General features: G+C 61.4%; 211 protein-coding genes and 4 tRNA genes (2 of these 215 running past the window's edge). 104 read left to right on the top strand and 111 right to left on the bottom strand.

What is annotated here, in order from left to right:
* Positions 1-1,460: the 3' portion of a YgiQ family radical SAM protein gene (locus tag AC1D1J_RS02445; protein WP_477693794.1), read on the top strand. The gene continues 940 nt to the left of window position 1, outside the view; only the last 1,460 of its 2,400 coding nucleotides appear in the window; the start codon falls outside the window, past its left edge; its stop codon occupies positions 1,458-1,460.
* A gap of 97 nt (positions 1,461-1,557) precedes the next feature.
* On the opposite strand, the gene AC1D1J_RS02440 is transcribed toward AC1D1J_RS02445, so the two are convergent.
* Positions 1,558-1,737, bottom strand: a complete 180-nt coding sequence (locus AC1D1J_RS02440; RefSeq protein ID WP_477693793.1) for a hypothetical protein — start codon at positions 1,735-1,737, stop codon at positions 1,558-1,560.
* Here AC1D1J_RS02440 and AC1D1J_RS02435 point away from each other — a divergent pair.
* The 3 genes from AC1D1J_RS02435 to AC1D1J_RS02425 all read left to right on the top strand — a co-directional run bounded on the left by AC1D1J_RS02435 (position 1,736) and on the right by AC1D1J_RS02425 (position 3,491).
* Positions 1,736-1,951, top strand: a complete 216-nt coding sequence (locus AC1D1J_RS02435; protein WP_477693792.1) for a YgaP family membrane protein — start codon at positions 1,736-1,738, stop codon at positions 1,949-1,951. The two genes, AC1D1J_RS02440 and AC1D1J_RS02435, sit on opposite strands and share 2 nt — an antisense overlap.
* Entirely contained in the window at positions 1,951-2,496 is a 546-nt protein-coding gene (locus AC1D1J_RS02430; RefSeq protein WP_477685866.1) for an RNA polymerase sigma factor, read from the top strand. The genes AC1D1J_RS02435 and AC1D1J_RS02430 overlap by 1 nt, the downstream gene beginning before the upstream one ends.
* Before the next feature lie 152 nt (positions 2,497-2,648).
* Positions 2,649-3,491 carry a hypothetical protein gene (locus AC1D1J_RS02425; protein ID WP_477693791.1) on the top strand — a complete coding sequence of 281 codons (843 nt, stop codon included), beginning with the start codon at positions 2,649-2,651 and terminating at the stop codon, positions 3,489-3,491.
* Positions 3,492-3,567: 76 nt separating this feature from the next.
* Here AC1D1J_RS02425 and AC1D1J_RS02420 read toward each other — a convergent pair whose 3' ends face one another.
* On the bottom strand, positions 3,568-4,521 hold the full coding sequence (locus tag AC1D1J_RS02420) for a CoA transferase (protein WP_477693790.1): 954 nt from the start codon (positions 4,519-4,521) through the stop codon (positions 3,568-3,570).
* Positions 4,522-4,738: 217 nt separating this feature from the next.
* Here AC1D1J_RS02420 and AC1D1J_RS02415 point away from each other — a divergent pair, with 217 nt between their 5' ends.
* The 4 genes from AC1D1J_RS02415 to AC1D1J_RS02400 are packed head-to-tail and all read left to right on the top strand — an operon-like array spanning position 4,739 to position 6,142.
* Positions 4,739-5,308, top strand: a complete 570-nt coding sequence (locus tag AC1D1J_RS02415) for a DUF2975 domain-containing protein (protein ID WP_477665937.1) — start codon at positions 4,739-4,741, stop codon at positions 5,306-5,308.
* 19 nt (positions 5,309-5,327) lie between these two features.
* Positions 5,328-5,543, top strand: coding sequence for a helix-turn-helix domain-containing protein (locus AC1D1J_RS02410; protein WP_092127875.1), 216 nt, complete (start codon positions 5,328-5,330; stop codon positions 5,541-5,543).
* 22 nt (positions 5,544-5,565) lie between these two features.
* Complete coding sequence (locus AC1D1J_RS02405; protein WP_477665938.1) at positions 5,566-5,766, top strand: hypothetical protein; 201 nt, start codon at positions 5,566-5,568, stop codon at positions 5,764-5,766.
* Positions 5,767-5,815: 49 nt separating this feature from the next.
* Positions 5,816-6,142 (top strand): TfoX/Sxy family protein, encoded by a 327-nt coding sequence (locus AC1D1J_RS02400; protein ID WP_477693789.1) that lies wholly within the window; start codon positions 5,816-5,818, stop codon positions 6,140-6,142.
* A 27-nt stretch (positions 6,143-6,169) separates the two neighbouring features.
* Here AC1D1J_RS02400 and pobA read toward each other — a convergent pair whose 3' ends face one another.
* Positions 6,170-7,339, bottom strand: coding sequence for a 4-hydroxybenzoate 3-monooxygenase (gene pobA / locus AC1D1J_RS02395; RefSeq protein WP_457280731.1), 1,170 nt, complete (start codon positions 7,337-7,339; stop codon positions 6,170-6,172).
* Between the two features lie 126 nt (positions 7,340-7,465).
* Between pobA and AC1D1J_RS02390 the strand changes: the two genes are divergently transcribed.
* Entirely contained in the window at positions 7,466-8,311 is an 846-nt protein-coding gene (locus tag AC1D1J_RS02390; RefSeq protein WP_477685744.1) for an IclR family transcriptional regulator domain-containing protein, read from the top strand.
* Between the two features lie 116 nt (positions 8,312-8,427).
* Here AC1D1J_RS02390 and AC1D1J_RS02385 read toward each other — a convergent pair whose 3' ends face one another.
* The 8 genes from AC1D1J_RS02385 to AC1D1J_RS02350 all read right to left on the bottom strand — a co-directional run bounded on the left by AC1D1J_RS02385 (position 8,428) and on the right by AC1D1J_RS02350 (position 16,540).
* Entirely contained in the window at positions 8,428-9,183 is a 756-nt protein-coding gene (locus AC1D1J_RS02385) for an ABC transporter ATP-binding protein (RefSeq protein ID WP_477693788.1), read from the bottom strand.
* Positions 9,183-9,932, bottom strand: a complete 750-nt coding sequence (locus AC1D1J_RS02380; protein ID WP_477693787.1) for an ABC transporter ATP-binding protein — start codon at positions 9,930-9,932, stop codon at positions 9,183-9,185. The genes AC1D1J_RS02385 and AC1D1J_RS02380 overlap by 1 nt, the downstream gene beginning before the upstream one ends.
* Positions 9,925-10,947, bottom strand: a complete 1,023-nt coding sequence (locus AC1D1J_RS02375) for a branched-chain amino acid ABC transporter permease (RefSeq protein ID WP_477693786.1) — start codon at positions 10,945-10,947, stop codon at positions 9,925-9,927. The genes AC1D1J_RS02380 and AC1D1J_RS02375 overlap by 8 nt, the downstream gene beginning before the upstream one ends.
* 148 nt (positions 10,948-11,095) lie before the next feature.
* On the bottom strand, positions 11,096-11,959 hold the full coding sequence (locus AC1D1J_RS02370; protein WP_477693785.1) for a branched-chain amino acid ABC transporter permease: 864 nt from the start codon (positions 11,957-11,959) through the stop codon (positions 11,096-11,098).
* 222 nt (positions 11,960-12,181) lie between these two features.
* Positions 12,182-12,808: a LysE family translocator gene (locus tag AC1D1J_RS02365; RefSeq protein WP_477665942.1), complete on the bottom strand. Its 627-nt coding sequence runs from the start codon at positions 12,806-12,808 to the stop codon at positions 12,182-12,184.
* 182 nt (positions 12,809-12,990) lie between these two features.
* Positions 12,991-14,178, bottom strand: coding sequence for an ABC transporter substrate-binding protein (locus AC1D1J_RS02360; protein WP_457280738.1), 1,188 nt, complete (start codon positions 14,176-14,178; stop codon positions 12,991-12,993).
* A 196-nt stretch (positions 14,179-14,374) separates the two neighbouring features.
* Entirely contained in the window at positions 14,375-15,952 is a 1,578-nt protein-coding gene (locus tag AC1D1J_RS02355) for a benzoate-CoA ligase family protein (protein ID WP_477693784.1), read from the bottom strand.
* A gap of 96 nt (positions 15,953-16,048) precedes the next feature.
* Positions 16,049-16,540: a flavodoxin domain-containing protein gene (locus AC1D1J_RS02350; RefSeq protein ID WP_477685751.1), complete on the bottom strand. Its 492-nt coding sequence runs from the start codon at positions 16,538-16,540 to the stop codon at positions 16,049-16,051.
* A gap of 134 nt (positions 16,541-16,674) precedes the next feature.
* On the opposite strand from AC1D1J_RS02350, the gene AC1D1J_RS02345 reads away from it, so the two are divergent.
* The 3 genes from AC1D1J_RS02345 (at position 16,675) to boxB (ending at position 20,841) form a co-directional block, all read left to right on the top strand.
* Positions 16,675-17,571: a helix-turn-helix transcriptional regulator gene (locus tag AC1D1J_RS02345; protein ID WP_477693783.1), complete on the top strand. Its 897-nt coding sequence runs from the start codon at positions 16,675-16,677 to the stop codon at positions 17,569-17,571.
* A gap of 22 nt (positions 17,572-17,593) precedes the next feature.
* Positions 17,594-19,288 (top strand): 2,3-epoxybenzoyl-CoA dihydrolase, encoded by a 1,695-nt coding sequence (gene boxC, locus AC1D1J_RS02340; protein ID WP_477694459.1) that lies wholly within the window; start codon positions 17,594-17,596, stop codon positions 19,286-19,288.
* Between the two features lie 128 nt (positions 19,289-19,416).
* Positions 19,417-20,841, top strand: coding sequence for a benzoyl-CoA 2,3-epoxidase subunit BoxB (gene boxB, locus AC1D1J_RS02335; RefSeq protein ID WP_477685753.1), 1,425 nt, complete (start codon positions 19,417-19,419; stop codon positions 20,839-20,841).
* A 124-nt stretch (positions 20,842-20,965) separates the two neighbouring features.
* On the opposite strand, the gene AC1D1J_RS02330 is transcribed toward boxB, so the two are convergent.
* Complete coding sequence (locus AC1D1J_RS02330; protein WP_477693782.1) at positions 20,966-21,352, bottom strand: DUF488 domain-containing protein; 387 nt, start codon at positions 21,350-21,352, stop codon at positions 20,966-20,968.
* A 154-nt stretch (positions 21,353-21,506) separates the two neighbouring features.
* Between AC1D1J_RS02330 and AC1D1J_RS02325 the strand changes: the two genes are divergently transcribed.
* A tRNA-Pro gene (locus tag AC1D1J_RS02325) sits at positions 21,507-21,583 on the top strand.
* A gap of 115 nt (positions 21,584-21,698) precedes the next feature.
* On the opposite strand, the gene AC1D1J_RS02320 is transcribed toward AC1D1J_RS02325, so the two are convergent.
* A complete protein-coding gene (locus tag AC1D1J_RS02320; RefSeq protein WP_477685755.1) occupies positions 21,699-22,142 on the bottom strand; it encodes a response regulator in 444 nt (147 codons plus the stop codon).
* Between the two features lie 239 nt (positions 22,143-22,381).
* Between AC1D1J_RS02320 and AC1D1J_RS02315 the strand changes: the two genes are divergently transcribed.
* Positions 22,382-22,458 (top strand) — tRNA-Arg (locus tag AC1D1J_RS02315).
* A 301-nt stretch (positions 22,459-22,759) separates the two neighbouring features.
* On the opposite strand, the gene AC1D1J_RS02310 is transcribed toward AC1D1J_RS02315, so the two are convergent.
* Positions 22,760-23,464 (bottom strand): glutathione binding-like protein, encoded by a 705-nt coding sequence (locus AC1D1J_RS02310; RefSeq protein WP_477693781.1) that lies wholly within the window; start codon positions 23,462-23,464, stop codon positions 22,760-22,762.
* A 56-nt stretch (positions 23,465-23,520) separates the two neighbouring features.
* Between AC1D1J_RS02310 and AC1D1J_RS02305 the strand changes: the two genes are divergently transcribed.
* Positions 23,521-24,207, top strand: a complete 687-nt coding sequence (locus AC1D1J_RS02305; RefSeq protein WP_477693780.1) for a hypothetical protein — start codon at positions 23,521-23,523, stop codon at positions 24,205-24,207.
* A gap of 88 nt (positions 24,208-24,295) precedes the next feature.
* Here AC1D1J_RS02305 and AC1D1J_RS02300 read toward each other — a convergent pair whose 3' ends face one another.
* From AC1D1J_RS02300 to AC1D1J_RS02280, 5 genes are all read right to left on the bottom strand, one after another.
* A complete protein-coding gene (locus tag AC1D1J_RS02300; protein WP_477693779.1) occupies positions 24,296-25,555 on the bottom strand; it encodes an acyl-CoA dehydrogenase family protein in 1,260 nt (419 codons plus the stop codon).
* Positions 25,556-25,604: 49 nt separating this feature from the next.
* On the bottom strand, positions 25,605-26,696 hold the full coding sequence (locus AC1D1J_RS02295; protein ID WP_477693778.1) for a phosphotransferase: 1,092 nt from the start codon (positions 26,694-26,696) through the stop codon (positions 25,605-25,607).
* 21 nt (positions 26,697-26,717) lie between these two features.
* Entirely contained in the window at positions 26,718-27,443 is a 726-nt protein-coding gene (locus AC1D1J_RS02290; RefSeq protein ID WP_457280750.1) for a Crp/Fnr family transcriptional regulator, read from the bottom strand.
* A gap of 139 nt (positions 27,444-27,582) precedes the next feature.
* A complete protein-coding gene (locus AC1D1J_RS02285; RefSeq protein WP_477693777.1) occupies positions 27,583-28,362 on the bottom strand; it encodes an oxepin-CoA hydrolase, alternative type in 780 nt (259 codons plus the stop codon).
* 160 nt (positions 28,363-28,522) lie between these two features.
* Positions 28,523-30,043 (bottom strand): 3-hydroxyacyl-CoA dehydrogenase, encoded by a 1,521-nt coding sequence (locus AC1D1J_RS02280; RefSeq protein WP_477693776.1) that lies wholly within the window; start codon positions 30,041-30,043, stop codon positions 28,523-28,525.
* Between the two features lie 56 nt (positions 30,044-30,099).
* On the opposite strand from AC1D1J_RS02280, the gene AC1D1J_RS02275 reads away from it, so the two are divergent.
* Positions 30,100-32,235, top strand: a complete 2,136-nt coding sequence (locus AC1D1J_RS02275) for a type IV pilus assembly protein FimV (RefSeq protein ID WP_477693775.1) — start codon at positions 30,100-30,102, stop codon at positions 32,233-32,235.
* A 70-nt stretch (positions 32,236-32,305) separates the two neighbouring features.
* On the opposite strand, the gene AC1D1J_RS02270 is transcribed toward AC1D1J_RS02275, so the two are convergent.
* Positions 32,306-33,313, bottom strand: coding sequence for a D-2-hydroxyacid dehydrogenase family protein (locus AC1D1J_RS02270; RefSeq protein ID WP_477685763.1), 1,008 nt, complete (start codon positions 33,311-33,313; stop codon positions 32,306-32,308).
* Between the two features lie 675 nt (positions 33,314-33,988).
* Positions 33,989-34,693, bottom strand: coding sequence for a transcriptional repressor LexA (lexA, locus tag AC1D1J_RS02265; protein WP_477669422.1), 705 nt, complete (start codon positions 34,691-34,693; stop codon positions 33,989-33,991).
* A gap of 140 nt (positions 34,694-34,833) precedes the next feature.
* Here lexA and AC1D1J_RS02260 point away from each other — a divergent pair, with 140 nt between their 5' ends.
* The gene (locus AC1D1J_RS02260; RefSeq protein WP_477685764.1) at positions 34,834-35,790 is read left to right on the top strand and encodes an asparaginase; all 957 of its coding nucleotides are present in this window, start codon (positions 34,834-34,836) and stop codon (positions 35,788-35,790) included.
* A gap of 96 nt (positions 35,791-35,886) precedes the next feature.
* On the opposite strand, the gene adk is transcribed toward AC1D1J_RS02260, so the two are convergent.
* The 6 genes from adk to AC1D1J_RS02230 all read right to left on the bottom strand — a co-directional run bounded on the left by adk (position 35,887) and on the right by AC1D1J_RS02230 (position 39,845).
* Complete coding sequence (adk, locus tag AC1D1J_RS02255) at positions 35,887-36,543, bottom strand: adenylate kinase (RefSeq protein ID WP_477648743.1); 657 nt, start codon at positions 36,541-36,543, stop codon at positions 35,887-35,889.
* 186 nt (positions 36,544-36,729) lie between these two features.
* On the bottom strand, positions 36,730-37,488 hold the full coding sequence (gene kdsB, locus AC1D1J_RS02250; protein WP_477693774.1) for a 3-deoxy-manno-octulosonate cytidylyltransferase: 759 nt from the start codon (positions 37,486-37,488) through the stop codon (positions 36,730-36,732).
* A 37-nt stretch (positions 37,489-37,525) separates the two neighbouring features.
* A complete protein-coding gene (locus AC1D1J_RS02245) occupies positions 37,526-37,708 on the bottom strand; it encodes a Trm112 family protein (RefSeq protein WP_122956562.1) in 183 nt (60 codons plus the stop codon).
* On the bottom strand, positions 37,689-38,759 hold the full coding sequence (gene lpxK / locus AC1D1J_RS02240; RefSeq protein ID WP_477693773.1) for a tetraacyldisaccharide 4'-kinase: 1,071 nt from the start codon (positions 38,757-38,759) through the stop codon (positions 37,689-37,691). Before lpxK ends, AC1D1J_RS02245 begins: the two co-directional genes overlap by 20 nt.
* Before the next feature lie 22 nt (positions 38,760-38,781).
* Positions 38,782-39,210, bottom strand: coding sequence for an ExbD/TolR family protein (locus AC1D1J_RS02235; protein ID WP_457280760.1), 429 nt, complete (start codon positions 39,208-39,210; stop codon positions 38,782-38,784).
* Positions 39,207-39,845: a MotA/TolQ/ExbB proton channel family protein gene (locus AC1D1J_RS02230; RefSeq protein WP_477648746.1), complete on the bottom strand. Its 639-nt coding sequence runs from the start codon at positions 39,843-39,845 to the stop codon at positions 39,207-39,209. Before AC1D1J_RS02230 ends, AC1D1J_RS02235 begins: the two co-directional genes overlap by 4 nt.
* A 340-nt stretch (positions 39,846-40,185) precedes the next feature.
* Between AC1D1J_RS02230 and xseA the strand changes: the two genes are divergently transcribed.
* On the top strand, positions 40,186-41,505 hold the full coding sequence (gene xseA, locus AC1D1J_RS02225) for an exodeoxyribonuclease VII large subunit (protein ID WP_477693772.1): 1,320 nt from the start codon (positions 40,186-40,188) through the stop codon (positions 41,503-41,505).
* 54 nt (positions 41,506-41,559) lie between these two features.
* A complete protein-coding gene (locus tag AC1D1J_RS02220) occupies positions 41,560-42,141 on the top strand; it encodes a Fe-Mn family superoxide dismutase (RefSeq protein WP_431096247.1) in 582 nt (193 codons plus the stop codon).
* A gap of 66 nt (positions 42,142-42,207) precedes the next feature.
* On the opposite strand, the gene AC1D1J_RS02215 is transcribed toward AC1D1J_RS02220, so the two are convergent.
* Together AC1D1J_RS02215 and AC1D1J_RS02210 are read right to left on the bottom strand one after the other, a co-directional pair.
* Positions 42,208-42,645: a DUF192 domain-containing protein gene (locus AC1D1J_RS02215; RefSeq protein ID WP_477666040.1), complete on the bottom strand. Its 438-nt coding sequence runs from the start codon at positions 42,643-42,645 to the stop codon at positions 42,208-42,210.
* 151 nt (positions 42,646-42,796) lie between these two features.
* Positions 42,797-43,102, bottom strand: a complete 306-nt coding sequence (locus AC1D1J_RS02210) for a hypothetical protein (protein WP_457280763.1) — start codon at positions 43,100-43,102, stop codon at positions 42,797-42,799.
* A 199-nt stretch (positions 43,103-43,301) separates the two neighbouring features.
* Between AC1D1J_RS02210 and icd the strand changes: the two genes are divergently transcribed.
* From icd to sbcB, 5 genes are all read left to right on the top strand, one after another.
* Positions 43,302-44,561, top strand: a complete 1,260-nt coding sequence (gene icd / locus AC1D1J_RS02205; RefSeq protein ID WP_457280764.1) for an NADP-dependent isocitrate dehydrogenase — start codon at positions 43,302-43,304, stop codon at positions 44,559-44,561.
* Positions 44,562-44,723: 162 nt separating this feature from the next.
* The gene (gene clpS, locus AC1D1J_RS02200) at positions 44,724-45,101 is read left to right on the top strand and encodes an ATP-dependent Clp protease adapter ClpS (protein ID WP_457280765.1); all 378 of its coding nucleotides are present in this window, start codon (positions 44,724-44,726) and stop codon (positions 45,099-45,101) included.
* Positions 45,102-45,170: 69 nt separating this feature from the next.
* Entirely contained in the window at positions 45,171-47,507 is a 2,337-nt protein-coding gene (gene clpA / locus AC1D1J_RS02195) for an ATP-dependent Clp protease ATP-binding subunit ClpA (RefSeq protein WP_477685768.1), read from the top strand.
* 124 nt (positions 47,508-47,631) lie between these two features.
* Complete coding sequence (cls, locus tag AC1D1J_RS02190) at positions 47,632-49,089, top strand: cardiolipin synthase (RefSeq protein ID WP_477693771.1); 1,458 nt, start codon at positions 47,632-47,634, stop codon at positions 49,087-49,089.
* A 20-nt stretch (positions 49,090-49,109) separates the two neighbouring features.
* Positions 49,110-50,579 carry an exodeoxyribonuclease I gene (gene sbcB, locus AC1D1J_RS02185; protein ID WP_477693770.1) on the top strand — a complete coding sequence of 490 codons (1,470 nt, stop codon included), beginning with the start codon at positions 49,110-49,112 and terminating at the stop codon, positions 50,577-50,579.
* A 750-nt stretch (positions 50,580-51,329) separates the two neighbouring features.
* On the opposite strand, the gene AC1D1J_RS02180 is transcribed toward sbcB, so the two are convergent.
* Positions 51,330-52,427 carry a saccharopine dehydrogenase family protein gene (locus AC1D1J_RS02180; RefSeq protein ID WP_477693769.1) on the bottom strand — a complete coding sequence of 366 codons (1,098 nt, stop codon included), beginning with the start codon at positions 52,425-52,427 and terminating at the stop codon, positions 51,330-51,332.
* Positions 52,428-52,596: 169 nt separating this feature from the next.
* On the opposite strand from AC1D1J_RS02180, the gene AC1D1J_RS02175 reads away from it, so the two are divergent.
* On the top strand, positions 52,597-53,028 hold the full coding sequence (locus tag AC1D1J_RS02175; protein ID WP_477693768.1) for an Lrp/AsnC family transcriptional regulator: 432 nt from the start codon (positions 52,597-52,599) through the stop codon (positions 53,026-53,028).
* Between the two features lie 446 nt (positions 53,029-53,474).
* Positions 53,475-54,344, top strand: coding sequence for an FRG domain-containing protein (locus AC1D1J_RS02170; protein WP_477693767.1), 870 nt, complete (start codon positions 53,475-53,477; stop codon positions 54,342-54,344).
* Positions 54,345-54,371: 27 nt separating this feature from the next.
* Here the strand turns inward: AC1D1J_RS02170 and AC1D1J_RS02165 are convergent, their stop codons facing one another.
* Together AC1D1J_RS02165 and trhO are read right to left on the bottom strand one after the other, a co-directional pair.
* Positions 54,372-55,052 carry a glutathione S-transferase gene (locus tag AC1D1J_RS02165; RefSeq protein WP_477693766.1) on the bottom strand — a complete coding sequence of 227 codons (681 nt, stop codon included), beginning with the start codon at positions 55,050-55,052 and terminating at the stop codon, positions 54,372-54,374.
* A gap of 20 nt (positions 55,053-55,072) precedes the next feature.
* On the bottom strand, positions 55,073-56,020 hold the full coding sequence (gene trhO, locus AC1D1J_RS02160; RefSeq protein WP_477693765.1) for an oxygen-dependent tRNA uridine(34) hydroxylase TrhO: 948 nt from the start codon (positions 56,018-56,020) through the stop codon (positions 55,073-55,075).
* A gap of 369 nt (positions 56,021-56,389) precedes the next feature.
* Here trhO and AC1D1J_RS02155 point away from each other — a divergent pair, with 369 nt between their 5' ends.
* Entirely contained in the window at positions 56,390-57,637 is a 1,248-nt protein-coding gene (locus AC1D1J_RS02155; protein WP_477693764.1) for an extracellular catalytic domain type 1 short-chain-length polyhydroxyalkanoate depolymerase, read from the top strand.
* Positions 57,638-57,716: 79 nt separating this feature from the next.
* On the opposite strand, the gene AC1D1J_RS02150 is transcribed toward AC1D1J_RS02155, so the two are convergent.
* The 3 genes from AC1D1J_RS02150 to AC1D1J_RS02140 form a co-directional block, all read right to left on the bottom strand.
* Positions 57,717-58,628, bottom strand: coding sequence for an alpha/beta hydrolase (locus tag AC1D1J_RS02150; RefSeq protein ID WP_477693763.1), 912 nt, complete (start codon positions 58,626-58,628; stop codon positions 57,717-57,719).
* Positions 58,629-58,738: 110 nt separating this feature from the next.
* A complete protein-coding gene (locus AC1D1J_RS02145) occupies positions 58,739-59,044 on the bottom strand; it encodes an EF-hand domain-containing protein (protein WP_477693762.1) in 306 nt (101 codons plus the stop codon).
* Positions 59,045-59,117: 73 nt separating this feature from the next.
* Positions 59,118-59,660, bottom strand: a complete 543-nt coding sequence (locus AC1D1J_RS02140; RefSeq protein ID WP_457280777.1) for a hypothetical protein — start codon at positions 59,658-59,660, stop codon at positions 59,118-59,120.
* A gap of 279 nt (positions 59,661-59,939) precedes the next feature.
* Here AC1D1J_RS02140 and ompR point away from each other — a divergent pair, with 279 nt between their 5' ends.
* Positions 59,940-60,689 carry an osmolarity response regulator transcription factor OmpR gene (ompR, locus tag AC1D1J_RS02135; protein ID WP_477685783.1) on the top strand — a complete coding sequence of 250 codons (750 nt, stop codon included), beginning with the start codon at positions 59,940-59,942 and terminating at the stop codon, positions 60,687-60,689.
* Positions 60,690-60,699: 10 nt separating this feature from the next.
* The gene (locus AC1D1J_RS02130; RefSeq protein ID WP_477685784.1) at positions 60,700-62,025 is read left to right on the top strand and encodes an ATP-binding protein; all 1,326 of its coding nucleotides are present in this window, start codon (positions 60,700-60,702) and stop codon (positions 62,023-62,025) included.
* Between the two features lie 130 nt (positions 62,026-62,155).
* Here AC1D1J_RS02130 and AC1D1J_RS02125 read toward each other — a convergent pair whose 3' ends face one another.
* Positions 62,156-62,788, bottom strand: coding sequence for an NADPH-dependent F420 reductase (locus AC1D1J_RS02125; RefSeq protein ID WP_477685785.1), 633 nt, complete (start codon positions 62,786-62,788; stop codon positions 62,156-62,158).
* 108 nt (positions 62,789-62,896) lie between these two features.
* Here AC1D1J_RS02125 and AC1D1J_RS02120 point away from each other — a divergent pair, with 108 nt between their 5' ends.
* Together AC1D1J_RS02120 and AC1D1J_RS02115 are read left to right on the top strand one after the other, a co-directional pair.
* Positions 62,897-63,826 carry a LysR family transcriptional regulator gene (locus tag AC1D1J_RS02120; RefSeq protein WP_477685786.1) on the top strand — a complete coding sequence of 310 codons (930 nt, stop codon included), beginning with the start codon at positions 62,897-62,899 and terminating at the stop codon, positions 63,824-63,826.
* 114 nt (positions 63,827-63,940) lie between these two features.
* Positions 63,941-64,855, top strand: coding sequence for a ketopantoate reductase family protein (locus AC1D1J_RS02115; RefSeq protein ID WP_477685787.1), 915 nt, complete (start codon positions 63,941-63,943; stop codon positions 64,853-64,855).
* A 12-nt stretch (positions 64,856-64,867) separates the two neighbouring features.
* Here AC1D1J_RS02115 and AC1D1J_RS02110 read toward each other — a convergent pair whose 3' ends face one another.
* The gene (locus AC1D1J_RS02110; protein ID WP_477685788.1) at positions 64,868-65,848 is read right to left on the bottom strand and encodes a GlxA family transcriptional regulator; all 981 of its coding nucleotides are present in this window, start codon (positions 65,846-65,848) and stop codon (positions 64,868-64,870) included.
* A gap of 127 nt (positions 65,849-65,975) precedes the next feature.
* Here AC1D1J_RS02110 and AC1D1J_RS02105 point away from each other — a divergent pair, with 127 nt between their 5' ends.
* The 3 genes from AC1D1J_RS02105 (at position 65,976) to AC1D1J_RS02095 (ending at position 69,750) form a co-directional block, all read left to right on the top strand.
* Positions 65,976-66,794, top strand: a complete 819-nt coding sequence (locus AC1D1J_RS02105; protein WP_477693761.1) for a dienelactone hydrolase family protein — start codon at positions 65,976-65,978, stop codon at positions 66,792-66,794.
* A gap of 334 nt (positions 66,795-67,128) precedes the next feature.
* Entirely contained in the window at positions 67,129-67,941 is an 813-nt protein-coding gene (locus AC1D1J_RS02100; protein ID WP_477685790.1) for a formate/nitrite transporter family protein, read from the top strand.
* A gap of 63 nt (positions 67,942-68,004) precedes the next feature.
* Positions 68,005-69,750, top strand: coding sequence for a bifunctional protein-serine/threonine kinase/phosphatase (locus AC1D1J_RS02095; protein WP_477693760.1), 1,746 nt, complete (start codon positions 68,005-68,007; stop codon positions 69,748-69,750).
* Positions 69,751-69,872: 122 nt separating this feature from the next.
* On the opposite strand, the gene AC1D1J_RS02090 is transcribed toward AC1D1J_RS02095, so the two are convergent.
* The 4 genes from AC1D1J_RS02090 to AC1D1J_RS02075 form a co-directional block, all read right to left on the bottom strand.
* Positions 69,873-70,340, bottom strand: coding sequence for an EVE domain-containing protein (locus AC1D1J_RS02090; RefSeq protein WP_477693759.1), 468 nt, complete (start codon positions 70,338-70,340; stop codon positions 69,873-69,875).
* A 107-nt stretch (positions 70,341-70,447) separates the two neighbouring features.
* Positions 70,448-71,209: a reverse transcriptase domain-containing protein gene (locus AC1D1J_RS02085; RefSeq protein WP_477693758.1), complete on the bottom strand. Its 762-nt coding sequence runs from the start codon at positions 71,207-71,209 to the stop codon at positions 70,448-70,450.
* 290 nt (positions 71,210-71,499) lie between these two features.
* Entirely contained in the window at positions 71,500-72,096 is a 597-nt protein-coding gene (locus AC1D1J_RS02080; protein WP_477693757.1) for a 7-cyano-7-deazaguanine synthase, read from the bottom strand.
* Positions 72,093-73,304 (bottom strand): PfkB family carbohydrate kinase, encoded by a 1,212-nt coding sequence (locus AC1D1J_RS02075; RefSeq protein WP_477693756.1) that lies wholly within the window; start codon positions 73,302-73,304, stop codon positions 72,093-72,095. The genes AC1D1J_RS02080 and AC1D1J_RS02075 overlap by 4 nt, the downstream gene beginning before the upstream one ends.
* A gap of 637 nt (positions 73,305-73,941) precedes the next feature.
* Between AC1D1J_RS02075 and AC1D1J_RS02070 the strand changes: the two genes are divergently transcribed.
* A complete protein-coding gene (locus AC1D1J_RS02070; protein ID WP_477669455.1) occupies positions 73,942-74,265 on the top strand; it encodes a metalloregulator ArsR/SmtB family transcription factor in 324 nt (107 codons plus the stop codon).
* Between the two features lie 17 nt (positions 74,266-74,282).
* Entirely contained in the window at positions 74,283-75,704 is a 1,422-nt protein-coding gene (locus AC1D1J_RS02065) for a DUF2867 domain-containing protein (RefSeq protein ID WP_477693755.1), read from the top strand.
* 59 nt (positions 75,705-75,763) lie between these two features.
* Here the strand turns inward: AC1D1J_RS02065 and AC1D1J_RS02060 are convergent, their stop codons facing one another.
* From AC1D1J_RS02060 to AC1D1J_RS01960, 21 genes are all read right to left on the bottom strand, one after another.
* Positions 75,764-77,359 carry a hypothetical protein gene (locus AC1D1J_RS02060; RefSeq protein WP_477693754.1) on the bottom strand — a complete coding sequence of 532 codons (1,596 nt, stop codon included), beginning with the start codon at positions 77,357-77,359 and terminating at the stop codon, positions 75,764-75,766.
* 467 nt (positions 77,360-77,826) lie between these two features.
* A complete protein-coding gene (locus AC1D1J_RS02055; protein ID WP_477693753.1) occupies positions 77,827-78,549 on the bottom strand; it encodes a M23 family metallopeptidase in 723 nt (240 codons plus the stop codon).
* Positions 78,549-79,610 carry a L,D-transpeptidase family protein gene (locus AC1D1J_RS02050; RefSeq protein WP_477685796.1) on the bottom strand — a complete coding sequence of 354 codons (1,062 nt, stop codon included), beginning with the start codon at positions 79,608-79,610 and terminating at the stop codon, positions 78,549-78,551. The genes AC1D1J_RS02055 and AC1D1J_RS02050 overlap by 1 nt, the downstream gene beginning before the upstream one ends.
* Before the next feature lie 158 nt (positions 79,611-79,768).
* Positions 79,769-80,455 (bottom strand): alpha/beta hydrolase family protein, encoded by a 687-nt coding sequence (locus tag AC1D1J_RS02045; protein ID WP_477693752.1) that lies wholly within the window; start codon positions 80,453-80,455, stop codon positions 79,769-79,771.
* Positions 80,456-80,506: 51 nt separating this feature from the next.
* A complete protein-coding gene (locus AC1D1J_RS02040; RefSeq protein WP_477685798.1) occupies positions 80,507-80,779 on the bottom strand; it encodes a YkvA family protein in 273 nt (90 codons plus the stop codon).
* Between the two features lie 128 nt (positions 80,780-80,907).
* Positions 80,908-81,165 (bottom strand): hypothetical protein, encoded by a 258-nt coding sequence (locus AC1D1J_RS02035; RefSeq protein ID WP_477685799.1) that lies wholly within the window; start codon positions 81,163-81,165, stop codon positions 80,908-80,910.
* Positions 81,166-81,237: 72 nt separating this feature from the next.
* Positions 81,238-81,447, bottom strand: a complete 210-nt coding sequence (locus AC1D1J_RS02030; protein WP_477685800.1) for a hypothetical protein — start codon at positions 81,445-81,447, stop codon at positions 81,238-81,240.
* Positions 81,448-81,520: 73 nt separating this feature from the next.
* A complete protein-coding gene (locus AC1D1J_RS02025; RefSeq protein ID WP_477685801.1) occupies positions 81,521-82,489 on the bottom strand; it encodes a DKNYY domain-containing protein in 969 nt (322 codons plus the stop codon).
* 92 nt (positions 82,490-82,581) lie between these two features.
* Positions 82,582-83,859 (bottom strand): amidohydrolase family protein, encoded by a 1,278-nt coding sequence (locus AC1D1J_RS02020; RefSeq protein ID WP_477685802.1) that lies wholly within the window; start codon positions 83,857-83,859, stop codon positions 82,582-82,584.
* Positions 83,860-83,881: 22 nt separating this feature from the next.
* The gene (locus AC1D1J_RS02015) at positions 83,882-84,343 is read right to left on the bottom strand and encodes a hypothetical protein (protein ID WP_477685803.1); all 462 of its coding nucleotides are present in this window, start codon (positions 84,341-84,343) and stop codon (positions 83,882-83,884) included.
* A complete protein-coding gene (locus tag AC1D1J_RS02010) occupies positions 84,343-85,284 on the bottom strand; it encodes an ABC transporter permease (protein ID WP_477685804.1) in 942 nt (313 codons plus the stop codon). The genes AC1D1J_RS02015 and AC1D1J_RS02010 overlap by 1 nt, the downstream gene beginning before the upstream one ends.
* Before the next feature lie 165 nt (positions 85,285-85,449).
* On the bottom strand, positions 85,450-86,529 hold the full coding sequence (locus AC1D1J_RS02005; RefSeq protein ID WP_477693751.1) for an ABC transporter permease: 1,080 nt from the start codon (positions 86,527-86,529) through the stop codon (positions 85,450-85,452).
* Entirely contained in the window at positions 86,526-88,232 is a 1,707-nt protein-coding gene (locus AC1D1J_RS02000; RefSeq protein WP_477693750.1) for an ABC transporter ATP-binding protein, read from the bottom strand. Before AC1D1J_RS02000 ends, AC1D1J_RS02005 begins: the two co-directional genes overlap by 4 nt.
* A complete protein-coding gene (locus AC1D1J_RS01995; RefSeq protein ID WP_477693749.1) occupies positions 88,229-88,858 on the bottom strand; it encodes an alpha/beta fold hydrolase in 630 nt (209 codons plus the stop codon). Before AC1D1J_RS01995 ends, AC1D1J_RS02000 begins: the two co-directional genes overlap by 4 nt.
* A gap of 173 nt (positions 88,859-89,031) precedes the next feature.
* Complete coding sequence (locus AC1D1J_RS01990; RefSeq protein WP_477693748.1) at positions 89,032-89,475, bottom strand: VOC family protein; 444 nt, start codon at positions 89,473-89,475, stop codon at positions 89,032-89,034.
* A gap of 1 nt (position 89,476) precedes the next feature.
* Positions 89,477-90,484, bottom strand: a complete 1,008-nt coding sequence (locus AC1D1J_RS01985; RefSeq protein WP_477693747.1) for a 5'-methylthioadenosine/S-adenosylhomocysteine nucleosidase — start codon at positions 90,482-90,484, stop codon at positions 89,477-89,479.
* 34 nt (positions 90,485-90,518) lie between these two features.
* A complete protein-coding gene (locus AC1D1J_RS01980) occupies positions 90,519-91,520 on the bottom strand; it encodes a BMP family protein (RefSeq protein ID WP_477685810.1) in 1,002 nt (333 codons plus the stop codon).
* Between the two features lie 170 nt (positions 91,521-91,690).
* Positions 91,691-92,332 (bottom strand): uracil phosphoribosyltransferase, encoded by a 642-nt coding sequence (upp, locus tag AC1D1J_RS01975; RefSeq protein WP_457280809.1) that lies wholly within the window; start codon positions 92,330-92,332, stop codon positions 91,691-91,693.
* A 109-nt stretch (positions 92,333-92,441) separates the two neighbouring features.
* Entirely contained in the window at positions 92,442-93,761 is a 1,320-nt protein-coding gene (locus AC1D1J_RS01970) for a URC4/urg3 family protein (RefSeq protein ID WP_457280810.1), read from the bottom strand.
* The gene (locus tag AC1D1J_RS01965) at positions 93,754-95,094 is read right to left on the bottom strand and encodes a GTP cyclohydrolase II (protein WP_477693746.1); all 1,341 of its coding nucleotides are present in this window, start codon (positions 95,092-95,094) and stop codon (positions 93,754-93,756) included. The genes AC1D1J_RS01970 and AC1D1J_RS01965 overlap by 8 nt, the downstream gene beginning before the upstream one ends.
* Positions 95,095-95,212: 118 nt before the next feature.
* Entirely contained in the window at positions 95,213-96,727 is a 1,515-nt protein-coding gene (locus AC1D1J_RS01960; RefSeq protein ID WP_477665981.1) for a helicase HerA-like C-terminal domain-containing protein, read from the bottom strand.
* Between the two features lie 75 nt (positions 96,728-96,802).
* On the opposite strand from AC1D1J_RS01960, the gene AC1D1J_RS01955 reads away from it, so the two are divergent.
* From AC1D1J_RS01955 to AC1D1J_RS01910, 10 genes are all read left to right on the top strand, one after another.
* Positions 96,803-97,528: a YebC/PmpR family DNA-binding transcriptional regulator gene (locus tag AC1D1J_RS01955; protein WP_457280813.1), complete on the top strand. Its 726-nt coding sequence runs from the start codon at positions 96,803-96,805 to the stop codon at positions 97,526-97,528.
* Between the two features lie 81 nt (positions 97,529-97,609).
* A complete protein-coding gene (gene purD / locus AC1D1J_RS01950) occupies positions 97,610-98,911 on the top strand; it encodes a phosphoribosylamine--glycine ligase (RefSeq protein ID WP_477693745.1) in 1,302 nt (433 codons plus the stop codon).
* Positions 98,912-98,962: 51 nt separating this feature from the next.
* Positions 98,963-99,880 (top strand): oxygen-dependent coproporphyrinogen oxidase, encoded by a 918-nt coding sequence (gene hemF, locus AC1D1J_RS01945; RefSeq protein WP_477693744.1) that lies wholly within the window; start codon positions 98,963-98,965, stop codon positions 99,878-99,880.
* Positions 99,880-100,509 (top strand): nicotinate (nicotinamide) nucleotide adenylyltransferase, encoded by a 630-nt coding sequence (gene nadD, locus AC1D1J_RS01940; protein ID WP_477694458.1) that lies wholly within the window; start codon positions 99,880-99,882, stop codon positions 100,507-100,509. The genes hemF and nadD overlap by 1 nt, the downstream gene beginning before the upstream one ends.
* Before the next feature lie 29 nt (positions 100,510-100,538).
* Positions 100,539-101,339, top strand: a complete 801-nt coding sequence (gene rsfS / locus AC1D1J_RS01935) for a ribosome silencing factor (RefSeq protein WP_477693743.1) — start codon at positions 100,539-100,541, stop codon at positions 101,337-101,339.
* On the top strand, positions 101,336-101,803 hold the full coding sequence (gene rlmH, locus AC1D1J_RS01930) for a 23S rRNA (pseudouridine(1915)-N(3))-methyltransferase RlmH (RefSeq protein WP_436154540.1): 468 nt from the start codon (positions 101,336-101,338) through the stop codon (positions 101,801-101,803). Before rsfS ends, rlmH begins: the two co-directional genes overlap by 4 nt.
* Before the next feature lie 146 nt (positions 101,804-101,949).
* Complete coding sequence (locus AC1D1J_RS01925; RefSeq protein ID WP_477685819.1) at positions 101,950-102,552, top strand: Maf family protein; 603 nt, start codon at positions 101,950-101,952, stop codon at positions 102,550-102,552.
* A gap of 31 nt (positions 102,553-102,583) precedes the next feature.
* Positions 102,584-104,083 (top strand): ribonuclease G, encoded by a 1,500-nt coding sequence (rng, locus tag AC1D1J_RS01920; protein WP_477693742.1) that lies wholly within the window; start codon positions 102,584-102,586, stop codon positions 104,081-104,083.
* A gap of 17 nt (positions 104,084-104,100) precedes the next feature.
* On the top strand, positions 104,101-104,844 hold the full coding sequence (locus AC1D1J_RS01915; RefSeq protein ID WP_477693741.1) for a polysaccharide deacetylase family protein: 744 nt from the start codon (positions 104,101-104,103) through the stop codon (positions 104,842-104,844).
* Positions 104,841-106,022 carry a glycosyltransferase family 4 protein gene (locus AC1D1J_RS01910; protein WP_477693740.1) on the top strand — a complete coding sequence of 394 codons (1,182 nt, stop codon included), beginning with the start codon at positions 104,841-104,843 and terminating at the stop codon, positions 106,020-106,022. Before AC1D1J_RS01915 ends, AC1D1J_RS01910 begins: the two co-directional genes overlap by 4 nt.
* Before the next feature lie 15 nt (positions 106,023-106,037).
* On the opposite strand, the gene AC1D1J_RS01905 is transcribed toward AC1D1J_RS01910, so the two are convergent.
* The 3 genes from AC1D1J_RS01905 to AC1D1J_RS01895 all read right to left on the bottom strand — a co-directional run bounded on the left by AC1D1J_RS01905 (position 106,038) and on the right by AC1D1J_RS01895 (position 109,957).
* A complete protein-coding gene (locus tag AC1D1J_RS01905; RefSeq protein WP_477685823.1) occupies positions 106,038-106,910 on the bottom strand; it encodes a glycosyltransferase family protein in 873 nt (290 codons plus the stop codon).
* Positions 106,911-106,997: 87 nt separating this feature from the next.
* Positions 106,998-108,770, bottom strand: coding sequence for a lipid A export permease/ATP-binding protein MsbA (msbA, locus tag AC1D1J_RS01900; protein WP_477693739.1), 1,773 nt, complete (start codon positions 108,768-108,770; stop codon positions 106,998-107,000).
* Complete coding sequence (locus AC1D1J_RS01895) at positions 108,767-109,957, bottom strand: O-antigen ligase family protein (protein ID WP_477693738.1); 1,191 nt, start codon at positions 109,955-109,957, stop codon at positions 108,767-108,769. The genes msbA and AC1D1J_RS01895 overlap by 4 nt, the downstream gene beginning before the upstream one ends.
* 237 nt (positions 109,958-110,194) lie before the next feature.
* Between AC1D1J_RS01895 and AC1D1J_RS01890 the strand changes: the two genes are divergently transcribed.
* From AC1D1J_RS01890 to AC1D1J_RS01850, 9 genes are all read left to right on the top strand, one after another.
* Entirely contained in the window at positions 110,195-110,965 is a 771-nt protein-coding gene (locus tag AC1D1J_RS01890; RefSeq protein ID WP_477685826.1) for a glycosyltransferase family 2 protein, read from the top strand.
* The gene (locus tag AC1D1J_RS01885) at positions 110,962-111,804 is read left to right on the top strand and encodes a glycosyltransferase family 2 protein (protein WP_477685827.1); all 843 of its coding nucleotides are present in this window, start codon (positions 110,962-110,964) and stop codon (positions 111,802-111,804) included. Before AC1D1J_RS01890 ends, AC1D1J_RS01885 begins: the two co-directional genes overlap by 4 nt.
* 14 nt (positions 111,805-111,818) lie before the next feature.
* On the top strand, positions 111,819-113,108 hold the full coding sequence (gene tolB, locus AC1D1J_RS01880; protein WP_477685828.1) for a Tol-Pal system beta propeller repeat protein TolB: 1,290 nt from the start codon (positions 111,819-111,821) through the stop codon (positions 113,106-113,108).
* Positions 113,109-113,169: 61 nt separating this feature from the next.
* Positions 113,170-113,703: a peptidoglycan-associated lipoprotein Pal gene (gene pal, locus AC1D1J_RS01875; protein WP_477685829.1), complete on the top strand. Its 534-nt coding sequence runs from the start codon at positions 113,170-113,172 to the stop codon at positions 113,701-113,703.
* A 20-nt stretch (positions 113,704-113,723) separates the two neighbouring features.
* Positions 113,724-114,479: a tol-pal system protein YbgF gene (gene ybgF, locus AC1D1J_RS01870; RefSeq protein WP_477685870.1), complete on the top strand. Its 756-nt coding sequence runs from the start codon at positions 113,724-113,726 to the stop codon at positions 114,477-114,479.
* Positions 114,480-114,545: 66 nt separating this feature from the next.
* Positions 114,546-115,661 carry a YeeE/YedE family protein gene (locus AC1D1J_RS01865; protein WP_477693737.1) on the top strand — a complete coding sequence of 372 codons (1,116 nt, stop codon included), beginning with the start codon at positions 114,546-114,548 and terminating at the stop codon, positions 115,659-115,661.
* A gap of 29 nt (positions 115,662-115,690) precedes the next feature.
* Entirely contained in the window at positions 115,691-116,470 is a 780-nt protein-coding gene (locus tag AC1D1J_RS01860) for a tRNA threonylcarbamoyladenosine dehydratase (protein ID WP_477693736.1), read from the top strand.
* 93 nt (positions 116,471-116,563) lie between these two features.
* Positions 116,564-116,639, top strand: a tRNA-Lys gene (locus AC1D1J_RS01855).
* An 8-nt stretch (positions 116,640-116,647) separates the two neighbouring features.
* Positions 116,648-116,723, top strand: a tRNA-Lys gene (locus AC1D1J_RS01850).
* A gap of 81 nt (positions 116,724-116,804) precedes the next feature.
* Here AC1D1J_RS01850 and AC1D1J_RS01845 read toward each other — a convergent pair.
* From AC1D1J_RS01845 to dapC, 7 genes are all read right to left on the bottom strand, one after another.
* A complete protein-coding gene (locus AC1D1J_RS01845) occupies positions 116,805-117,308 on the bottom strand; it encodes a hypothetical protein (protein ID WP_477686283.1) in 504 nt (167 codons plus the stop codon).
* A 62-nt stretch (positions 117,309-117,370) separates the two neighbouring features.
* Positions 117,371-119,392: an ATP-binding cassette domain-containing protein gene (locus AC1D1J_RS01840; RefSeq protein WP_477693735.1), complete on the bottom strand. Its 2,022-nt coding sequence runs from the start codon at positions 119,390-119,392 to the stop codon at positions 117,371-117,373.
* A 109-nt stretch (positions 119,393-119,501) separates the two neighbouring features.
* A complete protein-coding gene (gene prmB, locus AC1D1J_RS01835) occupies positions 119,502-120,416 on the bottom strand; it encodes a 50S ribosomal protein L3 N(5)-glutamine methyltransferase (protein WP_477693734.1) in 915 nt (304 codons plus the stop codon).
* Positions 120,413-121,651, bottom strand: a complete 1,239-nt coding sequence (dapE, locus tag AC1D1J_RS01830; RefSeq protein WP_477693733.1) for a succinyl-diaminopimelate desuccinylase — start codon at positions 121,649-121,651, stop codon at positions 120,413-120,415. Before dapE ends, prmB begins: the two co-directional genes overlap by 4 nt.
* Positions 121,652-121,701: 50 nt before the next feature.
* Complete coding sequence (locus tag AC1D1J_RS01825) at positions 121,702-122,847, bottom strand: PilT/PilU family type 4a pilus ATPase (protein ID WP_477648390.1); 1,146 nt, start codon at positions 122,845-122,847, stop codon at positions 121,702-121,704.
* A gap of 157 nt (positions 122,848-123,004) precedes the next feature.
* On the bottom strand, positions 123,005-123,841 hold the full coding sequence (gene dapD / locus AC1D1J_RS01820) for a 2,3,4,5-tetrahydropyridine-2,6-dicarboxylate N-succinyltransferase (RefSeq protein WP_457280835.1): 837 nt from the start codon (positions 123,839-123,841) through the stop codon (positions 123,005-123,007).
* Positions 123,842-123,853: 12 nt separating this feature from the next.
* On the bottom strand, positions 123,854-125,059 hold the full coding sequence (gene dapC / locus AC1D1J_RS01815) for a succinyldiaminopimelate transaminase (RefSeq protein ID WP_477693732.1): 1,206 nt from the start codon (positions 125,057-125,059) through the stop codon (positions 123,854-123,856).
* 403 nt (positions 125,060-125,462) lie between these two features.
* Here dapC and smc point away from each other — a divergent pair, with 403 nt between their 5' ends.
* The 7 genes from smc (at position 125,463) to AC1D1J_RS01780 (ending at position 134,648) form a co-directional block, all read left to right on the top strand.
* Entirely contained in the window at positions 125,463-128,999 is a 3,537-nt protein-coding gene (gene smc, locus AC1D1J_RS01810) for a chromosome segregation protein SMC (protein WP_477693731.1), read from the top strand.
* 7 nt (positions 129,000-129,006) lie between these two features.
* On the top strand, positions 129,007-130,080 hold the full coding sequence (locus tag AC1D1J_RS01805) for a cell division protein ZipA C-terminal FtsZ-binding domain-containing protein (RefSeq protein ID WP_477693730.1): 1,074 nt from the start codon (positions 129,007-129,009) through the stop codon (positions 130,078-130,080).
* A gap of 36 nt (positions 130,081-130,116) precedes the next feature.
* The gene (gene ligA, locus AC1D1J_RS01800) at positions 130,117-132,222 is read left to right on the top strand and encodes an NAD-dependent DNA ligase LigA (RefSeq protein WP_477693729.1); all 2,106 of its coding nucleotides are present in this window, start codon (positions 130,117-130,119) and stop codon (positions 132,220-132,222) included.
* 28 nt (positions 132,223-132,250) lie between these two features.
* A complete protein-coding gene (locus AC1D1J_RS01795; protein WP_477686291.1) occupies positions 132,251-132,967 on the top strand; it encodes an MgtC/SapB family protein in 717 nt (238 codons plus the stop codon).
* 107 nt (positions 132,968-133,074) lie between these two features.
* Positions 133,075-133,272 carry a hypothetical protein gene (locus AC1D1J_RS01790; protein WP_477686292.1) on the top strand — a complete coding sequence of 66 codons (198 nt, stop codon included), beginning with the start codon at positions 133,075-133,077 and terminating at the stop codon, positions 133,270-133,272.
* 39 nt (positions 133,273-133,311) lie between these two features.
* Positions 133,312-133,851: a peptide deformylase gene (def, locus tag AC1D1J_RS01785; RefSeq protein ID WP_457280842.1), complete on the top strand. Its 540-nt coding sequence runs from the start codon at positions 133,312-133,314 to the stop codon at positions 133,849-133,851.
* 86 nt (positions 133,852-133,937) lie between these two features.
* Positions 133,938-134,648: a class I SAM-dependent methyltransferase gene (locus tag AC1D1J_RS01780; RefSeq protein WP_477686293.1), complete on the top strand. Its 711-nt coding sequence runs from the start codon at positions 133,938-133,940 to the stop codon at positions 134,646-134,648.
* 4 nt (positions 134,649-134,652) lie between these two features.
* On the opposite strand, the gene AC1D1J_RS01775 is transcribed toward AC1D1J_RS01780, so the two are convergent.
* Together AC1D1J_RS01775 and map are read right to left on the bottom strand one after the other, a co-directional pair.
* Positions 134,653-137,244, bottom strand: a complete 2,592-nt coding sequence (locus AC1D1J_RS01775; RefSeq protein WP_477693728.1) for a [protein-PII] uridylyltransferase — start codon at positions 137,242-137,244, stop codon at positions 134,653-134,655.
* Between the two features lie 51 nt (positions 137,245-137,295).
* Complete coding sequence (gene map, locus AC1D1J_RS01770; protein ID WP_457280845.1) at positions 137,296-138,138, bottom strand: type I methionyl aminopeptidase; 843 nt, start codon at positions 138,136-138,138, stop codon at positions 137,296-137,298.
* A 225-nt stretch (positions 138,139-138,363) separates the two neighbouring features.
* On the opposite strand from map, the gene purL reads away from it, so the two are divergent.
* Positions 138,364-142,413 carry a phosphoribosylformylglycinamidine synthase gene (gene purL, locus AC1D1J_RS01765; protein ID WP_477693727.1) on the top strand — a complete coding sequence of 1,350 codons (4,050 nt, stop codon included), beginning with the start codon at positions 138,364-138,366 and terminating at the stop codon, positions 142,411-142,413.
* 10 nt (positions 142,414-142,423) lie between these two features.
* On the opposite strand, the gene AC1D1J_RS01760 is transcribed toward purL, so the two are convergent.
* The 6 genes from AC1D1J_RS01760 to AC1D1J_RS01735 all read right to left on the bottom strand — a co-directional run bounded on the left by AC1D1J_RS01760 (position 142,424) and on the right by AC1D1J_RS01735 (position 147,735).
* The gene (locus tag AC1D1J_RS01760) at positions 142,424-143,167 is read right to left on the bottom strand and encodes an ABC transporter substrate-binding protein (protein WP_477694457.1); all 744 of its coding nucleotides are present in this window, start codon (positions 143,165-143,167) and stop codon (positions 142,424-142,426) included.
* A gap of 675 nt (positions 143,168-143,842) precedes the next feature.
* Positions 143,843-144,628: a peptidylprolyl isomerase gene (locus AC1D1J_RS01755; RefSeq protein WP_477693726.1), complete on the bottom strand. Its 786-nt coding sequence runs from the start codon at positions 144,626-144,628 to the stop codon at positions 143,843-143,845.
* A 100-nt stretch (positions 144,629-144,728) separates the two neighbouring features.
* Positions 144,729-145,022 carry a BolA family protein gene (locus AC1D1J_RS01750; protein ID WP_477693725.1) on the bottom strand — a complete coding sequence of 98 codons (294 nt, stop codon included), beginning with the start codon at positions 145,020-145,022 and terminating at the stop codon, positions 144,729-144,731.
* Complete coding sequence (locus AC1D1J_RS01745) at positions 145,019-145,645, bottom strand: septation protein A (RefSeq protein WP_477686298.1); 627 nt, start codon at positions 145,643-145,645, stop codon at positions 145,019-145,021. Before AC1D1J_RS01745 ends, AC1D1J_RS01750 begins: the two co-directional genes overlap by 4 nt.
* A gap of 155 nt (positions 145,646-145,800) precedes the next feature.
* Positions 145,801-146,211: a peptide-methionine (R)-S-oxide reductase MsrB gene (msrB, locus tag AC1D1J_RS01740; protein WP_477648405.1), complete on the bottom strand. Its 411-nt coding sequence runs from the start codon at positions 146,209-146,211 to the stop codon at positions 145,801-145,803.
* Between the two features lie 30 nt (positions 146,212-146,241).
* The gene (locus AC1D1J_RS01735; RefSeq protein ID WP_477693724.1) at positions 146,242-147,735 is read right to left on the bottom strand and encodes a protein adenylyltransferase SelO; all 1,494 of its coding nucleotides are present in this window, start codon (positions 147,733-147,735) and stop codon (positions 146,242-146,244) included.
* 123 nt (positions 147,736-147,858) lie between these two features.
* Between AC1D1J_RS01735 and AC1D1J_RS01730 the strand changes: the two genes are divergently transcribed.
* From AC1D1J_RS01730 to AC1D1J_RS01645, 18 genes are all read left to right on the top strand, one after another.
* Positions 147,859-149,481, top strand: coding sequence for a 3-(methylthio)propionyl-CoA ligase (locus AC1D1J_RS01730; RefSeq protein ID WP_477693723.1), 1,623 nt, complete (start codon positions 147,859-147,861; stop codon positions 149,479-149,481).
* Between the two features lie 324 nt (positions 149,482-149,805).
* Positions 149,806-151,053, top strand: a complete 1,248-nt coding sequence (locus AC1D1J_RS01725; protein ID WP_477666042.1) for a branched-chain amino acid ABC transporter substrate-binding protein — start codon at positions 149,806-149,808, stop codon at positions 151,051-151,053.
* Positions 151,054-151,165: 112 nt separating this feature from the next.
* A complete protein-coding gene (locus AC1D1J_RS01720) occupies positions 151,166-152,119 on the top strand; it encodes a branched-chain amino acid ABC transporter permease (protein ID WP_477648409.1) in 954 nt (317 codons plus the stop codon).
* 8 nt (positions 152,120-152,127) lie between these two features.
* On the top strand, positions 152,128-153,420 hold the full coding sequence (locus AC1D1J_RS01715) for a branched-chain amino acid ABC transporter permease (RefSeq protein ID WP_477693722.1): 1,293 nt from the start codon (positions 152,128-152,130) through the stop codon (positions 153,418-153,420).
* Positions 153,421-153,525: 105 nt separating this feature from the next.
* Positions 153,526-154,296, top strand: a complete 771-nt coding sequence (locus tag AC1D1J_RS01710) for an ABC transporter ATP-binding protein (protein ID WP_477686302.1) — start codon at positions 153,526-153,528, stop codon at positions 154,294-154,296.
* Entirely contained in the window at positions 154,296-154,991 is a 696-nt protein-coding gene (locus tag AC1D1J_RS01705; RefSeq protein ID WP_074574254.1) for an ABC transporter ATP-binding protein, read from the top strand. The genes AC1D1J_RS01710 and AC1D1J_RS01705 overlap by 1 nt, the downstream gene beginning before the upstream one ends.
* A 202-nt stretch (positions 154,992-155,193) precedes the next feature.
* Positions 155,194-157,302: a 3-hydroxyacyl-CoA dehydrogenase NAD-binding domain-containing protein gene (locus AC1D1J_RS01700; protein ID WP_477693721.1), complete on the top strand. Its 2,109-nt coding sequence runs from the start codon at positions 155,194-155,196 to the stop codon at positions 157,300-157,302.
* Positions 157,303-157,348: 46 nt separating this feature from the next.
* Positions 157,349-158,524: an acetyl-CoA C-acyltransferase gene (locus tag AC1D1J_RS01695; protein ID WP_477686304.1), complete on the top strand. Its 1,176-nt coding sequence runs from the start codon at positions 157,349-157,351 to the stop codon at positions 158,522-158,524.
* 91 nt (positions 158,525-158,615) lie between these two features.
* Entirely contained in the window at positions 158,616-160,478 is a 1,863-nt protein-coding gene (locus tag AC1D1J_RS01690; protein WP_477693720.1) for an acyl-CoA dehydrogenase, read from the top strand.
* Entirely contained in the window at positions 160,478-160,708 is a 231-nt protein-coding gene (locus AC1D1J_RS01685) for a hypothetical protein (protein WP_477648414.1), read from the top strand. Before AC1D1J_RS01690 ends, AC1D1J_RS01685 begins: the two co-directional genes overlap by 1 nt.
* A 187-nt stretch (positions 160,709-160,895) precedes the next feature.
* Positions 160,896-161,687, top strand: a complete 792-nt coding sequence (locus AC1D1J_RS01680; RefSeq protein WP_477672349.1) for an SDR family oxidoreductase — start codon at positions 160,896-160,898, stop codon at positions 161,685-161,687.
* A gap of 25 nt (positions 161,688-161,712) precedes the next feature.
* Positions 161,713-162,162 (top strand): PaaI family thioesterase, encoded by a 450-nt coding sequence (locus AC1D1J_RS01675; protein ID WP_477693719.1) that lies wholly within the window; start codon positions 161,713-161,715, stop codon positions 162,160-162,162.
* A 108-nt stretch (positions 162,163-162,270) separates the two neighbouring features.
* Entirely contained in the window at positions 162,271-163,287 is a 1,017-nt protein-coding gene (locus AC1D1J_RS01670; RefSeq protein ID WP_477648417.1) for an NADP-dependent oxidoreductase, read from the top strand.
* Positions 163,288-163,311: 24 nt separating this feature from the next.
* Positions 163,312-164,952 carry an isovaleryl-CoA dehydrogenase gene (locus AC1D1J_RS01665; RefSeq protein ID WP_477693718.1) on the top strand — a complete coding sequence of 547 codons (1,641 nt, stop codon included), beginning with the start codon at positions 163,312-163,314 and terminating at the stop codon, positions 164,950-164,952.
* Positions 164,953-164,984: 32 nt separating this feature from the next.
* Entirely contained in the window at positions 164,985-165,923 is a 939-nt protein-coding gene (locus tag AC1D1J_RS01660; RefSeq protein ID WP_477693717.1) for a glutathione S-transferase family protein, read from the top strand.
* Positions 165,920-166,390, top strand: a complete 471-nt coding sequence (locus AC1D1J_RS01655) for a GNAT family N-acetyltransferase (protein WP_477693716.1) — start codon at positions 165,920-165,922, stop codon at positions 166,388-166,390. The genes AC1D1J_RS01660 and AC1D1J_RS01655 overlap by 4 nt, the downstream gene beginning before the upstream one ends.
* Positions 166,391-166,482: 92 nt before the next feature.
* Complete coding sequence (locus AC1D1J_RS01650; protein WP_477693715.1) at positions 166,483-167,388, top strand: SDR family oxidoreductase; 906 nt, start codon at positions 166,483-166,485, stop codon at positions 167,386-167,388.
* Positions 167,389-167,459: 71 nt separating this feature from the next.
* Positions 167,460-168,227 (top strand): alpha/beta hydrolase family protein, encoded by a 768-nt coding sequence (locus tag AC1D1J_RS01645; RefSeq protein ID WP_477693714.1) that lies wholly within the window; start codon positions 167,460-167,462, stop codon positions 168,225-168,227.
* A gap of 27 nt (positions 168,228-168,254) precedes the next feature.
* Here the strand turns inward: AC1D1J_RS01645 and AC1D1J_RS01640 are convergent, their stop codons facing one another.
* Entirely contained in the window at positions 168,255-168,464 is a 210-nt protein-coding gene (locus AC1D1J_RS01640) for a hypothetical protein (protein ID WP_477686312.1), read from the bottom strand.
* On the opposite strand from AC1D1J_RS01640, the gene AC1D1J_RS01635 reads away from it, so the two are divergent.
* The gene (locus AC1D1J_RS01635; RefSeq protein ID WP_477686313.1) at positions 168,451-168,867 is read left to right on the top strand and encodes a thioredoxin fold domain-containing protein; all 417 of its coding nucleotides are present in this window, start codon (positions 168,451-168,453) and stop codon (positions 168,865-168,867) included. The two genes, AC1D1J_RS01640 and AC1D1J_RS01635, sit on opposite strands and share 14 nt — an antisense overlap.
* Before the next feature lie 153 nt (positions 168,868-169,020).
* Here the strand turns inward: AC1D1J_RS01635 and serA are convergent, their stop codons facing one another.
* The 8 genes from serA to AC1D1J_RS01595 form a co-directional block, all read right to left on the bottom strand.
* Positions 169,021-170,250: a phosphoglycerate dehydrogenase gene (serA, locus tag AC1D1J_RS01630; protein WP_477686314.1), complete on the bottom strand. Its 1,230-nt coding sequence runs from the start codon at positions 170,248-170,250 to the stop codon at positions 169,021-169,023.
* Between the two features lie 147 nt (positions 170,251-170,397).
* Positions 170,398-170,979 carry an MOSC domain-containing protein gene (locus AC1D1J_RS01625; protein WP_477686315.1) on the bottom strand — a complete coding sequence of 194 codons (582 nt, stop codon included), beginning with the start codon at positions 170,977-170,979 and terminating at the stop codon, positions 170,398-170,400.
* Entirely contained in the window at positions 170,976-171,461 is a 486-nt protein-coding gene (locus AC1D1J_RS01620; protein ID WP_477693713.1) for a rod shape-determining protein, read from the bottom strand. Before AC1D1J_RS01620 ends, AC1D1J_RS01625 begins: the two co-directional genes overlap by 4 nt.
* 37 nt (positions 171,462-171,498) lie before the next feature.
* On the bottom strand, positions 171,499-172,011 hold the full coding sequence (locus AC1D1J_RS01615) for a hypothetical protein (protein WP_477686317.1): 513 nt from the start codon (positions 172,009-172,011) through the stop codon (positions 171,499-171,501).
* A gap of 10 nt (positions 172,012-172,021) precedes the next feature.
* Complete coding sequence (locus AC1D1J_RS01610) at positions 172,022-172,372, bottom strand: GlpM family protein (RefSeq protein WP_477693712.1); 351 nt, start codon at positions 172,370-172,372, stop codon at positions 172,022-172,024.
* 66 nt (positions 172,373-172,438) lie between these two features.
* Complete coding sequence (locus tag AC1D1J_RS01605) at positions 172,439-172,969, bottom strand: GNAT family N-acetyltransferase (RefSeq protein WP_477693711.1); 531 nt, start codon at positions 172,967-172,969, stop codon at positions 172,439-172,441.
* Between the two features lie 55 nt (positions 172,970-173,024).
* Entirely contained in the window at positions 173,025-173,798 is a 774-nt protein-coding gene (locus AC1D1J_RS01600) for a DUF1223 domain-containing protein (protein WP_477693710.1), read from the bottom strand.
* A 114-nt stretch (positions 173,799-173,912) separates the two neighbouring features.
* On the bottom strand, positions 173,913-174,431 hold the full coding sequence (locus AC1D1J_RS01595; protein ID WP_477693709.1) for a hypothetical protein: 519 nt from the start codon (positions 174,429-174,431) through the stop codon (positions 173,913-173,915).
* Between the two features lie 227 nt (positions 174,432-174,658).
* Between AC1D1J_RS01595 and AC1D1J_RS01590 the strand changes: the two genes are divergently transcribed.
* Entirely contained in the window at positions 174,659-177,022 is a 2,364-nt protein-coding gene (locus AC1D1J_RS01590) for a Tex family protein (protein WP_477693708.1), read from the top strand.
* A 125-nt stretch (positions 177,023-177,147) separates the two neighbouring features.
* A complete protein-coding gene (locus tag AC1D1J_RS01585; RefSeq protein WP_477686322.1) occupies positions 177,148-178,245 on the top strand; it encodes a patatin-like phospholipase family protein in 1,098 nt (365 codons plus the stop codon).
* 137 nt (positions 178,246-178,382) lie between these two features.
* Here AC1D1J_RS01585 and AC1D1J_RS01580 read toward each other — a convergent pair whose 3' ends face one another.
* Positions 178,383-179,489, bottom strand: coding sequence for a porin (locus AC1D1J_RS01580; RefSeq protein ID WP_477693707.1), 1,107 nt, complete (start codon positions 179,487-179,489; stop codon positions 178,383-178,385).
* A 390-nt stretch (positions 179,490-179,879) separates the two neighbouring features.
* Positions 179,880-181,016, bottom strand: coding sequence for an iron-containing alcohol dehydrogenase (locus AC1D1J_RS01575; RefSeq protein WP_477693706.1), 1,137 nt, complete (start codon positions 181,014-181,016; stop codon positions 179,880-179,882).
* Between the two features lie 100 nt (positions 181,017-181,116).
* Here AC1D1J_RS01575 and AC1D1J_RS01570 point away from each other — a divergent pair, with 100 nt between their 5' ends.
* From AC1D1J_RS01570 to AC1D1J_RS01555, 4 genes are all read left to right on the top strand, one after another.
* Positions 181,117-181,983, top strand: coding sequence for a 2-keto-4-pentenoate hydratase (locus tag AC1D1J_RS01570; RefSeq protein WP_477686325.1), 867 nt, complete (start codon positions 181,117-181,119; stop codon positions 181,981-181,983).
* Entirely contained in the window at positions 181,984-182,952 is a 969-nt protein-coding gene (locus AC1D1J_RS01565; protein WP_477693705.1) for an alpha/beta hydrolase, read from the top strand. It abuts the gene before it with no gap.
* Positions 182,949-183,806, top strand: a complete 858-nt coding sequence (locus tag AC1D1J_RS01560; RefSeq protein ID WP_477693704.1) for a YbgC/FadM family acyl-CoA thioesterase — start codon at positions 182,949-182,951, stop codon at positions 183,804-183,806. Before AC1D1J_RS01565 ends, AC1D1J_RS01560 begins: the two co-directional genes overlap by 4 nt.
* Before the next feature lie 99 nt (positions 183,807-183,905).
* On the top strand, positions 183,906-186,215 hold the full coding sequence (locus tag AC1D1J_RS01555) for an O-antigen ligase family protein (RefSeq protein WP_477693703.1): 2,310 nt from the start codon (positions 183,906-183,908) through the stop codon (positions 186,213-186,215).
* On the opposite strand, the gene AC1D1J_RS01550 is transcribed toward AC1D1J_RS01555, so the two are convergent.
* On the bottom strand, positions 186,212-187,081 hold the full coding sequence (locus AC1D1J_RS01550; protein ID WP_477693702.1) for an NRDE family protein: 870 nt from the start codon (positions 187,079-187,081) through the stop codon (positions 186,212-186,214). The two genes, AC1D1J_RS01555 and AC1D1J_RS01550, sit on opposite strands and share 4 nt — an antisense overlap.
* 30 nt (positions 187,082-187,111) lie before the next feature.
* Complete coding sequence (gene ygfZ / locus AC1D1J_RS01545; protein ID WP_477693701.1) at positions 187,112-188,083, bottom strand: CAF17-like 4Fe-4S cluster assembly/insertion protein YgfZ; 972 nt, start codon at positions 188,081-188,083, stop codon at positions 187,112-187,114.
* Positions 188,084-188,168: 85 nt separating this feature from the next.
* On the opposite strand from ygfZ, the gene mltG reads away from it, so the two are divergent.
* The 7 genes from mltG to AC1D1J_RS01510 all read left to right on the top strand — a co-directional run bounded on the left by mltG (position 188,169) and on the right by AC1D1J_RS01510 (position 193,794).
* Entirely contained in the window at positions 188,169-189,176 is a 1,008-nt protein-coding gene (gene mltG / locus AC1D1J_RS01540) for an endolytic transglycosylase MltG (protein ID WP_477686331.1), read from the top strand.
* A gap of 232 nt (positions 189,177-189,408) precedes the next feature.
* Positions 189,409-190,101, top strand: a complete 693-nt coding sequence (gene tmk / locus AC1D1J_RS01535; RefSeq protein ID WP_477693700.1) for a dTMP kinase — start codon at positions 189,409-189,411, stop codon at positions 190,099-190,101.
* The gene (locus AC1D1J_RS01530) at positions 190,098-191,216 is read left to right on the top strand and encodes a DNA polymerase III subunit delta' (protein WP_477693699.1); all 1,119 of its coding nucleotides are present in this window, start codon (positions 190,098-190,100) and stop codon (positions 191,214-191,216) included. Before tmk ends, AC1D1J_RS01530 begins: the two co-directional genes overlap by 4 nt.
* A gap of 66 nt (positions 191,217-191,282) precedes the next feature.
* Positions 191,283-191,663, top strand: a complete 381-nt coding sequence (locus AC1D1J_RS01525) for a PilZ domain-containing protein (protein WP_477669556.1) — start codon at positions 191,283-191,285, stop codon at positions 191,661-191,663.
* 116 nt (positions 191,664-191,779) lie between these two features.
* Positions 191,780-192,577, top strand: a complete 798-nt coding sequence (locus tag AC1D1J_RS01520; protein ID WP_477693698.1) for a TatD family hydrolase — start codon at positions 191,780-191,782, stop codon at positions 192,575-192,577.
* Positions 192,574-193,245, top strand: a complete 672-nt coding sequence (locus tag AC1D1J_RS01515) for an ankyrin repeat domain-containing protein (protein ID WP_477693697.1) — start codon at positions 192,574-192,576, stop codon at positions 193,243-193,245. Before AC1D1J_RS01520 ends, AC1D1J_RS01515 begins: the two co-directional genes overlap by 4 nt.
* A 210-nt stretch (positions 193,246-193,455) precedes the next feature.
* Positions 193,456-193,794, top strand: coding sequence for a hypothetical protein (locus AC1D1J_RS01510; RefSeq protein ID WP_477693696.1), 339 nt, complete (start codon positions 193,456-193,458; stop codon positions 193,792-193,794).
* Between the two features lie 240 nt (positions 193,795-194,034).
* Here the strand turns inward: AC1D1J_RS01510 and AC1D1J_RS01505 are convergent, their stop codons facing one another.
* Together AC1D1J_RS01505 and AC1D1J_RS01500 are read right to left on the bottom strand one after the other, a co-directional pair.
* Positions 194,035-196,182 (bottom strand): response regulator, encoded by a 2,148-nt coding sequence (locus tag AC1D1J_RS01505; RefSeq protein WP_477693695.1) that lies wholly within the window; start codon positions 196,180-196,182, stop codon positions 194,035-194,037.
* 32 nt (positions 196,183-196,214) lie between these two features.
* Positions 196,215-202,247, bottom strand: coding sequence for a HAMP domain-containing protein (locus AC1D1J_RS01500; RefSeq protein WP_477694456.1), 6,033 nt, complete (start codon positions 202,245-202,247; stop codon positions 196,215-196,217).
* A gap of 219 nt (positions 202,248-202,466) precedes the next feature.
* Between AC1D1J_RS01500 and AC1D1J_RS01495 the strand changes: the two genes are divergently transcribed.
* Together AC1D1J_RS01495 and AC1D1J_RS01490 are read left to right on the top strand one after the other, a co-directional pair.
* Positions 202,467-203,267 (top strand): hypothetical protein, encoded by an 801-nt coding sequence (locus tag AC1D1J_RS01495; RefSeq protein ID WP_477693694.1) that lies wholly within the window; start codon positions 202,467-202,469, stop codon positions 203,265-203,267.
* 103 nt (positions 203,268-203,370) lie between these two features.
* A complete protein-coding gene (locus AC1D1J_RS01490; RefSeq protein WP_477693693.1) occupies positions 203,371-204,276 on the top strand; it encodes a hypothetical protein in 906 nt (301 codons plus the stop codon).
* 38 nt (positions 204,277-204,314) lie between these two features.
* Here the strand turns inward: AC1D1J_RS01490 and AC1D1J_RS01485 are convergent, their stop codons facing one another.
* Genes AC1D1J_RS01485 through AC1D1J_RS01475 form a run of 3 tightly spaced genes read right to left on the bottom strand, consistent with a single transcriptional unit; the run spans position 204,315 to position 205,313 of the window.
* Positions 204,315-204,500: a hypothetical protein gene (locus AC1D1J_RS01485; protein WP_457282791.1), complete on the bottom strand. Its 186-nt coding sequence runs from the start codon at positions 204,498-204,500 to the stop codon at positions 204,315-204,317.
* Between the two features lie 22 nt (positions 204,501-204,522).
* Entirely contained in the window at positions 204,523-204,876 is a 354-nt protein-coding gene (locus tag AC1D1J_RS01480; RefSeq protein WP_477693692.1) for a hypothetical protein, read from the bottom strand.
* Between the two features lie 11 nt (positions 204,877-204,887).
* Positions 204,888-205,313, bottom strand: a complete 426-nt coding sequence (locus tag AC1D1J_RS01475; protein WP_477686357.1) for a response regulator — start codon at positions 205,311-205,313, stop codon at positions 204,888-204,890.
* Positions 205,314-205,640: 327 nt separating this feature from the next.
* Here AC1D1J_RS01475 and AC1D1J_RS01470 point away from each other — a divergent pair, with 327 nt between their 5' ends.
* Both AC1D1J_RS01470 and katE read left to right on the top strand, forming a co-directional pair.
* Positions 205,641-205,910, top strand: coding sequence for a hypothetical protein (locus tag AC1D1J_RS01470; RefSeq protein ID WP_457282788.1), 270 nt, complete (start codon positions 205,641-205,643; stop codon positions 205,908-205,910).
* Positions 205,911-206,018: 108 nt separating this feature from the next.
* Positions 206,019-208,193 carry a catalase HPII gene (gene katE / locus AC1D1J_RS01465; RefSeq protein WP_477693691.1) on the top strand — a complete coding sequence of 725 codons (2,175 nt, stop codon included), beginning with the start codon at positions 206,019-206,021 and terminating at the stop codon, positions 208,191-208,193.
* Positions 208,194-208,208: 15 nt separating this feature from the next.
* On the opposite strand, the gene AC1D1J_RS01460 is transcribed toward katE, so the two are convergent.
* The 3 genes from AC1D1J_RS01460 to AC1D1J_RS01450 all read right to left on the bottom strand — a co-directional run bounded on the left by AC1D1J_RS01460 (position 208,209) and on the right by AC1D1J_RS01450 (position 213,393).
* Entirely contained in the window at positions 208,209-210,779 is a 2,571-nt protein-coding gene (locus AC1D1J_RS01460) for a penicillin acylase family protein (protein ID WP_477694455.1), read from the bottom strand.
* A 99-nt stretch (positions 210,780-210,878) separates the two neighbouring features.
* On the bottom strand, positions 210,879-211,811 hold the full coding sequence (locus AC1D1J_RS01455; protein WP_457282786.1) for an FHA domain-containing protein: 933 nt from the start codon (positions 211,809-211,811) through the stop codon (positions 210,879-210,881).
* A gap of 142 nt (positions 211,812-211,953) precedes the next feature.
* Positions 211,954-213,393, bottom strand: coding sequence for an aldehyde dehydrogenase family protein (locus tag AC1D1J_RS01450; protein WP_477693690.1), 1,440 nt, complete (start codon positions 213,391-213,393; stop codon positions 211,954-211,956).
* A gap of 282 nt (positions 213,394-213,675) precedes the next feature.
* On the opposite strand from AC1D1J_RS01450, the gene AC1D1J_RS01445 reads away from it, so the two are divergent.
* The gene (locus tag AC1D1J_RS01445; RefSeq protein ID WP_457282784.1) at positions 213,676-214,017 is read left to right on the top strand and encodes a hypothetical protein; all 342 of its coding nucleotides are present in this window, start codon (positions 213,676-213,678) and stop codon (positions 214,015-214,017) included.
* 158 nt (positions 214,018-214,175) lie between these two features.
* On the opposite strand, the gene AC1D1J_RS01440 is transcribed toward AC1D1J_RS01445, so the two are convergent.
* On the bottom strand, positions 214,176-215,120 hold the full coding sequence (locus AC1D1J_RS01440; protein WP_477686360.1) for an LD-carboxypeptidase: 945 nt from the start codon (positions 215,118-215,120) through the stop codon (positions 214,176-214,178).
* Positions 215,121-215,197: 77 nt separating this feature from the next.
* On the opposite strand from AC1D1J_RS01440, the gene AC1D1J_RS01435 reads away from it, so the two are divergent.
* Positions 215,198-215,806: a trimeric intracellular cation channel family protein gene (locus AC1D1J_RS01435; RefSeq protein ID WP_477686361.1), complete on the top strand. Its 609-nt coding sequence runs from the start codon at positions 215,198-215,200 to the stop codon at positions 215,804-215,806.
* On the opposite strand, the gene tadA is transcribed toward AC1D1J_RS01435, so the two are convergent.
* The 6 genes from tadA to guaB all read right to left on the bottom strand — a co-directional run bounded on the left by tadA (position 215,790) and on the right by guaB (position 221,954).
* Positions 215,790-217,181 carry a tRNA adenosine(34) deaminase TadA gene (gene tadA, locus AC1D1J_RS01430; protein ID WP_477693689.1) on the bottom strand — a complete coding sequence of 464 codons (1,392 nt, stop codon included), beginning with the start codon at positions 217,179-217,181 and terminating at the stop codon, positions 215,790-215,792. The genes AC1D1J_RS01435 and tadA overlap by 17 nt on opposite strands.
* 64 nt (positions 217,182-217,245) lie before the next feature.
* Entirely contained in the window at positions 217,246-217,473 is a 228-nt protein-coding gene (locus AC1D1J_RS01425) for a hypothetical protein (RefSeq protein ID WP_477693688.1), read from the bottom strand.
* A gap of 1 nt (position 217,474) precedes the next feature.
* On the bottom strand, positions 217,475-218,113 hold the full coding sequence (locus AC1D1J_RS01420; protein ID WP_477686364.1) for an FMN-binding negative transcriptional regulator: 639 nt from the start codon (positions 218,111-218,113) through the stop codon (positions 217,475-217,477).
* An 86-nt stretch (positions 218,114-218,199) separates the two neighbouring features.
* A complete protein-coding gene (locus tag AC1D1J_RS01415; RefSeq protein ID WP_477693687.1) occupies positions 218,200-218,784 on the bottom strand; it encodes a 2'-5' RNA ligase family protein in 585 nt (194 codons plus the stop codon).
* A gap of 13 nt (positions 218,785-218,797) precedes the next feature.
* Positions 218,798-220,417, bottom strand: a complete 1,620-nt coding sequence (guaA, locus tag AC1D1J_RS01410) for a glutamine-hydrolyzing GMP synthase (RefSeq protein WP_477693686.1) — start codon at positions 220,415-220,417, stop codon at positions 218,798-218,800.
* A gap of 67 nt (positions 220,418-220,484) precedes the next feature.
* Complete coding sequence (guaB, locus tag AC1D1J_RS01405) at positions 220,485-221,954, bottom strand: IMP dehydrogenase (protein ID WP_477649390.1); 1,470 nt, start codon at positions 221,952-221,954, stop codon at positions 220,485-220,487.
* A gap of 166 nt (positions 221,955-222,120) precedes the next feature.
* On the opposite strand from guaB, the gene AC1D1J_RS01400 reads away from it, so the two are divergent.
* Complete coding sequence (locus AC1D1J_RS01400) at positions 222,121-222,660, top strand: DUF4124 domain-containing protein (RefSeq protein ID WP_477693685.1); 540 nt, start codon at positions 222,121-222,123, stop codon at positions 222,658-222,660.
* Positions 222,661-222,722: 62 nt separating this feature from the next.
* Here the strand turns inward: AC1D1J_RS01400 and AC1D1J_RS01395 are convergent, their stop codons facing one another.
* Positions 222,723-223,082 (bottom strand): RnfH family protein, encoded by a 360-nt coding sequence (locus AC1D1J_RS01395; protein WP_477686368.1) that lies wholly within the window; start codon positions 223,080-223,082, stop codon positions 222,723-222,725.
* Complete coding sequence (locus AC1D1J_RS01390) at positions 223,069-223,515, bottom strand: type II toxin-antitoxin system RatA family toxin (protein WP_457282773.1); 447 nt, start codon at positions 223,513-223,515, stop codon at positions 223,069-223,071. Before AC1D1J_RS01390 ends, AC1D1J_RS01395 begins: the two co-directional genes overlap by 14 nt.
* A gap of 79 nt (positions 223,516-223,594) precedes the next feature.
* On the opposite strand from AC1D1J_RS01390, the gene smpB reads away from it, so the two are divergent.
* Complete coding sequence (smpB, locus tag AC1D1J_RS01385) at positions 223,595-224,128, top strand: SsrA-binding protein SmpB (RefSeq protein WP_477693684.1); 534 nt, start codon at positions 223,595-223,597, stop codon at positions 224,126-224,128.
* 131 nt (positions 224,129-224,259) lie between these two features.
* A complete protein-coding gene (locus tag AC1D1J_RS01380; RefSeq protein ID WP_477693683.1) occupies positions 224,260-224,634 on the top strand; it encodes a COG4315 family predicted lipoprotein in 375 nt (124 codons plus the stop codon).
* A gap of 9 nt (positions 224,635-224,643) precedes the next feature.
* On the opposite strand, the gene AC1D1J_RS01375 is transcribed toward AC1D1J_RS01380, so the two are convergent.
* A protein-coding gene (locus AC1D1J_RS01375) for an enoyl-CoA hydratase/isomerase family protein (protein WP_477693682.1) crosses the window boundary here: on the bottom strand, positions 224,644-225,700 show its 3' portion. It continues 59 nt past the right edge of the window; only the last 1,057 of its 1,116 coding nucleotides appear in the window; the start codon falls outside the window, past its right edge; its stop codon occupies positions 224,644-224,646.

The raw sequence follows: 225,700 nt of genomic DNA, 5'->3' as shown, positions 1-225,700 counted from the left end.
TGACTTTCGTGGCCAACCCGAACCTGCCGTCCACAGTGCACACCGCGCAGGGCAAGATCAAGGTCCCGCCGCGCGACCGCTCCGTTATTCGTTTGCCGTCGTACGAGCAGGTCAAGAGCGATGCGGTGCTGTATGCCCACGCCAACCGCGTGCTGCACCTCGAAACCAATCCCGGCAACGCCCGCGCCCTGGTGCAGGCCCACGGCGAGGGCGCCACGGCGCGCGATGTCTGGATCACGCCGCCACCCATCCCGCTGACCACGGCCGAGATGGACTACGTGTTCGACCTGCCTTACGCACGCTCACCGCACCCGCGCTATGCCGACGAAAACGGCAGCCACGACGGCGCCACCAAGATCCCGGCCTGGGAGATGATCCGCTTCAGTGTCAACATCATGCGCGGCTGCTTCGGCGGCTGCACCTTCTGCTCCATTACCGAGCACGAAGGCCGCATCATCCAGAGCCGCTCCGAAGACTCGGTCATCCGCGAGATCGAGGCGATCCGCGACACCGTCAAGGGCTTTACCGGCGCGATCTCCGATCTGGGTGGCCCCACCGCCAACATGTACCGCATCGGCTGCAAGTCGCCCGAAATTGAAGCCGCCTGCCGCAAGCCGAGCTGCGTGTATCCGGGCATTTGCTCCAACCTCAACACCGACCACAACCCACTCATCAAGATGTACCGCCGCGCGCGGGCCTTGAAGGGCGTGAAGAAGATTCTCATCAGCTCGGGCCTGCGCTACGACCTGGCCGTGCAAAGCCCTGAGTACGTGAAGGAGCTTGTCAGCCATCACGTGGGCGGCTACCTCAAGATCGCGCCCGAGCATACCGAGCAGGGCCCGCTCACCAAGATGATGAAGCCGGGCATCGGCAGCTATGACAAGTTCAAGCAGATGTTCGACAAGTACAGCCTCGAAGCCGGCAAGAAGCAGTTTTTGATTCCGTACTTCATCGCCGCCCACCCGGGCACCAGCGACGAAGACATGATGAACCTGGCGATCTGGCTCAAGAAAAACGGCTTCAGGGCCGACCAGGTGCAGACGTTTTACCCGAGCCCGATGGCCACGGCCACGACGATGTACCACACCAACAAGAACCCGCTGCGCAAGATCACGCGCGACAGCGAGACGGTGGACATCGTGCGCGGTGAGCGCCGCCGGCGCCTGCACAAGGCCTTTTTGCGCTACCACGACCCCAACAACTGGCCGGTGCTGCGCGAGGCGCTCAAAGCTATGGGCCGCGCTGATTTGATCGGCAACGGCAAGCACCATTTGATCCCGACCTTCCAGCCGATGACCGACGGCAGCTATACCAGCGCGCGGCGCAAGAACTCGACCGGCACGGCCACCACGGTGAAAGCTTCGCCGGTGGTCAAGGGGCGCCTGCTGACGCGCCACACGGGTTTGCCGCCGCTGGCACAGGGCGCCGGTGGCAAGCCCGGGGGCCGTAAAGGCCGCTAGGCGCTGCCAAAGCAGATATTTCGAGAAAAAAGGCTCCGATGGGGCCTTTTTTACGAGTGAAATTGGCTTTGCGCCCAATAAGAATGGGCGCAAGCAGCTATTGAATTGATAGCGACTGCGTGCGCGCACCAGCAGCTTTGGCGCGCCCGGCCAAGCCTGGCGGGTGCTTTATTCCAACAATATTCCAACAATATTTCCCCAACGTGAATCCTTTTGCCCGCATGACCCCTCCTTGCAGCGATGCCGCGTTTTTGACGGCAGCCAAAGGAGATTTCATGTTCTATCGAAAAAATGTGGGGCCCAAAGAGCGTTGGGCGCGTGGCGTGTCCGGTGCCTTGATGGCCGTCTGCGGCCTGCTGGTGCTGGGTGTGACGCCGCTTGGTTTGCTCGCGGCCTGCGCCGGCGTGGTCGCAGTGCTGACCGGGCTGTTTGGTTTTTGCCCGGCTTGCGCCGTGGTGGGTCGCAGGCTGGAAAAGCCGGGCCCTTGGTGATGGTCATTGAAACGGCCCTTTTTGCCGCAGCGCAGGCCGGTGACCCGGCCGCGCTGGCTTCGCTGCTTCGGCAGCTTCAGCCCGATGCCCGCCGCTACGCCCGCTATCAGTGCCACCGCGGCTCTGCTATCGAAGACGTGGTGCAGGAGGCGCTCATCATCATCTACCGCCGCGTCGGCACCGTGCGCGACGCTGGTGCGGTGGCCGGCTGGATGTTCAGAATCGTCGCGCGGCTGTGCATGCTGCCGGCGCTTGCGCTGATGCGCGGCACCCAGGCGCTTTCCGACCACGACGAGGGTCAGTACTTCGCGCAGATGCCGCAGGACGAACTGCGCATCGACCTGGTCCGTGCGCTGGAATCCCTCCCGCTGATGTACCGCGAGGTGGTGCTGTTGCGCGACATGGAGCAGCTCACCATCACCGAGATCGCGCAGCGCCTGCAGCTCACCCGCGAAGCCACCAAAAGCCGCATCCACCGGGCGCGTGCCATGGTGCGTGAATACCTGCGGCCTGATGGAGCTACGCGCGAGAAGACCGGCGCATGACGCGGTTTTACGTCATGGACTTCTTGTAGCCAGCAGAAGAGGGTAGTTACGCCCGCATGTGATGGGGTTCTCTGGCAAGATAAGTAGAGGCAAGCCGCCAGGCCTCAGACCTTCTACTGGCCCTGGCTTCATTCACACCTTCTGGAGACACCATGGACATTGCCCGCAAAGCACTTGCCGCTTTCACCATGGCCGCCGTGCTGGCCTGTGCCTGGCTGGCGCCGCTGGATGCGCCCGCCATGCGGCAGGTGGATGCCGGCCTGAAAAGGGCGCTGCTGAGTTTTGCCACGGCCAGGCTGCTCAACGGCGTGATTTCGGTGGCGCAGGGGACCGAAGCGTCGGTGCAGCCTTTCGGCGTGGGTGTCACGTTTGCACCCGGGCAAATCCTGGATCCCGTCAACGACCTGGTGGAGCAGTTTTCGCATTTGATGCTGGCGGCCAGTGTTGCCTTTGGCGTTCAAAAAGCCTTGATCAGCATCGGCAGCTACTGGCCGGTATCGCTGGCGCTGAGTGCCACAGTGCTGGGCTGGTGGTGGTGTTACCTGCGCAGGCCGCAGGTGCCTTTGTGGCTCTCAAGGTTGCTGGTGATTTTGCTGATGCTGCGCTTTGCGGTTCCGGTGGTCACCTTGGGTACCGACCTGCTGTGGCAAAAATTCCTGGCAACTGACTACGCCGCCAGCCAGCAATTGATCGACAGCGCCACCGGTACGGCCAGCCAACTCAATTCCCCGGCTGCTGCAGCACCTGACAACCGCGGCCTGGTGGACAGCCTGAAAGACTGGCTGGCAAAGAACGGCGACGTGACAAAACACTTCGAGAACCTCAAGCGGGCCGCAGAGCAGGCCACCGAGCACATCGTCCGGCTCATCGTGATTTTTGTGCTGCAGACGCTGGTGATCCCCTTGCTGCTTTTGTGGGCCCTGTACGGTTTTGTCAGGCAGGTGTTGCTGGGGCAGCGCTGGCAAAGGCGGCCGGCAGCCTCCACCCTGTATTGATGCGTGAAGGCGCCGGCGCATCCGGTTTATGCATCAAATCGGCCCTTCGCCCAATAAGGACGAGCGCGAGCAGCTCCTAATTTGATAGCGACTGCAGCGGGATGTCCTTGTCCTGCGCCAGCTTGTCCAGCTCCTTGCGCGTCTTGCCCAGAAGCCAGGCTTCAATCGCCGCATGTGTGGCGGGCGCAAACATGGCCTTCATGCTGGAGGCCGCCACGCCGGCTGCTGCGCACAGGCTCGCGGCAAAGTGCGGCTCCAGCGCGGCGAGCGCCACGCGTCCGTCCTTGCAGCGGTACACACGGTAGCCCGCATGCCCGCCGCCCACTGCCGCGCCGGGCTGGGTCAGTCCCCAGGCGCGGGGCAGGGCCAGGTAAGCCGCCGCGCCGGAAAGGGCCACTTCAAGAAAGACACCTTTGCCCTTCGCCCGCTGGTGCATCACGGCCTGCAGCACGGCTGCGCTGGCCATTAACGAGCCGCCCATGTCGGCGTACAGCGTGGCGGGCAGGTCCACACCGGTGATCAGGTCGTTCTGCGCGAGGTAGGTGAGGTCATGGCCCGGCTCGTCAGCCCGTTCCCCCGGGCTGCCGACGATGGCGACCTGGCTCAGGTGCGGGTGCTGTTGGTGCAGTGCTTTCCAGGTCAGCCCCAGCTTGGCCAGCGCGGCTGGCCTGAAAGAGGTGAGCAGCACATCGGTTTTGGCCAGTTCGCGGTGCAGCAGCGTCTGGCCGCGTCCGGTTTTCAGGTCGGCTGTGGCGATGCGCACACCCGCATGCAGGGTTGCATAGGCGGTGGGGTTGTAGAGCTTCATCGGGTCACCCGATGCGCCGGCCGGCGCGCCTTCGTGCGGCGGTGGTTCCAGCTTCACGCAGCGGGCGCCCATTTCGCGGCAGCGCATCAGGGCCGCCGGGCCCGGCAGGTTGAGCGCCAGGCTCAGCACCCGCACACCCTTGAGTGACTGCATCGGCTGGACTGCCGTGGCGGTGGAGGCTGTTTTGCGGGCGGGGGCGGGTTTGGAGGGTGAGGGCGGCATGGAGGAGGTCACTGTGAACGGGCAGGGGCCGCAAAGCGTCGGGCACCGGGCGGTTGTGGGGTCAATTTACCTCAAACCCTTGAGCGGCGGCTTCACAGGTGTCCTAGCCGGCTGGCTGGCGAAGAAGAAAATTTCTGTTTTATGACTATTAATTATTGTTTTACAGTAATTATTTTGAGACACTGGAGGCCTTTAAACAAGGCAAAGAGGTGCTCCCTTGAAAAATACGGCAACTCCCATGGCCCCCGCCGGGCCGGATGTCCAGGGTATTAGCAGCGTGCTGGCCTGGGCTTGTGCCTTGCTGGCGGTGGCATTGCCGCTGGCGGTGGCTTACCACCTGCTCAGTACGCCCGTTGAAAGCCTGCTGTTGCGCGCCGGGGTTGTGTTGTCGGCCTCGCAAGCCGCGGCGCTTGATGTCACGCTGGCCCAAAAAAGCTTTGCCGCCTTGCTGGGCGTGCTGCCGGTGTGCTGCGCGTCGTACGGGCTGGTGTGTGCCATGCGCTGCTTCTCCGGCTTTTCGCAGGCCGAATATTTCAGTGTGCGCACTGTCAAATATCTTCGCGGTTTTGCCGCCGGCATTTTTGCGTCGGTGGTGGCCAGCGTGGTGTCTTCAACGCTGATCACCCTGGTGCTGACATCGGGTGCACCGGCCGGCCAACGTGCGCTGTCCCTGGGCATGGGCAGCAATGAACTGCTGACGCTGCTGTTTGCCGGCATGGTCTGGCAAATCGCCGCCGTGATGGCGCGGGCAGTGGCACTGGCCGAAGAGAACGCGCAGTTCGTCTGACTCTTTCGCCGCTCACCGCATGCCCATCGTCGTCAAACTCGATGTGATGCTGTCTGAACGCAAGGCCAGGTCCAAAGACCTGGCCGCGTATGTCGGCATCACCGAAGCCAACCTGTCCTTGCTCAAACAGGGCAAGGTCAAGGGCGTGCGCTTTGACACGCTGATGCGCATTTGCGAGTTTCTCGACTGCCAGCCGGGGGACCTGCTGGTTTCCCGGCCGGACGACACCACCTGATCCACTGCTTCGGAGCTTTCTCATGAAACGTCTTGCCATCGCCGCGGCCCTGGTCGCCCTGCTCAGCGCCTGCGCCGATATCAACTGGGAACAAACCGCCAAGGAGTCCGTCAAATCGGCTTGCCGGGGCGCGGGCAATTGCAGTATTCCCTGTGACCGCGCCAATCCGGCCACCTTCAATGATCCGCAATGCCTGACGGGCGGCAGGCGTCCGTCGCCATAATGATCTTCATGAAATTCAAGAAAAAAATCTCCGCAGCTGGGCGGGCAACATGAGCGCCAGCGCCGAATTTGTCCGTTATGTGCAGGAGCTGCTGGTGCCATTGGGAGATATCCGCGATGGAAAGTTCTTTGGCGGCCATGCGATGAAGCACGGTGGAAAGCAGTTCGCCATGGTCATGGGCAATACCCTGTACTTCCGGGTGGATGACGCCTCGCGGCCGGCGTATGAGAAGAAGGGCTCCAGGCCCTTCAGCTACTCAACAAAGAACGGTGTGGTGCAGGTGCGCAAGTACTATGCCGCGCCCGCGGAGCTGCTCGATGACCCGGCGCAGTTGCTGGTGTGGGCCCGGCAGGCGATCAGTGCAGCGGGTGCCTGATTTACGCCACTCCGAAAAAGTTCAGGCTTAAAGCGGCAAGCCCACGTAGTTTTCGGCCAGTGCCGTTGACGCTGCCTGCGAATGGATCAAGTAATCCAGCTCGGCCTCCTGGAGCTTTTGCCCGAAGCCACCTGCATCGGGAAACTTGTGCATGAGCGAGGTGAACCACCAGGAGAAGCGCACAGCCTTCCAGACGCGGCGAAGGCAGGTGTCTGAATAGCTGTTGATGCCGGCTTCGCTGCCCGCATAAAACTCTGCCAATGCGCGAGCCAGGTACCGGACGTCGCTGGCCGCCAGATTCAAACCCTTGGCGCCCGTGGGCGGCACGATGTGGGCCGCGTCGCCCGCCAGGAAGAGGCGGCCGAAGCGCATGGGCTCGGCAACAAAACTGCGCAGCGGCGCAATGCTTTTTTCAATCGAGGGGCCTGTGACCAGGCTTTCCGCCAGCTCGGGCGCCAGGCGGCGGCGCAGCTCGTCCCAGAAGGCGTCGTCGCTCCAGTTCTCCACCTTGTCGTCCAGCGGGCATTGCACGTAATAGCGGCTGCGGGTGTGGCTGCGCATGCTGCACAAGGCAAAACCACGCGCATGGTTGCTGTAGACGAGTTCGTGGGAAACCGGCGGTGTCTCCGACAGCACGCCCAGCCAGCCGAAAGGATAGACGCGCTCAAAGGTCTGCAGCGCATTGGCCGGCACGCTGGCGCGGCTCACGCCGTGAAAGCCGTCACAGCCGGCGATGAAGTCGCATTCCACTTCGTGCGCCACGCCGTGCTGCACATAACGCACTTTGGGGTGTGGCCCGTCAAAGTCATGAAGGCTCACGTTTTCGGCTTCATAGGCGGTTGCCAGGCCTGCTGCAGCGCGCGCGTCCATCAGGTCGCGTGTGACTTCCGTCTGGCCGTAGACCATCACCTGCTTGCCGCCGGTCAGTTGCTGCATGTCAATGCGGTGATGGGCGCCGCCAAAGCCCAGGGCAAAGCCGCCGTGCACCAGGCCTTCCTTGTGCATGCGGCCGCCTACGCCGACCTCGTCCAGCAGGTCGGTCGTGCCTTGCTCCAGCACGCCTGCGCGTATGCGTCCCAGCACGTATTCCTTGCTGCGCTGCTCAATCACGATGGCATGGATGCCGGCCTTATAAAGCAGCTGGCCCAGCAAATGCCCGGCGGGGCCGCCGCCCACGATGGCTACCTGTACGCGCATGGTGTCTCCGTTTAATTTGTCGGGCAATGTGCCCCATGCGAGAAGGTTATGCGGCTGCGTGCGCCGTGCCCAGCGCGTGGCCGCGGCTTTGCACGATGTCCGGCTCACTTGTGCGATGATCGCGCAATGGTCACTTCAAAAACCGTTTCGAAACCCGGCGCTTTCCCGATCGCCAAGCCCGACATGATTGAAGGCATGGCCAAAGGCATGGCCGTGCTCGAGAGTTTTGACACGCAGCGCCAGCGCCTGAACGCCACGCTGGCGGCGGAACGCGCGGGCATCACGCGGGCGGCCGCGCGCCGCCACCTGCTCACGCTCACACACCTGGGTTACCTCGAAACCGACGGCAGTTATTTCTGGCTGGCTGCCAAGGTGCTGCGCTTTTCAGGCAGCTACCTGGCCACCGCACGTCTGCCGCGCGCTGTTCAGCCCGCGCTGAACCGGCTGGCCGCACAAACGCAGGAGTCGTTTTCCGTTGCAGTGCTGGACGGCGACGAGATTGTCATCATTGGCCGTAGCGGTTTTGAGTGGAAGTCACCGGCAGACAGCGGCAGGGCGGCGCCGGCGCGCGTGCTGGCCTACGGATTGCACCTCGGTGCGCGCCTGCCGGCGCATGCGACTTCCACCGGGCGCGTGCTGCTGGCGGCCAAAACAAAAACCGGGTTCAATGCCTGGCTGAAAGCCAGGACCGACACAGGCAACCTGGCCCGGCTGACCCTGCACACGACGACCGACCCGCGCAAACTTCGCGCCCTTATTGACCAGGTGCGGCTGGACGATTACTGCGTGGCCAGCGAAGAGCATGAGCTGGGCGTGCATGCGCTGGCCGTGCCGCTGCGCGACATGCAGGGGCACACGGTGGCCGCGCTCAATGTGGTGTCGTCGCCGCAGCGGCTGCGTGCAGACCTGCTGCAAAAAGAGCTGCTGCCGCTGTTGCTGGACGCGGCGCGCGAGTTGCGGTCACTGTTGTAGAGTGTCCACCCCGCATCTGGTTTCAATAAGAAATCAGGCTTGAAGGCAATAGGGACGGGCGCAACCAGCTATTAAAACGATAGCGATTGCCGGCATGGCGCAGGCGCGCCGGCAGCCTAAACGCCCAGGTACTGGGCCAGCAATTCCGGCCTGGCATGCAGCTCGGCCGAGCTGCCTTCAAACACGACCTGGCCTTTGACCAGGATGACATTGCGGTCGGTGATCTGGGTGACGTGTTTCCAGTTCTTGTCGACGATCACGCTGCTGATGCCGGTTTCGCGGATCAGGCCGCAGATGCGCCAGATGTCCCGGGCAATCAGCGGCGCCAGGCCTTCAGTAGCTTCGTCGAGGATCAGCACGTCAGGGTTGGTCATCAGCGCGCGGCCGATCGTCAGCATTTGCTGCTCGCCGCCCGAAAGCTGCTGCCCGCCGTGGTTCAGGCGTTCTTTCAGGCGCGGAAAGGTCTCCAGAACGCGCTCGTAGGTCCAGTCGTTTCTGCGGCCCACGCCGTCTGCGGCGCTTCCTGGCCTGCCGGCGCGCGCTGCCATCTTGAGGTTCTCGGTCACGCTGAGGTTGCCGAAGATGCCGCGGCCTTCGGGGACATAGGCGATGCCGAGACGGGCAATTTCGTAGGGTGGGGCGCCCGTCATGGGCCTGCCGTTGATGGCGACCGAGCCCGAGCGTGGTTTGACGAGGCCCATGATGCTTTTGAGCAGCGTGCTCTTGCCCATGCCGTTGCGGCCCATGAGGCCTATGGTCTCACCGCGCGCAACGTGAAAGTCAATGCCGCGCAATACATGGCTGGCACCGTAGTAGGTGTTGATGTCCTGAGCGCCGATCAGGATGTCGATTTGTTTTTCGGGGGCGTTCATCAATGCTCCTCGCCTAAATACGCTGCCTGCACGCCTGCGTCAGCGCGGATTTGCGCGGGCGTGCCGCTGGCAATCACCTGGCCGTTAACCATCACCGTGAGCTTGTCGGCCAGCGTGAACACCGCGTCCATGTCGTGCTCGACGAGCAAAATACCGTGGTTTTTCTTGATCGCCAGCAGCAGGGCGACCATGCGCTCGGCCTCGGCCACGCCCATGCCGGCCAGGGGTTCGTCCAGCAGCAGCACCTGCGGCTCGGTGGCCAGCGTCATCGCGATCTCGAGTTGACGCTGCTCACCGTGGCTGATGGTGCCGGCGATGCTGTGCTTGCGGTGTTGCAGGCCGGCCAGTTCCAGCGCTTCTTCGGCGCGGGTGTTGACTGCCGCGAAGTTCGTGGCACGCTTGAGCCAGTGCGCGGCATGCGGCGCACGCGACTGTGACGCCAGCCGGACGTTTTCCCAGACGCTGAAGGGCAGGAAGATATTGGTCTTCTGGTAGCTGCGCCCCAGTCCCTTGCCCGAGATTTTTTCGGGTGTCCACCCGGTGATGTCATGGTCGCCCAGCGTGACCGTACCCGAGGTCGGCGGCAAGTCGCCGGAGAGCAGGTTGGTCAGCGTGGATTTGCCGGCGCCGTTGGGGCCGATGACGGCGTGAATGTGGTTGCGCCAGAGATCAATAGAGACATCATTGACAGCCGCAAGACCACCAAAGCGTTTGGTGAGATTTTTTGCACTGAGGAGTAGCTCAGTCATGGCCAACCTCCGCCTTGTCTTTGCGCTGGGTGAATTTTTCGACCAGGCCCAGGATGCCGCGCGGCGCAAACGTGACCAGCAGCACGATGAAAAGGCCCATCCACAGCTGCCAGTGCTTGCCCAGGTTGACACTGCCGATTTGCGGCAAGTCCTTGAAGACGTGCAGCAAATATTCAAAGGCGAACGCGCCGACGATGGCGCCGGCAAAATTGCCCATGCCGCCCAAAATGACCATCATGATCGCATGTGCGCTCATGTGAAAGCCCATGAGCTCGGGGTTGATGTAGCCCGTTTGCGCACCCCACAGGTAACCGGCCAGGCCCGCCAGCGCGCCGGCCAGCGTGAAGGCCGAGAGTTTGTAGCCGAAGGTGCCAAAGCCCATGGCGCGCATGCGGTGCTCGTTGACGCGAATGCCGGCCAGCGTGCGGCCGAAGGGGCTCCAGAGCAGGCGGCGCAAGAAGGCGTAAACCAGCAGCATGGCCGCGAGAGTGAAGTAGTAGAGCGTGACTTTCTTGTCGAGGTCGAAGGGCACCCAGCCGAAGATGGCTGCGCTGGGCTTGAAGTTGATGTACAGCCCGTCGGAGCCGCCCAGCACCTTGTTGTCGAAGAAGAGGTAGAACACCATCTGCGCAAACGCCATGGTGACCATGATGAAGTAGATGCCGTGCGTGCGCACCACAAAGAAACCGATGATGAGCGCGGCAAGGCCCGAGGCCGCCACGGCCACAGGCAAAGTCCACCACAGGCTGACAGGCTCGCCCGCAGGAGTCAAAAAGGCCAGCGCATAGCCGGCCAGGCCGAAGTAGGCTGCGTGGCCCAGCGACACCAGACCGGTCACACCCTGCAGCAGATCCAGGCTCATGGCAAAAATCGCCATGATCATCATGCGCGTGACCATCTGGGTGTAGAAGTCGGTGCCGACGAAGGGGAAGGCGATCAGCGCGATCAGACCCAGCCCAAGCGCCACCTGCACACCGCGCGGCAGGATTTCGAGATTTGCTTTGGCTGAACTCATAGCGCTTTAGCCGATAACTGAACTGGATGTGTGGAGGCTTTTCCCCTCCAGGCCGGGGCCGCGGAACCGGCTTTGCCGGGCCGCAGGCGCAGCGCCCCCTCGGGGGGCAGCGCAGTACACGAAGTGACAAGCGTGGGGGCCATGGAATTCATTGTTTAAAGAGTCCTTCTGGTTTCCACAAAAGGACAGCAGCCATCAACATATAAACCAGCATGCCCGCCATCGAAGGCAGCAGCACCTTGCCAATGGTGTCGACCAGGCCGACCAGCAGGGCCGAGATCAGCGCACCGCGCACCGAGCCGATACCGCCAATGACCACCACCACAAAACACATGATGAGCACCTGCGAGCCCATATTTGGATACACGCTGGCCACGGGTGCGGCGATCATGCCGGCCACTGCGGCCAGGCCCACGCCCAGCGCGAACACCACGGCGTGAATCAGCTTGATGTTGATGCCCAGCGATTCGGCCATGTCGCGGTTAAAGGCGCCGGCGCGTATCTTCATGCCCAGGCGGGTTTTGGAGATCATGAAATAAAGGCCCAGTGCCAGCGCGATGCACACGCCTGACATGAAGAGGCGGTAGACCGGGTAGGAGAGGTTGTCGGTGAGCGGGATCGAGGCGCCCAGCAGGTCGGGAATCGTGACGCCATGGACATCGTCGCCCCAGAGGATGGAGCGCACTTCTTCAAAGATATAGATCAGGCCGAAGGTCAGCAACACCTGGTCGAGGTGGTCGCGCTGGTAGAAGTGCCTGAACAGCAGCCATTCCAGCGCCAGGCCGAAGATGACCGACAGCACTGCGCCCAGCAGGATGGCCAGCGTGAGGCTTCCCGTCAACGTGCTGAGCGACCAGGCCAGGTAGGCGCCCAGCATGTAGAAACTGCCGTGGGCCAGATTGACCACACCCATGATGCCGAAGATCAGCGTCAGGCCAGCGGCCAGCATGAACAGCAGCAGGCCGTACTGGACGCTGTTAAGCAACTGAATGAGGAAGTTGGCTAGATCCATGTGCGTTCTAAAAATTCGGAGACTGTGAATTGACGGCAATGCCAGCCAGCAGGGGCCGCGGAACCGGCTTCGCCGGGCCGCAGGCGCAGCGCCCCCGAGGGGCTGGAGCCCGCGGCTCCAAGCCTGCCTGCGCAGGCTTGGACGGACGACAGAGGCGAAGCGTCTCGCGAGCCGCGGCCTGCAAGGCCTCGAGAGCTACACGAAGTGAGCGAACGTGGGGGCTCATGTATGCCGGCGTGTGAATAACAAGAGGCTGCCCATCAGGGTGAATAAACCGCCGGAGACGCGGTTAAACCAGCGCACGGCCCGGCTGGATCTCAGCAGCGGTGCGATGCGCGCCACGCCCAAGGCGCAGCCGGTCAGCACGGTGAACTCAAACGCCATGAAGGTGAGGGCGAGGATGGCGAACTGCGGCACAAAGGGCGCGGCCGGATTCAAAAATTGCGGGAAGAACGCGGCAAAGAACAGGACCGCTTTGGGGTTGCTGGCGCCGACCAGGAAGCCGCGCAGGAAAAACGAACGGCGCTGGGCTGGTGCTTCACCTGCGGCAGGATCAAAGACAGCCGCTTCACTGCGGAAGGTCTTGATCCCCAACCAGATCAGATATGCAGCGCCAATCACCTTGGCTACGGTAAAGGCGGTTTCAGACGCCGCCAGCAACGCGCCTAGTCCCATGGCCGACAGCAGCATCACAGACAGCACCGCGCTGACGCTTCCAGCCACCGAAGTCATGGCCTTGCGCGGACCATGGTTGAGCGCATTCGTCATGCACATCAGCATGGTCGGGCCGGGTGTGAGGATCAGCAGGGCGACTGCTGCGACGTAGAGGAGGTAGGTAGTGAGCGTCATGGTGAGGATGCTACAAGACAGAAAGCACACCTCATACCAGTTTTACCTAAGAATGAGGCGGGGCGGCCCATGTGACTTCATACCAGCATGAGCCGCGGGACTGGCTTTGCCAGACCGCAGGCGGGCGGCCCCCTCGGGGGGCAGGGAGCTACACGAAGTGAGCGACCGTGGGGGCCACGTCTTCAGGCCATCTTGCAACCGGCGCCTGAGTCGGCCAGCGCCTTGGCTGCCACACCAATCACCTTGTTTTCCTTGTTCTCGACCACGCGCAGGTACATGTCCTGCACAGGGTTGTGCGACGGGCTCATGGTCCATTTGCCGCGCGGGCTGTCGATGACGGCGCCTTCCAGGGCCTTGTAGAGCGCCGGCTTGCTGCTCAGGTCACCCTTCACCGCGTTGGCGCCCTGAATCAGCAGCAGGCCGGTGTCGTAGCCCTGCACGGCGTAGACGTCGGGTTGCAGCCGGAAGGTCTTGGCATAGCTCAGGCGGAACTGGCCATTGCGCTGCGTTGGCAGCGAGTCGCTGTAGTGCATGGTCGTGATAATGCCGTTGGCCGCGGGGCCTGCGGCCTCAAGCACGCCTTCGGTCAGGAAGCCGGAGCCGTACAGTGGAATCTTTTCCTTCAGGCCCGAGGCGGCGTAGTCCTTGATGAATTTGGCTGCGCCGCCGCCGGCGAAGAAGCAGGCCACGGCGTCAGGCTTGAGCGCGGCGATCTCGGTCAGCAAGGCCTGGAATTCGACCTGCGGGAAGGGCAGGCCGAGCTCCTTGACGATGGTGCCGCCCGCGGCGGTATAGCTTTCCTTGAAGCCTTCAAAGGCCTCGTCGCCTGCGGCATATTTCCAGGTGATCCACACAGCCTTTTTGTGGCCGCGGTCGACCATGGCCTTGCCCAGCGCGCGCGTGGGTTGCGAGTTGGTGAAAGACGTGCGGAACACATTGGGCGCGCACAGGCTGCGCGTGGCGGCGTGCACGCCGGCGTTGGGGATCAGGCTCAGCACACCGGAGTCGCGGGCGACTTTCTGGATGCCCATCTGCACGCCCGAGTGCACCGTGCCGACGAGTACGTCGACCTTGTCGCGCTGCACCAGTTTGTTGGCGTTTTCAATGCCTTTGGAAGGTTCGGACTCGTCGTCGACCTTGAAGTATTCGATTTCGCGGCCGCCGAGTTTGCCGCCCTGTTCGTTGATGGCCATGCGAAAGCCGTTTTCAATGGCGACGCCGAGCTGGGCGAAGGTGCCGGTATAGGGCAGCATGAAACCCACACGCACCTTGGCGGACTGCGCACGCACGATTTCGGGCAGCAAGAGGCCGGTGGAAGCGGCACCGATAACGGCAGCACTGCGGGTCAATACAAGTCGGCGTGAAGTCATGGAATAGCTCCTGGTTGAGACTGAAGACAGTGAGACGAATAGTAAGCGTGCGTTGTGTATGCAGCCCTAGTGTAAAACCCGAGATTGAAGATTAAATTGTTTATGCCTAAAGCAATACCCGTGCCCGGTTCGCGCATTTTTCTGGCCCTCGGGTGCAGGGTATTTTCCGGATGCCTGTTTCCCGGGGTTTTCCATGTCAGTGCGGCTGGCGCAGCTTGAAGCGCTGGATCTTGCCGGTGGCTGTCTTGGGCAGCTCGTTCACAAATTCAATCCAGCGCGGGTATTTGTAAGGTGCAAGCTGCAGCTTCACATGGGCCTTCAGTTCGTCCACGGTGGCGGCCTGCCCGGCCTTGAGCACCACATAGGCCTTGGGCTTGACGAGTTCGTCGGCGTCGGCCACGCCTATCACCGCCACTTCCAGCACGGCGGCGTGCGTCATCAGGCAGGCTTCGACTTCAAACGGCGAGACGTAAATGCCGCCGACCTTGAGCATGTCGTCACTGCGTCCGCCGTAGGTGTAGTAGCCGTCAGTGTCGCGGGTGTATTTGTCGCCGCTCTTGGTCCATTCGCCGGCGAAGGTTGCTTTGGTCTTGGCGCGGTTGTTCCAGTACATGATGGCCGCGCTGGGCCCGCTGATTTGCAGCTCTCCGATTTCTCCGTCAGCGCATTCACGCCCGTCGTCGCCGATGATGCGCAGCCCGTAACCCGGCACGGCTTGGCCGGTTGTGCCGTAGCGCACCTGGCCGGGGCGATTGCTTAGAAAGATGTGCAACATTTCGGTGGAGCCGATGCCGTCCAGGATTTCGCAGCCGTATTGGGCCGTCCATTTTTTGCCGATTTCAGCGGGCAGGGCCTCGCCGGCGCTGGTGCACACGCGCAGGCGCAACTCGGACTTCGCCGGCTGGGCCGGATCGGCCAGCAGGGCCGCATACAAAGTGGGTACGCCATAAAAAATCGTGGGCTGGTATTTTTTGAGCAAGGCAAATACGTCAGCGGGCGTGGGCCGCGCGGGCAGCAACACCGTGGTGGCACCCACGCTCATGGGAAAAGTCAGCGCGTTGCCCAGGCCGTAGGCAAAAAAGAGCTTGGCGGCGGAATACACCACGTCGTCATCCCGGATGCCCAACACGCCGCGGCCATACAGCTCGGCCGTCTGGATCAGGTGGCTGTGCAGGTGAACGGTGCCTTTGGGTGCACCGGTCGAGCCGCTGGAGTAAAGCCAGAAGCAGACGCCATCGGCGCAGGTGTCTGCTATGGTTTTGGTAGCTGGTTGCGCAAGCAGGACGCCGGCCAGCGTTGGATATGACGGGGACTCTTCAATGCCGGCGACGATCACGGTTTTCAGCGTGTCGATTTTTTCCAGCAGTGGCTCAAAGGCCGGAAGCAGGGCGCTGGAGACGACAAGGCCTTGCGCCCGCGAGTCGCGCAGCATGAACTCGAAGTCGGGAGGGGTGAGCAGGGTGTTGGCCGCCACGGGCACCACACCCGCAAGAATGCAGCCGAGGAAAGCGACGGGCCACTGCGGCGTGTCCAGCATGGCCAGCAACACTCGGCTTTCAGGGGCAACTCCCTGGGCACGCAAGGCGTTGGCAAAACGGTGGGCCTGGTCGGTGAGTTCGCCGTAAGTCAGCGCCTCGCCGGTGGCGGCATCGATGAAGGCGGCCTTGCCTGCACGGCCGGCATTGCGCTGTAGCAGGTCGTCCGCGGCGTTGTAGCTGCGCGGGATGGTTACCCGTGGCGGGCTTGCCGAATGGTCTGCGCTGCTTGCTTGCATGCTTGTCTCCAGATTGCTATTGCTATTATTTTGGTAGCTGCTTGCGCACGCACATCAAGCGCTACGGGCCGATTTCTTATAAATTCATGATGCTGATCAAGCAGTGGCCGGGCTTGCTCCCAGCGTCTGCAGCGCGCCGGTGAGCCACTGGCGGCACCACTCGGTGCCTTCTGTTTCGGGCATGGTGCCGCTGCTGGCGTCGTGGCACCAGATATCGCCGATGCGCTGGGCGCCCAGGTCGGTCAGGCGTTCGTCAAACTTCTTGCCGCCGAAGCAGAAGGTCTGCATGTAGGTGCGGTCGCCGAGCGCGATGACGCCGTAGCGCACATGGCCAAGGAACTGCGGGTTGGCGCTCAATGATTCATAGAGGGCGCGGGCGTTGTCGGGCACATCGCCGGAGCCGTAGGTGGAACTGCAGATGAGATAAAGTGCATCTTCTGCCTTTGAGGCGTCGAAGACGCTGATGTCCAGGTTGTCCATCAGTTCGACTTCAATGTCGTTGACCAGGTCGGCACAATCCATTTGAATGGCCTGTGCCACATAGTCGGCGGTACTGGTCATGGTACCTACAAGGATTTTGAGTTTCATCAAGAAGTCTCCAAATAAAAGATGCAATAAACTGCTTGACATCAATTTAACCTGAAGTATACTGCAATTTAAACGAAATGCAACTGACAAAGCCCTGAAAGGGCGACTTTTTACACAGGTGCTTCTTGGAAATCATGTCCGAACAGGAATCGAAAGCCACGCTCAGTGAACTGGGCGCCCGTGTTCGTGCCTGGCGCGCGCGCCGGGGCATGACGCGCAAACAGCTGGCGTCGGACTCTGGCCTGAGCGAACGCTTTCTGGCCGATGTGGAAACCGGCAAGGGCAACGTTTCGATCAATTCCCTGGAAGCTGCGGCCCGGGCGCTGAACATTTCCATTCTTGAGCTGCTGCAAGACGCGCCGCGGCCGGCTTTGGCCCGTGTGCAAGGCCTGTTGACACGGCTGGACGACTCCCAGCTTGACCAGGCCTACAGCCAGCTTGGCAGCACCTTCGGCCTCAGCGACTCACTGGGCCGCGAGCAGCGGGTAGCGCTGATCGGCCTGCGTGGCGCCGGCAAGTCCACCTTGGGCAGCCAGCTGGCTGCCGAGCGTGGCGTGCCTTTTATCGAGCTGGACCGCGAGATTGAGCGCGAAGCCGGCACCAGCATGAACGAAATTTTGCTGCTGCATGGGCAGGCCGGCTACCGGCGCTACGAGCGCCGCGCGCTGTTCCGCATCGCCGAAGACCACCCGGATGGCGTTGTCATGACCACGGGCGGCAGCATCGTGAGCGAGCGCGAAACCTTCGATTTGCTGCAAAGCCGTTTTTACTGCGTCTGGCTCAAAGCCAGCCCCGAAGAACACATGGCCCGCGTGGTGGCCCAGGGCGACATGCGGCCTTTCGACACGACCCGCGGCGCGACCGACGAGGCGATGGAAGACATCCGCCGCATCCTTTCGAGCCGCGAAGCGCTCTATGCCCGCGCCGACGCCGTGGTTGATACCGCTGCGCGCACACTGAAACAAAGCCTGAAAGACCTGGAACGCGCCGTTCCCAAAACAACCGTCAGCGGCACCGCTGAACGGGCCTAAATCGGAGACACCCATGAACGCCATGACAGAACCGCTTTTATTCAAACAGGTCATCGAGGGCCAGGAGCGCGAGCTCGTGAGTTTCTCCACCCACCCCAGCAAATACCAGCACTGGACGCTGAGTGTGGAGGGCGATGTTGCACGCCTCAAGCTCGACATCAACGAAGATGGCGGCATCAAGCCCGGCTACAAGCTCAAGCTCAACAGCTACGACCTGGGCGTGGACATCGAACTGCACGATGCAATCAATCGCGTGCGCTTTGAGCACCCGGCCGTCAAGGTGGTGGTTTTCGAGTCGGGCAAGGAAAAGATCTGGTGCTCGGGCGCCAACATCTACATGCTGGGCCTGTCGACCCACGGCTGGAAAGTCAACTTCTGCAAGTTCACCAACGAAACCCGCAACGGCCTGGAAGACTCCTCGCGCCATGACGGCCTCAAGGCGATTGCCTCGGTGACCGGCGCCTGTGCCGGCGGCGGCTACGAGCTGGCCCTGGCCTGCGACCGCATCATCATGGTGGACGACCGTTCTTCCACCGTCAGCCTGCCCGAAGTGCCCTTGCTCGGCGTGTTGCCCGGCACCGGTGGCCTGACCCGCGTGACTGACAAGCGCAAGGTGCGCCGCGACCTGGCAGACATCTTCTGCACGACCAGCGAAGGCGTGCGCGCCGACCGCGCCAAGGACTGGAAGCTGATCGACGCCCACGCCAAGCCGCAGCAGTTTGGCGACCTGCTTGCTACAGAAATTGAAGCGCTTCGCGCACAGTCCACAAGGGCTGCAGCCTCAAAAGGCATTGAACTCACACCGCTGAAGGCCGTCATTGATGATGCCGGCTACCACTACAGCCTGGTTGATGCGCAGGTCGACCGTGAAAAGCGCATTGCCACCATTACCGTCAAGGCGCCCGCCGCGGCCATTGAATCCACGCCCGAAACCATCGAAGCCGCAGGCGCCAATTGGTACCCGCTGAAATTGCAGCGCGAACTGGACGACGCCATCCTCAACCTGCGCACCAACGAACTGGAAGTCGGCACCTGGGTCATCAAGACCACAGGCGATGCCGACCAGGTGATCCGCATGGACGAAACGCTGGCCAAACTGAAGGACCACTGGTTGGTCAAGGAAACCACAGGCGCGTTGCGCCGCACGCTGGCGCGCCTGGACGTCACCAGCCGTTCGCTGATTGCGCTGGTCGATGCGGGTTCGTGCTTTGCGGGCACTTTCTACGAGCTGGCCCTGGCCTGCGACCGCATCTACATGCTGGACTTGCCCGATTCACCAGACGCCGCGCCTGCGCTGCAACTGAGTCCGGCCAACTTCGGCTGGTTCCCCGCCGTCAATGGCCTGACGCGCCTGCAGACCCGATTCTGCGAAGACGATGCCACCATTGCACAGTTGCAAAAACTCGGCGACAGCCCGCTGCGCGCTGATCAGGCGCTGGCGCTGGGCCTCGTCACCTTGACCCCCGACGACATTGACTGGGAAGACGAGATCCGCATCATGCTGGAAGAGCGCGCTTCGCTCTCGCCAGACGCCATGACTGGCATGGAAGCCTCGCTGCGCTTTCCGGGAAAAGAGACGATGGAGACACGCATTTTCGGCCGTCTCTCGGCCTGGCAGAACTGGATATTCATTCGGCCCAATGCGGTGGGTGAAGACGGCGCCTTGAAACTTTTCGGCACCGGCAAGAAGGCCAAGTTCGATTGGAAGAGGGTGTAACCCCCCGAAGCGCCTGCGGCGCCTCCCCCCAGGGGGCGCCACCTGCGGCCCGGCAAAGCCGGTTCCGCGCTGGCACTGGTACTGACATTGCTGCTGCCGCCTCGCAACTTATTTGATGGAAGAACGCCATGAGCTCAATAGATCTGCAAGCCCTCATCCCCAACAACGTCCACCTCGGCGAAAACCGCCAGCTCCAGCGCGCGCTCGAGCACTGGCAACCCGCCTTCCTGAACTGGTGGGACGAGATGGGCCCCAGCGACTTCAAGGCCAAGGAAGTTTATTTGCGCACCGCCGTCGGCGTGGATGCATCAGGCTGGGCCAGCTACGGCTACACGCCCATGCCCGACTACCGCTGGGGCATCTTTTTGGCTGACAAGGAAGAGGGCCGCAAGATTGGCTTTGGCGACCACATGGGTGAAGAGGTCTGGCAGGACGTGCCTGGCGAATACCGCTCCACCTTCCGCCGCCTGATCGTGACGCAGGGCGACACCGAGCCAGCGTCCGTGGAGCAGCAGCGCCTGCTGGGCCACACCGCGCCTTCGCTGTATGACCTCCGCAACCTGTTTCAGGTCAACGTCGAGGAAGGCCGCCACCTTTGGGCCATGGTGTATTTGCTGCATGCGCACTTTGGCCGCGACGGCCGTGAAGAAGCAGAAGAGCTTTTGATGCGCCACAGCGGCGATGCCGACAAGCCGCGCATCCTGGGCACCTTCAATGAGCCCATGGACAACTGGTTGAGTTTTTTCATGTTCACCTACTTCACTGATCGTGACGGGAAGTTCCAGCTCAAGTCATTCGCCGAATCCGCCTTTGACCCGCTGGCCCGCACCACGCGTTTCATGCTGACGGAAGAAGCCCACCACATGTTCGTGGGTGAGACCGGCGTTGGCCGTGTCATCAAGCGCACGCTGGAGGTGATGAAAGAGCTGGACACCGACGATGTCGCCACGCTGCGAAAAGCCGGCGTAATTGACCTGCCCACGGTGCAGAAATTCATGAACTTCTGGTTCACGTCGTCGTTGGACCTGTTCGGCTCGGAAGCGTCGTCGAACGCCGCCAACTACTTCAGCAACGGCATCAAGGGCCGGCCGGACGAAGCCAAGTTCGCCGACCACGTTGAGCTGGAAACCGAGATGAGCATCGTGGTGCCGAACGGGCAGGGCGGTCTCAAAAACGAGACGATTTCGACCCGCAACGGCATGAACGAAATCACGCGCCTGGAATACGTCAAGGATTGCAATGTCGGCGTGACGCGCTGGAACATGGGCATCAAGCGCGCGGGTGTGGATTTTGAGTTGACCCTGCCGTCCACACGTTTTCGCCGCGCGGTCGGCGCCTGGGCCGGTAATTTCACCGACCCGCAGGGCAACCCGATCAGCGCCGCCGATTTCGAAGCGAAAAAAGACCAGTGGCTGCCCACGCCGGCCGACACGGCATTTGTCAAAAGCCTGATGAACCGCGTAACCGAGCCAGGGAAGATGGCCGCCTGGATTGCGCCGCCCGACCGCGGTATCAATGCGAATCCGCTCGAATACGAATACGTCAAGTTGTAAATATGGCCCCCACGGTCGCTCACTTCGTGTAGTTCCCTGCCCCCCGAGGGGGCCGCTGCGACTGCGGTCTGGCAAAGCCAGTCCCGCGGCCCCGGCTTGATTTGACGTGACCGCTGCGCCAGCCCTAGGCGATATTTGCGCCGCGTTCTTTTAGTAAGTCCCGCAGTAGCGAACGATGGCAGCGCGCCTCGTTCTCGCAGTAGCAACCCATCGCGAAATTCGTCTGGTGTGATAGCGCCGCCAGCAGGTCCAGGTTGCGGCTGGGATCGGGTTCATTCATTTCGGCCCGGTACTTTTTGCTGAAGGCGGCCCAGTCCTTGTCGGATTCAACTGATTGGCCCAATTTCATGGTCTCAACGCTGGGCGCCAGGCTGGGATACCAGATGTCATACCAGTTGCCGGATGCAAATTCCGTTTTTGGCACGCCGCGCGGTGGCCTGCGTACTGTGCCTATACGCAGTCCCTCGCCAGCGGTGCGCGTCGTACCCAGCCTCACGATCTTGATGGCCATGGCAGTCTCCTTTTGGGGTGCGATTTTGGCAGGCTTTTTTGAAGCGTTTGGGCTCATGCCCGGCGTCTGGGGGATGCGGTTCCCCTGGGGCGTAGAGAAAGTTGGAGGCCGACCATGAAAGTCAGCCAACTTCGGGCTATAATATTTGACTAGTCGGAGTGTGGCGCAGTCTGGTAGCGCACCTGGTTTGGGACCAGGGGGTCCAAGGTTCGAATCCTTGTACTCCGACCAAAAATTCCCAGAAAAAAGCCCACTTAAGTGGGCTTTTTCACGCCTGTTTGTTTGGGCGCCTCGCCAGTCCGGCTTTGGCAGCCTTCAGGCCTCAGGCCCGCCAACGGCGGCGTTTTCAGGGCTTGAGCAAGGACCCAAAGTTGGATGTGCGCCAGTATTCGCGCACTTGTTCCAGCTTTTCCTGAAAATCCCGAAAGTGCAGCGGCTTGCGCACGTAGCTGTTAAGCCCGCCCTGGAGTTCTTTCACCACCGGGGAGTATTTGGATTCGGACGTCAGGAGGATGACGGGTACAAAGAAGGTGCGGGGGTCGGCCCGCATGCGCTGCATGACTTCCAGCCCGCTGAGGCCGGGCAAATTCAGGTCCAGCATGACGAGTTCGGGCGGATGGTCGTTGAGCCGGTTGCTGTAAGCACCTTCGCAGAAAAGGTATTCAAGGGCTTCCGTGCCGTCGCGGGCAACGATGATTTCATGGTCCGCGCCGTTTTCCTGCAACGTCACCATGGTGAGCTCGACATGGGCAGGGTTGTCTTCCACCAGCAGCAGGATTGGTCGGGTCATGTGCGTGCCTTTGCGTTTCTTTCGTGTAGACAATATACCCCTGACAGGGAGCCAGCCATAGGTGAGTCATTGCGGTGTGTGAGAACCACAACAAACCACTGAGTCCGAATCACCGCGTGCCGGACATGTCCGACCCTGTTGCCCGGGGTGTCCGGCAGGCGTTTGAAGGTATGATTCGCGACGAACTGAATCCTGCAGTTCGCACGTTTGCGGCTTCGCCGCGCTGACACACATACAAACTGCCCGTAGCTCAGTTGGATAGAGCATCAGCCTTCTAAGCTGAGGGTCGGGGGTTCGATCCCCTCCGGGCAGGCCAATCGACCGCTTCAAGCTACTGCGGACCCGTGATCAAAGCCAATACGTTCCTCGCGATCCTCACGTACCCGGAGGTACGTTCCGGTCGCTGCGGTACTGTTTGGCTTTGCTGACGGGCTCTCGCTACGCTTGCTATCGGCCGCTTTTCTTGTCTGGGCTTCAGCCCGATGCGCTTTTATCCTCACGTACCTGAAGTACGTTCCGGTTCTTCCGGTGCGGCTCGGACTTGCTGACGCGTTCTCGCTACGCGATCTGATCCCAAATCGGGAAACAACGCTCCGGTTACTGGATCGCCCTTGGATTCAACGCTTTTCGTACTGCGTCTTGCCAAACAGGATTTCCTGCGCCTTGTCGTCGGTGATGGGTCTGCGCAGATCGGCCAGCACTTTGACGCCGCGTTGCACGGCGGGGCGGTCGCTGATCAGGTCAAACCATTTCTTGAGGTGAGGGTAATCGGCCCAGTCGATGCCATGGTTTTGCCAGTTGCGCAGCCAGGGGAAGATGGCAATGTCGGCGATGGTGTATTCATCGCAGGCGATGAACTTGTGGGTGGAAAGCTGCTTGTCCATCACGCCGTAAAGCCGCTTCGTTTCATTCGTGTAGCGGTTGATGGCGTAGTCGATTTTCTCCGGCGCGTACTGCCGGAAATGGTGGGTCTGTCCAATCATGGGGCCGACGCCGCCCATCTGGAACATCAGCCACTGCAGCACCTGGAATTTGAGGCGGTCGCTTTTTGGCAAAAACTGGCCGGTTTTTGCGGCCAGGTACAGCAGGATGGCGCCGGATTCAAACACGGAGAACGGCTTGCCGTCGGGGCCGACCGGGTCGACCAGCGCCGGAATCTTGTTATTCGGGCTGATGGCCAGGAATTCCGGCTTGAACTGGTCCCCGGTGCCGATGTTGACGGGAATGGCCTGCCAGTCGCGGCCCAGGCTCAGCCCGCATTCTTCCAGCATGATGTGGACCTTGTGGCCGTTCGGCGTGGGCCAGGAGTAAACATTGATCATTGGCGCTTCCTTGGACTAACATGAGGTTGCTGCACTTTAAGAGAAAAGCCAAAACCATGTTTGAGCGGTTGAAGAAAGTCTTTGTCGGGGGTAAGGGGGATGCGGGCGACGCCGGCGCCTCCGACGATGCCGTGTCCGAGTGGGCCGGTACCCGCGGCTTTTCTTATACCGGCCTGGGGGAAGGCAAGGGTTTCGCCCTGAAAGGTTCCGTGAGTGGCAAACCCTGGAAGATGGAGCGCGGCCGGGCCTCGCGCGACTACATCCGCGGCGAAGAACTCCGCGCCCGCGGTGAGATCAAGGTCAACGACGACGTCACGGTGCTGGTCATGAACCGGGCACTGAAGGATTCACTTGAAAAACGTGCTTACCAGGCCTATACCGACACCCTGCAGACCACCGCAGACCTGAGCATGCCGGAAGAGGTGCGCTGGCTGGCCATGTATTCGGAAGTAGGTTGGGAAAGCCTGCCCAAGCCGTTCTGGCAGCGCTACGCAGTCATGGCAGACCAGCGTGTGCATGCGCAGGCCTGGCTGGACACCCACCTGGTCGACTTGCTGATGAACTGGCCGGAGCCGTCACCAGATGCGCAAGTGCCTTTTATCCTGATGATTCTGCGCGGCAAGGCCTATCTGCGCATGCAATACACCCCCGCCGACATGCCGACGCTGGAACATGCGGCCCACATTTTCACGAGCGCTTGCGAATCGGCCATTGCAGGCCTGTCCAACGACATCACGCTCTGATGAGGCCATTTTTCAGGGTGAAATTGGCACTTTAGCCATATAGGGCGAGCGCGAGCAGCTATTGATTTAATAGCAAAATTTGGGCGCGTCAGCCGCCACGCGTGATGGGCATCTCGACTTCGCCGGGCATCAGCAGGTGCTTGGCCAGTTCCAGCTTGGCCAGCGATGCACGGTGCACCTCGTCCGGGCCGTCGGCCAGGCGCAGGGTGCGCTGGCTGGCGTAGGCATAGGCCAGCGGGAAGTCGTCCGACACGCCGCCGCCGCCGTGGGCCTGGATGGCCCAGTCGATGATCTGGCAGGCCATGTTGGGAGCCACCACCTTGATCATCGCAATCTCGGCCTTGGCAACCTTGTTCCCAACGGTGTCCATCATGTAGGCCGCCTTGAGCGTCAGCAGGCGGGCCTGCTCGATCATGCAGCGGGCCTCGGCAATGCGTTCGTGCCAGACCGACTGGCTTGCGATCGGTTTGCCAAAAGCAACGCGGGTATTGAGGCGCTTGCACATCAACTCCAGCGCACGCTCGGCGATGCCGATGCTGCGCATGCAGTGGTGAATGCGTCCGGGGCCGAGGCGCCCCTGGGCGATCTCAAAGCCGCGGCCTTCGCCCAGCATCAAATTGGCGGCGGGCACGCGCACGTTGGTCAGGCGCACTTCCATGTGGCCGTGCGGGGCGTCGTCGTAGCCGAAGACCGACAGCGGGCGGATGACTTTGATGCCGGGCGTGTTTGCGGGCACCAGGATCATGGATTGCTGCTCGTGGCGGCCGGCGTCGGGGTTGGTTTTGCCCATGACAATGTAGATGGCACAGCGCGGATCGCCCGCGCCGGATGACCACCACTTGAGGCCGTTGAGGACGTAGTCGTCGCCGTCGCGCTCGATGCGGCACTGGATGTTGGTGGCGTCGGACGAAGCGACTTCCGGCTCGGTCATCAGGAAGGCAGAACGGATCTCGCCCTTGAGCAGCGGATCCAGCCACTGGTCCTTGTTGGCTTCGGAGCCGTAGCGGGCGATGGTTTCCATGTTGCCGGTGTCGGGCGCCGAGCAATTGAACACCTCGGCCGCGAAAGGCACGCGTCCCATGATCTCGCACAGCGGCGCGTATTCGAGGTTGGACAAACCTTCAGGCGCGCGCGGCGAGTGCGGCAAAAACAGGTTCCACAGGCCGGCGGCTCGCGCCTTGGGTTTGAGCTCTTCTACGAGTTTGGTCGGGATCCAGGCATTGCCCTTGGCGCGGTTCTCGGCGATTTCTCGGAAAAAGCGGGCCTCATTGGGGTAAACATGCTCGTCCATGAACTTGAGCAGGCGCGCCCGCAGTTCCTGTACTTTTGGGGTGTAGTTGAAGTCCATGAAATCTCCAGAAAGATGTGAGGCGATGTTGTTGTGAGGCAGCGGTCGTTCAGCCCTGGCTTTTCAGGGCAAAGCCCCATGCCATCTTCGCCAGCAGCGGCGCGCCGGCGGCCGAGCTGACGGCCTGGGCGCTGGAGGCCGTGCCGGCCTCGACGCGCTTGGCAATGCCTTGCAGAATGGCCGCGATGCGAAACAGGTTGTAGGCCATATAGAAGTTCCAGTCGGCCTTGAGCGCCTCGGGCGTGGCCAGCCCGGTACGCGCGCAGTAAAGGCGGATGTAGTCGGATTCGGTGGGAATTCCCAGGCTGACCACGTCGAGCCCGCCGATACCGCGGAAGGCCCCCGGCGGGATGTGCCAGGCCATGCAGTGGTAGCTGAAGTCGGCCAGCGGGTGGCCCAAGGTGGAGAGCTCCCAGTCAAGCACGGCCAGCACACGCGGCTCGGTGGGGTGAAAGAGCAGGTTGTCTAGCCGGAAATCACCATGCACGACGGAGACCATGTTTTCGTCGCGCGCGCTGGCCGGGATGTTGGCCGGCAGCCACTGCATCAGGCTGTCCATCTCGGCGATGGGCTGGGTGATGGAGGCGGCGTACTGCTTGCTCCAGCGGCCGATCTGGCGTTCAAAGTAGTTGCCGGGCTTGCCGTAGTCGGCCAGGCCCCGCTCGGCAAACTTCACCTTGTGCAGTGCGGCGACCACGCGGTTCATCTCGTCGTAGATCTCACCGCGCTGGGCGTTGGTCATGCCCGGAAGTGACTGGTCCCACAGCACGCGGCCTTCGACGAACTCCATTACATAGAAAGCGCGGCCGATCACGGACTCGTCTTCGCAGAGGCAATACATCCTGGGTACCGGCACGTCGGTGCCGTGCAGCCCCTGCATGACCTTGAATTCGCGCTCCACCGCATGGGCCGACGGCAGCAATTTGGCCACCGGTCCCGGCTTGGCGCGCATCACATAAGAAGCGGTGGGCGTGATCAGCTTGTAGGTCGGGTTGGACTGGCCGCCCTTGAAAATTTCCGCGGTCAGCGGGCCCTGGAAGCCAGGCAGGTGCTTGTCGAGATAAGCGGCAAGGGCTTCGAGATCAAAAGCGTGCGCACCCGAAACAGCCCGTGTACCGACAAAGTGATCGAAATTGCTCATGCTCAAACGTGTTGTCTCTGTTTATTTGTCAATTTCAGCTTCAGAGATGCGCATCAGGGTTGCGCGGTTGCGCACCACCAGGCCTCCCGGCTCGATCCGGATGGCTTCTTCGCGCTCCATGGACTTGAGCTCCTGGTTGACGCGCTGGCGCGAGGCGCCCAGCAGTTGCGCCAATTCCTCTTGTGCCAGCTGCAGGCCGATTCGCACTTCGCCACTGTCCGCCAGGCTGGGCACACCGTAGCTGCGCACCAGGTGCAGCAACTGCTTGGCCAGCCGCGCCCGCAAGGGCAGGGTGTTGAGGTCTTCCACCAGGCCGAAGAGCTGCCGTATGCGCCGTGCATGCAGGCGCAGCAGGGCCTCGTAGAGTTCGACATGCTGGCTCAGTATCTTGCGCAGGTCGGCGCGCGAGACACACAGCAAGGTGGTTTCGCCATGGGCATAGGAGTCGTGGGTGCGCCGCTCGCCGTCGAAGATCGCCACATCGCCGACCCAGAGGCCCGGCTCCACATAGGTCAACGTGACCTGCTTGCCCGAAATCGAGGTCGAGCTGACACGGATGGCGCCCCGCGCGCAGGAGATCCATTCTTCCGGCACATCGCCGCGGGCGCTGATGAGTTCGCCGTCTTTGTAGCGTTTGACGTAGGCGCATCGAAGTATGTCGTGCCTCAGGGATGGGGACAGGGATGAAAACCAGCGGCCGTTGTTGATGGCCTCTCGTTCCTCTATCGTAAGAATGGGATCGTCCATGGTCTGTCTTTTGAGTGACTAACAAGACGACCATTGTCGCTTGAGGGACCCGCCCGGCGCCAGCGGGCTGTCGCATGGGTGTCGCCCGGCCCGAGGCCTGGATTGTCGGTTGGGCAGTCCGCGACTGGCTGCCTGCCGCCTAACGGTAGTGCGGCGTGCGCTTGTTCAGGAAGGCGTCTATGCCTTCACCTGCATTGGCGTCGTGCAGGTTGCGTACGAAGTGATCACGTTCGTGGGTGAGTTGCTCGGTCAGCGTGCTGCCGGCTGCGTCGTTGATGAGTTCCTTGATGCTGGCCAGCGCATTGGGCGCGCGCGCATTCAGGTTTTCGGCCAGTTCAAGCGCCTGGGCCAAGGCCTCGCCCGGGGCCGCAACGCGGTTCACCAGGCCAAGATCATGCAACCGGCGCGCGCCTATGCGTTCGCCGGCCATCAGCAATTCGCTGGCCAGCGCACGCGGCAAGGCACGCGCCAGGGCCCAGCTGCCGCCACCGTCGGGTGAGAGCGCCACAGTGCTGTAAGACATCACGAACACAGCGTTGTCCGCTGCAACGACGAAATCGCAGGCCAGCACCAGTGAAAAACCTGCACCGGCGGCAGCACCTTCCACGGCGGCGATCACCGGCTTGGGATAAGTCCGGATCGAGTCAATCCAGTTGTGCAGGCCTTCAATGCTCTGGGCTTGCACCTCCGGCGCCTTGCGGCGGTTGGCCTCCAGGCGCTGCAGGTTGCCCCCTGCGCAAAACATGGCACCTTCGCCGGTGATCACCACACTGCGGATGTCGGGGTTGTTTTCAGCGGCATTCAGCGCCTCAATGCCCGCGGCGTAAATGTCGGGGCCGAGCGCGTTCTTGAACTCGGGGTTGCTGATCGTCAGGATAAGGGTCTGACCCTCGCTCGTACCTTTGATTGCGCCTGCCATGCTAGTTTTTCCAATGCATCGAAATAAGAAATAGGCAGGGACCAAGTCCCCGTACAGATCCCCTTGCCAGTGGGGGCCGCGGAACTGGCTTCGCCAGGCCGCAGGCGCCGCCCCCTCGAGGGGGGAAGGTGCTACACGAAGTGAGCATCCGAAGGGGGTGCTATTCCTCCTGGTGTAACAGGCTAAGGCCAATGGCGCCGCGCCGCCGCAGCCAGGGGGAAGGGCGGTAGCGTTGGTCGCCGTACACGGTCTGCATGTTGAACAACACTTCCAGCACATTGGTGGGGCCATAGCGATCGCCCATGGCCAGCGGCCCCAACGGATAACCCAGGCCCAGCGTGACGGCGGTTTCCAGGTCCTTCGGGCTGCAAATGCCTTGCTGGCAGATGTCGCTGGCGATGTTGACGATGGTGGCCACGACGCGCTGGGTGACAAAACCGCCACTGTCGCGGATCACGCTGACGGCCTTGCCGTCGCGGGCGAAGAGGGCGTGCGCGGCGTCGCGCATGTCGGTGCGGGTGGCCGGGTTGGTCGCCAGCACGCGCCGCTTGGTGGCTGCGTCGTCGATCAGCATGTCGATACCCACAGTGCGGGCCGGGTCCAGCCGTTCGACAACGGCGACGGTGGTGATGTCAAAGCCCAAAGGGGCGACCAGCATCAGGGCCTGTGGTGATGCGGAGGCGCCGGTTTCGATTTTGGCGCCCAGGTTTTTGAGCAGCTGCAACAGCTCCGAGCGGCGTGAAGCACGCGGCGACACCCATACCGGCGGGAGTTCGGTCACATCAGGGACGGCCGGCTCCGGCGGCACCTGCATGGCGCCGTCGGTGTAACGATAAAAGCCTTCACCGGTCTTGCGGCCCAGCACTCCGCCGGCCAGGCGCTGCGCCGTGATCACATTGGGACGGTAGCGGGCTTCTTCGTAATACTGGTGGTAGATTGACTCCATCACGGGATGGGAGACGTCGAGCCCGGTCAGGTCCATCAGCTCGAAAGGGCCCAGCTTGAAGCCGGCCTGGTCGCGCAGGATGCGGTCTATGGTGGCGAAGTCGGCGACGCCTTCGCTGACGATGCGCAGCGCTTCGGTGCCGTAGCCTCGGCCGGCGTGGTTGACGATGAAGCCGGGCGTGTCTTGCGCCTGCACGGGTGTGTGGCCCATTTGCCGGGCGTATTGGCTGAGGCCCTCGCACACGGCGGGGCTGGTCTTCAGGCCCGCGATCACTTCCACGACTTTCATCAGCGGAACGGGGTTGAAGAAGTGGTAACCGGCCAGGCGTTCGGGGTGCTTCAGGTCTGCGGCGATGGCCGTTATGGACAGCGAGGAGGTATTGCTGGCCAGCACGGTGTGCACAGGTACCAGTGTCTCGAGTTCGGCGAACAGGGCTTTCTTGACCTCCAGCCGCTCCACGATGGCTTCGATGATGAGGTCGCAGGCCGCGAGGTCAGTGAGGGTGGCGGCCAGCACAAGCCGGTCTTTGTGCCCGGCTGCCACGGCCGCGTCGATGCGGCCTTTTTCAACCAGCTTGTCCCATTGGGCGCAAATGGCTTCGCGCGCTTTTTCCGCGGCGCCTGCCTGCGCGTCCATCAGCCTGACGATGCTGCCGGCCTGCACGGCGATCTGCGCAATGCCGCGCCCCATGGCGCCGGTGCCAACTATTCCCACATTCGTGTAATTTACTTCCATGCCTGAATTATGGCCGACCGTATTTGTCAGGGTCCCGTGTCAAAATTGCCCACCCCATGAAACTTGCCAAGAAGCCTGTCAAATATCTCCTTGGCGTTCTGCTGATGGGCGTTGCCGTCCACAGCGTGGCATTGTCGCTGGGGCGCATGCGCGGCGCCACCCTTGTCGGACGCCCCCTTGATGTCACTCTGTCGGCGCACCTGGACGGCACGGAAGGGCTGTCTGCAGTCTGCGTGGCGGCTGATATTTTTTTTGGCGACAGCCAGGTTCCCCAGAACAAAGTACGTGTTGTCACGTCGCAAGGCGCTTCCGGTGAGGCACTGATCCGCATCCGCACAAGCTCAGGCGTCGATGAGCCGGTGGTGACACTCTATGTGCGTGAAGGATGCCTGCAGAAAAACACGCGCAAGTATGTGCTGCTGGCGGAAGTGGCCGGAGAAAACACCAACCCGATTCCCGTTGTCGGCGGAGAAGTCGTGGCGACTGCGCCTCTGGTGACGCAGACGCCTGGTGTTGCTGGCGCTGGCGGCAACGCCACAAAGGCACAGGCAGGCTCCGCGCCCTCCAGCCCGGGAAAATCCCCAAGAGCGAGGTCCGGAAAAGTCCCGCCTGCCGGAGGCAGTGAATTGCGATCGACTGCTTCAGTTGGGTCGCTGCAGGCAACGCCTGCTGTCCGCGGGTCTGGGAAGTCCGCATCCGGGCCGGCGGGCAAGCCCCGTTCTCGCCTGAAACTTGATCCCATTGACCTGGCGGCCGAGCGCGACCCTGTGCTTAGGTCTTCGCCGGAGCTGCTGACGGAACCCTCAACAGATGCCCAGCAGCGCGCTGCCGCCGCCGCACTGTGGCAGGCGCTGAATGCACAGCCGCAAGACATGGTGCGCGAGAGCCAGCGCCTGAAATCCCTGGAAGCCGATGTTGCCGGCATGCTCGCGCGAAGCCAGAAAACCGAAAAAGCCGTGATGGAAATGCGCGGCCAGCTTGAGCAGGCGCGCGGTGAACGCTATGACAACTGGCTCGTATACGCCCTTTACGCCTTGCTGGCCGCCTCCCTTCTTGCGATCCTGGCGCTATGGATACGTAGCCGACAGCAAAACCGTGTCAGCCGGGGATCATGGTGGGGCAAGGGGTTTGCTGAAGACGGCGCGCCTTATGTGACTGAAGGTACGGGTAACACCGGGAAGGCCTTCTTGCGCAGGGCCTCAGAAGCTGAATCGGTGAGCGCCGGGCCTTTGCCCGATTCGCTGGTTGATTTCGATCCCAGCGAACCATTTTTCGAGGCGCCGAAAAATACGCCGGCTTCAGGCGCCGTGGCGCGCCCAAGGGTTGCCGAATCCAGATTTCCCTCGGAATTTCTGCCTAGCCTGAGCGGTATCAGCAGCATGCCGCGGATTGTGAATGCCGAAGAGCTGTTTGATGTGCAGCAACAGGCCGATTTCTTCCTGTCGCTCGGCCGGCCCGACAAGGCGGTAGATGTTCTGCGCCACCACATCATGGACAACGTGGAAACAAGCGCGCTCGTCTATCTCGACCTGTTTGACCTCTATCACAGCTTGGGACGCCGGGAGGATTACGACGCGTTGCGCACAGACTTCAACAAGATGTTCAATGCCAAGGTGCCGGCATTCGACGAATACGCGGCGAATACGCACGATCTTGAGTATTACACGGAGGCTCTCTCGCGGATTGAGGCCCTCTGGCCAACGCCCAAGGTACTCGACGTACTTGAAGAGTCCATATTCCGCAAACCGGATTCGCGGGGAGAGGTCTTCAGCCTGGCCGCCTACCGCGAGCTGTTGCTCCTCCACTCGATCGCAAAAAGGATTGTTAGCCGGCCGCCCGGCGACGCCGAAGCACCGGTCAAACCATCGGACGCACCGTCGATTCCGACCATGCCGGATACGCTCCCAAGCGTTGCAGGCTTTGGACCCACCAGCATCCAGCCACTGTCAGCCCGGTTCCAGATCGTGGCGCCCTTGCCATCTCCTGCCGTGGCAAGCGCAACCGACCCGACACAGCCTCCCGCGTCCCCCCGGCTTGGCCTTGATATTGATTTGAGTGCAGGTGAGGGGACGGACCTGGCCCCGTTTCCATCGATCGACGCTGGTGCGCGGCCGCCGCAAGCCGCTGCCAACAATCTCATCGAGTTTGACCTCGACTTTCCGGATTTTTCGGGGCCGACGCAGAAAACTTGAGCGAAAGTTTCAGCCTGGCTCGCCGGGAGTTTCCGATCTGCGCGCACTTGATCAGGCTGGGCGTGTCACATCAGCGCCGTACTTGCAAGGCCCCCGGGTTGACGATATTGGTGGGCGTGCCCTTGATGAAGTTGACGACATTGTCAAACGCCGCGCCAAAGTACAGCTCATAGCTGTCCTGTTCAACATAGCCAATATGCGGCGTGCAAATGCAGTTTTCCAGTCGGAGCAGCGCATGGCCTTGCAGGATGGGCTCCGACTCAAAAACATCGATGGCCGCCAGGCCGGGCCGCCCGCGATTGAGGGAGGCGATCAATGCTTCCGGTTCGATCAGCTCCGCCCTTGACGTATTCACCAGCAGGGACGTGGTTTTCATGCGCGACAGGTCTTCCAGCGTGACGATACCGCGTGTCTCCGTGTTGAGCCGCAGGTGAAGGCTCAGTACATCGCTTTGCTCAAAGAATTCGGCTTTGCTGGCCGCGACTTCAAAGCCATCGGCCTGTGCCCGCTCCAGTGATGCGTCACGGCCCCAAATGATGACACGCATACCGAAGGCCCTGCCGTAGCCAGCCACAATTTGCCCGATCTTCCCGTAGCTCCATACCCCCAATGTCTTGCCCTTGAGGACGGAGCCGATGCCGAAATTGGGTGGCATCGAAGCTGACTTGAGCCCTGCCTGTTGCCAGGCGCCATGCTTCAAGTGGGCTACATAGTGTGGAATGCGGCGCATGGCGGTCATCACCAGCGCCCAGGTCAGCTCCGCGGGTGCCGTAGGAGACCCAATGCCCTCGGCAACCGCGATGCCGCGTTCTGTGCAAGCCGCGACATCTACATGGCTTCCGACACGGCCTGTCTGGGCAATCAGCTTGAGTTTGGGCAGTTTTTCAATAACTTGCCGGTTGAGCTGGGTTCTCTCCCGGATCAGGACGATGACATCGGCATCCTTGAGGCGGACGGACAGCTGGCCGATGCCTTTAACGGTGTTGGTATAGACCTTGGCGGGGTAGGCTTCCAGCTTGGCCGCGCAGTTCAGTTTCCGCACCGCGTCCTGGTAATCGTCGAGGATCACAATATTCATGCCGATATTGTGCCTGCAAGATTTTTCTTCCTTGCCGCCGGGGTCACTTCCGACTGGGGATTTTGTATCTCAAGGAAACGCATCAGACGGCGCCGCAAAGCGCATAGGCCCGGGCTGAACTTCTGGTGGGAAGCTTGCTGTACCAGTTATCTCAAAGAGGTTTCTCGCTGGCTCATGCGCTCAAGTTCCGCGCAGACGTCGGCCATGCGGCCGGATATCACCATGCGGCCAGCGCACGCTGGGCCGACATTGGAGTCAAACTCACGGACAACTCGCAGCCGGCTGGGCCGGGACGCCTTGACAGAGGGTTGGACGGCAAGAGCACCAGTGGCGCGGGCAGATGGGCCGCGCATTGCCGCGAAATCGCCGGAAGCAAAGGGTAGCGCAAGCTGGTGAGATCTGGGCTGCGCGCCGGCTGGCGCGGAAAAACGGCTTGCCCCAGCCATACCCTGCGCCGGCAATAACAATGACACCAATGCCTGCACGGGGGCCAGCAGGACTGACGACATTGGTGAATGTGAAAAACTGACGATTCCCATGATGAACTCCTGTATGAGAGAGGTTTACACAGGCAGGATTGCAAACTGGCAAATTGCCAGGAAGGCCCCGGCACCAGGGTGTTGGCCATCACAACGGCCAAACGCCCGCCACCTGGTGCGTGGCCAGGTGAGCTGCCTACATCAGCATCGTGTTGCGAATGAGGCCGACGGCCAGACCTTCCAGTTCGAAAGGCTCGCCGGGCTCGACCACAATGGTTTTAAAGTCCGGGTTTTCGGGCAGAAGTTCGATCAGGTGCTTGTTGCGGCGAAAGCGCTTGACGGTCACTTCATCACCCAGCCGGGCCACGACAATTTGACCATTCTTGGCTTCCTTGGATTGCTTGACGGCCAGCAGGTCGCCATCCATGATGCCTGCGTCCCGCATGCTCATGCCGCGGACCTTGAGCAGGTAGTCGGGCTGGCGCTGAAACAGGCTGCTTTCAAAATAATAGGTTTGCTCGACATGTTCCTGCGCGAGAATTGGGCTGCCAGCAGCAACCCGCCCCACCAGAGGTAGGGCGAGTTGGGCCAGGCTTTGCAACGGCAGGGAAAACTGTTTGATTCTGGATTCGTTCAGGCTGCGAAGGGCGTCATTGCGCAAACGTATGCCGCGTGAGGTCCCGCTGACCAGTTCGATGACGCCTTTGCGGGCCAGTGCCTGCAAGTGCTCCTCGGCGGCATTGGCAGAGCGAAAGCCAAGCTCGGCGGCGATTTCAGCACGGGTAGGCGGGGCGCCTGTGCGCGCGATGGCGCTCTGGATCAATTCCAGAATTTGCTGCTGGCGCGCAGTGAGCTTGGGAGCCTCAGAGGGAAAATGCGAAAAGTTATCGAGTGTGCTCATCACTGTTGCTCCTTGAATCACAACTTCAGCCCGTTTGCGTATTGCCTGTTGGCCTTAGGTACGCAACGTTACTGCAGCTGTTTTAATATCCAGTAACTGTATTTTCATCCAGTTTTTAAAAGATTGCAAGTTTACGTCTTATGCATCCTCAAAATATTGTGATTCTGGGCACTGGCGGCACGATTGCCGGGCAGGCTGCGAGTGCGTCGGACAACATTGGCTATACCGCTGCCCAGGTGGGCGTTGAGCAGCTGGTCGCGGCGGTCCCGCCCTTGGCAAGGTTCGGCCCCCTGATGACCGAACAGGTCGCGCAGGTCGATAGCAAGGACATGAGCTTCGAGGTATGGATGCAGCTGGCCAGTCGGGTCAACTACTTTCTGGCCCAGCCGGACATGCAGGGCATTGTCATCACGCACGGAACGGACACGCTGGAAGAGACGGCATATTTCCTTCATGCGGTGTGCCGCCCCGATAAACCCGTGGTGCTGACCTGCGCCATGCGGCCCGCGACGGCGCTGGTGCCTGACGGCCCCCAGAACATGCTGGATGCCATGGCGGTGGCGCGTCATGCAGGGGCGAGGGGTGTTGTTGCGGTGTGCGCCGGAACCATCCACAGCGCGCTGGACGTGCAGAAAGTGCATACCTACAAGGTTGACGCCTTTGACTCCGGTGATGCGGGGCCGATTGGCTATGTGGAGGAAGGATTCCTCAGGTTAATGAGAAATTGGCCTGAAACCCACGTAGAACGGGCGCAAGCAGCTATTAAAATAATAGCGAACTCCGTGGTTCCGGTCCAGTGGCCGCGCGTTGAGATTGTCATGAACCATGCCGGCGCCAGTGGTGCGGTCGTGGACGCGTTGCTGGCGCAGGGTGTTCAGGGGCTTGTAGTTGCCGCCACGGGTAATGGCACCTTGCACCATGCGCTGGAGGCGGCCTTGCTTCGCGCGCGGTCTGCGGGGGTGCGGGTCGTCCGGTCGACAAGGTGCCTCAATGGTCGTGTCTTGCCCACACCGGGGGATCTGTTTTCTGATTCGCAGGGGCTGAGCCCCGTGAAGGCGAGGATAGCGATGATGCTCGAGTTGCTGGCGGAAAGCTGAACCCTGCCTTGCGATTCCAGTCTGCCGGGAACCAGAATGAAAAAAGCCGTCAGACTGACGGCTTTGGGGTGCAGATGGACTCGCTGGAGGCTCGATTCAGCCCGCCAGCGCTTTGAACGCGCGGGCGGTGATCTCGTCAACACCGCCCATGCCGCTGATGGCACGATATTTTGGGGCCAGTTCAGGCTCTGACTTTGCCCAGCTGGAGTAGTACTCAACCAGCGGACGGGTCTGGGCGCTGTAAACCTCCAGGCGCTTGCGGACGGTTTCTTCCTTGTCGTCATCGCGCTGGATCAGCGGCTCGCCGGTCACATCGTCTTTGCCTTCGACCTTGGGCGGATTGAACTTGACGTGATAGGTGCGGCCTGAGGCGGGGTGCGAACGGCGTCCGCTCATGCGCTCGATGATGGCGTCGAAGGGTACGTCGATTTCAAGAACGTAATCCAGCTTGACGCCGGCAGACTTCATGGCGTCGGCCTGCGGAATGGTGCGCGGAAAGCCGTCAAACAGAAAGCCCTTGGCGCAGTCGGGCTGGGCAATGCGCTCTTTGACTAAATTGATGATCAGGTCGTCGCTGACCAGTGCACCCGAGTCCATGATTTTTTTGGCTTCAATGCCCAGCTGCGTGCCGGCTTTGACGGCCGCACGAAGCATGTCGCCGGTGGAAATTTGGGGGATACCGTACTTCTGGCAAATGAAGGTCGCTTGCGTCCCTTTGCCCGCGCCAGGCGCGCCCAACAAAATCAGTCTCATGGATGTCCTCGGATTTTATGAATTCTTGAAGTCAGCCCGAACCGCCGGCCGGTTTCCGCAGGGGCTGCTTGACAGGTATGGAGGGCTGCCGGCACGTCCTGCAGGCCTCACACTTGTGTTTTTCCCAAGGATAGCATGCACCCCTGACAGCAACTTACGAGCCGGCGTCGTGCCGGGGAGGGCAGGTCAGGAAAACAACTTGCGGGCGAGGTCCAGGTCTTCCGGGGTGTCAACGCCCGGCCCGGGCGCGTCGCCGGTGATGTGCACGGCGATGCGATGGCCGTGCCACAGTGCCCGGAGTTGCTCAAGGCACTCCAGTTGCTCGAGTGGCGACTGGGGAAGGCGCGGGAACTCCCGCAGAAATCCCACCCGGTAGCCGTAAATGCCGACGTGCCGGAGTGGCCGGGGCAGGCTGCTGCCGGCCTCCCACCACGCCTTGCCGGTAAAGTCGCGCGCGGCCGGAATGGGTGAGCGGCTGAAGTAAAGGGCCGTATGGCGCGCGTCAAGCACCACCTTGACCACGTTGGGGTTGTTCAGGTCGGCCAGCTGCTGGATGGCATGCGCCGCCGTGCTCATGGCGCAGTCCGGTCGCTCGATGAGCAGGCGCGCGACCGCGTCGATCAAGGCCGGGTCAATCAGCGGCTCGTCACCTTGCACATTCACCACAATGTCGTCGTCCGCGAGTCCCAGCACGCTGCAGGCTTCCGCGAGCCGGTCGCTGCCGCTGGGGTGGTCTTCTCGTGTCAGCACGGCGGCGATGCCGAAAGACGCGCATTTTTCGATGATTTCGTTGCTGTCCGTTGCGACGACGGTGCGCAAGGCGGTGCTTTTCATAGCGCGCTGCGCCACACGCACGACCATGGGTGTACCGCCGATGTCGGCCAGCGGCTTGTTGGGCAGGCGTGTAGAGGCCAGTCTGGCCGGAATGAGGACGGTGAAGCTCATGCTTTCGGGGTCTGGCTTGTTTTTTTCAAGGACTCGTTCACAGGCCGAGCTCTTCGTCGGTCAAGGTCCGCGCTTCGCTTTCCAGCAGCACGGGAAGCCCGTCGCGCACCGGGTAGGCGAGGCGGGCGCTGCGGGAAACAAGTTCCTGTTTTTCCCGGTCGTAGTCGAGCGGGCCTTTGGTCACAGGGCAGACCAGCAGTTCAAGCAGTTTGGTGTCCATGGCCTGATGGTAAGGGAGAAATCAGCGGGGCCAGCCGGGCATCGAGTGCGGCAAAGAACGCTGGTTCGGGCGTAAACACCAAAGGCACGGCCAGAACCTCCTTTTGTGACGTGCCCTGCAGGGCAAAAAGCTTGACAGCGTCTTTTTCAGTGCACAGCACCACGCGCCCTTTGAGTGCCTCCGCTTCCAGGTCTTGATCGGTGAAGTCATGGTGGTCGGGGAGGGCCGTTGTGGCCTGCAGCGTCAGGCCGGTTTCCCTCAGCATTCCGAAAAATGCTTCAGGGTTGGCTATGCCCGCAAGTGCCGCCAGAGGCCTGCCCCGCAGGCTCGTTAGCGCGACCGGTTCGCCCCGGCCGGAATAAGCTTCGTTGCCCAGTTTGCGACTGGAAACAAACCCTCCAAATGCCGGTTTTTGCCCGGTGTGCAGCACAAAATTCAAGCCAACCCGTTCGCGTGCGGGCCAGGGCTCACGCAACGGGCCTGCCGGTAGCAGCCAACCGTTCCCCACACCTCGGTCGTCGAACACGGCAATCTCGATATCGCGTTGCAGGGCGTAGTGTTGCAGCCCGTCGTCACACACGACTACAGCCGTGCCCGGATATGCGGCAAGCAATGCACGCACGGCGTCTACACGCTTGCCGGCAACAAAAACAGGCGCACCCGTTGCACGCTTGATAAGGGCCGGCTCGTCGCCTGTGAGATGAGGGGGTGTACCGGGGATCACCTCCAGGCAGTCAGTGCCGTGCCTTCCATAACCTCGGGACACCACCCCTACCCGTATCTGTTGCGCCTGCAGATGTTTCACCAGGGCAATCACCAGCGGTGTTTTTCCGGCGCCGCCGGCGATGACGTTTCCGACCACGACCACCGGAACGCCAAAATGTTCGGACCGGAGAATGTGACGGCGATACAGCACCCACCGCAGCCGCACGACCAAGCCATAGGCCTGGGCAAGCGGCCAGAGCAGGCATGCCAGCCAACCCCGTCTGTGCCAGGCATTCTGCAAAATCTGTTTCACGTGATGACTGCCATTTCGCCGCGAAGGCTGCATGGAATGGGCAACCGGCCCCGGCCTATCTGGCCCCGGCCGTTGCGGCGCTTTGCGTTGCAAATGTGATTTGCGTCAGCCCCTGGCGGCGTGCGGCCTCCATGACGGTGATGACGGCTTGATGCGTGGCGTTGGCATCGGCGCTGATGATGATGACGCTCTCCTTGCCGGCCTTCGCTGCTTCGGCCAGTGCGGCTCCCAGCACTTCGATGCCACGGCCTTCCACCAGAGTCTTGTTGACCATGTAGCGGCCGTCGCTGCTCACGGCGACGATGACTTCCTTGGGGTAGTCTCGCTGCTGTTCGGCGTTGGCGATCGGCAGTTTGACCTGTAGTTCGGTGAACTTGCTATAGGTCGTGGACAGCATCAGGAAGATCAGCACCACGAGCAGCACATCGATGAAGGGGATCAGGTTGATCTCCGGCTCGTCATGAGGATGGGGGCGGAAGTTCATTTTCTGAGGGTATTGAGGTGGCGTACAAAACGCTCGGCCGCCAGCTCCATCGTCAGTAGATATCCGTCCACGCGCGCCCGGAAATAGCGCCAGAAAATCAGCGAGGGAATGGCCACCATCAGGCCGAAAGCCGTGTTGTAGAGCGCAATCGAAATGCCTTGCGCCAACTGGGCGGGGTTGCCGCCAGCGGCATTGCTCACACCTCCACCACCTGCCTGGGAGCCGAAAATCTCGATCATGCCGATGACCGTACCCAGCAGGCCGAGCAGGGGCGCAGCAGAGGCGATGGTTGCCAGGGCTGCCAGGTATCGCTCCAGCTTATGGGCCGCCTTGCGTCCCGCGCCTTCCAGCGTGGAGCGCAGGTCATCTTCGCTGATCCGGGGATTGGTGTTCAGCGCGCGAAAACCGCTGGCAAGCACTTCGCCGAGCAGCGAATTCTGTTCAAGCTGCGCCACGACATCGGGGGAGGGGACGGAGGCGCGGGAGACGGTGATGGCTTCGTCAAGCAGCTTGGCGGGGGCGACTTTTCGGGTTTTTAGGCTGGTAAAACGCTCAATAACCAGAGCAAGGGCCAAGACAGAGCAGGCAACCAGGGGCCAAATCGGCCAACCTGCGGCTTGTATGATCGAAAACAATGCACATCTCCAGGCAGTAAGTTGTGGTGGATTATGGCTTACAGAAACTGCCATCTCGTTGCAGCTGAGCCTGACCTGTTAAATGTTCGCAACTTCACCGCGTGTCGGACGTAGCCCACAGAAGCTGTGGATAACTTTGTTAGCAAGTAGTGGCGCAGAGGCCTGCAAGCCGCGCCAAATCGTGCATGTGACAGAACGATGAAATTTTGAGCAGAATTAAGTTATTTAAAATCAATGAGTTACACGAACTTATCTCGATATCCGCGTGAAACCAGGGGTTTGAGCCTTGAGGGGCGGCGCTCTGTGGAGTATTACACCCGGATTGCCAAGGGGTTTAGGCGTGTTTGATGCATCAGTCCCTTCGGAGAACCCTCAAGCGGCAGCACGCGAGGCGGGTATTCGTGTATGGCCTGTTGGGTCTTTGCTGAGGGCAATTTCGGACAGCCTGGAAGCCCGGTTTAACCCAGTAGCGGTGCGGGGTGAGCTCAGCGGGTTTTCGCGGGCGGCCAGCGGCCACTGCTATTTTTCACTCAAAGATGAACAGGGGCAGGTTCGCTGCGCCATGTTCCGCCGCGCTGCCACGATGCTGGACTTTTCCCCGCGCGACGGCCAATTGGTGGAGCTGCGGGGACGGCTGGGTGTATATGAGCCGCGCGGTGAACTACAACTGGTGGTCGAGTCCATGCGCCAGGCAGGCCAGGGCAACCTTTTTGAACAGTTCCTGCTGCTCAAGGCGAGGCTTGAAGCTGAGGGCCTTTTCGACCCAGGCCGTAAAAGGCCTTTGCCTTTGCTGCCTTGCGCCATTGGTGTGGTGACTTCGCTGGGTGCCGCCGCCTTGCACGATGTCATGAGTGCTTTGCAGCGCCGTGTACCGCACATTCCCGTGGTTATTTATCCTGCCAGCGTACAGGGCGCCCAGGCCGCCGGCGAATTGCGCGCCGCTTTGCTCAAAGCCTATCAACGGCGATCGCTGGACCATGTGGATGTCTTGCTGGTGGTACGCGGTGGCGGCGCCATGGAAGACCTGTGGGCTTTTAATGATGAACAGCTTGCCCGGACCCTGGTGGAGTCGCCCATGCCGGTGATCAGCGGGGTGGGGCATGAAACCGACTTCACGATCGCCGATTTTTGCGCTGACGTGCGTGCGCCCACGCCGACCGCCGCGGCAGAACTCTGCGCGCAGCCCCAAGCTGTCTGGCTGGGTGCGCTGGACTTGGCCCTATCGCGGCTGCAAAACGGCATAGACCGGCAGCTGGAGTTGCACAACCAGCGCCTGGACTGGGCGGCTTCCCGGATCAGCCGGCCGTCGCATCTGGTTACCAGGCAGCATGCCCGCCTGGCCGGGCTCGGCCAGAGCCTGAGCCATGCGGCGCGTTCGGCACTACAGCACGAACGGCAAAAGCTACAGGCCTTGGGCAGTGACTTCCCGCGCGAGGTGGAGGGCAGCCTGCGGCGCGGCCAGCAGCGCGTTGAGCGCGCGCAGTTGCGGCTTGAATTGCTGGACCCCAAACTGGTTCTGAAGCGCGGCTATGCCTGGCTTGCCGACCTTCAGGGGCAGCCCATTACAAGCCGCGAAAAGACCCATGTGGGACAACCCGTACGCGCTACCCTTGCCGACGGCGAGGTCGATTTGACGGTTTCTGCGCGCAGGCTGATTTAGTTTTTACAATGACATCGTTAAAAGCAGTTTATTCATCACCACGAGGAAAAAATCATGGAACACAAACTCCCCCCGCTACCGTACCCCATCGACGCCCTGGCGCCGCATTACAGCCAGGAAGCCTTTGAATACCACCATGGCAAGCACCACAATGCTTACGTGGTGAACCTCAACAACCTGCAAAAAGGCACTGAGTTTGAAGCCATGACGCTCGAAGAGATCGTCAAGAAATCCAGTGGTGGTGTGTACAACAATGCTGCCCAGATCTGGAACCACACCTTCTTCTGGAGCTGCATGAAGCCTGCTGGCGGCGGCGAGCCTGGCGGCGCGCTGGCTGCAGCCATCAACGCCAAGTTTGGCTCTTACGCTGCTTTCAAAGAGGCTTTCGTCAAGTCGGCCGTTGGCAATTTCGGTTCCGGCTGGACGTGGCTTGTCAAAAAAGCCGACGGCACGGTTGATATTGTCAACACCGGCCCGGCAGGTACCCCGCTCACCACCGCCGACAAGGCCCTGCTGACGGTGGATGTCTGGGAGCATGCCTACTACATCGACTACCGCAACCTGCGTCCGAAATTTGTCGAAACCTTCCTCTCCAATCTGGTGAACTGGAGTTTTGCCGAGGCCAACTTCGCCTGAGGCGAGAAGCCTTCGCCCACAAAAAAGCCGACATGAGTCGGCTTTTTTTGTTTTAAAAGCGAGAAATCAGCGCTTCGCCTCGAAAATCGGGCCGCCCAGTTTGCTGCCGGCCTTGATGCGTTTTCGCGCAAACCAGCCCTTGTTCATTTCCAGGACAAAGCGCACGGGTTGGGCAGAGCAGTGTGGGTCTGTGGTTTGAGGTTTCATGTCGGCGAGGTTCACGATGGTGCCGTCATCCGCCACAAAGGCGGCGGTCAGTGGCAGCAAGGTGTTTTTCATCCAGAAGCACTGCTGGGCTGGCTGCTCGAAGATAAAAATCATGCCTTCCTGTTGCGGCATTTCCTTGCGGAACATCAGGCCGATTTGCCGCTGTTCCGGCGTGAGGGCCACCTGTGCCTCAATCAGGTGCATGCCGGCCGACAGCTTGACGCGCTGTAAATTCATCTGGGGGCCGTCCTGCGCCGAAGCACCCAGGGGCACGAACAAGGCGGCAACAGCCAGCATCTGGGTGAGGCCCTTGAACGCCCCACGAAAAAAGACAGTACCGGGTTCGAAAAACATAGAGTCACCACGCATGAAGTTGATCGGCCAGCATAAACGACGCGCATAAAAAATGCCCGCACGCGGCGGGCATTTTGACCGAAGTCACCAGGAATTACTTCTTGGCTTCAGCTTTTGCTTTTTTGGCGGCAGCAGCTTCGGCTTTCTTGGCTGCAGCGGCTTCAGCTTTTGCTTTCTTGTCAGCAGCAGCTTTTTCTTTCTTTGCGGCCTTGGCAGCAGCTTTTTCTTCTTTGGTCATTTTGGCTGGCTTTGCTTCAGCTTTGGCTTCTGCTTTTGCAGCAGGAGCGGCTGGCGTTGCGGCAACAGCTGGCTTGGCTGGGGTAGCCGCAGGAGCGGAAGCTTGTGCGAAAGCACCAGCAGCGAAGAGGCCAGCGATCAAAGCAGCGAGGATTTTGTTCATTTGGAATTTCCTTTGATAACGTTATTGGAAAAAATACCCCGAACTTCTCGGAGGCCCTACCGTAACGAGGCCGGTTCCAAAGCCGTTGACACGATGCCCCCAAATTCTTTTGCCGTACGGTTTTACGGCTAGAATTTAGGGGTTTTTACCTAACTGTTGCGTGGCGTGCCCTTGGACGCCTTGCGCTTACCGGAGACTTTTGTTCATGTATCAGCACATCAAGGTGCCTTCCCAAGGCCAAAAAATCACTGTCAATGCCGACAACTCGTTGAACGTACCTGACGAACCCATCATTCCGTTCATTGAAGGCGACGGCACCGGCGCAGACATTACGCCGGTGATGCTGAAAGTGGTTGATGCTGCTGTTGCCAAAGCCTACGGCGGCAAGAAAAAGATCCACTGGATGGAAGTGTTTGCCGGTGAAAAGTCCACCAAGGTCTATGGCCCGGACGTATGGCTGCCAGAAGAAACCCTGCACGCTGTTCGTGACTACGTCGTGTCGATCAAGGGTCCGCTGACGACCCCGGTGGGCGGCGGCATCCGCAGCCTGAACGTGGCGCTGCGCCAGGAGCTGGATCTTTATGTCTGCCTGCGCCCCATCCAGTATTTCAAGGGCGTTCCTTCGCCCGTCAAAGAGCCTGAAAAGACCCACATGGTCATCTTCCGCGAAAACTCGGAAGACATCTACGCCGGTATCGAATTCGAATCCGGCAGCGACAAGGCCAAAAAACTCATCAAGTTCCTGCAGGACGAGATGGGCGTCAAGAAGATCCGCTTCCCGAACACCTCCGGCATCGGCATCAAGCCGGTTTCCAGCGAAGGCACCGAGCGCCTGGTGCGCAAGGCCATCCAGTACGCTATCGACAACGACAAGCCCAGCGTGACCATCGTGCACAAGGGCAACATCATGAAGTTCACCGAAGGTGGCTTCCGTGACTGGGCTTATGCCCTGGCCAAGAAGGAATTCGGCGCTGTGGAAATCGACGGCGGCCCATGGATGAAGTTCAAGAACCCCAAGACCGGCAAGGAAATCACCGTCAAGGACAGCATCGCCGATGCTTTCCTGCAGCAGATCCTGCTGCGTCCCGCTGAATACAGCGTGATCGCCACCCTGAACCTGAACGGCGACTACGTGTCCGACGCGCTGGCTGCCCAGGTCGGCGGCATCGGCATCGCCCCCGGCGCCAACCTGAGCGACACCGTCGCCATGTTTGAAGCCACCCACGGTACTGCGCCCAAGTATGCCGGCAAGGACTACGTGAACCCCGGTTCCGAAATCCTCTCGGCCGAAATGATGCTGCGCCACATGGGCTGGACCAAGGCTGCCGACCTGATCATCAGCTCGATGGAAAAATCCATCGACTCCAAGAAGGTCACTTATGACTTCGCCCGCCTCATGGAAGGCGCAACCCAGGTCAGCTGCTCCGGCTTTGGCCAGGTCATGATCGACCACATGTAAAGCTGGCTCAGCCGGTTTTTCCGAGAACCGCCCGGGAGCAATCCCGCGGCGGTTTTTTTCTTGGGCGCGGAAAAGGAAAAATATCACGCTTGAATGTCGCGTTCCCGCCACCAATTTCCCTATCAGGCGCACTGGACTACATCGGTGGCTAGAATGAATTCCATGGCAACCAAGTCTCCCAAATCCCCCAACTCTCCGGTGCAGCCCCCAGTCCCGGCTATCAAGCCCGATAACGGCAATGGGGGAGAGTCGGTCGTATTGGAGCGTCGGCCGCAAAAGACCAAGCCCCCGCAGATGTACCAGGTGGTCCTGCTGAACGACGACTACACCCCCATGGAGTTCGTGGTGGTGGTGATCCAGGAGTTTTTCAACAAGGACCACGACACCGCCACACAGATCATGCTGAAGATCCATCTGGACGGCAAAGGTGTCTGCGGCGTGTTTTCCAGGGACGTAGCGGCGACCAAAGTGGACCAGGTCACCGAAGCTGCACGGAAAAACGGCCATCCGCTGCAGTGTGTCAGTGAGCCCATTGAATAATCGTAAATCCGGCCAATATTCCCTTCATAAGTCAGTAGAGTTAACCCAAGCAAGCCGAAAGGAAGATCAATGATTGCCCAGGAACTAGAAGTCAGCTTGCACATGGCGTTTGTCGAGGCGCGTCAGCAGCGCCACGAGTTCATCACCGTTGAGCATCTCTTGCTTGCCTTGCTGGACAACCCCAGTGCAGCCGAGGTATTGCGCGCCTGCTCAGCCAATGTGGACGACTTGCGCAAGTCGTTGGCCAATTTCATCAAGGACAACACCCCGCAGGTCGCCGGCACCGACGATGTCGACACGCAGCCCACGCTGGGCTTCCAGCGCGTGATCCAGCGCGCCATCATGCACGTGCAGTCCACCGGCAACGGCAAGAAGGAAGTCACCGGCGCCAATGTGCTGGTCGCCATTTTTGGTGAAAAGGATTCACACGCCGTGTATTACCTCCACCAGCAGGGCGTGACGCGCCTGGACGTGGTGAATTTCATCGCGCACGGCATCAAGAAGAGCGACCCGCCGGAACCAGCCAAGGCAGGCGAGAGCGCTGCCGAAAGCGAAGAGGGTGGCGAGAAGAGCGAAAAAGCCTCACCGCTTGAACAATTCACCGTCAACCTGAACCAGCTCGCCAAGGACGGCAAGATCGATCCGCTGATCGGCCGCCAGTATGAAGTCGAGCGCGTCATCCAGATTCTCTGCCGCCGCCGCAAGAACAACCCGCTGCTGGTCGGTGAGGCCGGTGTGGGTAAAACCGCGATTGCCGAGGGCCTGGCCTGGCGCATCACGCAAAAAGACGTACCCGAGATCCTGGCCGAAGCCAATGTGTACTCGCTCGATATGGGCGCATTGCTGGCCGGTACCAAGTACCGCGGTGACTTCGAACAACGCCTGAAGGGCGTGCTCAAGGCATTGAAGGACAAGCCCAACGGCATCCTGTTCATCGACGAAATCCACACCCTGATCGGTGCCGGTGCGGCCTCGGGCGGTACGCTGGATGCGTCCAACCTGCTCAAGCCGGCGCTGTCCAGCGGCCAGCTCAAGTGCATCGGCGCGACCACCTTCACTGAATACCGCGGCATCTTCGAAAAAGATGCGGCCCTGTCGCGCCGCTTCCAGAAGGTCGATGTGGTCGAGCCGACCGTGCAGGAAACGGTCGACATCCTCAAGGGCCTGAAGTCGCGCTTTGAAGAGCACCACAGCGTCAAGTACGCCGTGGCTGCCCTGCAGGCTGCGGCCGAGCTCAGCGCCAAGTACATCAATGACCGCCATCTGCCCGACAAGGCCATTGACGTGATCGATGAAGCCGGCGCCGCCCAGCGTATCCTGCCTGCGTCCAAGCGCAAGAAGATCATCACCAAGGCCGAAGTCGAGGAGATCGTGGCCAAGATCGCCCGCATCCCGCCCGCCAACGTCTCCAACGACGACCGCGGCAAGCTGCAGACGCTCGAGCGCGATTTGAAGAGCGTGGTCTTCGGCCAGGACAAGGCCCTCGAAGTGCTGGCCTCCGCCGTCAAGATGGCCCGCTCCGGCCTGGGCAAGGACGACAAGCCGATCGGCTCCTTCCTGTTCTCCGGCCCCACCGGCGTCGGCAAGACGGAAGCTGCCAAACAGCTGGCCTACATCATGGGCATTGAGCTCATCCGCTTCGACATGTCCGAGTACATGGAGCGCCATGCCGTGAGCCGCCTGATTGGTGCGCCTCCGGGTTACGTCGGTTTTGACCAGGGTGGCCTGCTGACCGAAGCCATCACGAAGAAGCCGCACGCTGTGCTGCTGCTCGACGAGATCGAAAAGGCGCACCCGGACATCTTCAACGTGCTGCTGCAGGTCATGGACCATGGCACGCTGACGGACAACAACGGGCGCAAGGCCGATTTCCGCAATGTCATCATCGTCATGACCACCAACGCCGGTGCCGAGACGATGAACAAGGCGACCATTGGCTTTACCAACCCGCGCGAGTCCGGCGACGAGATGGCCGACATCAAGCGCCTGTTTACGCCCGAGTTCCGCAACCGCCTGGACGCGACTGTCAGCTTCAAGGCGCTGGACGAAACCGTCATCCTGCGCGTGGTCGACAAGTTCCTGCTGCAGCTCGAAACGCAACTGGCCGAGAAGAAGGTGGAAGTCACCTTCACCGATACGCTGCGCAAGTACCTCGGCAAGAAGGGCTTCGATCCGCTGATGGGCGCCCGCCCGATGCAGCGCCTGATCCAGGACACGATCCGCCGTGCGCTGGCCGACGAGCTGCTGTTTGGCCGGCTGACCGACGGTGGCCGCCTGACGGTGGACATGAAGGTCACGACGGACGAGAAGGGCGTTGAGACCGGAGAAGTCCAGCTCGACATCCAGCCATTGCCAAAGAAGGAAGGCAAAGCCAAGCCGGAAGCCGAAGCGGCAGAAACCAACTGACCCATTCGCTGATCGAGCCGATCCATCGGCGCGGATAGTTTCCGCGCACCCAAAAAAGGCCGGTAGCATCACGCTATCGGCCTTTTTCATTTCGCCCGCGCCCCAACCCCAGAGACACCCCGCCTTGACCCTTCCCGAACTCAGCTCAGAATGGAAAACCGGTCTCTCCCTGGCCTGGAGTGCCTACATTGCCGTGCTGTCGGTCTGGATCGTGATGCAAAAGCGCGCGCCGGTCTCCACCATGAGCTGGATCCTGTCGCTGGCCCTGCTGCCGTTTGCCGGCTTCGTGATTTACTACTTCCTCGGTCCCCAGCGCCTCAAAAAGCAGCGCCTCAAGCGGCTGCGCAGCCGCGCCGGTGCGCGTGGCGATGCCGATCTGGCCCAGTTGCAGGGCGTGGCCGAAAGAGCACCTCCGGCGCTGCGGCAGATGACCGCCCTGGGAACCGCCGCCTGCGGCCTTCCGGTGTCCAGTGCCACAGGCGTCCAGCTGCTTTCAGGCGGGGCGCATACCTTCGACAGCATCTTCCAGGCGATCCGCGACGCCCGCCATCATGTGCACCTTGAGTACTATATTTTTGAGCCTGACCGCATCGGCACTGCCCTGCGTGACCTGCTGGCCGAAAGGGCGGAGCAGGGCGTCAAGGTGCGCCTGCTGGTCGATGCGCTTGGATCCAAGCGGCTTGGCGGCCGGTTTCTGGCGCCCCTGGAGGCCGCCGGCGTCGACGTTGCGTTCTTTCACGACACCCGCATAGGCCGCCGCCTGCGGCCGGTGACCAACTACCGCACCCACCGCAAGATCGTCGTCTGCGACGGCCGCGTCGGCTTCACGGGCGGCGTCAACATCACCGATGAAGAAGACCGGCGCACCCGCGCCGATGCCTACCATGATGTGCACCTGCGCATTGAAGGCAGCGCGGTGCGATGGCTGCAGACCACCTTCCTGGAAGACTGGACCTATGCCACCGGCGAATCGATAGCCGACACGGACGGGACCCTTCCGCACCTGCTGCCCCTCCTGGTGCCCGACGAAGAAGCCGGCGACATCCCGGTGCAGGTAGTGACCAGCGGGCCGGACAACATGCTGGAGCCGATTCACCGCATGCACCTGGCCGCCATCAATGCCTCCACCCAACGCGCCTGGTTGACCACGCCTTACTTCGTGCCGGGAGAACCCGCGCTGATGGCTCTAACCAGCGCTGCACTGCGCGGCGTCGACGTGCGCCTGCTGGTGCCGCGCCGCAGCGACAGCTTTGTCGTCAGCGCCGCGGCGCGCTCCTACTTCGACGAACTGATCGCCGCCGGCGTCAAGGTCTGGGAGTACAAGGCCCGCATGCTGCACTCCAAAACACTGGTCGTCGACGACAGCTGTGCCATGGTCGGCACCGCCAATTTCGACAACCGCAGCTTTCGCCTCAACTTCGAGGTGATGGCCGTGGTCTACGGCCCCGAGCTGGCAGGGCCGCTCGCCGCGCAGTTTGAAACCGACCTGCTCAGCGCCGCGCCCGTGCGCGCACATCGCCCCCAGAACTTTTTGATGCGCCTGCTCGACGCCACGGCGCGGCTGTTTTCACCCTTGCTCTAATTACCTACTTCGAGTTCTTCATGCCCCACACCTTCCTCTGGCACGATTACGAAACCTTCGGCATCAACCCGCGCCGTGACCGGCCCGCGCAGTTCGCCGGCATTCGCACCGACGCCGAGCTCAACGAAATCGGCGAGCCGCTGATGATTTATTGCAAGCCCGCCAACGACTACCTGCCCAACCCGGAGTCCTGCCTGCTCACCGGCATTACGCCCCAGTTGTGCCTGGAGCGCGGCGTGGCCGAACACGAATTCGCCGCGCAGATCGAAGCCGTGCTGGCCGAGCCCGGCACGATCGGCGTGGGCTACAACACCATCCGCTTCGACGACGAAGTCACGCGCTACCTGTTCTGGCGCAACCTCATTGACCCGTATGCGCGCGAATGGCAAAACGACTGCGGCCGCTGGGATTTGCTCGATGTCGTGCGCATGGCCTATGCGCTGCGGCCCGAGGGCATCACCTGGCCGCTCAAGCCCGACGAACGCAGGCCGGACGACGCCAGCGCCGTCCGCCCCAGCTTCAAGCTCGAAGACCTGGCGCGTGCCAACGGCCTGCTGCACGAGTCGGCGCACGACGCCCTGTCTGACGTGCGCGCCACCATCGCGCTGGCCCGCCTGATCCGCAAGGCGCAACCCAAGCTCTTTGACTTTTGCCTGGGCCTGCACAAAAAAGACCGCGTGGCTGCAGAGCTGGGCCTGCCGACCAGCCCGCAAACGGCCCAGCCGTTTTTGCACGTCTCGGGCATGTTCCCGCCAGAGCGCGGCTGCCTGGCCGTCATGTGGCCACTGGCAACGCATCCGACGAACAAGAACGAGTTGCTGGCCTGGGACTTGTCGCACGACCCGAGCGAGCTGCCTTTGCTCGACGTTGTCACGCTGCGGCAACGCCTCTTCAGCAAATCGGCCGAGCTGCCCGAAGGCGTGCTGCGCCTGCCCATCAAATCGGTTCACCTGAACAAATCACCCATGGTCGTGCGCAAGCTCGCCACGCTGTCGCCGGAGATGGCGGCCAAATGGAACATAGACATTCCCGCCGCGCTGGCCAACGCCGAAAAAGCCGCCGGCCTGCCCGACATGAGCGCCATCTGGCCCGAAGTGTTCCAGCGGCCCAAAGAGCCCACGCCGGATGTCGACGAAGACCTGTACGGCGGCTTCATCAACAACACCGACCGCCGCCGCCTGAACCAGTTGCGCGCCTTGTCCCCCGCCGAGCTGGCCCATGCCCGCATCGGCTTTGACGATGAGCGCCTCGGGGAACTGGTGTTTCGCTACCGGGCGCGCAACTTTGCCGAAACCCTGTCGCCCGAAGACGCCGAACGCTGGGAAGCGCATCGCGCTGCGCGCCTGCTGGAGGGTGAGGGCGGGGCGCGGAATGTGGATGCGTTGTTTGCCGAGATCGATGTGTTGGCGGAGACGGCAGATGAGCGAGGGCAGGCGCTGCTTGAGGCGCTTTATGAGTATGCGGAGATGATTGCGCCGGAGATGTCGTAGGTGGCTTTTTGCGCGCCGTTCTTGCTCTGGTCTGTGTGTGCTCTTCTGAGGGCTGCTGGCCGGGGGTAGCCCGGCAGCTACTTACTTTTCTTTTGCTTCGCCAAAAGAAAAGTAAGCAAAAGAAAAGGCGACCCTGCTGTCTGCGACCCCTTCGCTTCGCTACGGGGCAACCTGCGGTGCTCGGTTCAGGCGGGGTCTCGCTCGAACTCGCTTCGCTCAGACAATCGCGATCCCTGATCCGCCTGAACCTGCGCTCCTCGGCGCAGACAGAAGGGCTAATCGGGAGCGGGGATTGAAGACAAATACCAATTCCAATACCAACAAGGACACGCCATGGCGTGTCCTTGTTTCTTCCGGTGTTCGGGTTCTGGTATTCGGTTGTTGGCTGTTCGGTATTCCTCTCCCACCCCCTTGTGGATGCGCCGAGGAGCGCAGGGCCAGACGGATCAGGGCAAAAACTTGTTTGAGCGAAGCGAGTTGTTTTTGACCCCGGCTGGACCGAGCACCGCAGGTTGCCCGCAGCGAAGCGAAGGGACGCAGGAACCAGGGTCGCCTTTTCTTTGCTTACTTTCTTTTGGCGAAGCAAAAGAAAGTGAGTTGCATGCCGGGCAACCCCCGGCCAGCAACCCTCACCAAAGAGCGCGCCCCATCAAACCAACAACAACCTCAAAAGAAGACTGCTATCAATTCAATAGCTGCTCGCGCTCGTCCCCATTAACCGCAACGCCTATTTTTCAAAAAAATCAACCCTCAAGCCGCAGCCCGCTCCACCAAAGGCGCATAAGCCCCACCAAACCGGTTCCCCAAAAAATCCCCCAAAGCAATATCCTCCTGCCGCACAAACCCCTTCGCAGGCAGATGCCCATCAGCCAGCAAATCCAGCACCGTGCAAATACCAGCCGCCGTGGTGATCTGGATCGCGCTGCGCAGCACGCCGCCAACAACATGGCTGTAAACCTTGTGGGCGTAGGTCTCCTGCATCAGCCGGCCTTCGCGCTGGCCGCTCACGGTGACGAACACAATGACCACGTCCTGCATCGTCGTGGGCAGGGCGTTTTCCAGTATGTCTTTCAGTACACCGCGGCGGTCGCGCAGGCGCAGGTCGTTGAGCAGTGCCTTCATGATCGCCGCGTGGCCGGGATAGCGGATGGTCTTGTAGTTGAGGTTGGTGACCTTGCCCTGCAGCGTCTCGCACAGGGTGCCCAGGCCGCCAGAAGTATTGAAGGCCTCGTACGTCACACCGTCGAGCGAAAACTCCTCATGCTCAGCCAGCGGCGGCACCTGGCGCAGCACGCCTTCCACAATGGCTTCGCAGGGCTCGCAGTACTCGTTGATGACGCCGTCGGTGCTCCAGGTCAGGTTGTAGTTCAGCGCGTTCGACGGGTACTGGGGCAGGGCGCCAACGCGCATGCGCACGCTGTGCAGGCTGTCAAAACGCCGGCACAGGTCGGCCGCCACGATAGACACAAAACCCGGCGCCAAGCCGCATTGCGGGATCAGCGCTGAGCGCGCGGTGCCGGCCAGCTCCCGCACGCGCCGCGTGCTGGCCACGTCTTCGGTCAGGTCCAGGTAGTGCACACCGGCAGCCACGGCAGCTTCGGCAATCGATGTGGTGAGGTGGAACGGCGCCGCGCTGAGCACCGCAAACTGCCCTTCAAGCGCTGCGCGCAGGGCGACAGGGTCGGTGACGTCCAGCACCTTCAATTGAACCCCGGCGCCGGCCTTGATACCTGCAAGTGCGGCCTGCGATGCGTCCACCACCGTCACCGCGTAGTCCTGGCTGGAGCCCAGCAGGGCGGCAATGGTTGAGCCGATTTTGCCTGCGCCTACGACCATGATCTTTTTCATATCCGCTCCTTGATGGGCCCCTCCAGGTGAAGGGCGTTGACTGATTGTGGAGCGCAGCACCGGCGGTTGGTAGTATCAATTTATACAAATAGAAGTCATAATTTAGTGAAATAGAAGGCATCTATCATCTATTTGCCTACCCTGCTTTAACCATAGTCACGCCCGGCACATGAATCTCGACGCCATAGACCAGATACTGCTCAGCGAATTGCGTGAAAACGCGCGCTGCCCGGTGGCTTTGCTCGCCCGCAAGGTGGGTTTGTCGCGCACCGCGGTGCAGGCCCGCATGGAGCGGCTGGAGCGCGACAAGGTCATCACCGGCTACGGCGTGCGTACCGGCGACGCATATGAGCAGTCGCAGGTAGCCGCCCACGTGATGCTCACCGTCGGCCCCAAGCTGTCGGGCCCGGTCGAGGCAGCGCTGCGCAAGATCCCCGAGGTCCGCGCACTGCTTTCGGTCAGCGGCACTTTCGACATGATCGCCATCGTGCAGGCCGGCTCAATTGAGCGGCTGGATGCGCTGATCGACGGCATCGGCCTGCTCGATGGGGTCGAGCGCACCAATACGTCGGTGGTGCTGTCGACGCGCATTCAGCGCTGAGGTCTTCCGGTTTCCTCCTGAGAGAGAAGATAAGAGCGGGCGTAGAGCATCGCGTGTGGTGAGCGCCGCCGCCTGCCAGTCGGTCGGTTGCTATATATTTCATAGCTGCTTGCGCCCGGTACTATTGGCCTGCAGGTCTTTTTCTTATTGAAAAACGGTACTTTTTGGCTCGCAGAATGCTGGTTAGCGGCTGAAAAGATGCTCAAAACAGCCTTGCAGACCTATTTTCAAGCATCAAATTGACTCTTGGCCCAATAAAGACGGGCGCAAGCAGCTATTTATTTGATAGCGGCTGCTGCTTGCGCCGTACCCGCCCGCCACGGCACATGCTTGTCTATCACGCCGGCGTACAGCGCAAGCCGCGAAGTCATATTTCATGCAACTGAAATGAGCCCCGAAAATCCATCGTGACATTAGCAATTGGGCCGTCCAAGCGACAATGATGTATGCCCAAGAATTTTGAAACTATCGCTTGTACCAGTGCCGTTCAAATGCTTGAGCTGTTGTCGCCTTTGACCGCGGGCAGGTACCAAGGTGAACATTACATATTTCGCGGCCAGCCTGATGCAAATTTCGAATTGGAGCCTAGTGCTCACAGGATTGACGGAGACCTGACGGCTCCCAACGTCAATGGGACGAAAGATATTACTGCTGCGCAGCAAGTTGAATTTGAAGCCAGAGTATTGGCTTTGTTTCTTAAGGGCTGTGACTATTCAGGACTTTCAGTCCCAGGTGATCGCTCAGATGTGCGCGAAACATTGAAGGATCCGACCTATTACCTCATGAAGCCAGAATCTTGGCCGCCCAACTATATGTATGAAGTGCAGGCGGTCGCCCAACATCACGCCGTTCCTACCAGCTTGTTAGATTGGACTCGGCGTTCATTTGTAGCTGCCTACTTTGCTGCTTCTGCAGCGCTCCGGATGAAAACCGACGAAGGTAACTTGGCGGTGTGGGCGCTCAATACTGAGGGGCATCAAGAATGGAGAGGGCTAAAACTAGTAGACCTCCCAGGTGGAAACAGTAGCAATCTCGCAGCTCAAGCTGGATTGTTTACTGTGTCGCCGACGGCCAAAGGTTTAAATGAGCTTTTCCTCCCGACATCGATAGGGTATCGGGGTGGGCTGATCTTGGACTGTTTTACCCTGCCGAGGCGAGAGGCGGGAGAGCTAATAGCGGCCTGCGAAAAACTAGGTGTTAGTGGAGCCACGATGTTTCCTGGCTATGGTGGCGTGGCTCAGCAGGTTCGGGATTGGGCGCGGATTAACTTCAAAGCATATGCACCCGACGAGATTGCAATGAGGGAGTTGCTGTAAGGCCAAACTTGCACCCGTCTTGGTCTATCACAGGTGTGGTTGCTGTTGATACCTTAAATCAGTCAATGACTGCCAAGTTGGTCGTTTTTCCATCACGCCCGCATACAGCGCACTGGCTTCAAAGCGCGCCAGCCAGGCCTGTAATTGCGGCCAAGGTTGTGCGGAAAACCAGGCTGCATCGGTGTGTGCAAACTGCCGTACAAACGGCAGAAGTGCCATGTCAGCCAGGCTGGTGCGTGCGCCGAACAGCCAGCCGCCTGCCAGCATGCCGTCCAGCTTGAGCAGCCATGCCGCGCCCAAGCCGCGCTGCAGCTGCGCGAAGGCGTTGGCTTCACCTGCCGATTCCTCAGCGTAGCGATTCGGGTATTTGTAGCGGTCCAGGCTGCGCTTGAAGGCACCGTCGTTGCTGGCAATCAGCGCGAGCATGTCATCAAGGGAGCCCTGCGGTGATCTGAGCCAACCCTCGGGGTCGTTGCGCCGCAGCGCCCACAGCATCACGTCCAGGCTTTCATCAATGACTTCGCCGCCGGGCAGCTCCAGCACAGGCACCGTGCCTTTGGGTGACGCGGCCAGCATTTGCATGGGTTTGTTCTTCAACACGACTTCGCGCAGTTCATGCGGCTCGCCACTCACGGCCAGCGCCAGGCGGGCGCGCATGGCATACGGGCAGCGGCGAAAGGAATAGAGGACGGGCAGGGCGCTGTTCATGGCCTGAGACACCAGGTGCTTCAGGTGCCGAATTGCCGCACGCCGATGTGCGCGGCATTGCGCGCTTCGGCCAGCTCGACCTGGCGCTGGCGCTCGCGGTAGCCGGCTTTCTGTTCTTCCGTCGTCTTCGCATGGCAGTGCGCGCAGCTTACGCCCAGCTCGTAGAGCGGTGACTGACGGTCTTCTTCGCTGAGCGGGTCGCGGCACGAGCGGCACAGGGTGAAGGCGCCGGGCTTGAGGCCGTGGCCAACGGACACACGCTCGTCAAACACAAAACATTCGCCTTCCCAGGTGCTTTGCGCCTCAGGCACGGTCTCCAGGTACTTGAGGATGCCGCCTTCGAGGTGGTAGACCTCCTCGAAGCCTTTGGAGCGCAGCAGCGCAGTGGACTTTTCGCAGCGGATGCCCCCGGTGCAGAACATGGCTACCTTCGGCTTTTTGCCGTCATGTGCCGCCAGCTTGCCGCCTTCAGCCATTTCGCGCTCTACCCAGCCGGGCAGCTCTGAAAAGCTGCTGGTGTGCGGGTTGATGGCGCCGTGGAAGGTGCCGATGGACACCTCGTAATCGTTGCGTGTATCGACCAGCACCACGCCCGGTTCGTTGATCAGCTGATTCCATTCCTGCGGCTTGACGTATTCGCCGGCCATCAGCGCGGGGTGGACTTCCGGCACACCCATGGTGACTATCTCGCGCTTGAGGCGCACCTTCATCCGGTAAAACGGCATGGACTCAGCCCACGCTTCCTTGTGCTCCAGCGTCGCCAGGCGCGGGTCACTGCGCAGATAGACCAACACGGCGCGCACACCTTCTTCAGGCCCGGCAATCGTGCCGTTGATGCCTTCTGCCGCAAGCAGCAGCGTGCCCTTGACACCATGGGCCTCACACTGCGCCAGCAGCGGCGCCTGCAGCTCGGCGAAATCGGGCAGCTCAACGAACTGGTAAAGGGCGGCGGTCAGGAATTCGGGCATGAGAAAACAGGCGAAAAGCGAAAAGAAATGTGCGGTCGTTCAAAAGAGGGCAAACAGGGCAAAGGCCGGAAAGCACGAAAAGACTCTAAATGGTGCGTGTACGCGCTGAAATGGCGCTGATAACGCGCCGAAATGGCACAAGCGCTCCCAGGCTCCATCGTAGCGGCTCGGGTTTTAGCATTTTGTAACCCCGATTTTGTGACGGAAAGCGCCGAATTCAATGTTTTATGGCCATGCTGGTAGACATTTTGTTGCAATGCAGCAAAATGACCGTGTACTTATTGATCTGGCGCAAATCCCTTCCTGGAAATCAACGTAGACGCAGACCTCGAACCGACCCCAGATGGCCCCACCACTTTTTGTCAAACCATGTCCAGAAGCATAAGCAGTCTTTGGCTTAAAAGCATGCGCCGCATGGGCAAGGCCCAGCAGGCGCAGGGCTTGCGGCTGTTTGAAAGCCTGCTTCCCAAGGTCACACCGACGCCGCCTGCCACCACAACGCCGCGCCGGCGCAGGCCCGGGGTCAAGCTGTTGAAACCGGTGGTTGTCCGGCCCGCCAAAAAGGCCCGCCGGCCCACGGCTGCACAGGCCCGCGCCGCCGCCGGTTTGCCCGGCACCTGGCGCAAGGCCTGGTTCACCCTGCCCGGGGACGGCTTGCTGACGGATTCCCGGCGCATGCTGTATTGGCTGTATCTTCCCGCCGCGGCCGCTACGGCCGCTACGGCTGTTACTGCCGGGGTTCCCGATGCCCCTGCGGCACCGCGCCCGCTGGTCGTGATGCTGCACGGCTGCCAGCAGACGGCGGCCGACTTTGCCGCAGCCAGCCGCATGAACGAGCTGGCCGAGCGCAAGGGTTTTGCGGTGCTCTACCCCCAGCAATCCAGTGCAGCCGACGCCCACCGCTGCTGGCACTGGTACAAGCGGGCCACACAAAACGGGGAGGGCGATGTGGGCGTGATCGCCGCCATGATTTCGCAGGTGCAGCAAAAACACGGGCTTGACGCTTCACGAACTTACGTGGCGGGCCTGTCGGCCGGCGCCGCGCTGGCGGCCATCGTGGCACTGCGCCACCCGGAGCTGATCGCGGCCGTGGGCATGCATTCCGCACCCGTGTTCGGCACCACCCATTCGCCCTTCAGCGCCTACCGGGCCATGCAACACGGCTCGGGCTCGTCTTACGATGCGGTGGCGCGCTTGTTTGCCAGCGACCAGCCGCAGTTCCCGGGCATGCCGGCCATCCTGATCCATGGCGACAACGATGCCGTGGTGCGGCGGGTGAACGCCGAGCAGCTGGCCGAGCAGTTCGAAATCATTAACAACCCGGTCATTACCCAAAATGCGGCCCGCCTCGAGCCGGTGATTCGCCGTTACCCCGAACGCCGCAGCGGCAGGCGGCCACGCCATGCCTACCAGACGACGACCTGGTACGCCGGCCGCAAGCCGCAGCTGGTGAAGTGCGACGTAGACGCCCTGGGCCACGCCTGGAGCGGCGGAGACGCCAGCATGGAATACAGCGAGCCTGAAGGCCCCGACGCCACGCTGATGATGTGGACGTTTTTCACCTACCACCGCCGCAATGCCGCTCCGGCCGCGGCAGAGCCTGGTGCGGCGAAGTAGCTGAGCCTGATTCGCTATCAAATCAATAGCGTCTTGCGCCCGTTTACTGAGGGCTGTAGCCTGTTTTTCTTTAAATTCGTTAGCGCGGCAGCAGCCCCGCCATAAAACCGTCTACCGCATCGGTATACCCACCGGGCAGGCCCAGCGTGGTGTTGACCTGCTCATGCGTCAGGTCTTGCGGCAGCACGCTGGCCCGCGCGCCTTTGGCCGTCAATTTCGCAGCAAAGTCACGCGACTGTGCGCAGGGGTCATCCGCCCGTTGTGTCGAGCAGACCAGCAGCATCGGCGTGGCGTCAGCCGCCAGCACACTGCTTGGGGACACAGTGCGCCAGTAGGCCGGGTCGGCGCCAAACACGCGGTCATAAAACCGCATGTGCCGCGCTTTCATGATGCGCTCAAGGTCCAGCGCGGCGCTGTCAAGCGCCACAGTGCCAAGCCAGGGTTTGGCGCCTGAATCGCGTGCCAGTGCCGGCGAAGCGCCCAGCAACGCCACCAGGTGCGCACCGGCCGAATGCCCCATAAGAATGACCTTGGCCGGATCGCCACCCCACGAGGCGGCCATGGCCTGCGTCTTGGCCAGGGCACTGGCCACATCGCGCGCCTGCACCAGCGGGTCAACCTGCGGCGACAGGCGATAGCCCACCGACACCAGGATGTAGCCCTTCTGCTTGACCCACCAAGCCACCTTGTTGTCGGTCACGTTGGCCATCGCCTTGTTGCCCACCATCCAGGCACCGCCGTGCACCATGACGATGACCGGTGCGTTGGCTGCCGGCTGTTGCGGCAGGTAGGCATCCATGCGCTGGCGCGGGTCTGTGCCGTAGGCGATGTCGGGGATTTGCCGCACCCCGGCCGGTACGGTGGACCTGGCGGTTTTTCTCGCCAGGCGGCCGCTGTCCTGCTGGGCAGGTGCCGGCCCGGCGTAGAGAACCGCGGTGAGCACCAGCGCAAGCGTCGGCCAGTGCGTGAGGAGGCGAGGGGCAAGGGACATGTCATGGCTCCAGTGGTATTGCGGCGGCAGGCCGGACAGCATATCCGGCCCGCCTCTGACCTTGTGCGTCAACGATGGGTCAGGCATTCGGGCTGCGCGATGCGCAGTCGTCAGCCGGCCGGTTTGCGCGAGCCTTTTTTCGATGCCACAAAGGTCTCGATGTCGGCCAGCGAGACAGTGCCTGCATGGCTGGCGTCGATGGCGTCAAAGTTTTTGTACACCTTGGGCATTTTTGCCTGCGCCTCCTCGCGGGTCAGCTTGCCGTCCTTGTTGGTGTCGGCCGCCTCAAAGCGCTTTTGCAGTTCGGTGCGGGCTTTTTCCAGTCGAGCGGCGTTGGGTGCCTGGGCATGGGCTGCGGTACCTAGTGCCAGCAGACCAATGATTGAAAGTGCGCGGAGATTGAACGAGGGGGTCATGAGAGTGCTCCAAAAAAATGAAAGTGAAGGTTGAAATTTTGAAAACCGGATTTGATAAAAGGCCCAGGCGCGCTCAACGCGACGGACAGCTCATCGCTGCGCCGGCAGCGTCATAGCAAGTTGTGCTGCGGGTAACGCCGGTGGCCTGGTTGTAGGACGCCGTGCTTTGCACGCTGTTGCCGGTGGCAGCGCTGGTGGCCGTGGTGTTGCGGCTGGCGTTGACGGCGCCGTCAGCGGTTTTGCTGCTGCTGCCGCTGCTTTCCACGCTGCCTTTGGCCCCGGTGGCGGCAAAATTGCCACTGCGCTGTGCCGAACCGTCCGCGCTGCGGCTGGCCTGGCCGGTGCGCACGGCGGTGGCGCCGTTGGGGCCTGTGGTGGAGGCGCTGCCCGCTGTGCTGGCATTGCCCTGCCCGTCGGCGGTAGTGCTGCGGTTGCGCACCCGTGTGCCGCCTTGCGGGCCCTCGCGGGTGACCGCCCTGGTGGCGGTGGCGCTGCCATCGGCATGGGTCCGCACCACGTGGCGGCTGGCCGCTTCGGCGGGGGTGGCAAAACCTGCGGCCAGCAGGGTGCATGTCAGGGCGGTGGTCAGGGCAGTGGCGGAAAGCATGGTTTTCATGGTGAACTCCTTGAAGGTTGACGTTGAACGGTGAAGGGTCTTGAGGTTCCGGCCGCATTGCAGCGCCGTGATGCCACTGTGGCCGCCAGATGTGAGCCAGGCATGGCTGCAAGCGGCATCTTGATGACAAGACATGAGCAAATCCCGGCTTTGTCATCGTTTGTCATGATTTGCCGGGCGGGCGGCCAGGCGCGGGCCGCTACCATGGGGCATCTTTCTTGCGGCGGGGTGTTTTCTTATGGTTGTTTCCAGCGTGCTTTTGCAGACAGGCCTTTCACGATGAGCGAGCCGCTAGCCCGGGTCCTGGTGGTCGACGACGAGGCCGACCTGCGCAGCCTGCTGCAGCGCTACCTGAGCGACCAGGGTTACGCCGTGCGCACGCTGGAAGACGCCAAAACCCTGGACACCCTGCTGGCGCGCGAGCGCTTCGACGTGCTGGTGCTCGATGTGATGATGCCGGGCGAAGACGGCCTGGCGGTGTGTCGCCGCCTGCGCGCGCAGGGTGAAACCATTCCCATCGTCATGCTGACCGCCCGCGGCGACCCGGTGGACCGCATCGTCGGGCTGGAAATGGGCGCTGACGACTACCTGCCCAAGCCCTTCAATCCCCGCGAGCTGCTGGCCCGCATCCAGGCGCTGGTGCGCCGGCAGCGCATGCTGGGCGCGCACAGCGGCCCGCTGCCCGGCCAGGGCACGGTGCAGTTTGGCGCCTTCACCCTGAAGCTGGAAGCACGCCGGCTGGAAAAAAACGGTGAAGACGTGCCGCTCACCACCGGTGAATTCAGTCTGCTGCAGGCGTTGGCCCTGCACCCCAACCGGCCGATGGGCCGCGACAGGCTGATTGAGCTGGCCTACGGCCGCGACCACGAAGCCACCGACCGCAGCATCGACGTGCAGGTCATGCGCCTGCGCAAGCTGATTGAGTCGGACCCTTCCCAGCCGGCGCACATCCAGACCGTGTGGGGTGTGGGTTATGTGTTTGTGCCGGAAGGCGGTGTGGCAAAAAACGGCAAGGCGGGCAAGCCGTGAGGCTATTTCCATGAAGCTGTTTCCGCGCAGCCTGTTCGGCCGCAATGTGCTGCTGATCGTGGTGCTCATTGTGGTCGGCCAGCTGGCCAGCGCGCTGCTGGTGCGCCAGCTGATCATCAAGCCGCGGCTGGCGCAGCTGTCGGTGGCGGTGGCGCGCAATGTCAGCTCCATCCGTGCCGGCCTGGCCGCCATGCCGCCCGCGCAGCGCGAGGCTTTTGTCGCGCAGTTCAACCGCCGCGCCATGCAGGGCATTGCCGATGACGACGAGGGTGACGGCCGCGGCGAACGCCGGCTGCTGAGCCGGCTTGAGCGCCGCTTCGTCAACGAAGCCTCGCGCGGCATTGCGCTGGAAGGCGAGGGCTCCGAAATCATCTGGCGGCGCGAAGCCGGTGGCAGCCTGGCGGTGCGGCTTCGCCTGGACGGCGCCGACCATTGGGTCAACCTGCCCGGCGTGCTGCCGGCGCGTGAATTCACCGGCGCCTGGGTCGTAACCTCGCTCGCCAGTGCCTTGCTGGCTTTACTGGGCGCGCTGCTGATTCACCGCTACCTGAACCAGCCCCTGCGCCGCGTGATGGCTTCGGCGCACATGCTGGCCGGCGGCACCAGCCCGCAGCCGCTGCCCGAAGACGGCCCCACGGAAATCGCCGACCTGAGCCGCAGCTTTAACCAGATGGTGCGCAGCCTGGCCCAGGCCGACGACGAGCGCACGCTGATGCTGGCCGGGGTGTCGCACGACCTGCGCACGCCGCTGACCAAACTTCGCCTGGGCATCGAGATCCTGCGCGACAAAGGTGATAAAGGCGACGATGAGTTGATGGCCCGAATGACACGCGGCGTGGAAGAAATGGACGCCATCATCAGCCAGTTCCTGGACTTTGCCCGCAGCACCGAAAGCGAAGCGCTGGCGCCGGTGGCGCTGGATGTGCTGGCGGCTGAGGTGGCGGCCGCCTCGGCCGGCCACGGCATGCCGGTGGCGCTACAGGGCGGCAACCCGCCGCCCGTACCCTTGCGCCCGCGTGCGATGCGCCGCGTGCTCACCAACCTGGTTGAAAACGCCTGGCGCCATGGCCTGCCGCCGGTCACGATGGCCACCGGGCTGCAAGGCGACTCGGTCTGGATAGCGGTGACAGACCACGGGGCCGGCATTGAGGCCGCGCAGGCTGAGGCTTTGAAGCAACCGTTTCGCCGCGCTGAAAGCACACGCACCGGCCCGCCCGGCGCCGGGCTGGGCCTGGCCATCGTGGACCGCATCGTGCGCGCGCATGGCGGCAAGTTTGAGCTGCTGCCTGCCGATGGCGGGGGCCTATGCGCCCGGATCACGCTGCCGGAGGCCTGAAAACACCCAAAAAGGCCTCAAAAGGCCCATTTTTAGCCATCAAAATAGGCTGAAAGCCAATAAGAACGGGCGCGAGCAGCTATTGATTTGATAGCGAAAGCCGCAGCCCCAAGGATTGCGGCTTTCGCGTTTAGCCGAGCTGCACCAAGTTAAGAAGTGCCAGCGGACCGCCGGGAAACTGCGTCATGCGGCCACCCACGGCCAGCGTACCCAGGTCGACGCCCGAGAACCCGAGCTGGCTGATCAGCGCGGCCACGGCGGCTTTGGCCTTGGCGTCGTTGCCCGAATAAAACAGCGCACGCGTTCCGCCGCCAGTCGCCGGGTCGGTTGACAGCAGCCGTGCCTCCAGGTGATTAAAGGCCTTCACCACGCGTGCGCCGGGCACCAGTTCGGCAAACACCTCGCTGGAAACGCGGCCGTTCAGATCGACCGCCTTGAGCGACGGTATTTCGACCGGGTTGTTGGCGTCAATGACGACGCGACCGCCAAAGCCCGGCAGGCCGGCCAGCGCGTCAGGAAGGCGCGCCCAGGTGACGGCGACCAGCACGATGTCTTTCGAGGCCGCTTCCTGGACGGTGCCGGCCTGGATGGTGGGGCCAATCTCGCGGACCAGGTCCTTGAGTGAGTTCGGGCCGCGGCTGTTGGACAGCGTGGCGTGGATGCCCTTGCCGGCCAGGGCCTTGGCGAATGACGCGCCGATGGCGCCGGCGCCGATGATTCCGATGCTGGGGGCGGCGGTGTTGGGGGTTGAGGGGGTAGACATAAATTCACTCCTTGGGTTGTTGATGGGGTGAATGATGGGTTTTTGATTGCCTTTTGATAAGTCGGTAATTGATTGAATTATCTTCAATCATTACTTTAAGATGGTGAAATGGAAACCCTGGCCAACCTTGAATCGTTTGTTCGCAGCGCCGAAGGCCGCAGCTTTTCAGAGGCTGCGCGGCGCCTGGCGCTGACGCCCGCCGCCGTGAGCCGCAACGTCGCCATGCTGGAGCGAAACCTGGGCGTGCGGCTGTTTCAGCGCTCGACCCGCAAACTCACGCTGACCGAAGCCGGCGAACGCTTCCTGGCTTCGATTGGCGGCAACCTCAACGCGCTGCAGTCCGCCATCTCAGCCGTTTCCAGCGACAGCGGCGACCCAGCGGGTTCGATCAAGGTCAGCATGTCGCCCACCTTCGGCGCCGAATACATCGTGCCCCTGCTGCCGGCCTTTCTGGCCCGCTATCCGCTAATTCGCCCCGACTGGCACTTCGAGAACCGGCCGGTCGACCTGATCGCCGAAGGGTATGACGCGGCCATTGGTGGGGGCTTTGAGTTGTCGCCGGGCGTGGTGTCTCGCGCCTTGGCCCCGATCCACCTGGTCGCTGTGGCATCGCCTGCCTACATGGCCGCCCACCAGGCCCCAGCCGACCCTGCGGGCCTGGCAGTGCTCAACGGCATCGCCCTGCGATCCAGCGCAACGGGCCGGGTGCGCCAGTGGGTCATGCGCGATGGGGCGGGAGTGGAAGTTCCGGCAAGCCTCACCGAGTCGGTGGTCGTGAACGACCCGACGGCCATGCGCGCCGCAGCGCTGCTGGGCCTGGGCGTGGCGCTTCTGGGCGTGCCCGACGTACTGCCCGCGCTGGAACGCGGTGAACTCGTCAGGGTGCTGCCGCAGTGGTATGTCGATGCCGGCGCGATCTCGATTTATTACGCCACGCGCAGCCAGATGCCTGCCAAGACGCGGGTGTTTATCGATTTTGTGGTCGAGGCTTTTGAGCGCGACCAGCTGGCCCGGCGTTTTACCGGCGGCCCGGGCTAAGTGGCCCGGTCGCCAGCAGGGGCGGCAGACTTCACCCACAATTCCTTTTTACGTTTCCTCTTCCGTTTCTGTTTCTGTTTCCGTATCTGCATCTCATCGAAGGCAAAGACCCCCATGACCCAATCCCTCAAAGTCGCCGTGATGGGCGCAGGCGCCGTTGGTTGTTATTACGGCGGCATGCTGGCCCGTGCGGGACGTGACGTGACGCTGGTCGCCCGGCCCCGGCATGCTGACGCCATCCAGAGTGACGGCCTGCACATGGAAACCCGCACTTTCGACGAACACGTGCGCCTGGCCGCCAGCAGCGAACCCACCGCCGTGCAGGGCGCCGACCTGGTGCTGTTCTGCGTGAAATCCACCGACACCGAAGCTGCGGGCGCATTGATCCGGCCGCACCTGGCACCGGATGCGCTGGTGCTGTGCCTGCAAAACGGCGTGGACAACGCCGACCGCCTGCGCACCGTGCTGCCGCAGCACGCCGTGGCGGCCGCCGTGGTGTACGTGGCCACCGAAATGGCCGGCCCCGGCCACGTCAGGCACCACGGCCGCGGCGAGCTGGTGATTGAGCCGGCCAGCCGGAGCGAGGCCGTGGCCCAGGCCTTCATCGCAGCCGGTGTGCCGGTTGAAATCTCCAGCAACGTGCGCGGCGCGTTGTGGGCCAAGCTCATCCTCAACTGCGCCTACAACGCCGTCTCGGCCATCGCGCAGCTGCCGTACGGCAAAACCGTGCAAGGCGAGGGCGTGAAAGACGTCATGCGCGACGTGGTGGCCGAATGCCTGGCCGTGGCAGAAGCCGAAGGCGTGCAGGTGCAGGGCGACATGCACCTGGCCGTGGACAAACTGGCCGGCAGCATGCCCAACCAGTTGTCATCTACCGCACAAGACCTGGCGCGCGGCAAACCCACCGAAATCGACTACCTCAACGGGCTGGTCGTCAGGCGTGGTGAAGCCCTGGGTGTGGCCACGCCGGCGAACCGGGTGCTGTGGTCGCTGGTGAAGCTGATGGAGTCCAGGCAGGCCCTCGCCTGAATCGCCGGGCTCTCAAGCTCTTAACCCCGCCGCCCGGTACCGACTCGGGTTGGCGCCCGCCGCCTTGTGCATCATGCGCCGGAGCGCCGTGGCATCTTCGTAGCCCACTTGCTCGGCCACGCGTTCGATGGTCATCCGGCTGGACTCAATCAGCATCCGCGCGCGATTGAGCCGAACGCTTTGCACCAGCGCCATCGTGCTCTTGCCCGTGGCCTCGCGTACGTGACGCGACAGCGTCCGCTGCGACATCGCGAATTCGTTTGCCAGTGCCTCCACGCTGGGTGGGCTGGGCAGGGCAGACTCGATCCGCGCCACCAGGCGGGCCACCAGTGCGTTGCCGCTGGAGAGCATGGCTGGCACCACAAAAGGCGCTTGCGCCTGCCGGCCGTCGATCAGCAAGATGCGACCCACAGCTTCGGTCAGGGCTACCCCGAACTGCTCGCGCAGCAGGTGAAGCATCAGGTCGGTTTGCGCAAAGGCGGCGCCTGCGGTGCTCACCGGGCCGTCGGCGCACACCATCCGGTCGGCATTGACGGTACAGGCCGGCTCCCGCCTTCGAAGCTCCGGCGCCAGCCACCATGAGGTAGTGACCCGGCGCCCGGCCAGCACGCCGGCCGCCTGGAGCAAAAACACCGCCGAGCACGACGCCGCAACACGGCCACCGTGCGCAGCATGCGCGGCGACGGCCTGAATCACGCGTTGCGCGTCTGCGGTGGCCAAGCCGGTGTCGAGGGCCTGCGGGTTGTCCAGGCCCAGGCCCGGCACGATCCAGGTGGAGGGATCAGGCCGGTAGCGTTTGGGCAGGGCTGCGGTATCGATGTAAAGGCCTGAACTCAACCGTACCTGGCCGCCTGAAGCTGACAACACACGCCAGGTGGGGCGCGCCAGCTTCATGCGCGGCGCGAGGGCGGACGCGGCCTGCAGGATATCGAGCGTGGCCGCCACGCCGGTGGCAAAGGTGCCCGGCAGCAGCAGGAGGGTGAAATCTCGCATTGGCTGAAAAGGCCTTAAACATGTCGAAATAGACACTGGGAGTTTACGCGCGTGCGGTGCCAAATTCATCTGTTCCACGAATTCCACGGACGCCATTCCTCCCACCGTTCGCAAAGCAAGGACACCGATGACAACGCGCAAGCTGACCGAAGACGACTCCCTCGAGGATTTCGCCCAACGCGAGATCACGCTGGATAGCGTTACCAAAAACGTCTACCTCATGGGTACAGGCCCGGCCGTGATCGTCATGACCGAGATGCCCGGCATCAGCCCGCACGTGGCGCGCTTCAGCCGTTGGGTGCGTGACGCGGGTTTTACCGTCTACATGCCGTCGCTCTTTGGCCGCGACGGCGCCGTGCCGCGTGCCGATGAAGGCGCGGCCATCTTTCAGCGCGCCTGTGTCAGCGCCGAGTTCCGCGCGTTCGCGTCCAACCAGGCCAGCCCGGCCACGCAGTGGCTGCGGGCACTGGCAAGGCTGGCGCATGACGAGTGCGGCGGCCCCGGCGTGGGCGCCATCGGCATGTGCTGGACGGGTAATTTCGCCCTCACGATGATGCTGGAGCCCGCCATGCTGGCGCCGGTGCTGTGCCAGCCGTCGCTGCCGCTCAATGACCCGGCCGGCATCGAAATGTCGCCTGCGGACATCAAGGCCGTCCGCCAGCGGCTGGACCGCGAGAACCTCACGGTACTGGCCTATCGGTTTGAAGGCGACAGCTTTTGCAGGGCCCAGCGCTTTGCGGCCTACGCCGCGGCGCTGGGCGACCGCTTTGTGGGCCGCGTGCTGCCCGACAGCGCCGCCAACCCCGACGTGCCGCCGTTCTTTGCGGCGCACGTGAAGACGCCGCACAGCGTGGTCACCGCTCACCTGATCGACGAGGCGGGCCAGCCCACACTGGCGGCGCGTGACGAGATCCTGGCGTTCTTTGCGCAGCGGCTTGCGCCCTAGCGCCTGTATCCGGCAGTGGCCCAGCTGGCACCAAAATATTTAAAGATGGACACCCCGATGCACAAATTTGGGGCGGCCACTCCCTTCGCAGTGCCAAAAGGACGGGTAAAAGCGTCGCTAAAGCGTCGGCAAGGCCGGATTCGCGGTGTTTTGTTAGCGGCACGGTATGTGCTTGCATCCCTCGGGTCAGGCTAACGAAGGCCTGCGCAGGGTTCGGCGAGTTTCGCGGTGCCCATCGATCTGAATGGATAACGTCGTCCACTTCGGTCTTCAAATCTTTTTGAAGATCTCGAAGTGGATTTTTTTTTGGCAAAACAGGACTTAGAGGGATCGTATGGCTTATTTAGTGCCTTCGGAATTTGTGACCAAGATGGTGGATGCGGGTGAATCCAAAATCTTCATGTCGACGCGGGACACCGTTATCCGGGCCTACATGGCCGGCGCCATCCTGGCCCTGGCGGCCTGGTTCGCCGTCACCATCAACGTGCAAACCGGCCAGCCCCTGCTGGGCGCCGTGCTGTTCCCGGTGGGTTTTGTCATGCTGTACCTGTTCGGCTTCGACTTGCTCACGGGCGTGTTCGTGCTGTGCCCGCTGGCGCTGATCGACAAACGCCCGGGCGTCACGGTCAAGGGCGTTCTGCGCAACTGGGGCCTGGTGTTCGTCGGCAACTTCGCGGGCGCCTTCACGGTGGCGGTGATGATGGCCATCTACGTCACCAACGGCTTCTCGACCGAGCCCAGCGCCGTGGGCAAGGCTATCGGCATCGTGGGCGAGAGCCGTACGCTGGGCTACCAGAAATACGGTGCCAACGGCATGCTCACATTGTTTGTACGCGGCATGCTGTGCAACTGGATGGTGTCGGCCGGCGTGGTGGGTGCGATGATCTCCACCCAGGTCAGCGGCAAGGTGATCGCGATGTGGATGCCCATCATGCTGTTCTTCTACATGGTGTTCGAGCACTCGATCGTGAACATGTTCCTGTTCCCGTCCGGCCTGCTGCTGGGCGCGCACTTCACCATCATGGACTACCTGATCTGGAACGAAATTCCGACGGTGCTGGGCAACCTGGTGGGCGGCCTGGCCTTCACCGGCTTGACGCTGTATGCCACGCACATTAAAACCGGACCATCACGCTCCTTTAAATAATCTGCCTCAAAAACAAAGGCCCTCGCGCACCTTGCATGCGCGAGGGCTTTGCCGGTACCCCACATGTCCAGTGAACTGAAGATATCGGCAGGTCAGTATTCGGACAAGGGCCGCAAGGAAACCAACCAGGATTTCCACGGTATCTATGTGCCGAAAGAGCCGCAACTGAGCGCCAAGGGCATCGCCATTGCGCTGGCCGACGGCATCAGCAGCAGCGCTGTCAGCGATGTGGCCAGCCAGTACGCCGTGACCGGTTTCCTCGAAGACTACTACTGCACCTCGGAAGCCTGGTCGGTCAAGACATCGGCCGAGCGGATCTTGAGCGCCACCAACTCCTGGCTGCATGCGCAGACGCAGAAGAGCCAGTACCGCTACGACAAAGACAAGGGCTATGTGTGCACGCTGAGCGCCATGGTCATCAAGTCGACCACCGCGCATATTTTTCATGTTGGTGACTCACGCATTTACCGTTTGCGCGGCAAGGTGCTGGAACAACTGACCAGCGACCATCGTGTGTGGATTTCGCAGGGCCAAAGCTATCTCGGCCGCGCGCTGGGCTTCAAGCCGCAGCTTGAAATCGACTACCAGACCCAGCAGGTGGAGCAGGGCGACATCTTCTTGCTGGCCACCGACGGCGTGTACGAACATGTCAGCGAATACGACATGGCCGGCCTCATTCACATCTGTGCCGACGAGCCTGGCGGGCTGGATATGGCCGCCAAATCCATCGTCGAAAAAGCTCTGGAGCGGGGCAGCGGCGACAACCTCACGGCGCAGATTGTCCGCGTTGATGAACTGCCCAACGGGCAGGCCGGCGAGCTGCTCCAGCAGCTGTCGGGCCTGCCGCTTCCGCCCATCCTGGAGGCCAGGACGCAGTTTGACGGCTACACCATCGTCCGCGAAGTGCACGGCAGCAGCCGCAGCCACATCTACCTGGCCACAGACAACGAAACGGGCGCGCTCGTCATCCTTAAAACACCGTCGATAGATCTGGGCGGTGACCCGGCCTACCTTGAAAGGTTTTTGACGGAGGAGTGGATCGCCCGGCGTATCAACAGCGCGCATGTGCTGAAGCCTTATGTGCCGACCCGAAAGCGCCATTACGTGTACGTGGCCACCGAATACATCGACGGGCAAACGCTGAGCCAGTGGATGATTGACAACCCCCAGCCCGGGCTTGAAGCCGTGCGCGGGCTGGTGGAGCAAATCGCCAAAGGCCTGCGCGCGTTTCACCGGCTGGAGATGCTGCACCAGGACCTGCGGCCTGAGAACATCATGATCGACAAGACCGGCACGGCGAAAATCATTGACTTTGGATCAACCCGCGTAGCCAGCCTGATGGAAGCAGATGCGCCCGGCGGGCACAACGACATCCTGGGCACGGCCCAGTATTCGGCGCCGGAGTATTTTGTGGGCGAGGGCGGCACCACGCGCTCAGACCTTTTCTCGCTCGGCGTCATCACCTACCAGATGCTGACCGGCAAGCTGCCCTACGGCGCCGAAGTGGCCAAATGCCGGACCCGGGCCGCGCAAAGCAAGTTGCGCTATGACTCAGTGCTGTACGAAGACCGTGACATACCCGCATGGATAGACGGCGTGCTCCGCAAGGCCGTTCACCCCGATCCCGCCAAGCGTTATGGCGAGCTGTCGGAGTTCTTGTACGACCTGCGCCACCCCAACCAGGCGTTTCTGGACAAGGCTCGCCCGGCTTTGCTGGAGCGCAACCCGGTGGCGTTCTGGCGGGGTGTTTCCCTCATCCTGGCTGTGGTCGTGGTGGTGCTGGTGGCGCTGAAGTCCGCTGGCGGGTAGCCAAAAAGCTGCCAAATCGATATAAAAAATGGCTGCAGGCCAGTAGCGGCGGGCGCAAGCAGCTATGGTTTTGATAGTCAAGCTGTCACCCCGCGACGTTGCGCAGGGCAGGCCAGCAGCATTCAGGACTTGCCCAGCAGCTTGGTAATCACCCGCCAATGCTGCGGCTCCACCGGCGTGATGGAGAGCCGGTTGCCCTTGCGCAGGATGATCAGGTCTTCCAGCTCTTTGTGAGCCCGCAGCTCAGGCAGCGTCAGGTTGCGTGTCTTCTTCAGCACCTTCACATCTACCAACTGCCAGCGCGGCTCTTCGCGTTTGGACTTGGCGTCGTAGTAATGCGACTTCGGGTCAAACTGCGTAGGGTCAGGGTAGGGCGTAGACGCCACCTCCGCGATACCGACGATACCCGGCTCGGCACAGCTGGAGTGGTAGAACAGCACGCCATCGCCGACTTGCATCCCGTCACGCATGAAGTTGCGCGCCTGGTAGTTGCGTACGCCAACCCAGGGGACGGTCGAGTTCTTCGCCGCGAGCACGTCGTCGACCGAGCATTCTTCGGGTTCGGATTTCATGAGCCAGTAGCTTGTCATGGGGGCTGTTGTGATGTGATGTTGCGAGTTAAATTTAGATGAGACGATCGTTTTAATCCATAAAGTTTGAGAAGCCTCAATCCTTAGCAGGCCAAATGCAGAATCCTCTAATCTTCAAACTTGTGAGCTTGCTCTACATTCACAGATTTCACGTACGAAATTATTCCCGCACGCTGATGCTCGCTGGCGGCGGCTGAAAAATCCTCGACGAATTTTTCAAATCTACCCGCCTCTATCTTCATGGAGTCACTGGTAATCAGGATATTAAATGCCGTTATCGCAGCTGCCGGACCCTCTTGCTTTGCGGTATTCAATACAAACTTCGCTTTCGCAGCGGCGGCATTAACTTGCTCCATGATCAATGAATTTTGCTGAGAGTCGTTACAAGAAACGATGATGTCGTCAACATAGACGCTTAGTGAAACACCTTTCATCTTGCTCAGCTTGTCAAGGTAAGTTCCCAGAGCACTTTCGTCGAGACAAAGCGCTGCCAATATTTGTGACTGAACAAAGCCATAGGGCAGGATATAACGGGCTTTGTCGTTTGGATGGCGAACAGTGGATGCGTTCGCCATCTCTCGAGCAATTTTGTACCCCAATTTCTTTCGCAGACAACGCGTCACGCGACTGCGATTGATGCTGCCAAAAAAATCTTGAATATCAAGATGCAAGAAGCTTGTGTGTCCGAGATGCGATTTGATTGCTGCTACATGGCCACCAGAGCGAAGGTGGTAATAGTAAGGCGGTGGTGTCCAGCACCCCTCCAATGTGGTCTTGATCTTTGAGCCCACCTCGATCGATTCCAAGGTAGGAACGAAAACCCATTTGCCGGGCTTCAGCTCAAACTTGGAGGACCATTTTAGGGTCATGAGGTAAAGGATAGTTAAGGACCGTGTTCAAAAATGCCACGAGTTCGTTCGCGAACTTCATCAGTTCGGTCGCGATCACCACGCACTTAAGAACCAGGTCAAGTTTACGATTTCTCATAAAACTCTCCTCTTCTCTTCCCCGGCTTACCTAGCGCAGAAGCGCACAGCCATAACCAACAGCGAGATGCAAGCTAAGCCATAAGCTTAGAGCTACTCAAGTAATCACCAAGTGACAGAGAAAAGGATAGACACAGTGTGCCTATTGCCGGGGAGTCGAAATATTAGCACGATCAGCTTGCGGAGAATCCCAACTCCCGCATGGTTTCTTGGTGTTTTACGCAACCGCGGCAACGCCCGCATGCCAAATTAGCGGCGTGACATGAATGCGACCACGCGAGCAAGGAGGCTGGAGTACGCGCTCTGATTGCTAAGCTCACCGCATCAAGCTCAAGGGCAGGAGCAAGAAGTCGAATGTTCCCTTCCTGAAACGCAAGCAATGAAGCCATGCTCTCTATAAATTCGGGTCTGCCGTCTGCATGTATACCGTCGGTACGTAAGGTACCGATAAGAACTGTCTCGGCACCAAGGACAACAGCCTTTGCCGCAGCCAGTGTGATCAGAGTTTGATTGCGAAAAGGCCACCATTCAGGGGAAGGCGCGCCCGGCCGTTGTTGTTGTGCTCGCATGCGCCCTAGCCCTAGGTCGGATAGATCGATATTTAGAACCTCGTGATGAATCTGAAGCTCTTTTGCGACTTGACTGGCAGCTACGACTTCGGCTTCTGCGGCAGCTTGCCCATAGTCAATTGTGAGCGCATGTCTCGGCTTCAGCCAATATGCGAGTGAAACGGAATCCATTCCACCAGAAAGTAGAAGTACCGAACTCAAACACTAGCTCCTGACGCCAACCAGCCTGCTCTGTAGATTGCTGTTGCTATGTCATGCACGATATGACAATTGGTCCCCTCAAGCATAGTTAAGTCGTTTTTTGCTGGTGGCTTTGTAGATAGCGCAACAACGGGAATCCCACGGGCTCTCGCATATCCAACTTCAAATATTGTTCCTGGATCGGCACCATCCACAAGAGCCAGGACCACAGCGGTCTTCTGCAGACCTCTTAAATCTGCAGAAGCTACTGAGGTTGCTGAACCAAATCCCACATCGTGTAAAGGGGAGAAGACTTTCAGGTCGGCATCAAGTAACGCATTTCTCAGCTGCTCGACAATCCAACGCTCCCCGAGAGAGAAAAAGGGGGCTGCGAGGTAAATGGCTCCGGCTTTTTTTGTTGGCGTGAATGCCCGGTACTCGTTACGAGCGAGGAGTTGGTGATTCGGTGGCAAAGGCAGGAACCGATTTTGACAATAGAAGGCTGTTGCCAGTGAAGCATATCTGGCCGATTCCAATGCTGACTTCCGCTGCTTAGCCCATCTATATGCGAACGCTGCGGTAAAAATATCGCCAGAACCTAGAGTGAAGATCTTGTTCGTGAGGTAAATCGGAATCCAGTCTTCTTTCTCGGGAGTCGCGACAAAAGCACCGCGGATTCCGCACTTCACAATGACTGCCTTGCAGTTCTCTTCTCGAAGCAAATACTTGGCTGCTGCTTCTGGTTTGTTTTTTCCTGTGAGTACGGTTGCCTCTCTAGCATTGAGCACTATTGCAAGGTGTTTAGCCCTTGAGTGGTTGGCGTGGAAGTGTTCTGGCGCAACTTCTGATTGAGGATCAAAAACACATCGAACCGCGTCAACTATGGCCGATCCTTCCAACATCCCGAAACGAACAACTATCTCGCCTTCAACATGAATTTCTGGACAACTACTAATGTCGCGAAGATCGGGTGAGAGGGTGGGAGCCGCGCATCCGTGCAAGTACTCAAAACCAATGCATTGTTCGCGCTTGGTGCGATGAACGACTATGTCGTAACTTGTCGCGACTGCATGCAACTCGAGTTGTTCGTCGTCGGCAGCATAGGTGTGAAATTCAATGTTGTGACTCAGTGCCGATAGAGCTGCCGCAGCGCGCAGTCCAGAGCCTAGATTTGCGCGATGCTGTGGATCCAGCATGCTTTCCCAGTAGAAACCGCCACTTACTTTCATAGCTTGCCTGCATAACGGATCAGTACTTCGCAAAGTCCTCCATCAATCCTTACAACTATCGCAACAAATTTGGAGCCCCCTAGGATGCATTTGATGAGCTTTGCCAAATTGTTTGGTACGACCGAGCCCGCAGTTTGATTTCCATGAAGTGCTGCAATCACTTGGGGATTGGTTCGTAGCTTTAAAGTCAACTCCATATCGGGTTGAAGCTGTGCAAGCACTGCGGGATTTGGTGACGAAAGTATCGTCACTTCCGAAAACTGCTCACATCCGTCTAGTGCAGCACCTCCAGATCCAACCCTACTACTAGTCGCTTTTGGAGTTAGCGTGATTGGCGTAGTCGCGCGTGATGTGCGGGCTCTAGATTTATAGCTTCCAGTCATATAGTTCTCCTCAAGGCAGACCAAGCAACTCAAGTAGATCTCGATCCCGGCCCGTTGCAATCGACGCGATTAAGCCAACCTTACCGGTTTGCTGGCATGGATGCATCCGCCTTTTGTAGTAGGAAAGCCCTTTGGGTAAACCCTTGACCGCCCCTCCATCGGGTAGTCAACCTGCCAATGTTCCTGATGCTCAAGGTTGACAGCGCGGAAGCTCTTGATTAAAGTAATTAACAAATAAGTTAATAAGTAAACGAATGCCTGCATCCCTTGACAAAATATTTGAAGCGCTCGCCTCGGGGCCCAGGCGCCAAATTCTGGCGTACCTCACCGAGAAAGAACTCAGCACCACTGAGCTGGCCGAGCGCTTTGCCATGAGCACGCCGGCCGTTTCTCGCCACCTGTCGGTGCTTGAAAACGCCGGCTTGGTGACCAGCGAGCGCAGCGGCCAGTTTGTGCTCTACAAGCTCAACGGTGACAGCCTCGTCAACAGCCTCACGGGTTATGCATTTGAACTATGCCCGGTGGCGCGTCCCCTGAAGCGGGAACGCGTTGCTGCCAAAACACAAAAAGCCAGGTAACAAGGAGAGAGGGACTCATGCTGAATCTCACACAAGTGATTGAAACGTTTCCATCGGTTCGCATTCCATCGGAATCGGGCGGCTTGGCCGTCGAGGTTTCCTTGATTGCCCAGATCGGCCATGGCGCAGGCAATCATCTGTTTGCCAGCGTGGCATCAAGGCAGCGCCAGCACAGTGCGTTTGTCGATGAACTGGATGAGCCATCAGCCAAACTGGGTGGGACCAACTTTCCCAAAGGTGACGCTACCTCGCTGTATTCATTTGTCGTGGGGCCAAAGGGCCATCCGTTTCATCGTCATGCGGGGCACCGCATCTTCACGGCGGTGTCGGGCAGCGGTGGAGCCCAGTTGCGATTTTCCAGCGCGTCGGAACAACAAATCCAGGAAGACCCGCAAAACTTCATCCGCGCCCTCCGTTTTGTGAACATCCCGCCTGACTGCATGTTCACTGTGCGCTTTGGCGGAGAAACCTGGCACCAGTTTTCTCCGCTCTCGCGTAATTCTTTGCACCCTGTATTTTTTGCGTTGTCTTGCCATACCAATGAACTGGGCGGCAATTTGTCGGAGTCTTTGAAACAGGAGGTGCTGACCAATAAGGCGAGCATTCCATCGTTGACGGAGTTGCTGCCGGACGAGGTGAAAGCGTTGCTTCAGGCCAAGGACTTCAAGGCTGATACCGTGCCGACCACGACTTTGTCGCTGGATGCTCCGCCCGGAACATTCCACCGGGTGGTATGCAACACTGTGCGCAGCGGCGCAGGTGTGATGCGAGGTTTGTGGGGTTCGTGGAAAGGGGCGTCGGGCTTTCTGTCACATGGCGGATCCGCCCGAAGCGTGAAGGAGCTCAGCAGCCCGCCACTCGATTCGCTGCTGCTTCAGCAACTGACCGAACTGCGCGTCCATCATGAAGACACTTTTCGCTTGCGCGTGACCGGTACCAACTTTGGGCACACCAGCGCCACGAATTTGCTCGCCACGGTCCTGGAGGGCTTTTTGCTTAACGCGCCCAGCGGTGTGTCCAATCTGATGGCGCTGCGCAATGTTCTGGTTAAACCCCTGGGCCTGCGTACATCGCCATTGGGCTGCCCTGTGTCTTCGCTGCTGTCACCGGACACCAGCAACCTGTTTGCCAATCGCTACCCGGTGCTTGGCCAAAGCATTAATGCAGCCGATACCAAAGCGCAAGTCATTCTGGGCGCCAATGACAAACATCTGCTGTTCAGGTCCTGTGTCAGCGTGGAAATCGTCGACAAGCATCATGTGGATGTGATGCTGGGTACGCGGGTTCATTGCAAGAATGCCTTTGGCCGCTTTTACATGGCGGCCATTGACTATGTGCATCGCCACTACGTCACACCCACGATGCTGCGGCTGGCTGTGGAATATGCGGTGGTTCAGGAAAAAGAGTCGGTTGTACCCGCCAAACTGGTAACGGCCTGAGAGATCAACTCAGGAACGTTGTTTTGGCAGTCGCAACTTTGTCACCACCTCGCAGCAGCTCACGCCAGCAGAAGCAGCAGCAGGCATATCAGCATCACCCCCATCTCGAGCCATTCCTGACTCGTCATGCTGAGCATGCGGCGGACCGTCAGCGTCACCACGGGAACCAGCAAGACGAGGCCTATCCAGCGGTCTAGCGGCATGAGGCAGACGCGCGCCAGCGCCCAAAGCCAGGCAGCATGCGCCAGGAAGCCCCAGAACTCGGCCCGGCTTGTTCTTGCGGTGAAGTTCAGCGCACGGCGCCAGCCGGTAGCCACGGCCTGCCACCATTCCATCTCCTCGTCGTCCAGCACCTTGTGCAGGGCGTGCAGGGCCACCACGCCCAGCACCACCGGCCCGACGAAGCCCGCCCCCAAGGCAAGGCCGAGATACAGGGGATGGTCGTAACCCGTGCCGCCACCGCCCAGTTTCACAGTGGCCAGCACCCACGCGCCGCCTACCAGCAGCACCGAGACAACGGCAACCACGCCCTCCGGCACGCCCGCGCTACGCGCCGCGCGGCCGCCGGCAAACAGGCCGAGCGCCAACACGGTGGCGCCGAGGAAGGTCGCCAGCAATGTGGCGGTCGCCTTCCATCCGTGATGCGGCGCAGCCGTCAAACTGCCCGACTCGGGTGGCTCCAGTGCGGTTTTGGCAGGAGACCACTGGCGGTACTTCTCATGCCGGGCCTTCATCAGGCGCTGGCTCCAGCTGACAGCTTGCGGCGCCGCATGCGAGAACGCCAATTCCATGTGGTACAGCCGCTGCTGGCTGTCCAGCTCGTGCGGCACGACCACGGTTTGCAGGCCCGCCTTGCCGTTGGCGGCCAGCAGCGCGGGCACCTGCTCGCGCCAATACCCGGGCACTGGAGGTGCTTCGCACGCCAGGGGATCGGATTCGGCGCCGGGCTGCAGCAAGGTGACTTCATTGGCCTGCATTTCGCTCTGCCTTATCCGTGTCCTGTCCCAGTCGCAGGTAAAGCGCAGCGTGCCTTGCAGGACGATGTCGGGGCGGTACAGGGGCAGTGGCACCGAACTGGTGTTGGCCAGACGCAGCGACAGCATCAGGCGCAACTGACCCTCGGCAGAGGGTGCAGCCCAGATGCCGGGCGCGATAGGCTGCATGTCGCGCAGCTCCAGCGTGAAAACCGGCGCGCCTGAGGTGCCGGGTCCCCAACGCGGTGTCATCGCCTGGTTGATCGCCGTCTGCCAGGTGGCCCGGAACGCGGGGCTCATCACGTCGTCGCGCTGCCGGCCGCGCGCGATGACTGCGGCCACATTGTCTGTTGGCGGTTTCGCCCGGCCCGGCAACCGCCGCATGAGTGACTCCCAAAGGCCTGGCGCGGGTTTGGGCGCGGCGGTCGGTGGCGCTGCGCTGGTCATCTGGGCTACATAGCCATGCAGCAGTTCGGCGCGGAAGGCTTCGAGGTCCGCCTTGGGAGCTTCAGCCCGGCGCAATACGTTCACCAGGAAGTAGGCCTGTGCGGGATTGCTGCCAACGCTCGTTTCGTAAAGCGCGGTGGTGTAGGCGGTCGGAACGGACGAAGGATTGGCTGCGAAGGCCCAGCTCTGGAAGAGCAGCACGCCGCAGAGAATTTGGCGCAGGGTTCGTGCCATGGTTTTATGCTGCCGCGCGGTACGAGTGAACATGGTTCTCGTCGGCAGCAAGGCCAGGGCACAAAAAACCAGAACCCACCCGTCTGGTTTTTAACGCCACGCTCTCTTTTGCGTGGGTATTTGCTGTTTTCACGTATCGGTCTCCCTCCGATGAAAGGCGGCTTGCGCAGCAAGCTTGTTTTTGGCGATCACACCGATCTTATATTCAAGCCAACTATCGACAGAAATAGATGGCAATGCAGGATTTATACCCGCGAAAGCCTGACGCACCCAGTCTCGATAACACCAAACATTTGATGTTCCGGTCTTGTGTGGGCGCTGAGATCGTGAAGATCGTGGAGGAGCCGCCTGCCATGCTGTGGTTTGCGGTTAAGTACGCGACTGTTCAGGGCGGCGGGGTGAAGTCGCTTGCCGGGCGGGCAGGTGCGTAGCGCCTGCATGAGCCGGAGCACCGTTGGCCGGGTTGTTTACGGTCTGGCGTCGCGCCAGACAAGATAAGGATTCAGCGGCGTGCCACGCCACCATTGGCGCTCCGGCCCCAGCTTGAAGATCGCGAAGTGCAGGTGCGGTGCGTCGGGTGATGCATTGCCGGTGCTGCCGACATAGCCGATGACCTGGCCTTTGCGCAGGCTGGCGCCTTCGGCGAGGCCTTCGGCGTAGCGGTCCAGGTGGGCGTAGTAATACGCGTACTGGCTGGCCGGGTCGAACTGGTAAATCGTGATGCCGCCTGGCTTGCTCAAGAACAGCTTGGCCACTTTGCCGTCCTCGACGGCGAGCACTGGCGTGCCGCGTGGGCTCATGATGTCTATGGCTTCATGCGGGGCGCCTGCTGCGCGCGCCTGGGTGTAGGTGTCACTGAGCTGGGCGGGCGTGACGCCTTGCACTGGAAGTGTCAGGACGCGTAGCCGTAACTGCGAAATGTCCGTGTCATCGGCGACAGATGCGGGTGGGGGCGGTAGGGCAGGTGAGGGCGCGGCTGCCTCTATGGTCTGAATCACAAGCGGTGGCTTGTCGGCCTCTCTTGCCGGCACAGCGGGCGCCAGCGCCTGGCTGGTTGGCGGTGTGGCGGGCTGTATGACTTGTGTAACTGCCTCTTCCTTGCGCGTGCCCAGCATCACGCCTGCCGCCACGGCCAGCAGCGCGCAGATGGCAAACGCCGTTCTCTTGATGCGGGCGGGTGTGGATGCCATCAAGCCTTGACGCTCACTTTGAAGCCGGCTTTCGCCAGGGTCGAGAGGCGCTCGGCATCCCAGTTGGTCATGTGAATGCAGCCATTGGTTTCGGAATGGCCCACATTGGAAGGGTTGGGTGTGCCATGAATGCCCCAGTGCGGTTTGGTCAGGCCCAGCCAGATGGTGCCGACGGGGTTGTTGGGACCGGCTGCGATGTCGACCTTTTGTGCATCCTTGGGTGCGTTTTTCAGTAGCGCAGGGTTGTAGGTGAAGCCGGGATTTTTGACCTCGTTCTTGATGGCCATCATTCCCAGCGGTAGCGGGTCGTTTTTTTCATTGCCTATGCTGATGGGAAAACCCGCCACCAGGCGCTTGGCGGTGTCCAGCACGTAGAGCACACGCTCGGACTTGTCGATTTCGATGGAAGCCGCGTTGACCGGCGTGGCGCTGACCGCGATATATGGCACGGTGATCTGCTTGCCGGCCTCGATGTTGATGCCGCCGTTGAGCTGCTTGAGGTAGCCGGTGCTGGTGTGGAATTTTTCCGCCAGCGCTTCTTCCACCGATTCATACACCAGCGCTTTCATCTTCGCGCGCTCGTCCATCGCCACAGGCGTCTTTTCAAAAGGGCCGGCGGCGTCCTTCTCTGTCACGGTATAGCTTGTCAGAAGCGGAGCACCGTCCTTGCGCAGCGAAACCCAGGTTTCCGCGGTGACGGTGCCCGTGGGTTTGAGGTCGTGTGCGCTCTGGTAGGCCTTGACCATGCGCTGCATGTTGGTGGCAAAGCGCCCATCGATCTCCCCGCAGGAGAACCAGGCACGGTCCAGCATGATCTGTGCGCGCGCTACCGCTGCGCCTTTGTTGCCACTGCGCAGCAAGGGACTGTCGGTGGCGTTGTTGAAGGCTTCTGTGTCAAAGGGCTGGTTGCCCGCCGCCGTGTTTTTGGGCTTGGCCGCCCATGCGCCGTTGCCGGCCAGGCCCAGCCCGGTCAGGCACAAGGCAGCGACGAGGGTGCGACGGGAGAGCTGGGAGAGCTGTGGGGTTACAAGGCGAAGAGAGGAAGGGATATCGAACGGCATGACGGGCTTTCGTAGTCAGGCCAGTCTGGGGGGCATAAGGCGCATCACCTGTCAGCAGCCATGCCTAGCGGTGGTCAGGTTTAAGCGGGTATTTGTCCTGGCTCACACGCCATACAGAACGCCAAGCGGCTCTCCTGGTACATCAGGGAAACTGACGTTCACGCTGCACGCTGGTGCTTCGTCATCCACGCGGCCATGGTGTCCAGCAATTCCTCGCGCACCTGCGCATCGGTGCGGCCTGAACGCACCAGCACGTGAAAGGCGTGGTCGGCGCCATCCACGATGTGCAGGCTTGCCTTTTTACCGAGGCTTGCCGTGGTTTGCGTGATCAGGTCCAGATCAGCGAGGCCATCGCGCGTGCCTTGCAGAAAAAGCATCGGCAGCTTCACGCCGTCCAGGTGCGCGGCGCGTTCGGTGGAGGGCTTGCCGGATGAGTGCAATGGAAAGCCCACCAGCACAAGGCCCTTCAGTCCGGGCAATGGCTCAGCCGCCTGCGCCTGCGTGCTCATGCGCCCACCGTAGGATTTGCCACCGGCAAACAGCGGCACGTCAGGCATTTGCCGTGCCGCTTCAGCAACCGCCGCCCGGATCGCAGCATGCGCAACGGCGGGGGAGTCCGGGCGTTTGGAGCCTTGCTCCATGAACGGGAAATTGAAGCGCAAGCAGGCAATGCCGCGTTCCGCGAGACCTTGGGCAATCGCCTCCATGAAGGTGTGGTTCATGCCCGCGCCCGCGCCGTGGGCGAACACATAACACGCCTTGGCGCTGGCAGGTTTTTGCAGCAGGCCGGAGATGGTACCGCCCGAAGGGAGCGGAACGGTCAGTGAAACGGGGCGTGTGGGCATCAATAGAAGGGGCGAGCTGGGTTGATATGCCCATTACAGCATCCCCAGTGCTCAGGCCGAACGCTTCGGCGCAGGCTCGGCGAGCCCGGGCGGCAGGCGGTTGAGCAGCCACCGGATCGCCAGCGGAACCAGCACCAGATCATCGGCAATTCCGATGACCGGCAAGAAGTCGGGGATGAAATCGATGGGAGAGAACAGGTAGAGTGCAATTGCTGCGGTACCCCACTTCAGCCAAGCTGGTGCCTCGGGGTGGCGCAACGCTGTCCACAGCCGCCGAGCATCGCCGCGTATCAAAACCCAAAGCAGGGTCAGACGTTTGAACATGAAAGCTCCTTGGGTGCAGATGCAGGCCCGGCGGGCCTGCTGAGCTTCAAATGGAGGTGCTTGCCCGGGCTACAAGGGCACTAACGGGCCGTTACGTTTGCGCGCCAGGAGGGGAGCCGGGTCTTCCGTCAATGCGCCAGATTGGCAACCAGCTTGTCTGCCGCCTCAACGGCCTCAGCACGCGTAGGCCAGGTCCGGTCGCTGTCGTGCAGGGGCGGCAGCGATTCGACGTGTACGACATCGATGTACCAGGGACCGTCAGGCAGGTGGCACAGCCTGGCCATGTAATGCCGGCCGTTGGCGACGCCGGGGACGTATTCCTCGATCGGCTCCGGTTCGTCTTCGGGTGCTTCGTCCAGTGCGTCTTCTGGTGTGTCTGTTTGCATCGGGTTTCTCTCCAAATCCCGATTATCCGCAACCAATCCTTGTCCTTCCCCGGGGAGGGCACTGGGTACAGCTCAGTCCTTGAGCTCCACCCCTAGCGCCGCGAGCTTTTTGGCGTACGCATCCCTGCGTTTTGCTGCCTTGTCTGCTGTCTCGACGGCCATCTGTATCGCCCTGGGGCCTTTGGCTGCAGCCGCCTTGATTAATCCGGACTTGTGCGCAGCCTCTGCCTCCGCTCTCCTGAAAGTGGCAATAAGTTCGGCATGGGCTACGGGTGAATTCACAAGGTCCCTTTTTGGCAGATCGTCATTTTTTGGGTCTTTTTTTGCTCGTGCAGCGGTCGGGCATGTTTTCCCGTTAACGCGAAATGCCATCGCAGAGCTTGTCGGTCGCTGGTGCATCCGCGTTGACCTTGCATGTGATCTTGTTTTCATAAAAACGGTAGTTTTTGTCTTGTCCGTTTTGAGACGCCGGTGCGACAAAGCTTCCCGGATCAGCGATATCCATGCGTTCGTCGTTGTAATACACACCGTTCTTGTCTTTGGTGTACGGAGGCTGCAAAACGGTGAACGTGGCCAGATCTCGGTCGATCTTTTTATACATCTTGAAAACTGAGCGGTCGTCAGAGGTGTATTCAGAAAAAGGAGGGTAGCGTCGTACGGTGGCTGGATCCAGTCCCACGATTTCTCTGCCCTCCAGATAAACGGCCCGCCTGTCTTTCCACAGAGATTCTTTGATTTGCTCGATAGTGGCGGGGTCCGCTTCCGGAATGGCCACGAATCTGTAGTAAACACGGTTCTTGTCGCGCGCCATGGAGACCGATGGGTTCAATCCTTCAAAGGATTTGACATCGACATCTAAAAGCTGTCCGCGGTAATACACGTTTGTGCTGGTCCGGACGGTATCGTATGTTTTGGGCACGAACTCAAAGCCTTCACCAGCCAGAACCGTGTCTTTGTAGAAGTAGCGCTGACCGTCTGTCGCATACGCCACGTAAGCCGCAGATTGAGAGTCTCCAAGAATGCGAAAGTCCGCGATGCGGGTTGTAATGCGCCGATCGAGCCCGTACACCGCGGTGCTGTCTTTCGCGAAATACCTGTTGATGAATTCGAAGGTGTTCGGATCAGCGCTGGCTATCGGCTTTCCCCTGTGGTAAACGCGGCCCTTGTCGCGTACATAGTCAGTCACCCCTCCGCCGCACGGCACCGTTCCCTTGAATGGATCAACAACCGACTTCATGCTGTGCGGATCGACCTCTGTGGGGATTATTTGCTCGCCGCGACCATCTCCCGAACTAAAGATGAAGACTACTTTTCCGTCTTTCATTTGATAGTCAGATCGATCAGCAGGGCAACTCAGCGCATGTGCGCTTGAGGTCCATGCCGAAAAGGTCAGTAGTGCTACCAGTATGTGGCAGTTCATTTAAGAAAGTCCACAGAGCTAGGGCGCTCGGTGAGTCCTAACTGAGTCACCTGCTTCGATGTCTCGGCCAGCACTTTTCCTTTTCTCCACACCTTCAAGCGATTCGCGCGCAATCGGATCGCCTCGACCGGGTCCCGGGCCTGCAACAACACAAAGCTTGCGTCACACCCCACCTCCAGCCCATAACCTTTGAGGTGCATCACCTTCGCAGCATTGACCGTCACCGCATCAAAGCACTGGCGTATGCCTTTCTGGCTCGTCATCTGCGCCACGTGCAGGCCCATGTGAGCGACTTCCAGCATGTCGCCGCTGCCCATGCCGTACCAGGGGTCCATCACGCAGTCGTGGCCGAAGGCGACATTGACGCCTGCGGCCATCAGTTCGGGCACGCGGGTCATGCCGCGGCGTTTGGGGTAGGTGTCGTGGCGGCCTTGCAAGGTGATGTTGATGAGGGGGTTGGCGATGACGCTGACGCCGCTTTCGGCGATCAGGGGCAGCAGCTTGCTGACATAGTAGTTGTCCATGCTGTGCATGGAGGTGCAGTGGCTGCCGTTGACGCGGCCCTGCAGGCCCAGGCGCTGGGCCTCGTAAGCCAGGGTTTCGATGTGGCGTGAAAGCGGGTCGTCGGATTCATCGCAGTGCATGTCGACCAGCAGGCCGCGTTCGGCCGCAATTTCGCAGAGCAGCTTCACGCCGGCGGCGCCGTCGGCCATGGTGCGCTCAAAGTGCGGGATGCCGCCGACCACGTCCACCCCTTTGTCGAGTGCGCGCTCCAGGTTGTTGATGCCGCCTTTGGTTCGCAACACGCCGTCTTGCGGGAAGGCGACCAGTTGCAGGTCAATGTACGGCGCGACCTGCTTCTTGACTTCGAGCAATGCGTCTACCGCCAGCAGGCTCGGGTCGCTGGTGTCGACATGGCTGCGAATGGCCAGCAGGCCTTTGGCGACGGCCCAGTCGCAGTAGGTGAGGGCACGTTCGATAAGCGCTTCGGCTGTGAGCAGGGGCTTCAGTTCGCCCCACAGTGCGATGCCTTCGAGCAGCGTGCCGCTTTCGTTGACACGTGGCAGGCCGTAGCTCAGCGTGGCGTCCATGTGGAAGTGCGGGTCGACGAAGGGCGGGCTGAGCAGGTAGCCCTCGGCGTCTACCGTCTCGCGGGCTTGCGCGCCAGTGATGGGGCCTTCGCTGACCTCGGTGATCTTCCCGTTTTGCACGGCAATGGAGATGTTGTTGCGGCCATCGGGCAGGCTGGCGTGGGTGATGAGGAGGTCGAGCATGGCAGTGAAGATGTATTGGGTTTCAGTGTGCGCGTTGCGCGCGGTAGCGGTACTGGCCATTGGCCGGACCGACCTCGATAGTGACGCGGCGCAACTTGTCGTCATGGCCTGAGGCGGCGCGCGCCGTGAGCGTGATGCCGCGCGGCGTTGTGCGGCATGTTAGGCCGCTGAGCATGATCTCCGAGTGGTCGTTGTTCAGTTCGGCGATCCCCACGGTGTGCCCGGCATGCAGGCTGCCGTTGGCGTCGCGTGTCATCCACTGGATGTAGAGGAATGATTGTGCGTACTGGTCGGCGTGCACGACGCGGTAGGTGCCCTGGTGGTCCTTGCCCCATGTGCCGCACATCTGCACCCAGCTTACAGCGTCGGGGGTCTTGAAGCTGTCGTAGCTGTAGTCACTGCCCAGCGCCTGCGCGTTGGCGCAGCCCAGTACCAGCAAGGCGGCCAGCAGCGTGCCGCGTGGGGCAAGGGGTGTCGTCGTCATCAGCGCTCGCCTTTTCGATAAGGTTTCATCAACGCCTGAGGATACGCCGCCTTGCGCGCCACCAGCACCAGCGCCAGGATGGAGAGGGCGTAGGGCAGCATCAGGTACACCTGATAGGGCACATTCACGATGCCCGAGGTTTGCAGGCGCAGCTGCAGTGCGTCGAAGAAAGCGAACAGCAGCGCGCCCAGCAGCGCCTTGCCGGGCCGCCACGAGGCAAACACCACCAGTGCCACGCACACCCAGCCGCGGCCATTGACCATGTTGAAGAAAAAGGCGTTAAACGCCGACAGCGTGAGGAAGGAGCCCGCCACGCCCATGAGCGCCGAGCCGGCCACGATGGCGGCGGTGCGGGTGGCCGCGACGGAGACGCCCTGGCCTTCGGCGGCCTGGGGGTTCTCGCCGACCATGCGGATGGCCAGGCCGGCCGGTGTGCGGTAGAGCAGCCAGGTGATCAGCGGCACCAGCAGTAGCGCCAGCAGCGTGAGTGGGGTTTGCGCGGCCAGCACGTTGAGCCCGCCGCCGGGAAAGCCGTCGAGCCAATGCATGGGGACGAAGGGTGTGATGGTGGGTGGCGTGTCGACTTTGGGAAAGCTGACGCGGTAGCCGTAGTAGCTGAGCGAGGTGGCCAGCAGGGTGATGCCAAGCCCGGATACGTGCTGCGACAGTGCCAGGCCGACCGTCAGAAAAGCGTGCAGCAGGCCAAACACCGCACCTGTAAGTGCCGCCACACCCACGCCTGCCCACAGCGGCGCGCCGCCGTACACGGCCAGCCAGCCGCTGAAGGCGCCAGCGACCATGATGCCCTCGATACCCAGGTTGAGCACGCCGGCACGTTCACACAGCAACACGCCCAGAGTGCCCAGGATGAGCGGCGTGGCGATGCGCAGCACGGCGATCCAGAAGGGCGCCGCGGCAAGGATGTCGAGCATTTCAGCCATACAGGAAGCCTTTTCCCACCGGTATGCAGACTGTCGACGCTATCAATTTAATAGCTGCTTGCGCCCGTCTTAATTGGCTTGTGGCTATTATTTTCTTAAGAATTTCGCGCACAGCCTCAGTCTGTGCAGCCGCATGGGTTGGCAGGGCGCGGGTGCTGAAGAATTTCATGCGGCCCGGCCTTTTTCTTTGACTACCAGCCGGTATTGCGTCATCAACGTGGCCACCAGCACGGAAATCAGCGAAGCCGCCACGATGACGTCGGCGATATAGGTCGGCACGCCCACGGCCCGGCTCATGGTGTCGGCGCCGACCAGCACGCCCGCCACAAACACGGCTGCCGCCAGAACGCCCAGGGGGCTCAGTGCGGCCAGCATGGCGATCACGATGCCGGTGTAGCCGTAGCCGGGTGACATGTCGAGCGTGACATAGCTGGTGCGGCCGGCTACCTCGATGGCGCCGGCCAGCCCGGCCAGAGCGCCCGAGAGAAGCGCAACCAGCACGACCGTGCGGGTGACGGGTACGCCGGCGAACGCCGCGGCTTTGGCGTTGGCGCCCACGGCGCGTATGTCAAAGCCCAGCACGGTGTATTTCAGCAAGGCCCACAGCGCCACAGCCAGCGCGGCGGCCCACAGCAGGCCGGTGTGGATGCGTGTCTGCGCGACGAGCCTGGAAAGCTCCAGATCACCCTGCAGCGCCACGCTTTGCGGCCAGCCCATGGCAGTCGGGTCTTTCATGGGGCCGTCGAGCATGACCGACACAAACAGCAGCATGATGAAATTAAGCAGCAGGGTGGTGACGACTTCATCGACCCCCAGCCGGGCCTTCAACAGGGCCGGGCCCAGCAACAGCAGCGCGCCGGCAACGGCGGCGGCCAGCATCATCAGCCCGAACAGCAGCCAGGTGGGGAGCTCAAAACCGGTACCCCCATGCATGCCGCCCACAGCCACGGCGGCCAGCGCGCCGGCATAAAGCTGGCCTTCGGCGCCAATGTTGAAAAGCCGCGCCTTGAAGGCCACCGTGGCGGCCAGGCCGGTCAGGATGAGGGGCACTGCACGGGTGAAGGTTTCGCTGAGGGCAAAGACGGAACCAAAGCCGCCCTTGAACAGCAGCACATAGGTTTGGCCCAGCGGCGCGCCGGCCCATAGCACCAGCAGTGCGCTGATCAGCAAGGTGAAGACGATGGCGCCTATGGGCGCGAGCACCAGGGCCAGCTTTGAGGTTTGTGTTCTTTTCTCCAGCCTCATAACTGGTTGGCCCCCACGCTTTTCACTTCGTGTAATGCGCTGCCCCCCGAGGGGGCCCTCGCTCCTTGGGGCGGCCCGGCGGCGCTCGAGTCACCCCCATTGGCTCCAGCCATGGCCAGCCCAATGGCCTCGCGTGTCCAGGCTTCGGCGGGCAGAGCCTCCGTCAGCTGGCCCGCGTGCATCACCGCCACGCGGTCGCCGAGCGCCATCACTTCGTCCAGGTCGTCAGAAATGACCAGCACGGCCGCGCCGGCGTCTCGCGCGGCGATCAGTTGCTGCTGCACATAGGCAACGGCGCCGATGTCCAGGCCCCAGGTGGGCTGGTGGGCGATGATCAGTTTGGCCGGCTGGGGTGCGGTTTCGGAAGAGGGGAAACATTTTTCCGACGGACCGCCCCTAGGAAAAATAGCCCCCTCGGGGGGCAGCGCAGTACGCGAAGTGAAAAGTGTGGGGGCCACGAGCGCCCGCCCGAGGATGAGCTTTTGCATATTGCCGCCCGACAGCGAGCGCGCCGCGGTGTCCGGTCCGCCGCCGCGCACGTCAAACTCGCGCATGATGCGGGCCGCATGGGCCTGCGCGGCCTTGCGCTTGACCCACAGCACTTTGGAAAACGCCGGGCTGCGCAAGCGCTCTGACACCGCGTTTTCCCAGACGCTGAGGTCGCCAACCACGCCGACGCCGTGCCGGTCTTCGGGGATGCGAGCCACGCCCTGGGTGACCAGCCAGGCTGGCGAGGTCTTCATGGGTTGGCCCAGAAATGTCACGGAGCCCTGGCTGGCGGCGCGGGTGCCGCACAACAAGTCGGCCAGGGCGAGCTGGCCGTTGCCTGAGACGCCCGCAATGGCGACGATTTCACCGGCCTTGAGCTGAAGCGAAACGCCATCCAGGCGGTCTTGCCCCGCATCGGCCGTGCTGACGCCTTCCAGCGTGCAGACCGGCAGGCCGGTTGACGGCGCGGGGCGGCGTTGTGTGGTGGTGACGGCGTGGCCGACCATCCATTGCGCCAACTGCGCCTGGCTGGTGCCGGCGGCAGGTGCTTCGGCCACCAGCTTGCCACCGCGCAGCACAGCCACCCGGTTCGACACGCGCAGCACCTCGCCGAGCTTGTGGCTGATGAAAATGATGGACAGGCCTTGCGCCACCATCTGGCCCAGCGTATCGAAAAGCGCCTCGCTTTCCTGCGGCGTCAGCACGGCGGTGGGTTCGTCCAGGATCAGGATGCGTGCACCGCGGTACAGCGCTTTCAGGATCTCGACACGCTGGCGTTCACCGACCGAGAGGCTGCCCACCTTGGCATCGGGCGCCACGGGCAGGCCAAAGCGCCGGGCCACGTCCAGCAGCCTGGCACGGGCTGCTCTGCGGCGTGAAAACAGTTGCCACAGCGGCTCGCTGCCCAGCATCACGTTGTCGAGCACACTGAGGTTGTCGGCCAGCGTGAAATGCTGGTGCACCATGCCGACACCCGCCGCCAGCGCGGCCTTGGGGTTACCCGGTGGCAGCGACTGGCCAAAGATTTCGATGTGGCCTTCGTCGGCTGTGTAGTGGCCAAAGAGGATGGACACCAGCGTGGACTTGCCGGCGCCGTTTTCACCGAGCAGCGCGAGGATTTCACCGCCGCGCAGCTCGAGCGAAATCGCGTCGTTGGCAACCAGCGGGCCGAAGCGTTTGGTGATGCCGCTGAGGCGAAGAACGGGGGCCGTCATGACGAGGCAGACCCCAGCGTGCGGCAGAACGACTGAATGGCCAACGCGGCGGGAGCTGGTGAGACTTGCAAAAGGCAATGCGGGCCTTCTATTTTTACGATCTCCATGGACGGAAGGTCTTGCTTCAGGGATTGCGCGGCAGATGCAGGAACCACCCGATCCTGCGTTGCTTGCAGATACATCACCGGCACGTGGAGCTGTTTGAGTTTATCCCTCACATTCACATGAAGAACCGCTTGAGTTCGCTTGGCCATCGCTTGCGGTGAAAGCTGCCGCAGTGCCTGTTCAAGAGAGTTTCTCAACTGGGTAGATGCAAATCTACCGAGCAAAAAGGGGCTGACAAGGCGGGTCAGAAGATGCGGAGGGATTTTCCGGGACACCCAGTTGTCCGCAAGATGGGAGACAAAGGAAAAGGCAGGGCGGGGATTTTGCGCAAAAGTACAGCTCAGGATCACTCCACGCAAGCCGGCAGGCCGGGTAGCTGCAATGGAAATGGCCAAAGGCCCGGAAAAAGATTCACCCAGTAATACGAATGGCGCTACGGTCATGCGCGCCAGGATGAACGTGTGCAAGTCGTCATAGCCCAGCGCGTCATGTCCAGGGTAGCGCACGACTTCAACTTGCATGGATGGCGCCAGTGCGTTGACCAGCGGTGCGAGCAAATCTCCTGTGCCATCCATTCCGGGTAGCAAGACGAGCCGTAGAACAGGGAGGAGGGGCGCGGTCATCCGAAAGAAGTAGGGTTTAGCAATGTGGCTTTCAGATCAACACGGGCCGCAGCACCGGCGGTTGCGCGTTTTCAGCCGAGGGATTCCCAGTGGTCATGCCGGTCGCGCCGCTCCTGGCGGTAGTTGGTGATCTCCAGACGAAGGCCGTCGGGGTCGGTGAAAAAAGTAGCCCAGTAGTCGGGTGCGTATTCGCTGTGGTTGTGCGGCTCGCTGGCGTTGATGCCTGAGGCCTGCAGCAGCCGTGCGCATTCGGCCACGTCTTCGATGGTGTCTACGCGCAGGCAGAAATGGTGAAGGCCGGGCGAGTATGAGTCGTGCCCGGCTTGCGAGCGGGCAGGCCGCAGTACATAACCGAAGTGGCGGTTGTAGTACTGGATGTGCGGGTCACCGCCGATCGTGAAGGTGTTTTTGCGGCAGCTGAGTGCCTTGAGCATGAGCTTGTCGTAGAACGCTTCCGATTCCGCCATGTTGCTCACGGCAATGTAGATGTGGTCAATGCCGGCGAGCTCGGGCATGCTATTTCCAGGCGGCCAGGAACGCCAGCAACACCTTCGCCGAGTTGTCGGCAGCGATGTTCATGAAGGTCACCATTTCGTTGGCCGCTTCACCGCCGCCGGCCAGGTCGCTGAGCGACCGGAAGGCGATGTAAGGCACGCTGTTGCTGTAGGCCACCATGCCCACGGCGGCGGTTTCCATGTCGAGTACGTTGGCCTGAAAGGTCTTGAAGGCGTATTCGCGGAAAGCGGCGTTGTCGACAAAGGCCTGGCCCGACACGCCGTTGCCGCCCACCATCAATTGCGGTTTGTGCGTGAGGCATACCCCTGCGTTGCAGGCACCTAGTTCGATGTTGCCCATGCCCCTGGCAACCTCGAGCATCCCGGAGTCGACTTCAAACCAGAACTTGCGTACAGGCGCCGGGTTGGCGGCGGTGCGTGTTTCGACCGGGCGCGGGTGCAGCATGCCGAAGGGCGCCAGGGTCTGCGCCTCCATGCGCGGCGGGATGGTGAAGCGGCCCGGCGAAGTTTCGCGTGCCATCAGCACTTCCAGGTATTGGCTCCACTGGGTGGGGACGCTGACATCGCCGATGTGCAGGGACGGGTTGACGCCGCCGGCGATGCCGCTGAAGACGATGTGGGTGATGTTGAAGCGGTCCAGCACCAGCTGCGTGTTCATGGACGCATTGACCATGCTGATGCCGGAAAGGAACAGTACGACCGGCTTGCCCTGCAGGGTGCCAGTGGTGAAGTCAACGCCGTTGATGCGGTGCCTGGCGGGGCCTTGCAAGCGGTTGAGCAACAGGGTCAGTTCGGGCTGAAAAGCCGACATCACCGCGATCCGGGGTGTGGCGTCGAGCCGGACGGGAACGCCGGCAACTGTGCCTGGCGGATTGGGCGGGGCAGGCGCCGGGCCGGCGCACCCCCAAAGGCCAAATGACAGGAGAGCCAGGAAGGCCAGCGGCGCCGCGGCCCGCCAGGCAACGGGCTGGCTGAAAAGAAAACGCCGCAGGCAAAACAGGGAATGCATACGGCGTTTTCAGGTGGGGCGGTGAAACGCCGGCTTATTTGGCGGTGGACTTGGGCTGGCCGTCGTCGACCTTGACGGTGAACTTGCCGGCCAGGATATCGGCTTCTTTGGCCTTGACCTTGGCGACGATGTCGGCGGGCACCTTTTTCTCGAAGGTGCCCAGCGGGGCGAGTTCGGAGCCCTTGTACTTCATCATGGAATAGGGGCCGTAGTCCTCGGCCTTGAACTTGCCTTCCTTGACGGCCTTGATGGCGCGGTCGATGCTGGGCTCCATGTTCCAGAGGGCTGACGCCACCACGGTGTCGGGGTATTTGTCTTGTGTGTTGATCACATTGCCGATGGCCAGCTTGCCTTTTTCCTTGGCGGCGTCGCTCACGCCAAAGCGCTCGGCGTACATCACGTCAGCGCCCTTGTCGATCATGGCGAAAGCGGCTTCCTTGGCTTTGGGCGGGTCAAACCAGCTGTTGATGAAGCTCACGCTGAACTCGACCTTGGGGTTGGTTTCTTTCGCGCCGGCCATGAAGGCATTCATCAGGCGGTTGACTTCAGGAATCGGGAAACCGCCGACCATGCCGATCTTGTTGCTCTTGGTCACGCCGCCGGCGATCATGCCGGAGAGGTAGGCGGGCTCCTGGATGTAGTTGTCGAACACCGAGAAGTTGGGCGCTTGCACCTTGCCCGACGAGCCCATGAGGAAAGATACTTTCGGGAAGTCCTTGGCGACCTTGCGGGCCGCGGCTTCCACTGCAAAAGCTTCGCCGACGATGAGCGCGTTGCCGGCCGTGGCGTATTCGCGCATGACACGTTCGTAGTCGGCATTGGAGACGTTTTCAGTGGCCTTGTATTCGATCTCCCCGCGCGCTTCGGCGGCTTTGAGCGCCTTGTGCAGGCGGCTGACCCATTGCTGCTCAAACGGCACGGTGTAGATGGCCGCAACCTTGGGCTTGGCTGCCTGGGCAAGGGCAAAGCCGGGCAGGGCGGCTGCGAGGGCGGTGGCCAATAGAACGAGCTGGCGGCGCTTGAAGGTCTGAGGCATGGGACTCTCCGGGTTGGTGGGTTCAGATTCAGGAAAAACAGTGGCAAGAAATCAAGAGGCTTCCGCTTTTTCCAGCCGGCGCCGCGGAACCGGCTTTGCCGGGCCGCAGGCGCAGTCCCCTGCAAGGGGAGAAGGCGCTACACGCAGTGAGCGTCCGACAGGGGTGTGCATTACTTCGTTCCGAAAATGCGGTCGCCCGCGTCGCCCAGGCCCGGCAGGATGTAGCCATGGCTGTTGAGTTCGCGGTCAATGGCGGCGGTGTAGATGGGCACGTCCGGGTGGGCGGTCTGCAGGGCCTTGATGCCTTCGGGGCAGGTCAGCAGGCAGACGAACTTGATGGACTTGGGGTTGAGCTCCTTGAGCCGCTCGACCGCCGCGATGGCCGAGTTGCCGGTGGCGAGCATTGGGTCGACCACGACAATGTCGCGCTCTTCCATGTCGTGCGGCATCTTGAAGTAGTACTCGACCGCCGTCAGGGTTTTCGGGTCGCGGTACAGGCCGACGTGGCCGACGCGGGCGCCGGGCACCACGCTGAGCATGCCTTCAAGAATGCCGTTGCCGGCGCGCAGGATAGAGACAAACACCAGCTTCTTGCCGTCGATGACTTTGGAGGTGGTGATTTCGAGCGGGGTCTCGATCTCGATGTCCTGCATCGGCATGTCACGCGTGACCTCGTAGGCCATCAGCATGCTGAGCTCGTTGAGCAGGGTGCGGAAGGTGTTGGTGGAGGCGTCCTTACGGCGCATCAGGGTGAGCTTGTGCTGTACCAGCGGGTGGTCGATCAGGTGGACTTTGTTGCTCTGGATGGTCATTTTCTTGTGTGCCTCTGTGTTCTGTCTTTGTTTTGTTCGGTTGTTATTTTTATTCTGCTTTTACCTGTGCCTGTGCCCGTCGGGTCCGCGCATCTTTCGGGATCGATGTTCAGAATACGGTGCCGTCGCTTTCGATGTTCAGGGGCGGCAAACCTTGATGCAATTGCTGTGCCAGTGCACGCCCTGCGGCCCAGGTGCCGCCTTCGAGCACGCAGGCCAGCGGCATCTGCTCGGCGGTCAATCCCAGCTGCTCACGCACCAGTGGCGCGAGCTCGTCGAGAAGGGCCACGGTGAGGGCGCGCCATTCGACAATGAGTTCGTCGCCGGCGGCATGCAGGCGCCCAGCCTGGGCCGGGTCTTTCAGCACCAGCACACCGGCGTCGAGGAACAGGCCGCCGTTGCGGTATTCGGGCAGGCCGGTCAGCGCGTCTAGCCCTTTGACCTGCACACCGGCCCACTCGAAAGGCTCCAGCAGTGAATAGGTGAGCCACTGCGACAGCTTGTGGAAAGGCATCCAGCCATGGCTGGGCCCAGCTTTTTCGGATTCATCGTCGCCTGCCGCGCTGTGCTGCCAGCAGTCGCCCAGGGGAATGTTGCCCATGACATTTTGGGCTGGCCAAATAGACGAGAGGCTGGTGAGCAGCACCGACAGCAGCTCGTGCGCCTCGATAGCACTTTGCCCGGGTTGCGCCAGCGCTTCAAACAAATGGCCGGGACGGCCGCGCTGGCCAAAGAGCGCAGGCTGGTCCTGAAGTGCCTGGCCGAGGCGCCGCAGCAGCGCGGCGCGGCCTTCGAGGCCGATCAGCGGGTTTTCGGGCGTGACCTGAAAAGCCAGGGCAAGCTGGTCTGCGGTAATGGTTTTGAGCTTGAGGGCATCGGCCTGCAGCGGTTGCTGTGGATCGCTGGAAAAGAGCCCAGCCATAAAGGCGTGAAAACTTGCCACCCCCAGGCCTTCGGAACGGCTGTATTCGCTGCAGGGATGCTCTCCCTGGGCGGCTTCGAGGTAGTGCCACTGGGCGCCGGCACCGGCGTCCAGCAGCACGCTGATGAGCGCGAGGTCAATCTGCGCGCGGGCGCGCCCGGCAGGCGTGGCGGATGCCAGTGCTGCATTGAGTAAACCCAGGCGGTCAATGCCGCCAGCTTCAAAATGTCGCCAGCGGCTGTGGTACGGAATGTCCAGGTCCGGGTAGCGGGCGCGGGTGATTTCAGCAACCAGCGCAGCGGCGGTGGTCATGGCGCCGTCGTTGACGGTAAACCAGGCGGATTCGCCGCGGCGTGCGCGCTCAAGCAGGGCAGAGGCGCGGGCGCGTATGGTTCTGGTGGAACGCAATTCTGCGGCGGCGCTGATCCCGCGCAGGTTTCCGGCGATGGTGTAGGTGGCGTTGGCGGGGTTGCTGGGACTGTCAGGAGCAGGTGTGGTTTCAGACATCCAGCCCCCGGCCCTTGGCTTTTTTCAGTTCTTCGGCGTCGGGCACCGCGCCGGGGGTGAAATAGCCTGCGGCCATCTTGGCGTCCATTTCGACCTGGGCGTCGGCCGGGATCATGTGCTCGGGAATATTGATGCGCTGAACTACCTCGATGCCCGAGCGGGTGATGGCGTCGTACTTCATGTTGCTCATGGAAACGAGCCGGTGGATCTTGCGGATGCCCAGCCAGTTGAGCACGTCTGGCATGAGTTCCTGGAAGCGCATGTCCTGCACGCCGGCCACGCATTCCGTGCGGTTGAAGTACTGGTCGGCGGTGTCGCCGCCCACCTGGCGCTTGCGGGCGTTGTAGACCAGGAATTTGGTGACTTCGCCGAGCGCCCGGCCCTCCTTGCGGAAATAGGACACCAGGCCTACGCCGCCGCGCTGGGCACCCTGGATGCACTCTTCAATGGCGTGTGTGAGGTAGGGGCGGCAGGTGCAGATGTCTGAGCCGAAGACGTCGGAGCCGTTGCATTCGTCATGCACGCGGGCGGTGAGTTCGACATCGGGGTTGGCCAGGTCGCGCGGGCGGCCAAAGATGTAGGCCGTGAGGCCGCCGATGGGCGGCAGGAAGACTTCCAGGTCGCTGCGGGTGACGAGCTCGGGGTACATGCCGCCGGTTTCTTCAAACAGCACGCGGCGCAAATCGGTTTCGCTGCAGCCAAAGCGCCGGGCAATTTCGGGCAGGTACCAGACCGGTTCAACGGCGACCTTGGTCACCATGGCCGCGCCGCCGGCTGTCAAAAACTTGCCGTCGGCCTTGAGCCTGCCGGACTGCAGGGCTTCGATCACCTCGGGCAGGATCACGTGGGCCTGGGTTACCGCGATGGTTGGCCGGATGTCGTAGCCCGCTGCCAGCTCACTGGAAAAAACGTCGGCCACCATCGCGCCCCATGGGTCCATGGCGACGATGCGGCCGGGCTCGCTCCATTGCGGGTAGGGGCCGATCACGTCGGTCGGCGAGGTGTTGGTGAGGTCGGCCTTGTGGCTGGCCTTGAGCGCGCCGGAAGCAACGGCGAGCGCGCGGTAGACGCTGTACGAGCCGCTGTGCGTGCCGATGACGTTGCGGTGGCTGCGTTTGGTGGTAGTGCCCACCACCGGGCCGCGTTCGGTGGCAGTGGCGGCGGCCCAGCGGATGGGCAAGGCGCCATAACCTCCCGCGTGAGAGGTCAATCGGATGTGGGAGGCCGCAGGGCTGGCCGGAACTGTGGGGGCAGAAGTGGAGACGGGCGAAGAAACAGGCACAGGGGTAGCCGGCCTTGAATCAGGTGACTTGGCGGCAACTTCAACAGGCATTGCGGATCCTTAAAAAATCCAATGTAGCCATGCGTGCCGGGATTGACAAGCCCGGCAGTTTTGCCGGGTCGTTAATTTGCGACAGGCCCGGCCGAACGCACCGGGTCTGTGCGCAGGCTCAGCGTTTTTTGCCGCCGAAGATGCTGCCGAGGACGCCGCGGATGATTTCCCGGCCCACGGCTGAGCCCATGGTGCGCACGGCGGACTTGGCCATGCTTTGCGCCAGGCCGTCGTGTTTGCCGCCGCGCGGGCCCGTGGTGCCGAACAGGACGTCGTTGAGTCCGCCCATGATGCCGCCTGAATCGGTTTGCCCGGCCGCGCCGCCCTGGGGAGCTTTGGCCGCTTCCGTGGCTGCGACTTCCGCGCGGCCTTTGATGGCTTCGTAGGCCGATTCGCGGTCTACGGTCTTTTCGTAGGCACCGGCCACCAGTGAGTTTTGCAGCAGCAGCTGGCGTTGTGGCGGTGTGATGGGACCGATCTGGCTGCCGGGCGGCAGCACGTAAACGCGTTCCGTCACGCTGGGACGGCCCTTGCTGTCGAGAAAGCTCACCAGGGCCTCGCCAACGGCCAGTTCGGTGATCGCGGTTTCGATGTCGAGGCCGGGCTTTTGCCGCATGGTCTGGGCGGTGGCCTTGACGGCTTTCTGGTCGCGGGGGGTGAAGGCGCGCAGGGCGTGCTGCACCCGGTTGCCAAGCTGGGCCAGCACCGAATCGGGAATGTCCAATGGGTTTTGCGTCACAAAATACACGCCGACTCCCTTGGAGCGCACCAGGCGCACCACCAGCTCGATGCGCTCGACCAGCACCTTGGGCGCTTCGTTGAAGAGCAGGTGGGCCTCGTCAAAGAAGAAGACGAGCTTGGGCTGGTCCGGGTCGCCAATTTCAGGCAGTTGTTCGAACAGCTCGGACAGCATCCACAGCAGGAAGGTGGCGTAGAGGCGCGGCGAGTTCATGAGCTTGTCGGCGGCCAGTATGTTGATCACCCCTTTGCCATCAACGGTTTGCATGAAGTCGCTGATGTTGAGCATGGGCTCGCCGAAGAACTTGTCGCCGCCCTGGCTTTCGACCTGCAGCAGCCCGCGCTGGATGGCGCCCACACTAGCGGCGCTGACGTTGCCGTACTTGGTGGTGAACTCGCTGGCGTTGTCGCCGACGTACTGCAGCATGGCGCGCAGGTCTTTGAGGTCCAGCAGCAGCATGCCGTTGTCGTCGGCAATCTTGAACACCAGGTTGAGCACGCCGGCCTGGGTTTCGTTGAGGTTGAGCATGCGGCCCAGCAGCAGCGGGCCCATGTCGGAAATGGTGGCGCGCACGGGGTGACCCTGTTCGCCGAAGACGTCCCATAGCGTGGCGGGGCAGGCCAGCGATTCGGGAAGGTCGATGCCGCGTTCCTTGAGGATGCCGGCCATTTTGTCGCCGATGGTGCCGGCCTGGCTGATGCCGGTCAGGTCCCCTTTGACGTCGGCCATGAAGACCGGGACACCGATTTTCGAGAAGTTTTCGGCCAGTGTTTGCAGCGTGACGGTCTTGCCGGTGCCGGTGGCTCCGGTGATCAGCCCATGGCGGTTGGCCAGCGCGGGAAGGATCTCGCAGTGGATGGAATCGTGCTTGGCAATCAGTAACGGCTCGGCCATGGGGTGTCCTGGAGTGAAAAAGTAAAATGCGGGTTGTAGATTAAATCAATTAATCAGTCTGAAAAGGGATTCTTCGTGGCCGGTCACAGTAAATGGGCGAATATTCAACACCGCAAGGGGCGCCAGGATGAAAAGCGCCAGCGCATCTGGACCCGTGTGATGCGTGAAATCATGGTGGCGGCCCGCATGGGCGGCGGCGACCTGGGCACGAATCCGCGTCTGCGTCTGGCAGTGGACAAGGCCAAGGCGGCCAACATGCCCAATGAGAACGTCAAATACGGCATTGCCAAGGCCACGGGCAGCCTGGAAGGCGTGCATTACGAAGAAGTGCGTTATGAAGGCTACGGCATCGGCGGCGCGGCCATCATCGTGGACTGCATGACCGATAACAAGGTGCGTACCGTGGCTGAAGTGCGGCACGCTTTTTCCAAACATGGCGGCAACATGGGCACCGAAGGCTCGGTGGCTTTCCAGTTCAAGCACTGCGGCCAGCTGATTTTTGCGCCCGGCACCAGCGAAGACAAGATCATGGAAGTCGCGCTGGAGTCCGGCGCCGACGACGTCATCACGCATGAAGACGGTGCCATTGAGGTGTTGACGCCTTACACGGGCTTTGAAGCCGTGAGGAACGCGCTGGAAGCCGCCGGCCTCAAGCCCGAGATTGCCGAAGTCACCATGCGCGCCGACAACACCATAGAACTTGCCGGCGAGGATGCCCGCAAGATGCAAAAACTGCTGGACGTGCTGGAAGACCTGGACGATACCCAGGATGTGTTCCATAACGCCGAGTTGTCTGAATAAGCAAACCAAACACGCAGCCACAATGAAGCAACAACACCACAACAGCAAAAGCAAGGCCAGGCACACAATGAAAGCAGCAGCATGAAAGTTTTAGTGGTGGGCGGCGGTGGCCGTGAGCACGCCCTGGCCTGGAAACTGGCGCAGTCTCCCAAGGTTCAGGCGGTGTATGTCGCCCCAGGCAATGGCGGCACTGCGCTGGATGCGCGTCTTGAAAATGTTGACATCACCGACGTGAAGGCGCTGCGCGAATGGGCGCTGGCCGAAAAGATCGCGCTGACGGTGGTAGGCCCCGAGCAGCCGCTTGCGGCCGGCATTGTTGACGAGTTCCGCGCGCACGGCTTGCGGGTCTTCGGCCCGACCAAGGCGGCGGCGCAGCTGGAGAGCTCCAAGGCGTTCTCCAAGGCCTTTATGAAGCGCCACGGTATTCCGACGGCTGAATATGAAACCTTCACCGACGCCGCGGCGGCCCACGCCTATGTGGACGAAAAAGGCGCACCCATCGTCGTCAAGGCTGACGGTCTGGCGGCCGGCAAGGGCGTGGTGGTGGCCATGACGCTGCATGAGGCACACGAGGCCATCGAATTCATGCTGGCACCGAACCCCGACTTCAACCCGCTTGGCGTGGCGCACAACGAAGGTGGCGCGCGCGTGGTGATTGAAGAATTTTTGCAGGGTGAAGAAGCCAGTTTCATCGTGATGTGCGACGGCAAGAATGTGGCCGCCATGGCGACCAGCCAGGACCACAAGCGCCTGCTGGACGGCGACGAAGGCCCCAATACCGGCGGCATGGGCGCGTATTCACCGGCCCCGGTCGTTACCCCCGAAGTGCACGGCCGCGCCATGCGCGAGATCATCCTGCCGACCATCAAGGGCATGGAAAAAGACGGCATTCCGTTCACCGGCTTTTTGTATGCCGGCCTGATGATTGATGCGGAAGGCAAACCGAAAACACTGGAATTCAACTGCCGCATGGGCGACCCGGAGACGCAGCCGATCATGATGCGCCTCAAAACCGACCTGTATGAGGTGATGATGGCCGCCACCTCGGGTGCGCTGGACCAGATCGAACTGGACTGGGACCGCCGGCCAGCCCTGGGGGTGGTGATGGCCGCGTACGGCTATCCGCTGAGCCCGCGCAAGGGTGACGTGATTCATGGGTTGCAAAAAGGCGCCGATGCGGCCGAAGACGCGATGGTGTTTCATGCCGGAACACGCAAGCAGGGCGACGCGACGGTAACGGCTGGCGGCCGGGTCCTGTGTGTGACGGCGCTCGGCAGCACGGTGAAAGCCGCGCAGCAACGTGCCTACGAAGTTGCCCAGGACATTGGATTTGATGGTGCGCAGTACCGCAAAGACATCGGCTGGCGCGCGGTCAAGTCTTGATCGCCAAATGAGCGCTGGTTTTTCCCTCCGCCCTTCGGGTAACACTGCAGCATGACCGATATTTCAAGCGTTCGAGACTTTCTGTTGGCGCTGCAGCAGCGCATCACCGGCGCGGTTTCCGGGATCGACGGCCAGCCCTTTACGGCTGACCATTGGCAGAAATCGCCCGGCGAGACGTTGCAAGGTAACGGAATCACCATGATCCTGGAGCAGGGCCAGGTGTTTGAGCGTGCCGGCTGCGGGTTCTCGCATGTGCGGGGCCCCAAGCTGCCGCCTTCGGCAACGCAGCACCGTCCGGAATTGACAGGCGCACCGTTTGAGGCCCTGGGGGTTTCGCTGGTATTCCACCCGCGAAACCCCTACGTTCCGACAGTCCATATGAATGTGCGCATGCTGGCCGCGACCCCGGTGGCAGGCTCAGGCGAGCCCGTCTGTTGGTTCGGTGGAGGCATGGACCTGACGCCTTATTACGGATTTGAGGAGGATGCGGTGCATTTCCATCAGACCTGCAAGGACGCGCTGGCACCGTTTGGCGACGACAAGTACCCCCGGTTCAAACAATGGTGTGATGAGTACTTTTACCTGAAGCACCGGCAGGAGCAGCGTGGAATTGGCGGCGTTTTCTTTGACGATTTCCAGGAGCTGGGCCTGGACCAGAGCTTTGCCCTGATGCAGGGTGTTGCGGACGCGTTCCTACAGGCTTATTTGCCAATTGTTGAGCGGCGCAAGGACACGCCGCACGGTGAGCGGGAGCGTGAATTCCAGCTTTACCGGCGAGGCCGGTACGTGGAGTTCAACCTTGTATGGGATCGTGGCACGCACTTTGGTTTGCAGTCCGGGGGGCGCACGGAGTCGATCCTGATGTCCATGCCGCCGCTGGCGAGCTGGTCTTATCAGCGGGGCGTAGAGGCTGGCAGCCCTGAAGAGCGCCTGTACACGGAGTTTTTGCCAAGACGGGACTGGGTTTGATGGCAGTGCCGTCACCTGCGCAAAAGCGCATCGGTATGTTTGGCGGTGCGTTTGATCCGCCGCACAGCGCACATGTTGCGCTGGTGCAGGAGGCGATCCGGCAGTTTGGCCTTGATACCCTGTACGTCGTCCCGACCGGCCACGCCTGGCACAAGTCACGCGCCTTGAGCTCGCCGGCGCACAGGCTTGCCATGGCCAGGCTGGCTTTTGGCGATATTTCTGGCGTTCGGGTGGATGCGCGTGAGGTTGAACGCAGCGGGCCGACTTTCACCGTTGACACGCTTTTGGTGCTCCAGGAGGAGAATCCGGGCGCCCAGCTTTACCTGTTCATTGGTGCGGATCAATTTGCCGTCTTCAGGCAATGGCACCGGTGGCAGGACATTCTTGACCTTGCTATAATTTGTATAGCTGATCGCGCACAATCCACGCTGGCTGGAGCTCAATTTGAGTCCTACGAAAGCCGCAGCAACCGTTTTGTCCTGCTCAATCTTCCCCTGATGCCTGTCAGCGCTACCCAGATTCGCCAGTTAATGGCCTCCGGAGCCGCGGTGACAGAGGGAATTACCCAGTTGGTCCCTGAAGCCGTTGCGCGTTATATTTCACTTCACCAGCTGTACGGTTCCCATTAATTTCTCACTTTATCGAAGCAAAACACTGCATGACATCCACCACCGTCAAAACCTCCGCCGCCGCCGACAAAAAGGACGTGCAGAAACTGCAGCGTGCCATCATTGACGGTCTGGAAGACGTCAAGGCGCAGGACATCCAGGTGTTTGACACGGAGCACATCACGTCATTGTTCGAGCGCGTGATCATCGCCTCCGGCAGCTCCAACCGCCAGACCAAGGCATTGGCCGCCAGCGTGCGGGATGCCGTGCGGGACGCAGGTTTTGCCAAGCCGCGCATCGAAGGCGAAGACAACGGGGAATGGATCATTGTCGATTGCGGCGCCGCCGTGGCGCACATCATGCAGCCGACCATTCGTCAGTACTACCACCTGGAAGAGCTCTGGGGCGACAAACCCATCAAACTCAAGCTGGGCGCGCCCGCGCCGCTGGTGAAGGCGTCCAAAGCCGATGCCGAGCCCGAGGCCAAACCCAAGGTCTCCCGCGCTGGTGCGAAACCAGGCGCAAAGACCACCGCGAAATCGGCAACCAAAGCACCTGCAAAGGCGCCGACCGCCCCCGATTCAAGCTATGTGGGCCGGGTTGGCAAGACCAATGACTGGACCGCCAAGCGCAATGCCGCCACGCCGGCTACCGAACCAGCCGCAAAGCCGGCACGGGCAGGCGCCAAAGCGGCTCCTGGCAAGTCATCGGCAAAGCCTGCGGTTAAAACACCGATTGTCAAAGTGCCCGTAGCCAAAAAGGTGGCGGCGAAGAAAACAGCAGCGAAAACCGCCGCTAAAACGGCAGCCCGCAAACCCGCCGCCAGGAAAACTCCGTCCCGGAGCAAATGAGGCTCACGATCGTAGCGGTCGGCCAGAAAGTGCCCGACTGGGCGCAAACGGCTTATGACGACTACGCCAAGCGCTTCCCGCCAGAGCTGAAAGTCGAGCTCAAAGCCGTCAAGACCGAACCGCGCGCCTCCAAGACCCTGGAAAACCTGCTGTCGGCTGAGCGCGGGCGCATAGAAGCGAGCATCGCCCGCGGCACCCGCGTCGTGGCGCTCGATGAACGCGGCACGGCCGTCACTACTGTGGCACTGGCTGAACGACTCAAGGCCTGGCAACTCTCCGGTGACGACGTCGCCATCGTGATCGGCGGGCCCGACGGGCTGGACGCCGGTTTCAAGCAGGCCGCGCACGAGCGCCTGCGCCTGTCGGACCTAACCTTGCCCCATGCCATGGTGCGCGTGCTTCTGATTGAGCAGCTTTACCGCGCCTGGAGCATCACGATCAATCACCCCTATCACAGAGAGTGATGAACCCCCACGGTCGCTCACTTCGTGTAGCTTCCTGCCCCCCGAGGGGGCCGTTGCGCCTGCGGCCCGGCAAAGCCGGTTCCGCGGCCCCTGCTGGTTTGAATACCCAAATACCCAAATACCCAAATACCTGAATAACCTGCTGTATGCCTGAATTTATCTACCTGGCCTCGCAAAGCCCACGACGGCGTCAATTGCTGGAGCAACTGGGCGTGCGGCACGAACTGCTGCTGCCGGACGCCGATGAGGACGCTGAGTCGCTGGAGGCGGTGCTCAAAAACGAGGCGCCCGCTACTTACGTCCAGCGTGTCACTGGCCTCAAGCTCGATGCGGCAGTTGCCCGCATGAAGCGGCGCAAGCTGCCGCCGGCGCCCATCCTTTGTTCGGACACTACGGTGGCCATGGGGCGGGTGATTTACGGCAAGCCGGAGGACGAGAAAGACGCGGCCCGCATGCTGCGCGAGCTTTCGGACGGCACGCACAGGGTGCTGACCGCCGTGGCGGTGCAGTCCGGGCGCCGTCGTTTCGAGGCGCTGAGCACTTCGCGTGTCAGTTTTGACGCGCTGACGCCCGCGCAGATCCGCAGTTATGTGGCCAGTGGCGAGCCCATGGGCAAAGCCGGCGCATATGCTGTGCAGGGCAGGGTGGCGATGCACATCAGCCGCATCGACGGCTCCTACAGTGGCATCATGGGGCTTCCGCTGAGGGAAACCGCCCAACTGCTGCAGGCCGCGGGCATTCGCCTCTAGCGCCTCCAGCCAACTCAATTTTCCAAAAGACATGCAACAAGACATCCTGATCAACTGGTCTCCCCAGGAAACCCGGGTGGTGGTGGTCGAACACGGCGCGGTGCAGGAGCTTCACGTCGAACGCACCCTGGAACGCGGCCTGGTCGGCAATGTGTACCTGGGCAAGGTCGCCCGCGTACTGCCCGGCATGCAGTCGGCCTTCATCGACATCGGTCTGGACCGTGCAGCCTTTCTGCACGTGGCAGACCTCATGAGTAGCATCAACAGCCGTCATGCCGACACGGATGCCCAGGCAGCTGGCGGCTTGACGTCACCGGCCATGGCGTCGCTACAGCCGATTGAAAAGCAGCTGTTCGAAGGGCAGGCGGTCATGGTGCAGGTCCTCAAGGACCCGATAGGTACCAAGGGCGCGCGGCTGACGGCGCAAATCAGCATTGCCGGCCGGTTGCTGGTGTTTTTGCCGCAGGACAACCATATCGGTGTGTCGCAAAAAATACCACCCAGGCAACGCGAAGAGCTTCGTCAACGGGTTCAGGCCCTGACTGCAGACATGGGTGGCGGATTCATACTGAGAACCAATGGCGAGGATGCGACAGACGCTGAACTGGCAGAGGACATCACCTACCTACGCAAGACCTGGGGACGGATCAAGGATGCATCTATAAGTTTACCTCCCGCCTCTGTGCTTCACCAGGATCTCAATTTGCTGCAGCGCGTATTGCGTGATCTGGTGGTGGAGGAAACGCAGACAATCCGCATTGATTCACGTGAGCAGTTTGAAAAGCTGAAGGCATTTGCTGTGGAGTTCATGCCGGCAACCGAGCCGAAGCTTCAGCACTACGGCGGCGAACGTCCTATTTTTGACTTGTTCAACATTGACGAGGAAATTGCCAAAGCGCTGGGCCGGCGGGTCGATCTCAAATCAGGCGGTTACCTGATCATCGACCAGACGGAAGCGCTGACAACCGTCGATGTCAATACCGGTGGATTTGTCGGTGCCCGCAACTTCGACGACACGATTTTCAAGACCAACCTGGAGGCATCGCAGGCGATTGCCCGGCAGCTACGCCTGCGCAACCTTGGCGGTATTGTGATCGTCGATTTCATCGACATGATCAAGGAAAACCACCGCGATGCGGTGCTGACCGAATTTCAGAAACAGCTTTCACGAGACCGTATCAAGACCAGTGTCAACGGTTTTTCCGCGCTGGGCCTGCTGGAGATGACGCGCAAGCGCACCCGCGAATCGCTGGCCCATCAGCTTTGTGAGCCCTGCGCAGCCTGTATGGGCAAAGGCGTGGTTAAAACCGCGCGGAGCGTGACCTACGACATCCTGCGCGAAATCCTGCGCGAAGCGCGGCAGTTCAACCCGCGCGAATTCAGGGTGGTGGCTTCGCCCAAGGTGATAGAGCTTTTCCTCGATGAAGAGAGCCAGCATCTGGCCAGCCTGAGCGACTTCATTGGTAAACCCATTTCCCTGCAGGCGGAAGCGGCGATGGCTCAGGAACAATACGACATTGTGCTGCTGTGACCTTCATGCCCCTTTCAATGTTCAGCCAGAACCGCCAACCCATTCCCATCCTGGTCTATCACCAGATCGCCGAGGCGCCGCCAAAGGGCAGCAGCCCGTTTCGCGGCCTCTACGTGGCGCCCGCGGCTTTCGCGCGGCAAATGGCCTGGCTCAAGCTGCTCGGCTACACGGGTCTGTCCATGGGCGCGCTGCAGCCCTACCTGCGCGGCGAGCGCGGGGGCAAGGTGGTGGGCATCACCTTTGACGACGGCTACCGGAACAACCTCACGCATGCCCTGCCGGCGTTGGTGAAGCATGGCTTTTCGTCTACCTGCTACGCGGTCGGTGGGTTGTTGGGCAAAACCAATATCTGGGACGACAACATCGGCATTCCGCAGACCCCGCTGATGGACGAGGCCGAGATCCGACGATGGGTGGCGGGCGGGCAGGAGATTGGCTCGCATACGCACCGGCACGTCAACCTGCTGGAAACCGACGAGTCTGGTTGTCGCGAGGAGATGGTGCTCGGAAAAACCGGGCTGGAGGCCGTCATAGCCCGGCCGGTCGAGCATTTCTGCTATCCCTACGGCCATTACGAGGCCAGGCACGTCGAGTTGGTCCGGGAACTGGGTTTTGCCACCGCCACCACCACACAGCGCAGTCGCTGCCATAGCGGCGCTGATCTGCTGCAGTTGCCGCGGGTGCCCGTACTGCGCTCAACCACCTTGCCGGTGTTCTGGCTCAAGATCGCCACGGCCTACGAGGACCGCCGGAAAAAATGAGCCCGCCCGATTCCCCATCCCAGAAACTGCGCGTCGCCGTCTTCAACCGCACTTTTTCGCCGACCGGCGGCGGCGCTGAGCGCTATTCCATCGCCCTGGTCGAGCAGCTCTCGGCTAGGCACGAAGTGCATGTGTTCGCGCAGGAAATCGATCACCAGTGGCCCGGTGTAACTTATCACAAGGTATCGGCTCCGCTGCGCAAGCCGCGCTGGGTGAATCAGCTGTGGTTTGCCACGGCCACCTGGTGGGCGACGCGGCACGGCTTCGACGTGGTGCATTCCCATGAAAACACCTGGCACGGCGAGGTACAGACGGTGCACGTGATGCCGGTCAAGTACAACCTGTTCCGTGCGCGCAGTGGCTTGCGTCTTGTGCTGCGCTGGATCAAGGTCGTGACCAGCCCGCGCCTGCTGGCTTACCTGGCACTGGAGCGCGCGCGTTATACGCCACGCCCAGGCCGGCAGGTGGTGGTGACCTCTGAAAGCCTGCGGCCCATCATGGGGGCAGCTTACCCGGCGTGCCGCGCGGCGGTTTCGGTTGTGACTCCGGGCATCACGCTGCACAGCTTGCCGGTGACGTTGGATCGAAAGTGCGAGGCGAGGGGGCGGCTGGGTTTGCCGGCGGACGGCCATTGCCTGCTGTTTGTGGGCAACGATTACCGCAAGAAGGGCCTGGAGGCTTTGCTGCAGGCCCTGACGCAGCTGCCAGCCGAAGTTGTACTGGCGGTGGTGGGCAACCCTGCGCATATTGCTGAATTCCGCATGCTGGCTGGGACGCTCCAACTGAGTGCGCGGGTGTTTTTCCTGGGTGCGCTCAAGGACGTCAGTCCGGCCTACGAGGCCGCCGATATCCTGGTGCACCCCACCTTCGAGGACACCTTTGCGATGGTGGTGCTGGAGGCCATGGCCCACGGCCTGCCGGTGGTGGTCAGCGGGCCGAATTACTGCGGTATTTCCGGCCTGCTGAGCCAGGGTGTGAATGCCTTGATGCTGGATGATCCCCGGGATGCGGGTGAACTGACGCGGGTGTTGGGCGATTTGCTTGCCCAGGCGACGTTGCGGGAAACGCTGTCGGAGGGCGCTGTGGCCTTTGCCGCGCACTACCAGTGGCGTGAAATCGCGCTGCAGCAGGAGGCGCTGTATTTTTCAGCTGTTGCGGCGAAGATCGCGGGTTCCTGACGACACTCAGGTGGGTCAAGCCACCAGTTTGAAATGCTTACGGCTGAAATCCAGCCCGGTCAGCGTTTCCACCTGCCGCATGAAGTGGTATTTGTTTTCCTTGGGCGTGGGCCTGTAAGCCGGGTCGATGTTCAGGACCGGTTCGGCCTCAGTGGCCAGCCATTCCTGCACCGCTTGGGGGTGCGTGCCCGTAAAAGGGGCCAGAGCCCGGCGATCAAACTGACTGTAGGTAATTTGCGCCGCTGAGGCCTCGCCCCAGTACTTGCTAACCTGATCCAGCTTTTTCTGCATTTCCTCGTTGCGCCGTATCCAGCCGTAGTGGTAAATGTGCGCACCAGCAAGTGCGCCGTGGGGGTTACGCCCCCGTTTGTGCTGTGTAGTGACCAGCCAATACTGGCCATCGGGTGCATAGCTTCGAATGGTATTGCGAATCAAGCGGCATTCGCGGCGGTACCATCCCGGGCTGATGGAAATCCAGTCGGGAGAGCCGTAAAAGTGATGGTAGTCAAACACCAGTGCTTCGACTGCGGGATTGGCATGATGGCGTTCAACACTGGCCCGAATGGCGGCAAGCTCGCCTTCGTGTACCACTTCATCGCCTTCCAGGTAGAACGCCCAATCACCGGTGCAGGAATATTGGGCGATCATTTTTTGCTGCGCGTAAACAAATCCGCGGTCTGCCATGCGCTCGTTCCACAGCGTTTCGATGATGCGGATTTTCGGGTCGTTGATGGCCTTGACGCGCTCCAGCGTGTCGTCCTCACCCTTGCCCACGGCCACGACGAATTCATCGACCAGGGGCAGCAGGGAGCGGATAGATGCTTCGAACGGAAAGCCGAGGCTTACGCCATTGCGTATGAACGTAAAGCCGCTGATTGAGACACTCATCGCAATAAACTTTCGGGTAAAGGGCCGGTCCGCGGTGGGCCGTTAGGGAAAATCGGGCAATCCACAACCCTGGATAACTTCATATGGTCAGGCAGCAGACTGAAATCCCAGCCGATAAAGGTGAGCATAGGCTCCATTTTTTTCCAGCAATTGAAGATGGGTGCCAGACTCGATGATCCGGCCTGCCTCCATCATGATGATGCGGTCTGCATGTTGAATCGTGGAGAGACGGTGTGCAATGACCAGTGATGTCCGGCTGGATGTAAGGCGGCGGATGGCTTCCTGCACTGCGAGTTCTGACTCTGTGTCGAGTGCTGAAGTCGCCTCGTCCAGTATCAGAATCGGCGCGTCTTTATACAGCGCACGTGCAATGGCAAGCCGCTGGCGTTGTCCTCCCGACAGTTGCATGGCGTTGTGACCCAGTACGGTGTCGAGTCCGGCTGGCAGCTCGGCCAGCAATGTGGATAAATTGGCGGCAACAAGGCATGCCAGAACCCTGTCGCGGTCGACTGATTGGCCAAGGGCGACGTTTTCCGCGATGCTGCTATTGAACATGACCACGTGCTGGCTTACGAACGAGAACTGGGTTCTGAGCGATTGAAGGTTCCAGTCCCGGAGTTCCCGGCCGTCCAGGTAGATGTTTCCTGCTGTCGCGTCGACAAATCGCGGTAATAGGTTGACGAGTGTGGTTTTTCCAGATCCCGAAGTTCCCACGACCGCCAGCGTTTCTCCCGCCTTCACTGACAAATTCAACGCGTTGATTGCCGGTGGTGCATCGGCCTTGTAGGCTACGCTCACACCGACGAACTCGATATCACCACGCGCCCGATTCAATACAAAATCACCACCGGATTCGTCTTCGGTCAGATTCATCAAGTCAAGTCCACGCTCCAGCGCAGCAAGGCCGCGGGTCACCGGCGTAGCTGCGTCCGAAAGGCTTTTCACCGGTGCGATCAGTAGCAGCATGGCGGTCACGAATGCCACGAAGCCGCCGACACTTGTGGTGTTTTCTGTGCTTTGAAGCAGGGCCACGGAGATGACCGCTGAAAGCGCCATGGCGGCCAGCACCTGCGTAATGGCGCTCATCCCCGCGTAGGCCGCCGTCGATTTCATGGAAAGCCGGCGCAGGGAATGACTGAGGACTTCAAAGCGGTTGGCCTGACGTTGCTGGGCGCCATGCAAGCGAACGTCGCGATGCGCCAGGACATTCTCCTCGACCACATACGCGAGGTTGTCGGTCGCAGTCTGGCTTTCCTTGGTCAATCGGTAGAGCCGTTTTGAAAGAATCTGGATCACGAAAGCCACCGCGGGGAAAAGCAGGGCGACGATCAACATCAGTTTCCAGTTCAGGAAGACCAGGTAACCGATCAGCGCAACCAGCGTCAGTACGTCCCGTGCAAGTTTCATGACCGCATTGATCAGCATCGAGGAGCCGTTAAAAACCTCGTACACCACGGTGTTCGCAATTGCACTGGAACTCTGGTCCGCAAACAGGTTGAGCCGTGCGCTCAGCAGTTTGCCGAACATGGCTTCACGCAATCGTGTTAATCCGTCATTGGTGACTTTTGCAAGTGCAAACTGAGCCAGAAAGCCCGAAAGTCCGCGCAGCGTAAACAGAACAATCAGCGCAAGGGGGACCAGCCAGAGATTGAAGCCGTCACGCTGAAAGCCGCGATCCAGGAGTGGCTTGAGAAGCGCAGGAACCAGGGGTTCGGTTGCCGATGCGACGATGGTCGCACCCACCGCAAGTGCCCAGCCTGCTTTTGAATCCTTGAAGTATGGCCATACGCGGGCAATTCGGCGCGCCAGTGAAAGCCTGGGCACCACTGGAGTTTCAGGAGTGGGGGGCGGAGTGCTCAAGCGCGACTCCCTCGCATACCATGCGGCACGGCGGCTTCAGGTGGCTTGCTCAGACCGGCGGAAAGAAGCAAACCCAGGCAGACACAGAAGAAGTCACCTATGAGTGCGTCATACAGCGACGAGTTGAAAAGACATGCAATGGCCAGACCGGCAAGAACGCACAGCGTAGCACGCGCATAGATTTTTTCCATCCGCGATGCATCCAAAAGTACCGTCCCCATCAAGGCGAGCAGAAGTGCAATGCCGGGGATTCCGAGCTGAACTCCCCACAGGAGATATTCCTGGTGTGGATTTCCGTTGCCAGCGATATCAATGTGAGCCGGGTTTTGCCGTTTCTCCAGGCGGTTGTATTCGGTGCTCCAGCTGCCGATACCCGCGCCCCATAACGGTTTCTCTTCGACAATTTCCAACGCGCGTCGCCAAAAGGCAAGCCGTATTCCGGATGAAGTCGCTGACTCGCCTTTTGTCGAATAGGATTGAACCTCATGGGCAACCTGCGTCAGGCGGTCCCGGACCTTTGCTGAACTGGCAAACAGACCCAGGCCGATCAGGAAAGGCAGAACCACAACGGCTGCCCTATATTTTCTTGGAAGCTCCCACATGATGGCCAAAGAGAGAAGTGCGATGGCAATTGCATACCCGCTGCGTCCGTTGAGTACAAAAAAGACATTGCCCAGCGCGATCGCACATGCCGCGACAGCAAACTGCCGGCCAAACCTGCCGGGCACGATTTCCCGTAAATTCCAGCAAAGGGCCGCGAACACGGCGCTCATGATTCCCTGGTCGAGGTAGCTGGAGAAGACTGCATATTGTGTCAACGCCATATTGGAGCTAGCCCAAGGTACGGGTATACCGAGAAAAAGAGCCCATGAACTGGCAACAAGAAATAGCTGCGCAACCCCAAATGCGCAAAGCGCATAGAGTGCTTCGCGCCGATCATGAATGAGCATCATGATAAGGAGGGGCAGGAGCAGTTTGCCGTATTTCGCAAGAGATCCCACTGCGTCAGCCGACGGAGCCACTGTCCAGAGCAAGCTTAAAGTGAATGCCGCGAGCGCACCCAGTACCGCAATGGTTGTATAGCTGTTTTTGAATTCGGCTGCTTTTCTGGAAGTTGCCAGAGCAACAATGCTGAAGACCAATGCGAAGAGAAATAGCACCAGCTTGGACAGGCTGATGATTGCCATGGACAGCCCAACCGACGCAGCCATTGCGCAGACCACAACCAGCCGGAAATTGATGTTCTTGTGGGGCAAAATAATGGCGCGCTCGCTTGAGGAAAGCCTGCATTATCGGCGATTCCCGCCCACTTAAGCATCCAGCCGCTAGGGCTTGTCTGCTATGCTGTCCGGGCGCCGCGTCACTGTGCGTTTCATTGGAAAAATCCTCTTTATCACCCAGGAAAAAGGCATTCGTTGGCCAGCTTGTCCGTCATCGTCATTACCCACAATGAAGCCCGCAATATTGAAGCCTGTCTTCGCGCGGCGAATTTTGCAGACCAGCTCGTCGTGCTGGACTCGGGCAGCACGGACGACACCCTGAAGATTGCCGCTTCATTGGGCGCCGAGGTCAGCACAGCTCCCGACTGGCGCGGGTTCGGTATTCAGAAAAACCGGGCTCTTGCCCTGGCGACGTCGGACTGGGTGCTTTCGCTGGATGCAGACGAACGTGTCACCGCCCAGTTGCAGGCCGAAATCCTGGCTTGTTTGGCCGCTCCGGTCTTTGACGTGTACTCCTTCCCCAGGCTGTCGAGCTACTGCGGCCAATACATGCGCCATTCGGGCTGGTATCCGGACCGGGTGACTCGCCTGTTCCGGCGTAACGCAGCCTGTTTCAGTGAAGACCTGGTGCATGAGAGGCTGGTGACTTCGCTGCCCGTGGGGCAATTGCAATCATCGCTGATGCACGAAAGCTTCCTTAATTTCGAAGCCGTGCTCGACAAGGCCAATCGTTACTCCTCGGCTGGGGCTCAAATTCTGCGGGATAAAGGCCGATCCGCTTCCATCGGCAAAGCAGTAGGACATGGAATCTGGGCTTTTATCCGTACGTATTTCCTGCGGTTTGGCTTTCTGGATGGAAAGATGGGTTTTGTGCTTGCAGTTTCCAATGCGGAGGGCACCTATTACAGGTATCTGAAATTGTGGTTGTTGCAACGCCAGGGGCCCGATGGACATGGCTCGGCCGGTGCACCATGAAGATCAGCTTTGTCGTCCTCACATACAACCGGACGGATGCACTGCTGGCCGTGTTGCGGTCGCTTTCAAGTCAATGTGGAGAGGATCACGAGGTGGTGATCGCCGACGACGGCTCGGGGCCAGACCAGGTCGCCATGCTGCTCAATGCCTGCCCGACCTTCAAATGCTCCGTCCGCCACGTTTGGCACCCTGACGTAGGCTTTACCGCCGCGCAGGCTCGCAACCTCGGAGCCAGTCTGGCTATGGCCGACTATCTGGTTTTTCTCGACGGAGACTGCGTTCCCGGGCCGCGCTTTGTGGCGGAGCATGCTCGCCTCGCCGAGCCAGGATGTTTTGTCAACGGAAGCCGGGTATTGATCAGCCAACGTCTTACAGAACGTGTAGTCAATGGCGCTATTGATTTACCCAGCCGTCCTGTATCGTTCTGGATTCGCGCCCGGCTGCAGGGCGATAGCAACAAATTATTGCACCTCCTGTCCTGGCCATGGCGTTTATTCAGGGTACAACAAGGTTTTCAGTGGCAAGGCATTCGCAGCTGCAATCTGGGTGTTTGGCGGCGGGATTTTTTTAACGTCAACGGATTTGACGAAACTTTTCGGGGGTGGGGTCATGAAGATGCCGACTTGGTGTTGAGGCTCAGCCATATGGGAATTCGGCGCAAAAATGGTTTTATGGGCACGGAAGTATTTCATCTGTGGCACCGAGAGAATACGCGCGACCAGGAATCCATCAATAAAAACAGGGTGCTCCAGCGCATGAAAACTGCTGTCACGCAGGCGGAGAAAGGGCTGGGCCAGATTGCCCCCCAAGCACCCATCAAAATAACGCATTTGCATTGACCTGAAAAAAAACCATGAGCATCACACCCCTTATTCGCCGTCGCACCATTGCTGGAATGCTGGTTGCTGCCACGCTCCCGGCAGTGCCGGCTCTGGCGCAATTTCGCGTTGAGGTTTCCGGAGTTGGCCTGACCCAGCTGCCTATCGCCATCGCCACGTTTCGGGGAGAAGCGCAGGCACCGCAAAAGATCGGCGCCATCGTCCGGGCAGACCTTGAGCGCAGCGGCATGTTTCGATCGGTCGATACCGCAGGGGTCGTCGCGGATGAGAATACCCGTCCGGATCTGGCCGCGTGGAAGCAAAAAGGCGCTGATTCGATGGTGACCGGCAGCATTTCCCCGTTGGCAGATGGTCGTTTTGATGTTCGTCTTCGCCTCTGGGATATCGTGCGCGGACAGGATTTGGGAGGCCAGAGTTACACGGTAGGGCCTGCTGACTTGCGGCTGTCTGCACACCGCATTTCCGATTTTGTCTATGAAAAACTTACCGGCGAAAAAGGCATTTTCTCGACGCGTATCGCTTACGTGACCAAGGCGGCCCAGAAGTACAACCTCTGGGTGGCCGACTCCGATGGTGAGGGCGCGCAGTCGGCCCTGACCAGCCCCGAACCCATTATTTCGCCCGCCTGGTCGCCCAACGGCTCGCAACTGGCCTATGTGTCGTTTGAGTCGCGCAAGCCGGTAATCTATGCGCACGACGTGGCATCCGGCAAGCGACGCTTGCTGGCCAACTTTCGAGGCTCCAACAGCGCGCCCGCATGGTCGCCGGACGGCAAACAGTTGGTGGCGACGCTGAGCCGCGACGGCGGTTCACAGCTCTATGCGATCGGCCTCAATGGGGGCGAGCCCAAACGGCTGACGCAGTCTTCCAGCATAGACACCGAGCCTGCCTTCTCGCCCGATGGGCGCTACATCTATTTCGTGAGCGACCGCGGCGGCGCGCCGCAAATCTACCGCATGAACCCCAATGGTGGCAATGCCGAGCGGGTCACCTTTACCGGGACCTACAACATATCCCCGGCGCTCAGCCCCGACGGTCGATGGCTGGCCTATGTTTCCCGGGTGGGCGGCGCCTTCAAGCTGCACGTTATGGAACTTGCCAGCGGTACGGTCACTCCAATCACCGAAACCGCGGCCGATGAAAGTCCGAGCTTTGCACCCAACAGCCGATTGATTGTGTATGCCACCCAGCAGCAGGGCAGGGAAGCCCTGATGACTACAACGCTGGACGGCAAGATCAAGGCAAGACTGTCCGGGGCAAGCGGTGACATCCGGGAGCCCGATTGGGGCCCTTTCCAGCGGTGACCGGCAACACCCGGCGTTATTTTTATTTTCCATACGGCCTATTTTTTTGTAGAGGTACTTCATGAAACGCACCGTTTTTTCAATCATCTTCTCCCTTGTCCTGGCGGCCACGCTGGCAGCCTGCGGTTCCGGCGTCAAGCTGAACGACGTGCCGGTCGAGGATCGCACCGGCACGACCCAGCAAGGCGGTACACCAGGCGCGACTGGCCGTGCTGTTGCGCCGGTACAGGTTGAAGGCGCCGATGCCTCGTTGGCGGGCCCTGCCAATACCACCAAGGTCATCTACTTTGACTTCGACAGCTATGTGGTCAAGCCCGAGTTCCAGGGAGCAATCGAGGCCCATGCCAAATACCTGACGGCCAACAAGGGCCGCAAGATGGCTATTGAAGGCCATACCGACGAGCGCGGCGGCCGCGAGTACAACCTGGCTCTGGGCCAACGGCGCGCTGAGGCAGTTCGCCGCGCGCTGGGCTTGCTGGGCGTGGCTGATGCGCAAGTCGAGGCCGTGAGCTTCGGCAAGGAAAAGCCGGCAGCCACGGGCTCTGACGAGGACTCCATGGCGAAGAACCGCCGTGCTGAACTCAACTACCGTTAAACGGGGCCCGAACCGTGAACATGTTTCGGTATGCCGCGGTAGCCGCGGCCTGCATGCTGGTGTTCAATGCAAACGCCGGCCTGTTTGAAGACGACGAGGCTCGTCGCGCGATTCTCGATTTGCGTCAGAAGGTTGACGCGGCACAGCTGCGGACGGCCGAAGATCTGCGCAGGACCACCGAGGACAACGCCCAGTTACGTCGCAGCCTGCTCGATCTGTCGAACCAGATCGAGGCCCTTCGCAACGAACTCGCCACCATGCGAGGGCAGAACGAAAGCCTCACGCGCAGCGTAGCCGAGATGCAGCGCACCCAGAAAGACCTGACGACAGGCGTGGACGAGCGTCTGCGCAAGTTCGAGCCCGGCAAAGTCAATGTGGACGGCAAGGAATTTGTGGCCGAGCCCGCTGAAAAACAGGAGTTTGAAACCGCACTGGCCACGCTTCGCAAGGGCGACTTCGCAGCAGCGCAGACGAGCTTCCTGGGCTTCCTGAAGCGTTATCCGCAAACCGGTTACCGGACATCGTCCCTGTTCTGGCTGGGCAATGCGCAGTACGCCTTGCGCAACTACCGCGACGCGGTGACCAATTTCCGCTCGCTCGTGACGGCTGACCCCGACCACATGCGCGCGCCGGAGGCCATGCTTTCGCTGGCCAACTGCCAGGTGGAACTCAAGGACACCAAGTCGGCCCGCAAGACGCTGGAGGACCTGGTCAAGGCATATCCCCAGGCCGAGGCGGCTTCCGTCGCCAAGGAACGGTTGGCCAAGCTGAAGTAAGCCGCACCTCGGGCAGGCTATCCGGCCGGCCCGGGGACAAAGAGCATTCGCCCCTAAAATCGGGCGATGGACATCTCCACACTCAACAGTCTCACGGCCCAGGTTCTCTGGGCCGGTTTCATTCTCGCCATGATTTTTGGTGCGATTGCCCAACGAACGCACTTCTGCACCATGGGCGCCGTCAGTGACATCGTGAACATGGGTGACTGGACCCGTATGCGCATGTGGGGAATGGCGATCGGCGTCGCCATGATCGGTTTTTTCACCCTGGCCGCTGCCGGTGTGATTGACCCTGCCAAGACCTTGTACGCCTCCAACCGGTTTATCTGGCTCTCCGCGCTGGTGGGCGGCACGATGTTCGGTTTTGGCATGGTCCTGGCTTCCGGCTGCGGCAGCAAAACGCTGGTACGTATTGGAGGGGGCAGCCTCAAGTCCGTCGTGGTATTTGCCGTGATGGGCATCGCAGCTTTCGCCACACTCAAAGGCATCACGGCTGTGATCCGCGTGGCTACGGTTGACAAGGTTGCCGTCGATTTCACGGCCAATGCGACCTTGCCCAACTGGGTGGCCGGCGCCATCGGCATCACACCCGCCGCCGCCGGTATCGGCCTGGCCATCCTCATCGGGTTGGGCCTTATCGTCTGGGCCTTGTTCGGCAAAGAGTTCCGGCGCTTCGACAACCTGCTCGCGGGCTTGGGCATAGGCGGCGTCATTGCGGCCATGTGGTGGGTCAGCGGGCATCTTGGTTATGTGGCCGAGCATCCGGAGACGCTGCAGGAGGCCTTCCTGGCCACCAACTCGGGCCGGGCCGAGGCACTGAGCTTTGTCTCGCCGGTGGCCTATACCGTAGACTGGTTGATGTTCTTCAGCGACAAGAGCAAGGTGCTCACCCTGGGCATCGTGTCTGTGTTCGGGGTGGTGGCCGGCTCGGCCGTCTATGCCCTGCTGTCGCGCAGTTTCCGCTGGGAAGGCTTTCGCGACGCGGAAGACACCGCCAACCACCTGGTGGGCGCAACGTTGATGGGCGTGGGCGGCGTCTGCGCCATGGGCTGCACTGTGGGGCAGGGCCTGTCGGGCATCTCGACCCTGAGCGCCACCAGCTTTGTGGCGCTGGCGGCCATTCTCGCGGGCTGCGTGGCGGGTTTGAAGTACCAGATCTGGCGGCTGGAACGCTCTGCCTGAGCGCGTCCCGACAACGATCCGCATTTCCAATGACATCCCTCCTCGAAGAACCTCCCGCCGATCTGGAGCGCCGCTTCAGTGGTCTGGCGCGCCTCTATGGCGTAGCAGGCGCGCAGCGCATACGCCAGGCGCACATTGTGGTGGTAGGCTTGGGCGGGGTAGGGTCCTGGGCTGCCGAGGCCGCGGCGCGCAGCGGCGTGGCACGCCTGACCTTGATCGACCTCGACCACATCGCCGAGTCCAACATCAACCGCCAGGTCCATGCGCTTGACAGCACGTTGGGGCAGGCCAAGGTGCAAGCCATGCGTGAGCGCATCGCGCAGATTCACCCGGGCTGCCGCGTGGACGGCATCGAGGAATTTGTCGACGCCGCCAACTGGCCGGGCATCCTGGGCCTCGAAGAGGGCTTTGACCGCAAGCAGCTGGCCGTCATCGACGCCTGCGACCAGGTGAAAGCCAAAACCGCCATGGCAGCCTGGGCGATTGCCAACAAGGTGAATCTGGTCAGTGTAGGCGCCGCGGGCGGCAAGCGGCTGGCGCACCGCGTGGACATCGACGACCTGTCACTGGTCACGCACGACCCCTTGCTGGCGCAGTTGCGTTACCGGCTGCGCAAGGAGCACGGCGGCGCACGCAAAGGCAAGATAGATGTAGCCTGCGTCTTCAGCCGCGAGGCTGTGCTGCAGCCCGATGCGACAGACCAAAGCGACGGCAGCCTGAACTGCCACGGCTATGGATCGGTCGTCAGCGTGACCTCGACTTTCGGCCTGTGCGCGGCCGGCTGGGCACTCGACAAAATTGCGGCCTGAGTTTTTGCGAAGGCTTAAAAAATCACGCTATAATTCAAGGCTTTGCTGCCCTCGAAGCAGCAAATACCGGGATGTCTCGCAAGATACGTTCTTGGGACCATAGCTCAGTTGGTAGAGCAGCGGACTTTTAATCCGTTTGTCGTGGGTTCGACCCCCGCTGGTCCCACCAGAATTTCCGGGTTCTTAGCTCAGTTGGTAGAGCAGCGGACTCTTAATCCGTAGGTCGACAGTTCGAATCTGTCAGAACCCACCAAGTACATCAAGGACCTGGCCGCAAGGCCAGGTCCTTTTTTGTTGTTCTGCTGACAAACTCCCGAACGCGGGCTTTGCGGGCTCAAGCCGAGTAGCCCAGCAAGGGCAGCTCCATCTCCGCCTGCTTCGCCACCCGGATACAGTCTTTCATGTGTTCCTCGCCCAGGTAGCGTATCGCCGCATAGCCGACTGCAGCCGATACGATCTGGCCGGCCAGTGGCACATACTTGGCAAGCTGTTTGGTGGTCAGCCTGACGCCGATCTTGGTCGCAGCCTTGATGACGAGGTCACGGCTGATGAATTTGCCGATGAGCACCGAACCGACCAGCGTGACGGCTTTTTGCACCTGGTCGCGCTTTCTGGGCTCCAGCTTGTCAAGTTGCTGCGGCGTGAGACCGAACTCCCTGTTGATTTCCGGGATGAGCCGGGACAGCATCGCCGCATCCACCGCCCAGTCCAGCCCGGGCACCGGCACGGCGCTGGCTGCGGCCGCCACCATGGCACGCTTGTTCAGCAGCTTGCGGCTGCGTTTGACGGCGGCTTCAAGTGCCGCGTCGTCCGCGGCCATGTGCAAGGCTGAAGGCATTTAATCGGGCCCTTTCAATGGGTGACGCTGGTGGCGCGGTGCCGCCAAGGCCTTTCGCCACTTTACACCGCTGCCGTCTCGATCTGTTCGGTCAGCTCAAGCCACCGTTCTTCCAGCATGTCTATTTCGCCCTCGATGGCCTTGAGGCGCTTGCCGGTCTGGGCGATCTCTGCGGGCGCAGTGGTGGTGGTCAGCAAGCCCTGCAGGCTGTCGCGTTCCGCGGCCAGCGCTTTCATGCGAACGTCGATTTTCTCGATTTCCTTGCGCAGCGGTTTGGTGGCTTCGGCCTGTTGTTGGCGGCGCTGTGCATCAAGCTTGCGCTGTTCGGGCGTGTCTTTCGGGATCGGTTTTTTGCTGTCGGTCTGAACCGCCATTGCGGCTGTAGTCGCAGGTGATGCCACCGCAGGGGTGGCCGTATTGCCGGCTTTTTTGGCTTCCTCTCGCTGGCGTTTGGCGTGGTCCAGCAGGTACTTCTGGTAGTCGTCCAGGTCGCCGTCAAAAGGGGCAACACCGCCTTGGGACACCATCCAGAATTCGTCGCAGACGGCGCGCAGCAGCGCGCGGTCATGGCTCACCAGCATGACGGTGCCTTCAAACTCATTGAGTGCCATCGACAATGCTTCACGCGTGGCCAAGTCCAGGTGGTTGGTCGGCTCATCAAGCAGCAGCAGGTTGGGGCGCTGCCAGACGATCATGCACAGCACCAGACGTGCTTTTTCACCGCCGCTCATACTGCCCACGGCCTGCTTGACCATGTCGCCGCCAAAATTGAAATTACCCAGGAAGCTGCGCAAGTCCTGTTCACGCGTAGGCTGGTTGCCCATCTTGCCGGCGGCGGTGACTTCCTTGACCAGGCGGATCATGTGCTCCAGCGGGTTGTCGGCCGGGCGCAGCACGTCCAGTTCCTGCTGGGCGAAGTAGCCGATGTTCAGGCCCTTGCCCTCAATCATCTCGCCGCTGATGGGCGCGAGTGCCCGGGCCACAGTTTTTACCAACGTGGACTTGCCCTGGCCGTTGGCACCCAGGATGCCGATGCGCTGTCCGGCCAGCACCGATTTGCTGACGTTTTGCACGATGACCGTGGGCGGCGTACCTTCCGGGGCGTCTTCAAGCGGTGGGTAGCCGAAATAGGCGTTCTGCATCGACAGCATGGGATTGGGCAGGTTGGCCGGCTCCTTGAACTCGAAAGTGAAGTCGGCTTCAGCCAGCAGCGGCGCGATCTTCTCCATCCGGTCCAGTGCCTTGACGCGGCTTTGCGCCTGTTTGGCCTTGCTGGCTTTGGCCTTGAAGCGGGCGATGAACTTCTGCAGGTGGGCAATCTTGTCCTGCTGTTTGGAAAACGCAGTCTGTTGCAGCGCCATCTGCTCGGAACGCAAATCTTCGAACTTGCTGTAATTGCCGCCGTAGCGAGTGAGTTTTGCGCTTTCGATATGCACCGTCACGTCGGTCACGGCGTCGAGAAATTCGCGGTCATGGCTGATGACCAGCATGGTGCCCTGGTAGCGCTTGAGCCAGGCTTCCAGCCAGACCAGTGCGTCCAGATCCAGGTGATTGGTGGGTTCGTCCAACAGCAACAGGTCAGATGGGCACATCAGTGCGCGCGCCAGTTGCAGGCGCATGCGCCAGCCGCCGGAAAAGCTGTTGACGGGGTTGTCCAGTTCGCTGACCTTGAAGCCCAGCCCCAGGATCAATGCCTGCGCGCGGGCCTGCGAGTCATGCGCGCCGGAGTCGTACAGCTCCATGTACGCGTGCGCCATGCGGTCGCCGTCACCGCTGGCCTCGGCGGCCGCCACTTCGGCCTGCGCAGCCATCAGCACCACGTCGCCTTCGATCACGTAGTCGGTGGCGCTTTGCTCGGTTTCAGGCATGTCCTGCGCCACCTGTGCCATTCGCCATTGCGTCGGAATCGAAAACTCGCCGCCGTCTTCATGCAACGTACCGTTGAGCATCGCGAACAACGAGGACTTGCCCGCGCCGTTACGCCCCACCAAGCCAACATTTTCGCCGGGGTTGAGGGTGACGGACGCGCCATCCAGAATCACTTTGGCGCCGCGGCGCAGCACGACGTTTTTAAGGGTAATCATTTAATAAAAAGCTTCAGGAAAAGTATTCGGGGCGGCGGAGCGTCGCACACGCTTGCCATGCAAGCGCTGCGCCAGTCATCCAGGCCGGGGCTGAGCGCCAGCCTGGCCTTCAGGCCAGTTGTTCGCGCGTCAGCAGCAAGACCTGGTCGGCGCCCGAGCTGGTTTCGAACCACAGCGGTTCAAGCGTCGGGAAAGCACGCTCGAAATTCTCGCGCTCATTGCCGATTTCCAGCACCAGCACAGCATTTTCGCTCATATGGCGGGCCGCGTCCTGTAGAAGGCCGCGAATGAAGTCCATACCGTCCGTGCCGCCCAGCGTGTTTCCGTCCAGCGCCATCGCCGGTTCAGCCCGGAATTCCGCGGGAAGGGCTGCCATGCTGGCAGCGTTCACATAGGGCGGGTTGCACAAAACCAGGTCATACAGGCCCGCGCAGGCAGCCATGCCGTCAGATTCGATCAGCGTGATGCGGCCGTCGAGACGATGACGGTCCACATTGATACGGGCCACCTCCAGAGCGCCCAGGCTGATGTCGGCGGCGTCCACCACCACATCAGGGTAGGTCATGGCCGCCAGCACCGCGAGGCTGCCGTTGCCGGTGCAGAGGTCAAGCACGCGGTGGGTGTGTTCGCCCAGCCAGGGGTCTATGCTGGCGTCGGCCAGCAGCTCAGCAATGAGGGAGCGCGGAATGATCACACGCTCATCCACATAAAAGGGCACGCCCATCAGCCAGGCTTCGTTCGTCAGGTAAGCAGCCGGCTTGCGGGTGCTGATGCGTGCTTCCAAAAGCATAGCAGCTTGCACCCGTTCCTCTTGAGTTACAGGCCGATTCTCTACAGAATCCAGGTCGTCCACCGGCAAGCCCAGCTTCCACAGCACCAGCCAGGCGGCCTCGTCGAACGCGTTGATGGTGCCTTGCCCGAATCCGTCTGAAAAGTGCAGGCCGGCGGCTTCCAGCCTGGCGGCCATTTGCTCGACCAGTGCCAGCACCGTCAGCGGTGCAGCAGGAGTTGCCGGGTTCGTCATGCTGCCGCCAGCCGTTCCAGAACACCCTTGTAGATGTTTTTGAGCGGATCGAGCGAGCTCACCAGGACATGCTCGTTGATCTTGTGGATCGAAGCGTTGAGGGGACCGAATTCAATGACTTGCGGGCAGATTTTGGCGATAAAGCGGCCGTCACTCGTGCCGCCTGTGGTCGAAAGTTCGGTTTTCAGACCGGTTTCAGCCTGGATCGCTCCGCGCACCGCATCCACCAGTGTGCCCGGGGTTGTCAGGAAGGGAAGGCCGCCCAGGGTCCATTTCAGGTCGTACTCCAGCTGGTGCCGGCTGAGCACGGCCTGCAGGCGCTGCTGCAGGCTCTCCGGCGTGGATTCGGTGCAGAAGCGGAAATTGAAGTCCACCACCAGTTCGCCCGGAATGACGTTGGACGCGCCGGTGCCACCGTGGATGTTGGAGACCTGCCAGCTCGTGGCCGGGAAAAAGGCATTGCCTTTGTCCCATTCGGTAGACACCAGCTCGGCCAGCGCGGGGGCAAACAGGTGGATCGGGTTTTTGGCCAGGTGCGGGTAGGCAATATGGCCCTGCACGCCCTTGACGGTGAGCTTGCCGCTCATGGTGCCGCGGCGGCCGTTCTTGATCATGTCGCCCAGGCGCTCGACCGAGGTGGGTTCGCCCACGATGCAATAGTCCAGCGTTTCGCCACGCGCTTTCAGCTGCTCGCAGACCATGACCGTGCCGTCCACGGCCGGGCCTTCCTCGTCGCTGGTGATCAGGAATGCGATTGACAAGGCCGGATCCGGGTGGGCGGCCAGGAATTCCTCGACGGCGACCACCATGGCCGCAATTGACGTCTTCATGTCGGCGGCGCCACGGCCATACATTTTTCCGTCACGATGGCTGGGGGTGAACGGGTGGCTGTGCCACTGGTCAAGCGGGCCGGTGGGCACCACGTCGGTGTGGCCGGCAAATACCAAGGTTTTGACCAGTGTTTTGGCAGGCGTGGCGTCAGCGCGATTTGCTATTAATTCAGGAGCTGCTTGCGCCCGTGCTGATTGGCCTGCAGGCCTAAAATTCTTAAATTTCCCCTCGCGTTTGGCCCACAGGTTGGTCACGCGGAAGTCGGCGGGGCCGCTGACGATGGTTTCACATTGAAAACCCATCGGCGCCAGCCGGGCGATCAGCATGGCCTGGCAGTCGGCGTCGTCAGGCGTGACGGAGGGGCGGGAAATCAGCTGTTCGGCCAGATGCAGGGTTCGGGACATGTCGTTTAGGGCCTGTTAACACCGGCCCGAAAACGAGCACGGCCGTGTTTTTAGTGTTTCACGTCCAGCGTGATTTCCGTAAAGGACGGTTCGTCATCCGGATCCTCTTCGGGCTCCAGCGTCTTGGCCTTGATGGCGAAGTCATTTTCCAGCCGCCACATCAGGTTGGTTGGCGAGTCGGCGTAGAGAACACCTTCCTTGCGTGTTACGGTGCCGGCCACGATCAGCTTGGCGATGTCCTGCTCGAACGTCTGTGAGCCTTCGGCCATGGATTTTTCCATCGCTTCCTTGACGCCTGAAAAATCGCCTTTTTCGATCAGCTCGGAGATCAGCTTGGTGTTGAGCATGACTTCCACCGCTGGCGTTCGGCCGCCGTCCTGGGTGCGCAGCAGGCGCTGCGACACGATGGCCTTGAGTGCGGCACCCAGGTCGCCCAGCATGGTGCTGCGCACTTCCACCGGGTAAAAGCTCAGGATCCGGTTCAGCGCCTGGTAGCTGTTGTTGGCGTGCATGGTCGCCAGGCACAAATGGCCCGACTGCGCATAGGCAATGGCCGCCGACATGGTTTCGCGGTCGCGGATTTCGCCGATCAGGATGACGTCAGGCGCCTGTCGCAACGCATTTTTCAGCGCCACTTGCAGCGATTGTGTATCGCTGCCGACCTCACGTTGGTTGACCACCGATTTCTTGTTGGTGAACAGGAATTCGACGGGGTCCTCGATGGTGAGGATGTGGCCCAGCGTTGTCTCGTTGCGCAAATCGATCATGGAGGCCAGTGTGGTGCTTTTGCCGGCGCCGGTGGAGCCCACCATCAGCAGCAGGCCTCGCTTTTCCATGATCAGGTCAGCCAGGATCGGCGGCACGTTCAGGCTTTCCAGTGGCGGGATATCGCTGGGGATATAGCGGATCACGGCTGCGTAGGTGCTGCGCTGCTTGAATCCGCTGATACGGAAATTGCCCAGACCGGCAATTGGCAGCGCCATGTTGAGCTCACCCATTTCCTCCATCTCTTCGATGCGCTCGGGCGGCAGCACTTCAGCCAGCAGGTTGCGCGGCGCCTCCGGCGGCAGGATCTGCGCATTGATCGGGATGGCCTGGCCATTGATCTTGATCAGGGCGGGCGAATGGGCCGACAGGTAGACGTCAGACGCCTTCTTGTCCACCATCAAACGCAGGATTCTTTCCATCGTGCTCATAGTCCACCCTCTTGATTGAAATGAAATACAACGTTGGCCACCCGGCTTACGGTTCCTCGCCGGCAGGGGCCGCGGAACCGGCTTTGCCGGGCCGCAGGCGCAGCGGCCCCCTCGGGGGGCAGCGCACTACGCGGAGCGAGAAGCGTGGGGGTCATGTCTAGTCGCGCAGCAGATCGTTCAGGCTGGTGGTGGAACGGGTTTTTGCGTCCACGCGCTTGACGATCACCGCGCAGTACATGCTGTACTTGCCGCCGGCCTTTGGCAGGTTACCCGACACCACGACGGAGCCTGCAGGAATACGGCCGTAGGTGACGGTGTCGGCTTCGCGGTCGTAAATCGGCGTGCTCTGGCCGATGTAGACACCCATAGAGATCACCGAATTTTCTTCGACGATCACGCCTTCGACCACTTCAGAGCGTGCGCCGATAAAGCAGTTGTCTTCAATGATGGTGGGGTTGGCCTGCAGCGGCTCCAGCACGCCGCCCAGACCGACGCCGCCGGAGAGGTGCACATTGTTGCCGACCTGCGCGCAGCTGCCCACGGTGGCCCAGGTGTCCACCATGGTGCCTTCGCCTACCCAGGCGCCGATGTTGACGTAGCTGGGCATCAGGATCGCGCCCTTGGCGATGAAGCTGCCGCGGCGGGCCACAGCGGGGGGCACCACGCGCACACCGGTTTCGCGCATTTCAGCTTCGCTCAGGTGCGCAAATTTGGTTTTGACCTTGTCGAAAAAGCCGAGGTCGCCGGCGCGCATGAGTTCGTTGTCTTTCAGGCGAAAGCTCAGTAGCACGGCTTTCTTGATCCACTGGTGCGTCGTCCACACACCCACGCTTTCGCGGGTGGCCACGCGCAGCGAGCCATTGTTCAGCTGGGAAATCGTTTGCTCCACTGCCTCCAGGATGTCCTTGGGCGCCGACTTGGGCGACAGGTTGGCGCGGTCTTCCCAGGCGGCGTCAATGGTTTGCTGGAGCGCTTGCAGGTTGGCTTGAGTCATGAGAATGGTTTTTCAGTGAACTTTGGATTGGATGAACTGGACGATGCGCTCTGCGGCCTCCACGCATTCGGCGGTTTCTGCCACCAGCGCCATGCGAATTCTGCCGGCGCCGGGGTTGTGCCCCTGCGCATCGCGTGCCAGGTAACTGCCCGGCAACACCACGACATTGTAAAGAGCGAGCAGCTCGCGCGAAAACGCGGTGTCGGAGCCCTTGAATGCCTCGGGGATTCCGGCCCACAGGTAAAAGCCTGCGTCGGGCAGGGCGACGTCCATTACAGCCGACAGCATGGGCGTGACTTTGGCGAATTTTTCGCGGTACATGGCGCGGTTGTCGACCACGTGCTGCTCGTCATTCCAGGCGGCGATGCTGGCCGCCTGCACGATGGGGCTCATGGCGCTGCCGTGGTAGGTACGGTAGAGCAAAAAGGGCTTGATCAGTGCTGCATCGCCCGCCACAAAGCCGCTGCGCAGGCCCGGCACATTGCTGCGCTTGGACAGGCTGGTAAGGGAAATCAGGTTTTTGAAGTCATGGCGGCCCAGCTCTGCGGCTGCTTGCAGCCCGCCCAGAGGCGCCTCATCACGGAAGTAAATCTCGCTGTAGCACTCGTCGGAGGCAATCACAAAGCCGTAGCGGTCGCTGAGCTCAAACAGCAGCTTCCATTCGGCCAGCGACATCACCGCGCCGGTGGGGTTGCCGGGTGAGCAGACAAACACCAGCTGGGTCTTGGCCCAGACGGCTTCGGGCACACCGGCCCAGTCGACTGCGAAGTTGCGCGCCGGGTCGCTGGGCGCGAACCAGGTCTGGGCACCCGCCAGAAGGGCTGCGCCCTCGTAAATTTGGTAGAACGGGTTCGGGCAGACCACGGTGGCGCCCGGTTTGCTGGCGTCAAGCACAGTTTGCGCCAGTGAAAACAGCGCCTCGCGCGAGCCGTTGACCGGCAGGATTTGCGTGGCCGGGTCCAGCTTCAGGCCATAGCGGCGGGCCAGCCAGTCGGTCATGGCCTGCCGCAGCTTCGGCTCCCCCAGCGTGCCGGGGTAACTGGCCAGGCCGCCCAGGCTGGCTGTCAGCGCATCCTTGATGAGCTGCGGCGTGGCATGGCGGGGTTCACCGATGCCAAGGCTGATGGGTTTATAGGCCGGGTTGGGGGTGACATCGGCGTGCAACTGGCGCAGCCGCTCAAACGGGTAGGGCTGGAGGCGTGAAAGCAGGGGATTCATGCCCTGATTATCCAGCCTCGCCTTGCTGACCCGCTGCTGGTCTGGGTTGCGGCATGTCACGCCTTGGTCTGATCGCTATCAAATTAATAGCTGCTCGCGCCCGTTCTTATTGGGATCCGGGCCAATTCAATCTAAATTTCCCCGGTACCCAGCCATTTTTAGGCCGCGCAGGGCCGGGCATCACCCTGACAGACCGCCGCCGCTCGAAGCAAAGTGTTTCACGCCGGGCCCGTCAAGGGCCTTTTTCCCGGCAAAATCCCACTCCCGCTCGGGTAACATGGCGGACCGTGTGCTACTGAAAGTGGTACACGATGTGTGTCAGCGTTTTTCCATAAAACGCCATAAAAATCAACGAGTTAGGGTTGTAATTCCCTACCTCTGGCTCAAAAAAACAGGGACAGCCGTGCGTCTCAATTCGATCAAGCTATCTGGTTTCAAATCATTCGCAGAGCCCACCAATTTCGTACTGCCGGGCCAACTGGTCGGTGTGGTGGGCCCCAACGGTTGCGGCAAGTCCAACATCATGGACGCGGTGCGCTGGGTGCTGGGCGAGAGCAAGGCCTCCGAGCTGCGCGGTGAGTCCATGCAGGACGTCATCTTCAACGGCACCACCACACGCAAGCCCGCCAGCCGCTCCAGCGTGGAACTGGTCTTTGACAACGCAGACCACCGTGCCGGCGGCCAGTGGGGCCAGTTTGTCGAAATCGCCGTCAAGCGCGTGCTGACGCGAGACGGCACCTCCAGCTACTACATCAACAACCAGCCGGTGCGCCGCCGCGACGTGCAGGACGTGTTCCTTGGCACCGGCCTGGGCCCGCGTGCCTACGCCATCATCGGCCAGGGCACCATCAGCCGCATCATCGAATCCAAGCCCGAAGAGCTGCGCCTTTTCCTCGAAGAAGCCGCCGGTGTTTCCAAGTACAAAGAGCGCCGCCGCGAGACCGCCAACCGGCTCTCGGACACCCGCGAAAACCTGACCCGCGTCGAAGACATTCTGCGCGAGCTGAACGCCAATCTGGACCGGCTCGAAAAGCAGGCCGAGGTCGCGATGCGCTACAACGCGCTGAATGCCGACGCCAGCCTGAAGCAGCACCAGCTGTGGTTCCTCAAACGCGCCGAAAGCGAAGCCGACCAGTCCAAGGTCAAGGCCGACGCCGAAAAGGCCGTGAATGACCTCGAAAGCCGCGTGGCCGACCTGCGCCACATCGAGGCCGACCTCGAAACCATTCGCCAGGCTCACTATTCGGCCGGCGACCAGGTCAACCAGGCCCAGGGCAAGCTGTACGAGGCCAGCGCCGAAGTCGGCCGCCTGGAAGCCGAGATCCGCTTTGTGGTCGACGGCCGCCAGCGCGTTGAGCAACGCCTGGCCCAGTTGAAAGAACAAACTGCCCAGTGGGCCACGCGCAAGGAAGACGCCGCCGTCGAGACGGAAAACCTCGCCGCGCAAGCCATTGAGGCCGAAGAAAAAGCCGAGCTGCTGGCCGCGCAGACCGAGGAGCACCAGACGCAGTTGCCCGCCCTGGAAGACGCCTTGCGCCAGGCCCAGGCCAAAGCCAACGAGCAGCGCGCAAGCGTCGGCCAGGTGCAACAGCAAATCCAGGTGCTGGCTGCCGACCAACGCAACATTGAAGAGCAGTCGCGCACGCTGAACCTGCGCCTGGAAAAGCTCACCGCCGACCGCAACGCGCTCAACGCGCCCGACGAAGCCCGTCTGGCCAACCTGAACACGCAGTTCAGCGCCGCACAGGAAGCTCAGGCTGAAGCCGAGGCCCGCCTGCATGAACTGACCGACAGCGTGCCGCAGCTCGACGAAGAACGCCGCACGCTGCAGCAGACCGTCAACACCGAATCCGCCAAACGGGCTGATTTGTCGGCGCGCATGGAAGCGCTCAAGGCCTTGCAAGAAAAGGTCAAGACTGACGGCAAGCTCAAGCCCTGGCTGGCCAAGCACGGCCTCGATGGCCTGCAAGGCCTCTGGAGCCGCATTCACATCGAACAAGGTTGGGAAAACGCGCTTGAAGCCGCGTTGCGCGAACGCCTGGGGGCGCTGGAAGTCAGCCGGCTCGACATGGTGCGCGGCTTTGCCGGCACCGATGGCCGCGACACGCCGCCGGCCAAGCTCTCGTTTTATTCGCCGCCCAGTGCTGCTGCGCCTGCGCGTGTCAATGCGGCGATCAGCCTCAAACCCCTCACCGAGCTGCTGCGCCTCAATGATGCCGGACAGTCCGCATTGCTGGGCGACTGGCTGCAGGGCTGCTACACGGCGCAAGGCCTGGACGACGCCCTGGCCACACGCGACAAGCTGCAGGCCGGCGAAGTGATTTATGTGCAAAGCGGCCATGCCGTCACGCACCACAGCGTGAGCTTTTACGCCCAGGATTCCGAACAGGCCGGCCTGCTGGCCCGCGCCCAGGAGATTGAAAACCTCGACAAGCAGCTCAAGGCCCAGGCGCTGATCAGCGAAGAGGCCCGCTCCGCGCTGATACGCGCCGAAGCCGCCTATGCCGACGCCGCCCAGCGTCTGGCCACGGCACGCCGCGAAACCGCCGAAGGCCAGAGCCGCACCCATGAGCTGCAGGTCGAAGTGCTGCGCCTGACGCAGCTGGCCGAACAAACCCGCGCACGCAGCGAGCAGATTCAGGCTGACATGGCCGAAATCGAAGCGCAACTTGGCGAATTGCAGGAACGCAAGGTCACGGCTGAAGGCCGTTTTGAAGAACTCGACATGCAACTGGCCGACAGCCAGGAACGCCATGCGCAGCTGGATGACCGCGTGATCGAAACCGAGCGCAAGCTGGGCGAATCACGCGAGCAGCAGCGCACGCTGGAACGCCAGGCGCAGGAAGCCGCATTTGCGCTGCGCAGCCTGGCCTCCCGCCGCGAAGAGCTAACCCGCTCCATCGACATTGCGGCTCAGCAGGCCAGCTCCATCGCCAGCGAGGAAGCGCAGGCCCGTGAAGAGCTCACCCGCCTGACAGACGCCGCGGCGCAGGCCGGCCTGCAAAGCGCACTGAGCGTGAAGCTTGAGCGTGAAGCCGACCTGGGCGCCAAGCGCAGCCAGTACGACGACCTGACCAGCAAGCTGCGCGCCAGCGATGAGCGGCGCCTGCAGCTCGAGCGCGAGCTGGATCCGCTGCGTCAGCGCATCACCGAGTTCCAGCTGAAAGAGCAGGCCGCCCGCCTGGGCTTTGAGCAATACGCGCAGTTGCTGGCCGACGCGCAGGCCGACCTGGCTGCGGTGGAGCAATCCATCCAGTCCGGCAATGTGCGCCTGACCGGCCTGCAAGGCGAAATTGACCGCATCAACCGCGAAATCCAGTCGCTGGGCGCCGTCAACCTGGCCGCGCTGGACGAGCTGAGCACCGCGCGCGAACGCAAACAATTCCTGGATGCGCAGTCCGCCGACCTGAACGAAGCGATGACCACGCTGGAAGATGCGATCAAGAAGATCGACATCGAAACGCGCGACCTGCTCTCGAGTACCTTCGACACGGTCAACGGCCATTTTGGCCGCATGTTCCCCGAACTCTTCGGCGGCGGCAATGCCAAGCTCATGATGACGGGCGAGGAAATCCTCGACGCCGGAGTACAGGTGATTGCCCAGCCGCCCGGCAAGAAAAACCAGACCATTCACCTGCTCTCAGGCGGTGAAAAAGCGCTCACGGCCATCGCGCTGGTGTTTGCCATCTTCCAGCTCAACCCCGCACCTTTCTGTTTGCTCGATGAGGTCGACGCGCCGCTGGACGACGCCAACACCGAGCGCTACGCCAAGCTGGTGCGATCCATGAGCAAGGAAACGCAGTTCCTCTTCATCAGCCACAACAAGATCGCCATGGAAATGGCCGAACAGTTGATTGGCGTGACCATGCAGGAGCAGGGCGTTTCACGCATCGTGGCGGTGGACATGGAAGCTGCCATCGGTTTCGCAGAAGCAGCCTGACCCCAAAATGAGCACATTGCAGATCAGTCTGGCGGTGGTGGGCGGGCTGGTGCTGGCCGGTGTGGTGGCACACAGCGCCTGGTCGTCGCGCAGAAACCTGCCCAAGCAGGCCACACCGGAAGCCCCCGCTCCCGAGCAAGAGCTTGCACCTGCACAAAATGGCGAAGGCGCCGCGACTGAACGGCTGGAACCCAGCTTTGACGTGGATTCTGGCTTGGCATCACTGGCTTCGCTCGCCACGATGAATGCATCCGACAGAAAACCAGGCCTTGACGTGCTGATTGATGCCGTTGCGCCCGTGGTGATTGAGGGCATGGTGTCGGGCGAAGCCGCGCTTGCCGCCATGCCCAGCACGCGCCGGGCCGGCAGCAAGCCTTTCGGCGTGGAAGGCCTGAGCATCATTACCGGCGAATGGGAATTTCCCACAGCAGGGCATCGTTACAGCGCCTTTCAGTGCGGCGTGCAGCTGGCCAACCGCACCGGTGCGCTCAACCAGATTGAATACTCTGAATTCGTGATGAAGGCGCAGGCGTTTGCCGATGCGGTGGGCGGCGAGCCGGAATTTCCGGAAATGCTGGACGAGGTGGCGCGAGCCCGCGAACTCGACCAGTTTGCCAGCGGCCATGACGCACAGCTGAGCTTTACCCTGCGCGCCGTCAACACCGCCTGGAGCCCGGGTTATGTCCACCAAAGCGCGGCCCGGCTGGGCTTCGTTCCCGGCTCCATTCCCGGGCGCATGGTGTTGCCGGCGAGCCAGCAGGGGCAGGCGCCCATCCTGGGGCTGGCTTTCGACACACAGGCTGCCATGGCAGAGGACCCGGAGCAGACGGCGCTGCGTGAACTGACGCTGTCGCTCGACGTTCCACAGGTTTCCCGCTCCGAGCAGCCCTTTGCACGCATGTGCGAAGCCGCGCTGTCCCTGGCAGCCAATATGGACGGCGTGATCATCGACGACAACGGCAACCTGATCCGGCCCGAGGCGATGGAGGTCATCCACGCCGACCTGGAACAGCTTTATGACACGCTGGACAGCCGTGATTTGTCGGCAGGTTCGGTGCTGGGGCGCCGCCTTTTTTCCTGAATTCCCCGGGCTTTTCGCCCGTTTCCGACTTTCTTCATGGCCACCAAAGACCTGTTTGCGCAGCCCGAACCCTCGCCGCAGTCGGCCTCCGCCGCGGAGCGCGTCGCTGCGTTGCGCGCAGAGCTGCATCTGCACGCGCACCGCTACTACGTGCTCGATGAGCCCACGATTCCCGATGCCGAGTACGACAAGCTGTTCAAAGAGTTGCAGGCGATTGAGGCGGCTCATCCGGAACTGCTGACACCCGATTCACCGACCCAGCGCGTGGGCGGCAAGCCGCTGGACCAATTCGCCAGTGTGCGCCACAAGGTGCCCATGCTAAGCATTCGCACTGAAACTGACACCGAAGCCACAGGCGCCCAGAATTTCGATACCCGCGTGCGCAAGGAGTTGGATCTGGCGGAATCCGACGCGCCTGTCGAATATGTCGCCGAACTCAAGTTCGACGGCCTGGCCATGAGCCTGCGTTATGAAAACGGTGTGCTGGTGCAGGCCGCCACGCGCGGTGACGGTGAGGTCGGCGAGGACGTGACGCAGAACATCCGGACCATCAACCAGATTCCGCTTCGATTGCCTGCCGATGCCCCGCCGGTCATGGAAGTGCGCGGCGAGGTTTACATGCGCCGCGCCGACTTCGAAGCGCTCAACGAGAAGCAGCGCGAGAAGATCGCGCAAGGCGCCAAGGGCGAAAAAACCTTCGTCAATCCGCGCAACGCCGCGGCTGGCGGCGTGCGCCAGCTGGATCCAGCGTTGGCCGCGCGGCGGCGCTTGAGTTTTTTTGCTTACGGTTTGGGGGATATCTCTCCGCCGGAAGAGGGCGGTCCGGCGTTCGAAACCCATTTTCAGCTCCTGCTAACACTCAAATCATGGGGTTTTCCGGTCGCAGCCCAGACGCAACTCGCGCAAGGCGCTCCTGAATTAATAGCATTCCACCAGACCATGGGCAAGCAGCGCGACAGCCTGCCTTATGACATCGACGGCGTGGTCTACAAGGTCAACAGCCTGGCGCTGCAGAAAAAAATGGGCTTTGTCACGCGCGAGCCGCGCTGGGCCGTGGCGCACAAATACCCGGCGCAGGAGCAGCTCACCACCGTGCTGGCCATTGAGGTGCAGGTGGGCCGCACCGGCAAGCTGACGCCGGTTGCCAAGCTGGCACCGGTATTTGTGGGCGGTGTCACCGTGACCAACGCCACGCTGCATAACGAAGACGAAGCACGCCGCAAGGACGTGCGGGTGGGAGACACCGTGATCGTGCGCCGCGCGGGTGACGTGATACCCGAAGTCGTCAGCGTGCTGCTCGACAAACGGGTGCAGGATGCGCCGCAATTCACGATGCCGCGCAAATGCCCCGTCTGCGGCTCCGACGCCGTGCGAGAAGAAGATGAGGCCGATTACCGGTGCACCGGCGGACTTTTCTGCGGTGCCCAGCGCAAGGAAGCCATCCTGCATTACGCACACCGGCGCGCCGTCGAAGTCGAAGGCCTGGGTGACAAGTTGGTCGAGCAGCTGGTGGATGCGAATGTGATCCGCACCTTGCCCGATCTCTACAAGCTGGGCCTGACGGCGCTCGCCAGCCTGGACCGCATGGCGGAAAAGTCTGCCAACAATCTGCTGGAGGCTCTTGAAAAGTCCAAGCAGACAACCTTGCCGCGCTTCCTGTTCGGCCTTGGCATACGCCACGTCGGCGAGGCGACGGCCAAGGAACTGGCCCGCCACTTCGGAAAGCTGGACGCCATCATGGACGCCACTGAAGCGCAACTGCTGGAAGTCAGCGATGTGGGGCCTATCGTGGCGCAGAGTATTCGCACCTTCTTTGAGCAGGCGCACAACCGCGAAGTGGTCGAGCAACTGCGCGCCTGTGGCGTGACCTGGGAGGAGGGTGAACCAGCTGCCAGGGCGCCGCAGCCGTTGTCGGGCAAGACTTTTGTCATCACCGGCACATTGCCCACCTTGAGCCGCGACGAGGCCAAAGACAGGGTGGAGGTTGCAGGCGGCAAGGTGGCTGGCTCTGTCAGTAAAAAAACCGACTACGTGGTGGCGGGCGAGGAGGCCGGCAGCAAGCTGGTCAAAGCCCAAACACTGGGTGTTCCGGTCATCGACGAAGCGGCCTTGCTGGCCTTGCTGGCTGGCCCACCCGGATAGTTTCAGGCTCACGGGAAGCAACACACCCATGCAGGCATTCGAAAACCTCAACTCTGCGGACCTCCTGGACTCGCTCCTGAGCCTGTCTTCGGCGTTCGTTTTTGGCGCCTTGATCGGTTTTGAGCGCCAGTACCGGCAACGCACCGCAGGACTTCGCACCAACGTATTGGTGGCCGTGGGCTCCGCGATTTTTGTCGACATGGCGAACCGGCTGACCGGCTCGTCGGGCGCCGTGCACGTCGTGGCCTATGTGGTGTCAGGCATAGGCTTTCTGGGTGCCGGCGTGATCATGCGAGAGGAAGGCAATGTGCGCGGGCTCAACACGGCCGCCACCTTGTGGTGCTCGGGCGCTGTGGGCGCCTGCGCGGGCGCCGACCTGGTGGTGCAGGCAGGCATTGCCACGCTGTTCGTGCTGGCGGCCAATACCTTGCTGAGGCCCATCGTCAACCAGATCAACCGCTTGCCACTGGACGTGCAGTCGGCCGAGGTAACCAACTCGGTCTATGTGGTCACGAGCGGGGAGCATCAGAAAGAGGTGCTGGGTGCCCTGGAGAAATCGCTGGAGGAGCTGCACTATCCGACCAACGATCTCAAAGTGTCCGTCTTTGGCGAGGAAAGCGTGAAGATCCAGGCGACGCTGGTCGCCATTGCGGTGGACGGCCCCGCGATGGACCGCCTTGTCAGGCAGCTCGGTGAGTTGCCTGCGGTCAGCCAGGCTTACTGGAGCGCCAGCACCACGGAATAGTGCGTCAAGGAAGCGCCTTACATGGCGTTACCGGGGTTTGCACGCCGGACGTCACGCCAGGCGGCTACGCCAGACGTTGAAAAGACCTGTACACACAGGAGTTTTTCATGGATTACAAACGTTTCTCTGCCCTGGCAGGGGCCGCCGGCCTAGCTGTTTTGCTGTCTGGCTGCGTGGTGGCACCGATTGCCCCACGTCCGGTGGCTGTTTACCCGGCCCGCCCTGTCTACGTGGAGCCAGCCCCCGTGGTGGTGGTTCCCGCGCCCGGCTATTACCGGGGTTGGGGCTATCGGCATTGGCGCTAAAACTTCCCCGATAAGGCCCTGCGCCACGATAATTGGCGCATGACCATTCGCGAAATCCTCAAAATGGGCGACCCGCGGCTGCTGCGCGTGGCTCAGCCCGTGACCGCCTTCGACACCGACGAGCTGCACCTGCTCATTGCTGACATGTTCGATACCATGCGCGCTGTCAACGGTGCCGGCCTGGCAGCCCCCCAGATTGGGGTCGACCTGCAGTTGGTCATTTTTGGGACTGACACGGTCAACCCACGCTATCCCGATGCACCGGTAGTGCCCCGCACCGTCTTGCTGAATCCCTTGATCACGCCCCTGGGGCCTGAAGAAGAGGGCGGCTGGGAAGGCTGCCTTTCCGTACCTGGTCTGCGCGGCCTTGTGCCGCGCCTTTCACGAATTCGTTACAGCGGCTTTGACCAGTACGGTGATGCGATTGAGCGTTCGGTGGACGGTTTTCACGCGCGAGTGGTGCAGCATGAGTGCGATCACCTGATTGGCAAGCTTTATCCCATGCGCATCCGCGACTTCAGCCAGTTTGGCTTTACCGAGGTGCTTTTCCCCGGACTGGACGCGTCGGACGACGACTGACCGAGGGAACCTCGAAGGGTACACTGAAGCTGATCGAGGGCTATTTCGCCCCGCCAGAGCGTGTTGTACGCAAGGAAAGCTTCCGGATGTCGCACGCTCCCGTCTCGGGAGCAGTTTCCATCATCGGAGCTGCTTCGCCACCTCCCTACCAGCTGAAATTTGAAACCGTGAGCGGCAGCGGCGACGACCTGCAACTGCGCTCCTTGCTGGACCGCCAGCAATTCCATGATCCCCTCGGCGAGGCTGAACGCGAAGGCATTTCCTCGTCGGCTTGGCCGATATTCGGTTTGCTCTGGCCCTCGGGCCGTGTGCTGGCCCATGCCATGCTGACCTTTGAGCTGGAAGGCAAGCGCATTCTGGAGCTCGGTTGCGGCCTGGCGCTAGCCAGCCTTGTTGTGCATCGCCGTGGTGGCGACATCACGGCGAGCGACTGTCATCCGCTGGCGGCGCAATTTCTGCTGGAAAACCTCAAGCTCAACCATTTACCCGCGATGAAATACCAGACGGGCAACTGGTCGCGCGCGAACCCGCTGCTGGAACGCTTTGACCTGATCATCGGCAGCGACGTGCTGTACGACCGTGGCCAGCCGGAGGTGTTGTCGCAGTTCATCGAGCTGCATGCGCTGCCGCACACCGAAGTGCTGATTGTCGATCCGGACCGCGGCAACCGGGCCAGCTTCAATCGAAAAATGGATGCACTGGGTTATTCGCGCACCGAGACGCGCGTGACCGAATTGCCGGCCGGCGGCAGTTACAAGGGGCGGCTGTTGCAATACCTGCGGAAACCAGTCGCCTGAAGCTTCAGGTATTGAGCGCTTCGAGCAATTCAGTCTCGATCGCGATCTGCGCCTTGTTGTGCTGCAGCTCCGGTCCATCGATCAGGAAGGTATCTTCCACGCGCTCACCCAGCGTGCTCACCTTGGCCAGTTGCAGGTTGATGCGGTGACGGGCCAGCACCCGTGCGATGCGGTAGAGCAGCCCGACCCGGTCGCTGGCCGATACGCTGAGCAACCAGCGCTGGGCTTTTTCATCGGGTCGCAGGTCCACGCGCGGAGCGATCGGGAAACTCTTGACCCGGCGCGACACACGGCCTTTACTCGGAGGCGGCAGAGGCCCGGGGTTCTCGATGGTGCGATCCAGTTCGGCCTCCACCATGGCCGCCAGTTCGCGGTAGTGGTCGGCCAGTGTGGGGCTGACCACCTGGAAGGTGTCCAGCGCATAACCATTTTTCGCCGTGTGGATCTTGGCGTCCAGGATGCTGAAGCCGGCTTCGTCAAAGTAGCCGCAGATGCGCGCAAACAGATCGGGCGCGTCGGGCGTGTAAACCAGCACCTGCATGCCTTCACCCGCCGACGAGCGGCGCGCGCGAACAATCGCCTTGGCCTTGCCCACATGCCGTGACAGCTGGCGTGCATGCCAGGCAATGTCGGAGGCCTCATGGCGCATGAAATAGCTGACATCCAGCGTATCCCACAGTGCCTTGTGCGCCTCGAAAGGTTCAGCGTGCAGGGCCAGCGTGGTCAGGGCTTCGCGCTTGCGGGCCTCCACCTCGGCATCCGCGTCGGGCGCGCGGCCACCCAGCACGCGCAGCGTGTAGCGGTACAGGTCTTCCAGCAGCTTGCCTTTCCAGGCGTTCCAGACCTTGGGGCTGGTGCCGCGGATGTCGGCCACCGTCAGCAGGTAGAGCGCTGTCAGATAGCGCTCGTTGCCCACGCGTTTGGCAAACGCGGCAATTACTTCGGGGTTGCTCAGATCTTCCTTCTGGGCGATGCGGCTCATGCTCAGATGTTCGCCCACCAGGAATTCGATGAGTTTGGAGTCTTCGGCGCCAATACCATGCTGGCGGCAAAAAACGCGCACGTCCTTGCAACCCAGCTCGGAGTGGTCGCCGCCGCGGCCCTTGGCGATGTCGTGGAACAGCGCAGCGATGTAAAGAATCCATGGTTTGTCCCAGCCGGCCGCGAGCTGCGAGCACATCGGGTATTCGTGCGAGTGCTCGGCCATGAAGAAACGCCGCACGTTGCGCAGAACCATCAGGATGTGCTGGTCCACCGTATAGACGTGGAACAGGTCGTGTTGCATCTGCCCGACGATCTTGCGGAAGATCCAGAGGTAACGGCCCAGCACCGAGGTCTGGTTCATCAGCCGCATGGCATGCGTGATGCCCTCGGGCTGCTGAAGGATGCGCCGGAAGGTGTCGCGGTTGACCGGATCGCTGCGGAACTTGCTGTTCATCAGTCCGCGGGCGTTGTACAGCGCGCGCAGGGTACGCGCAGACAGGCCCTTGATGCCCACGGTAGTCTCGAACACCAAAAATGTTTCGAGGATGGCATGCGGCTCGCGTGCGTACAAGTCATCGCTGGCCACCTCCAGCATGCCGGCCTTGTCGTAAAAGCGCTCGTTGATGGGCCGTAGCGGGTAGGTGTTGGGGTTGAGCCGTTCTTCGATATTGAGCAGCAGGATCTGGTTGAGCTGGGTCACGGCCTTGGCCGCCCAGTAGTAGCGCTTCATCACCGCCTCGCTGGCGCGGCGCGGCACCTTGCTTCCGTCGTCGGCTTCGGCGGAATAGCCGAAGGACTCGGCCACGGCGGTCTGCAGGTCAAACACCAGGCGGTCTTCACGCCGGCCGGCAATCAGGTGCAGGCGCGCGCGTATCAAGCTCAGCAAGGCTTCATTGGCCTTGATCTGCCGCACTTCAAAGGCCGTAGCCAGGCCGTTGCGGGCCAGGTCGTCCCAGGATTTGCCCAGGCCGGCGGCCCGTGCCACCCACAAAATCACCTGCAGGTCGCGCAGTCCACCCGGGGATTCCTTGCAGTTGGGCTCGAGCGAGTAGGGGGTATTTTCGAACTTGTTGTGGCGCTGGCGCAGCTCCAGCGTCTTGGCCACGTAAAAAGCCTGCGGGTCCAACACGACGGCCAGCCGGTTTTGCAGCTGCAGGAAGTTCTTTTTGGACCCGGCGACCAGGCGGGCTTCAAGCAGCGAGGTCTGCACCGTGACGTCCTTGGCCGCTTCTTCGACACAGCCGGAAATCGTCCGTACGCTGGAGCCAATTTCCAGGCCTACGTCCCAGCAGGCGCCGATGAAGCTCTCCACCTTGGCCTTGAGGGCCGGGTCGCCATCGATGTTGGCGCTGTCCGGCAACAGCAGCAGCACGTCTACATCCGAATGGGGAAACAGCTCGCCACGGCCAAAGCCTCCTGCGGCCACCAGGCAGGCGGAAACCGGAAAGCCGGCCCGCTGCCAGAGTAGCTGCAGGGTCGCGTCGGCATGGCGGGCGAATTTTTGCAGCAGGCTGTGGATGCCGCGGGACGAGGCGCCGCTGGCGGCCAGCGTGGCGAGGAGGGCGGCTTTCCCCGCTTTGTATTGCTCGCGGACCGGGGCCAGCTCGATCATCGCGGAGCTCGCAGGGTCAGAAAGTGCGCGGGGCGCCACTGTGCGCCTGGCTCAGGCACTGACAGCGGCTTGGGCAGGGCTGCTTTGCGGGACAAACGCCGGGATGGGCGGGCTGCCGGCGGACAGGGTCAGTACCTCATAGCCGGTTTCGGTCACCAAAATGGTGTGTTCCCACTGGGCGGACAAGGAGTGGTCGCGCGTCACGATGCTCCAGCCGTCTTTCTCGGGGCCGTCCTTGATATCGCGCTTGCCGGCATTGATCATGGGTTCGATGGTGAAGGTCATGCCCGGTGTGAGCTCTTCGAGCGTACCGGGACGGCCGTAGTGCAGCACTTGCGGTTCTTCGTGGAATTTTTGACCAATTCCATGGCCGCAAAACTCGCGAACCACGGAAAACCCCTGTTTTTCGGCAAAAGTCTGGATCGCAAAGCCGATATCGCCCAGCCTGACCCCGGGCTTGACGCGCATGATGCCCTGCCACATGGCTTCATAGGTCACATGGCAGAGCCGCTTGGCCGCAATGGAAGCTTCGCCAACCAGGTACATGCGGCTGTTGTCGCCGTGCCAGCCGTCCTTGGTGATGACGGTCACGTCAATATTGACAATGTCGCCTTTTTTCAACGGTTTGTCGTTAGGAATGCCATGGCAGACCTGGTGGTTGATGGAGGTGCAAAGCGACTTGGGATAAGGCACATAACCGGGAGGGCCGTAGCCCAGGGTGGCCGGAATGGTGCCCTGGACCTGGGTCATGTAGTCATGGGCCAGCCGGTCTATTTCATTGGTGGTGACGCCCGGCTTCACGAAGGGGGTGAGGTAGTCCAGAACCTCGGAAGCAAGCCTTCCCGCCAGGCGCATGCCTTCAATTCCTGCGGCATCTTTGTAAGTAATACTCATGGCCCTGATTATCCCACCGCTCCCGGGCACATGCATTTTCAGCATGGGACCAAGGGGCTTTGGTTCTGAACCGAATGTGGCCCGAAAGGATCGCAAAAGTGCCCGGGCGCACCGGCAGCAAACCGGGGAAGGCCTTCAGTCGCTGATAAAATTACGGGTTAACGCTAGCCCGTTAAACCCAACAGCCATGCGCTGCCCACCTCCCATTACAAGGCCACCGCTACCGTGACCCTGCACCTGACGACTTTTGAGGGCGAACCCCACGGGATCAGCGCCCTCAGCGACTTCCGCGTCCAGCAACTCCTTCCCCGCCTGCAAGCCATCCACGACAAGATCGTGGGCATCAGCGCCCGGTTTGTGCACCTGGTGGCGACTGAATCACCCCCCTCAGATGCCGCCCGGACCCAGCTCGCAGCGTTGCTGACCTACGGTGAGCCTTGTGCGGTGATTGCCGGCAAGGCCGACGACGCCCTGGTTTTCATCGTTTCTCCGCGCTTCGGCACGGTTTCGCCCTGGGCTTCAAAAGCCACCGACATCGCCCACAACTGCGGCCTGGCCGTCAAGCGCGTTGAGCGCATCACCGAGTACCGCGTTACGCTGAAATCGGGCTTTTTCAGCAAAACTGCCCTGACCGACACCCAGCGCGAGCAGGTAGCGGGCCTGCTGCATGACCGCATGACGGAAAGCGTGATGTTCGACCGCGCGCAGGCCGCCGGCCTCTTCACCGAATTGCAAGGCGCGCCCCTGCAGACCATTGACGTGCTGGCAGGCGGCAAGGCCGCGCTGGAAAAGGCCAATGCCGAGTTCGGCCTGGCACTGGCGGCCGATGAAATCGACTACCTGGTCAATGCCTTCTCTCAGCTCAAACGCAACCCGACCGATGTCGAGCTGATGATGTTCGCCCAGGCCAACAGCGAACATTGCCGCCACAAGATCTTCAACGCCGACTTCACGATTGACGGCGTGGCGCAGGAGAAAAGCCTGTTCGGCATGATCCGCAACACCGAAAAGCTACATCCCCAGTACACGGTGGTGGCTTATTCGGACAACGCTTCGGTCATGGAGGGCTATAAAACACAGCGGTTTTATGCCAAAAACGGTGCCGTATCGGCCTCCAGCCCAACAGGGACGGGCGCAAGCAGCTATCAAACTTATAGCGCCACCGATGACGTGTTGATGCACGTGCTGATGAAAGTCGAGACGCACAACCATCCCACGGCTATTTCTCCCTTCCCTGGCGCTTCGACCGGTGCAGGCGGAGAGATTCGCGACGAGGGCGCGACCGGCCGCGGCTCCAAGCCCAAGGCGGGCTTGACGGGTTTCACGGTGTCCAGGCTGTTTGACGACGCTGCTACTGCTTATGGCAAGCCCGAGCACATCGCCAGCCCGCTGCAGATCATGACCGAAGGCCCGTTGGGTGGCGCGGCCTTCAACAACGAGTTCGGGCGGCCCAACCTCAACGGCTACTTCCGCGAATATGAACAAACCGTCGGCGGCCAGCGCTGGGGTTATCACAAGCCCATCATGATTGCGGGTGGCGTCGGCACGATTGACGCGGCGCTGACCAAGAAGATCCTGTTCCCGGCAGGCACGCTGCTGATCCAGCTGGGCGGCCCCGGCATGCGCATCGGCATGGGCGGCAGCGCGGCCAGTTCCATGGCTTCGGGCGCCAATGCGGCGCAGCTCGACTTTGACTCGGTGCAGCGCGGCAACCCTGAGATTGAGCGCCGGGCCCAGGAAGTCATCAACCAGTGCGCCCAGCTGGGCGGGGCCAACCCCATCCTGGCCATCCACGACGTGGGCGCCGGCGGTTTGTCCAATGCCTTTCCTGAGCTGGTGAATGACGCCGGGCGAGGTGCGAAGTTTGATTTGCGTGCCGTACCACTGGAAGAAAGCGGCCTTTCGCCCAAGGAAATCTGGAGCAACGAAAGCCAGGAGCGTTATGTGATGGCGGTTGCGCCCGAATCACTTTCGCAGTTCCAGGCTTTTTGCGAACGCGAGCGTTGCCCGTTTGCTGTGATCGGTGTGGCTACCGAAGAGAAGCAACTGGTGCTGTCAGACAAGGAGGCCGCACCTCCCGTGGATATGCCCATGAATGTCCTCTTGGGCAAGCCGCCCAAGATGCACCGTGACGTGAAATCCGTCAAGCACATCGTCAAGCCTATAGACCTGACCGGTGTGGACCTGCAGAAAAGCGCGATTGCGGTGCTTAGCCACCCGACCGTCGCCTCCAAGCGCTTCCTGATTACCATCGGCGACCGCACCGTGAGCGGCCTCACGCACCGTGACCAGATGGTCGGCCCCTGGCAGGTGCCGGTGGCTGATTGCGCCGTCACGCTGGCCGACTACAGCGGTTTTGCCGGCGAGGCCATGAGCATGGGCGAACGCACGCCGCTGGCCACCGTCAACGCCGCCGCCTCCGGCCGCATGGCGGTCGCCGAGGCCATTACCAACCTGCTGGCGGCACCGATTGAGCTGCCGCGCGTCAAGCTGTCGGCCAACTGGATGGCCGCATGCGGCGAACCCGGCCAGGACGCAGCGCTGTACGAAACCGTCAAAGCCGTGGGCATGGAGCTTTGCCCGGCGCTGGGCGTGTCGATTCCCGTTGGCAAGGATTCCTTGTCCATGCGCACCGTGTGGAGCGACGGCGCTGACAGCAAGAAGGTGACCTCGCCTGTGTCGCTGATCGTGAGCGCGTTCGCCACGCTGCCCGACGTCCGCGGCACGCTGACGCCGCAATTGAATCGCGATGAAGCCGACAGCACACTGATCCTGATCGACCTGGGCAAGGGCCAGAACCGCATGGGCAGCTCCATCCTCGCGCAAACGCTGGACAAGGAAGAGGGCGACGTGCCCGACCTGGACGATCCGAAAGACCTGGTCAACCTCGTCAATGCGATCAATGCGCTGCGCAGGGAAGGCCGGCTCATGGCCTACCACGACCGCAGCGACGGCGGCCTGTTCGCCGCGGTCTGCGAAATGGGTTTTGCCGGCAACGTCGGCGTGTCGCTCAACATCGACATGCTGCTGGTCGAAGGCGACGGCATTTCCGACAGCCGCATGGACACGGGCGACAGCAAGAACTGGGCAAGCCAGGTCGGCGCGCGCCGCGAAGAGCTCACACTCAAGGCGCTGTTCAATGAAGAGCTGGGCGCCGTCATCCAGGTGGCCACGTCTGCGCGCAACGAAGTCATGCAGATCCTGCGCGAGCATGGCCTCTCCAAATTCAGCCACTTCATTGGCAAGACGCGCCCGCAGCACGCCTCGCTCGAAGTCGGCAAGGGCGAGATCCAGGTCTGGCGCGACACCAAGGCCGTGTTCTCGGCCAAGCTGCAAGACCTGCACCAGGTCTGGGATTCGGTCAGCTGGAAGATCTGCCAGCAGCGCGACAACCCGGACTGCGCCCATAACGAACATGCGGCCACCGGCAACCCTGCCGATCCGGGCCTGCACGTTGCGCTGACGTTTGGGCCCGCCAAAGTGCTCGCGGCCCCGGCGCTGAATCTCTCTGCAAGACCACGCGTGGCAGTGCTGCGCGAGCAGGGCGTCAATTCGCACATTGAAATGGCGTATGTCTTCACGCAGGCCGGCTTTGAGGCCTGCGACGTGCACATGACCGACCTGCAAACCGGCCGTGCCAAGCTTGCCGACTTCAAGGGCATCGTCGCCTGCGGCGGTTTCAGCTATGGCGACACCCTGGGCGCAGGCATTGGCTGGGCACGCTCCGTCACCTTCAACCCGGTGCTGTCCGAAGAGTTCAAGGCCTTTTTCGCGCGCCAGGACACCTTCGGCCTTGGCGTGTGCAACGGCTGCCAGATGTTTGCCGAGCTGGCCGACATCATCCCGGGCGCCGAGGCCTGGCCGCGCTTTACCACCAACCGCAGCGAGCGCTTCGAGGCGCGCCTGAGCATGGTCGAGGTGCTGGAATCGCCCAGCATCTTCCTGCAAGGCATGGCCGGAAGCCGCATGCCGATCGCGGTCGCGCATGGCGAGGGCTATGCCAATTTCGCCTTCCGCGGCGATGCGTCCAAGGCGATTGCGGCAATGCGTTTCACCGACAACGACGGCAAGCCGACGGAAGCCTATCCGGCCAACCCCAATGGCAGCGCCGGCGGCCTCACCGCCGTGACCACGGCTGACGGCCGCTTCACGGCCATGATGCCGCACCCCGAGCGCGTGTTCCGCAACATCCAGAAGAGCTGGACTTCAGGCAATAGCAGCGAGCACAGTCCGTGGATGAGCCTCTGGCACAACGCGCGCAAGTGGGTGGGGTGAGTCTTTGGCGTTAGCGGGTAGAGGGCGGGGCGACCGCCGCGCCCTCAATGCCATGGCGCGCCAACGCTGTGGCCACAAATCCCGAAGCCTTCATCTCTTCGACAAATGCCGCCAAGTAGCGCGCACCGGCCTCGCGCCCCTTGGGCAGGCCCATGGCCTGGTTGATCACCATGAAGCGCCCCGGTAGCAAACGCACGCCCGTTATGCGTTTAGCGTCAGCCTCCAACTGCTGCTTGACGCCGGCCGCCACCTCGATGTTCTGCGCGACCATCACATCGGTCACCGCCGGTGAGGTGGGGGCCTTCACCAGCCTGGCCGCTTTCAGTTCACGGGTCAGATAGAGATCGTAGGCACTGCCGTTGCCGACCACGACGCGGTTGGCCACCTGGTCCACCTCTTCATTGCGTTGTATCGGCGAATCCTTGCGCACCAGGTACGCGCCCTCGATGATCACGTAGGGCGGCGTCTGCAACATGTCTGCGCCGCGCACCGGGTCTATCGCGACAAAGGCGATGTCAACCTGCGCATCCCTGACCGCTTCGACCACCTTGCCGGCCGATGTGAAGGTCACCAGTTCCACCGGCACGCCCAGGCGCTTGCCGAGTTCGTTGGACAGATCCACCGAGACGCCGCGCGGTGAACCGTCCGGCATGCGGACCGCCAGTATGGGGTTGCCGAAATTGATGGCGGCCCTGAGCTTGCCGGAAGGCGCCAGTTCGGCGACGGGCGCCAGCGGCTTGGTGGCGCAGCCCAGCAGCGCGAAAGCAGCCAGCGCCAGCACGGCCAGTGCGGCAAGCCACCACCACAAGCCGTTCGAGCTGCTCACCTGGCCCGGGGACAGTCCTTCGCTCGCGCCAGATCCCTCGCCAGCGCCCGGTCCGATGCCCCCGGCTTCCACCGCATCCTTGGCTTCCTTGAGCCCCATGCCCGTCAGTCCTCGCAAGCGCCGTACCGCCTCTATTTTGTTGCCCCGGTCCAGCGCCTCTTGCACCTGCGCGGGCAGGGGCGCGCCGGCGGGCAAGGCCCTGGGCGCGAAGCCGGTGGCCGGCGGCTCGCCGCGCATATGGGCTTCCAGCGCGTCCTTGGTTTCCTTCAGGCCCAGGCCGGTGCCGGCGCGCATCAACTGGATGGCTTCGACCAGGTTGCCGCGCTGCAAGGCATCCTGCACGGGTTGGGGAAGACTGGGGGCGGAAAGAGGATTGGGCTCGGTCATGTGCGCCTCGACTGTGGGGAAAGGGATGAGGAAAAAGCAAGGCGCTTGCTCACAGAGCCTCTGGAGGAATGTGAGCCATTGGAACGGCCGCCAGCACCCTCGTCAACCGGCAATTCACGTAATTCGTCCTGATCGGTGAGCCTCAAGAAAAAAGCAGCCAAAAGGCTGCTTTTTCAGGAAGGCAAGGCGGGCAGGGCGCTCGCAGCGATGTGCCGCTTACTCGACCTTGGCTTTTTTGCGCAAATCTTCCTGGAACGCCGCCAGTTTTTGCTGCTGCATTTGCTGGGCGATCTGGGGCTTCACTTCCTCGAAGGAAGGGAGCTGGGCCGTACGGATGTCGTCCACACGAATGACGTGATAACCGAACTGGGTTTTCACCGGGGTATCGGTGGTCTGGCCCTTGTTGAGCTTGACCAGTGCCTCGGTGAACTCAGGCACATAGCTGGAAGGGTTGGCCCAATCCAGGTCGCCGCCCTTCGCACCGGATCCGGGATCCTTGGACTTCTTCTTGGCGATGTCATCAAACTTGCCGCCCTTTTTCAGGCTGGCAATGATCTCTTTGGCCTCAGCTTCCTTTTCAACCAGGATATGGCGGGCCTTGTATTCCTTGCCGCCATTGGCTTCGGCAAATTTGTCGTATTCGGCCTTCAGCTCGACATCGGTCACCGGATTCTTCTTCTGGAAGTCAGAAAACAGCTCGCGGATCAGGATGGTCTGGCGCGCCAGTTCCATTTGCACCTTGACGTCGTCGCTGGAAGACAGGCCCCGCTTTTCCGCTTCCTGCATGAACACTTCGCGCGCAATCACTTCCTCGCGAAGCTGGCCTTCCATCTCAGGCGTCACTGGCCGGCCAGACTTGGCGACCTGCTGCGCAAGCGAGTCCAGGCGCGATTTGGGAACGGCCTTGCCATTGACGATGGCCACGTTCTGCGCCATGGCGCCTTGTGCGCCCAGTGCGAGCAGTGCCGCCACGGCGGCGCCGAGTAACAGATGTTTCTTCATGATGTTTTTGTAGTCCTTTTGGTAATGCTTGAAAACGTTTGGCAAGACATGCTGGCGTTGCCATGGCTCTGTGCCGAGCCCTGGGAAAATCAGTGCAGATTCAGGGTGACTCGATGACTTCAATCGCCAGGGCATGGAGGCCCTGATCAATGAAATTTTGCATTGCATCATACACAAGCCGGTGGCGCGCCACCCGGCTCTTGCCGGTAAAGAGCGGGCTGGCAATGCGGATGCGAAAGTGGGTGCCAAAACCTTCGGCGTGGGCGCCCGAATGACCGGCATGCGCAGCGCTCTCGTCCAGCACCTCCAGCCGGGTGGGCTGAAGCCGCGCCTTGAGCTGCTCCTCGATCTCATGGATGCGCACGGGCAGGGCGCTGGAAACGCCGGCGTTCATGGTGTGGTGCCTGGTTTGATGTGCTTGTTCAGGTACACCGCCTGCGCAAGCACAAACACCACCATCAGACCCAGGCCGCCAAACAGTTTGAAGTTGACCCAGGTGCTGGTGGAAAACGTGAAGGCCACCCAAAGATTGAGCAGGCCCATCACGGCGAAAAAACCAACCCAGCTGAAATTGACCACGCGCCAGATGTGATCAGGCAAGTTCATTTGCGCGCCCATCAGCGATTTGATGCCATTTTTCTTCCACACCAGCTGACCCAGCAGCAGTGCACCGCCCATCACCCAGTACAAGACCGTGGGCTTCCATTTGATGAAGCTCTCGCTATGGAAATAGATGGTGGCGCCGCCGAGCACCGTCACCAGCCCCAGGCTGATCCACAGCATGGTGTCGACTTTCTTGCCGCTTACCTTGAGCCAGAGGATCTGGGCCAGCGTGGCAACGATCACAACCACGGTGGCCAGCAGCACTGGCGCTTCTGCCGCACCCACCACCCCCCCGGAAACCATAAAACCCAGCCACTCTGTGGCTGTAGCGGCAGCCCAGTCCTTGTTGCCTTCGGCGTACTTGAACATGCCGAAGAAAAGGGCGATCGGCAAAAAGTCGAAAAGAATTTTCATAAACAGATTATCGCGGGGTAAAAGAAGCGAAAGAGCTCACTGGCGTTGGGTCCCGAATTAGCAAGCATGAGCCGCGGAACCGGCTTTGCCGGGCCGCAGGCGGGCGGCCCCCTCGGGGGGCAGGAAGCTACGCGCAGCGAGCGACCGTGGGGGCTTCACTTCTTCTTGAAATCAAGCGCTGCCGAGTTCATGCAGTAGCGCAGGCCTGTGGGAGACGGCCCATCGGGAAACACATGGCCCAGATGCGCGCCGCAGCTGGCGCACACGGTTTCGGTGCGCACCATGCCGTGCTTGCGGTCCACAATTTCCTCGATCGCGCCCGGCACGGCTTCTTCTGAAAAGCTGGGCCAGCCGCAACCCGCATCAAACTTGGTTTCCGACTCAAACAGTTTGGCACCGCAGCAGATGCAGTGGTAGCTGCCGTCGGCCCAGACGGCTTCGTATTTGCCGGTGTAGGGGCGCTCGGTGGCGGCGTGGCGCGTGACTTCAAAGGCCGCAGGCTCAGCGCCTTTTTCGGCCAGCAGGGCCTTCCACTCGGCGTCGGTTTTCTGGATCTTCGTGCTCATGTCTGTTCCTGGCGTGAGTTGGCGGAGGTGTTACGAACTGCAACTGATTTCAATGGACGAGGCCCAGTCTGGGGGGAAATCCGCAAAGCTCTCGTGCCCCGGGTGCTCATCAAATGGGGCCTGCAGCAAGGCAAGCAAGGTGTCGACCCCGGAAAAGTCTTTTAGTTTCGCGGCGCGTATGACTTCTTCGCCCAAATGGTTGCGCAGAACGAATTTCGGGTTGTTCTTGAGCATCAAATCGGCCCGCAGCCCTTGATCCACCTGCGCGAGTCGCTCTGAATACTGTAGCGCCCAGGCATTGAAGGATTCCCGGTCAAAGAACAGGTCACGCAGGGGCTCATGGCCGCTTTGTGCCGTGAAACCATTCAGGCGCCGCCAGAAGATGGTGTAGTCCACCTTGTTGGTGGCCAACAGTTTGAAGGTGTTGTCCACCAGAGTCTTGTCCTCGGGCTGCTCGTCCGCCAGGCCAAGTTTGCTGCGCATTCGGGCCTGCAATGCCTCAGGGAACACGGTTTTGTAGGGTTCCAGGGCTGCAAGCGCCTGCTCCTGGTCTTCAATCAGCGGCAGCAATGCCTGCCCCAGGCAAAACAGGTTCCAGTAGGCCATGTTCGGCTGCTTGTTGTAGGCGTAGCGGCCCTGGGTGTCCGAATGGTTGCAGATGTGGCCAGGATCAAACGCATCGAGAAACTGGAACGGGCCATAGTCAATGGTCAGCCCCAGGATGCTCATGTTGTCGGTGTTCATGACGCCATGGCAAAAGCCTGCAGCCTGCCACGCAGCCATAAGGTGCGCGGTCTTTTCGCTGACGGCCTCCAGCAGCGCCGCATAAGGTTGCTTTGCCTCGCGGCAGGCGGGGTAAAACCGGTCGATGACATAGTCGGCCAGCACCTTCAGCTGCGCATGCTGGTCGTTGTAACTGAAATGCTCGAAGTGGCCGAAGCGGATGAAGCTTGGCGCGGTGCGGGTCACCACGGCGGCGGTCTCGATCTCCTCGCGCCGCACGGCCGCATCGGAGCCGGTAACGCACAGCGCCCGCGTGGTCGGAATGCCCAGGCCATGCATCGCTTCCGAGCACAAAAATTCGCGAATCGAGCTGCGCAGTACAGCCCGGCCATCGCCCATGCGGGAGTAGGGTGTCTTGCCGGCACCCTTGAGCTGGATTTCCTGCGGCCCGCGCGGAGTACTGAATTCGCCCAGCAACAATGCACGGCCGTCACCGAGCTGCCCGGCCCAGACGCCAAACTGGTGACCGCTGTAGACGCTGGCCAACGGCTCGGAGCCGGGCAGGACGCTATTGCCGGTCAAGGCTTCCAGGGCTGCCTGTGATTCAAGCCATTCTGTGCCCAGCCCCAGTTCGTGCGCCATGCTGCGGCTGCGGCCAACCCAATAAGGATCTGGCAGGGGCTGCGGCCGCAAGCGGGTGTAGAAGTCGCCACCCAGTTGAGCGAAGCTGTTGCTCCAGGTCAGCGAGGTACCGGCAGAGGAGCCCGCATCGTCGGGCGCCGGAAGGTTTGCAGAGGTCATCGGCAAATTGTCCCCTACCTGACATGAACCCGTGATTTCACGGGCAATCCCGCATGACTGTCATGGTGCGCTGCGGCATGATGACCGTTTGCTGAACACTATTTAACCAATGGAGACTTCCCGATGCTTGGGTTAATGCAAAGCCAGCCGCTGCTGATTTCCGGCCTGATCGAATTTGCGGAGCGCCACCATGGCGACGCCGAAATCGTGTCGCGCCGCGTGGAGGGCGACCTGCATCGCTACACCTACAAGGATGTCGCCCATCGGGCGCGCCGGGTTGCCAATGCGCTGGACGGCCTGAAGCTCGCATTCAGCGACCGCGTTGCCACGCTGGCCTGGAACGGCTACCGGCACCTGGAGCTTTATTACGGCGTGAGCGGCTCGGGCCGGGTGCTGCATACCATCAACCCGCGCTTGCATCCAGACCAGATCGCCTGGATCGCCAACCACGCCGAAGACCAGGTGTTGTGCTTTGACCTGAGCTTTCTGCCGCTGGTGCAGGCCGTGCACGCCCGCTGCCCGACCATCAGGCACTACATCGCGCTGTGCGACGCCGACAAGCTGCCGGCCGATTCAGGCATTCCGAATTTGCAAAGCTACGAAAGCTGGATAGGCGCGCAAAGCGCCGACTACGCCTGGCCCAGTTTTGACGAGAACACCGCCTCCAGCATGTGCTACACCAGCGGCACCACGGGCAACCCCAAGGCCGCACTCTATAGCCACCGTTCCAGCACGCTGCATGCCTACGCGGCCGCGCTGCCTGACGTGATGTCCATCTCCGCACGGGATGCCATCCTGCCCGTCGTGCCCATGTTCCATGTCAATGCCTGGGGCATTCCGTACTCGGCCGCGCTTACTGGGGCGAAGCTGGTATTTCCGGGGCCCGCACTGGATGGCAAGTCGATTTATGAGCTGATCGAGGCCGAGAAAGTCACTTACGCCGCCGGCGTACCCACCGTTTGGCAGATGCTGCTGACCCACATGAAGCCTGCCGGGCTGAAGTTCTCAAGCCTGCGTCGCACCGTCATTGGCGGCTCTGCTTGTCCCCCCGCCATGATCAATGCCTTCCGCGAAGACTACGGTGTGGAAGTGCTGCATGCCTGGGGAATGACCGAGATGAGCCCGCTGGGTACGCTGTGCGCGCTCAAGAACAAGCACGACGCACTGCCGGAAGCAGAAAGAATGAAGATACGCCTCAAGCAGGGGCGCGCCATCTACGGCGTCGACATGAAGATCGTCGATGCCGACGGCAAGGAACTGCCCTGGGACGGCAAGGTCTTTGGCGACCTTTACGTCAAGGGGCCGTGGATTGTGCGCGAATACTTCAAGGGTGAGGGCGGTGACCCGCTGGTGGACGGCTGGTTCCCGACGGGCGACGTCGGCACCATAGACGCCGATGGTTATCTGCAAATTACAGACCGCAGCAAGGACGTGATCAAGTCCGGCGGCGAATGGATCAGCTCCATCGAGATCGAGAACATCGCCGTGGCGCACCCGGCCGTCGCCATGGCTGCCTGCATAGGCGTGGCCCATCCCAAGTGGGATGAACGCCCCATCATCGCGGTCGTGAAAAAGCCCGGCATGGACGTCACGCGCGACGAGCTGCTGCGCTTCTACGACGGCAAGACCGCCAAATGGCAAATCCCCGACGACGTCGTCTTCGTCGACGCCATCCCCCTGGGCGCCACCGGCAAGATGCTCAAGACCAAACTGCGCGAACTGCTCAAGGATTACAAACTCCCATAACCGTAAATAAAAGTGCGCACGCTCCTCTTTCTCTTTATCAGCAGGGGCCGCGGGACTGGCTTTGCCAGACCGCAGGCGCAGCGGCCCCCTCGGGGGGCAGCGCACTACGCGAAGCGAGAAGCGTGGGGGTCACATCCGTGACATGGCGCTAGGGCATTCCCTGACGCAGTGCAACATCATTTGACCTAACCTTTGCCGGTTCCCTCTGCGGATTCACCGCGCATTCATACAATTTCCAGGAGACAAGGGATGACAACCCAGAACCGATTTTTCGCACGGCATGCAGGCATCGCCCTGGCGGTGTCTTCCATGCTTTACAGCGGCATGGCGCTGGCCCAGGCGCCCGCCAAGGCCGCAGCGCCGGCCAAAGCCGCAGTTGCAGCACCGGCCACCGGTGCCGTCAACCTGAACCAGACTGTCAAGATCGCCTGGCTTGATCCACTGTCCGGCCTGATGGCGGCCGTGGGCACCAACCAGCTCAAGGGCTTCCAGTTCCTGGCCGAGCAGTTCAGCAAGAAGAACAAGGCCGGCGTGAAGTTCGAGATCATCGGCATCGACAACAAGCTCAGCCCGCAGGAAACCACCAACGCGCTGAAGTCGGCCATCGATCAGGGCGCGCGCTACGTGGTGCAGGGCAACGGCTCCGGCCCGGCGCTCGCCATCATGGATGCGCTGTCCAAATACAACGAACGCAATCCCGGCAAGGAAGTTGTCTACCTCAACTACGCCGCGGTGGACCCGGACCTGACCAACAGCAAGTGCGACTACTGGCACTTCCGGCTCGATGCCGACACCTCCATGAAGATGGAAGCCCTGACGGCCTTCATGAAGGACCAGCCGGACATCAAGAAGGTCTACCTGATCAACCAGAACTACTCGCACGGTCAGCAGGTCGCCAAGTTCGCCAAGGCCAACCTGGCTTCCAAGCGCCCCGACGTCCAGATCGTCGGCGAGGATCTTCATCCGCTGGCGCAGGTGCGCGACTTCGCGCCCTACATCGCCAAGATCAAACAGTCGGGTGCCGACACCGTGATCACCGGCAACTGGGGCTCCGACCTCTCGCTGCTGGTGAAAGCCGCCAACGAGGCGGGCCTGAACAACGTCAAGTTCTACACCTATTACGCCGGCGTCACCGGCACGCCGACCGCCCTGGGCGCGGCCTCGGCCGGGCGGGTCTATATGGTGTCCTACAACCACCTCAACATGGGCGGCGAGATTCAGCAGGTCCAGGCAGACTACAAGAAGAAGTTCAACGACGACTTCTACACCGGCGCGATCTTCCATGCCTTCACCATCCTGACCGAAGCCATGGCGCAGACAAAATCGACCGAGCCGGCCGTCGTGGCCAAGGCCATGGAAGGCCTGCGCTTCAAGAGCTTCAACGGTGATGTCGAGATGCGAAAGACCGACCACCAGCTGCAGCAGGGCCTTTACATCGACAAGTGGGAAAAAGCCGGCGGCAAATACCCTTACGATGCCGAGAACACCGGCTACACCTTTGTGCCGGTCAAATACTATGAGCCCTATGTGGCCAGCACGCCTACCTCTTGCCAGATGAAGCGTCCGGGCTAAGGCCCTGGCGGCCGCTTGACCGGCGAAGGCCCGACCCACTCGGGCCTTTTTCTTTATCCCGGCAGGTTTTCTGCCCGTATCTGTTTTACCTTCCAGCTTCAGGCGGTCATTGATGAATTTGGAATTTTTCACCATCTCCCTGCTTAACGGCCTCAGCTACGGGCTGCTGCTGTTCATGCTGAGCTCCGGCCTGACGCTGATCTTCAGCATGATGGGCGTGCTCAATTTTGCGCACGCCTCCTTCTACATGGTCGGCGCCTACATTGCCTACAGCACCTCGCAGGTCATCGGGTTCTGGTGGTCGCTGCTGGTGGCACCGCTTTTGGTGTTTGTGATGGGCGCGGCCTTTGAGCGCTTTTGCCTGCGCAAGGTGCACAAGTTCGGCCATGTCCCCGAGCTGCTGGTCACCTTCGGGCTGTCCTACCTGTTGCTGGAACTGGTGCAACTGGTGTGGGGCCGCTCGGCCGTCAACTATGTGTTGCCTGAGGGTTTGCAGGGCCCGCTGTTCACGGTGTTCGGCACCAACTTTCCCAAGTCGCGCGCCTTCATCATGTTTATTTCGCTGGCCATGCTGGCTGGCATCTGGCTGCTGCTCACGCGCACACGCATCGGCCTGGTCATACAGGCCGCGCTCACCCATCCGGAAACGGTGGAAGCGCTGGGCCACAACGTGCCGCGCGTCTTCATGCTGGTCTTTGGCGGCGGTGCGGCGCTGGCGGGCCTGGCCGGCGTCATAGGCGGCAACACCTTTGTGACGGAGCCCGCCATGGCCGGCTCGGTCGGCGCCATCATCTTTGTGGTCGTGGTGGTGGGCGGCATGGGTTCGCTCAGCGGTGCATTCCTGGCGTCGCTGCTCATCGGCCTGATTCAGACTTTTGCGGTCGCGATGGACCAGTCGTTGATGACCCTGCTCGCCAAATTCAGCTACACCGTGACGCCTGAAACTTTCGGCTACCCCTTGCTCAAGCTCACCATTTCGCAGGTGGCGCCCATCCTGCCGTTCCTATTTCTGGTGCTCATTCTTATCTTCAGGCCCAAGGGCTTGCTTGGTACACGGGAAGGATGAGTCGCCACATGTCCACCGCTTACCACCAATTCAAACCCTATAACGTCGGCCGTTGGCTGCTGTGGTCGCTGTACGCGCTGCTGCTCATCGTCGCGCCGCTGATGTTCAAAAGCAGCCTGGCGCTCACCATGCTGTCACAGGCCGGTTACCTGGTCATCATCTGCCTGAGCTACAACATCCTGTTGGGGCAGGGCGGCATGCTCAGTTTCGGCCATGCGGTCTATGCCGGGCTGGGTTCTTTCCTGGCCGTGCACGCGATGAATCTGGCCACCAAAGGCAGCTTCTACATACCGCTGACGCTGATTCCGCTGGTGGGTGGCTTGTCGGGTCTGTTCTTTGCTGCGCTGCTGGGCTACGTCACCACCAAGAAAGCCGGCACCACCTTTGCCATGATCACGCTGGGCGTGGGAGAACTGGTTTTTGCCATGTCGCTCATGTTTCCCGAGTTCTTCGGCGGCGAGGGCGGCATCACCACCAACCGCGCTTATGGCAAGCCGGTGTTCGGCATCAGCTTCGGCCCGCAGATCCAGGTTTATTACCTGATCGCTTTTTACTGCTTCATCTGCACGGCAGCCATGTTCGCCTTCACGCGTACACCGCTGGGCCGCATCCTGAACGCGGTGCGTGACAATCCCGAACGCGTGGAGTTCATCGGCTACAACACGCAGCGCGTGCGCTACTACGCTTTCATCATTGCCGGTTTCTTCGCCGGTATAGGTGGCGGTCTGGCGGCCATCAATTCGGAAATCGTCACGGCGGAAGTGGTGAGCGGTGTGCGCTCGGGCAGCCTGCTGCTCTTCACTTTCCTGGGCGGCGCCACCTTCTTCTTCGGCCCCATAATCGGCGCCGGCCTATTGGTGCTGGCGCTGATCCTGCTTTCAGAGCTCTCCATGGCCTGGCTGCTTTATGTGGGCCTGATCTTCCTCTTCATGGTGATGTATGCGCCCGGCGGCATCGCCAGCCTGATCATGATGAATCTGCGCGTGGCGTCCTTCGGCAAGCTCAGGGAGCTGTGGGTGGGCTACCTGGGACTGGCCATAACAGCGCTCACTGCAGTGGCCGGCGCGGCGGCCATGGTGGAAATGATTTACCACCTGCAGCTCAACGCGGCCCTGGGTCCCGAACTCGGCTTCATGGGCGTGCGCCTCAATGCGACCAACCTCAACAGCTGGCTGGGCGCGGGTTTTGTGCTGGCCACCGGGCTAGGTCTGTTCGAGCTCACACGTCGGCAATTCCTCGCCCAATGGGGCGAAATCCAGAATGACATTGAAAAAGAAATCAAGCGGAGGGAACTATTGTGAGCCCCCACGCTAATTCACTTCGTGTAAACGCTACCCCCCGAGGGGGCGCTGCGCCTGCGGCCCGGCAAAGCCGGTTCCGCGGCCCCGGCTGGTGGGGAGGCTAATATGACCTACTCACTTGAGCTCAAGGACCTGCGCAAGAGCTTCGGCAAAACCGAAATCATCCGTGGCACCAACCTGCAGGTGAACGCCGGCGAGCGCGTCGCCATCATCGGGCCCAACGGTGCGGGCAAGTCCACGCTGTTCAATCTCATCAGCGGCCGTTTTGAGCCCACCAGCGGCGAAGTGTTGCTCAACGGCCAGCGCATCGACGGCAAAAAGCCGTTTGAAATCAACCGGCTGGGTCTGTCGCGCAGCTTCCAGATCACCAATATCTTCCCCAAGCTCAGCGTATTTGAAAACCTGCGCTGCGGTGTGCTGTGGAGCCTGGGCTACAAGTACACCTTCTTTCGCTTCCTGGCCGACCTGGACGACGCCAACCAGCGCGCCGACGAGTTGATGGCCATGATCAAGCTCGACAAAAAGCGCGACGTGCTGGCCACCAACCTGACCTACGCCGAGCAGCGCGCGCTCGAAATCGGCATCACGATCGCCGGTGGTGCCAATGTCATCCTGCTCGACGAACCCACGGCCGGCATGAGCCGGTCAGAGACCAGCCGCTTTATCAACCTGATCAAGGAAGTCACTGTGGGCAAGACCCTGCTGACGGTGGAACACGACATGGGCGTGGTCTTCGGCCTGGCCGACAAGATTGCGGTGGTGGTGTACGGCGAAATCATTGCCTATGACACGCCGGAAGCCGTGCGCGCAGACCAACGGGTGCAAGAGGCTTACCTCGGCTCTCCGGTCGCAGATGCGCAGGCAGGAGGCCACTAATGCTCCATATCCAGAACCTCCACGCCTTCTACGGCAAAAGCCACGTGCTGCATGGCGTGCATTTTGACGTGCAACCCGGCCAGATTGTTGCGCTGTTGGGCCGCAACGGCTCGGGGCGCTCCACTACGGCCAAGGCCATCATGGGCCTGGTTGACTGCCAGGGCTCCATCCTCTGGAAAAAGCAGGAAATTGTCGGCAAGAAGGCCTACCAGATCGCCCACCTGGGCATAGGCTATGTGCCGGAAAACCGCGACATCTTCCCCAAGCTCACGGTGCACCAGAACCTGCTGCTGGGCCAGAAAGGATCCGGCAAGGGCTCGCGCTGGTCGTTTGAAGACATGTACCAGATGTTCCCACGCTTGCGCGAACGCCAGCACACCGAGGCCGGCGTGCTCTCGGGTGGCGAGCAGCAGATGCTCACGCTGTGCCGCACGCTGATGGGGGACCCCGACCTCATCATCATCGACGAGCCCACCGAGGGCCTGGCGCCCAAAATCGTCGAACTGGTGGGGCAATACCTGCAAACGCTGAAGGCCAAGGGCATCTCGGTGCTGCTGATCGAGCAGAAACTGACGATTGCCATGGCGATTTCCGATCGCGCGCTGGTCATGGGCCACGGCAGCATCGTGTTTGACGGCACACCCGACAGCCTGCGGGCTGATGCGTACATCCGCAAAGAGTGGCTTGAGGTGTAAAAAACGGTGTGGATCGTCCCCGGCTGTCACCGCAGGGACAAAAATAGACTGAACAGTCCATCCGGGGACTTGTGCCGTCACAAACGCCCCCTACAATGGAAAAAGAACGGTCGTACTTTTTTACGATCGCCAGGCTTGCACGGCCGCAGCGCCAGCCGAGACAACTGAAAACTGAAACTCCCATCAAGGAAAGAAGCACTGCATGACCACCCTTTACGAAGTTCACGGCCCCGTCGCGCTCATCACGCTGAGCAACCCACCCGTTAATGGACTGGGCCACGCCACGCGCCTGAGCCTGACCGACAACATCCAGAAGGCCAATGCCGATGCTGCCATCAAGTCCATCGTGATCACCGGCGCAGGCAAAGCCTTTTCGGGCGGCGCCGACATCAAGGAGTTCGGCACGCCCAAGGCGCTGATCGAACCCAATCTGCTGAGCGTGATCCGTGCGGTCGAGAATTCCGGCAAGCCCATCGTCGCCGCGATCCACTCCGTCTGTATGGGCGGTGGCCTGGAACTGGCCTTGGGCTGCCACTACCGCATCGCCGCGCCCGGCACCAACGTGGCCTTGCCTGAAGTCAAGCTCGGCCTGTTGCCCGGCGCCGGCGGCACGCAGCGCCTGCCGCGCGTGCTCGGCGTGGAGCCGGCCCTGAACATGATCGTGAGCGGCGAACCGGTCAAGAGCGAACTGCTCGCGCAAATCCCCGGTCAGAAACTGTTCGACAAGCTTGCTGCCTCGCCCGAATCGCTGGCCCAGGAAGCCCTGGCCTTTGCCCAATCGATTTCCGACACCCGGCCATTGCCGCTGGTGCGTGACCTGCGAGCCAAGCACCCCAATGGCGACGCTTATTTCCAGTTCGCCCGCAACATGGTGAAGGGCATGGCCAAGAACTTCCCCGCGCCGCTCAAATGCGTGGATGCAGTCGAAGCCGCAACCAGGAAGAAATTCGAAGACGGCATGACTTTTGAGCGCGAGTGCTTCATCAACCTGATGTGGACACCCGAAAGCCGCGCGCTGCGCCATATCTTCATGGCTGAGCGTGCGGCCTCCAAGATCCCCGACGTGCCGGAAGACACGCCCAAGCGCGAGATCAATTCAGTGGCCGTGATCGGCGCCGGCACCATGGGCGGCGGCATTGCGATGAATTTCCTCAACGCCGGTATCCCGGTCAAGATTCTGGAGATGAAGCAGGAGGCGCTGGACAAAGGCCTCGGCATCATCAGCAAGAACTACGAGGCCCAGGTCAAGAAGGGCAAGCTCAAGCAGGACAAATACGACCAGCGCATGGGCCTGCTCAGCACCACGTTGAGCTACGACGACCTCAAAGATGCCGACCTGGTGATCGAGGCTGTGTTTGAGGAGATGGGCGTCAAGGAAAAGGTCTTTAAAGAACTGGACCGCGTGATGAAGCCGGGCGCCATACTGGCGTCCAACACTTCGACGCTGGACGTCAACAAAATCGCCGACTTCACCAAGCGCCCGCAAGACGTGGTCGGCCTGCATTTCTTCAGCCCGGCCAACGTGATGAAGCTGCTGGAAGTCGTGCGCGGCGCCAAAACCGGCAAGGACGTGCTGGCCACCGTGATGGCCGTGGGCAAGAAGATCAAGAAGACGGCTGTGGTTTCCGGCGTGTGCGACGGCTTTATCGGCAACCGCATGATCGAGCAGTACGGCCGCCAGGGCGGATTCCTGCTCGACGAAGGCTGCACGCCCGAACAGGTCGACAAGGCGATCGAGAAATTCGGCTTTGCCATGGGCCCCTTCCGCATGGGCGACCTGGCCGGCAACGACATCGGCTGGGCCATCCGCAAGCGCCGCTACACCGAAAAGCCGGACATGAAGTACAGCAAAACGGCCGACCTGCTGTGCGAAAAAGGCCGCTTTGGCCAAAAGACCGGCGCCGGCTGGTATGACTACGTGCCCGGCAAGCGCGACGCCATTCCAAACGCCGAAGTCGTCAAGATGATTGAAGACCACCGCGCCAGTTTGGGCATCACGCCGCGCAAAATTTCCGACGAGGAAATCGTGCAGCGCCTGGTGTATTCGCTGGTCAATGAAGCCGCGCACATCCTGGAAGAGGGCATTGCCTCCAAGGCCAGCGACATCGACATGGTCTACATCATGGGTTACGGCTTCCCGGTCTACCGCGGCGGCCCCATGCTGTACGCCGACCAGGTCGGCCTCTTCAATGTGGTGCAAAGCATGAACCGCTTCGCGCAGAACCCGCTGGACGACGCCAAATTCTGGAAGCCCGCGCCCCTGCTGGCCAAGCTTGCGGCTGAAGGCAAGACCTTCAACCTGTCTACCTAAGTCCAGCAGACCGCACACATCAACGCCCCAGAATCCGGAGAATTCCATGACTTCAGCAGTAATCGTTTCCACCGCACGCACCCCCCTGGCCAAAAGCTGGAAGGGTTCCTTCAACATGACGCACGGCGCCACCCTGGGCGGCCATGCCGTCGAGCACGCGCTCAAGCGCGCCGGCATCGAGGCTGCCGAAGTCGATGACGTGATCATCGGCTGCGCCACGCCCGAAGGCGCCACCGGCGCCAACATCGCACGCCAGATCGCCCTGCGCGCTGGCTGCCCGGTGACGGTATCGGGAATGACAGTCAACCGTTTCTGTTCATCCGGCCTGCAGACCATCGCCCTGGCGGCCCAGCGCGTGATCGCCGGCGAAGCCGACATCTACGTGGCCGGCGGTGTCGAAAGCATCTCCTGCGTGCAGCAGGAAATGAACACCCACATGTTGCAGGAAAGCTGGCTGGCCAAGAACAAGCCCGAGATTTACTGGAACATGCTGCAGACGGCCGAGCAGGTCGCCAAGCGCTACAACATCTCGCGCGACCGCATGGACGAGTACGGAGCGCTGAGCCAGCAAAAAGCCACGGCCGCGCTGGCTGCGGGCCTCTTTGAAGCCGAGATCGCACCGATCACCGTGACGGCCGGCGTGGCCGACAAGGTCATGGGCCTCTCCACCAAGCAGGTCACCGTCAGCAAGGACGAGGGCATACGCGAAGGCACGACCAAGGAAGGCATCAGCGGCATCAAGCCGGCCATTCCTGGCGGCGTGATCGCCGCCGGCAATGCCAGCCAGTTCTCCGACGGCGGCGGCGCCGTGGTTGTGATGAACGAAACCCTGGCCGAAAAGAAAGGCCTCAAGCCCCTGGGCCGCTTCCTTGGCTTCGCGGTTGCCGGCTGCGAGCCTGACGAAATGGGCATTGGCCCCGTCTTCGCGATTCCCAAGGTACTGGCCAAGCTGGGCCTCAAGATCAGCGACATCGATCTGTGGGAGCTGAATGAAGCCTTTGCCGTGCAGGTGCTGTACTGCGCCGACAAGCTGGGCATCCCGATGGACAAGCTCAACGTCAACGGCGGTGCGATCGCCGTCGGCCACCCCTACGGCGTGACCGGCCAGCGCCTGACCGGCCATGCGTTGATCGAAGGCAAACGCCGCGGCGCCAAGCGCGTCTGCGTGACCATGTGCATTGGCGGCGGCATGGGCGCAGCCGGCATTTACGAAGTTCTCTAAACCGGGCAGCCACCATGAATGAAACCCTGCTCCTTCAGAAAGGGCAGGCGTTTCCTGCCTTGCCTTCGTCTCTTGTGACGGGGAGCCCGTCATGAGCCTTCGGCCCACGTTGGACTTTCTGCTTTACCAATGGCTGGGCGCCGAGTCGCTGAACCAGCGCGCGCGTTTCGCCGACCATTCGCGCGAGACTTTCGACGCGGTGTTCGACACCTGCGAGCGCATCGCGCGCGAGAAATACGCGCCTTTCAACCGCATCGTGGATACGCAAGAGCCGCACTTCGACGGCGAAAAAGTCATCTTGCCGCAGGCCACGCATGATGCGCAAAAAGCCTATGCCGCCTCCGGCATGCTCAGCGCCGCGCAAGACTATGAAGTCGGCGGCATGCAGCTTCCCTATACCGTGGAAGCGGCGGCCAATGCCTTCTTCGCCATGGCCTCAGTCAGCATCGGCTCAGGCCTGCTCACTACCGGCAATGCCAACCTGCTGATGGTGCACGGCACCGACATGCAGAAGGAAGTCTTCGCCAGGAACGAGTTCTCCGGCCGCTTCTCCGGCACCATGTGTTTGTCCGAACCGCAGGCCGGTTCCTCGCTCAGCGACGTGACAACACGCGCCGTTCCGGATGGCGACGGCTTTGAGGCCGACCCGCTGGGCCCACGCTATCGCCTCAAGGGCAACAAGATGTGGATCTCGGCCGGCGAGCACGAGCTGACCGACAACATCATCCACCTGGTGCTGGCCAAGATTCCGGGGCCTGACGGCAAGCTGATCGCCGGCACGCGCGGCATTTCGCTCTTCATCGTGCCCAAGAAAATGGTCGATACCCAAGGCGAACTCACCGGCGTGCGCAACGACGTGGCGCTCGCGGGCCTGAACCACAAGCTGGGCTGGCGCGGCACCACCAACACGCTGCTCAATTTCGGCGAAGGCAAATACCCGGTGGACGGCCAGGCCGGCGCGGTCGGCTACCTGGTAGGCAAGCCGCATGAAGGCCTGCGCTGCATGTTCCACATGATGAATGAGGCGCGCATCGGCGTGGGCACGGCCGCCACCATGCTGGGCATGGCGGGTTATTACGCCAGTCTTGATTACGCCAAAAACCGGCCGCAGGGCCGGCCCGTCGGCGGAGGTTCTAAAAACGGCACCGGTGCCGTGGGCAAAGACGCCTCCCAGCCGCAGATCCGCATCATCGAGCACGCCGACGTCAAGCGCATGCTTCTGGCGCAAAAAGCGTACTGCGAAGGCGCGCTGGCGCTGGAGCTGTATTGCGCGCGCCTGGTTGACGAACACCACACGGCCGACGCACAGGCCGCCGACGACGCGCGCCTGCTGCTCGAAGTGCTGACCCCTATCGCCAAAAGCTGGCCCAGCGAATGGTGCCTGGAGGCCAATTCCCTGGCCATCCAGGTGCATGGCGGCTATGGCTACACGCGCGACTTCCCGGTCGAGCAGTACTGGCGCGACAACCGCCTGAACATGATCCACGAAGGCACGCACGGCATCCAGGCCATGGATTTGCTGGGCCGTAAGGTGCTGATGGAAGGGGGCAGGGGCCTGCAATTGCTGGCAGCGCGTATCAACGCCACGGTTGAAAAGGCGATTCAGGTGCCTGAACTCGCCGACCATGCCAACGCACTGGCCAAGGCATTGCAGCATGTGGGCAGCGCCACCAAGGCGGCGTGGGCCACGGGCGAGCCCGGCGAGGCGCTGGCCAATGCGGTACCCTACATGCAGGCGTTTGGCCATACCGTGCTGGCATGGGTCTGGCTGGATGTGGCACTGGCCAGCCTGGCATCGCAGCAGTCTGCTACCAATTCGATAGCTGCTCACGCAGGACGGATGGGCGCTACACGCTATTTTTATCATTACGAATTACCCAAAATCGGCGCCTGGCTGAAGGTCGTTGAAACCCGCGACCTGACCTGTGCCGATTTGCCCGAGGAGGCGTTTTAATGGCTTTTTTCAAACCGTCCGCTGACCCTGTTTCCAACAAGGCCGTGGCCCGCTTGCAGACCCTGATCTGGGTCCTGATCTACGGCGGGCTGCTGACGCTGGTTCTGGGCTTGTCGGTTCAGCGCCTGGACGATGCCATCGGCTGGTCCATGGTGGTGCTGGGCGGCATTGTGGCGGCGGCTGGCGCGGCGCTGGTTTACGTGCGCTCCCGCATCAACGTCGGCTCGTAGCGGACTGAAGTCGCCACGACGACAGCGCAGCCTGCAGGGCCCCCGATGTTGTGCCAATATGGCAGACCGTCGCGCCCGGCATTGAACCCACGGCCAAACCCGACAGATTTATTCGCAACCCCATCCTTGCCGGAGTCCCGATGCGGCACCCGGCAAGCCCGATGACACCCAACAGGAGACAACTTTCATGACCCGTACCATCCAGCAGCTGTTCGACCTCAAAGGCAAAACCGCACTCGTGACCGGCGGCTCGCGCGGCCTGGGCCTGCAACTGGCTCAGGCGCTGGGCGAGGCGGGCGCCAAAGTCATTTTGAGTTCGCGCAAGGCTGAAGACCTGGTCGAGTCCGCTGCCGAGTTGAAAGCTGCCGGCATCGACGTCGACTGGATCGCCGCCGACTGCTCGAAAGAAGAAGACATCCGGGCGCTGGCCGACGAGGCCATCAAGCGCCTGGGCCATGTCGACATCCTGGTCAACAACGCCGGCGCCGCCTGGGGCGCACCCGCGGAAGACCACCCGGTCGAAGCCTGGGACAAGGTCATGAACCTCAACATCCGCGGCTACTTCATCCTGAGCCAGCACATCGCCAAGCACAGCATGATCGCCCGCAAGTCCGGCCGCATCATCAATGTGGCCTCCATTGCCGGCCTGGGCGGCAACCCGCGCGAGATGACCACCGTGGCTTACAACACCTCCAAGGGCGCCGTCATCAACTTCACGCGTGCGCTGGGCTGCGAATGGGGCAAGTACAACATCACCGTCAACGCGATTTGCCCGGGCTTTTTCCCGAGCCGGATGACCGTGGGCACGCTGAAAGCGCTGGGCGAAGAAAAACTCGCCTCGCATGCGCCGCTCGGCCGCCTGGGCGATGACGAAGATCTGAAGGGCCTGTGCGTGCTCTATGCGTCCGACGCCGGCAAGCACATCACTGGCCAGTGGTTGGCGGTGGACGGCGGTGTATCAGTGGTAACAGGCGGCTAATCAAGTGAAGGGTTGGGAAGAGCTAATGAATTTCGGCGCCGACATCCCATTTGTCAACCACCTCGGCTTTGACCTCGAGCTGTTTGAGGGCGGCGCCTCGGCCATTGGTTATGCGCCCAGGCCCGAGCACCTCAACTCATTTGCCGTGACGCACGGCGGCGCCATCATGACGCTGCTGGACGTGACCATGGCGACGGCCGCGCGCAGCGTACAGAAAGACATGGGCGTGGTCACCATCGAGATGAAGACCAGCTTCATGCGGCCGGCGCCCGGTGACGGCAGCCGGCTCACAGCCAAGGGGCGGCTCATGCATCGCAGCACCACCATGGCGTTTACAGAAGCCACGCTGTATGACGCCGAAGGCCGCGCCTGCGCACACTCCACGGGTACCTTCAAGTACGTGCGGCGGGTTGCCACCGCCGCCCAAAACACCGGCACACCGGATCTACCCGGCGGCGGCATATCAACCGATTGAACCGAGGTATTGGTTAAATCACAGTCCATCCCAATAAGCACGGGCGCAAGAAGCTATCAAATCAATAGCAAATCGCCTGCCTTTCCCGACAACACACAGGAGACTTCCATGCCCATCAACCAGCAAATCCTCCTCGACAACCGTCCCACCGGCGAAGCCGTCGCCAGCAACTTCATGCTGGTCTCCAGCGACACGCCGCCTTTGCAAGATGGCCAGGTGCTGGTGCGCCACCATTACCTGAGCCTGGACCCTTACATGCGTGGCCGCATGAGCGATGCCAAGAGCTACGCCGCGCCGCACCCGCTCGGCCAGGTCATGCTGGGCGGTACGGCAGGCGAGGTGGTGGAAAGCCGCTCGCCCAAATTCCAGCCCGGCGACAAGGTGGTCGGCATGGGCGGCTGGCAGGAATACAGCGTGGTCAATGCCGACCAACCCGGCGCGCTGCGCAAGGTGGACACCACGCACGTACCGCTGTCGCACTACCTGGGTGCGGTCGGTATGCCCGGTGTCACCGCCTGGTACGGCCTGGTGAAAATCATTGAACCCCAAGCCGGGCAGACCATGGTGGTCAGCGCCGCTACCGGCGCCGTGGGGAGCGCGTTCGGCGCCCTCGCCAAGGCACGCGGCTGCCGCGCCGTCGGCATTGCAGGCGGCCCCGACAAATGCAAATATGCCGTCGATGAACTCGGCTTCGACGCCTGCATTGACTACAAAGTGCACGCCGATGCCGCTTCACTGACCAAGGCTCTCAAGGACGCCTGCCCGGATGGCATTGATGGCTACTTTGAAAACGTGGGCGGCATGGTGCTGGACGCCGTGCTGCCGCGCATGAACGCTTTCGGCCGTATCGCGCTGTGCGGCATGATCGCCGGCTACGACGGCCGGCCCATGCCGTTGGCCTACCCGGCGCTGATTTTGACCAGCCGCCTCAAGCTGCAGGGCTTTATCGTGGCTGAGCACATGGAAGTCTGGCCCGAAGCGCTCAAGGAACTCGGCACGCTGGTGGGCACCGGCAAGCTGCGCCCGCGTGAAAGCGTGGCAGAGGGCATTGAAGCGGCACCCGAGGCATTTCTGGGTCTGCTCAAAGGCAAGAACTTCGGCAAGCAATTGGTCAAGCTCATTTAAGCCTTGCACACCAGGAGGTTTGCGATGAACCCCACGCATGAAGTCTTCAACCAGCCCGCACCGCTGTCGGACTACAACCTGTTTGACACCAACCGCCCGCTGCGCGATGCGCTGAAATTCAATGCGCCAGCGCTGGATACGGGCGAGCTACGCCGGCTGGGCGACACGCTGGGCAGCACCGCCATGCAGACCCATGCGCGCCTCGCCAACATTCATGGCCCTGTGTTGCACAGCCATGATCGTTTTGGCCGTCGCGTGGACCAGGTGGAGTTTCATCCGGGCTATCACGAGCTCATGAAGCTCGCGACGGGCTCGGGCCTGCATGGCTCTCCCTGGTCTGAAGAAAATCCATCTCCCCATGTTCAGCGCGCAGCAGGCTTCATGCTTTTCACCGAGCTCGAGCCCTCCATTCTGTGCCCCATCTCCATGAGCTACGCGGCCACGCCCGCGCTGCGTGGCAACACGGCCATCTACGCCGACTGGGGCCCCAAGCTGGCGAGCCGCGCCTATGACCCCGAACTCAAGCTATGGCAGGCCAAGGCCGGCCTCACCATGGGCATGGGCATGACGGAAAAACAGGGCGGTTCCGATGTGCGGGCCAATACCACCCACGCCGAACCTGCCGGCCGCGACGGCTGGGGCGAGCGCTATGCCATCACCGGTCACAAATGGTTTTTCTCGGCGCCCATGTGCGACGCCTTCCTGGTACTGGCCCAAACCCCAAGTGGCCTTTCCTGCTTTTTCCTGCCGCGCGTGCTGCCCGACGGCGGCCTCAACGCCATCCGCATCCAGCGCCTCAAAGACAAGCTGGGCAACAAGGCCAACGCGAGCTCTGAAGTGGAATTTGAAAACGCCCAGGCCTGGCTGGTCGGGGGCGAAGGCCGCGGCATTCCGCAGATACTCGAAATGGGCACCATGACCCGGCTGGACTGCGCGCTGGGCACCAGCGGGTTGATGCGGCAGGCGCTGGCCCTGGCGCTGAACCACACCTCGCAGCGAAAAGCTTTTGGCAAGCTGCTCATCGACCAGCCGCTGATGCGCAACGTGCTGGCCGACCTCGCGCTTGAATCCGAAGCCGCGACCGCACTGGCAATGCGCCTGGCCCGGGCTTTTGATCGCCCGGGCGATGCCCACGAGGCCGCCATGGCGCGCCTGTTGACACCCGTCGCCAAGTTCTGGATCTGCAAGCGCGGCAGCCATTTCGCCCAGGAGGCGATGGAATGCCTGGGCGGCAACGGTTATGTGGAGGAGGGTGGCGAGGGCGTCATGGCCCGCGTTTACCGCGAAATGCCGCTCAATTCGATTTGGGAAGGCGCGGGCAACATCATGGCGCTGGACCTTTTGCGCGCGCTGCGCAAAGCCGACGCCGTGGCGGCCCTGAACCAGGAGCTTGCCGCCGCAAAAGGCGCGCACCCGGCGCTGGACCGGCTGGCCGCTGCCTTGCCAACACGTGTGGAAGAAATGGCGACTGAAGTGGAGGCACGGCGGCTCGCGCAGGACGTGGCGCTGGCGGTGCAGGCCGCCTTGCTGTACCAGACCGCGCCCGCAGCCGTCTTCAGCGCTTTTTGCGACTCGCGCATTGCAGGCAACTGGGGCCATGCTTTCGGTACGCTAGGCGCCAGTACCGATTTCGACACCCTCATCGCACGGGCCATGCCCCGCTGAATTTCCAGACACCCAGAACACCCGGAGACACCATGAGCGAGCTGATTCTTCACCACTACCCCACATCGCCATTTGCCGAAAAAACCCGCCTGATGCTGGGCTACAAAAACCTGCCCTGGAAGTCCGTCATCATCCCGATGATCATGCCCAAGCCCGACGTGGTGGCGCTTACCGGCGGCTACCGCAAGACACCCATCCTGCAAATCGGCGCCGACATTTATTGCGACACCGCCTTGATCAGCGACGTACTGGAACACCTGCAGCCCGAGCCTTCGGTGTACCCGGAGCCCAGCAAGGGTCTGGCGCGCACGCTCGCGCACTGGGCCGACAACACGCTGTTCTGGACCTCCATGGCCTACAACACGCAGCCCAAGGGCGTGGCCCAGATTTTTGAAAAAGCGCCACCTGAAGCCGCCCGCGCCTTCGGCGAAGACCGCAAGGCCATGAGCACGGGCATGCCGCGCCTGCGCGCCAGCGACGCCGCCGCGGCTTACAAGTCCTATCTGCGGCGGATTTCGGACATGCTCGACGACCGGCCTTTTCTGCTGGGCGACGTGCCCTGCATCGCCGATTTCGCGATGTACCACCCGCTGTGGTTCACGCGGGTGCAAACACCGGTGCTCGCGGGCATCCTGAACCTCACGCCGGCCGTGCTGGAATGGATGGACCGCATGGCCGCCATCGGCCATGGCGGCATTGAAAAGTTCAGTTCGGTCGAAGCTGTGGCGCTGGCCGCCGCATCCACGCCGGCGCCGCTGCATGACGACCTGTTCCAGGACGAGCACGGCATTGCGCTGGGCAGCCAGGTGCTGGTCAGCGGCGAGAGTTTTGGCCCGGAACCCACCGAGGGCGAGCTGATCGCCGCCACCCGCATGCACTACACGCTGCGCCGAACCGATGCGCGTGCCGGCACCGTGCATGTGCATTTCCCGCGCATCGGTTACACCCTGAAGGCTGCAACCCCGGCATGAGCAGCATCTCCGGCACTTCCGTTATTTCCTGGCGTTTTCTTCCCTTTGGTGCGCTAACCACCCTTGAGCTTTATGAGATGTTGCAGCTTCGCAGCGAAGTGTTTGTGGTCGAGCAGGCCTGCAGCTTCCAGGACATGGACGGCGCCGACATGCAGGCCATGCATCTGCTGGGCACGAGGGAAGGTCGGCTGATGGCCTATGCACGCTGCTTCGCCGCGGGCGTGAAGTTTGCGGAGGCCAGCATAGGCCGCGTGGTCACACATGCTTCAGCGCGCGGCAGTGGCATTGGCCATGCGCTCATGAAAGAGGCCGTTGGCCGTTTGCAGCAGCACTGGGGCCCTCAACCCATCCGCATAGGCGCACAGGCACGGCTTGAGCAGTTCTACCTGCAGCACGGTTTTGCCAATACCGGCCAGCCCTACATCGAGGACGGCATACCGCACATCGAGATGCTGCGGGTTGCCTGAACAGTTACCTGAGCGACAGCTGTGACGGCAGGCCTCACGGACAATTTTCCTGTTCTTCAAGACACCCAGATATTCATCAAGGAAAGCGAACCATGATCACGGATTTCAAAGGCAAAACCGCGGTGCTGACCGGCGCGGGCTCGGGCTTCGGCCTGGAATGCGCCCGCCTGGGGGCCCAACTGGGCATGAACCTGGTGCTGGTTGACGTGCAGCAGGATGCGCTGGACAAGGCCACCGAAGAGATGAAGGCTTCCGGTGCCCAGGTGCTTTCATTCAAGCTCGACGTTTCCAGCGCCGCGCAGATGGAGGCCATGGGCAAGGCTGTGTTCGAACGGTTTGGCGCGCCGCATTTCGTTTTTAACAATGCCGGCGTTGGCTCGGGCGGCCTGATCTGGGAAAACAGTGTCAAGGACTGGGAATGGGTGCTGGGCGTCAACGTCATGGGCGTGGTCCACGGCGTGCGCATCTTCACGCCGATGATGCTGGAAGCAGCCGCGAAAGACCCATCCTGGCAGGGCCACATCGTCAACACCGCCAGCATGGCCGGGCTGCTGAACCCGCCGAACATGGGCGTCTACAACGTCAGCAAACACGCCGTGGTTTCCTTAAGCGAAACCCTGTACCAGGACCTGGGCCTCGTGACCGACCAGGTCGGCGCTTCGGTGCTCTGCCCCTTCTTTGTGGCTACCGGCATCGGCATGAGCCACCGCAACCGGCCGGCCGAACTCGGCGCGGAAAAGCCCACCAAGAGCCAGATGATCCAGCAAGCCATGACAGGCAAGGCAGTCGGCTCCGGCAAGGTCAGCGCCGCCGATGTGGCGAAACTGGTGTTTGACGCCATCGCAAAGAACCAGTTCTACATTTACAGCCACCCCAAAGCCATCAACTCCGTGCAGACACGGCTTGAAGACGTGCTGCAGGCTCGCAACCCGACGGATCCGTTTGCCGACAAGCCTGAAATTGGCCAGCAACTGAAAGCCGCGCTTCGCGGGGCCTGATGGGCCGCGGCCGCCTTGCTTGGGCTGGCCTGCTGCTTGGGCTGGCGGGGGCAGGCGCGTTGGCACAACCGGTGAAGTGCCCCGACGGAAAACTTGCCGACGGCATTGAACGGGCAGGGGAGGCCCGGCAGTGCCTTGTCATCCGCAAGCTGGCGCCTGGCCAGACGTCCCGCATCACACCCAGGGTACTGGTCGTCTTTCTGCACGGCGACAACGGCGGGCGCACGGAGTTGAAAGCGGACAGCGGCACAGCAGCCTTGCTGGCCGAGAAGCTCCAGGCCGTCATCGTGGCGATGCAGCGCCCCGGCTACCGCAGCGATCTGGGCATATCGGACGGCGAGTCCGGCCCAAGGGACGATGACTACACACCCCGCAACGCCGAAATCATTGCTGCCGCGCTGGGCAACCTGCGCAGCCTCAACCCCGGCAAGAAAATCCTGCTGATCGGCCATTCGGGTGGCGCAGCCATGGCGGCGCTGGTCGCCAGCCGCTTTCCCGGCAGTGCCGACGCCTATTTGCTGGCCGCCTGCCCCTGCGACGTGCCGGCATGGCGGCAATGGCGGAGCAGCTCTGCGGGCAAGGCCGGCGCCTGGAGCCGCAGCCTTTCACCCCTGGCTGAAGCGGAGAAAATCAGCCCGAATACGCAGATCAGCGTGGTGGTGGGCAACAAGGACGAAAACACCTTGCCCCAGTTCAGCGAGGCCTATGTCAGGGCGCTGCAGGCGCGCGGCGTCAAAACCCGGGTCACGTATGCGATGAACGCCACCCACGTGTCGGTGCAGCGCGCGCCGGAGTTCTTCATGCTGGCCGGGGAATTGGCCGGAAGGCTGTCGAAATAGCGCCGCTGCGCTATCCTTGGCCATCTCTTATTCACAGCCGTTTTCACGGCCTTCGATGATGCCCAAACTCCTGTCCCGACTTTCCCTGGCTGCTGTTCTGGCGGCCAGCTTGCTGTCTGCCGGCTGCAATGATGCGCCTGGCAATTCATCAGCAAAGACCAGCGAGCCGATATCCACAGCGGCCATCGAGGCCGGCGCCAAAGGTTTTGCGGCCGGTGCATTGATGAGCAGGCGCACGGTGTATGTATTTTTTGACGCGCAATGTCCGCACTGCGGCGCACTCTGGGAAGCGGCAAAGCCGCTGAAGTCGCAGGCCAAGTTTGTCTGGATTCCTGTCAGCCTTCTCAACGCCGCCAGTACCGCTCAGGGCGCTACCCTGCTGGCGGCCGGCGACCCAGTGGCCGCAATGGACGAGCATGAAGCGTCCTTCCTGGCCCGGCGCGGCGGCATCAGCGCGGCGAGCAACATCGACGCGCAGAAGGAAGCCGTCAACAAAAACACCGAGCTGATGAAGCGGCTTGGGCTTGCCTCTGTTCCGGCCATCGTCGGAACCCATGCCCAGACCGGCGCCACGGTATCGCAGGAGGGTTCCTTGTCAACTCCCGCGCTTGCCACTTTGCTGGGCTTACAGGCGCCGTAAGGCCTGCCAGACGGGCCGGCACAGTAGATTTGGCCTGTTTTTTCGAGGAAAAAGTGGCTAAACCCCAATAAGACCGGGCGCGGCCAGCTATTTATTTGATAGCGTTCGGCACAGCCTGGATGGGTCCGAATTGAGTCCGGGTTCAGCCCCGGTTCAAAACAGAACCCGGCTGCGAATCGTGCCAGGCACCTCGGCCAGCTTGGCCAGTGCGATGTCGGAATGCGCTGCGTCAATGTCGATTACCACGTAGCCCACAGCCTCGTTGGTCTGCAGGTACTGCGACGCGATGTTGATGCCGTTGGCCGCAAACACCTTGTTGATTTCCGACAGCACGCCCGGCACATTGCGGTGAATGTGCAGCAGGCGGTGCTTGCCAGGGTGAGCCGGCAATGCCACTTCGGGGAAGTTGACGGAAGACGTCGAGGTGCCGTTGTCGCTGTACTTCACCAGCTTTTCGGCCACTTCGATGCCGATGTTTTCCTGCGCTTCCATGGTCGAGCCGCCCACATGCGGCGTCAGGATCACGTTGTCGAGGCCGCGCAGGGGTGATTCAAACATGTCCTTGTTGCTGCGCGGCTCCACTGGAAACACATCGATTGCGGCACCCAGCAGCCTTTTTTGCTTCAGCGCCTCGGCCAGCGGTTCAATTTCCACCACCGTGCCACGTGAGGCGTTGATCAGCACGCTGCCGGGCTTCATCGCAGCGATCTCGGCCGCGCCCATCATCCATTGGGTGGCCTGGGTTTCGGGCACGTGCAGGCTCACCACGTCGGACTGGGCCAGCAGGTCCTTGAGCTGAGCCACCTGCCGGGCATTGCCCAGCGGCAGCTTGGTCACTACGTCAAAAAACACGACCTGCATGCCCAGCGCTTCGGCCAGCACCGACAGCTGCGTGCCGATGGAGCCGTAGCCGACGATGCCCAGTGTTTTGCCGCGGATTTCGTAGGCGTTTTCGGCCGACTTGAGCCAGCCGCCGCGGTGCGCCACGGCACTTTTCTCGGGCACGCCGCGCAGCAGCAAAATGGCCTCGGCCAATACCAGCTCAGCCACGGAGCGGGTGTTGGAGAAAGGCGCGTTGAACACCGCAATGCCGCGTTCGCGGGCGGCGTTCAGGTCGACCTGGTTGGTGCCGATGCAAAAGCAGCCGACCGCCGCCAGCTTGCCGGCCTGGGCAAACACATCGGCAGTGAGCTGGGTGCGGGAGCGGATGCCGACAAAATGCGCGTCGGCGATTTTGGCCTTGAGTTCGTCATCGGGCAGCGCTCCGGCCAGGCTTTCGATCTGCGAGTAACCTGCCGCCTTGAGAACTTCCACCGCGGAGGGGTGAATGCCCTCGAGCAACAGGAATTTGATTTTTTGCTTGTCGACCGAAGTTTTGTTCATGAAAAGCCGCTGCGCCAAAAAGTGGATGAGGAACAAGTATGAGGGAAGCGAAATACCCGTGCTGGTACGCGGTTGGGCGGCGGGATTCGAGACCTTGAATAATGCCAAAAATGGCCCCGGGCATTACTGGCCGGGCGCAAGCAGCTATCAAATCAATAGCGGTTGAATTAGAGACTCCCGATCGGATTTGGCAGGTTCACAGACAACGGCATCCCCCAGGCGCAGTAAACCGCCCTGCAGCACACGCGCCGTCAGCCCGCCATGGCCGCGCATGGCGTTGTAGCCGCCAGCGCCCAGCACTTCCTCCATGCGCGAGCAGGGTTCGCACGGGCCGGTAATTTCCAGCACCACGTCGCCGATGTGCAGCACCATGGGCTGGTCCCTGAAAAGGGATTTCGCCGCCAGCAGATTCAGGCCCGACACCACCAGGTTGCGCCTAAGGCTCGCGGCATCCACCGTGCCAAGCCGCATCAGCGCCGCCAGTACAGCAAGGTGCTCGGCCTGGATCAGGGTGACCTGGCGTTTGCTGCTTTCCGGGCGAATGGCAGGCGCCGCCGCGCTCCGGTCGCCTTCCAGCCCACGGCCGGCCAGCGCCGTCACGGTTGCAACGCCGAGCACCGGGTTTCGGCGGGCGGGCCTCAGCAAAATTTGCTCAAGCCGCCCCTGGTGGGGGAATTGCCGCGTGAGCGCGCGCAGGTCACTGATGCCCGTGCCAGCGGTTGCGGTCATTCCAGTACCTGTCCCGCGGAAGGGTAGCTGCGCGACAGCACCTGCTCATCTGTCAATTCCGGGCCCTGCCACATGGTGACTTCTGAAGCGCCGGCCCCCAGGGCCATCTCACGGAGGGCCCGTATTTCCACCTGGGTGAAACCACCTGCGGGCTCGCCCAGAGGATGGAACACCATACGGGGCGCGGGAGCCAGCACGTGGCTGGCCTGAAGTTTCCGGACGAAGGCCTTCAGTACCTGCTCACCGTGTGCGAAGTCGGACACCATGGAGCGCGGGTGGCTGAAAGGATTGATGACTTGTGCCGACTTGCTCGATCTATGCATGGCAGCGTCATTGCCCGCACCCAGCACTTTGGGCTTGGGGCTGCGGGAAATCGCAATTTCGGGCACTTCGGAAATGAAAGCGCCCGTTTTTACATTGCGCACCGTCAGCCGGTAAGGCGACAGGCGGATGTACAAAGGTGGCGTGATGAAGTCGAACATGGTCAAGGGCTGCGGTTGAATTCAGTGAGCCTGGCGCTCATGACAATACGGCTTTCAGTGCGGCCAGGAGCCGCGCAGCTGCCAGCTTGACCCGCGTCTTGAAACGGCGGGCCATGCGCCATGGCAACGACGCCCTGGCCTGGGCCATGATTTTGTCCTTCCAGGCTTTCCAGGGGGTGTAGAGCCGCGCGAACCACGGCATTTGCATGAGTGCAGGCTGGGTTAGCTGAAAGAGGCGTGCCGCCAGCGCGGTTCCGGTTAGTTTGGCCGCCAGTATCAGCGCCAGGCCGACCGTGACATGCCCCAGGCCGAACAGGTAAAGCGCCAGCAGCTTCAGCGGGATCAGCGCCAGCACCGGCACGCCGAAGGCGAGCAGCGCAGCCCAGGGCGGCAAGCGGGTGATCCAGCGCTCCAGCCGCCCCCACCAGGGCAGGCGCCCCAGTGCTGCAAAGCCGGCGGCCAGCGGCTCCCAGCCCCATTCTTCAAACAGCAAAAACAGCGCGACGGGGGCAAGAAGAACTGCCCGGAGCACTTTTTTGAGCCTGTTCATGCCGTTTTCCTCAAAGCGCCGAAGGGTAGGCGCGGCCCCAGCCGAACAGCAGCACGCCCGCTGCCACCACCCAGGCCAGGGTTGCGCAGGCGAGCGTCACGGTCAGTGCCGCCCGCACGCTGAGCCAGTACACCACCAGCAGGTAAACCGCATAGGGGATGAGGGACCACAGGCCGAACAGCGCCGTGGTGCGAAGGTCGGCCGCGGAGCGCTCGCTGCCCACGATGTAGTGCGCAATCAGTGCAAAGGTGGGAAACAGCGGCACCAGCCCGGCGATGAAGAAACTGCGCGACCGGGAAAGAAGGGCAATGACCAGCACGGCAAGCGCACCCAGCAGGCATTTAAGAAAAAGTGAAAGCATGGATGGAAAAGAAAAAGGAATGCAAAGACGGGGCAGCAACACGGATCAACAGTTTATAGAAGGGCACTATCGACGCCCTTCGGCCTGTATCGCCTGCATGCCGTTCTGCGCTTCCCTGCGCATGGAAAAAATGCGGTCGCTCGAAAGCTCAGGCACCACCGCAAAACCCAGGCCTTCGTAAGTGGTCAGCGCGGGATGGTTGTCCCGGTACACGCGCAGTGTGAAAGCTGTGGCACCGGTGTCACTGGCCGCCTGGGCCATTAGCAGCCTGCACAGTGTTGAACCCAGACCCTGGCCGCGCGCATGGGGCGCCAGGATGATGCGGGCCAGGTGCGCAGCACCTGCCTCACGCACCCAGAACTGCCCAAAGCCCAGCGCCTCTGCCGGGCCCCGGCTCATGACAAAGCTGAAGGCACCGGGTTCAGCCAGCAGTACCGAGAGCCGCTCGGGCTCAAACGGAAACTTCAGCTTGGGGCCGGCCCAGCGCAGGCAGGTGCCGGCGTCCTGGACCCATGTGGCCAGCGCCGCATAGTCGGCGGCCCCGGGTGATCGCAAAGCCAGCGGAGGAGCGCAGGGCGGTGATTGCGGGGAATCCATTGCGCCATTGTGCGGCAAGCCCGAGGCCTCGCGTTGCCCCCGCCTGTGCGGTGCGTCAGGCGGTGCATTGAAGGCTGACGGCCTGCAAGGTCTTGCCGGTTTGAGGGTCAAACACCACCAAGTTCACCTGGCGCTCATGGCCCTGGGTTGCAGCAATACTGCGAAAGGTCAGCTTTTGCGGCCCGGTTTCACTGCTTTTATATTCCCCAGCCTGGGTGTACTGGCGCACAACGAAATCGTGTTTGAGAACTTCTCCGGCGTTTTCACCGGCTTTCACTTTGGAGTTGTGCCCATGCTCAGTGACGGTCCAGTAGGCTGACCAGGACGGTGACACCTGCGGTGCGGGCAGCGGGGTGACACTGGCTTCAAACTGGTCCGGGCCGAGTTGCCTGAGCACGATGCTGGCGCGCGCGGGTTCCTTGCTGTCGGCAGGCCTGCCACCCCAACGGGGCCAGTCTTTGCCGTTGAGCACAGCCTGCGGTGTATAGATGCTGCGCAGATTGTTCCTGGACGCTATTTCGCGTTGCCGGCTGGTGTAGGCGGGCGCGGCAAAGCGGTCAACCCAGCCGATGTAGTCCCAGTAGCCGACGTGAAAGGCTTGCACCACGGCCCCACTGCCTTTCAGCGACGAAGCCCATTTGTCAGCGGGCGGGCAGGAACTGCAGCCTTCGGAGGTATACAGCTCAACGACGGGCGTGATGGCCGGCCCGGAGCTGATGGCACAGGCGTTTTGTGCGGACAACGCGCTGGACGTCAGTGCCATCAAGACGGTTGCGGTGATCAGCGGGGTATTGCGGCGAGAAGGCCGTGGGGGCGCGGTGTGCAGCATGAGGGTCTCCGTGGATTGCAGACCCCCATTGGTCGATGGACTTCGCCGGTTCTTACACCTGCCGGGCCTGGTCAATAAGAAAAGAAAGACGCGGCACAACCGGTATTCAGGCACTCAAACCAGCGGCATGGTCTCCGAGTCTTTTTCCAGGTGCGCAATGCCGCCATGCCGCTCAAGCCGGTCCTGGAGCTGACCCATGTGGGCGGCCATGGTGTTGTCCGACTGCTCCAGCCGCGCCAGCAATGCCTGTTGCTGCTGCGAGAAGCGTTCGGCCAGCACAGTGGCGGCGGCGGCTTCCCGGTGCTGTGCCGCCAGGGCCTGCACTTCAAGGTAGCTCCGCAATTCGGTAAAACGCGAGGCCTCGGCCTTGTCAGCCAGCTCACGCTGCGTGTTCAGCTCGCGTGCATAGCGCCGGGTTTCCAGCAAGTTGGTGCTTTGCATGTAGAGCGTGGAGGCCAGAAACACCACCGTGGCAACCACCAGCAAGAGCAGCATCACGAAGCCCAGCGACACCTCCACGGTGGTAAAGCCCAGGCTGAGCATGCTCACGCGGCTGAATTCATCGACATTGAGGGCCACAAAGCCCGCCAGCAGCAGCATGGCCACCACCAAAAAAATCGTGCGAGTTCGCATATGTGTCTCCCCTGAAAATGTAAGAAATTGCTTTAAGCCAAAGGCCATTATCAGAAGCAAAACAGCGCTGGTGCTGTGGGACAATGCCGACCCTTGGCGTCAGTTTGTACTCGACGCACCGATAACGGCTCTCTGCCAGGGCAGGCTGCATCGCCGGGCGGGCATTTGCCCCTTTATCGACCTTCTTTTGCTTCTTTTTCCGAGCTTTTTCGAACATCTCTTTCAATATGCAGAAAATCATTCGCCAGATCGCGGCAGAAATCAAAGTCCTGGAACATCAGGTCAAGGCCGCCGTAGAGCTGCTTGACGGCGGCGCCACCGTGCCCTTTGTCGCGCGCTACCGCAAAGAGGCCACCGGCGGACTCGACGACATCCAGCTGCGTGAACTGGAACACCGGCTGGGTTACCTGCGTGAACTGGAAGAGCGGCGTGAAGCGGTACTCAAAAGCATCGAAGAGCAGGGCAAACTCACGCCCGAGCTGCGCGCATCGATCGAATTTTCCGCCACCAAACAAGACCTGGAAGACTTGTACCTGCCCTTCAAGCCCAAGCGCCGCACCAAGGGTCAGATCGCACGTGAAGCCGGCATCGAGCCGCTGGCCGACAAGCTGTTTGCCGACCCGTCACTGGTACCTGCCGACGAAGCCGCGGCCTTTGTGAAAGCGGAGAAGAACGAAAGCGGCGACGATTTCACCACCGTGCAGGCCGTGCTCGACGGTGTGCGCGACATCCTCAGCGAACGCTGGGCCGAAGATGCCGGTTTGGTGCAGTCGCTGCGCAACTGGCTCTGGAGCGAAGGGCTGTTCAGCTCCAAGCTGGTGACCGGCAAAGACGAGAACAACGCCGACAACAGCAAATTCCGTGACTACTTCGACTACGACGAGCCGATCGGCCGCGTGCCTTCGCACCGTGCGCTGGCGGTGTTTCGCGGGCGCGGGCTTGAGATTCTGGATGCCAAGCTGGTGCTGCCCGAGCAGGCCGAGCCCGGCAAACCCAGCATTGCCGAAGGCAAGATCGCACTGCACCTGGGCTGGAGCCACAAGGCCCGCCCGGCGGATGATTTGATCCGCAAGGCCGTGGCCTGGACCTGGCGCGTCAAGCTCAGCCTTTCGCTCGAGCGCGACCTCTTTACCCGTTTGCGCGAAGAGGCCGAGAAAGTCGCCATCAAGGTCTTTGCCGACAACCTGCGCGACCTGCTGCTGGCAGCGCCTGCCGGCCCGCGTGTGGTGATGGGCCTGGACCCGGGTATTCGCACCGGCGTGAAGGTGGCCGTGGTCGATGCCACCGGCAAGCTGGTGGAGACCTCTACCGTCTATCCGCATGAACCGCGCAAGGACTGGGATGGCTCCCTGCACACGCTGGCCAGGCTCTGCGAAAAGCATGGCGTCAACCTGATCGCCATCGGCAACGGCACCGCCAGCCGCGAAACCGACAAACTCGCCGCCGACCTGATCAAGGGAATGGCCAAGGTGGAACAGGCCATTGAAAAAGTCGTGGTCAGTGAGGCGGGTGCCTCCATCTACTCCGCCAGTGAATTTGCCAGCCAAGAAATGCCCGACGTGGACGTGAGCTTGCGCGGTGCGGCCAGCATTGCGCGCCGCCTGCAGGACCCCCTGGCCGAGCTCGTCAAGATCGACCCGAAATCGATCGGCGTCGGCCAGTACCAGCACGACGTGAACCAGAGCGACCTGGCGCGCAGCCTCGACACCGTGGTCGAAGACTGCGTGAACAGCGTGGGCGTGGACCTGAACACCGCCAGCGTGCCGCTGCTGGCCCGCGTGTCGGGCCTGTCGCAAACCGTGGCCAAGTCGGTGGTGCGCTGGCGCGATGCCAATGGCGCGTTTGCCTCGCGTGCCGATTTGCTCAAGGTGACCGGCCTGGGCGCCAAGACATTCGAGCAAAGCGCGGGCTTCCTGCGCCTGCGCAGCAGCAGCAACCCGCTGGACATGACCGGCGTGCACCCCGAAACCTACCCGGTGGTTGAAAAGATCATGGCCCACACCGGCAAGCCGGTGGCCGAGCTGATGGGCCGGGCCGAGATGCTCAAGACCCTGAAGCCCGAGCTGTTTGCGAATGAACAGTTCGGCGTGATCACCGTCAAGGACATCATTGCCGAACTTGAAAAACCCGGCCGTGACCCGCGCCCCGACTTCAAGGTGGCACGCTTCAACGACGGTGTCGAAGACATCAAGGATTTGAAAGAAGGCATGACGCTGGAAGGCACGGTCAGCAATGTAGCGGCCTTTGGCGCGTTTATCGACATCGGCGTGCACCAGGACGGCCTGGTCCACGTGAGCCAGCTTTCCAACAAGTTCGTGACCGACGCGCGTGAGGTCGTAAAAACCGGCGACATCGTCAAAGTGCGCGTGACCGAGGTCGATGTGGCGCGCAAGCGCATTGGCCTCACCATGAAACTCGACGCCGCACCGGCCCGCCGCGACGGCCCGCGTGACAACCGCTTTGAAAGCGCGCGCCCGCCGGGCGGGCAAAACCGCGGCGGCAACTATGGAAGCCGCCCAGGCGCGCCACAACCGGCCGCCGCGACCGCCATGGAGTCGGCCTTCAGCAAGCTGGCCGCGCTGAAGAAATAACAACGCGCACGCCGCCAGGTCGCCCGAAAGGCATGAATTGACCCGTTTTTTAGGGTTAAATCAGGCCCTGGCGCTTGACTGGCGGGCGCAACCAGCTATCAAAATAATAGCGATCATCCACCCCCATGCAAGCCCTACGCATTTACGCCGGCCCCAAGGCACGCCGGCATATCGAGCAAAACGGCCTCAAGCCGGCAGACATTGCCGTCGTACCCGGGGCGGCAGGCGGGCCCAAGGGCTTGATCCTTGGCGCTCTGGACCGCTTTATCTTTGGTGACTGGCTGGCGCAAAGCAGCCATCCGGTGGACCTGGTCGGTGCGTCCATAGGCGCGTGGCGCATGGCCACGGCCTGCCTCGCCAACCCGGCGGCGGCATTCCAGCGCCTCGAAACCGATTACATCCACCAGCATTACGAGCTCAAGCCAGGCCAGAAGCGCCCGACCGCCGATGCCGTCAGTGAGCAGTTCGGCCAGAGCCTGAAGGTTTTCTACGGGGGCAGGGTGCAGGAAGTGATCGGCCATTCCCGCTATCGGCTGCACATCGTCACCTCGCGTGGCCGCCACATGCTGGGCCGTGAGCACAAGGTGGCCACGCCGCTGGGCTACTTTGGCGCGTTCCTCACCAACAGCCTGCACCGCAAGGCCATGGGCGCATGGCTGGAGCGCGTGGTGTTTTCCACGCAGAACGCTTCCTTGCCGTTTTCAACTGCCGACTACCGGACCCGCCAGGTGCCCATGGACGAAGCCAATTTTCAACCGGCGCTTCAGGCCAGCTGTTCCATCCCCTTTGTGCTGCGCTCCGTGCGCAACATCCCCGGCGCGCCGCCCGGCGCCTACTGGGACGGTGGCATCACCGACTACCACCTGCACCTGAACTATCACCGCGGGGGCACGGGAGGGGAGGCGGGGTCATCGCCGGGATTGGTGCTGTACCCGCATTTCCAGAGGGCCGTGGTGCCTGGCTGGCTCGACAAGGGCCTGAAGTGGCGGCATGGCGCCACACATTTTCTGGACAACATGGTGCTGCTCGCCCCCAACCCGGAGTGGATCAAGACCTTGCCCGGCGGCAAGCTTCCGGACCGCGCGGACTTCATGCGCTACGGCCCCGATATCCAGGCACGCATACGCGCATGGTCGCAGGCCACATCGAAAGCCGGACAGCTTGCGGAGGAATATGCCCGGTGGCTGGACCGTCCGGATATGAAGCTGGTCCAGCATTTATGAACCAGCCGAAACGCGCGCCTGGACGCAGTCTTCCGCCAGCGAGGCGCCCATGAAAAAGCCGCATGGCGTGCCAGTCACGCCATGCGGCTTTTTTGGTGTTCCCGAAGTGGTTTCGGGTTCAATTTACAGTTGCAGCCTCAAAACACGTGTGCAATACCCGCGTACACCGACTTCGGGCTTTGGCCGACTGCCGAGAGCGCCAGGCCAGCCGAACTGCCACCGCCGCCGCTGATGGTGTAGCCTGCATTAGCCTGGTTGCTGATCTTGGTTACGCCACCGTAGAGAGTGGTCCGTTTGGACAGCGGATAGTCGTAGCGTACGCCTATGGCCTTGGAATCCGAACTCGCTGTGGTCTTGTTTTTGAGCTGGCCGTAGGTGGCGATCAGCTTGCCAACGCCGACAGGTGCCGAGGCGCCGATCTGGTAAGCGTCGAGCGCGGGCGCCCCGGTCGCGTCGCCGCGACGGCGCACAAAGATGGCAGACGGCTTGATGAACCCGAAATCGTAGGAGACAGCGACGTCAGTGTATTTATCGGTATTGCCGACTATGTAGATGGTTTTTTCCGTCAGGTAGCTGACTTGCGCTGCCAGCGTGCTGCTGCTGTAGCCGGCTGCGATGTTGAGCACGTTGCCGGTGGACTTGGGTTGGCCGCCCGCGCCGGTCGATTCGCCGAAGGCATAAAACACATTGGCCTTGAAGCCGCCCCAGGTCGGCGTGGTGTACTGGATGGAATTGTCCCGGCGGGTGGTGGCGTCAGAGAGGGAGCCACCGTTGATGCCTACGCCCGGGCCCGCGTAATAGTTCAGGGCGCCGGACATCGTGAATCCGGCAGGGTCAAAAGCTGCCATGGTTCCAAAATGCGGCGTGTACTGGCGGCCGATGTTGACGGCGCCGAAGTCACCACTCAAGCCCACGATCGCCAGGCGCTGAAACATGTAATTAGCCCCAGTCGGCACAGTGCTGGTGGGGATGGTCGCAGTACCTGTGCCAGCGCCCGTGTCTGTTAAAAAGCCGGCCTCCAGCACGAAATTCGCCTTCAGGCCGCCGCCGAGGTCTTCCGTACCGCGAAACCCGAAACGCGAACCCATGGCACCCCCGCTGGAGACGCGTGTCACATTGCCGTTGCCGGCGGATGCGACTTCCAAATAGGTATCAACCACGCCATACAGCGTGACGGAGCTTTGGGCCTGAGCGGCGCAACTGGCAGCGGACAGCACGGAAAGTGCAAATAGTTTGGTCTTCATCAGGTCTCCTAATGTTGTTGATATAAGCGTGCTTATCGATTCGACGCAGCCCTGCAGGTCCATGCACTGTTGTTTGCGGACAGCAAACATCGCGTGAAATCGCTAATCACTGCATGAGGTTAATGGGTTTTTAGTTATAAAAAATAAGTAAATAGTCTCTTGCCAGCAAAGACATTTATGGTTATAAAAAGTAATTAAATAACTTTTACCGGTACGGATGAGCCAGGCTCGCAGCAGTCTGCCGTGATGGCCAACCGGCGCAGGCGGACCCGACTGCGCCGGGGCACACCATCGCGCAATCGCGGGTAGGGCCCCATCCTCACGAAGCCGATGATTTGCCGCCAACCGCAATTGCGGGGAAAGCGGCACATTGGCCGCCAGGGGCGAGGCCTAAAGCGACGTGCCGAGGAGCTCTTCGTATTCCGCGGCACTGGCAATCCGCGGATTCGTCTTGTGGCAATGGTCAGCCAACGCCCCTTCAATGATTCGGCCGAACTGCTGGCGCTGTACCCCCATGGCCGCCAGGCCCGTGGGCAGGCCCAGCCGGGCGTTCATGTCCCGGATGGCGTCGGGAATGTCGCTGCCCGAAGCCAGCCCCATGGCGCGGGCCATGCGGTCGAGCCGGTTGTCCTTCTGAACTGATTCGGCCTCCGCATTAAAGAGGACCACGGCAGGTAAAAACATCGCGTTCAGCGTGCCATGGTGAAGGCGCGGGTCTACACCGCCCAGGCTATGGCTCAGCGAATGCACGCAGCCCAGCCCCTTCTGGAAAGCCATGGCACCCTGCATGGATGCGCTCATCAGGTTGAAGCGGGCGTCCCGGTCACTGCCATCGCGCGTGGCCCGTTCGATATGAGCCCAGCCGCGTTCCAGGCCGTCCAGCGCGATGCCGTCGGCCGGCGGGTTGAAGGCAGCTGACATGAAGGTTTCCATGCAATGCGCAATCGCATCCATGCCGGTGGCCGCTGTCAGTCTGGCCGGCAGGCCCAATGTGAGCTCCGGGTCGCAAATCGCCGTTTTCGGCACCAGATGCCAGGAATGAAACCCAAGCTTGCGGTGGTCATCCACAATGATGATGGCCCCGCGGGCGACTTCGCTGCCGGTGCCGCTGGTGGTGGGTACGGCAATCAGCGGGGCTGCGCGGTCCGTGATTTTCGGGGAGCCACCTTCGATGGTGGCGTAAGTTGTGAGCGGGCCTTCATGGGTGGCGGCAATCGCCACGCCTTTGGCGCAATCAATGGCTGAACCGCCGCCCACCGCGATCAGGCCGTCGCAGCCGGCGGACCTGTACAGCGCCGCAGCTGCGCGAACGGCTGCCTCGGTGGGATTCGAAGGGGTCTGGTCAAACACCGTCACCTGCACACCGGGCAGCGCGTCAAGCGCTTTTTGCAAAATACCTGCGGCCTTGACACCGGGGTCGGTGACGATAAGCGGGCGGGTGATGCCGACACGCTCACATTCCTGCTTGAGCAATTTGATCGCGCCGAACTCAAACTGGATCTGGGTGACGTAATAGATAAGGGCCATGGTTTTGCTGTCTTTCGCGTTGTACGATGCTGGGCGGTTTTCCCGTGCCGCCCATCTTGCCCCAATCGGCTTGCCCTTACTTTAATAGCTGGAGATGCCCATGAATTGCAAGCAAACCCTGATGCTGGTCACCTTGGCGATAGCGGCTTTTCAGGCTGGGGCCGAATGTCTGAGCGATGCGCAAGTCGGTGACCTGGCCGAAAAGATCGCCGCCAGACAGCCTGCGGCAAACCCGGAAGGTCTCAACGAGGCCGATGGCGCCTGTACCCGCGCCAAACTCAATGCGCTGCTGGAAAAACGCCACGGCAAAGTGGTCGGCTACAAGGCCGGCCTTACCAACCCGGCGGTACAAAAACGCTTCAACTACGACCAGCCCGTGTGGGGCAAGCTGTATGAGGGCATGGTGCTGCCCGGCGGGTCCGTGGTCGATGCGGCGTTTGGCGCGCGTCCGCTTTTTGAGGCCGACATGCTGGTGCGTGTCAAAAGTGCAGCCATCAACCAGGCCCGGACACCCCTGGACGTGCTTGAAGCCGTTGACCAGGTGATTCCCTTTATCGAATTGCCCGATCTGGTCGTTCAGGCGCCACCCCGGCTCAATGGCCCGGCGGTCAGCGCCATCAATGTCGGTGCCCGGTTCGGTGTGGCCGGTACGCCCCTGGCCGTGCCCGTGACAAGGGCAGAGCGTCACGCCATGCTGGGCATGCTGGAAAACATGACCGTCGTGCTTGCAGACGGCGGCGGTGCAGAACTGGGAAGAGGCAAGGGCAGCGACATCCTCGGTCATCCGCTCAACGCAGTCGTCTGGCTGGCCGGCGCCCTGGCCAAGGAGGGCCTTGCCATGAAACCAGGCGACCTGATCAGCCTGGGCTCCTTTTCGCCGCTGCTGCCGCCCAAGGCAGGGCTGACCGCCACAGTGACTTACCGGGGGCTGGCCGGAGCGCAACCTGTGTCGGTAACATTCAAATAAATGCGCCGCGGTTCTCCCGAAACCTTGCTGACACCCGCAATGCGGGACGTGCTCAGCCGCATGGCCCGGGCCATGCGCCCGCCGTTTCATACGCTCACACCCGCAGCAGCCAAAGCGGCATACGAGGCGGGTGCGGGCGTGCTGGAAATTCCCAAGCCGGCCTTGACGCGGGTCGAAGACCTGCGCATTCCCGCCAGGGATGGCTACAGCCTGCCTGCGCGCCTCTACGCGCCCTCAACTGATCGCCTGCCGGTGCTGCTTTACTTTCACGGCGGCGGCTTCACCATCGGCAGTGTGGCAACGCATGATGTGTTGTGCCGGCAGCTCAGCCACCTGGCGGGTTGCGCGGTGATTTCCGTGGACTACCGGCTGGCACCGGAGTACAAATTTCCTGTAGCGGCCCATGATGCCTGGGATGCACTGGAGTGGCTGACGGCACGGTCAACCAGCCTCGGCTTGGACGAAACCCGTGTGGCGGTCGGCGGCGACAGCGCGGGCGGCACGCTGGCAACCATGTGCGCCATCCTGGCCCGCGATGCCGGCCTGCCCCTGGCGCTGCAACTGCTGTTTTACCCCGGCTGCACCGCCCATCAGGACACGCCTTCGCACCGGCTTTTTGCCGGTGGTTTTGTGCTGGAGGAGGCTGACATTACCTGGTTTTTCAACCACTACGTGCGAAGCCCTGCCGACCGCGAAGACTGGCGCTTCGCCCCACTCAACGCGGCTGATGTGGACGGTGTAGCCCCGGCCTGGCTGGGTCTGGCAGAGTGCGATCCCCTGGTTGACGAAGGGGTGATGTATGCCGACAAGCTGCGCGCGGCCGGCGTGCCGGTCGACCTGGAAATCTACCGCGGCGTCACGCATGAGTTCATCAAGATGGGGCGCATCATTCCCGAAGCACGGCAAGCCCATGGGGACGCTGCTCGGGCGCTGCGTCAGGCATTCAATCTTTCGGATAACAAGCCATGAAACGACAGGAATTCCGATTTTTTTACCCGCTTCGGGTTCGCTGGGCCGAAGTGGACATGCAAAAAATCGTGTTCAACGCGCATTACCTGATGTACTTCGACACTGCCATCACCGACTACTGGCGCGCGCTGGCACTGCCGTACGAGGAAACCATGCACAAGATGGGCGGTGACTTGTACGTAAAAAAAGCTACGGTGGAATACCACGGCTCGGCACGCTTCGATGACCGGCTCGATGTAGCGCTCAAGTGCGCACGCATCGGCAATTCATCGATGACATTCACAGGCGCGATGTTCAGGGCCGATGAACTGCTCATTAGCTGTGAACTCATCTATGTGTTTGCCGATCCTTTGACGCAGACGTCCCGGCCCGTGCCGGACGCGCTGCGCAATCTGCTCGTGGGTTTTGAGGCCGGCGAGGCCATGGTCGACATCAGGACAGGTGATTGGGCCACCCTGGGCGCCGACGCGGCTACGGTCCGCTCGGCCGTGTTTGTGCAGGAGCAGGGCATTCCGATGGAGATGGCGTGCGACGAAGCGGACAACACGGCCATGCATGCCGTGGCCTATAACGGTCTGGGAGAGGGCATTGCGACCGGGCGGCTGGTGCGGCAAGCCGATGGCACGGCGAAGATCGGGCGCATGGCGGTGCTGCGGGCGCTACGCGGAGCTCACCTCGGCCAGGCGCTTTTGGATGCATTGATGGATGCCGCCCGGAATCGTGGGGATCGCGAGGTCATGCTGCATGCGCAGCGCAGTGCCGAGGGTTTTTACCGGCGCCTTGGTTTTGTCCCGCGCGGAGAGCCGTTTGATGAGGTCGGCATCCCGCATCTTGAGATGGTCAAGGTGCTGTAAAACAACGTCTCAAGGGGAGAGGTTGCAGGCCTTTCTCTTTGCAAAGGCGACAATCACGGCTTCGCCGGTTTTGCACGCGCATCCAACCGGATTCAAAGATTGAGAAAGCCGATCGATTTCATGGTCAAGAAAAAGAACCGTCCGGGCCCCCAGGGTAATTCCGCAGTCACCAACAGGATGGCTGGGTCATCCCGTGCCGAAGCGTCGCGTCCGTCACAAGGCGGGGAAGCCTTGGCGGCGCCCTCGATGCAGGCTGGTTTTGGCCCTCAGGCAAGCTTGCCTGCAGAAGTCACTCAAGGTCACTGGATCGTTGCGTTTCTTGCGTTCATGATGTTTCTCGCGCCAGCGATCGGCGTGCCTCATGAGGAGATGCTGCAGGACACCCTGAAATCCATGGTCGTGTCGTTTTCAACCATTGGTGCGGGTCTTGTTTTCTTCTGGCAACAACGCCATCGCCGGGAACCCTTGCGCTGGCATGCGCTCATGTGGCTGCCCTTGTCACTGATGTTTTATGCCTTGGCCAGCATGCTCTGGTCACACGCCTATCTGGGCGGCGTGGAAGCGATAAGGTGGTTCATTTTCAGCTTGCTGCTGTGGCTGGGATTAAATACCCTCTCGAAGGAACGCCTGCCTTATCTGGCCTTGGGAATTCATCTGGGTGCCCTTACGGCGTCGCTCTGGACGGCGCTTCAGTTCTGGTTTGATTTCACCTACTTTCCGCAAGGCCCGAACCCTGCATCCACCTTTGTCAATCGCAATTTTTTTGCGGAATTCGCTGTGTGTGCCGTGCCGTTTTCGGCGTATCTTCTCGCTCAGGCGAAAACTTCCTCGAAAATCACACTGATGTCATTGACCAGCGGCTTCATAGCCGTGGCGCTGATGATGACCGGCACCCGGGGAGCACTGGTTGCGCTGTGGGTCCTGTTGTTACTGGTTCTTCCGGTGATTGCCATTTTGTACCGCAAGCAGTTTGCGTTTTCTGCCTGGAACATCTGGCAAAAACTACTGGCTTGTTGCGTGCTTGGGGGAACCGTTCTTGCGCTGGGGTTCATGCACACGGGCAACATGCAGATCGCCCAGGAAGAGCGCGGCACCACAGCCTTTGAGCGCGCTTTCAACCGCACGGCGACCATTTCCGTCAATGACAGTTCATTGGGTGTGCGCCTGATCATGTGGAGGGCAACTTCGCGAATGATCAAAGCCACGCCGCTCACCGGGGTCGGCGCGGGCGCCTGGGAGGTGGACATTCCGCTCTACCAGGTTGAAGGCTCCCAGCTTGAAACCGACTACTACGTTCATAACGAGATACTGCAGCTGTTGGCGGAATACGGCCTGGTGGGTTGGGGATTTTTAGCCTGCCTGCTGCTTTATCTGCTGGTTTCAGCCTGGAAAACACTGAGAAATCGCTCAGCGGAGGGGCTGAGCGAGGCCCCTTTGCGCGCAATGGCTCTGTCCAGCCTGCTCGCATTGCTGATCGTGAGCAACATCGGGTTTCCCTGGCGACTGGCCAGTACGGTTGCGATATTTGCACTGGCCCTTGCCATACTGGCGGCGTCCGACGCCCGATTGGGACTTGGGCTTCGGCCTCTGACTTTTGCGCAACGCGTGGGCTGGAAGCCCATTTATTCCCGGGTATTTACCGGCGTCATGCTGTTGTGCCTGTTTCTCTCAGTGCATATTTTCCAGCAAGCCGCGGCGGCGGAAGGCAAGATTGTCAGGGCCGTGAGGCTCGCCCTGAGCGTTAGCCAGTCGCAGGACTATCGTGACCCGAAGTGGAACAAGATAAAGCGCGAAATATTAAACCTCATGAACGACGGGATAGCCATCAATCCACACTACAGAAAACTTACTCCGCTGGTGGCGGACGAACTGGCACGTTGGGGCGACTGGAAAAACGCCGTCTGGGTCTGGGAGTCGGTGGTTCGTTCCCGTCCTTATCTGGTAGCGGTAATGTCCAATATCGCCCGTGGTTATGCCCAAATGGGAAATACCGACAAGGCGTTTGAGTTTCTGGAACGCTGTAAAAAACTGCAGCCCAAGGCCCCTTCGGTTCGCTCTCTGGAGGTTATTTTGCTGGGCCGTACCGGCAGGGAGCCCGAGGCACTCCGGCTGGTCAAGCAATCCCTGGCGGAAGGCATTTATGACTATGACCTCCTCAATGCCGCGTGGGCGCTCGGCGGACGGAGCGGGGACTTCGATCTGGCAATTCAGGGAATGGAATTGCGAAACAAGGGTTGGCCGGCCCTGGAAGTAGACGGCATGCTCAAGCTCGGGTACATCTATGCTTTTCAGAAGAAGGACGAGGCAAGGGCACAGGCTGCTTACCAGGCTGCGTTGGCCGCAACCCCTGAAAGAGCGAAGAATTCCACTCTCCAGATGATTCCGCCAACGTATCGACCCAGGCCCTAGAACGCTGTTTGCCGCCACGAAGTCACATAGCTGTGAATCGACGGGGCGGCAAGTGGCTTACCCCCTGGTGTTGTTGTTCGGTCCGGCGGATGGGTTTGCTCTTCCAGTAACACGCTCCAGCACCGGGAGCCTTTGGACTCCATTTGGGCCTTTGCCAGCAGCACAGTGCTGCAACGCGTTCCATAGGCATATTCCGGAAAATCCACAAAAGCGCTGGACAGCGCCTCCTCCCGCATCAGCGGTACACCTGTTGATGGCAAATGTTCGCGCGGTGCACGCTGGCGGTTGGCCAGCGCGGTCCATAGCGATGCCCGTAACGCTTCGTCACTCCCGGAATCGAGAGCAGTAGCCAACACGCGCTTGAGTTCTATGGTCTTGGGCCAGGGCGTATCCAGCGCTGCATTTGACAAACCATAAACGCCAGAGGACAGGTGCTTTGCTTGCCAGCCAGCCGCGCCCGGACCGCCTGGCCGGTTGGTGGCCCACATCCAGTTGTTCCGCTGGAAGTCACCCACTACCAGGTTAAAGCCTGCGTAGTCCGGGCCTTCTTCTTCGAGGGCTGAAACAAAACCGGCCGCACCGTCGTGGCTTTCCAGCCAACGCGTCACCAGTTCCCCCCGCGAGCGGGCCCCGGCATCTGCACGGTCGCCGCGCACATTGGTCAGAAAAGCAATCCTGCCGCCCGGTGTCATGCCCATCCAGGTGCCACCGGCACGCAAGTCACGGCCTGAAAGGACTTCTTGCCCCGAAGCGGTTTGCCAGCGGGCCAGCGGCAGCGTCGGCCGGTCCAGGAATTCATCGCGGTTGGCCGCAATCAGAAGCGGCCAGCGCTCCGATACGCCAATGGCAAACGCGATCAGGCACATGTCATGAGCCTCACGCCCCTGTGCCGCGCATCAGATGTCTTCCAGCAGCGGGTAGGGCAGGGGAAGCAGGCTCAGGGCTTCGCCAGTGGCGCTTCCCAGTGTCAACCGGCCGTCGCCGGCATCGGCGGCGGCAGAGGTCTGCATCGACACGATGGCGTCAAAGCCGCCAGCGGGATTGGCGGCCGCCGCGGCGACCAGCCCGCAAGGCTGCCCTGCGTCCGAGGCGTGAAATATCTCCTGGCCTGTTGCCGGCGTTCCGGCGGTATGGACAAGGTATGCGCGCCGTTTGAGCGTGCCGCGGAACTGGCTGCGCGCAACGATTTCCTGGCCCGGGTAGCAACCCTTTTTGAAGTTCACCCCTCCGACGGATTCGTAATTCAGCATTTGCGGCACAAAGGCCTCAAAGATGGGCTGCGTGATCATCGCAATACCGGACTGCACGTCCAGCCAGTGCCACAAGGCGCTGTCGATGCGCGGGCCTTCGGGAGCGGGTGAAGCGGCAGGTGCGCACCAGATCGCACGCGGCTGGCCCGCGCCGGGCTGCAAAAACACCATATTTGCATCACCTAAATCGGCTTTTGACCATACAGGACGGGCGCCACCAGCTATCGAATTCATAGCGAATCCGGTGATGCCGTAGAGCGCGAATTCCGCGCTGGCATCGGTCAGTCTGGCCTTGGCACGCAGCACAAACATCGACAGGCGCTTGAGTGTGGCGGGCAGGATGTCGCGGCTGCACAGCAGCAGCACGTCCTGCTGGCCGGCATCGCTGCTGCGCTTGAACACCACAAAACTGGCCTGCATCCGGCCCTTGGCATTGCAGAAAGCCGCCAGGCGAGCTTCACCGGCCCCCATCAGGGCCACGTCCTGGGTCAGCTGGCCCTGCAAAAACGTGACGGCGTCGTCCCCGGCCACGCGGATCACGCCGAGGTGCGTCAGTTCGGCGATGCCAGAAATCGTGGAAGCAACTGCAGCAGTTGAAGCAGCGGAGGGCAGGGTCATGGGGGCGTTCACAGTCGATGGGGAGATGGGCTGAATTATCATAGGCTTGAACTTTTGCGTTCTGTACTGAAAAGGTAGCTGGGTTGTGCGTCGTGTCTTTACAAGTCTGTTGATATTGATATTTGTGGGCGCCCTGCTGTCGTTTGGTGCGGCTTTATGGTGGCTGAACGAGCCGATTCCTCTGCGTTTGGCGCCCGGCAGCCAGGTGGTGGACCTGGAAATCGAACCCGGTACCCCTGCCAGCGGTGTGGCCGACGTCATCGTGGCCAGCGGCGCCGATGTGCCGGCGATTTTTCTGCATGCCTGGTTCCGCTTTTCCGGCCAGGCGCGCTTGATCAAGGCCGGCAGCTATGAATTGGTGCCGGGCACCAATCCGCAAAAGCTGCTCAGCATGCTGGTGCGCGGCGATCAAGCCCTGAAAAGCATCACGCTGGTGGAAGGCTGGACCTTCAACCAGGTGCGCGCAGCGCTACAAAAAGCAGAGCAGCTTGCGCCCGACACGCTTGGCCTAGCGCCCGAAGTCATCATGCAAAAGCTGGGCAGGCCGGGGGTGCACCCCGAGGGCCGTTTCTTCCCCGACACCTACACCTACGCCAAAGGCTCCAGCGACCTGGCTGTGCTCAAACGCGCAGCACGGGCCATGGACAAGCGGCTGGACGCTGCCTGGGCACTGCGAAGCCCCGACACACCGCTGAAAACCCCTGACGAAGCCCTGATCCTGGCCAGCATCGTCGAAAAGGAAACCGGCAAGCCGTCGGACCGCTCCCAGATCGGCGGCGTTTTCACCAATCGGCTGCGGCTGGGCATGCTGCTGCAGACCGACCCGACCGTAATCTATGGCATGGGTGCGCAATTTGACGGCAACCTGCGAAAACGCGACCTCCTGGCCGACACGCCCTACAACACCTACACCCGCGCCGGGTTGCCGCCCACCCCCATCGCCATGCCGGGCAAAGCTGCCCTGCTGGCCGCCGTGCAGCCGGCACCGACCAAGGCCATTTACTTTGTGGCGAAGGGCGACGGCAGCAGCCATTTCAGCAGCAGCCTGGATGAGCACAATCGTGCGGTCAATAAATACATCCGCGGTCAGTGAATATGGCCCCCACGCTTTTTACTGCGTCTGCGACTTCGTGTAATGCGCGAGGCCTTGCAGGCCGCGGCTCGCGAGACGCTTCGCCTCTGTCGCCCGTCCAAGCCTGCGCAGGCAGGCTTGGAGCCGCGGGCTCCAGCCCCTCGGGGGCCGCTGCGCCTGCGGCCCGGCAAAGCCGGTTCCGCGGCCCCTGCTGGCACCACAACTTCGGCCACGCATTCGACCGGAAGAGATCATGAGCACCAGACCTCTCAGCGGCCTCTTTATCAGCTTCGAAGGCATAGACGGTGCCGGCAAGTCCACGCATATCGCCGGGCTGGCTGAAGCCTTCAAGGCCGAGGGCAGGGCGGTGACGCTGACGCGCGAGCCGGGTGGTACGCCGCTGGCCGAAAAACTGCGCGCCATGGTCCTCAATGACGCCATGGACCCGCTGACCGAAGCCCTGCTGATTTTTGCCGCACGGCGCGACCACCTGGTGAACGTGATTGCACCGGCACTGCTGCGCGGTGACGTGGTGCTGTGCGACCGTTTCACCGACGCCACTTTTGCCTACCAGGGGGCAGGGCGCGGTTTTGACCTGAAGCTGCTCTCAACCCTGGAGCGTTGGGTGCAATCCGACGAAGGGCTGCTGGGCGACCCCGCCGGCAACTCTCCCATGAAGCCCGAGGTGGAAACCGTGATCGAGCCGCATTTGACGGTGTGGTTTGACCTGGCGCCTGAAGAAGCGGCCCGGCGACTGACGGGCGCGCGACTGCCCGACAAATTCGAGGCGCAGCCGGTGGCGTTTTTCCGCCGTGTCGCGCAAGGCTACTCGGACCGGCAGAAAAATCACCCGGAGCGTTTCGCCCGCATTGACGCATCGAAAAGCCGCGACGAAGTCTGGCAGGCCGTGCAGCAGGTGTTTATCGCCAAAGGCTGGTTGTCATGAGCGTTCTGGATACTTTGCCGGCGACAGCCGGGTCCAGCAACCCGCGCCTGGCGCCGTGGCTCCAGGCGCAACTTGAAAGCCTGCTGGCCCAGCGCGGCCATGCGTGGCTCCTGAGTGGACCTTCGGGTTTGGGGCAGTTTGAACTGGCGCTGGCACTGGTGCGGGCCTGGCTTTGCGAAGAAGCCACGCCGCAGGGGGCCTGCGGGCACTGCGGCAGTTGCCACGCGGTAGATGTGCACACGCATGCGGACCTTTGCATGCTGATGCCCGAAACCCTGTCGCTGGCGCTCGGCTGGCCGCTCGACGAAAAGACGCAAGACGACCTGGACAGCAAGAAACGCAAGCCCAGCAAGGAAATCAAGGTCGATGCGGCGCGCGAAGCCGTGTCTTTCACCCAGTTCACACGGTCACGCGGCACCACCAAGGTGGTGCTGGTGTTCCCGGCCGAGCGCATGAACAATGTCACGGCCAATACCCTGCTCAAGACCCTGGAAGAGCCTCCAGGAGCCGTCAAGTTCGTCCTGGCCACCGAGGCAGCGCACCAGTTGCTGCCCACCATCCGGAGCCGGTGCCTGGGCCACACCATGGTCTGGCCGGACTTCGACCAGGCACTGGGCTGGCTCCAGCAAGAAATCACGCTGGCAGGTGACAGCGCCGGTAGCACCAAAAAAGCCGCGGCAGCGCCAAAAGCCGCCGAATTGCAAACCTTGCTGGTGGCCGCGGGCGGGCGACCCGCCGACGCGCTGAGCTGGGCGCAGAACAACCCACCCGCGGAAGCTGCCCAACATTGGCAGGCCCTGCCCAAAGCCATGGCGCGCGGCGACGTGAGCGCGCTGTCGGACTGGGCGCCGGCGCAGGCTGTGGATGCATTGCAGAAGCTTTGCCACGATGTACTGGCTGTGCGCATGGGCGCTGCGCCCCGATTTTTTCACGCGAGCGATCTTCCGGCTGCCCTTCCCGCTGCGGCCGGCAAGACGGGTGGCGGGCTTTACGCCCTTGCAAGCTGGTCCAAAGAACTGGCGGCCATTGCGCGCACCGTGGAACATCCCTACAACCCGGGCCTGATGCTGGAGTCACTGGTAAGCCGCGCCCGGACAGCGCTGAATGCGAAATAAACCCAAACCGTTTCTTTTATGCTGCAATTGCAGACGCCGCAGCAGTCAAACCGATAAACTAGCGCCATGAGCACACCACCGCCCGCCAGTTCACCCGCAGCCGCCACCGCCCGACCCAGCGTTGTCCAGCTGGCCATCAAGGAAAAAGCAGCGCTTTACGCCGCCTACATTCCCTTGTTCACGGAAGGCGGCGTTTTCATTCCCACGGCACGCGACTACAAACTGGGCGACGACGTCTATGTCCTGCTGACGCTCCCCGAAGATACGCAGCGCTATCCGGTGGCTGGCAAAGTGGCCTGGGTCACGCCCGCAAGGGCGGCCGGCAACCGCACGCAAGGCGTCGGCGTCCGGTTTCCGTCGGACGATAAATCCCGTCTTCTGAAGATCAAGATTGAAGAAATCCTCGGCGCCCACCTGGCGTCCGACCGCCCCACACAGACCATTTAGGCCTTGCTGGCCACGGCCTGCCACACCGCAAGCGCGTGGTTGCTATGGTATTTATAGCTGCTTGCGCACGGCCAATAAGGCTTGCAGCCTGTTTTGATACCTAACCTCGTACCGCAATGTTTACTGACTCCCATTGCCATTTGAGCTTTCCGGAGCTTCAGGCCCAATTGCCGCAAATCCGCCAGGCCATGCAGGCCGCCCAGGTTGACCGGGCGCTGTGCATCTGCACCACCCTGGAAGAGTTCGAAACTGTTCATGGACTCGCCACGGCCTACGACAATTTTTGGGCAACCGTCGGCGTGCATCCTGACAACGAAGATGTCCGGGAACCCAGCCTGGACGACCTGCTGACACGTGCCAGCCTGCCCAGGGTGGTCGGCATTGGCGAGACCGGGCTCGACTATTACCGGCTGGGTGACCGGACCGTGGCGGACATGGAATGGCAGCGGGAGCGGTTTCGCGTGCACATCCGGGCGGCTCGCCAGACCGGCAAGCCCCTGGTGATTCATACCCGCAGCGCGTCCGACGACACGATTGCCTTGTTGAAGGAAGAGGGCGGTAGCGCTGGAGAAGCGGGCCGCGCCACTGGAGTTTTTCACTGCTTTACCGAAACCCAGGCGGTGGCCCGCGCCGCGCTTGACCTCGGGTTTTACATCTCTTTTTCCGGCATCCTGACCTTCAAGAACGCGGCGGATTTGCGGGAGGTGGCCCGATTTGTCCCCCTGGACCGCATGCTGATTGAGACCGACAGCCCCTACCTCGCGCCCATGCCGTACCGCGGAAAAACCAACAATCCTTCGTATGTTCCCCTGGTGGCCAAGCAGATTGCGGAACTCACCCAACAACCCATCCAGGCCATTGCAGAGGCCACAAGCCGAAACTTCGAGCAGCTTTTCAGCGGGGTTAAAGCATGAAAAACAACTTCACAAATTACTTTAAGAAAGCAGTTATTGCCGTTGTTTTTTATGGAATTTCTTTGGCAAATGCAGGGTCGTACGATGATTTTTTCATCGCCGTCAAGCGCGACGATCCCCGCACTATTCAGGCACTGCTGCAGCGGGGATTTGACCCCAACACACCTGACCCAAAAGGCGAGCGTGGGCTCTTTCTCGCGCTGAAGGAGCCATCGCTCAGAGCAGCGCAGGTACTGGTTGACTGGCCCAAGACTGACGTCAACATCCTCAACGACAAAGGGGAAAGCGCGCTCATGCTGGCTGCCCTCAAGAACCATCAGGCTCTGGCTGAGAAGCTGGTCAAACAGGGCGCCGACGTCAACAAGACCGGCTGGACGCCACTGCATTACGCCGCCAGTGGCGGTCACGTGGCCATCATCAGCCTGCTGCTGGAAAACAGCGCCTATATCGATGCCGAGTCTCCCAACGGCACCACGCCGCTGATGATGGCAGCCATGTACGGCACAACTGCCGCCGTGAAGCTTCTGCTGGAAGAAGGTGCCGACCCGCAACTCAAAAACCAGCGGGGTTTGACGGCCCTGCAGTTTGCCGAGCAAGGCAACCGGCCCGATGCCGCCGCAGCCATCACCGCAGCCATTCGCGCAAAAAGGCCTGCCGGAACCTGGTGAGTCGACATGCCTGGCACCAGATTTAAGCGGAAAGTTTGAGCCCAAAGAGACTCATTCGAGATCGATGCTCTTGAGGCCTTCAGGAACGTTCCGACGCTCTGACATGGGTAGGTTGTCGTGTGATGTGGCGGTGCCGTCCGACTTGACGCAACCCACATAAGACATATGCTTTGAGCCACGTCTCTGATCCGGAGCGTGCAGGAGAAACTCATGACTTCTTTGAAATGCGCAATGGCGCTGTCCTTAACGGCCTTGGTCGCGCCAGCCATGGCGTGCTACACCGTTTATAACCCCAGCAACCAGATCCTTTATTCCGGTGAGGCGCCGCCCATAGACATGAGCTATCAGATCCACGAAAAGCTGCCCGCCGTCTTTCCCAGTGGCCATCTGATTTTTGACACGAGCAACAATTGCCCGGCGATAGACGTACGCCGTGCCGTACCGCAACTCACTAATGTCGCGCTTGTATCGGCCGCACCCGCTCCCAGACAAGCACGTCAGATGACACGCGCCCAGCGCGAACGCGCGCTCGATTCCCAGACGAAATGAGCACGAGCAGTACGCCGCTTTAGTTTGAAGCTGGCTACGCAGCGAACTGCTGAAAAACATCACCCATTGAGGCGTGCGGTGCGCTTCACTTCACAGGCCTCATGTGATCGACGAGGCAAAGATACCTTTGCGGCACCTGCAATGTTCTACGATGTATATTATGTTAAGTAATAAATATTGGCAGTGAAGATGCCTTGTGGCCCTTTTGTGAAGCCTGCTTTTTCGGACCCCATCCTCTTCCTATTGTTCGTCCATGGCCTTCGCTTCCACTCGCGGCAGGCTCACCATAGCCAGGAGAGATTCGATGTCTGCGGGCTTCACCACATGATGGTCAAAACCCGCTTGTTGGGAGCGCAACCGGCTTTCGGCTTCGCCGTAGCCGGTCAAGGCAATCAGCAGCGTTGTTTTCGATTCCGGGCGGCTACGCAGCTGGCGGGCAACCTCAAAGCCGTCCAGGCCGGGCAAACCGATGTCGAGGATGACTACGTCCGGCACGAATTCCCGGGCGATATGGAGCGCTGACGCACCATCGTTCGCGATCCTCACATTAAAACCTTCCAGTTCCAGCAGCACTTGCAGCGTTTCTGCGGAAGCGCATAAATCGTCGACTACAAGGACTTTTCGGGGAACAGCAGGCGCCGGTTTGGCGGCCGGCGGCGCAGCCACCACAGGAAGACCGGCATCGCTGGCTGAAGTCCTCGCGGGAAAATAAAGGGATATCCGGCTTCCCATGCCTTTGCCTTCGCTATAAGCCTCTACTTTGCCGTTGTGCAACTCGACCAAATGCTTGACCAGTGTCAAACCAATACCCAGCCCCCCTTGCGCGCGGTCCAGGGCCTGGTCGCCCTGGGCAAAAAGGTCGAATACGTGCGGCAGGAAGTCGGGCTCTATGCCCTGACCGTTGTCTGACACGAACAGGGTGACGCCCTCCTCCTGCAGCGAGGCGTTCAGCTCGATCTTTCCATGCTGATCCGTGAATTTGGAGGCATTGTTCAGCAGGTTGGAAAGCACTTGAGACAAGCGCACCAAATCGCCCTGGAGCACCACGGCTTCAGCTGGAAGACGGACAGTCAATTCCTGATTCCTGGCTGCCAGCAGCGGGCTGCTGGCCTCCACTGCATGCTCGCACAATGTCGAGAGCAGGACCGGCTCCATATGAACCGTCACCTTGCCCCTGACGATCCGCGAGACGTCCAGAAGATCATCGATCATTCGTGACATGTGATCGACCTGCCGTGCAATGACATCACGCGCCCATGCAACCTTCGGGTTGACTACATGGGAACTGTGAATGATGTGCACTGCGTTCCTGATCGGTGCCAGCGGATTCCTGAGCTCGTGCGCCAGCATGGCAAGGAATTCGTTCTTGCGGCGATCCGCTTCCTGAACCAGCGTATAGAGCCTGGCGTTTTCCATGGCAATAGAGGCACGGCCCACCACCTCGCTGAGCAGGGCGGCGTCCGCCTGCGCAAAACCGCCGGCCTTGCCGAACAGGATGAGTGCGCCCAGCATCTGCTCACGCGCGACCAGCGGGCAAATCGCCATCTCCTCATGGTCTGCCGGGAGCTCCGGCCAGGCAGGCTGCGGGGCTGCCGCGGAGGCCGTCGACGCCGCGCACAACTCCGTTGAGGGCAGAAACGCTATTTTCCGCGAGAGCATGGCGCTGCGGACCGTCGCCGCCATGGGGGCGCTCAACTCGCGATGGCATTCGAGTACGACAGGGCCCGCCGAGGGGTCCGGGCCACCCGCAATTTTGAGGCAGCGGCAGTGCAGCTCGCCATGGCTGTCCAGCAGGGCGACGGCCGCCATGGCGCCCAGGTCCGGTACGGCGATATCCGCCAGCGCTTGAGCAGTGGCATCGATATTGAGGGACATGGACAGGCGTTGACTGGCATCCGACAGGAAGTCGGCACGCCGCGTGGCATCCTCGGCCGCGGTGCGTGCCGCCTCGGACCGCGCCAACGCCTCGCGCTCGACGGCCTGCTGCTGAAGCTGCCGGTTCATGCGGTGAAGGTCGACGAAAACCTTGACCTTGGAACGCAACACCCCGGGCACGACGGGCGAAGAGATGTAGTCCACCGCGCCCAGCGCGTAACCCTTGGCGGCCTGTTCCTCGTCCACATAGGCCGTGATAAAAACAATGGGCGTTTGCGCCGTCTTCTTGTACTGCCTGATCATGCTGGCGGTCTCCAGCCCATCGATGTCGGGCATGTTGACGTCCAGCAGGATGACCGCAAACTCCATCTGCAGGATGAGGCGCAGAGCCTCCCGGCCCGAGCGGGCACTGACGATGTTTTGCCCCAGTTCTTCCAGGATGCTGTTCATGACAACATGCTTTTCCGGCAGGTCGTCGACGATCAGGATGTTGACCAGATCCGGATTCAGCATGTTTGCCGGCTCCTGCGGCATGAGGACGGCGCTCACCGGGGCAACCAGGCACGCAGCACGGCCAGCAGGTTTTCCGTATTGACGGGCTTGGAGAGGTAGTCCCAGGCGCCGGCCTCTATGCATTTCTCGCGGTCCCCCTTCATGGCCTTGGCCGTGACAGCGATCATGGGCAAGGTCTTGCCGGCCGGCAGCTTGCGAATCTCCTGCATGGTGACCAGTCCGTCCATCACAGGCATCATGATGTCCATCAGTACCACGCTGAGCTGCGGATCGGAGGCGACTTTGGCGATGGCATCGTGGCCGTTGTCAGCCCAGACGATGTCCATGCCCTCCCCCTCCAGCACGGTGGCCAGAGCGAAGATATTGCGCATGTCATCGTCGACGATCAGCACCCTTTTTCCCGCGAGTGACTTGTTGGCGTCGTGGAAGTTTCTCAAGGTGCTACGCTGCCTGTCCGTCATGCGCGCCTCGCTTACATGCAGGGCATGCAGGGCCAGGTCTATCACCCGGGGGACGGACCTGGCTTCGCGGAAAAGGTAGCCGTCGTGTGACTGCCAGGAAGGCTGAAGCTGCGCATCGATCATGCCTTCACGCCAGACCACCACCTGCAGCGGCCCGAGCACCGGGGCCGCGGGCGAGGCATTTAGCAAACGGTCGAGCCCGTTCGCCAGTGATGCCTCATCGGTCACGGCGCATTCCAGGCGGGCGAAATCCTCGGGTTTGACGTCCGCCAGTGACGGCACCGCCAGGCACTGAACATGGCTGCCGCCTAGCAGGCTGGTGACCTCGGCACGCAACGCTTCGTCCTTCAACGCAACAAGCACATGCCGCACAGGGCGCGACACATAGCGGTGCAGCTGATCCAGCATTTCGTCGAGAACTTCCCTGGCCGGGATCGGTTTCTCAATGAATGCCATGGCGCCGGATCGATAGGCGCGCTCCTTGGAATCGTCGGTGGAGATCACGCAAACCGGAATGTGCCTGACGCCGAAGTCCTGCTTGATGCGCTCGAGTACGCGCCAGCCCTCCATGTCGGGAAGATGCATGTCCAGCGTGATGGCCGAAGGCTTGAATTCGGCGGCAAGCGTGAGGGCGCGGGCCCCCAGCGGCGTCACCAGGCCCTTGAACCCCTTGGCCCTTGCGGCATCGAGCAAAAAGCTGGCAAAGGCCAGGTCATTTTCCACAATCAGGAGCACAAAGTCGCCAGGCTGAATGGTGTGCCGGTCATCCGCAGCCTCATCGGCCGCTGAGTGCGTGTCCAGAGACAGCACGGAATCATCGAAGGCGACTTCCAGCTTCTCGAAACCCAGGCGGCTGATCGGCGCGGCCGGCTCGAAGCGCTGCTCGGCGCTGCTGCCCGGCTTGCGCGCTCCGCGCGTCGAAGCGTAGACCAGCGGCAGGTAGAGCACAAAGCTGCTGCCTTCGCCGGGCGCGCTGGACAGGCGTATTTCGCCGCCCAGCAGGCGCGAGAGTTCGCGACTGATGGCCAAACCCAGACCGGTACCGCCGTACTTTCGGCTGGTACTGCCGTCAGCCTGCTGGAAGGCTTCAAAGATGATCTGCTGCTTGTCGGCGGAGATACCGATACCTGTGTCAGTGACGGAAAACGCCAGCACCTGCTGCGCGCGGTTGAGTTCCTCATTGTCCGGGCTCCAGCCGGTAAAGGCTTCTTCTATCGCCAGGGCCACATGACCCTGGTGCGTAAATTTGAAGGCGTTGGACAACAGGTTTTTGAGAATCTGCTGCAGGCGCTTGACGTCGGTCACCATGGAAACCGGCAGCTGCAGCCCGGTAGTGATCAGGAAATCCACATTTTTGGCTTCGGCCACATGGCGGAAAGTGCGCTCGACATACATCTGCAGGTCGGACAGCCGCAGCTCGTTCACATCCACGACCACCGTGCCCGACTCGATCTTCGACAAGTCCAGGATGTCGTTGATCAGCATCAACAGGTCGTTGCCGGAGGAATGAATGGTCTTGGAAAACTCCACCTGCTTGTTGGTCAGGTTGCCTTCCGAGTTCTTGCACAGCTGATCGGACAGGATCAGCAGGCTGTTCAGCGGTGTGCGCAGCTCATGCGACATATTGGCCAGAAACTCCGACTTGTACTTGGACGTGAGCGAAAGCTGCTTGGCCTTTTCCTCGAGCGCCTGACGGGCCTGCTCGACCTCCTGGTTCTTTCGCTCTACCTCGTCGTTCTGCTGGACCAGCAGATGGGCTTTTTCCTGCAGTTCCTCGTTGGTCTGCTGCAGTTCTTCCTGCCGGCTTTGCAGCTCCTGCGCCAGGGACTGCGACTGGGTCAGCAAGTCCTCGGTGCGCATATTCGCTTCAATCGTGTTGATCACGATGCCGATACTCTCCGTGAGCTGGTCCAGGAAAGCCTGGTGAGTCGGGTTAAAGCGCTCGACTGAGGCGAGTTCCACCACGCCGCGAACCTGGCCTTCGAAGATGATGGGCAGCACCAGGATGTCCATAGGCGCCACTTCGGTAAGGCCGGACGATATCTTGAGGCCCTGCGGTAGCGAGGACGTCAACAGTATCTTTTGTTTGTCGAAAGCGCACTGGCCTATCAGACCCTGGCCCAGGTCGATTTCCTTTCCGTAAGCGCCCTGCCCGTCAGACGCGTAGCTGGCCATGAGGCGCAGGCGCGGCCTCTCGTGCGTGTAGCTCAGCACATAAAACTCCGCCTGCTGCGCGCCAACCACCGGTGCCAGCTCCGAGAGAATCAGATGCCCCACGGCCACCAGGTCTTTCTGGCCCTGCAGCATCCGGCTGAATTTGGCGAGATTGGTTTTGAGCCAGTCCTGCTCGGTATTGACCTGGGTCGTGTCCTTGAGGTTGCGGATCATTTCATTGATCGTGTCTTTCAGCGCCGCCACCTCACCGAGTGCCTCGACCGTGATGGACCGCGTCAAGTCACCTTGCGTCACGGCAGTGGCCACCTCGGCAATGGCGCGCACCTGGGTCGTCAGGTTGGCAGCCAGCTGGTTCACGTTCTCCGTCAGGCCTTTCCAGGTGCCGGCGGCTCCGGGAACCTTGGCCTGGCCGCCCAGCTTGCCTTCCACGCCGACCTCGCGCGCCACCGTGGTTACCTGATCGGCGAAGGTGGCCAGGGTGTCAGTCATGCCGTTGATGGTATCGGCCAGCGCGGCGATCTCGCCCTTGGCTTCCACGGTCAGCTTGCGCTCCAGGTCGCCGTTGGCCACGGCCGTCACCACGCGCGCAATGCCTCGCACCTGGCTGGTCAGATTGCCAGCCATGAAGTTCACGTTGTCCGTCAAATCTTTCCACGTGCCGGCCACGCCCTGCACGTCGGCCTGCCCGCCCAGTTTGCCCTCGGTGCCCACTTCTCGTGCCACCCGCGTCACTTCGGACGCAAACGAGCGAAGCTGATCCACCATGGTGTTGATGGTGGCCTTGAGTTCGAGGATTTCACCCTTCACGTCCACCGTGATCTTCTTGGAAAGGTCACCGGCCGCCACGGCCTTGGTCACGTCGGCGATGTTTCGCACCTGTGATGTCAGGTTACCGGCCATGAAGTTCACGTTGTCAGTCAAATCCTTCCAGGTACCGGCAACACCTTGCACATCGGCCTGCCCGCCCAGTTTGCCCTCGGTACCCACCTCGCGCGCCACCCGTGTCACTTCAGAGGCAAATGACCGCAGCTGATCCACCATGGTGTTGATGGTGTTCTTGAGCTCGAGAATCTCGCCCTTCACGTCCACCGTGATCTTCTTCGAAAGGTCACCGGCGGCCACGGCCGTCGTCACCTCGGCAATGTTGCGCACCTGCGCCGTCAGGTTGGAACCCATGGAGTTGACCGAATCGGTCAAGTCCTTCCAGGTACCGGCCACGCCCTGCACATCGGCCTGGCCGCCCAGCTTGCCTTCGGTTCCCACCTCGCGCGCCACCCGCGTCACCTCAGAAGCAAATGACCGCAGCTGATCCACCATGGTGTTGATGGTGTTCTTGAGCTCGAGGATTTCGCCCTTCACGTCCACCGTGATCTTCTTCGAAAGGTCACCGGCGGCCACGGCCGTCGTCACCTCGGCAATGTTGCGCACCTGCGCCGTCAGGTTGGAGCCCATGGAGTTGACCGAATCGGTCAAATCTTTCCACGTGCCGGCTACACCTTGCACGTCGGCTTGGCCGCCCAGTTTGCCCTCGGTACCCACTTCTCGCGCCACCCGCGTCACCTCAGAAGCAAATGACCGCAGCTGATCCACCATGGTGTTGATGGTGTTCTTGAGCTCGAGGATTTCGCCCTTCACGTCTACCGTGATCTTCTTCGAAAGGTCGCCCGCCGCCACAGCCTTGGTCACCTCGGCAATGTTGCGCACCTGGCCGGTCAGGTTGGAGCCCATGGAGTTGACCGAGTCAGTCAAGTCCTTCCAGGTGCCGGCTACACCTTGCACATCGGCCTGCCCGCCCAGCTTGCCCTCGGTGCCCACCTCGCGTGCGACTCGCGTTACTTCAGAAGCAAAAGACGAGAGCTGGTCCACCATGGTGTTGATGGTGTTCTTGAGCTCGAGGATTTCACCCTTCACGTCCACCGTGATCTTCTTGGAAAGGTCACCGGCCGCCACGGCGGTCGTCACCTCGGCGATGTTGCGCACCTGGCCGGTCAGGTTGGAGCCCATGGAGTTGACCGAATCGGTCAAATCTTTCCACGTGCCGGCTACACCTTGCACGTCGGCTTGGCCGCCCAGTTTGCCCTCGGTACCCACTTCTCGCGCCACCCGCGTCACTTCAGAAGCAAAAGACGAGAGCTGGTCCACCATGGTGTTGATGGTGTTCTTGAGCTCGAGAATCTCACCCTTCACGTCCACCGTGATCTTCTTGGAAAGGTCACCGGCGGCCACAGCTTTGGTCACGTCGGCGATGTTGCGCACCTGTGATGTCAGATTGCCGGCCATGAAGTTCACGTTGTCGGTCAGATCCTTCCAGGTACCGGCTACACCTTGCACATCGGCCTGCCCGCCCAGTTTGCCTTCGGTGCCTACTTCTCGTGCCACCCGCGTCACTTCGGACGCAAACGAGCGAAGCTGATCCACCATGGTGTTGATGGTGTTCTTGAGCTCGAGGATTTCGCCCTTCACGTCCACCGTGATCTTCTTGGACAAGTCACCGGCCGCCACGGCGGTCGTCACCTCGGCAATATTGCGCACCTGCGCCGTCAGGTTGGAACCCATGGAGTTGACCGAATCGGTCAAGTCCTTCCAGGTACCGGCCACGCCCTGCACATCGGCCTGGCCGCCCAGCTTGCCTTCGGTTCCCACCTCGCGCGCCACCCGTGTCACTTCAGCTGAGAAGGTCCCCAGCTGCTCCACCATCTTGTTGATGATCATGGCCGTACGCAGGAACTCGCCTTCCAGCGCCTTGCCTTCTGCTTCGAGGGCCATGCTCTTGGAGAGATCGCCCTGGGCGACGGCACCAATCACACGCGCCACTTCGCTGGTCGGATGAACCAGATCCGCTATCAGGGAATTAATGGATTCGGCAGAGTCGCGCCAGAAGCCGGAGGCATCGGGCACGAATGCGCGCTCTTTCAAGCGGCCTTCCTTTCCGACCACCCGGCTCAATCGCTCCAGTTCTCGCGCCATCCGGACGTTCTCGGAAACGACATCGTTAAATGCATCTGCAACCTTGCCCGGTACACCCGTCCAGTCCTGCGGCAACGACGCATGCACATCGCCCTTCTTAAGGTCGGTCAACGCTGCGAGAATAATTTTTGTCTGGTCCGCTGCCGTATCGGCGTCATCAAGCACGGTGTTAATCGCGACAGCGTTTTCCAGCCAGAAGCCGGATAGTTTTTCTTCCGGCAGACGGCGACTCACTCGCGCTGCAGAGCGGGATTTGGCAGCAAGTCCCTTGCAGCGGCTGGTGGTCGCCGCTGTCATAGCCGACAGCTGATTGAATTCAGCGGCTATTTTCCCGTACACGCCTTCCCACTCGGTCGGAAGTGTGACTGCGAGTTCGCCCCGCCGCAACGCGCTCAGGGATTTGAGAATGAACTTGAGTTCGGTGTCGCGCTCCACCACCGAAAGCTTGGCCAGTGCCTCCATATCATTCATCCTGTATTGAAGGTAACGTTTTGTAGAAACGGCTGACGAGATTACTCGCGAACATTCAGAATGACAACACAAAGCCCTCACTATTTACCGAAGGGCGCGGCAATTTGCAGCATGCCTGTCACAACCTTTCATCTGTAGGTTTTGGCTTACATACCACTCCCTTCTGACGCTGTATATTTTGAAGTTACGCCTTGAAAATATCGCAGCAAGATGTATTCAAAAAAACGGCGCGGCCCTGCAGCCAACCCTGCAGTTTTCTGGAGCATTTTCGACGGCACCATCACCATGAATGTTCAATTCCACAGCACATCAATCCAGGAAACGGCATTGGAAAGATGCGTGGCGGAGGCGGCGCAATACGCACTCCTGCGGCGACTCGCGCCCGTGATTCGTCACAATATGGCGGGTACGCTGCAGCCGATTGCCATGGTTGCGGCCATGCTGGAAAGGCGACTCCAAAAAGCAGACACAGATCCGGAAACGCTGCAGCGAAATGCACGCGACATCGTGGCGTTGTCCAAAGAGGCAGCTGCATCCTGTGTTGATTTGATGGGCTGGCTTGCCCCCCGGGAAAACAAGTCAGTCAAAGTCGGAAAAGGCATTGCGGAGTGTCTGGGCATGGTGGCAACCCAGCTCTCGTTCAAGGGCATTTCCATTGTCGACAACACCAGCCAGGTCGATGTCGAGCTCTCCCAGTCGGCGCTGCGCAATGTGTTAACAGCCGCGATCATTACCCTGACCGACACGGCCACCGGACCCAGGGCACTGCTCGTGGAAACTGAATTCACCGATGGTTTCTTTTCCGTTCAGGCTTCATTGAATGAGCCAAATGCGTCCACGCCTGCGCGGGTGCCTGAGAAGTCGTCGTATCGGCAACTTGAATGGCATGACCTGGAAGCATTGGCTCTGCGGGAAGCCGTGCGCCTGACCCGTACGGAAAATCGGATCGCACTGCTATTTGAAACATTGCCGACAGCGACGGACAGGCTGGCCGAAGCGGTGCAAGCCTGACGAAATACCTTTGGGTTCACCCCGGCCTCCCTCATTCGGCGATAGATGTAGGACGATGGAGCGTATGCCCCAATTGCCTGTTTTCCACTGGCACACTGAGGTCATGAGCAACGTTCAAACCCTTGCGGTCGCTTGTTGCCTGGCATTGGGCACATTTCTGCCGCCGGCTGCCGCGCAAGCGCAGCAAGCCCCCGCCGTTTCCGCGGAACCCCACGCCGCTGCCCTGCTCGAAAAGCATGTGGCGTTGGCAGGGCAGCTGGCGCAGAACGCCTACCATAGACCGCTTTTTCTGGAGTCTTCAGAAGGCACCAACACGGTAACTGGAAGTGCATACGCCGTACTGAATTCCCCTTTCAATACGGTTAGCGCCGCTTTCAAAAGTCCTAATCGCTGGTGCGAAATGCTGATGCTCCACATCAACACCAAATACTGCCACGCCAGCTCGGACAGCAGTCCCAGCACCCTGAAAATGAACATCGGCAAAAAAACCGCACAGCAGCTGGAGGACGCATTCGCGTTGCAATTCAACTATCGGCTGGTCGCCAGCTCTTCCGACTATCTGGGTGCCCAACTCAACGCCGATAGAGGTCCGCTGGGAACCAGCAACTACCGGATCGAATTGCAGGCGGTTCCACTGCCTGGTGGAAAAACCTTCATTCATTTGGGTTATTCCTATGGCTACGGCATCACCAGCCGCCTGGCCATGCAGGGCTACCTTGCCACCGTGGGCAGTGGAAAAGTGGGATTCACCCAAATACGGCAAGACCAGCACATGACGCATGTAGGCGGAATGCGCGGCGCGGTAGAGCGCAACACCATGCGTTACTACCTGGCGATTGAAGCCTACCTCGCCGCTGTGGACAAACCAGCCGCGCAGCAACTTGAAGCGCGCATGCTGCATTGGTTTGATGCCACGGAACAGTACGCACGGCAGCTTCATGAGGTAGACAAGAACACTTATCTCACCATGAAAAGGGCTGAGTACCAGCGGCAGCAGGCCGCCCTGTAAGCTATTGCGCTGAGTGCCCGCGCGAGCTGGAGCTGTGTTTAAACCGCCTGCGGCGGCACATTGGTCGCCGGCTCGCGGATCGGAAGCGTCGGCTCCAGCGGTGGATCATTGACCTCGGGGGGCGTGCCAGGCGCAGGAGGAATAATCACCGGTGGCACCTCGGTGGGAACATGGATGCCCGGGGTGCCGGGGCTGGGTTCCGGAACGGGAACATGAAGTCTCATTGGGTGCTCCGGGGCCAGGGAGTTATCTGATCCAGCGTGGCAGGTGCGAACCGGCGCGGCGACGCAACTGTGATCGCAGCATGATCATGGCCAAGGCTCCGGCGGCGGCGGCCATCAATGCCGAACGGCACGGGTATTCCGCGACCTGGGTTCGAAGAGAACCCATAAGAGGGGCCCGCTTGTCGCCGGCCCGGACTGCCGGCGGCCGGGTCACCTGGGCGTCGGACGAAAAACCGCCTGTTCCATGGACCTGCTCCGCCAATACTGCCTCTTCGGCGGACGGAAAAATATCTTCTGACAGCTTGCGTTGACCTGCACCGGAACGGTAAACAGGGCCCTCTGAGGACAGGCCTGTTAACACTGCGGATTCATTCATGCCGTCCTCCTTCAGGCTCGCTGGAGCGCGGATTCGTCATTCGCAACCCGGTCCAGTTTTTGGCTTTGAGTTACGCAGTAAGCAAGCAGGCAGTCAATCTCAGTCGATTTGTCAAATACCGCATCGACACCCAACTCCGCACAGCGCCTGCGCATTTCGGGTGTTGCGTAGTTACTGAACACCACTATTTTTTGAAGCGGCCTGCGGGTGCGGCAAGCCTGCAACACCCCGAGACCGCTTCCTTTCTTGAGAAAGAGGTCGACGATGGCCAGATCCCATTGGGCGTCGTTGCGCGTCAGCCACTCTGCCCCCTGCTCTTCAGTATCAGACGTGCCAACCGCTTCCACCGGAGCGAGTTCTTCCAGCGTACTGATCAGGTTTTCGCGGATGGTCGGGTTGTCCTCTACCACATAGGTTTTCATTTTTGGCAACGTCATCGGCGTATCCCCGTCTGTAACTGGGCATGGATGTCTTTCATGGTTGCAAATTTAAGCGAAGCGTCTTCCGGTTTCTGCCGGAGGGACGAGCATGCCCGTGTAGGAGAAAAGGCCAGCGCGCCGCCAAGGCGCCTGAAACTGACGTCCACATGAACACTTTACACACGCCGAAACGGTAAGCCATGTCTTACGCAAGGAGAAGAAAGGCCTTACAGGGTGCACCGGCATCCGGCTACCGAATATGGATCTGCCGGCCCGTATGGTCTATGCACCAGACAACGACACCGGGACACAACCGGTGGAGCGCAAACCACACGGGGAATCACCATGAAACTGATGGGCGGACTTTTGGCAGGCATGGCAGCAGGATTGCTCACCGCCTGGCGAATTCATGCAAGCCCCCGGGATATCGACCTCGTCCATGCATTTCTCACCGCGCTTGTCTGCGCAGCAAGCCTGTTTTTGTGTTCAATGCTGTTGCCCGATGGCCTTGCCGACGCACTTCAGGAACTCATGGGCTGGTGCCTGGCCGGCACCGTTGCCGCACTGGCACTGCTGGCCTGCGTGAAGGGGCTGGAAGGTTTGCTCGATACGTGACGGCCATATTGCGCCGGCCAAACCGCCGGCCCGCCTGCTGCCAAAAGCCCCAGGCGCACCTTTCTTTCACCTGCCCCTGACGCCATCTTTTAAGAAGAAAGACTTTTCATGCCGCCATCCAAGCGCAACGCTATCAACCCTGGCCGAAATGCGGAGGGTGCAAAAGACAAAAAGTCGCAGCTTGAGGGGTTCTCCACCGGCCCGGCCGCGGCCCTGACCACCAACCAGGGCCTGCAGATTCCGGACAACCATAACTCGCTGAAGGCGGGCGTGCGTGGCCCTACCCTGCTGGAGGATTTCATCCTTCGCGAAAAGATCACCCATTTCGACCACGAACGCATTCCGGAACGCGCCGTCCATGCACGAGGCTCCGCTGCACATGGGTACTTCAAACCCTACAAGTCGATGGTGCAATACACCAGCGCCGCCTTTCTCCAGGACCCGGACGTGGAAACGCCGGTATTTGTGCGGTTTTCTACCGTGGCCGGCTCCAGGGGCTCGGCGGATACTGTGCGTGACGTGCGCGGGTTTGCCGTGAAGTTTTACACCTCCGAGGGAAATTACGACCTTGTCGGCAACAACATTCCCGTTTTCTTTATCCAGGATGCCATCAAGTTTCCGGACCTGATCCATGCAGTCAAGCCCGAGCCGCACCATGAAATGCCCCAGGCGGCCAGTGCCCACGACACGTTCTGGGATTTTGCTTCGCTGATGCCCGAAACCACACACATGCTGATGTGGGCCATGTCAGACCGCGCCATACCGCGCAGCCTCCGCATGATGGAGGGCTTCGGTGTCCATGCATTTCGTTTTATCAATGCCCGCGGCGATTCGCACTTTGTGAAGTTTCACTGGAAACCCAAGCTCGGCGTTCACGGACTGGCATGGGATGAAGCACAGAAGATTGCCGGCAAAGACGCTGACTTTCACCGGCGCGACCTGTGGGAGGCCATCGAAAGTGGCAATTTTCCCGAATGGGAACTGGGCGTTCAAATCGTGGACGAAGGCAAGGAGGACGAGCTGGGGTTCGACATCCTGGACCCGACCAAACTGATTCCGGAAGAACAGGTGCCCGTGCAGATCATCGGCAAGATGGTGTTGAACCGTAATCCGGACAATTTCTTTGCTGAAACCGAGCAGGTGGCATTCCACCCTGGCCACCTGGTGCCGGGCATCGATTTTTCCAATGACCCGCTGCTGCAGGGTCGCCTTTTTTCCTATACGGACACGCAGCTGTCACGCCTGGGTGGCGCCAATTTCCACGAGATTCCGATCAACCGCGCCGTCTGCCCGATGCACAACTTCCAGCGGGACGGTATGCACCGCCAGGCGATCAGCAAGGGACGGGTAGCGTATGAGCCCAATACGCTGGGCAATGGGACAGAGTTCAGGGTCGATGGCGGAGCACACGGCTTCCAGTCATACCCCGAACAGGTAGAGCCACCCAAAATCAGGCGCCGCAGCCCTTCATTCGACGACCATTTCTCCCAGGCAGCACTGTTCTGGAACAGCCAGAGCGCAGTGGAAAAAGACCATATCGTTGCGGCATTCCGATTTGAGCTGTCCAAAGTGGAGGTCCCTGAAATCCGCCAGCGCATGGTGGACAACCTGGCCCATGTGGACCTGAAACTGGCAACCCGTGTGGCAACCCCGCTGGGCATCAATCCGCCGGATCCCAAGGCTGCATCCGGCCGGCTGGGTTTCCGGGACTACCGCATCACCAGCAAGATCGAGGAAGACCCGGCATTGCGCATGGTGGGCCGCACCGGCGGCAGCGTCAAGACACGCAAAGTGGCCATCCTGGTAGCGGACGGCGTCGAAGCCGCAGCCCTCAAGCGCATCCAGCAAGACCTCCTGGACGCCGGTGCGCTGTGCAAACTCGTCGCGCCGCACCTGGGCACGGTCAGCACCTCGTCCGGCCGGCAGCTTGCGGTGGACCATACTTTCACGAATATGCCCTCCGTGATGTTCGACGCAGTGCTGATCCCCGGGGGAAGCGACAGCATAGGCACCCTGGCCGCCATGGGCGAAGCTGTGCATTTCGTGCTGGAGGCCTACAAGCATTGCAAAACGATTTGCGCCATCAACGATGGCGCCCAGCTGTTAAGCACCCTGGGTTTCAGCCTGGGCAAAGACCCGGAGCTGATCCACGTGCCGACGCCGGGAGTCCTGATAGCCGATGCACGCAAAGTGACTGAGGGGCAGGTTTCCCAAGACTTCATGGCAGCCATCGCCCAGCATCGCCACTGGGACCGGCTGAATGTCGACGCCATCCCGGCGTGAGACTTCGAAGCCCGTTCAGGGACTCAGCGTGAGCCGGTGCACGTAGGCTGACGGGTTCATCTGCAACGGCCGGTATTGCACTGCAGCCCAGTGGTCCTTCATGTCGCGATAGCGCCCGGAAAACACCAGGCCGCTTTGCCCCGTCTGGTAAATGAAGCGTGAGTTCTCCAGGTCTGCGAGGTCATACACGGCCCGCAAAGAAGCGGCCTGCCGATTGGCAAAAGGCGCCGCGTCCCCAGTCGCCCAGTATTGCCCCACGTTGACGGTAAAGGTGTCGCCACCGGTGGGAACGCGGACGTCAAAGAACTGCGCGAGCCAGGGCACGTTGCCGAACGGTTTGTGAGCTGACAGCGCGAAATGCGCCCTGCCCCAGCTCCAGGCCTCCACATCTCTCCCATAGGCTGCCTGCAGGCGGTCCAGTGCCCGGTTCAGCGCCGCGGCAGATTGCGCCGCACAACCAGCGGTGCCGCACCAGCCGGTGTCGTTGTGCTCGAGAATGTCTTCCAGCGTGCTCCTGAAATGGCGCTTGCCGTAAAGGGCCTTGAACGCGGGCTCACCCAGTTTTGCACCGATGATGCCCCGTGTCAGCTCGTCTGCCCAGGCGGCAAACACCAGCGGCGCCGCGTGGTCGGCATTCATGGTCCCGTCAAATCCCGCCATCTTGCGGCGTACCGCTTCCGCCAGCGGATGGCCGGGGGACTGTGACAGCGTTTCCTGCAGGAAAGGCAGGAGCCGCACCGTGGCCGCCGAGAACTGGTCACCCTGTATTTTTTGCATGGACCCTATGGTGTGCCTGGGTGTGGCAGCCAGCAATTGTTCAATGCGGTTGTAGCGGTAAGGCACGGTCCAGTCCTGCCCCATGAAGAAGGGATAAGCAGGTGGCGTAATGCGCTGGTTCGCCGTAGACCACCAGCCCTTGGCCTCAATCGCCGAATTGGCAGCCTCGGGCGTTTGCACATAAGGCACCCAGCCTGCCCAGTCGTATCGTGCCTCCCAGCCGGGGGACGGTGCGGTCCCGAGGATGTCGTTATCGGGTTTTCGCAGCGGCACCTTGCCGACCGCCTTGAAACCGGTTTGGCCGAAGACATCCGCGGTCACAACGTTTTGCATGGGCGAGTGATAGGCCGAAAATGCCGCAAGCAACTCCTGGGCAGACTGTGCCCGGTTGGCGCGCAGGCCTGCCAGCACGGTCTGGTTGTCGGCATCCAGGGCACTCCAGCGCAACGCGATCACATATTTGCGGATGTCTAGCAGGTCGGCATGCGACTTCTGGACATCGCTGAGAACGGGGCCGTGGCGGCTTTCCCGCACATTGAGCACCACGTCAGGCTGGCCTTTCACCTTGATCGTCTCGCTGCGAACCTTGAAGTCTTCCCAGGCCATGTCAGCGTTGGCGCCGCCTGCATGGGGTATGCGGTACTGCTGTGCATTGGCGGGGTTGACCTGCTCCAGGTACAAATCCTGCACATCCGGGGCGGTGTTGGTGAAGCCCCAGGCCACCTTTCCGGTATGCCCCATCACCACAAAGGGCAAGCCGGGCAATGTCGCGCCGATCACGTCCAGCCCCGGCGCACTCTCGCCGTTGGCAGTCCTGCCTTCGGGTGCCTGCAGCCGTGCGAAATACCAGACCGCCGGCGCCGACAGTCCCAGGTGCGGGTCGTTGGCGAGCAGCGGCTTGCCGCTGCTGGTATGGGAGCCCGCCACCACCCAGTTGTTGGAGCCTTTGCCCTCTACGTCACCGAGCGCCAAGGCCCAATCGTTGATGTTCGAAGCCAGGGCAGCGACGTCCAGTGGTCGATTTTCAGCCTCAAATAGCCTTACAGACCTTGATTGACGGGCGCCGGCAGCTATCTTTTTAGTAGCATCCGGGAGGTCGGACCGGTAAATGCCCAAGCCCGCATACAGCTTGGCAAAGTCCACTTTCGAGGCGGGTTGTTCGCCCGGATAAGGTGGGAACAATTGCTGGAGTTCTGCGGGCTTTAGCAGCCGGGCGGCCGACAGGCGCGCGAACTCGGTGCCCCAGTTGCCGCCCAGGTCCAGCGCCATCATCAGCGACCATGCGACGCTGTCGGTGGGAGACCAGGCTTTGCCGGAAAAGCCTCCGGGCTTGACGCCCACGATATGGAACTCGGGAGACAGCGCCTGCGAAGAGCCCTGATAAAAAGCATTGATGCCATCGCTGTAGGCCTGCATCGCATCGCGCCCCTCGGCTGGCAGGTTCTGCCATTGGCGTTCGGCAGCCTGCACAACACCCAGGGTGCGCAGCAACTTGTCGGTTTCAAGTGTGGCCGGGCCAAACACCTCGGACAGCTCACCGTGCATGACCCGCCGGTTGAACTCCAGCTGCCAGCCACGCTCCTGTGCATGGACATAACCAAGGGCAAACCAGGCGTCGTGGGGCGACTGGGCCTTGATATGGGTGACATCCGCGGTGTCACGGGCAACCGATACGGAGCCACGCAAGCCCGTGGCCTGGAGTTCACCGTCGAGTGCCGGGAAGGTCCGGTAAATATAGAAACCCGCCACAGTGGCGGCGATCAGCAGCAACACCAGCAGCGCAGCAGAAATGCGTTTGAACCAGACCATCATGTTCCATCGGGTGATACGGATAGCACAGCCAGGTGCCCATGGCGATGAGCAGTTGGCATGCCAGGCAGAACTGCGTCGGCCCCTGCCGGCAAGACGCTATTTTGTTTGAAGATGGACTTTGCCGTCAGCAAACTTGAAACTGACGGTAGGCACCGTGAAGTCTTCAAAGGGAGCGCCCAGAGCAATCTCACCCTCTTGCAGCAACACACATTCCTGCCGGCGCAATGCCACGACAGCTGCGCTGTCGGAAAATCGCACCCAGGTGCCATAACTGCTGACATCTTCAAGGTAAAACTTGCCGGCACGCCATTCAATTCTGGCGTGCCTGCGGGAAACGCGCGGATCTTGAACCACAAACTGCGCGTCGTGGTCTCGTCCCAGGAAAATCGGCAACTCACCCGAGGCGAACTCGGTATTGATGTCCAGCCAGCACAACTCGATCGATGCCAGAGCCAGGGGCTGCGGGGCCGAGTGCGCCGTCAGACTGGAAGGTACGGTAAATGATTCGGTCATGACTTCTGCCTGCCATTCGATGCGGTGGACCAGGCAGGCTTCGGTGCGGCCACGAATGTCCATGGCGCCAAGATTTCGGGAGCGTACGAGTGTGTCGGCTGGCAGCTTTTCGATGACGGCTTCGGTCGCGAGTATCTGGTCCGGGCCGGACAGATCGCTCAACCGGGAGGCCACATTGACGGCGTCGCCGAAGCAATCGCCGTCCTGCTCGACAATTTCACCCCGTGCCACGCCCAGCTGCAGCCGCATCTTGAGGTGCTCGGGCCAGTTCCGGATACGGTCGCGGTGAACCCTCTGCAGCTCGGTTACGGCGTCAACGGCGTCTGCGTTGTCTGGAAACACCACCAGCACACCGTCGCCCAGGTATTTCACAACGTGACCGCGATAGGCCACGCTGACCTTGCCTATCCACTGCGTCAAACGTGTGATAGCCTGAGTTGCCTTGGCATTGCCCAGCGATTCAAAAACCCCGGTGCTTCCGGTGAGATCGGCAAAAACGACGGTGACTTCTGCCATAGGGTCTATGTAACTGCTTGTAGCTATCTTGCGCAATTAAAACATAAGCATGATTACGACAAGGAGAAATTGCGTGCCAAGACCCGCAACTGTAACTAAATGTTTTAATCTTCCATCCATCGGCAGCGTTGAACCAGGCGGCTCAAGCCACGGCGGCTTTTAGCTGGATGGCCTTGAATTCCAGAAATTCTTCAAAACCGTAAACGCCGTTCTCGCGGCCATTACCCGATTGTTTGTAGCCACCAAACGGCGCCTGACCGTTGAAAGGTCCGCCATTGATATCCACCTGTCCCGTGCGCAAGCGGCGCGCCACTTTCATGGCCCGTTCGTCGGTGCCGCCCCACACCGCACCGCCAAGACCGTAAATGGTGCTATTGGCAATCGACACCGCCTCATCCTCATCCTTGTAGGAAATAACGACCAGGACCGGGCCGAAGATTTCTTCCTGTGCCAGTGTGTCTGTCGCCTTGATACCCAGGATGGTGGGTTGGACAAAATAGCCCTGCGCAAAATCAGGCGCCTCAGCACCGCCGGCAATCACATCCGCACCTTCTTCAATGCCGGTTCGGATAAAACCGAGGACGCGGTCACGCTGGGCTGCACTGACCAGCGGTCCGAGTTTGCTGGTTTCCACCAGGCTGGGGCCGATACTGAATTTCGCGACAGCTGCCTGTGCGAGCGCCTTGGCTTCCTCGTAGCGCCCGGCCGGCACCAGCATGCGGGTGTGGGCCGAACAGGTCTGGCCGCTGTTGAGCATGCAGGCCGATACAGTGCCTTTGACCGCAGCTTCGAAATTGGCATCTTCCAGGATGACACTGGCCGACTTCCCGCCGAGCTCGAGCGCTACCCGCTTGACCGACTGGCTGGCCAGTTCGCTCACACGTTTGCCTGCCCGGGTAGAGCCGGTAAAGCTCAGCATGTCGACTTCGGGATGCGTTGCCAGCACCTCGCCCACCACGGGGCCTACACCGTTGACCAGGTTGAACACACCGGGCGGCAGGCCGGCCTCATGAATGATTTCAGCCAGGATCATGGCGTTGACCGGGGCGATTTCGCTGGGCTTGAGCACCACGGTGCAACCTGCCGCCATGGCGGGGGCGATCTTGAGTGTGATCTGGCTGAGCGGGAAATTCCAGGGCGTGATGCACCCCACGACACCGATCGGCTCGCGTACCACGAGCGAGTTGCCGACCTGCTTTTCCCATTCGAACTGGCGGGCCACCTTGGCAAAGTTTCCCCAGTGCCATGCAGGCCCCCCTACCTGCACGGCCCGGGCCATCTTCAGGGGCATGCCCACCTCGCGCGCAATGGCTACCGCCAGGTCTTCGGTGCGGGCCTTGATGCCGGCGGCCACCTTATCCAGGTAAGCAGCGCGCGTCTCGACGGGCAACGCAGACCATCCGTCAAACGCAGCCCGGGCCGCCAATACCGCGGCCTCTGCTTCCCCGACCGTACCGGACGGCACGGTTGCCATCACCTCTTCGGTGCTGGAATCATGGACAGAAAGGGTCTCCGAAGACTGGGCTTTGACCCACTGGCCGTTGATGTAATGCGCGGGATAGGCGGTCATTGTGGTGTTCATATCGGGGTCTGGCTGGGGCTGAAATTGGGATGAATGGTGGAAGGGTGACTTTTGTCTACAGCTGAAACTTAATGTAAGCCTAAAGATTTAAACGCTGTTCAATACCAGAATCGACTTGACATCTAGTTACTAACTCCTTGATTCATTTGTTGTTTTGCGTTAACCATTTCACACAAAACGTCTTGCAAATGAACCGCCGCAGTCTTAATCTAACAGAACAAACCGTTCCTCGGGAACGTGAACAAATACCCTACGGATGCCCGGTAGAAAGTTGTGAGACACATGCGCTGGTTAAAACCGAATCTGAAAAGCAGTTTCATGGCTTTGCTGGGCACTGGTGAAGTCACTGCTTCCGTTCTGGAAGACCGCACCGAAGAAATCCGCCAATTCATCCTGGATGAGCTTGGCGAGTTTGGTGAAAAGCACTACCCCAAGATCACGCGCCGCGTGCGCTACGCCCAAGACGTTCAAGGCCTGTGGTACACCCGCGGCGACATCATGGCGGTGCTTGCTGCCATGCATGGCGAAACAGTTGCCCGCGAAAAAGTCAGCCGTATCAGCGACAAATTCAAAGGCATGCTGCCGCGCGGCCTCAGTTCCCGGTCCAGCCCCCTGACAACCTGACCTTCCAACTTTCAGTTTTTTCGCTTTTTCCGCCTGTTTTTTTCCGTTTTCTTCCTGGCCTCCAAGGCTATTTTTAAACCAGCTTCGTGCTGGTTTTTTTTTCCCTGAACACAGCCGCCGGCAGCCAAGCCCAGCCGGGGCCGGGCGGTTAAGGCCGGTTAGTGCTGATGGCCCCAGAGCAGGAAAGCATCCCGGTCTTCTACCACCAAGGTAGTTTTGCAGCCCACAGGCAGCAGGACCTTGGTTGGCACGTGGCCGAACGGCAGGCCGGTCAACACGCGCGCCTTCACCTGCTCCTGAAGCCAGGCAATGACGGTATCCAGCTTGAAGCCTTTGTCATTCGGCGCCAGTTTGTAGTTGGTGAACTGGCCGAAAATGATTGCTTTCTGCTCCGCCAGAACGCCGGCTTGCAACAGTTGCGTGAGCATGCGCTCCACCCGGTAGGGGTGTTCGCCGACATCCTCGACAAACAGGATGCCGCCTTTGACGGCCGGCAGATAAGGCGTTCCCACCAGCGCAGACAGGATGGCGAGGTTACCACCCCAGAATACCGCGTCTTTAATGGTGAATCCGGCTCCAGCCTTTGCACCACGAGCGGAAGCAGCTATTAAATTCATAGCAGACTTGGGCAACTGCCAGCCGGTGCCTTCGCCCTGCCCTGTGACCAGGTCTTCAAAGCAGGCTTCCATGATGTCATCGGGTTCCTTCGCTCCAAAGTCGTCCAGCGAGGGGCCCGCCCAGGTCATCGCGCCGGTTTTGGCGAGCAAGGCCATCTGGAAGGCCGTGAAGTCGCTCAGACCGACAAAGCGCGTGCCTCCTGCAGCAGCCTTGGCGACCGCTTTGTAGTTGATCTTCGGCAGGATACGGGTGAGGCCGTAGCCGCCGCGGGAGATCAGGGCGATGTCGGCCCCACTGGCTGCCGCACGGTGAATGGCGGCAAGCCGGGTTTCGTCGTCGCCGGCAAAACGCTGATGCTGCGCCAGCGCATCGGTATCGATTTCAACTTCATGTCCCTGGGACTCGAGGCGCTTCACGCCACGCTTGAAACCTGCTTTGTCACGCACCGCGCTGGAAGGGGAATAGATGTAGATATGTTTTTTCACGGATGCAAGTATCCCATCCCGCGAAGGCCCTCGCCCCTTCCCTGCCGCGGATTGCAGAAGGTATAAACGAGTCAACCATGCTCCTTTACCTGCTTGACCTCTTCGGCGTTGCCGTATTTTCAGTGAGTGGCGCACTGGCGGCGGGACGCCTGCAGCTTGATTTGCTGGGTGTGCTGGTCCTGGCCTCGCTGACGGCCATCGGCGGAGGCACCCTGCGGGACTTGCTGATGAACCGGCACCCGGTGTTCTGGATGGCCAACCCCACCTACCTGCTGGTGATCTGCGCGGCGGCGCTGGGCACAGTGCTGTATGTACAGCTCCTGCCGATTCCCGCGCAAGCCCTGCTGGTGGCCGATGCCTTCGGCCTGGCCCTGTTTGCCCTTTCAGGTGCGCAGCTGGCTGAGGCGGCACGGCTGTCGCCCATCATCGTGGTGTTGATGGGCACCATGACCGGCGTGGCCGGCGGCGTGATGCGCGACATCTGCAGCAACCAGATCCCCCTGCTGCTGCGCCAGGACATTTATGCCAGCGCGGCGATTGCCGGAATTGTGCTGTACCTGGCGCTCAAGGCGCTGGGCCTGAAACCCTCCTGGGCGTTCGGCACCGGGCTGGTGACCGTGGCAGCGCTGCGGCTGAGTGCTATCTTCCTGGGTTGGCACTTGCCGGTCTTCAGGCTGGCGGGCTGAAAAACCGCACTGCTTGCTGCGCAATCGGCTCACCGTGCTCTTGCACAAAGTGGCCGGCCTGCGGCAGCGTCACGGGCTCGCCGCAACCGCGGATCAGGGCTTGCAGTTCTTTCATAACGGGCGGGCCCAGCACCGGGTCTTGCGTACCCACCACCATCAATGTCCGGCCGGTCCAGTCGTTGTGCCAGAAGGCGCGCGCCTGGCGTGAAATGGCCGCGCCGTCAGCATCAGGTGCATCCGGCACCATGGGCGGGAACGCGCGCAGCGCGCCGCGATGCCCTTTGTCCGGAAACGGCGCTTTGTAGGCCGCGCACTCTGCGGGGTTCATCTGCGGATTGCCGCGCGCAAAAAGGCGCGCCACATCAAACTCGGGGTTTTTGGCGCACATCTCGCGCCAGGCCACAAAGCCTGCTGGCAAGGGGGCATCCCCGGTGCCCAGCAGGGTGTTCATGACCAGCAGGCCCTTGTAGCGATGCCGCGCGGCCATCGGCAGCGTCAGGCCCAGCAGGCCACCCCAGTCCTGCACCACCAGCACGACGTTTTGCAGGTCCAGCTTTTCCACCAGCTCGAGCAATATTTGCCGGTGGGCGCTGAAGCTATGAAAGCTGTCCTTCTTGGGCTTGTCGCTTTTGCCAAACCCGATCATGTCCGGGGCGACAACGCGGTGCCCGGCTTGCAGCAGCGGCGGGATCATCTTGCGATAAAGATAGCTCCAGGCCGGGTTGCCGTGCAGGCACAGAAAGGTCAGGCCGCCCTCGCCTGCTTCGCCTTCGTCCAGGTAATGCATGCGCAAACCGCCCAGTGCCGGCAACTTGCTGATATAGCGTGGCTGCCACGGGTAGCCGGGCAATGCATCGAACGCGGCGTCGGGCGTGCGCAATGCATCGTCGCGCAGCGGGTGGGTCAGCCGCGATGCTTCACGCTGCTCATCCCTGCGCCGGCGAAAGAACTCCTGCAGCAGAGCGCTGCATTCCGCAGCCAGCACCCCACCCTGCAGATGGGTCTGGTGGTTCAGCCTGGGCTCGGCAAACAGGTCGATGACCGAGCCGGCGGCACCGGTCTTGGGGTCGGTCGCACCGAACACCACGCGTTTGAGCCGGGCATGCAGCATGGCGCCGCTGCACATGGCGCAGGGCTCCAGCGTGACAAACAGTTCGCAATCGTCCAGCCGGTAGTTGCCCAGCGCCTGAGCCGCCGCACGCAACGCCACGATCTCGGCATGCGCCGTCGGGTCGTGCCCGTCTACCGGGGCGTTACGGCCGGTGGCAATGACCTCGCCACGCCGTACCACCACTGCGCCCACAGGCACTTCACCCGACGCGGCTGCCTGACGGGCCTGCGCAAGCGCCTGCTGCATGAAAGTGATGTCATTCATTTGCTATTATTTTAATAGCTGCTTGCGCCCGTCCTGAAAGGGCTACAGCCTGGTTTTTCCTAAATTACTTGTCGTCCTGCGACGGCCGGGGTTGCTGCATCAGGCTTTCCACGGACTGTTTGACCTGCTGCTGCACTTGCCGGCTTTGTTCTTGCGGCGTGGCGCCGCCAGAGACTGCGGGCACGCCGGCCGCCGGTGGGCTTGTCAGCTGGCTGCCCAACTGCTTCTTGACCAGGAACCCCACGATGGCCAACACGACCAACAAGCTCACGATGCTGAAAATGGCGCGCATTTCAGGCCTCCGTTGACGTGTTGCTTGGGCCGGCCATGCCCAGGCGGGCCATCCAGTTGGCCAGGCCACGCTCGTTTTCATTGCCGGCCGCGTAAATGGCCTTCATCGCTGCGTGGGACTCGGGCCTGTGCTGGTTGATCTTGACCTTGCATTGCAGATCGGTCACCTGCAATTCAAAGGCCACAATGCCGGCCAGCATTTTGTGGGCAAACTCTTCGCCCAGGCCACGCCATTGCTCGGCGTAAGGTGGCTCATGGTCGCCAATCAGCTTTTTAAGCAGGCGGTCTTTTGCCAGGGGATCTTCGATCAGCGTCGCCTGCACGGTGCAATGCACCGCCAGGTAGTTCCAGGTCGGCACCCGCGCCAGGTCTGGGTAGACCTTGGGCGACAGGTAGGCGTGGGGCCCGAGAAAGGTAGCCACGGCCTGCGGGCGTGCCTGCAGGTAGCGCCAATGCGCATTGGGCTTGGCCACGTGGCCAAGCAGCACCAGTTGATCGCCGCGGTCTTCCAGATGCAAGGGCAAATGCGTGACATAGGGAAGGCCGGCGTCATCGACACTGATCAAGCTGGCAAAGGGGTGTTCCTGGATCAGCGCCGCTGCCTTTGCGCGGTCGCCTTTGAATTGGGGCGGCATGTACATGGCCTGAAGCATAGGCCAAAACCTGGATCTGGCGACGGCTTGATCAGCCGGAAATTTCCGGGAGATCCGTGCCCGGGGCGCAAGACTCAGGGGCGCAACGGCCACCGGGCCAATGGAACGTGCAGCGTCTGGCCGATCAGGCTGCGCACAAGAATAAACTCGCCGGCCGTCCAGGTGATGGGCTCGACCACTTGTTCGGCCACCGCGCGGTCGTCATAGAGCAAAGTGACATGGGGCGTGTAGGCCGGTTTCGCCCAGCGCCCCAGCCCGGCCTTGGTCATCTCAATGCCCAGCGCCCGCTGGAACGCCATCAGGTCGACAAGGCCGGCGTCACCGCGCAGGACAAAAGGCCGGTTGCGGGGAGAACTGGAGAAACTGACGGCTCGGTCGAAGGTGACGGAAAACGGTGGAACCTTGACCGCTGCGGCGGCTCGGCCTGCCATCTCAATGACGCCCTGGGGCAAGCCGGCGTAATCACCCAGGTGATGAAGCGTGATGTGAAAGCGCTCGGTTTTCAGCGGTGCACCATGCAGGCCGTGCTCTGTGCGCAATTGCCGGGCACACTGCGCAATACGCTCGGCGGTCTCAGCATCAGGAAAGAGCGCGAAAAACAGCCGGTCCGTCGGCGCCGGCGTGTCATCAAAGCCGGGTAATGCGGATTGCCCGGACATGGGTTTCAGCTCCTCATTCCCACTCAATCGTAGCCGGCGGCTTGCTGCTCACGTCGTAGGTCACGCGGTTGATGCCGCGCACTTCATTAATGATACGGCCCGAGACTTTTTTGAGCAGCGCGTAAGGCAGCTCGGCCCAGTCGGCCGTCATGAAATCGCTGGTCTGCACCGCGCGCAAGGCCACGACGTAGTCGTAAGTGCGGCCGTCGCCCATCACGCCCACGCTTTTGACCGGCAGGAAGACGGTGAAGGCCTGGCTGGTGAGGTCGTACCAGGTCTTACCGGTTGCGGCATCCTTGAAGTTGCGCAGCTCTTCGATGAAGATCGCGTCGGCGCGGCGCAACAGGTCGGCGTATTCTTTTTTGACTTCGCCCAGGATGCGCACACCCAAGCCGGGGCCGGGAAACGGATGGCGGTACACCATGTCGTGCGGCAGCCCGAGAGCGACGCCCAGTTCGCGAACTTCGTCCTTGAACAACTCGCGCAAAGGCTCGAGCAGCTTGAGACCCAATTGCTCAGGCAGGCCGCCGACGTTGTGGTGGCTCTTGATGGTGACGGCCTTCTTGCTCTTGGCGCCGCCGGATTCGATCACGTCGGGGTAAATCGTGCCCTGGGCCAGCCATTTGGCGCCCTTGTGGCCGCCGGTGCCGGCCTTGAGCCGAGCCGCTTCTGCCTTGAACACCTCAACGAACTCGCGGCCGATGATCTTGCGCTTGGCTTCGGGTTCGCTGACGCCTGCCAGGTGGCCGAGGAACTGGTCGGCTGCGTCCACGCGGATCACATTGGCGTGCAGCTTGCCGACAAACATCTCCATGACCATGTCGCCCTCGTTCAGGCGAAGCAGGCCGTGATCGACGAACACGCAGGTCAGCTGGTCGCCGATGGCGCGGTGGATCAGCGCCGCAGCCACTGAAGAGTCAACACCACCGGACAGACCCAGGATGACTTCCTCGTCACCCACCTGCGCGCGGATTTTTTCGACTGCTTCGCTGATGTAGTCACCCATGACCCAGTCCTGGCGGGTGCCGCAAATATCGAGCACGAAGCGCTTGAGGATGGCGTTGCCCTGCTTGGTGTGCGTGACTTCGGGGTGGAACTGCACCGCGTAAAAACGGCGGTCTTCATCGGCCATGCCAGCGATGGGGCAGGAATCGGTCGAGGCCATGAGCTTGAAGCCCGGCGGCATTTCGGTGACCTTGTCGCCGTGGCTCATCCAGACGTCGAGCATGCCCTGCCCTTCGGGCGTGGTGTAGTCGGCGATGTCTTTGAGCAGCGCCGTGTGGCCGCGGGCGCGCACGTCGGCGGAGCCGAATTCGCGCTTGTGGCCGCCTTCGACCTTGCCGCCCAACTGGTGCGCCATGGCCTGCATGCCGTAGCAGATGCCCAGCACGGGAAGACCCAGTTCAAACACCGCTTGCGGCGCCTTGTCGGTGGTTTCTTCGTAGATGCTGGCATGGCTGCCGGACAGGATGACGCCCTTGAGCGTGCCGTCTTTGGCGTATTCGCGGACCCATTCGTCGCTGACGTCACAGGGATGGACTTCGCAGAACACATGGGCGTCACGCACGCGGCGGGCGATCAGCTGGGTGACCTGGGAGCCGAAATCGAGAATGAGGATTTTCTGGTGTTGCATGAGGGGCTTCTTCAAGGCAAAAAAAGAAAGGGCGTCTTTCAAGACGCCCTGGCCGGCTGGGTCAAACTCAATCAGCGCGGTAGTTGGGTGCTTCTTTCGTGATCTGCACGTCGTGGACATGGCTTTCGCGAATGCCCGCCGAGGTGATTTCCACGAACTCGGCCTTGTCACGCATGTCCTCGATCGTGGGGCAACCGCAGTAACCCATGCTGGCCCGCAAGCCGCCGGCCATCTGGAACACGATGGCAACCATGGAACCCTTGTAAGGCACGCGGCCTTCGATGCCTTCGGGAACCAGCTTGTCGGCATTGGGGTTGCCGGTGCTCGATTCCTGGAAGTAGCGGTCGGCGCTGCCCTGCTGCATTGCGCCAATGCTGCCCATGCCACGGTAGCTCTTGTAGCTGCGACCCTGGAACAGGATCACTTCACCCGGTGCTTCCTCGGTGCCGGCGAACATGCCGCCCATCATCACGGTGTTGGCGCCGGCGGCAATTGCCTTGGCGATGTCGCCGCTGTAACGGATACCGCCGTCGCCGATCAAGGGAACGCCGGTGCCGCGCAAAGCCGTGGCGACGTTATCGATAGCCATGATCTGCGGAACACCCACGCCCGCCACGATGCGGGTGGTGCAGATGCTGCCGGGGCCGATGCCGACCTTGACGCCGTCGGCGCCGGCTTCAACCAGTGCCAGCGCCGCGGCGCCGGTGGCGATGTTGCCGCCAATCACGTCGACCTGGGGATAGTTCTGCTTGACCCAGCGGACCCGGTCGAGCACACCTTTGCTGTGGCCGTGGGCGGTGTCCACCACAATAGCGTCGACGCCGGCTTTGACCAGCGCTTCGACGCGCTCTTCGGTGCCCTCGCCCACCCCGACAGCCGCACCCACGCGCAGCTTGCCGTGCAAGTCGCGCGCGGCATTCGGAAAGGTGGTCTGTTTGGTGATGTCCTTGACGGTGATCAGGCCCTTGAGCTCGAAATCGTCGTTGATCAGCAGCACACGTTCGAGGCGGTGTTTGTTCAACAAGGCCTTGGCGTCGGCCAATGAAGCGGTTTCAGAAATGGTGATCAGGCGCTCGCGCGGCGTCATGATGGTGCTGACCGGCACATCCATGCGGGATTCGAAGCGCATGTCGCGCCCGGTGACGATGCCGACGACCTTGCCCCCATCAATCACGGGAAAGCCGGAAATGCCGAGTTGCTCGCTGAGCGCCATGACCTGGCGCACAGTATGCGTGGGGGTGATGACCACCGGGTCGCGCAGCACGCCGCTTTCGTAACGCTTGACCTTTGCAACCTCGGCTGCCTGCTGCTGTGGCGTCAGGTTTTTGTGAACAATGCCGATGCCGCCTTCCTGCGCAATGGCAATGGCCAGCCGGGCTTCGGTGACCGTGTCCATGGCTGCTGACACAAGCGGCAGATTCAGGCGGATATTTCGGGAGAACTGGGTGGAAAGTGAAGTGTCCTTGGGCAGGACCTGGGAGAACGCTGGCACCAACAATACGTCGTCGAAGGTGAGCGCTTTGCCGAGTAGGCGCATAGGGATGGCTCCAAAAACACGATTGTACCCTTGTCGCCACACGCCGTCGGTACTTACCCCTAGCAGCCCTTCACGGCCTTCGCCCCTGCGTGCCAAGTGGTTGTAAAAAAGCCGCTTTACCCGTCAGCCGCAAGAAAACCGGACGGCACGGCGCTACACTGGTGAAATGCACTTCAAATCCGTTTTTCGCCCCCTCCTGCTGGCGCTCACCTGCGGGTCATTTGCGCTGACCGCGTTCGCCCAATGGCAGTGGATCGACAAAGACGGCCGCAAGGTCTATAGCGACCGTTCGCCGCCCGCCGACATTCTGGAAAAAAACATCCTGAAGCGGCCGGGTGGCATGGCGCGAACGGCAGCAGCCGCTGATCCCGCCCCCAGTGCAGCCGATCCGGCTGCCCCGGCAGCGTCTGCACCGGCCGGTAAAGCCAGTGCGCCCAAACTGTCTGGCAAGGACACCGAGCTTGAAGCCAAGAAAAAGCAGGCCGATAGCGAAGAAGCCGCCAAGAAAAAAGCCGAAGAAGAAAAGCAGGCCAAAATCAGGGCTGATGCGTGCGATCGCGCCAAACGGTATTTGAGCACCCTGCAATCGGGCGTGCGGATTGGAACGACCAATGCCAAGGGTGACCGCGAGGTCATGGATGACGCAAAGCGTGCGGAAGAATCCAAACGCGCCCAAGGTATCGCAGACGCAAGCTGCAGCAAATAGCAGTAGCAGGCGCCTCGCCAGCTCAGGCCGGTTTGCTGCATCCCGCCTTCTGGCCTTCTTTTTTAATAGCCCGCTTTGGCTCCGGGCCGCACTTTGGCGAACAGCCCGGCGCTTTTGGCTCCCTGCCGGCTGAAACGTTCGCGCCGTGCAACCTTGGGATCCACCCGAAGACCGCGGTAGACCTCAACCCTGTCATGGTCATGCAGCGCATGCCCCAGGGTGGTTTTACGGCCCCAGATACCGACGACCGGGCGGCTACCCTGCTGCAACTCCGGGAATTCATCAAAAACCCCGGCCGCAGCAAGCGCCTGCGCCACTGTTGTGCCCGCTGACAGCTCCAGCACCCACTCGCGAACCTGCCGCGGCGCCGCTGAATAGACCAGGGTGACTTTGAGCGGCGCGCCGCCCTCAGGCTTCGCCATAGACGTCTTCAGCCCTTTTGACAAACGCATCCACCAGGCTTCCCGCTATTTTTTCGAAAACGGGACCGACCAGTGCCGCCAGCGCGGCATTGTCAAAGTCATAACGCAGCGTGAAGTCCACCTTGCAGGCTCTTTCATCGGCCTTGCCGACGGGCGTGAAATCCCAGTGGCCGTCGAGCTTTGAAAACGGGCCGTCGACCAGTTTCAGGCTGACTTTCCGGTTTTTTTCGTGTGTGTTGCGGGTAGTAAAGCTTTGCGTCAGTCCGGCCAACGAGATGCCGACCTTCGCTGTCATGCCGCGCGCGTCTTCCTCCAGCACAGCGGCCTGGTCACACCATGGGAGAAACTCGGGATACCTTGCGACATCAGTGACCAGCCCAAACATTTCGGCGGCGCTGTACCAGATTAAAACGGACTTGTGAACGGTTTTCATACAATCGAGGGCTGGGCGCAATTGTATTAGCCACTTCGCGGGCACTGTACTTTTCAGATTTCGCCCTTACCTTTTATCCATGGCCAACAAAGAAGCATCCTCCTCCAAAAAACCGGCCGCAACGCCCTCTGCCAATCTTTCACCCAAGGCAGCGGCGGCGGCCGTACGCATTGCCGACAATAAAAAGGCCCTTTTCAATTACCAGATTGAAGAGCGCTTTGAGGCAGGCATGGTGCTCGAAGGCTGGGAAGTGAAGTCCCTGCGCGAAGGCAAGGTCCAGCTTACCGACGGCTATGTCGTTATTCGCAACGGCGAACTCTTCATCATCGGCTGCCAGATCAACCCGCTGGGCACGGCGTCTACCCATGTGCGTCCCGACTCGGTGCGCACCAAGAAACTCCTGATGCACAAGGAAGAAATCCGCCGCCTGATCGGCAAGGTCGAGCAAAAAGGTTTCACCCTGGTGCCGCTGAACATGCACTGGAAAGCCGGCAAGGTGAAATGCGAGATCGGCCTGGCAAAGGGCAAGGGCGAGCACGACAAGCGCGACACCATCAAGGACCGTGAAGGAAAGCGCGAGGTTGAGCGCGCGATGAAGTCGCGCAACCGCTAGGGCTTATTGCAAAACGCGGCGTCCGCCGCTTGCCCTTCTCCGGAAATCGTGGAAGTATGTTTCGAGTAAGCCCGGGTCTGCCGGTGTTTATGCTTGTGCAGCCATCCGCTGTTATTCACCGGAGCTTTTCCATGAAATTCCTGACGACCGCCTTGTTGACCGCCGCCCTGCTGGGCGGCTGCGCTTCCACGACATCAAAACATCCCGCCACCGTCACCGATGGCGTGCTGGTCGGGCCCAACGGCATGACGCTTTACACCTTCGACCGCGACACCGCCGGTAGCGGCAAGTCGGTCTGCAATGGCCAATGCGCGGCCAACTGGCCGCCCCTGGTGCCCACCGCGACGGCTCAGCCGCTGGGCGACTACACCATCATCACCCGTGATGATGGCAGCCGGCAGTGGGCGGTGAAGGGCAAGCCGCTGTACTACTGGGTCAAGGACGCCAAGCCCGGGGACAAGACCGGCGACAACGTCATGAATGCCTGGCGCGTCGCCCGTCCCTGAGCAAACGACTCAGAGCCCGCGCAGCGGGTGTTCGTCCGCCGTCCAGGGGCTGGCGAAAAAAGCCTGGATCATTTCCGGCTTCACGTCTTCGATGCGCGCGGGCATCCACTGCGGCTTGTAGTCCTTGTCAACGGCCAGCGCGCGTATGCCTTCGACGGTTTCGCTGGCTGCGCCGGGACGCAGGTGAAAGCACTGGTACACCATGTCGCGCTCCATGCGCAGGTCATCGGCCAGTGTCATGGTGCGGGCGCGGCGGATCTGCTCCAGCGTCACATGCAGCATCAACGGTGAACGCTTGCGCAGGGTGGCGGCCGTCTTCAGCGCCCAGGGGTCGGTTGAAGCCTCCAGCGCGTCCACGATGTGTTTGACCCGTGCCAGCGAAAAATAAGCATCAAAATGGCCGGCAACCGAAACAGGTCGGGCGCCACCAGCTATCAATTCAGTAGCAACCCACTGCTCTGCCTCAGCAGCTGAAGCGAAAGCCCGGCCGCCCAGGGCGTCCCAAAGTGCCGGCAGGCGGGCTGCGTCCAGCTTGACGTCCGCCAGGCCGTAGCCGATGGCTTCATCCGCACCGATCACGTCACCCGTGAGTGCCAGGTACTCGCCGGCGTGGCCTGGGCAGCGGCTCAGGAAGTAGCCGCCGCCGACGTCCGGAAACAGGCCGATGTTGGTTTCCGGCATGGCCATTTTGGTGTGCTCGGTGACGATGCGCACCTTGGCACCCTGGCTGATTCCCATACCGCCGCCCATCACCACGCCGTCCATGAAGGCAATGTACGGCTTGGGATAGTTGTGGATCAAGTGGTTGAGCGCGTATTCCTCGGTGAAGAAGTCCTCCAGCGCGGAATCGCCCGCGAACACCGCCTGGTGGAAAAAGCGGATGTCGCCGCCCGCGCAAAAACCGCCGAAGAAGCTCTCGGGCGTGCCGGGCTGGCCTTTCTTGTTGGTGCCGCGTATCGCCACCAGATGAACCTCAGGGTCGTCACGCCAGGCCAGCAGGGCGGCGGACAGGTCCCGGATCATGGCCAGCGACAACGCATTGAGCGCCTTGGGACGGTTCAGGGTA

The organism is Polaromonas sp. P1_F8 (assembly GCF_056405635.1).
The sequence above is the reverse complement of the archived record's forward strand: the minus strand, read 5'-3'. Positions and strand labels throughout refer to the sequence as shown.

Excerpts from the sequence above, each read along its gene's own strand:
- AC1D1J_RS02435 (WP_477693792.1), top strand. The coding sequence starts at position 1,736 with ATGTTCTATCGAAAAAATGTGGGGCCCAAAGAGCGTTGGGCGCGTGGC.
- AC1D1J_RS02440 (WP_477693793.1), bottom strand. The coding sequence starts at position 1,737 with ATGAAATCTCCTTTGGCTGCCGTCAAAAACGCGGCATCGCTGCAAGGA.
- AC1D1J_RS02430 (WP_477685866.1), top strand. The coding sequence starts at position 1,951 with ATGGTCATTGAAACGGCCCTTTTTGCCGCAGCGCAGGCCGGTGACCCG.
- AC1D1J_RS02425 (WP_477693791.1), top strand. The coding sequence starts at position 2,649 with ATGGACATTGCCCGCAAAGCACTTGCCGCTTTCACCATGGCCGCCGTG.
- AC1D1J_RS02420 (WP_477693790.1), bottom strand. The coding sequence starts at position 4,521 with ATGCCGCCCTCACCCTCCAAACCCGCCCCCGCCCGCAAAACAGCCTCC.
- AC1D1J_RS02410 (WP_092127875.1), top strand. The coding sequence starts at position 5,328 with ATGCCCATCGTCGTCAAACTCGATGTGATGCTGTCTGAACGCAAGGCC.
- AC1D1J_RS02405 (WP_477665938.1), top strand. The coding sequence starts at position 5,566 with ATGAAACGTCTTGCCATCGCCGCGGCCCTGGTCGCCCTGCTCAGCGCC.
- AC1D1J_RS02400 (WP_477693789.1), top strand. The coding sequence starts at position 5,816 with ATGAGCGCCAGCGCCGAATTTGTCCGTTATGTGCAGGAGCTGCTGGTG.
- pobA (WP_457280731.1), bottom strand. The coding sequence starts at position 7,339 with ATGCGCGTACAGGTAGCCATCGTGGGCGGCGGCCCCGCCGGGCATTTG.
- AC1D1J_RS02390 (WP_477685744.1), top strand. The coding sequence starts at position 7,466 with ATGGTCACTTCAAAAACCGTTTCGAAACCCGGCGCTTTCCCGATCGCC.
- AC1D1J_RS02385 (WP_477693788.1), bottom strand. The coding sequence starts at position 9,183 with ATGAACGCCCCCGAAAAACAAATCGACATCCTGATCGGCGCTCAGGAC.
- AC1D1J_RS02380 (WP_477693787.1), bottom strand. The coding sequence starts at position 9,932 with ATGACTGAGCTACTCCTCAGTGCAAAAAATCTCACCAAACGCTTTGGT.
- AC1D1J_RS02375 (WP_477693786.1), bottom strand. The coding sequence starts at position 10,947 with ATGAGTTCAGCCAAAGCAAATCTCGAAATCCTGCCGCGCGGTGTGCAG.
- AC1D1J_RS02370 (WP_477693785.1), bottom strand. The coding sequence starts at position 11,959 with ATGGATCTAGCCAACTTCCTCATTCAGTTGCTTAACAGCGTCCAGTAC.
- AC1D1J_RS02365 (WP_477665942.1), bottom strand. The coding sequence starts at position 12,808 with ATGACGCTCACTACCTACCTCCTCTACGTCGCAGCAGTCGCCCTGCTG.
- AC1D1J_RS02360 (WP_457280738.1), bottom strand. The coding sequence starts at position 14,178 with ATGACTTCACGCCGACTTGTATTGACCCGCAGTGCTGCCGTTATCGGT.
- AC1D1J_RS02355 (WP_477693784.1), bottom strand. The coding sequence starts at position 15,952 with ATGCAAGCAAGCAGCGCAGACCATTCGGCAAGCCCGCCACGGGTAACC.
- AC1D1J_RS02350 (WP_477685751.1), bottom strand. The coding sequence starts at position 16,540 with ATGAAACTCAAAATCCTTGTAGGTACCATGACCAGTACCGCCGACTAT.
- AC1D1J_RS02345 (WP_477693783.1), top strand. The coding sequence starts at position 16,675 with ATGTCCGAACAGGAATCGAAAGCCACGCTCAGTGAACTGGGCGCCCGT.
- boxC (WP_477694459.1), top strand. The coding sequence starts at position 17,594 with ATGACAGAACCGCTTTTATTCAAACAGGTCATCGAGGGCCAGGAGCGC.
- boxB (WP_477685753.1), top strand. The coding sequence starts at position 19,417 with ATGAGCTCAATAGATCTGCAAGCCCTCATCCCCAACAACGTCCACCTC.
- AC1D1J_RS02330 (WP_477693782.1), bottom strand. The coding sequence starts at position 21,352 with ATGGCCATCAAGATCGTGAGGCTGGGTACGACGCGCACCGCTGGCGAG.
- AC1D1J_RS02320 (WP_477685755.1), bottom strand. The coding sequence starts at position 22,142 with ATGACCCGACCAATCCTGCTGCTGGTGGAAGACAACCCTGCCCATGTC.
- AC1D1J_RS02310 (WP_477693781.1), bottom strand. The coding sequence starts at position 23,464 with ATGATCAATGTTTACTCCTGGCCCACGCCGAACGGCCACAAGGTCCAC.
- AC1D1J_RS02305 (WP_477693780.1), top strand. The coding sequence starts at position 23,521 with ATGTTTGAGCGGTTGAAGAAAGTCTTTGTCGGGGGTAAGGGGGATGCG.
- AC1D1J_RS02300 (WP_477693779.1), bottom strand. The coding sequence starts at position 25,555 with ATGGACTTCAACTACACCCCAAAAGTACAGGAACTGCGGGCGCGCCTG.
- AC1D1J_RS02295 (WP_477693778.1), bottom strand. The coding sequence starts at position 26,696 with ATGAGCAATTTCGATCACTTTGTCGGTACACGGGCTGTTTCGGGTGCG.
- AC1D1J_RS02290 (WP_457280750.1), bottom strand. The coding sequence starts at position 27,443 with ATGGACGATCCCATTCTTACGATAGAGGAACGAGAGGCCATCAACAAC.
- AC1D1J_RS02285 (WP_477693777.1), bottom strand. The coding sequence starts at position 28,362 with ATGGCAGGCGCAATCAAAGGTACGAGCGAGGGTCAGACCCTTATCCTG.
- AC1D1J_RS02280 (WP_477693776.1), bottom strand. The coding sequence starts at position 30,043 with ATGGAAGTAAATTACACGAATGTGGGAATAGTTGGCACCGGCGCCATG.
- AC1D1J_RS02275 (WP_477693775.1), top strand. The coding sequence starts at position 30,100 with ATGAAACTTGCCAAGAAGCCTGTCAAATATCTCCTTGGCGTTCTGCTG.
- AC1D1J_RS02270 (WP_477685763.1), bottom strand. The coding sequence starts at position 33,313 with ATGAATATTGTGATCCTCGACGATTACCAGGACGCGGTGCGGAAACTG.
- lexA (WP_477669422.1), bottom strand. The coding sequence starts at position 34,693 with ATGAGCACACTCGATAACTTTTCGCATTTTCCCTCTGAGGCTCCCAAG.
- AC1D1J_RS02260 (WP_477685764.1), top strand. The coding sequence starts at position 34,834 with ATGCATCCTCAAAATATTGTGATTCTGGGCACTGGCGGCACGATTGCC.
- adk (WP_477648743.1), bottom strand. The coding sequence starts at position 36,543 with ATGAGACTGATTTTGTTGGGCGCGCCTGGCGCGGGCAAAGGGACGCAA.
- kdsB (WP_477693774.1), bottom strand. The coding sequence starts at position 37,488 with ATGAGCTTCACCGTCCTCATTCCGGCCAGACTGGCCTCTACACGCCTG.
- AC1D1J_RS02245 (WP_122956562.1), bottom strand. The coding sequence starts at position 37,708 with ATGGACACCAAACTGCTTGAACTGCTGGTCTGCCCTGTGACCAAAGGC.
- lpxK (WP_477693773.1), bottom strand. The coding sequence starts at position 38,759 with ATGCAGCCTTCGCGGCGAAATGGCAGTCATCACGTGAAACAGATTTTG.
- AC1D1J_RS02235 (WP_457280760.1), bottom strand. The coding sequence starts at position 39,210 with ATGAACTTCCGCCCCCATCCTCATGACGAGCCGGAGATCAACCTGATC.
- AC1D1J_RS02220 (WP_431096247.1), top strand. The coding sequence starts at position 41,560 with ATGGAACACAAACTCCCCCCGCTACCGTACCCCATCGACGCCCTGGCG.
- AC1D1J_RS02215 (WP_477666040.1), bottom strand. The coding sequence starts at position 42,645 with ATGCTGGCTGTTGCCGCCTTGTTCGTGCCCCTGGGTGCTTCGGCGCAG.
- AC1D1J_RS02210 (WP_457280763.1), bottom strand. The coding sequence starts at position 43,102 with ATGAACAAAATCCTCGCTGCTTTGATCGCTGGCCTCTTCGCTGCTGGT.
- clpS (WP_457280765.1), top strand. The coding sequence starts at position 44,724 with ATGGCAACCAAGTCTCCCAAATCCCCCAACTCTCCGGTGCAGCCCCCA.
- clpA (WP_477685768.1), top strand. The coding sequence starts at position 45,171 with ATGATTGCCCAGGAACTAGAAGTCAGCTTGCACATGGCGTTTGTCGAG.
- sbcB (WP_477693770.1), top strand. The coding sequence starts at position 49,110 with ATGCCCCACACCTTCCTCTGGCACGATTACGAAACCTTCGGCATCAAC.
- AC1D1J_RS02180 (WP_477693769.1), bottom strand. The coding sequence starts at position 52,427 with ATGAAAAAGATCATGGTCGTAGGCGCAGGCAAAATCGGCTCAACCATT.
- AC1D1J_RS02175 (WP_477693768.1), top strand. The coding sequence starts at position 52,597 with ATGAATCTCGACGCCATAGACCAGATACTGCTCAGCGAATTGCGTGAA.
- AC1D1J_RS02170 (WP_477693767.1), top strand. The coding sequence starts at position 53,475 with ATGCCCAAGAATTTTGAAACTATCGCTTGTACCAGTGCCGTTCAAATG.
- AC1D1J_RS02165 (WP_477693766.1), bottom strand. The coding sequence starts at position 55,052 with ATGAACAGCGCCCTGCCCGTCCTCTATTCCTTTCGCCGCTGCCCGTAT.
- trhO (WP_477693765.1), bottom strand. The coding sequence starts at position 56,020 with ATGCCCGAATTCCTGACCGCCGCCCTTTACCAGTTCGTTGAGCTGCCC.
- AC1D1J_RS02155 (WP_477693764.1), top strand. The coding sequence starts at position 56,390 with ATGTCCAGAAGCATAAGCAGTCTTTGGCTTAAAAGCATGCGCCGCATG.
- AC1D1J_RS02150 (WP_477693763.1), bottom strand. The coding sequence starts at position 58,628 with ATGTCCCTTGCCCCTCGCCTCCTCACGCACTGGCCGACGCTTGCGCTG.
- AC1D1J_RS02145 (WP_477693762.1), bottom strand. The coding sequence starts at position 59,044 with ATGACCCCCTCGTTCAATCTCCGCGCACTTTCAATCATTGGTCTGCTG.
- AC1D1J_RS02140 (WP_457280777.1), bottom strand. The coding sequence starts at position 59,660 with ATGAAAACCATGCTTTCCGCCACTGCCCTGACCACCGCCCTGACATGC.
- ompR (WP_477685783.1), top strand. The coding sequence starts at position 59,940 with ATGAGCGAGCCGCTAGCCCGGGTCCTGGTGGTCGACGACGAGGCCGAC.
- AC1D1J_RS02130 (WP_477685784.1), top strand. The coding sequence starts at position 60,700 with ATGAAGCTGTTTCCGCGCAGCCTGTTCGGCCGCAATGTGCTGCTGATC.
- AC1D1J_RS02125 (WP_477685785.1), bottom strand. The coding sequence starts at position 62,788 with ATGTCTACCCCCTCAACCCCCAACACCGCCGCCCCCAGCATCGGAATC.
- AC1D1J_RS02120 (WP_477685786.1), top strand. The coding sequence starts at position 62,897 with ATGGAAACCCTGGCCAACCTTGAATCGTTTGTTCGCAGCGCCGAAGGC.
- AC1D1J_RS02115 (WP_477685787.1), top strand. The coding sequence starts at position 63,941 with ATGACCCAATCCCTCAAAGTCGCCGTGATGGGCGCAGGCGCCGTTGGT.
- AC1D1J_RS02110 (WP_477685788.1), bottom strand. The coding sequence starts at position 65,848 with ATGCGAGATTTCACCCTCCTGCTGCTGCCGGGCACCTTTGCCACCGGC.
- AC1D1J_RS02105 (WP_477693761.1), top strand. The coding sequence starts at position 65,976 with ATGACAACGCGCAAGCTGACCGAAGACGACTCCCTCGAGGATTTCGCC.
- AC1D1J_RS02100 (WP_477685790.1), top strand. The coding sequence starts at position 67,129 with ATGGCTTATTTAGTGCCTTCGGAATTTGTGACCAAGATGGTGGATGCG.
- AC1D1J_RS02095 (WP_477693760.1), top strand. The coding sequence starts at position 68,005 with ATGTCCAGTGAACTGAAGATATCGGCAGGTCAGTATTCGGACAAGGGC.
- AC1D1J_RS02090 (WP_477693759.1), bottom strand. The coding sequence starts at position 70,340 with ATGACAAGCTACTGGCTCATGAAATCCGAACCCGAAGAATGCTCGGTC.
- AC1D1J_RS02085 (WP_477693758.1), bottom strand. The coding sequence starts at position 71,209 with ATGACCCTAAAATGGTCCTCCAAGTTTGAGCTGAAGCCCGGCAAATGG.
- AC1D1J_RS02075 (WP_477693756.1), bottom strand. The coding sequence starts at position 73,304 with ATGAAAGTAAGTGGCGGTTTCTACTGGGAAAGCATGCTGGATCCACAG.
- AC1D1J_RS02070 (WP_477669455.1), top strand. The coding sequence starts at position 73,942 with ATGCCTGCATCCCTTGACAAAATATTTGAAGCGCTCGCCTCGGGGCCC.
- AC1D1J_RS02065 (WP_477693755.1), top strand. The coding sequence starts at position 74,283 with ATGCTGAATCTCACACAAGTGATTGAAACGTTTCCATCGGTTCGCATT.
- AC1D1J_RS02060 (WP_477693754.1), bottom strand. The coding sequence starts at position 77,359 with ATGGCACGAACCCTGCGCCAAATTCTCTGCGGCGTGCTGCTCTTCCAG.
- AC1D1J_RS02055 (WP_477693753.1), bottom strand. The coding sequence starts at position 78,549 with ATGGCATCCACACCCGCCCGCATCAAGAGAACGGCGTTTGCCATCTGC.
- AC1D1J_RS02050 (WP_477685796.1), bottom strand. The coding sequence starts at position 79,610 with ATGCCGTTCGATATCCCTTCCTCTCTTCGCCTTGTAACCCCACAGCTC.
- AC1D1J_RS02045 (WP_477693752.1), bottom strand. The coding sequence starts at position 80,455 with ATGCCCACACGCCCCGTTTCACTGACCGTTCCGCTCCCTTCGGGCGGT.
- AC1D1J_RS02040 (WP_477685798.1), bottom strand. The coding sequence starts at position 80,779 with ATGTTCAAACGTCTGACCCTGCTTTGGGTTTTGATACGCGGCGATGCT.
- AC1D1J_RS02035 (WP_477685799.1), bottom strand. The coding sequence starts at position 81,165 with ATGCAAACAGACACACCAGAAGACGCACTGGACGAAGCACCCGAAGAC.
- AC1D1J_RS02025 (WP_477685801.1), bottom strand. The coding sequence starts at position 82,489 with ATGAAAGACGGAAAAGTAGTCTTCATCTTTAGTTCGGGAGATGGTCGC.
- AC1D1J_RS02020 (WP_477685802.1), bottom strand. The coding sequence starts at position 83,859 with ATGCTCGACCTCCTCATCACCCACGCCAGCCTGCCCGATGGCCGCAAC.
- AC1D1J_RS02015 (WP_477685803.1), bottom strand. The coding sequence starts at position 84,343 with ATGACGACGACACCCCTTGCCCCACGCGGCACGCTGCTGGCCGCCTTG.
- AC1D1J_RS02010 (WP_477685804.1), bottom strand. The coding sequence starts at position 85,284 with ATGGCTGAAATGCTCGACATCCTTGCCGCGGCGCCCTTCTGGATCGCC.
- AC1D1J_RS02005 (WP_477693751.1), bottom strand. The coding sequence starts at position 86,529 with ATGAGGCTGGAGAAAAGAACACAAACCTCAAAGCTGGCCCTGGTGCTC.
- AC1D1J_RS02000 (WP_477693750.1), bottom strand. The coding sequence starts at position 88,232 with ATGACGGCCCCCGTTCTTCGCCTCAGCGGCATCACCAAACGCTTCGGC.
- AC1D1J_RS01995 (WP_477693749.1), bottom strand. The coding sequence starts at position 88,858 with ATGCAAGTTGAAGTCGTGCGCTACCCTGGACATGACGCGCTGGGCTAT.
- AC1D1J_RS01990 (WP_477693748.1), bottom strand. The coding sequence starts at position 89,475 with ATGCCCGAGCTCGCCGGCATTGACCACATCTACATTGCCGTGAGCAAC.
- AC1D1J_RS01985 (WP_477693747.1), bottom strand. The coding sequence starts at position 90,484 with ATGCATTCCCTGTTTTGCCTGCGGCGTTTTCTTTTCAGCCAGCCCGTT.
- AC1D1J_RS01980 (WP_477685810.1), bottom strand. The coding sequence starts at position 91,520 with ATGCCTCAGACCTTCAAGCGCCGCCAGCTCGTTCTATTGGCCACCGCC.
- upp (WP_457280809.1), bottom strand. The coding sequence starts at position 92,332 with ATGACCATCCAGAGCAACAAAGTCCACCTGATCGACCACCCGCTGGTA.
- AC1D1J_RS01970 (WP_457280810.1), bottom strand. The coding sequence starts at position 93,761 with ATGTCTGAAACCACACCTGCTCCTGACAGTCCCAGCAACCCCGCCAAC.
- AC1D1J_RS01965 (WP_477693746.1), bottom strand. The coding sequence starts at position 95,094 with ATGCCTGTTGAAGTTGCCGCCAAGTCACCTGATTCAAGGCCGGCTACC.
- AC1D1J_RS01960 (WP_477665981.1), bottom strand. The coding sequence starts at position 96,727 with ATGGCCGAGCCGTTACTGATTGCCAAGCACGATTCCATCCACTGCGAG.
- purD (WP_477693745.1), top strand. The coding sequence starts at position 97,610 with ATGAAAGTTTTAGTGGTGGGCGGCGGTGGCCGTGAGCACGCCCTGGCC.
- hemF (WP_477693744.1), top strand. The coding sequence starts at position 98,963 with ATGACCGATATTTCAAGCGTTCGAGACTTTCTGTTGGCGCTGCAGCAG.
- nadD (WP_477694458.1), top strand. The coding sequence starts at position 99,880 with ATGGCAGTGCCGTCACCTGCGCAAAAGCGCATCGGTATGTTTGGCGGT.
- rsfS (WP_477693743.1), top strand. The coding sequence starts at position 100,539 with ATGACATCCACCACCGTCAAAACCTCCGCCGCCGCCGACAAAAAGGAC.
- rlmH (WP_436154540.1), top strand. The coding sequence starts at position 101,336 with ATGAGGCTCACGATCGTAGCGGTCGGCCAGAAAGTGCCCGACTGGGCG.
- AC1D1J_RS01925 (WP_477685819.1), top strand. The coding sequence starts at position 101,950 with ATGCCTGAATTTATCTACCTGGCCTCGCAAAGCCCACGACGGCGTCAA.
- rng (WP_477693742.1), top strand. The coding sequence starts at position 102,584 with ATGCAACAAGACATCCTGATCAACTGGTCTCCCCAGGAAACCCGGGTG.
- AC1D1J_RS01915 (WP_477693741.1), top strand. The coding sequence starts at position 104,101 with ATGTTCAGCCAGAACCGCCAACCCATTCCCATCCTGGTCTATCACCAG.
- AC1D1J_RS01910 (WP_477693740.1), top strand. The coding sequence starts at position 104,841 with ATGAGCCCGCCCGATTCCCCATCCCAGAAACTGCGCGTCGCCGTCTTC.
- AC1D1J_RS01905 (WP_477685823.1), bottom strand. The coding sequence starts at position 106,910 with ATGAGTGTCTCAATCAGCGGCTTTACGTTCATACGCAATGGCGTAAGC.
- AC1D1J_RS01895 (WP_477693738.1), bottom strand. The coding sequence starts at position 109,957 with ATGGCAATCATCAGCCTGTCCAAGCTGGTGCTATTTCTCTTCGCATTG.
- AC1D1J_RS01885 (WP_477685827.1), top strand. The coding sequence starts at position 110,962 with ATGAAGATCAGCTTTGTCGTCCTCACATACAACCGGACGGATGCACTG.
- tolB (WP_477685828.1), top strand. The coding sequence starts at position 111,819 with ATGAGCATCACACCCCTTATTCGCCGTCGCACCATTGCTGGAATGCTG.
- pal (WP_477685829.1), top strand. The coding sequence starts at position 113,170 with ATGAAACGCACCGTTTTTTCAATCATCTTCTCCCTTGTCCTGGCGGCC.
- ybgF (WP_477685870.1), top strand. The coding sequence starts at position 113,724 with ATGTTTCGGTATGCCGCGGTAGCCGCGGCCTGCATGCTGGTGTTCAAT.
- AC1D1J_RS01865 (WP_477693737.1), top strand. The coding sequence starts at position 114,546 with ATGGACATCTCCACACTCAACAGTCTCACGGCCCAGGTTCTCTGGGCC.
- AC1D1J_RS01860 (WP_477693736.1), top strand. The coding sequence starts at position 115,691 with ATGACATCCCTCCTCGAAGAACCTCCCGCCGATCTGGAGCGCCGCTTC.
- AC1D1J_RS01845 (WP_477686283.1), bottom strand. The coding sequence starts at position 117,308 with ATGCCTTCAGCCTTGCACATGGCCGCGGACGACGCGGCACTTGAAGCC.
- AC1D1J_RS01840 (WP_477693735.1), bottom strand. The coding sequence starts at position 119,392 with ATGATTACCCTTAAAAACGTCGTGCTGCGCCGCGGCGCCAAAGTGATT.
- prmB (WP_477693734.1), bottom strand. The coding sequence starts at position 120,416 with ATGACGAACCCGGCAACTCCTGCTGCACCGCTGACGGTGCTGGCACTG.
- dapE (WP_477693733.1), bottom strand. The coding sequence starts at position 121,651 with ATGTCCCGAACCCTGCATCTGGCCGAACAGCTGATTTCCCGCCCCTCC.
- AC1D1J_RS01825 (WP_477648390.1), bottom strand. The coding sequence starts at position 122,847 with ATGAGCACGATGGAAAGAATCCTGCGTTTGATGGTGGACAAGAAGGCG.
- dapD (WP_457280835.1), bottom strand. The coding sequence starts at position 123,841 with ATGACTCAAGCCAACCTGCAAGCGCTCCAGCAAACCATTGACGCCGCC.
- dapC (WP_477693732.1), bottom strand. The coding sequence starts at position 125,059 with ATGAATCCCCTGCTTTCACGCCTCCAGCCCTACCCGTTTGAGCGGCTG.
- AC1D1J_RS01805 (WP_477693730.1), top strand. The coding sequence starts at position 129,007 with ATGAGCACATTGCAGATCAGTCTGGCGGTGGTGGGCGGGCTGGTGCTG.
- ligA (WP_477693729.1), top strand. The coding sequence starts at position 130,117 with ATGGCCACCAAAGACCTGTTTGCGCAGCCCGAACCCTCGCCGCAGTCG.
- AC1D1J_RS01795 (WP_477686291.1), top strand. The coding sequence starts at position 132,251 with ATGCAGGCATTCGAAAACCTCAACTCTGCGGACCTCCTGGACTCGCTC.
- AC1D1J_RS01790 (WP_477686292.1), top strand. The coding sequence starts at position 133,075 with ATGGATTACAAACGTTTCTCTGCCCTGGCAGGGGCCGCCGGCCTAGCT.
- def (WP_457280842.1), top strand. The coding sequence starts at position 133,312 with ATGACCATTCGCGAAATCCTCAAAATGGGCGACCCGCGGCTGCTGCGC.
- AC1D1J_RS01780 (WP_477686293.1), top strand. The coding sequence starts at position 133,938 with ATGTCGCACGCTCCCGTCTCGGGAGCAGTTTCCATCATCGGAGCTGCT.
- AC1D1J_RS01775 (WP_477693728.1), bottom strand. The coding sequence starts at position 137,244 with ATGATCGAGCTGGCCCCGGTCCGCGAGCAATACAAAGCGGGGAAAGCC.
- map (WP_457280845.1), bottom strand. The coding sequence starts at position 138,138 with ATGAGTATTACTTACAAAGATGCCGCAGGAATTGAAGGCATGCGCCTG.
- AC1D1J_RS01755 (WP_477693726.1), bottom strand. The coding sequence starts at position 144,628 with ATGAAGAAACATCTGTTACTCGGCGCCGCCGTGGCGGCACTGCTCGCA.
- AC1D1J_RS01750 (WP_477693725.1), bottom strand. The coding sequence starts at position 145,022 with ATGAACGCCGGCGTTTCCAGCGCCCTGCCCGTGCGCATCCATGAGATC.
- AC1D1J_RS01745 (WP_477686298.1), bottom strand. The coding sequence starts at position 145,645 with ATGAAAATTCTTTTCGACTTTTTGCCGATCGCCCTTTTCTTCGGCATG.
- msrB (WP_477648405.1), bottom strand. The coding sequence starts at position 146,211 with ATGAGCACGAAGATCCAGAAAACCGACGCCGAGTGGAAGGCCCTGCTG.
- AC1D1J_RS01735 (WP_477693724.1), bottom strand. The coding sequence starts at position 147,735 with ATGACCTCTGCAAACCTTCCGGCGCCCGACGATGCGGGCTCCTCTGCC.
- AC1D1J_RS01730 (WP_477693723.1), top strand. The coding sequence starts at position 147,859 with ATGCTTGGGTTAATGCAAAGCCAGCCGCTGCTGATTTCCGGCCTGATC.
- AC1D1J_RS01725 (WP_477666042.1), top strand. The coding sequence starts at position 149,806 with ATGGCGCTGGCCCAGGCGCCCGCCAAGGCCGCAGCGCCGGCCAAAGCC.
- AC1D1J_RS01720 (WP_477648409.1), top strand. The coding sequence starts at position 151,166 with ATGAATTTGGAATTTTTCACCATCTCCCTGCTTAACGGCCTCAGCTAC.
- AC1D1J_RS01715 (WP_477693722.1), top strand. The coding sequence starts at position 152,128 with ATGTCCACCGCTTACCACCAATTCAAACCCTATAACGTCGGCCGTTGG.
- AC1D1J_RS01710 (WP_477686302.1), top strand. The coding sequence starts at position 153,526 with ATGACCTACTCACTTGAGCTCAAGGACCTGCGCAAGAGCTTCGGCAAA.
- AC1D1J_RS01705 (WP_074574254.1), top strand. The coding sequence starts at position 154,296 with ATGCTCCATATCCAGAACCTCCACGCCTTCTACGGCAAAAGCCACGTG.
- AC1D1J_RS01700 (WP_477693721.1), top strand. The coding sequence starts at position 155,194 with ATGACCACCCTTTACGAAGTTCACGGCCCCGTCGCGCTCATCACGCTG.
- AC1D1J_RS01695 (WP_477686304.1), top strand. The coding sequence starts at position 157,349 with ATGACTTCAGCAGTAATCGTTTCCACCGCACGCACCCCCCTGGCCAAA.
- AC1D1J_RS01690 (WP_477693720.1), top strand. The coding sequence starts at position 158,616 with ATGAGCCTTCGGCCCACGTTGGACTTTCTGCTTTACCAATGGCTGGGC.
- AC1D1J_RS01685 (WP_477648414.1), top strand. The coding sequence starts at position 160,478 with ATGGCTTTTTTCAAACCGTCCGCTGACCCTGTTTCCAACAAGGCCGTG.
- AC1D1J_RS01680 (WP_477672349.1), top strand. The coding sequence starts at position 160,896 with ATGACCCGTACCATCCAGCAGCTGTTCGACCTCAAAGGCAAAACCGCA.
- AC1D1J_RS01675 (WP_477693719.1), top strand. The coding sequence starts at position 161,713 with ATGAATTTCGGCGCCGACATCCCATTTGTCAACCACCTCGGCTTTGAC.
- AC1D1J_RS01670 (WP_477648417.1), top strand. The coding sequence starts at position 162,271 with ATGCCCATCAACCAGCAAATCCTCCTCGACAACCGTCCCACCGGCGAA.
- AC1D1J_RS01665 (WP_477693718.1), top strand. The coding sequence starts at position 163,312 with ATGAACCCCACGCATGAAGTCTTCAACCAGCCCGCACCGCTGTCGGAC.
- AC1D1J_RS01660 (WP_477693717.1), top strand. The coding sequence starts at position 164,985 with ATGAGCGAGCTGATTCTTCACCACTACCCCACATCGCCATTTGCCGAA.
- AC1D1J_RS01655 (WP_477693716.1), top strand. The coding sequence starts at position 165,920 with ATGAGCAGCATCTCCGGCACTTCCGTTATTTCCTGGCGTTTTCTTCCC.
- AC1D1J_RS01650 (WP_477693715.1), top strand. The coding sequence starts at position 166,483 with ATGATCACGGATTTCAAAGGCAAAACCGCGGTGCTGACCGGCGCGGGC.
- AC1D1J_RS01635 (WP_477686313.1), top strand. The coding sequence starts at position 168,451 with ATGAGCAGGCGCACGGTGTATGTATTTTTTGACGCGCAATGTCCGCAC.
- serA (WP_477686314.1), bottom strand. The coding sequence starts at position 170,250 with ATGAACAAAACTTCGGTCGACAAGCAAAAAATCAAATTCCTGTTGCTC.
- AC1D1J_RS01625 (WP_477686315.1), bottom strand. The coding sequence starts at position 170,979 with ATGACCGCAACCGCTGGCACGGGCATCAGTGACCTGCGCGCGCTCACG.
- AC1D1J_RS01620 (WP_477693713.1), bottom strand. The coding sequence starts at position 171,461 with ATGTTCGACTTCATCACGCCACCTTTGTACATCCGCCTGTCGCCTTAC.
- AC1D1J_RS01615 (WP_477686317.1), bottom strand. The coding sequence starts at position 172,011 with ATGAACAGGCTCAAAAAAGTGCTCCGGGCAGTTCTTCTTGCCCCCGTC.
- AC1D1J_RS01610 (WP_477693712.1), bottom strand. The coding sequence starts at position 172,372 with ATGCTTTCACTTTTTCTTAAATGCCTGCTGGGTGCGCTTGCCGTGCTG.
- AC1D1J_RS01605 (WP_477693711.1), bottom strand. The coding sequence starts at position 172,969 with ATGGATTCCCCGCAATCACCGCCCTGCGCTCCTCCGCTGGCTTTGCGA.
- AC1D1J_RS01600 (WP_477693710.1), bottom strand. The coding sequence starts at position 173,798 with ATGCTGCACACCGCGCCCCCACGGCCTTCTCGCCGCAATACCCCGCTG.
- AC1D1J_RS01595 (WP_477693709.1), bottom strand. The coding sequence starts at position 174,431 with ATGCGAACTCGCACGATTTTTTTGGTGGTGGCCATGCTGCTGCTGGCG.
- AC1D1J_RS01590 (WP_477693708.1), top strand. The coding sequence starts at position 174,659 with ATGCAGAAAATCATTCGCCAGATCGCGGCAGAAATCAAAGTCCTGGAA.
- AC1D1J_RS01585 (WP_477686322.1), top strand. The coding sequence starts at position 177,148 with ATGCAAGCCCTACGCATTTACGCCGGCCCCAAGGCACGCCGGCATATC.
- AC1D1J_RS01580 (WP_477693707.1), bottom strand. The coding sequence starts at position 179,489 with ATGAAGACCAAACTATTTGCACTTTCCGTGCTGTCCGCTGCCAGTTGC.
- AC1D1J_RS01575 (WP_477693706.1), bottom strand. The coding sequence starts at position 181,016 with ATGGCCCTTATCTATTACGTCACCCAGATCCAGTTTGAGTTCGGCGCG.
- AC1D1J_RS01570 (WP_477686325.1), top strand. The coding sequence starts at position 181,117 with ATGAATTGCAAGCAAACCCTGATGCTGGTCACCTTGGCGATAGCGGCT.
- AC1D1J_RS01565 (WP_477693705.1), top strand. The coding sequence starts at position 181,984 with ATGCGCCGCGGTTCTCCCGAAACCTTGCTGACACCCGCAATGCGGGAC.
- AC1D1J_RS01560 (WP_477693704.1), top strand. The coding sequence starts at position 182,949 with ATGAAACGACAGGAATTCCGATTTTTTTACCCGCTTCGGGTTCGCTGG.
- AC1D1J_RS01550 (WP_477693702.1), bottom strand. The coding sequence starts at position 187,081 with ATGTGCCTGATCGCGTTTGCCATTGGCGTATCGGAGCGCTGGCCGCTT.
- ygfZ (WP_477693701.1), bottom strand. The coding sequence starts at position 188,083 with ATGACCCTGCCCTCCGCTGCTTCAACTGCTGCAGTTGCTTCCACGATT.
- tmk (WP_477693700.1), top strand. The coding sequence starts at position 189,409 with ATGAGCACCAGACCTCTCAGCGGCCTCTTTATCAGCTTCGAAGGCATA.
- AC1D1J_RS01530 (WP_477693699.1), top strand. The coding sequence starts at position 190,098 with ATGAGCGTTCTGGATACTTTGCCGGCGACAGCCGGGTCCAGCAACCCG.
- AC1D1J_RS01525 (WP_477669556.1), top strand. The coding sequence starts at position 191,283 with ATGAGCACACCACCGCCCGCCAGTTCACCCGCAGCCGCCACCGCCCGA.
- AC1D1J_RS01520 (WP_477693698.1), top strand. The coding sequence starts at position 191,780 with ATGTTTACTGACTCCCATTGCCATTTGAGCTTTCCGGAGCTTCAGGCC.
- AC1D1J_RS01515 (WP_477693697.1), top strand. The coding sequence starts at position 192,574 with ATGAAAAACAACTTCACAAATTACTTTAAGAAAGCAGTTATTGCCGTT.
- AC1D1J_RS01510 (WP_477693696.1), top strand. The coding sequence starts at position 193,456 with ATGACTTCTTTGAAATGCGCAATGGCGCTGTCCTTAACGGCCTTGGTC.
- AC1D1J_RS01505 (WP_477693695.1), bottom strand. The coding sequence starts at position 196,182 with ATGCTGAATCCGGATCTGGTCAACATCCTGATCGTCGACGACCTGCCG.
- AC1D1J_RS01500 (WP_477694456.1), bottom strand. The coding sequence starts at position 202,247 with ATGGAGGCACTGGCCAAGCTTTCGGTGGTGGAGCGCGACACCGAACTC.
- AC1D1J_RS01495 (WP_477693694.1), top strand. The coding sequence starts at position 202,467 with ATGTATTCAAAAAAACGGCGCGGCCCTGCAGCCAACCCTGCAGTTTTC.
- AC1D1J_RS01490 (WP_477693693.1), top strand. The coding sequence starts at position 203,371 with ATGAGCAACGTTCAAACCCTTGCGGTCGCTTGTTGCCTGGCATTGGGC.
- AC1D1J_RS01485 (WP_457282791.1), bottom strand. The coding sequence starts at position 204,500 with ATGAGACTTCATGTTCCCGTTCCGGAACCCAGCCCCGGCACCCCGGGC.
- AC1D1J_RS01480 (WP_477693692.1), bottom strand. The coding sequence starts at position 204,876 with ATGAATGAATCCGCAGTGTTAACAGGCCTGTCCTCAGAGGGCCCTGTT.
- AC1D1J_RS01475 (WP_477686357.1), bottom strand. The coding sequence starts at position 205,313 with ATGACGTTGCCAAAAATGAAAACCTATGTGGTAGAGGACAACCCGACC.
- AC1D1J_RS01470 (WP_457282788.1), top strand. The coding sequence starts at position 205,641 with ATGAAACTGATGGGCGGACTTTTGGCAGGCATGGCAGCAGGATTGCTC.
- katE (WP_477693691.1), top strand. The coding sequence starts at position 206,019 with ATGCCGCCATCCAAGCGCAACGCTATCAACCCTGGCCGAAATGCGGAG.
- AC1D1J_RS01460 (WP_477694455.1), bottom strand. The coding sequence starts at position 210,779 with ATGGTCTGGTTCAAACGCATTTCTGCTGCGCTGCTGGTGTTGCTGCTG.
- AC1D1J_RS01455 (WP_457282786.1), bottom strand. The coding sequence starts at position 211,811 with ATGGCAGAAGTCACCGTCGTTTTTGCCGATCTCACCGGAAGCACCGGG.
- AC1D1J_RS01450 (WP_477693690.1), bottom strand. The coding sequence starts at position 213,393 with ATGAACACCACAATGACCGCCTATCCCGCGCATTACATCAACGGCCAG.
- AC1D1J_RS01445 (WP_457282784.1), top strand. The coding sequence starts at position 213,676 with ATGCGCTGGTTAAAACCGAATCTGAAAAGCAGTTTCATGGCTTTGCTG.
- AC1D1J_RS01435 (WP_477686361.1), top strand. The coding sequence starts at position 215,198 with ATGCTCCTTTACCTGCTTGACCTCTTCGGCGTTGCCGTATTTTCAGTG.
- tadA (WP_477693689.1), bottom strand. The coding sequence starts at position 217,181 with ATGAATGACATCACTTTCATGCAGCAGGCGCTTGCGCAGGCCCGTCAG.
- AC1D1J_RS01425 (WP_477693688.1), bottom strand. The coding sequence starts at position 217,473 with ATGCGCGCCATTTTCAGCATCGTGAGCTTGTTGGTCGTGTTGGCCATC.
- AC1D1J_RS01420 (WP_477686364.1), bottom strand. The coding sequence starts at position 218,113 with ATGTACATGCCGCCCCAATTCAAAGGCGACCGCGCAAAGGCAGCGGCG.
- AC1D1J_RS01415 (WP_477693687.1), bottom strand. The coding sequence starts at position 218,784 with ATGTCCGGGCAATCCGCATTACCCGGCTTTGATGACACGCCGGCGCCG.
- guaA (WP_477693686.1), bottom strand. The coding sequence starts at position 220,417 with ATGCAACACCAGAAAATCCTCATTCTCGATTTCGGCTCCCAGGTCACC.
- guaB (WP_477649390.1), bottom strand. The coding sequence starts at position 221,954 with ATGCGCCTACTCGGCAAAGCGCTCACCTTCGACGACGTATTGTTGGTG.
- AC1D1J_RS01400 (WP_477693685.1), top strand. The coding sequence starts at position 222,121 with ATGCACTTCAAATCCGTTTTTCGCCCCCTCCTGCTGGCGCTCACCTGC.
- AC1D1J_RS01395 (WP_477686368.1), bottom strand. The coding sequence starts at position 223,082 with ATGGCGAAGCCTGAGGGCGGCGCGCCGCTCAAAGTCACCCTGGTCTAT.
- AC1D1J_RS01390 (WP_457282773.1), bottom strand. The coding sequence starts at position 223,515 with ATGAAAACCGTTCACAAGTCCGTTTTAATCTGGTACAGCGCCGCCGAA.
- smpB (WP_477693684.1), top strand. The coding sequence starts at position 223,595 with ATGGCCAACAAAGAAGCATCCTCCTCCAAAAAACCGGCCGCAACGCCC.
- AC1D1J_RS01380 (WP_477693683.1), top strand. The coding sequence starts at position 224,260 with ATGAAATTCCTGACGACCGCCTTGTTGACCGCCGCCCTGCTGGGCGGC.